Consider the following 224,531-nt stretch of genomic DNA (forward strand, 5'->3'; position numbering starts at 1 on the left):
CTTCGTGACCCACCTGCACTCGGACCACGTGGCCGAGATCCCCGCCTACCTGCTGTGGAACTGGGGCCGGCCGGTGCAGGGCTTCACCGAACCGGTGCAGCTCCTGGGCCCCGGCCCGGCCGACCCCCGAGCCGGAGGGGTCGGCGTCGCGGGTCTTGTGGAGCACGTGCTGCGCGCCTACTCCTACGACATCGACGTCCGGATCGTCGACGAGGGGCGTCCGCCTCTGTACGACCTCGTGCAGGTCGAGGAGATCGGGCTGCCGGCCTCCGCGGCGGGGGCCGACGGGGAGCACACCCCCCGGATGGACCCGTTCCTGGTCTACGAGGACGAGGTCGTGCGGGTGAGCGCCATTCTCGTGGAGCACCCGCCGATCTTCCCGGCCTTCGCCTTCCGCTTCGACACCGCCTACGGATCGGTGGTGGTCTCGGGGGACACGACGGAGTGCCTCAACACGTCCACCCTGGCCGGCGGGGCGGACCTGTTGGTGCACGAAGCCGTCAACCTCGACTTCTACCGGGCACGGGATTTCGGCCCGGAGTTCCTCAACCACCAGGAGATCTCGCACACCACTCCCGCCGGGGTGGGCCGAGTCGCTGCCCGGGCCGGGGTTGCCAGGGTCGTGCTGTCCCATCTGGCCGGTGTCGCCACCGACGCGGAGTGGACCGCCGGTGTCGCAGCCGAGTACGCCGGACCCGTCAGCGTGGCACGTCCCGGTGAGGTCTACGCCGTCGTTCCCGCGGAAGCCCCCGCAGCCAGTCCCGCCTGATCCGGCGAGCGGGAAGGTCAGGCGGGGACTCCCAGCGAACGGGTGATCGCCGCGGAGGCCACCTGCAGCGCCGGAACAATGCGCTGAGAGTCCTTGATCCTCGCCAGGGTGACGATGCCCAGAGCGGCGATCACCTCGCCTTCGACGTCCCGGATCGGCACCGCGAGCCCGTGCGCGCCGAGGGAGTGCTCCCCGTCGGTCGTGGCATACCCGCGTCCCCGCACCGCGGCCATCTCCTGCTCCAGCCGAGGCATGTCCACGATGCTGCGTGAGGTCTCCCGCACGAGCGCCTGGGTGCAGGTCTCCCACAGCTCGGCGGGCCCGTAGGCCAGCAGCACTTTCCCGCCGGCGCTGGTGTGCAACGGCAGCTTGTCGCCGGGGCGGGCGATCGGGGAGCCGACATGAGTGCCCGCGATCCGATCCAGCAGCAGCGCCTCCGTCCCGTCCAGCACGAAGAGGTTGACCACCTGACGCGTGGCGAAGAGGACATCCTGCATGTAGGGAGCCGCCACCTGACGGAGCCCTCGTTGGATCGGGGCGAGCATCCCCAGCTTGGCCAGGCGAGGACCCACCGTGTACGTGCCGTCCGACTGACGGCTCACCGCCCCCCACCCCGACAGCTCCTTCAAGAGCCGGTGACAGGTGGCCACCGGAATCCCGCTGCGCCGGGAGATCTGGGACAGGCTCTGTCTGGTGTGTGTGGGATCGAAGGACCCCAGGACCTCCAGGACCCGAGAAGCAACGGAACGCCCCGGGGTGGTCGCGTTGCCGGCCATGATCTCCTCTTCCACTGGGTGGAAATCTGAAAATACTCCACTGCGGTTCCTCTTCACAATGAGCGGTATGGACCTGCAGACCGTCACCGACGCCGTGGCCGCCGTGGCGGTCCCGCTCTTCGCGGTCACCAGCATGGCCGCCGTGGGTCTGGGGCACACGGTCCGGCAGTTCCTCACACCCCTCAGGGATGCTCGTCTGGTGCTGGCGGGGCTGGCGGCCAATTTCGTGATCGCTCCGGCCGTGGCCTTCGCCGTCATCACGGTCTTCGGCATCCCGCAGGAGGCCCGCATCGGCCTGATGGTCCTGGCCTGCGCCGCGGGGGCGCCCTTCGTGCTCAAACTGTCGAAGCTCGCGCGTGCGGACATGGCCGTGTCCTCGTCGTTGCTGGCGGTCATGCTGCTGGCCACCATCGGCTACATGCCCGTCGCGCTGCCCGTGCTGCTCCCTGGAGTCGAGGTCGCTCCTGGAGCCATCGCCGCGGTGCTGCTGCTGACCATGTTCCTGCCCCTGGTCGGGGCGGTGCTGCTGCGCCAGTTCACCCCGACGGCTGCGAGCCTGGCCCAGCGGCCCGTCGGGCGGTTGAGCCTCGCCGCCATGGTCGTGATGCTGGCCAACCAGTTCCTCGCCGACCACCGCGAGCTGGCCGGGCTGGTCGGCACCGGAACCATCGCGGCGATTCTGGCGTTCATCGCCCTGAACTTCGGCCTCGGATGGATCCTGGGAGCGTGGAGGGCAGGAACCGGGGCCGTCCTGGGCATTTCGGCGTCCCAGCGCAACATGGGCGCTGCCACCGTGGTGGTGGTCGCCAACTTCGAGGACTCCCTGGCCGTGCCCACGGTGGTGCTGGCCGGCTTCCTCGCCCTGATCGTGCTCATCCCCGTGGCCCGATGGCTCGGGCGCGGCCCCGACCCGCAGATCGGCAGGGCACTCCCCGCTCACTGATCCATCGGTCCGCCCCGGGCGACACGCCGGTCATCACCACGCTGGGCCGGCCGGGGCGGTTCAGGCGCTCGTCCGGGTGAAGGTCACGTGGGTGACTCCACGGGGCGAGGAGGTGGCCTCGACCCGGTAGTCCGCCTCCAGGCCCTCGAGCCCCTCCCACAGGCCCACGCCGCGGCCCAGCAGGATCGGGACCACCACCACGTGCAGATGGTCGACGAGCCCGGCCGCCAGGAAGTCGCGGACCGTGGTGGGGCCCCCGCCGATGCGCACGTCCTGGCCGTCGGCGGCCGTGCGCGCCGTCTCGAGCGCCTCTGCGGGCGAGGCGTCGATGAAGTGGAACGCGGTGCCGCCCTCCATCTCGATCGAGGGGCGCGGGGAGTGGGTGAGGACGAAGACGGGCGTGTGGAACGGGGGGTTGGGACCCCACCAGCCCTTCCACCCGGGGTCCTCGTGCCACCCGGGAGGACCGAACTTCCCCGCCCCCATGATCTCGGCGCCGATCCCCACACCGTGCAGCTGGGCGAAGGCGTCGTCCACGCCACCGCTGCCGCCGGGATCCCACCACCGGGTGGCGATCATCCATTCGTGCAGCCTCTGTCCGGCGTGCCCGAAGGGGGCGTCCTGGCTCAGACCTGCACCGGTGCCGAAGCCGTCGAGGGAGATGGAGAAGTTGTGGACGCGGGCCCGTGACATGGCTGGTGCTCCTTCGCACTCGGCGACTCCGTCGTCCCACGATGATGACTGCTCGGCGCGCCCGAGGAAAGAGCCGCCTGCGGCCGCCGCCGGTGCTCATCGCCTGACGGCGGTCCCCCGCGTGCTGTCCCTCGTGCCCCGACCGGTCAGGCCCGCTGTCCGCGCCGCGGGCCGAGACGGGCCCGGAGCCGGACGGTTCCCGCCAGCAGCAGGCATGCGCCCGCCAGGGTGCCCGCGAACCAGTGGACGGAGGAGGGGACGCCCACCGCGCCGGCCAGGACCCCGAGGCCCAGGACCGGCACGGCACTGCCCAGATAGGTCACGACGTAGACCGCGCTGACCACCCGGGCGTTGTCGGCGGCCGGAACGGCCACGGACAGCTCGTTGAACGCCGTGCGGAACGCGACGCCCTGGGCCGCCCCGGCGAACAGGGCGGCGAGGAGCAGCAGCGGCAGGCTGGACAGCGCGCCCGCCACCCCGATCAGCGCCGTGCCCAGGGCCATCCCCACCAGCGCCCCGGGCAGGGCCTGGACGCGGGGGCGTCCCACCAGCTGCGCCGCGGCGGACCCGATGAGCACGAGGGCCGCCAGCGCCCCGATCCCGGCCGGGGAGCTCACCCCGAGCGTTCGGGCGAAGTAGCCCGGAGCCAGCGAGAGACTGAAGCCGAAGAGCGCAAAGCTGAGGAAACCGACCGCGGCCGCCTGCTGGAACCGCGTGCGGACCCCGGGCGGCAGGCGGAGACGGCGCGGCCGCAGGGCCTTGAAGGCCGCCGATCCCGGGGCCGGGGCGATGGCCGGCCGGGCGTGCAGGGTCCACAGCGGCACCAGGACGGCGATCAGCATGGTGCAGTGGACGGCGAAGGGAGTCGTCGTCGGGTGGGGCAGCTGCCCCAGGGCCCCGCCCAGGAGGGGGCCTGCCGCCACTCCGCCCGCCGACGCCAGGAGGGTGAAGCGGCCGGCCCACTCCGGGCGGTGGGGCAGGAGCTCCCGGAGCGCCGCGCTGCTGGCGCCGGTCACCATCGCGACGGCTGCGCCCTGCAGGACCCGACCGGTCACGAGACCGGCGAGACCCCCGGCGGTCGCGAAGACGATCTCACCGGCCAGTCCCACGAGGACCGACAGCACCAGGGCAGTGCGCCGCCCGATGTGGTCCGACCAGTGCCCGTAGAGGACGAGACCGGCAATGAGGGCCAGGACGTAGGAGGAGAACGCCACCGTCACCGCGAAGGGGCCGAGCCCCAGGCGCTCCTGCAGCGCGGGGTACAGCGGGGTGGCCAGGTTGGCGCCCACCAGCAGCAGTGCCGTCGTGGACATGGTCAGCACCAGGCGGGAGCGCGATCCCGCGTTCCATCCCCGGCCTGCGTCGCCGGCGCCGGAGCGCATGGTCAGCTCGTTGAACACGGTCATCGCGGGCCTTCCGGTGGGATCGGCGATTGCGGGGCTGTGCCGTGGGTGGCCGGCGCAGTGTGCTCACGCAGTCTGCCGGAGACTGAGTCCGGCACCACCGAGATGCTTGCGGAACTGATCACGCTGATCAAAAGTTGGAGGCGGACCACTGACAGGGAGACCACCGTGACCACACTGGACGCCGTCGACATCGGGCTGCTGCTGCACCTCCTGCGGTACCCCCGGGCGCAGATCGGGGAGGTGGCGGCCGCACTCGGGGTCGCCCGCAACACCGTGGTCTCGCGGATGCGCCGGCTCGAGCGCCGGGAGGTGCTGCGCTCCGGCGGTCGAGACGTCGACCTGGCCTCCGTGGGCTTCGACGTCCTGGCGTTCCTCACCCTCGAGGTCACCCACCGGGAGCTCGACGCCGTCGTCACCGCCCTGCGCGGCATCGACAACGTCCTGGAGGTGCACGAGATCTCGGGGCGCGGGGACGTCTGGTGCCGGGTGGCGGCGCGGGAGACCCGTGATCTGCACGCCGTCCTGCGTTCGATCCTGCGGATCCGGGGAGTCCTCCGCGCCGAGACGTCCCTGGCCCTCAGCGAGCAGATCCCCTACCGCGTCCAGCCCCTCCTGCGAACGCTGACGGAGGGCGATCGCACGTCAGCGTGAGGGCCGCTCCGGCGACCCCCGAAGCCCGCTGCGTCCACCCCACGATGCCCGCGCGGCGGCGGACGCTGTCCCCACGCGGGCACCGATCAGCCCACCGGTTCCCGGGACTGGTTGGATGGGGACCTCCAGGCTTCTGTCCCCGTGCCGCGCCGCGGGACGTCCGCGAAGCCTCCGACGGTCAGGAAGGCCGTGCGCCGTGTCTTGTCCAGCAGCACCGGGAGCAGTCCGATGACGGGGACCCGGGGTCGTCCCGCTGCGGTCCGGAGGGGGCGGCGGCCCGGGGCCCTGCCGGCTCGCCGAGCACGGACCGTGGTGCTGCTGGGCGTCGACGGGGCCGGGAAGACGACCACCGCCGCGGCACTGGTGGCGGCGGAGGAAGAGGCGGGGCGGGAGGCGGTCGTGCTGCGCAACCGGTCCGGTCGCCGCTGGCTGGCACGCACCTCGGCGCGGTGGGGGGTGGAGGTGCCGCTGCGGTGGGCGGACCGGTTCGAGACCGTGGTGCGCACCGCCAACGTCCTGGTCTCCCAGGTGCGTGCCGCACACCGGGACGGTCTGGTGGTGATCGATCGCCACCTGGTGTGCCAGTCGGTGCTGCGGCAGGTCCGGGGTCTGCCGCCGGGCCGGGTCCTGCCGTGGCTGGCGGTCAGGGCGCTGCGCGGGGCCGTGGTGGTGGTTCTCGACGTCCCGGCCGAGACCGCCCGTGCGCGGATCCTCGCCCGAGGGCAGGACCACGAGTCGCTGGAGTACCTGCGCGCGGCCCGGGCGGCCTATCTGGAGCTCGCCGGGGCTCTGGGCTGGACCGTCGTGGACGCCACCGGGGCGCCCGAGTCGGTTCTCGCCCGGTTCACCGGGCTCACCGGCCGGTGACGGACGGGAACCCCTGACCGGTCCTCCCGGGTCGCCCGGCGCGCTCTCGCCCTTCGCGCGCCCCATGCGTCGACATATTTCGCCGAGCGGTTCCGGTCCGTGGTCCGGGTCGCTAGTCTCAGGTCCACCTGCGGGCAGAGGCGAATCCCCACCAGCGCGCCGTCTGCGACTCCCGGACTCCTCGGCGTCCACCGGCGCGCCCGGTTCCACCCGGACCGCCGGGATCCGCGGGCCCCGCGACGGTCCAGGGCGTCCGGGAAGCGGGGCACTCCACCGGAAGCGCCACGCCCAGCATGGGCGGACACCGGCCGGGCACAGCACGACACCACCGAGCACACCACTACGACGAAGTAGGGAAGCGCGATGACCACGACGACCAGCATCCACTCCGGATCGACACCGCCCGCACCGCCCGCACCGCAGACGATCGGGACCAGCGTTCGAGGGTTCCAGGTCCTGCCCCGGGAGCAGCCCCGGCGCGGCGCCGCACCGGCCGATAGCGCCGGGCGTCCCCCCGGCAGCCGCAGTTCGGAGCGGGAACGCCCCGAGGACGACGAGGAGGTCATCACCGCGGTGCTGACCGCCGTCAGCCACCGCTCCTCCCGGGAACGCCCCGAGGACGACGAGGTGGTCCTCACCTACACGAGCGAGCCCGCCTGCCGGCACGTGGGGTGAGCCCTCGGACCGGGCACAGCGGCCGGTGGGTGCTCAGGCGGTGCGCCGGAGCGCGAGGACGGTCGTGTCGTCATCGGCGCCGGAGGTGCCGGCGTAGTCGCTGCACAGCATCACGAGCTCTTCGGCGGTGCCGGCCAGTGTGTTGAGGGCTGCGGCGGTCTCGATGGCCGCCTCGAGGTCGTCGAAGAAGTCCAGGTAGCCGTCGGAGACCACCAGCAGGGTCTGCCCGGGCAGCAGCGTGGTGGTGTGCACGTCCCAGATCCACTCGGCCACGACCCCCAGGGGCGGGCCCGAGGAGATCAGCCGGCGGTGGGCGCCGTCCGGGGACAGGATCAGCGCCAGGCCGTGGCCGGCGTCGATGTAGCTCGTCTCCCCGGTCCCGGTGTGCACCCGGGCGATGAAGGCGGTGATGAACGCCCCCGCCTCCTCCAGCAGCGGGGTCAGCGCCCCGGCCGCCCGCTTCATGGCCTCCGCAGGGGGGTTGTACTGGAACGTCCCGCGCAGCACGGCGCGCGCGGAGGCGGACATCAGGGCGGCGGGGATGCCCTTGCCCATCACGTCGGTGACCATCGCCTGCACCTCGTCGCCCAGGACCATCCAGTCGTAGAAGTCCCCGCCGATGGACCGCGCCGGCAGGCATCGGCCGGCGGCCTCGACCGCGGGGGTGACCAGCCCGGTGCGGGGCATGAGCATCTGCTGGATCTGTTCGGCCCGGTCCAGCTCCATCTGGGCCGCGAGCTCGCGCTCCACCCACCCGGCCATCTCCGCCAGGATGCGCCGCTCCCGCTCGTCCAGCTCGCGCGGGACGCTGTCGACCAGGCACAGGGACCCGACCGGCTCACCGCCGGGGGCGTGCAGCGGGTGGCCGGCGTAGAAGCGCACCGGGTCGTCCCCGCTGACGAACGAGCTGCCGGCGAAGCACTGCTCGGTCATCGCGTCGGCGACGATCAGCGGGGCGTCCCGGTCGACCGTGCGCGCACACAGCGAGTCGCTGCGGGTGGCGTGGACGAGTCCGTCCAGTCCCGCCTCGGCCTTGGTGAACTGCCGGTCGGCGTCGATGAGGTTCACGGCCGCTGCCTTCACCCCGAAGACGTCCTGGGCCAGGCGCACCACACGGTCGTAGCGCTCCTCCCGGGGGGTGTCCAGGATCTTCAAGGCGTGCAGGGCATCGACCCGGGCGGCCTCCGTGCGGGCCGTGTGCGTTTGCATGCCACCAGGCTATCGGGGGTGCGGGCCGGCGACGGCCGCCGCCCCCCGGAGGGTCTGCCCCTAGGCTGGGCGGGTGAACGCACCGACAGCCGCCGCACGGGCCGAGCGCCACCAGGTGGCCGTGTACCTGGTGGCCATCGCGGCCGCGGTCCTCGTGGGCTGGACGGTGCCCGGCGCGCCGGCGCTCGCCCCGGCCATCACCCCGGTCCTGGGGCTGCTGCTGTTCGCCACGTTCCTGGCCGTCCCGTTCGCCGCACTGGGCCGGGCCTTCGGGGACCTCCGCTTCCTCGCGGCGCTGCTGGTGGTGAACTTCGTGGTCGTCCCGGTCGTGGTCCTCGGGCTGTCCCGGCCGGTCGCCGGGCACGAGGCCCTGCTGCTGGGCGTGCTGCTCGTGCTGCTGGCCCCCTGCGTGGACTACGTCATCGTCTTCGCCGGCCTCGCCGGGGGCGCCGCCGACCGGCTGCTGGCGGCCGCCCCGCTGCTGATGCTCGCGCAGATGCTGCTCCTGCCTGTCCACCTGCTGCTCCTCGCCGGCCCGGAGGCGGTGGCCCTGGTGGAGCTCGGCCCCTTCGCGGAGGCGTTCGTGCTCCTGATCCTGCTGCCCCTGGCCGCGGCGGCGGCCGTGCAGCGGGCGGCGTCCCGCTCCGCCGCGGCCCGGCGGCTGGAGTCCGCGACGGGCGCGGCGATGGTGCCGCTCATGGCGCTGACCCTGTTCACCGTGATCGCCTCGCAGGTGCGCGGGGTGGGGGAGCAGCTGGCCGACCTCGCGGCGGTCGTGCCGCTCTACGCCGGCTTCCTGGTGCTCATGGTCCCGATCGGGATCCTGGCCGCCCGCCTCGCCCGCCTGGACGTGCCGGTCTCCCGGGCCCTGGTCTTCGGCGGGGTCACCCGCAACTCCCTCGTGGTGCTCCCCCTGGCCCTGGCGCTGCCGGAGCGGCTCGCGCTGACGCCGTTCGTCGTCGTCACCCAGACCCTGGTCGAGCTGGTGGGGATGGTGGTGCTGGTGCGGCTGGTCCCCGCGCTGGTGCGGGACCGCGATCCGCGACACAGTGGGGGCACCATCCCGTCCCACCGAAAGGCACCCCGCCCATGACGCAGCGCCTCCGCCCCGCCACCCAGGCCCTCCGACTGTGGGGTCCGCGCCAGTGGGGCGTCGCGGTGCTCGCGGGGCTCGCCACCGCCCTGGTCCTGGGGCTCGCCACCGTGCTCATCCCCAACGGCGTCTTCAGCCGCGAGATCCCGCCCGTGTGGTGGAACTACCCCGTCTGGATCGCCACCTCGGCGCTCACCGGTGTCCTCGTGGCCTCCTACGTGTCCCCCGTGGCCGGCGGCACCCCGCTTCCCGGGGACGACGACGTCGCCGCAGCCACCGTGGCCCGGGCCGTCGAGTCCGGCGAGCGCCGCAGCGCCCGGCTGGGCGCGGTCGGCACGTTCGCCGCCTGGTTCGCCGTGGGCTGCCCGGTCTGCAACAAGCTCGCGCTGCTGGCCCTCGGCTCCACCGGGGCCCTGACGTGGTTCGCGCCCGTCCAGCCGTGGCTGGGGGTGCTGGCGCTCGCCCTGAGCGCGTTCGCCGTGGTCCACCGCCTCGCCGGGCAGATGGCGTGCCCCGTGAACCTGCCGGTCTCCACCGCGCGCAACGCGGTGGTCCCGGCCGCCGCCGAGGCGCCGGAGGGCCGGTAGGAAGGGTCGCAGCGGCGGTCCTCCTCGCGGCCCGGCCGGGGCCGTTCGCCGGCCCGCCCCTCGTGCGACGCGCCCCGGGTTCATAGACTGGCCCTCCGCGCCGCGGACCGCAGTTCAGCAGTCGAACACCGTCAGCAGTCCACCGAAGAAGGGACCTCCCCATGACCGACCAGGACAACGGCACCGCCAAGGTGCGCCAGCTCATCAAGGACACCCGGATCGCCATGCTCACCCACGCGGACGAGCACGGGAACCTGATCTCCAAGCCGATGGCCACGCAGGACGTGGACTTCGACGGCACCGTGTACTTCATCGCCGAGCGCACCTCGGACCAGGTCCAGGACCTGCAGCAGCGGCCGGCCGTGAACGTCGCCTACGCCGGGGACGGCGCCTGGGTCTCGCTGACCGGGACGGCGCTGGTGCTCAACGACGAGGCCAAGCTCAAGGAGCTGTGGGACAGCTTCACCGGCTCCTGGCTCGAGGGCGGGCCGGAGAACCCGAACAACATCCTCATCGAGGTCACCGGCCGCTCCGCCGAGTACTGGGACACCCCCGGCGGCGGCAAGGTCACCCAGGTGGCCAACCTCGTGAAGTCCAAGGTCACCGGCGACACGATCAAGGGCGACAAGGGCGTCGTCGACCTCTGACGCCGGCCCGGGGCCGTCCGTTCCGCCCGGACCGGACGGTCCCGCCCCCGGGCGTGTCCCGGGGTGCGTTGGTAGGATCCGGGCATGAACACTTCTCTGGTCCGCCCCCGCAACGGCAAGCTCATCGCCGGCGTCTGCGCGGCCCTGGCGGCCCGCTTCGGACTGCCGAAGTTCCTCCTGCGGCTGGGCTTCATCGTCTTCGGCCTGGTGGGCGTGGGGGAGCTGGTCTACATCGCCCTGTGGATCATCATCCCCAAGGAGGCCTGAGCCTCACCCCTGCGCCTCCGGCCCCGCGTGCGGGTCGGTGATCTCGCGCAGTGCTGTGAGCGCCTCGCGCAGCTGGCGCATCCTCCGTCCGCCCAGGTGCGCACTCCACTCCGCCTCGATCCGGGCCTCCTCCGCACGGACGATCGGCACGAGCTCCATTCCCCGGCCCGCGATCCGCACCAACCGGGCCCGGGCGTCGCGGGGGTCGACCGTGCGCTCCACGTAGCCCGCGCGCTCGAGCCGGTCCACCAGCACCGTGGCCGTCTGCTTGGCCACCTGCGCCTGCTCGGCCAGCTCGGACAGGCGGGTCCCGTCCGGGCCGATCCGCGCCAGGATGCGCGCCTGCGGCACGGTGAGGTCCGTGTAGCCGGCCCGACGCACCGCCTCCACGATCCGGTTCTCCGCCGAACGGTGCGCGATGAACATGAGCACCCCGATGTTGAGCTGTCCTGTCATGCCCGCCCCTCGAAATAGTCCTATGAACGAACTATAATCGGGTCATCCGGTGGACACGAGGGGCCCGGTGGCGGCCCCGTCCGCGGGTGAGGAGGCAGGACCATGAGCACGGTCCGGAAGAACAGCACGACCGGCCCGATGAGCGACGACGACGTCTGGGCCGTGATCGATCTTCAGCGCCGGCGCACGGCGGACCTGCTCGCCGGGCTCTCCAGGGAGCAGTGGGACCACACGTCGCTGTGCGAGGGATGGACGGTGCGGGACGTCGCCGCCCACCTGACGCTGCAGCAGCGGGGCCTCGGCGCCGCGCTGCTGTCCGGGCTGCGGCACCCGGGCGGCCTCAACCACGTCATCCTCGAGTCCGCCCGTGACCGTGCCCGCCGTCCGGCGGACCGCCTGGTCGCGGGAATCCGCGCCACGGTGGGCTCCCGGCGGCACAACGTGGGTGTGACCAGCCTCGAGACGCTGACCGACATCCTGGTGCACGGCCAGGACATCGCCGTGCCGCTGGGCCTGGAGCTCGAGATGCCCCCGGAGGCCGCGGCCGTCGCCGCGGAGCGCGTGCGGTCCACCGGGGGCACGCGCACGGCGCGGGTGTTCCGGCACCTGCCGCTGGAGGGCTTCCGGCTCGTCGCCACCGACGTCTCCTGGGTCGCGGGCGAGGGCCCCGAGATCCGGGGACCGGCCGCCGCGCTGCTGCTCCTGCTCACGGGCCGCCGCGCCGGGCTGGACCGGCTGACGGGAGACGGAGCAGAGATGCTGCGGCACCGGCTCGCGCCCGCGTGACTCCTGGGCCCACGCGGCTCCAGGGGCCCGGGCGGGGCGCTCGGCGGCTCAGGCCGTAGGACGGGTGGAGTCCCGGACGACGAGCTCGGGCTGGAAGCTCACGTGGCGGTGGTGGTGACCGGGGTCGGTGATCTCGTCCTCCAGCAGCTCCACGGCCGTGCGCCCGATCAGCCGGGCGGGCTGGCGGATCGAGGAGAGCGGGACGATCGCCGAGGTCGCGAAGTCGATGTCGTCGTAGCCGATGAGCGCGATGTCCTCGGGCACCCGGACGCGGTGGGTGAACGCGAAGGCCTGCAGCAGCCCGAGCGCCAGCAGGTCGTTGGCGGCGAACACGGCCTCGGGGCGTCGCCCCGGTGGGAGCTCGAGGATCTGCTCGCCGACCCGGCGTCCCTCCAGCACCGTCAGGGCGGTGGTGCCGAAGGACTCCAGGGACGCGCCGGGCACGGCCTCGGCCGCCCGCTGCGCCCCCGCCCGGCGGTCGCGGACCTGGTGCAGGGAGTCGGGGCCGCCCACGTAGGCGATCCGTCGACGGCTCGTCCCCAGCAGGTGCGCCACGGCCGCGCGCCCGCCCTCGACGTCGTCCACGGCCAGCGAGCAGTACTCGCTGGGAGCCGCGTGCTCGTCCACCAGCACCACCGGGGTGCCGCGGGAGCGCAGGACGTCGACGCGGGCCCGCTCCGGGGTCTGGGGGGTGACGAGCACGCCCCGGACCCGCTGCTCCTCGAACAGGTCCAGGTACAGGCTCTCCCGCTCGGGGGAGAGCCCCGCGTTGCCGATGATCACGGCCTGGCCCAGACGCTCGGCGGCCGTCTCCGCGCCCAGGGCGATCTCGTTGTAGAACGGGTTGGCCGAGTCCTGCACCACGAGCCCCACGGTGCGCGAGCGGCCGGCCTTGAGCTGGCGCGCGACGTCGTTGCGGACGTAGCCCAGGTCCTCGATGACCCGGAGCACGCGGCGGCGGCGGTCCTCGGAGACCACCTCGGGTCGGTTGAGGACGTTGGAGACGGTGCCGATGGACACCCCGGCCTCCCGGGCCACCTCCTTGATGCTCACCGCCGGTCGCGCAGGGGTCACGTCGTCACTTTCCCTCGGAACTGTCCAGGTCCCCGATTCTACCGATCCGGCCGCCCGGCGTGCCCGGCGCGCGGGTGGGCCGCGGTCCCTCGGCGCGGTGGTGTCGCTGGGGTGCGCCGGTCTCAGCCCACCGGCTGGGCCGGCCGGGAGGCGGGCGTCCCGTAGCGGTCCTCCTCGATCTGCTCCAGGCTCTTGCCGCGGGTGTCCGGGGCGCCGATCACGCCGACGAGCAGCGCGACCAGCAGGGCGCCGATCATGATCATGCCCACGAAGGGCACGCCGTGCTCGGCGAGCAGGGTGGGGAACCAGTAGCTGAGCAGGCCCACGACGATGCGGGCGACGAAGAACAGCACGCCCTGCGCGCTGGCACGGTAGCGGGTCGCGAACATCTCCGCGGCCCACAGGGCGTAGAACGCCTGGGCGCCGATGCCGGCGGACACGCCCCAGAGCACGGCGAAGAGGATCAGCACCGGCATGGTGACGTGGGCGAAGACCAGCAGCACCCAGGCGGCGATCCCCAGGAGCGCCCCGATGCCGTAGAGCAGGCGCCGGTCGACCCGGTCGCCGTAGCGCATGAAGCCGAACCAGGTGGCCAGCACCGTGAAGCTCCACAGCAGCACCTGGAGCAGGTTCTGCTGGGTGGCCGACTCGACGCCGGCGGTCTCGTACACCCGCGGCATGAAGATGCCCATCTGCCCCGCGACGAGGTTCCACAGCGCGTACACGCCCACGAGGAAGAGCAGCGCCTTGAGGTTGGTGCGGTTGGTGAGCAGCTCGCGGTAGTTGCGCCGCTTGATCCCGGTGGCCTCCGAGGCGCGCCGCTCCTCGTCGGACTTCTTCCAGGTGTGGGACTCGGAGAGGCCCCGGCGGACCCACCAGGTGACGAAGGCGACCACGAACAGGTGGGCGAAGACGATGCGGGTGCCCAGCAGTCCCAGCGGCACCACGAAGGTGGCGAACAGGAACACCAGCGCCGGGGCCAGGGACCACGCGAACTGGGCGGTGCCCACGTGCTTCGCCCGGGCCTCGGACGGCGCCTCCTCGGCGATGTAGGTCCAGGCCACGGGGACGCCGGCGCCCACGGCGATGCCGGTCAGGACCACGCCGAGCACCAGCATCCACGGCGCCACGGCGAAGATCACGAAGGCGGTGCCGATCATGTACAGGATCAGATCGTAGGTGTAGATGAACTTGCGCCCGTACCGGTCGCCGAGCGGCCCGCCGATCAGCGCGCCGAGGGCCGCGCCGAAGGCGTTGGCGCTGAGCGCGGCCACGAGGCCGACGGCGAGGTTCGTGAAGCCGAAGTACTCCTGCCACAGGCTCAGGCTGGTGGCCAGCGCGATGATGGACCCGGCTTCGATGTAGTTGGACATGGAGACCGCGATGGTGGCCTTCCAGCCCCCGAGCTTCGTGGTGGTCATGGGTGATCCTTCGGTGACGGTGACGGTGACGGTGACGGTGACGGTGACGGCGGTGCCGTGCGGGTGGTCCCGGCTCAGGCCAGGTGGAAGTACTGGAGGAGCGGTTCGGGGTGCGATCCCTCGACGAAGTACTGGGCCATCTCGGCCTGCCAGCGCGCGTTGACCGGGTGGTCGTCCATGAGCGCCTGGGCGGCCGCGACGTCGTCGGCCTCGAAGCAGCCCACGACAAGCCCGTCCTCCGGGTGCAGGAACAGGGAGTAGTTGCGCCAGCCGGTCTCCCGGAGGGCGGCGAGCATCGTGGGCCAGACCTGCTGGTGCACCTCGACGTACTCGGCGAGCTTCTCGGGGCGGACGTGGAGGAGGAAGCACCGGCGGGTGCGGGTGATCTCCTCGGGCAGCTCGATCAGCTCCTGCAGCGTCACGGCGGACGGGTGGGCGCCCATGCGGGACTCCTTCGTGGTGGGGCCGTGGGAACGGCCGGCCGGGGACGAGAGGCGGTGATGCTCCGCGGGGCAGAGCTGACGTCCGGCCGACCGCGGCATGTGAGGTGCCTCTCAGTACCGGGCCATCGTAGTCACAGTTTGAGTCGTTTCAATACTTTCGTCGCAGTTTTCTCCGGTGATACCTTGCGTGAAGGAGCAGGGGCTCGCCACCATCCCTTTTGATGGGCCTTGACGTGACACGGATCACCGCTTATCGTCATGAAACGATTCAATACGTTCCCATGCCGCCGTCCCGGTCGCGCCCCCGATCCCCGCACGGAAGATGTGAAGCCCATGACTGCATTCGACGACATCGCGCCCCAGCTGGCCGCCCAGGCCATCGAGCTGCCCTCGTGGGCGTTCGGCAACTCGGGGACCCGATTCAAGGTCTTCTCCACCCCGGGCACCCCGCGCACGGTCGAGGAGAAGATCGCCGACGCCGCCACGGTGCACCGGTTCACCGGACTGGCCCCGACCGTCGCCCTGCACATCCCGTGGGACCAGGTGGACGACTACGGGGCCCTGGCCCGGTACGCGGCCGACCAGGGGGTGGCCCTGGGCACGGTCAACTCCAACACCTTCCAGGACGACGCCTACAAGTTCGGCTCCCTGACCCACTCGGACCCCGCGGTGCGCCGGAAGGCCGTCGACCACCACCTGCGGTGCCTCGAGATCATGACCGGGACCGGCTCGCGGGACCTGAAGATCTGGCTGGCCGACGGCTCCAACTACGCCGGCCAGCAGGACCTGCGCGGACGCCAGGACCGGCTGGCGGAGTCGCTGGCCGAGATCTACGCCCAGGTCGGGGCGGAGCAGCGGCTGGTGCTGGAGTACAAGTTCTTCGAGCCGGCGTTCTACCACACCGACGTGCCGGACTGGGGGACGGCCTGCGCCCAGGTCACCGCCCTCGGGGAGCGGGCGCTGGTCTGCCTGGACACCGGCCACCACGCGCCGGGCACCAACATCGAGTTCATCGTGATGCAGCTGCTGCGGCTCGGGAAGCTCGGCTCCTTCGACTTCAACTCCCGCAACTACGCCGACGACGACCTCATCGTGGGCGCGGCGGACCCGTTCCAGCTCTTCCGCATCATGGTCGAGGTGATCCGCGGCGGGGCCCTGGACCCGGACTCGGGCGTGGCCTTCATGCTCGACCAGTGCCACAACGTGGAGGAGAAGATCCCCGGCCAGATCCGCTCGGTGCTCAACGTCCAGGAGATGACCGCCCGCGCCCTGCTGCTGGACCGGGTGGCCCTGACCGCCGCCCAGGAGGCCGGCGACGTGCTCGGCGCCCACCAGGTCCTGATGGACGCCTTCTACACCGACGTCCGCCCCGCCCTGGCGGAATGGCGCGAGGCCCGCGGCCTGCCGGCGGACCCGATGGCCGCCTACGCCGCCTCCGGGCACCAGCAGCGCCTGGCCGCCGAGCGCGTCGGCGGCACCCAGGCCTCCTGGGCCTCCTGACCTCACCCCCCTGCACACCACCTCGCAGAGAGACACCTGATCATGCAGACCACCACGCACTCCGTCGTCGCCGACCTGATCGCCCGCTCCAACCGGCTCGGCGCGGACCCGAAGAACACCAACTACGCCGGTGGGAACACCTCCGCCAAGGGCACCGCGACCGATCCCGTCACGGGCGAGGGCGTCGAGCTGCTGTGGGTCAAGGGCTCCGGCGGGGACCTCGGCACCCTCACGGAGAAGGGCCTCGCCGCGTTGCGGCTGGACCGGGTCCGCGCGCTGACCGGTGTCTACCGCGGGGTCGAGCACGAGGACGAGATGGTCGCGGCCTTCGACTACTGCCTGCACGGGGCGGGCGGGGCGGCGCCGTCCATCGACACGGCCATGCACGGGCTGGTCGAGGCCGCGCACGTGGACCACCTGCACCCCGACTCCGGCATCGCGGTCGCCACCGCCGCCGACGGGGAGCGGCTCACCGGCGAGATCTTCGGCGGGAAGGTCGTGTGGGTGCCCTGGCGCCGCCCCGGCTTCCAGCTGGGCCTGGACATCGCGGCGATCAAGGACGCGAACCCGGAGGCGATCGGGTGCATCCTCGGCGGGCACGGCATCACCGCCTGGGGCGAGACCTCGGAGGAGGCCGAGACCCACTCCGGGTGGATCATCGACACCGCCGAGGCCTACATCGACGCCCACTCCCCGGCCGAGCCCTTCGGGCCGGTCCTGGACGGCTACCGGGCGCTGCCGGAGGAGCAGCGCCGGGCCAAGGCCGCGGCCCTGGCCCCCGTGATCCGAGGGCTGGCCTCCGCCGACCGCCCGCAGGTGGGCCACTTCACCGACGACGCCCGGGTGCTGGAGTTCCTCGCCGCCGCCGAGCACCCGCGCCTGGCCGCACTGGGCACCTCCTGCCCGGACCACTTCCTGCGCACCAAGGTCAAGCCCCTGGTCCTGGACCTGCCCGCCGGCGCCCCGGTCGAGGACTGCGTCGCTCGGCTGAAGGAGCTGCACGAGGCCTACCGCGCCGACTACCAGGCCTACTACGACCGCCACGCCGGCCCGGACTCGCCCGCGATCCGCGGGGCGGACCCGGCGATCGTGCTCGTCCCCGGGGTGGGCATGTTCTCCTTCGGCAAGGACAAGCAGACCGCCCGGGTGGCCGGGGAGTTCTACCTCAACGCGATCAACGTCATGCGCGGGGCCGAGGGCATCTCCGCCTACGCCCCGATCGACGAGGCCGAGAAGTTCCGCATCGAGTACTGGGCCCTGGAGGAGGCCAAGCTCCGGCGCATGCCCGCGCCCCAGCCGCTGGCCACCCGGATCGCCCTGGTCACCGGGGCGGCCTCGGGCATCGGCAGGGCCATCGCCACCCGCCTGGCCGCCGAGGGCGCCTGCGTGGTCATCGCCGACCTGGACGCCGAGAAGGCCCGCGCCGCGGCCGCGGAGCTCGGCGGGACCGACGTGGCCGTCGGCGTCGCCGTCGACGTCTCGGACGAGGCCGCCGTGCAGGCCGCGATCGCCGACGCCGTCCTGGCCTTCGGCGGGCTGGACCTGGTGGTCAACAACGCCGGCCTGTCGCTGTCCAAGCCGTTGCTGGAGACCACCGAGAAGGACTGGGACCTGCAGCACGACGTGATGGCCAAGGGCTCCTTCCTGGTCTCCAAGAACGCGGCCCGCGTGCTCATCGCCCAGGGGCTGGGCGGGGACATCGTCTACATCTCCTCGAAGAACTCGATCTTCGCCGGGCCCAACAACATCGCCTACTCCGCCACCAAGGCCGACCAGGCCCACCAGGTCCGGCTGCTCGCCGCCGAGCTGGGCGAGCACGGGATCAAGGTCAACGGCATCAACCCCGACGGCGTGGTGCGCGGCTCCGGGATCTTCGCCGGCGGCTGGGGCGCCAAGCGCGCCGCGGTCTACGGCGTGCCGGAGGAGGAGCTGGGCGCGTACTACGCCCAGCGCACCCTGCTCAAGCGGGAGGTGCTGCCCGAGAACGTCGCCAACGCGGTCTTCGCCCTGTGCACCGCCGACTTCTCCCACACCACCGGCCTGCACGTGCCCGTCGACGCCGGCGTGGCCGCCGCCTTCCTCCGGTGAGCCCGGTGCGCACCACCGCGGCGGTCGCCGCCGTCGACCTCGGGGCCACCAGCGGGCGCGTGATCCTCGGCGGCCTCGTGGACGGGCGGCTCCGGATGCGCCACGTGGCCCGCTTCCCCAACCAGCCCGTGCGCCTGCACGAGGGGGACCGGGCCGGGCTGCACTGGAACATCACCGAGCTCCACCGGTCCCTGACCGCCGGGCTGGCCCGGGCCCTCCGCCAGGAGGACGACGTCGTCTCCGTCGGCGTCGACTCCTGGGCGGTGGACTACGCGCTGCTGCGCCACGGGCGGATGCTCGGGGTGCCCTACCACTACCGGGACGAGCGCACCGCCGCCGGGGTGGCGGACGTGCACGCCCGGGTGGGGCGGGAGGAGCTGTACCGGCGCAACGGGCTGCAGCACCTGCCGTTCAACACGGTCTACCAGCTCGCCGCCGACCGGCTCGCCGGGGACCTGGCCGTGGCCGACCGGGCCCTGCTGATCCCCGACCTCGTCGCCTACTGGCTCACCGGGCAGCAGGTCGCCGAGGCCACCAACGCCTCCACCACCGGCCTGCTCGACGCCCGCACCGGGCAGTGGGACACCGGGCTGCTGGACGAGCTCGGCTTCGCCCGGGAGCTGCTCGCCCCCGTCGTCGCCCCCGGCACCACGATCGGCGAGCTGCTGCCGGCGGTGGCGGCCGAGCTCGGCGCGGGCCCGGGCCTGCCGGTCACCGCCGTCGGCTCCCACGACACCGCCTCCGCCGTGGCCGCCGTGCCGAGCACCGCCGAGGACGCTGCCTTCATCTCCTCCGGGACCTGGTCGCTGGTCGGCATCGAGCTGGAGGCCCCGGTGCTCGGCGAGGAGAGCCGGGCGGCGAACTTCACCAACGAGGGCGGGGTGGACGGGCGGGTCCGCTACCTGAAGAACGTCTCGGGGCTGTGGCTGCTCACCGAGTCCATGCGCACCTGGGACGGGCCCGGCGCCACCGACGCCCAGCGCAGCAGCGACCTCGCGGCCCTGCTCGCCGAGGCCGCCGCCGTGACCCGTCCGGTGGCCGTCTTCGACGCCACCGACGACCGCTTCACCGCCCCGGGGGACATGCCCGCCCGCATCACCGCCTGGTGCCGGGAGCACGACGTCGAGCCCCCGCGCGGCCGCGCCGAGGTGGTGCGCTCGATCCTGGAGTCCCTGGCCGCGGCCTACGCCACCACGATCGAGCAGGCCGAGCGGCTGTCCGGGCGGAGCATCCGCACCGTGCACGTGGTGGGCGGCGGGTCGCAGAACGCGCTGCTGTGCCAGCTCACCGCCGATCGCACCGGCCGCACCGTGCACGCCGGTCCCGTGGAGGCCACCGCGATCGGCAACGTCCTGGTCCAGCTGCGGGCCGCCGGCATCCTCTCCGGCACCCTGGAGGCCCTGCGGGACCTCGTGGCCCGGACGTTCGACCCCGTCCGCTACGAGCCGCGGTTGCTCAGCCCCGCCCGCCGGTCGTGAACGATCTGTGGCACGGTGAGGAGGACACCCCGGGAGAAAGCGACACCACCATGACCGACGCCACCCGGACCTCCGACCGGGCCACCCGCCTCACGGAGCTCGTCGACCGGCTCTCCCTGGCGGAGAAGGTCCACCTGCTCACCGGTGAGACCGCCTTCACCCTGCCCGGCAACGAGAGGATCGGCCTGGCAGCCCTGGCCTTCTCGGACGGTCCCACCGGCGTCCGAGGGCTGACCTTCGTCGGTGGGGACGCCGTGGCCCTCTTCCCCAGCGCGACCCTGATCGCCGGGGCCTTCGACGACGGGATCGCCGAGGAGGTGGGGCGGATGCTGGCCGAGGAGGCCCAGCGCCAGCACATCCACGTGGTCCTCGGTCCCACGATCAACCTGCACCGGACCCCGCTGGGCGGGCGGCTGTTCGAGGCCTACTCCGAGGACCCGTACCTCACCGGGCGCACAGCGAGCGCCTACGTGCGCGGCATGCAGGAGCGCGGGACCGCCGCCTGCCTGAAGCACCTGGTGGCCAACGAGTCCGAGACGCTGCGCAACTTCATGGACTCCCGGGTCCCGGAGACCGCACTGCGCGAGCTGTACCTGCTGCCCTTCGAGATGGCGGTCCAGGACGCGGGCGCCTGGTCGATGATGGCCGCCTACAACGACGTCAACGGGGTGGCGGCCACGGAGCACGACCACGTCCAGAACGGGATCGTCAAGGGCGAGTGGGGCTGGGACGGGCTGATCATGAGCGACTGGTTCGCCACCAAGCGCACCGCCGCCTCCGTCGACGGCGGCCTGGACCTCGTCATGCCCGGCCCCGGCGGGCCCTGGGGCGAGCGCCTCGTGACCGCGGTCCGGGCCGGTGAGGTCGCCGAGGAGACGATCGACGACCACGTGCTGCGGCTGCTGCGCCTGGCCGAGAGGGTCGGCGGGCTCACCCCGCCGGGGCGGCAGCCCCGCCCGTGGGCGCAGGACCTGCCCGCGGTGGACTCCCCGCAACGGAAGGAACAGCTGCGCCGGATCGCCGCCCGGGGCATGACGGTCGTGGCGAACGACGGCGTCCTCCCCCTGGCCGTGGAGGGGGATGCCGGCCAGGACGTGGCGCTGATCGGACGGCACGCGATCGACACCGTGGACATGGGAGGGGGCTCGGCGGTCGTGAACCCGCCCTACCTGTCCACGATCGCCGAGGGGCTGGCCGCGCTGCTCGGGGACCGCGTGCACGTGGCCGACGGACCGGCCGTGCGGACCCGCCCGGTCCCCGCGGACCCCGCCTTCCTCACGGATCCGGCGACCGGAACCCCCGGGATGCAGGTGGTGCTGCTCGGCGCCGGCGGCACCGAGCTCACCCGGTACCACTCCGACTCCCCGGCGATCTCGCTCGACGGGCACGACGACCTCGGCGAGGTCCCGGCCACCGCGGTGCTCACCACCGTCCTGGCCAACGACGCGGGACCGGTGCGGCTGGGCGCCGTCGGCACCGGGCGCTGGGACCTGGTGGCGGAGGGGCAGGAGCTGTCGGCCGAGCTGCGCCTCGAGGGGCAGGACCCGGGCGAGGCGATGCTGCGCCCGCCGGCCTTCGCCGAGACCGTGGAGCTGCCGGCCGCGGCCATCCTCACGGCCACCGTGGCGCCGGCCCCGGTCGACTGGCGGGAGGTGCTCCTGGGCGATCCGGGCCTGGGACTGACCGAGGAGAGCCACCTGCTGCAGATGACCACGGCGGGCATGACGGCCCTGGTGGCCGCCCCGGCCCCGCGCCCCGACGACGACCTGCTCGCCGCCGCCGAGACCGCGGCGACCGCCGCCGGCACCGCCGTCGTCGTCGTCGGCCTGACCGAGGAGCAGGAGACCGAGGCCGCCGACAAGACGACCCTCGCCCTGCCCGGGCGCCAGGACGAGCTCGTGCGACGCGTGGCCGCCGCCGCCGAGCGGACCGTGGTCGTCGTCAACGCCGCCACCCCCGTGCTCATGCCCTGGCTGGACCAGGTGGACGCGGTGCTGGTGGCCGGGCTGCCGGGCCAGGAGGGAGGACACGCCGTGGCCGCCGCCCTGACCGGCGCGCTCGAGCCCACCGGGCGACTGGTCACCTCCTGGCCCGCCGCGGACGGGGCGGCCCCGGCGTGGGACGTGGTCCCGGACGGCGACCGGGCACTGAGCTACGAGGACGGCACGTTCATCGGCCACCGCGGCTACCACGCCGGGCACGCCCCCGCCCCGCTGTTCTGGTTCGGGCACGGCCTGGGCTACGGCACCTGGGAGTACGGGACCGTCCGGGCCCGGGCGGGCGAGGACGGGCCGGTGGTGGACGTCGAGCTCACGAACACCTCGTCCCGGGCGTCGCGGGAGACCGTGCAGGTCTACCTGGACCCGGCCGAGGACGACCAGCCGATCCGCCTGATCGGCTACCAGGGGGTGGACCTCCCCAGCGGGGCCACGGCCGTCGTCAGGGTGCGCTGCGACGACCGGCTGCTCCGCCGCTGGGACGACGCCGCCGGCACCTGGGCACCCCTGGCCGGGGGCGGGGAGCTCGTGCTCGCCCGTGGGCTGGGCGACGTCCGGGCACGGGTTCCCCTGGCCTGACGGCGGAGACGTCCCTGCGCGCGGGGCTGCGGGGATGTCGTGCCGGTCCGAACGCCCGGAGGCGCGCCGGGACCGGCCCGTGGATCAGGCCATGAGGTCGCGCCGGTCGAAGGCGACGGCGCCGCCGAGCGCCGCCAGGACCGCCGGCGCGGCCAGCAGCCTCAGACCGGACCAGTCGACACCGGTGGTCAGCGGTTCGGCGCCGATGTACCAGTGGAAGGGGAGATCCGCTCCATCCAGGGCACCTCCCCGACCCGGACCTCGAGGTCCACGCCGTGGAGGGCCCCACCCATCCGATGCCGCCCCGGCGCCGAACATCCTCACGAGACCACCCCATCGAGGAGGAGAAAGAGGCGTCATGGCCTTCGACATCGACCGGTTCGCCGAGGAGTCCACCAGTCTGCACTGGGAGGACCTGGGGCTCGAGGCCCTGCGCGAGGACCCACTGCCCCCGGAGACGCTGCGCACGCTGCGGTACATGTGCGACGTCGAGTTCCACACCGTCTGCTACCTGCGGGACATGCTCGTCAGCCCCTCCCGCAAGGACCCCGAGGTCAGCACCTTCATGACCATGTGGAACCGGGAGGAGTTCTGGCACGGGGAGGCCCTCGCCCACGTGCTGTCCCTGCACGGGATCACCGTGGCCTTCGACGAGCTCAAGGCCAAGCGGGTCAAGCTCGGCTGGCGTGACCGCATCAACCCGGTGAAGCAGTCGCTGCTGTCCAACATCGTGGGCACCGACTTCGTCGCCGTGCACATGCTCTGGGGCGCGGTGAACGAGCGGTCCGCGGCCGCCGCCTACCGGCGCCTGGCCGCGCTCGAGGACCACCCCGTGCTCGCCCCGCTGCTGCGGCGCATCGCCGCGCAGGAGACCAAGCACATCGCGTTCTACACCACCCAGGCCCGGGCCCGGCTGCAGGACAACCCGAAGGCGCAGAAGCTCGCCCGCCTGGCCCTGCGCACCGCCTGGCAGCCGGTCGGCTCCGGGGTCTCGCCCGAGGAGGAGGTCACCCACGTCATGGGCCACCTCTTCGCCGGGGCCGAGGGCCGCCGGGAGGTCGACGCCATCGACCGCCAGATCGCGAAGCTGCCCGGCATGGAGGGACTGACGGTGGTGGCCGACGCCCTGGACGCCCGGGGCGTGGCCGCGTGAGCGCGAGCAGCACCTCCGCGGTGGACGGCCCCCGGTCCGATGTGCGCGCGCCCCGGTTCGACGTGCGCGCCTACGCGCGCGACCCGCACGCGCTGCGCCCGGCCGACCTCGACCTCCAGGCCCTGAGCGACCTCGCCCCCGGGGCCCTGGAGGTGCTGGCGCACCTGTGGTGCGTCGAGCGCGGCCTGCTGGACCGGCTGCGGGACCTGCTGGTCACCCCCACCCACGCCGAGGCCCGGGTGACGGCCTTCCTCACCGCATGGGCCTACGAGCAGCACTGGCTCGCCGAGACCCTGGGAGCGGTCCTGGCCGCCAACGGCCGCACGGCCCGGGAGCCCGCCGACACGCCCCTCGGCCGGGCCCGGCGGACCTGGGACGAACGGGCCCGGCCCGCGCTCGGGGCGGTCTCCAGCAACCTGCTGGGCGCCGAGACCACCGGCGCCCAGATGGTCACCGGAGGACTCGACACCGCCGTGCTCGCCGCGGTCTATCGGCGGCTGGGGGCCGTCGAGCCCCGGCTGGCCGGCACGGTCCGGGAGATCGTGCGGCTGAAGGAGCGGCACCTGGCGTTCTTCGCCGAGGAGGCCGGAGCGCGACTGGCCCGCAGCGCGAGCGCGCGCCGGCTCGCCCGCTCCGGGGCGGTCCGGTGGCGGTGGCCCGGCACCCGCTACGGCGACCCCGGGCCGCACCGGGCGTGGGTCAGCCGGCTGTACGCGGACCCGGCCGCCCATGCCGACCTGCTGGTGATCGACGAGCACCTTGCCGCGCTGCCCGGTCTGGCCGGCGCCCGCCCGGTCGCCGCGGCGCTGGGACGCCTCGACCGGGGCTGAGGCGCCCCGGCAGGGGGGTTACATCTCCTCCTTCGGGGTCATCAGCACGAAGACCTCCCGGTCGGGTCCCGCGACGGCCGCCATCCGCCCGTACTCGAAGTCGGAGGGCTCCTGGGTGACCGACCCCCCGGCCTCGCGCACGCGGCGCACGGCGGCGTCGACGTCCTCGACCTGGAACGCGACCGACCATCCGGGCCGGGCGTCACCGGCCGCGGGGTCGAGACCGCCGATGCCGCCGGCGGGCATCTGCCCGCCGGGAACGGTGAACAGGGCGTAGGGCATCCGGTCGTCGCCGATGTCCTGGTAGGCGTAGCCGAAGACCGCGGCGTAGAAGCCCTGGGCGGCGGCGGGATCACCGGTCATGAGATCGCACCAGACCACCGCGCCGGGCTCCCCGTACGCCCCGAAGCCGGTGTGCTCGCGGGCCTGCCACATGCCGAAGGCCGCCCCGGTGCGGTCGACCCACATCCCCATGGAGCCGAAGGCCCCGACCTCCATGGGCTCGAACACCGGGGTGGCCCCGGCCTCGACCGCCCGGGCGGCGTGGGCGGAGATGTCCTCGGTGGCCAGATAGACCGACCAGACGTGCGGGGCGTCCTCCATGCCCTCCATGGTGGGGGAGAGCCCGGCGACGGCCCGCCCGCCGAGCAGCGCGTTGCAGTAGCCGCCGTACTCGGGCTGGGACTCGGAGTAGGTCCAGCCGAGCACGTCGCGGTAGAAGGCCTGGGTGCGGCCCAGGTCGGAGGCCATCAGGTCCACCCAGCAGGGCGTGCCAGCCGGCCAGGGTTCGGTGTGCGTGGTCATGGCGAGGGTCCTTCCGGGGAGCGGGTGCAGCGGTGCCGCCGGGGGCCCGCCACGGCGTCCGGGACCCGGACACGGCGCGGTGTGACCTCCGACACGTTCCAGGCTAGGCGCCCGCTCGGACGCGCTAACGGACCCGCTCAGCCGGCCGAGCGGCCCAGCCGCTCCCCGTGGTGGAGGTGGCCGGGGACCGTGCCGGTCAGCACGGTCCCGGCGAGCGCCTCGCCGAGCGCGGGGGCCTGCTTGAACAGGTTGTGCCCGGCGAGGGCGGTGAGCCCGTCCTCGGACCAGATCCCCACGCCGTCGTCGCCCCAGGGCAGCCGGGTGACCCAGCAGTGCACGTGGTCCACCGGGCGCGGGTCCAGGCCGGGCAGGGCGCGCCGCACGTAGGACACGGTCCGGTCGGCCAGGGCGGCGAGCGCCGCGGGATCGGCGAGGCCGCCGTCCGGGTGGGCGGGCGTGTCGGCGCTGAGGCCCACCGAGAAGTGGCGGCCGTCCGGATACGGCGCGGCGTACACGCCGGTCTCGCCGAAGGCCCCGCTGCCGTCCTGGAAGGTCGGCAGGCCTCGGGCGGCACCGGAGGGCGCTCCGTCCGGGACCGAACTGTGAAGGGCCGGTCCGTCCGGAGCCAGGGCGAACGTGAGGCGGACGTGGGCGCCCACCTCCACGGGCAGGTCGAGCCCGGCGCCGCGGGCCAGCGGAGCGGTGCCCCGGCCGGCGCACAGCACCACGTGGTCGTAGGTCTCGCAGGTGGTCCCGGTGCGCACCTCCACCGACCCCGTGCCCGTGCGCCGGAGAGCGAGCACGTGCTCGCGCAGCATCGACTCCTCGAGCCGGCGCGACAGCGCCGCGACGGCGGCGAGGGTGCGGATGGCACCGCCGCGGACGTCGAGCATCGCCGGACCGGCCCAGTCGGCCAGCAGCGGCAGCCGCTCGTGCAGCTCCTCGGGCGACAGGCCCCGCACGGGGACGTCCTCGAACGGCTCCAGGGTGCGGAGCTTGTCCTCGACGCCGTCCCCGATCGCCACGGCGCCGTCGGGGGAGACCAGCTCGACGCCGAACTCCTGCTCCCACTCCCGCCACAGGGCCCGGCTGCGGGCGACCAGCGCCACCAGCCGGGGGTCCTCGTGGGCGTGCCGGAAGATCCGGCCCTGCCCGGCGGACTGCCCGCCGCCGGGCGGCCCGGACTCGTACAGGGTCACGTCGGTGCCGCGCGCCCGCAGGGCGTGGGCGGCGGCCAGGCCCACGATGCCCGCGCCGACCACGGCCGTGCGGGTCACCGGAGGACTCCGGGGACGCTCGTCACGCCGGCCGGGCGCGCGGCCGTCCGGGCGCTCAGCTGTCCTGCCCGGGGTCGGTGCTCTCGCCGAGGATGTCGTCGAAGGCCTCCCGCACGGCCTGCCGGGTGGCCAGGCGCACGCTCGCCGCGCCCTGCTTGTCCGCGGTGTCGGCGTTCTCGATGTTGCTGCGCTCCTCGCGCTCCTGCTCCAGGGCGTGGTCCCGGGCGGAGCGGATGCGGTCCATGATCTCGTTGGCTTCCATGGTCTCCATCCCATCACGGCCGTCCGACATTGAACAGGGGACTGATCAGTTCTCGCGGGCCGCCGGGTCCGCCGCGGCGTCCGCGGCGAGCTCGGGGGAGCTCCCGCCCACCATGACCACGGCGCTCGCGGTCACGACCAGGCCCATGCCCACGAGCTGCAGGCCCGTGAGCGCCTGCCCGAGCACCAGCAGCCCGGCGAGGGCCGCGACTGCGGGCTCCAGGCTCAGCAGGATCCCGAAGACCTTGGGCGGGATGGCCCGCAGCGCGAGCAGCTCGAGGGAGTAGGGGACCACGGAGGAGAGCATCGCGATCCCCACCCCCGCGCCCAGCACGCCCCACGTCAGGGCGGGGACGTGCGCCGTGAGGACGCCCACCGGGGTGACCAGGACCGCCGCCACGACCAGGGCCACGGCGAGACCGTCCAGCTGGTCGAAGTGCCGGCCCGCGGACCGGCTGCCCAGGATGTAGGCGGCCCAGCCCGCCCCGGCCAGCGCCGCCCAGGCGATGCCGGCGAGGTCGAGCTCCGCCCACGGCACGGTGAGGGCCTGGGAGATGAGCACGATCCCGCCCAGGGCCGCCGCCACGGCGAGGACGTCCCGGCCGCGGCGGGAGAGCACGGCGGACAGGGCGAGGGGGCCCAGGAACTCGATGGTCACGGCCACGCCCAGCGGGAGGGTGGCCAGGGACTGGTAGAACGCGAAGTTCATGCCGGCCAGGGCCGCTCCGAAGAACAGGCCGGACCGCCACGCCTCCCGGCTCCGGCCGCGCAGCCGCGGCCGGATGACGGCCAGCATGATCGCGGCGCTGATGAGCAGCCGCATGGTCACGGTGGCGGACGCCCCGATCAGGGGCACCAGGACGGCGGCGAGGGCCCCGCCGAACTGGACGGAGACGACGGCGGCCAGCACGTAGAGGGTCGGGCGCAGCCGGGGGCCGCGGGCGGGAGCGAGGGTGGTCACCCGTTCAGGGTAGGGCTCCCCGGCGGCTCTGCCGTCACCGGCGCTCGCCGAGACGCAGGGCGCCGTGCACGGGATCGCGCTCGAGCACCCGCAGCTCCCCGAGACCACGGGCCGCGGCGGCCTGCTGCAGCCGGTCCCGCAGCAGCGGCTGGTGCCGTGCCAGGCCACCGCCCACCACCACCGGGCCGGTCAGCTCGAGCCGCCGGGACACGGTGGCGGCGAGGTCGGCCAGCGCCCCGGCCGCGCGGTCCACCAGTTGCAGGGCGTCGTCGTCGTGCGCGGCGGCCTCGAAGGCGACCCGGGAGAGCCCGGCCCAGAACCCGCGGTCCGCGCCGCTGTGGAAGCGTTCGATGAGCTGACCGGGCTCGGGGATCCCGCAGTGCGCCAGCACCGCCCGGTCCAGGGCGTCGGGCCGCAGCCCGTCGTCGAGCCGGGCGAGGGCGCGGCGCACGAGCTCCCGGCCGAGCCAGTAGCCGCTGCCCTCGTCGCCCAGCAGGTGCCCCCAGCCGCCGGCCCGGGCCTCCCGGCCGTCCGGGGCGGCGCCCCAGGCGGCGGAGCCGGTGCCGGCGATGACCGCGATGCCGGTGCTGCACCCGCCGGCGGCCAGGACCAGCCGGGTGTCGTGCACGACGACGATCCGCGCCGCACCCGTGTGCGGGGCGATGAGCGCGCGCAGCGCCTCGGCGTCCGCGGGCGTGTCGACGCCGCCCGCCCCCGCCACGACCACGTCCGCGGCGGAGGCGCCCAGCTCACCGAGGACGCCGGCGAGGGCGCGGGAGGCCTGGGCGGGGCTGATGTTCTGCACGTTGGCGCTGCCGCCGACGGCCTCCTGCACCGGGCGGCCGTCCTCGGCCCGCAGGCCGTGGGTCGTGGTGCCGCCGATGTCCAGGCCGATGAGGATGCTCATGGGTCCATCCTGCCGTGCGCGGCCGGGTGGGCCCAGGGCACGACGACGCCCGACCGGGCGCCGGTGCGAACCGGCCCGATCGGGCGTCGTGGACCGTGTCCGGTCAGGCCGCGAGGGCCAGGGGTGCGGGGCGCAGGCGGCAGTCCTCGAAGGAGAACAGCCGGCGGACGCCGGTGCCGGCCTCGAGGACCCACAGAACGCCCAGGGGGTGCGAGACCTGCCCCACGGTGCCGACGCAGCTCTCGTAGAACTCGTCCCAGATCTCGAGCCGGTCACCGGGCTGGATCTGGCTCAGGTCGGTCATCCACTTCTCAGCAGCGGTCATTCCGCCACCTCCCATCAAGTCTTCGTTCGTGTGTGCTTCCATGGTGCACTGTCCGCGGCGACCTGCGCAGCGACCCCGATTTGACAAACGGCCCGCGGGTCTTGAGCTTGGTCACACCCCCGTCCGGTCGGCAACCTGCAACGGTTGCCCGAGGGGTCCCGAGGGCGGCGTTCTGTGACGGCCGTCCCGACCGGGCGCGTGAACAACAACACGTCACGAATTCGTCGTCGCACACCGTCATCCGTGTCGTGCGCGTCCTCGCGCCGGGTGCTCAGCCCTCGGAGTCCTGCGCTCCGCCCGGACCGGCCGGCTCCCGCAGGTGCCGGTCGAAGAACGCGACGATCCGGCGCCGGGCGTCCTGGGTGGCCGGGTCGTCGTAGGCCGTGCGGCTGAACCGGCCGAGCACGCGCAGCATCGGCGAGAGGTCCTCGGGGTCGTGGTCGTTCATGAAGCCGTGGCCCACCCCGGGGTAGATCCTGATGTCGTGCGCCACCTCGGTCTCGGTGAGGATGCCCTCCAGGCGGCGGCCGGCGTCGGCGCCCAGGGGCGTGGTGTCCGCCCCGCCGTAGCTGCCCACGATGGGGCAGGCGTCCGGGAGCCACTGCTCGGCGCCCTCGGGGCACCCGCCGTAGTTCGTGCTCGCGGCCGAGAACCCGTGCTCCACGGCGAGGGCGAGCGCGTAGCCGCCGCCCATGCAGAAGCCGACGACCCCGATCCGGCCCGTGCACTCGGGGCGCGCGGCGAGCCAGGACCGCGCCGCCTCGACGTCGTCGAACGTGCGTCCCCGGCGGGCGCCGATGTCCTTCATGATCGTGCGCAGGCAGCGGAGCCGGCCGCCCCAGTGGAAGAGGTCCGGGGCCACGGCGAGGAACCCCTCGCCCGCCAGCCAGTCCGCCTGGTGGCGCAGGTCCTGGCTCATCCCGGTGAAGTCGTGCACGAGCACCACCCCGGGCCAGGGCCCCGGGCCGTCGGGCACCGCCACGTGGACGGGCATCTGCCCGTGACCGGTGGCCACGAGGACGTCGCTCATGGCCCGTCAGGCCTGCCGGGCGTGCACGGCGTCGGCGGAGCCGGCCGCCACGAGCCGGCGGCGGTAGGCCATGCCGCCGACCAGCGCCACCACGAACAGCACCGACATCACGACGAGCAGCGGCCACGGGCCGAACTGGTAGATCAGCGGCACCGAGGCGGCGGTGATCAGCCCGCCGCCGAAGAACGGCTCGAAGAACAGCTGCTTGTAGCCGAAGGCCTCCATCGCCGGGCTCTCGTCGTGCGGGTCGGCGATGCGCATCAGGATGAGGCCGGTGGCGGTGACGCCCATGGACTGGCCGAAGTCCGCGATGCCGCGCTCGAGCCAGTAGTCGGGGATGACCTTGGGCACGAAGAGGAGCAGGAAGCCGGTGCAGAAGACGACGCCGGCGACGGACAGGACCAGGAAGACCTCCCAGTTCGCGGCGATCGCGGTGAGGGACAGGGTCGCGATCGCGGCGAGGATCAGGAAGTCGAGGGCGAGCCCCTGGATGCGCAGCATCATCTGGTGGTCCAGCAGGTGGCCGATGCCCCGCCAGTCCATCACCAGCTGCACCACCACGCCGCCCAGCATGGCGAGCGGGAACAGGGGCACGAACGCGAGCAGCTCCACGGTGTCCGCCCAGAGGGCCTGCTCGACCCACTGCAGGGCCGTGAGGATGAGGTAGCCGATGAGGATCGCGATGCCCACCACGGCCACGTGCAGGGTCAGCGGCTCGATCGAGGCCGGCCGGGAGGTCATCATGGCCGCGGGGATGTTCTCGTCCCGGCGGTAGAGGCCCTTCTGCTCCTCGACGGACTGCTCCACGTTGCCCTTGAGCACCTTGGTGCGGCCGGTGCGCACACCCCAGTTGATGACGGCGATCCCGATGACGATGCCGCCCACCAGGCCGATCGTGGCCATGCCCAGGGCCAGGTCCGCGCCCTCCTCGAAGCCGAGCTCCTCCATCACGGGGCGCATCCCGGCCGCGGTGCCGTGGCCGCCCTCGAAGCCGATCTCGATGAGGGCCCCGGCCATGGGGGAGATCCCGAACAGGGGACCGAGGACCGCGATCACCAGCAGCAGGCCGACGACGTACTGGCCGGAGCCGAAGGCGAGACCCACCGACAGCTGCGGGCCGGCGAGCCGGGCGACGCGCCGCGGACCGGGGATGGACGCCCCGAGGAAGAGCGTCGCGAAGACCACGCTGATGAGCAGGCTGGGCAGGGCGGCCCAGACCTCGAGGATCTCCGGGGTGAACACGCCCCCGTCCGCGAGCCAGCCGACCCCGGCGGCCTCCCCGACCCGGCCCAGGACCTGGGGGCCGGCGAGCAGGGCGAGGAAGCCCGCGATGATGGAGCTGGGCAGGAAGATCTTCTGGATCCACCGCACCCGGACCCGCAACCACTTCCCCACGAGGAACAGCGCTGCCAGCAGGATCAGGGCGAAACCGACGTGGTTGGGGCTCATGGCGGGCTCCTGGGTCGAAGGCTCGTGCGGTCGGGCCAGTCTACGCACGCGTGTCCGGCGGCACACCCGGGGCCGCCGGGGCGGGCGCCCGCCCCGGTACCCTGGCAGGCGTCCCCTCTTCCCCTGCCCAGGAGCACCTGTGACGCCCTCGTCGCCCCCGGACCGTCCCTCGACACCGCCGGCCACCACGACCACCGCCACGACCACCCCCGGCGGGGAGGTCCGCCGCAGCATCCCGGGCAACGTGGTGCGCGGCGCGCTCATCGGCGTGGTCGAGACCGTCCCCGGGGTCAGCGGCGGCACCGTGGCCCTCGTGGTCGGCATCTACGACGAGCTCATCAACTCCGCCGGGCACGTGGTCTCCGCCGGCAGGCGGGCGCTGCTCGGGCCCGACCGCGCCGCCGGGGTGCGGCACCACCTGGCCCGGGTCCACTGGCGGATCGTGGTGCCCGTGGTGATCGGCATGGTCGCGGCCCTGCTCACCGTGGCCGGGCCCATGAGCCACCTCGTCGAGGAGTACCCCGTCACCATGCGGGCGCTGTTCTTCGGCATGGTCCTGGCCTCCATCGGAGTGCCCCTCCGTCTGGCGGGCGGGGCCCTGCGGGCCCGGGACGCCGCCGTCGTGGCGCTCGCGGCCGTGCTCGCGTTCGTGCTCGTGTCCGTGCCGCCCACCACGGTGGCCCCCGCGCCGCTGCTCATCGTGCTCGCGGCCATGGTCGCGGTGTCCGCGCTGCTGCTCCCCGGGCTCTCCGGCTCCTTCCTGCTCCTGACGATCGGGCTCTACCAGCCGACGCTGCGGGCCGTCGACGAGCTCGACCTCGGCTACCTGTCCCTGTTCTTCCTCGGGGCGGCCCTGGGCATGGTGGTCATCGTCAAGGGCCTGCAGTGGCTCCTCGACCACCACCACCGCGTCACCATGCTGGCGCTCACCGGGCTCATGCTCGGCGCCCTGCGCACGCTGTGGCCCTGGCAGCTCGAGGACCGCACGCTGCTCTCCCCCGAGGGGGACTGGTGGGTCCAGCTGCTCGCGGCGGCGGCCGGCTGCGTCGTCGTCCTCGCCCTGCTGGCCGTCGACGCCCGCACCCGGGCGCGCACCGGGCACGGCTCCCAGGAGGAGCTCGCCGGCGTCGAGTCCGGCGACGACGCCGACGAGGCCACCGACAGCACCCGGTAGACGGCCCCGGGCCGGCCGCGACAGACTGGCGGGAGACACCCCGCCCGCGGCTCCCCCGGAGGAGGTCCGGCAGCGCCCATGGAGCACCTCACGCACTTCTCCCGGGAGTTCCTGAAGGCCCTGCGGAGTCTGCTGCCCATCGTGGTGGTGGTCGTGGTGTTCCAGCTGGCCGTGTTCCGGGAGGTCCCGGAGCAGCCCCTGCGGCTCGTCGCCGGGCTGCTGGTCGTGGGCGTCGGCATCGCCCTGTTCCTGCAGGGCCTCGACCTCAGCGTGTTCCCGGTCGGCAAGAACCTGGCCAACCAGTTCGCCCGCCGCGGCGCCCTGGGGCTGCTGCTCCCGTTCGGCTTCGCCATCGGCTTCGCCGCCGTGGTCGCCGAGCCCGCGCTGATCGCCGTGGCCGAGCAGGCCGAGCTCGTCAGCGAGGGACGGATCAGCGCCCTCGTGCTGCGCCTCGTCATCGCCGTGTCCGTGGGCGCGGTGCTCGTCCTCGGCATCCTGCGCATCCTGCGGGGCTGGGCGGTGCAGAGGCTGCTGCTGCCCGGCTACGTGCTCGTCCTGGTCGCCACGTACGTCGCCCCGCCGGAGATCGTGGGGCTTGCCTACGACTCCGGCGGCGTCACCACGAACATCGTCACCGTGCCGCTGATCGCCGCCATCGGGATCGGTCTCGCCAACTCGATCCGGGGCCGCAGCGCGCTCTCGGACGGCTTCGGCCTCGTGGCCCTGTGCGTCATGGTGCCGATGATCGGCGTGCAGCTGTACGGGATCTGGGTCTACACGTTCGCCGACGCCGAGGCCGTCGGCGCCGCCGGGTCCGGGGGCGCCCCGGTGCACTGGGCCCTCGAGCACGTGCTGGGGCTCGCGGAGATGGTCCGGGACGTGCTGCCCATGGTGCTCGTGGTCCTGTTCTTCCAGTACGTGGTGCTGCGGCGCGGCGTGGCCCACCCGCTGCGCGTGGCCGTGGGCTTCGTGATGGTCCTCGTGGGGCTGTACGCGTTCGTCGTCGGCCTCAAGATGGGGCTCTTCCCCATCGGGACGATCATGGCGGAGCAGCTGATCGAGCGCGGAGCGCCCGCCCTCATCCTGCTCTTCGCCCTGCTCATCGGCTTCGCCACGACCATGGCCGAGCCGGCCCTGGTGGCCATCGGCGAGCAGGCCGAGGCGGCCTCGCCGGGTCGGATCAGCGGTTCCGCCATCCGGCTCGTCGTGGCCGTCGGCGTGGCGGTCGGCATCACCCTGGGCGTGTACCGCATCCTCGTGGGAGCACCGCTGCACTACGTGATCATGGCTGCCTACGCCGTGGTCATCGTCCTGGTCCTGCTGGCGCCGAAGCACATCGTGGCCCTCGCCTTCGACCTCGGCGGCGTCACCACCTCGGAGGTCACCGTGCCCCTCGTGACCGCCCTCGGGATCGGGCTCGCGGGCGCGATCGAGGGCCGGGACGTGCTGATCGACGGCTTCGGCCTGATCGCCTTCGCGTCCATCTTCCCGATCATCTCGGTGCTCGGGTACGCCATGATCCTGGAGAGGATCCCCCGCCTGCAGAAGGAGCCGACATGAAGTTCACCGCCGTGGTGGTCATCGCCCCCGACGAGCTCGAGGACACCGTCATCGAGCAGGCCCAGCGCGCCGGGGCCACGGGGGTGACCATCCTCCCGGGCAAGGGCATCGGGGGCGAGACCAAGCGCACCTTCTTCGGCCTGACGTTCGAGGGCGCCCAGACCGTGCTCCTGATGGTCGTGGGCACGCACCTGGCCACGCCCATCCTCAAGGTGATGCACGACCTGCTCGTCGGCGGCGGCGGCGGCTCCCGCGGCATCGCCTTCAGCATCCCCATCGACCACCTCACGGGCATCGACATGCAGCAGGTCGCCCGGTTCGAGGAGCACATGCGCCGCGAGGGCGCCTGACCCGACGCCCGTTCGAGCCCCGAACGAACTCCGTCCGAGATTCCCACCGTCCGAGATTCCCAGGAGGAACCCCGTGCTGACCGTCAAGGACGTCATGGTGCGCGACGTCATCACCATCTCCCCCTACAGCACCCTGCGGGAGGCGCTGTCGACCATGAGCACCCGCCAGGTCAAGAGCCTGGTGGTGGAGCCGCAGCACCCCCACGACGGCTACGGGCTGCTCAGCTACAGCGAGCTGCTGCAGGCCATCGTGGCGGAGGAGGGGGACGTGGACCTCCTCAACGTCTACGACGCCGCGGTCAAGCCGGTGGTCACGGTCGGCGAGGACCTGTCCGTGAACCAGGCCGCGGCGCTGATGACCCGCTTCCGGTTCAACCGCCTGGTGGTGGTCCAGGGCAACGAGCTCATCGGGCTGCTGGCGATGAACGACATCCTGGCGCGGCTGATCAGCGACCTGACCTGACCGGCTCGCCGGCAGGGGCGGCTCCGGGTCAGCCCGCGGGCGGGCGCCATGCCTCGCCCGCGTCGAGCGCGGCCATCAGGCGCGGGCCGGCGGCCTCCTCCACGACCTCGCGGGGGCCGACGACGACGAGCAGCGACCTCGCGCGGGACATGCCCACGTAGACCATGTGCTGGGCCCGGGCCATGTCCTGGAAGCCGTTGACCGCCAGGACCACGGCCGAGGGTTCGAGGCCCTTGAAGCCCAGGACGTGCCCGTAGAAGACGTCCTCCTCCGCGAAGTGGCCGTCCCAGTAGGCTCCGAAGCCCTCCGTGTCCACGATCTCCCGCTGCACCGGGTGGCGCCTGCCGGTGGTCAGCAGCGCGATGCGGCCCGGGTCCCACCCCTCGTCCTGGAGGGCGACCACGGAGTCGTCGGCAAGCTCCAGGACCGCCCCCGGCTCGACGTCGACGAACCGCACCGCCGGGCCCTCCCCGTTCCGGCACCGCTGCGGCTCCCGGGCCAGCGGGGCGAAGGCCCGGGCAATGGTGGCGGTGTTGCGCAGGTTGTCGTCCAGCGGGAACGGGTTGAGGTCGATGGGGGCGTGCCCGTCCCGGTCGAAGATGCGCTGGTGCTCGTCGGTGAACACGAACAGCACGCCCTGGTCCGGGTCCTCGAGGCACTGGACCAGCGCCTCCCACCACAGCTCCCCGAAGTCCTGTCCCTCGTCCACGACGATCGCGTCGAACCGGTCCCCGTCCGGACGGGCGGCGGCCAGCTCCCGCAGCCGCTGGGGGAGCCGGTGCTCCCAGTAGTCGGGGTCGTCGTCCTCGCCGGGCTCCGCACCCCATTCGACGGGCAGCCGGTGGAACAGCCCGATGTACGCCGGGCGCTCCTCCTCCGGCCACGCGCGGGACATCAGCTCGAAGTACCGCGCGAGCCCCCGGGAGTAGCACACGAGCGCTGTGCGATGCCCGTCGCGGGTCAACCGGCGGGCCTTGAGCATGGCCAGGTGGGTCTTGCCGGAACCGGCGCCTCCGGTGATCTGCGCGCGGTGCTGCCACCGCAGCAGGGACAGGGTGCGCTCCTGCTCCCGGGTGAGCTGGTTGCCGGAGTCCTCGAGCTCCCGGGCGAGGTCCTGTACGTTGCACAGGGACAGGTGGGTGCGGCGCAGGTTCTTGACGATCAGCTCCACGGTGATCGCATCCGGTGGGCGGTAGGCCTGCGTGCTGCGGCGCAGCACCTGGTTCAGCCGTCCGGCGATGCCGTCCAGGTCGGTGCGGTCGAACAGCCGGTCCCGCGGGGCGTCGGGGACGTCCCAGTCCCCGGGCAGGCGCGTGTAGGGCAGGGCAGCGAAGAACGTGGTCCGCCCGCCCCCACGGGACAGCCGCGGCGCCAGGTAGTCCAGGAGGGCGTGCATCCCGGACCGGGCCTGCTCCAGCGGCGACCGCTTCAGCCGGTGCGCCCCACCCCGGCCTGACTGGTGCCACTGCCCGTTCCGGACCGAGACCTCCCCGCCCTTCACCTCGATCACCGCGTTGCCCACACCCGGCCACAGCACGAGAAGGTCCAGCTCCGCCTCGACCTCGTCCCCGGTGATGCGCTGCCCCGAGATCAGCACCGCGTCCTCGGGGAGCTGCGCCCGCAGCGCCTCCCAGACGCACTGCTCCGCCTCGAAGCCGGGCGGGAACTCCGGGGACTCCGGGAAGGTCTGCGGCATGGCCCCAGGCTACCCAGGATGTGCCATCGCAACCGGGAGGCGGTGCGCCGTCGCGTGACGAGGCGCGATCCGCGACCCCCTCGTGCCGGCGGGTCGGCATCTGCCGGTACGAGCGGCGCATTCCGACGGGACGCGACCCCTCGCGGTGGGAGGAGGCGGAACGGGACCCCTCGCGGCGGCGGGGGAGGCGGAGCGCGGCGAAGGGCCCCGGTGTCGACTGCGACACCGGGGCCCTCCGGGTGGTTCGACGGCTGAACCGTGCTGCTACATTCCGTCCTTGAAGTTCTTGCCCGCGTCCTTGACGTTCTCGCCGGCCTGCTTGGCGCTGCCGGACAGCTTGTCCGCCTGGCCCTCGGCCTGGAGGTCGCGGTTGTCGGTGGCGTCGCCGACCTTTTCCTTCGCGGTGCCGCTCGCCTTCTCCGCGGCGTTGCTGATCTTGTCTCCGAGTCCCATGGGCTCTCCCTCCGGTCGGTGAACAGGTGCTTCCAGCGTAGACCCCTCAGCATGCTGAGGGAACAGGCGGGGCGCCCCGGAAGGGGTCATTCCCCCCAGGGCGAACAGCGGCCGCTCAGCGCTCCGGGACGTCGAGGCCGGCCGCGGTCAGGCGCTCGCGCAGCCAGGCCGGGATCCTGCGGTCCATCCTCCGGTAGCGCCCGAGGTGCCGGCGCCAGTCCTCCGCGGCGACCGGGTGCGGGGCGTGCGCCGGGAGGGCGGGGTCGTCGTCGTAGTTGAGCACGAGCTCCACACCGGGGCGCTGCCAGCGCCGCCCGGCCACGGTGACGATCAGCGTGGCGGACAGCCATGACCCGTCCACGAGGTCGGCGTAGTCCTCCTGGAGGGCCCGGGCCAGCCGGCGCGGGGTGCTGCGCAGGCCCTCGGCGTCCACGGGGCGGCGGGTCGTGCGGTCCCCGCGGACCTCCCGCACCTGCAGGCGCAGGTCCCGGCCCACGCTCAGGACGTCCAGCACGAGCGCGTCCCATCCCGGCTCGGTCCCGTGGGCGCGGACGAGCCACCGGGCCAGCCGGTCGATGGTCCTGCGCTGCCGGGGGCTCTGGAGTCTGTCGGTCCGCACGGCCACACGCTAGCAAGCGCCGGGCCGGCCGCTCAGTCCGCCGTGATGACCACCTTCACCGCCCGGTGCTGCGCGGCGTTGCCGAACAGCTCGTAGGCCTCCTCCATCTGGGACATGGTGAAGCGGTGGGTGGCCATCGCCTTCGCGTCCAGCCGGCCGGACCGGACCATGTTGAGCAGGCTGCCCACGGTGCGGCAGTCCACGAGCCCCATGTTGATGCGGACGTTGGAGATCCACATCCGGTCCAGGGGCAGCTCCACCGGCTTGCCGTGCACGCCGGCGTTGGCCACCGTGCCGTAGGGCCGGACCACGTCCAGGCAGGTCCGGAAGGTCTGGGGCACGCCCACGGCCTCGATGGCCACGTCCACGCCGAGACCGTCCGGGGACAGCGCCCTGATCCGCTCGACGGCGTCCGGGTCCCCGGCGTTGACCTTGTCCGTGGCCCCGAGCTCGAGGGCCTTGTCCATCCGGTTCTCGTCGAGGTCCACGGTGATGACGCGCCCGGCGCCGCAGAGGTTCGCCGTCATGACCGCGCCCAGGCCCACCGGCCCCGCGCCCACGATCGCGACCGTGTCGCCGGGCTTCGTGTTGCCGTTGAGGATGCCGATCTCGAAGCCCGTGGGCAGGGCGTCGGTCAGGAACAGGACGTCCTCGTCGTCGAGGCCCTCCGGGACCTTGTGCACGGAGGTCTCCGCGAACGGCACGCGCACGTACTCGGCCTGCGTGCCGTCGATGAGGTGCCCGAACACCCATCCGACGCCGCCCAGGGTCTGGCAGTGGGAGGGCTGGTTGTTCCTGCAGTAGGAGCACTTCCCGCAGTTGGTGACCGCGGGGATGATGATGCGGTCGCCGGGCCTCAGCCCGGTCACGGCGTCCCCGACCTCGGTGATCGTGCCGACCGCCTCGTGGCCGAGGACCCGGCCGTCGACGACCGCGGGGACGTCGCCCTTGAGGATGTGCAGGTCGGTGCCGCAGATGGTGGTCGTGTCGACCTTCGCGATGACGTCGGTGGGGTCCTGGAGGGTCGGGTCCGGGACCTCCTCCCAGGCCTTGCGGCCCGGTCCGTGGTAGACGAGTGCCTTCATGGGGTCCTCCTCGGTCGCCGGTCCGGCGGGCTGCCGGGCCGCCCGTCCTCATCGTAGGCGCGAGGATCCCGGTCCGGCAGGACTCACTGGTAGGAGACGAACCATGGCTGCGGCTCGATCGCGGACGTCTCCTCCGGCGTGAAGGTGGGCGTGTCCTCGTCGTAGAAGTTCTTCCACGCCATCCGGATCCCCTCCGGCAGGCCCTGCTGCAGCCGCTCCCACGTGCCCGTCTTCAGCGCCGGGGTGCCGTGGCCGTCGGCGTGCAGGACCAGCGCGAGCTCCGGGCGGGAGGCGTCCACGAGGTGGCGGTTCGTGATCATCGACTCCGCGAACTGGTGCAGGACCACCACCTTCTGCGGCAGGTCGTGGTCCCGGGTCAGGCCTGCGAGCCACGCCGTGGTCGCGTTGATCTCCGCGGCGTCCACCGAGCCGATCTGCACCATGTGCACCTGGTCCGGTCCCAGCCGCCACTCCGGGTCCAGGGCCAGGCCCACGTTGGGGAGCTCGAGCAGCTCCTGGTACTGCTGCGCCTGGCTCAGGAAGTCCTGCCGGCCGGGCTGGAGGTCCAGCACCACGTAGACGTCGTGCTCCGCCGCGGCCTCCACGTACGGGCGCAGCTCCTCGACCGGGAGCTCCTCGGAGTAGTCCCCGTCCTCGCCGGGGCCCGCGGAAGCCGTGGTCGCGATGATCTCGAACGCGGGGACCACCGGCACGTCGCTGAAGGGCTCGTACTGGGCGGCGAGCTCCTTCGCCCGGACGGCCGACTCCTCGGGGCCCTGCTCCCCGAGCACGCCCAGCGCCGGGGTCCCGGGGCGGCCGTAGAGGGCCACCATCCGCCGGTCGGGGAACACCTCGGTGCCCCCGCCGATCAGCTCCGCGGGCTCCTCGGGCACGGGGGTCGGGGAGGGGGCGGCCGACGACGGCGACGCGTCCGCCGCCGGTGTCGCCGCCGAGCCGCTGCCGGCGCCCTGGGCGCAGCCGGTCAGGAGGAGCGCGGCGCACAGGGCCGGGACGAGGGGGCGGGGCAGCGGCGAGCGGGTCATGGTCTGTCCTGGGGCCGGGGGCAGGGGGGTCCGCCCAGCCTACGCACCGGCCGGTGCGCCGGGCGGGAACAGGACCCGGAACGGTGCCGGCCGCGGCGCGGGTGCGTCACGCGGCGACCCGGGCGGCCCGGGACCCGGTGGCCCGCCGGACCTCAGGCGGTGCCGGGCTCCCCGGGCCCGCCCAGTTCGCCCAGCTCCTCGAGCAGCCGCAGGCCGCGCTCGGCCCAGGCGATCTCCTGGTCGGCGCGGGCCACCTGCCCCTCGTAGGCGAAGACCTTGAACCGGGTGATCCGCTCCCACTGCTCCTCGGGGTTGGCCGCCAGCCGGCGCGCCAGCGTGGGGCTCGTGCGGTCCTGGAGCGCCCTGATCTGCTGGAGGGCCTGCGCGCGCTGGTCCCGGTAGTGCTCGATGTGGGCGTGCAGCTGCGCGGCCGCGGCGCCGGGGGAGGCCCACTCGAAGTAGGCGGCCCGCAGGTGGGCGGGGTCCCGCTCCCGGACGTAGCCGAGCGGCTGGTCCTGCCACTGCCGCAGGGCGCGCTCGCCCTCGGGCGTGATCGAGTACTCCGTCTTGGTGGCCCCGCGCGAGCCCCACGGGACGGGCCGGCTCGTGAGCAGCCCCTCCGCGTGCATCTTGCGCAGCTCCGGGTAGATCTGCGAGTCGGGGGCGTGCCACACGTGGCCCACGGAGGAGCTGAACTGCTTGACCACGTCGTAGCCCGTCAGCGGCCCCGAGGAGAGCAGTGCCAGCAGGGCCGAGCGGAGGCTCACGGGCGGTTCCTTCCGTCGCAGCAGGGGTCGTCCTGCTGAGCCTAGCCGGGAGCCGGGCCCGTGACCCTTGTCACTCACTATGGACATAGGTATTGTGTGTCCTGCGCCACGACTATCTATCGAGATAGTGAGTGGATCGTGCTCGCCCCGGACCGCCCAGCAGAGGACCGCACCATGACCGTCGCCGCCACGAGGACCACCTCCACCGCCAAGCTCCTGTCCCACCCGCTCGACGCCTGGTACGTCGCCGGGTGGGACCACGAGATCACCGGGAAGGGCATCCTCTCCCGCACCGTGGCGGGACGCCCGCTGGCCCTGTACCGGACCGAGGACGGCCGTCCCGTGGCCCTGGCGGACGCCTGCTGGCACCGGCTCGCGCCGCTCTCCCAGGGCCGGCTCGTGGGCCGCGACGAGATCCAGTGCCCGTACCACGGGCTGCGCTACAACGCCGCGGGGCGGTGCACCTCGATGCCCGCCCAGGAGACGCTGAACCCCTCCGCCACCGTGCCCTCCTACCCGGTGCTCGAGCGCCACCGCTACGTGTGGGTCTGGCTCGGCGACCCCACGCGGGCGGACCCCGCCCTGCTGCCCGACATGCACCAGATGGACAGCCCCGAGTGGGCCGGCGACGGCGAGACCATCCACGCCCCCTGCAACTACCAGCTGGTCCTCGACAACCTCATGGACCTCACGCACGAGGAGTTCGTGCACTCCTCCAGCATCGGCCAGGAGGAGCTCTCCGAGTCGGAGTTCGAGACCACCCACGACGAGCGCTCCGTGACCGTGACCCGCTGGATGCGCAACATCGACCCCCCGCCCTTCTGGCTCAAGAACATGCGGGACAAGTTCCCGGGCTTCGAGGGCAGGGTGGACCGCTGGCAGATCATCCACTACACCTTCCCCTCCACCATCTGCATCGACGTCGGCGTCGCCGAGGCCGGCACCGGGGCGCCCGAGGGGGACCGCTCCCGCGGGGTCAACGGCTACGTGATGAACACGATCACCCCGGAGACGGACCGCTCCTGCCACTACTTCTGGGCCTTCATGCGCAACTACCGCCTGGAGAGCCAGCTCATCACCACCGAGCTGCGCAACGGCGTGCACGGGGTGTTCGGGGAGGACGAGGCCATGCTCCAGGCCCAGCAGGCGGCCATCGACGCCAACCCCGAGCACGAGTTCTACAACCTCAACATCGACATGGGCGGGATGTGGGTGCGCCGGCTCCTCGAGCGGGCGCTCGAGGCCGAGGGCCGCCCCGCCGCCGCCCCGGCCGCTCCCGCCGGGGCCTGAGGAGGGGCCGTGGCCGATTCCCAGCACGAGGTCTGGCAGCGCGCCGCCGTCGTCGCCGTCGAGGACGTCGCCGCCGGCATCCGGCGCGTCGTCCTGCGCCCCGACCAGCCGCACCCGGTGCGGCCGGGCGAGCACGTGGACGTCCGCGTCCTCGTCCACGGCGAGGAGCAAGTGCGCTCCTACTCCGTGGTCGACGCCGACGACGACGGCGCGCAGCTCGCCGTCAGCGTCTTCCGCACCCCCACCTCCCGCGGCGGCTCGATCTTCATGCACGGCCTCGAGCCCGGGCAGGTCCTCGAGATCACCCAGCCGCTGCAGAACTTCCCGCTGCGCGTGGGGGCCCCGTCCTACGTCCTGCTGGCCGGCGGGATCGGCATCACCGCGATCGCCGGGATGGCGGCGCTGCTGCGCCGGCTCGGCGCGGACTACCGCCTCGTCTACGTCGCCCGCTCCCGCGCCGCCATGGCCTACCTCGACGACCTGCGCACCCTGCACGGGGAGCGGCTCGAGGCGCACGTCGACGACGAGGGCGGCTCGCTCGACGTCCCGGCCCTCGTGGCCGGCGTGCCGGAGGGCGCCGAGCTCTACATGTGCGGCCCCATCCGGCTCATGGACGCGGTGCGCCGCGCCTGGGCCGAGCGGGGGCTGGACCCGACCGGCCTGCGCTACGAGACCTTCGGCAACAGCGGCTGGTTCGAGGCCGAACCGTTCGTGGTCCGCGTCCCCCGGCTGGGCGCCGAGACCGTCGTCGGCCCCGACGAGTCCCTGCTCGAGGCCCTCGAGCGGGAGGGCCTCGACATGATGTCCGACTGCCGCAAGGGCGAGTGCGGGCTCTGCCAGGTCAAGGTCCTCGGCCTGGCCGGGCGGATCGACCACCGCGACGTGTTCTACTCGGACCGGCAGAGGCAGACCGGCACGTCCATGTGCTGCTGCGTCTCGCGGGTGGTCTCCGCCGCACCGGCGGCCGATCCCGGCGAGCGCCCGGCCGCCGTCCTCACCATCGACGTCCCCTGAGAGGCTCCCCATGGACATCCGACACCAGATCGACGCATCCAGGATGTCGTCGTACCAGTGGCTCATCATCGCGGTGACCACGTTCCTCAACGCCCTCGACGGCTACGACGTGCTCGCCATGGCGTTCACGGCCACCTCCGTGACCGAGGAGTTCGGGCTCTCCGGCTCCCAGCTGGGCTGGCTGCTCAGCGCCGGGCTCATCGGCATGGCCGTGGGCTCCCTCGTCCTCGGGCCCTTCGCGGACCGGTACGGCCGGCGGAGGATCCTTGTGCTGGCCCTCGCCGTCAACGCCCTCGGCCTGTTCCTGTCCACCACGGCCGGGTCCGTGCTCGAGCTCGGGCTGTGGCGCGTCGTCACCGGCCTGGGCGTGGGCGGCATCCTCGCCTCCGCCACGGTGATCACCAGCGAGTACGCCAGCGCCCGCCACCGCGGCATGGCCGTGAGCATCTTCACCGCGGGCTACGGCGTGGGCGCCACCCTCGGCGGCATGGGTGCGACCCAGCTGATCCCCGCCTTCGGCTGGCGCTCCGTGTTCCTCACCGGCGGTCTGCTCACCCTCGTGGCGATCGCGCTCGTGCTGGCCGTGCTGCCCGAGTCCGTCGACTACCTCCGCACCCGGCGGCCGGCGGGCGCCGTGCAGAAGCTCGACCGCATCGCCCGGCGCCTGCGCCTCGAGGGGGAGGTCGAGCTCGGCCCCGTCCCGGCCGGCGCCGGCGAGCGGCGGAGCAGCGTGGGCCTGCTGCTCAGCGGCCGCTACCGCACCGCGACCCTCCTGCTGTGGGCGGCCTTCTTCGTCATCATGTTCGGCTTCTACTTCGCCAACTCCTGGACGCCCCGGCTCCTCGTGGAGACCGGGATGACCGAGCAGCAGGGCATCGTCGGCGGGCTCATGCTCACGATGGGCGGCACCTTCGGGTCCCTGCTCTACGGCGCGCTGACCACCCGGTGGGACGAGCGGCTGACCCTGATGGCCTTCACGGTGCTCTCCGCGGTGACCCTCGTGCTGTTCATCACCACCACGTCCGTGCCCCTGCTGGCGTTCTCCTCCGGCGTGGTGGTCGGCATGCTCATCAACGGCTGCATCGCCGGGCTCTACACCGTGGCGCCCATGACCTACGAGCCCGGCATCCGGACCACCGGCGTGGGCTGGGGCATCGGGGTCGGCCGGGCCGGGGCGATCCTCGCCCCCATCGCGGTCGGCGCGCTGCTGGACACCGGCTGGACCCCCACGCAGCTCTACGTCGGCGTGGCGGTCGTCGTCGCCCTCGCGGCCCTGGCCCTCGTCCGGCTGCGCCCCTACGAGGAGTCCGCCGAGGAGTCCGCCGCCGCGTCCGCCGCGGGCGCGGCCGGCGGGCGGCCGGGGCTCACCAGCCCCGGGTCCCCGGAGCGCCTTTGAACGGACCGACCACCCGCGAGGTGATCCAGCCCCCGTAGAAACCGCCCTCCTGCGGGAGCACCTGCTCCCCGGCGACGAGGCAGCGGTCCATCATCCCGGGCATCAGCGCCACGTGCCCGCGCAGGGACGCGAAGCCCGGCGCGGGGGAGGGGTAGGTCCAGGCCGCCCGGGGCGCGGTGCGGGTCCCGCCCCGGACGTCGAAGTACGCCGCCGCGCCCTTCCACTCGCACCACGAGCTGCCCTCGCACGGGACCAGGGCGTCCTCGGCGAAGGCCTCGCGGGGCAGGTAGTAGGTGGGCGGGTGGCTGGTCTCGAGCACCCGCAGCGCGGCCGTGGTGGAGGCGATGCGCTCGCCGCCCAGCCACACCTCCACGTGCTCCCGGGTGGGCTCGGTCCGGGGCGGTCTCGGGTAGTCCCACACGGACTCCTGGCCGGGGCCGGGGGTCTCGGGCCGGGGTCGTCTCATCAGCCGCCCTCTCGAGGTCTCGGGTGCCGGCGGATCCGCCGGGGACCCGCCGGACGTGTCGTCCTCATCACAATGCTACGGCGGGTGACGGTGCGCTGGAGTGCTTGCCGTGGAATGGATAACGTGCGGGGATGCTCATCTCAGGCCTCCTCATCGGCGCCGCCCTCGGATTCGTCCTCCAGCGCGGCCGCTTCTGCGTCACCGGCGCGTTCCGCGACGTCTGGATCGCGAAGAACACGTGGTGGCTGTCCGCCTTCTTCGTGGCCATCGCCGTCCAGGCGGTCGGCATCTGGGTGCTGAACGCCCTCGGCGTCATCACCCTCGAGGCCTCGGCCTTCCCGTGGCTGGCCACGATCGTGGGCGGCTTCGTCTTCGGCTTCGGCATCGTCCTCGCCGGCGGCTGCGCCACCGGCACCTACTACCGCGCCTCCGAGGGCCTCGTCGGCTCCTGGTTCGCGCTCATCTTCTACGCGCTGTTCGCGACCATCTCCAAGTACGGCCCGCTGGCCGGGACCACCGAGGCCATGCGCGGCGTGACGGTCGGGACCCAGGGCTCGATCCACGAGACCCTCGGCGTCTCCCCGTGGGTGCTCGTGCTGGCCCTCGTCGCCGTCACCGCCCTGTGGGCCCGCCACCACCTCACCAAGCCGCGGATGAAGATGGCCACGCTCCCGCCGGAGCGGACCGGCCTGAACCACCTGCTGTTCGAGAAGGCCTGGAACCCGTTCGCCACCGCCGTGGTCATCGGCGTCATCGCGATCATCGCCTGGCCCGCCAGCTGGGCCACCGGCCGCGAGTCGGGCCTCGGCATCACCACCCCGTCCGCCAACATCGCGAGCTACCTGACCACGGGTGACGTCGAGCTCGTCGACTGGGGCGTGTTCCTGGTCCTGGGCATCCTGATCGGCTCGTTCATCGCGGCCAAGGGCTCGGGCGAGTTCAAGCTCCGCGTCCCCGACGCGCAGACCATCGTCCGCTCCATCGGCGGCGGCGCCCTCATGGGCGTCGGCGCGGCGTGGGCCGGGGGCTGCACCATCGGCAACGCCCTGGTCGCCACCGCCGCGTTCGAGTGGCAGGGCTGGGTCAGCTTCGCCGTCATGATCCTCGGCACCGGCGCGGCCGCCAAGCTCTTCATCGCCCCCCGCAAGACGTCCGCCGCCCCGGGCCGCGTCCCGGCCGGCGTCTGACCCACCGACCCCCAGTCCCAGGAGGCACCACCCATGGCACAGCACATCCTCGAGACCGACGGTCTCGTCTGCCCGTTCCCCGTGGTCGAGGCGAAGGCCGCGATGGCCGAGATGCCCGCCGGCGACGAGCTCGTCATCAACTTCGACTGCACCCAGGGCACCGAGGCCATCCCGCGCTGGGCGGCCGAGAACGGCTACCCCGTCACGCAGTTCAGCAAGCGCGGTGCGGCCGAGTGGTCGATCACCGTGCAGAAGGCCTGATCCCCGGCAGTCCCACGCAGCGGCGGACCCCCGCGACCGAGCATCCTCGGACGCGGGGGTCCGTCGTCGTCGGTGGTCCCGGTCACACCGGACCCTACTAAAATGAACGCTGATCATTTAGAGTGGCAGGCACCGCGTTCTCGCCCGCAGAGAGGAACCACCATGAGCGACGTCCTGCAGAACTACGTCGACGGCGCCTTCGTCGACGCCCACGGCACCGGCCGGATCGACGTGGTCGACCCCACCACCGGCACCACGGTCGCCGTCTCGCCGGTCTCCGACGCCACGGACGTGGACCAGGCCTTCGCCGCCGCCCGCGCGGCGTTCCGGAGCTGGAAGCGCACCACGCCGAGCGAGCGGCAGCTCCTGCTGCTCCGGCTCGCGGACGCGCTCGAGGCGCACAGTGACGAGCTCGTCGAGGCCCAGCACCGCAACACCGGCCAGCCGCGGCAGATGATCGCCGACGAGGAGATCGCCGCCGGCGCCGACAACCTGCGCTTCTTCGCCGGCGCCGCCCGAACCCTCGAGGGCAAGGCCGCGGCGGAGTACCTGGGCGGGCACACCTCCTACGTGCGGCGCGAGCCGGTCGGCGTCGTGGCGCAGGTGACGCCGTGGAACTACCCGCTGCTGATGGCGATCTGGAAGCTCGGCCCCGCACTGGCCGCCGGCAACACGGTGGTCCTCAAGCCCTCGGACACCACCCCCGAGTCCACCCTCGTCCTGGCCCGGCTCATCGACGGGATCTTCCCGGCCGGCGTGGTCAACGTGCTGCTCGGGGACGGCTCCACGGGCGCGCTCATGACCGGGCACCGGACCCCGGCCATGGTCTCGATCACCGGGTCCGTCCGTGCCGGCCGCGCCGTGGCCCTCGCCGCGGCGCAGAACCTGACGCGCGGGCACCTGGAGCTCGGCGGCAAGGCGCCGGCGGTCGTCTTCGCGGACGCCGACCTGCCCGCCGCGGCCAAGGCGCTCGTGGAGTTCGGCACCTTCAACGCCGGCCAGGACTGCACCGCGGTGACGCGCGTCCTGGTCCAGGACAGCGCCCACGACGAGTTCGTGCGCCTGCTCGCCGCGGCCGCCCGGGACATCGTGACGGGCGACCCGGACGAGTCCAGGAACTTCTACGGCCCGCTCAACAACGCCCGCCACTTCGAGGACGTGTGCCGCAAGCTCGCCGAGCTGCCCGAGCACGCGAGCGTGGTCACCGGCGGGAAGCCGGTGGCGGGCTCGCCCGGCTACTTCTTCGAGCCCACCGTGGTGTCCGGGGTGCGCCAGGACGACGCCCTCGTCCAGGAGGAGACCTTCGGCCCGGTGCTCACCGTGCAGCCCTTCGCCACGGAGGAGGAGGCGCTCGAGCTGGCCAACGACGTCGACTACGCCCTCGCCTCGAGCGTGTGGACCACCGACCACGGCACGGCCATGCGGGTCTCCCGCGAGCTCGAGTTCGGGTGCGTCTGGGTCAACACCCACGTCATGCTGGTCTCCGAGATGCCGCACGGCGGGTTCAAGGACTCCGGCTACGGCAAGGACCTCTCGCTCTACTCGGTCGAGGAGTACACCCAGGTCAAGCACGTGATGCACGCCCTGGACGCCTGAGCCGGCGCGGCCGGGGCTCAGTCCTGACCGGCGGATCCGTCCTGGCCGGCGGATCCGTCCTGCCGACCGGCCCGGTCCCGGGCGGCCGCCAGGCGCAGCCGGAAGCCCTCCAGCATGGCGGTGAGGGCCGCGTCGAAGGCCGCGTCCGCCGCGGCGGTGGCGTCCGCCGGCCGTGCCTGCACGGCGTCGGCGAACACCGGGGCGAGGTCCGCGCGCTCCCCGGGGTCGAAGATGTCGGCGGGGGCCGTCGCGTCGTACGCGGCGCCGAAGACGAGCGACTCGATCGAGACGATCACGTCCACGATGCTGGCGCGCTCCCAGCCCGCGTCCGCGAGCCCGGAGGCCACGGTCTCGTACATCTGCAGGGTGTGCGGTGAGTCGGCGACCGGCTGGACGGCCATGATCGGGATCATGGCCGTGTGCTGGGCGTAGCAGTCCCGGTAGGACCGCGCCCAGCTCTCGAGGGCCCGGTCCCACGGGACGGTGCCGAAGGCGGAGCAGTCGATGCCCTGGTTGATCGAGTCCTGGACCCGGATCAGCACCTCGCGCTTCGACGGCGTGTGGTTGTAGAGAGCCGAGGTGGAGACCTTCAGCTCCCGCGCGAGCTCGGTCATCGTCAGGTGCCGGTAGCCCCGGGTGGCCACGATCTTGATCGCGGCCTTCGTGATCCGATCCTCGGAGAGCACCGGATGGCGCGGGCGACCGCGACGCCGAGGGGCGGGGCCGGCGGGAGCCATGAGCAGATCCTCCTGCAGTCGGGGCATGTGGCGCTTCCTCCTGAGTCTAGGTGCAACGAGTTGGTGACGGCTCTTGACGAGCACGGGCCGGAGCCCATTTAATGAACCTAATTCATTTTAGTGTGAAGGAGAGCACAGTGACCGATCAACGCACCCTGGGCAGCGAGACCGCGATCGAGCGCGACGTCGTCGTCGTGGGAGCCGGCCCCGCCGGGCTCATGGCCGCCCGCGCGCTCGTGGCCGCCGGGCGGACCGTGGCGGTCCTCGAGGCCCGCGACCGCGTGGGCGGGCGGACCTGGTCGAAGACCGTGGACGGCGCGTTCCTGGAGATCGGCGGGCAGTGGATCTCCCCCGACCAGACCGAGCTGCTGGCGCTGGTCGACGAGCTCGGCCTGGAGACCTACCAGCGCTACCGCGAGGGCGAGTCCGTGTACCTGGCGCCGGACGGGACCCGCCACACCTACACCGGCTCGATGTTCCCGGCGGGGGAGTCCACGATCGCGGAGATGGAGAAGCTCGTCGCGCTCCTGGACGGGCTCGTGGCCGAGATCGGCGCCACCGAGCCGTGGGCGCACCCGGCGGCCCGGGAGCTGGACACCATCTCCTTCCACCACTGGCTGCGGCAGCACTCCGACGACGAGGCCGCCTGCAGCAACATCGGGATCTTCGTGGCCGGCGGGATGCTCACCAAGCCGGCGCACGCGTTCTCCGTGCTGCAGGCCGTGCTCATGGCCGCCTCCGCCGGGTCCTTCTCGAACCTCGTGGACGAGGACTTCATCCTCGACCGGCGCGTGGTCGGCGGCATGCAGTCCGTCTCGGAGACCATGGCGGCGGAGCTGGGCGAGGACGTCGTCTTCCTGGACACCCCGGTGCGCACGATCCGCTGGGCCGGCGCGGACGGGACCTACGCCGAGCACGTCCCGGGCACCCCGGTGACCGTGTGGTCCGACCGGCTCACGGTGCGGGCGAAGGACGTGGTCGTGGCCGTCCCGCCCAACCTCTACTCCCGGATCTCCTTCGAGCCGCCCCTGCCGCGGCTGCAGCACCAGATGCACCAGCACCAGTCGCTGGGCCTCGTGATCAAGGTGCACGCCGTCTACGAGACGCCCTTCTGGCGGGACAAGGGCCTCTCCGGCACCGGCTTCGGCGCCCACGAGCTCTCCCAGGAGGTCTACGACAACACCAACCACGGGGACCCGCGCGGCACCTTGGTCGGCTTCGTCTCGGACGAGCGGGCCGACGAGCTCTTCGGCCTGCCCGCCGAGGAGCGCCGCCGGCTGATCCTCGAGTCCCTCTCCCACTACCTGGGGGAGGAGGCCCTGCACCCGGTGGTCTACTACGAGTCCGACTTCGGCTCCGAGGAGTGGACCCGCGGCGCCTACGCCGCCAGCTACGACCTCGGCGGCCTGCACCGCTACGGCGCCCACCAGCGCACCCCGGTGGGCCCGATCCGCTGGGCCTGCTCCGACCTCGCGGCCGAGGGCTACCAGCACGTCGACGGCGCCCTGCGGCAGGGCCGGCTCGCCGCGGCCGAGGTCCTCGGCGCCGGCTCGCTGACGGGCGCGGAGCGATGACCACCGCCGGGGTGCCGCGCTACGTGGTCGGCTACAGCGGCGACCGGCGCAGCCGGGACGCCGTGCGGCTGGGCGCCGCGCTCGCGCGCGACGTGGGCGCCGAGCTCGAGATCGTCCTCGTGCTGCGCGCGGACGACCCGTACCAGCAGGTCTACCCGCCGGTGGGGGACATCTCGCCCGTGCTCCGCCGGCAGGCCCGCCAGTGGCTGCGCGAGGCCGCAGCCCTGGTGCCCGAGGGGATCACGGCCCGCACCCACGTGCGGGAGGCGCGGTCCGTGCCCACCGGCCTGGTCGAGGCCGCCACCGAGCTGGGGGCCGCGATGATCGTGGTCGGCGCCGGGACGGGCGGCGGCCGCTTCACCCTGGGCTCCGTGGTGAACGCGCTGCTGCACAGCTCGCCGGTCCCCGTGGCGCTCGCCCCGCGCCGGTATTCCGGGGACGAGCCGCTGACCCGGGTCTACGCCGCCGTGGGCACCCGCCCCGGGGCGCACCAGGTCATCCGGGAGGCCGCCGAGGCGGTCGAGCGCTCCGGCCTGGAGCTGGAGCTCCTCTCGTTCCTCGAGGGCGAGGCCGCGGACCCGGGCGCCACCGAGCAGGCCCGCCGGCGCGTCGAGGAGCACCTGGAGGCCGCAGCGGCCGAGGCCCGCCGGACCGGGCCCGTGACCGTGCGGGTCGCCTCCGGGCGGACCCTCAAGAAGGCCGCGCAGGACGTCGACTGGGCTCCCGGCGGCCTCCTGCTCATCGGCTCGTCCCGCCTGGCCCAGGGGCGGCAGACCTTCCTGGGCACCACCGCAGCACGGCTGCTCAAGCACGTCCCGGTCCCGATGGTCGTGGTCCCACGGCCCGCCCGCACGGAGGAGAACTGATCATGAGCGCTTCCGACATCGAGGCGCCGGCGCGCTCCGGCACCGACAAGGGCCTCAGCAAGGGCGCCGTGGGGCTGCTCGGCTCCGTGGTCATCGGCGTCTCCTGCATCGCCCCGGCCTACACCCTCTCCGCCGCCCTGGGCCCCACCGCCGCGGAGGTCGGCACCTCGCTGCCGGCGATCTTCCTGGTGGGCTTCATCCCCATGCTGCTCGTGGCCTTCGGCTACCAGCAGCTCAACCGGGCCATGCCGGACTCGGGCACCACCTTCACCTGGGGCTCCAAGGCCTTCGGGCCGTGGCTGGGCTGGATGGGCGGCTGGGGGCTGCTGGCCGCCACCATCCTGGTGCTCTCCAACCTCGCCGGCGTGGCCGTGGACTTCCTCTACCTCGCCCTCGCCCAGATCACCGGCAACGACGCCATCGCCGAGCTCACGCGCAACGTGCCCGTCAACGTGGCCACGTGCCTCGTGTTCGTGGCCCTGGCCGCCTGGATCTCGTACCGCGGGATGGAGACCACCAAGGCGTTCCAGTACGTGCTCGTGGCGTTCCAGGCGATCGTGCTCCTGTGGTTCTCGATCGCGGCCTTCGGCCACGTGGCCGCCGGCACCGCCTACGAGGGGCTGACCGTGCGCGCCGAGTGGTTCAACCCGTTCGGCGTGGAGTCCTTCTCCGCGTTCGCGGCGGGCGTGTCCCTGTCCGTGTTCATCTACTGGGGCTGGGACGTGGTGCTCACCATCAACGAGGAGACCAAGGGTTCGGCGACCACCCCGGGCAGGGCCGCCCTGACCACCATCTTCGTGATCGTGGCCCTCTACATGACCATCGCCCTCGCGGTGCTCACGTTCTCCGGGGTCTCCGACCAGGGGCTGGGGATGGGCAACGAGGAGATCCAGGAGAACATCTTCGCGGCCCTCGCGGGGCCCGTGATGGGCCCCTTCGCGATCCTGATGTCCCTCGCGGTGCTCTCCTCGTCGGCGGCGTCCCTGCAGTCCACGTTCGTCTCCCCGGCCCGCACGATGCTGGCCATGGGCTACTACGGCGCGCTGCCGGGGAAGTTCGCCCGGGTCACCCCGCGGTTCCAGACCCCGGGCTACGCGACGGTCGCGGCGGCCGTGATCTCCGCCGGCTTCTACGCCGTGATGCGCGTGGTCTCCGAGAACGTCCTCTGGGACACCATCACGACCCTCGGCATGATGGTCTGCTTCTACTACGGCGTCACCGCCCTGGCCTGCGTCTGGTACTTCCGCCGCGAGGCCTTCCGGGGGCCGAAGAACGCGTTCACCAAGTTCCTCGCGCCGCTGCTCGGGGGGATCCTGCTGCTCGTGTTCTTCGGGCAGACGGCCTACGACTCGATGGACCCGGACTACGGCTCCGGCTCGCAGATCGGCGGCGTGGGCCTCGTGTTCCTCCTGGGCGTGGGCATCCTGCTGCTCGGCGTCGCGATGATGCTCGTCCAGTACCGGCGCAACCCGGCCTTCTTCCGGGAGCGCTTCGAGACCACCGAGCTGCCGGTCCTGGACTAGCCGCTCTCTCCGCCCCTTCCCGGCCCGCGAGGTGGCACGTGTCGGCGACCCAGCTCGCTCCGGTCGCCGGCACGTGCAGCCTCGCGGCGGGGGAGGGGCCGGTCACCAGATGTTGACGCGCTCCTCCGCGGGCAGCCACAGGCCGTCGCCGGGGCGGGTGCCGAAGGTGTCGTGGAACGCGAACATGTTCTGCACCACCCGGTTGCAGCGGAACTCGTCCGGGGCGTGCGGGTCGGTGGCCAGCCGGTTGACCAGCTCCTGCTCCCGGGCGGTCGAGCGCCACAGCGCCGCGTAGGCGTAGAAGAAGCGCTCCGCGCCGGTCAGGCCGTCGAGCACCGGCGCGCTGTCCTGGTCCAGGCCCCGCTCGGCCAGGGACATCCGGTAGGCCACCAGGGCGATCTCCAGCCCGCCCAGGTCCCCGATGTTCTCGCCCACCGTGAAGGCCCCGCTGACGCGGTGCCGGGCCGGGTCCAGTCCGCGCGGCGTGCAGCCGTCGTACTGGGCGACGAGCGCGGCGGTGCGCCGGGCGAACTCCGCCCGGTCCTCGTCCGTCCACCAGTTCTCCAGGTGGCCCCGGGCGTCGTACTTGGCGCCCTGGTCGTCGAAGCCGTGGCCGATCTCGTGGCCGATCACGGAGCCGATCGCGCCGTAGCACACGGCGTCGTCGGCCTCGATGTCGAAGAACGGCGGCTGCAGGATGCCGGCGGGGAAGACCACCTCGTTGAGCACGGGGTGGAAGTAGGCGTTGACCCAGTGGGGGTAGAGGAACCACTCGCCGCGGTCCACGGGGGTGCCCATCTTCCCGACGGTGCGGTCGTGCTCCAGCGCCAGCCCCGCCCGCACGTTGCCGAGCAGGTCCTCGGGGTCCGGCTCCAGGGAGGAGTAGTCCCGCCAGGTCTCCGGGTAGCCGACCTTGACCGTGAACGTGGACAGCTTCTCCAGGGCGCGGGCCCGGGTGGCCTCCGACATCCACTCGAGCCGCGAGATCCGCTCCCGGTACGCGGCCAGCAGGTGCGCCACGAGCTGCTCCACCCGGGCCTTGTGCGCCGGCGGGAACCACCGGGCCACGTACTCGCGCGCCACGTCGTCGCCGAGGATCCGGGTGACCAGGAACTCGGCCCGCTTCCAGCGCTCACGGGGGCGGGTGATCCCGGACAGGGCGGTGCTGTAGAAGCGGAAGTTCTCCTCGACGAACGGCCGGGGCAGGAACGGGGCGCGCTTGGACACGATCCGCCACGACTGCCAGATCCGGATCTGCTCCTCGGACCACTCCTGCCACAGCCGGCCCAGCTGCGCCACGAAGGAGGGCTGGCGCACGATGACCCGGTCGAAGATCCCCGCGCCGCGCTCCGGGGCGGTGCCCTCGAGCCACGCCGTCCACGGGAAGCCGGGTGCCATGGCCTCCAGGCCGGCCACGTCCACAGGGTTGTACATCTCCTCGACGTCCCGTGCGGAGACGGTGTCCCAGTGGGCGGCGGCGAGCTGCGTCTCCATGGCGAGCACGGTCGCCGCGGCGTCCCCGGCGGGAACGCCCCAGCGGGCCGGCAGGCCCGCGAGCTCGAGCATCGCCGCGACGTGGGCGGTGAACGCCGTGCGCAGCCGCTCGTGCTGCGGGTCCGTGTAGTAGCTGTCCGTGGGCAGGGACAGCCCGTCCTGGCGCAGGAAGAAGGAGTAGCGGGAGGAGTCCCGGGAGTCGTTCTCCACGAAGAAGGACAGCGGCCCGTCCACGCCGGTGCGGTGCAGGGCGGCCGAGGCGCGGGCGAGCCCCTCCCGGCCCCGGGCGGCGTCGAGCACCGCGAGGTCCGGGGCCAGGGCGGCCAGGCCGCGGCGCTCGATCTGCGCCTCGTCGAGGAAGGACCGGTACAGCGCCCCCATCCGCGACCCGGGGGGCGCCTCCTGCACGATCTCGTGCACCCGCTGCGTGTTCCGGTCGGTGAGGATCGCGGAGGCGCCGTCGAACGCGCGGTCGTCCGGCAGCTCGTGCGCCTCGATCCAGCCGCCGTTGACGTGGCGGTACAGGTCGTCCTGCGGGCGGACGCCGGGATGGACGTGCTGCAGCTCGAGGCCGGAGGCGGTGGTCACGGGAGCTTCCCCTGTCGTCGTGGCGGGGCGGAGGGCGCGGGGGCGTCCGCCCGGCTCCAGCCTACGGACGACGGCGCCGTGGCCCGCTTCGCGCGGGCCACGGCGTCCGTGCTGCTCGTCACACCCGTGGACCGGGGGCGACGACGGGTCAGCTCGCGGCCGGCTCCGGGCTCGCGGACCCTGCCGCCTCGTCGGCGCCCAGCCACTCGGCCTCGAGCTCCTCGAGGGAGCCGTCCTCCTGCATGGCCGCCAGCGTCTCGTTGACCTGGTCCAGCAGGGCCGTGTTGCCGGTCTTGACCGCCAGGCCCAGCTGCTCCCCGGTCTCGATCTCCTCGACCAGCTGCAGCTCGGGGTTGTCCTCGATCGCGGGGCCGGTCACGGAGATGTTGCCGAGCGCGGCCTCGACGTCGTCGGTGTTGAGCCCCTGGATCATCAGCGAGGAGGTCTCGTACTGGACCACGTCCGCGCCGTTGTCCTGGGCGTAGGCCTCCCCGGTGGTGGCCTGCTGCACGCCGATGCGCTTGCCCGCGATGTCCGCCACGGAGCGGATGTCCGAGCCGGGCGCGACCAGGAGGGCGAGGTTGTCGTCGAGGTACGGCTCGGAGAAGTCCATCACCGACTCGCGCTCCTCGGTGATCGTCATGCCGGACGCGGCGAGGTCGCACTGGTCGGTGTCCAGCGCGGAGCCCGTCTCGATGGCCTCGAAGGGCGTGGTGATGACGTTCGACTCCACACCGAGGTCCTGCGCGATCCGGTCGACCAGGTCGATGTCGAAGCCCACGGTCTCGCCGTTCTCGACGTACTCGAAGGGGGCGTAGGGGATGTCCGAGCAGACCGTGAGGGTGCCGGAGCTGATCAGGCTCAGCTCGCCCTCGCCGGCGGCGTCCCCGCCGTCGTCGGTGCTCGTGCACGCGCTCAGGGCCAGCGCGGAGACGGCCAGCACGGACAGGGTCGCTGCCCCGTGGAACCTGCTCTTCATGGATCTGTCCTTCCCTCGGGAGGTGGCGGGCCGCCGTCGGCTGCACGGCGTCGTGCCCGGTGCACGGCCCGCCGGTGAATGTGCCTCAGTGTAGGTGTTCGCGCGTTGCCGGGATGTTGCACACCACTGGTCGGTAGTCAATTCATTGTCCCCACTCCGGGCGACACCTCCGGTGCGGCGCGCCCGGGCGGCCGCGGCGGAGCCGGCCGGCGTCGGCCGTGCTCGGCGGATTCGGCACAATGGCCCCATGACCCGCACCGAGGACCAGTGCCGCAGCGACCGGGGCGCGCGATGACCGCGCCGCAGGCCCCCGCGAGCGTGCGCGTGGACGTGTGGCTGTGGGCGGTGCGCGTGTTCAAGACCCGCTCCGCCGCCACGGCCGCGTGCCGTGCCGGCCACGTGAAGATCGACGGCACCTCGGTCAAGGCCGCCCAGCCGGTGCGGCCCGGCCAGCGGGTGGCCGTGCGCCGTCCCGGTCACGAACAGGTCCTGGAGGTGGTGCAGCTGCTGACCAAGCGCGTCGGGGCGCCGGTCGCCGCGAAGGCCTACGTCGACCACAGCCCGCCCCCGCCCCCGGCGCTGCACGCCGCGGTCCCGCGGCGGGACCGCGGCACCGGGCGGCCCACCAAGAAGGACCGCCGGGAGATGGACCGCCTCCGGGGGCTGTGACGGCGCCCGCGCGGCGTTCCGTGCGCGCTCCCAGGAAGGCGCAGAATAATCCGCACTGCACGTGTGCCGTGGGTCACCCCGCCGTCCGGCGGTCCGACCCGCGGCCGGAACCCGAGGAGTTCGACCCATGGCACTGCTGGACACAACGGTGTGGACCGGAAAGATCTACGTCAACGGATGGCGCGACGGCCGCGGCGGCACCGAGGACGTCACGAACCCGTCGACGGATGAGACGCTGGGGCAGATCGGCTTCGCCTCCCCCGAGGACGTGTACGAGGCGGCCGAGAAGGCCGCGGCGGCCCAGAAGGAGTGGGCGGCGCTGAAGCCCTCCGAGCGCGCCGCGGTGCTGCGCCGCGCCGGCCTGCTGTTCGAGGAGCACGCCGAGGAGGTCATGGACTGGGTGGTCCGGGAGACCGGGGCGATCCAGCCCAAGGCCGGGCTGGAGGCCTCGGTCGCGGCCGCGGAGTGCTACGAGTCCTCGGCGCTGCCGAGCCACCCGCACGGGGAGTACCTCCCCTCCGACGCCCCGCACTGGTCGCTGTCCCGCCGGGTGCCGGTCGGGGTGGTCTCGGTGATCTCGCCGTTCAACTTCCCGCTGATCCTCTCGATCCGCTCCGTGGCCCCCGCCCTGGCCCTGGGCAACGCGGTGCTGCTCAAGCCGGACCCCCGCACCTCGGTCACCGGCGGCGCGCTCATCATGCGCGTCTTCGAGGAGGCCGGGCTGCCGCCCGGCGTCCTGCAGCTGCTGCCCGGCGGCGGTGACGTCGGGGCCGCCACGGTCGAGGCCCCGCACGTGAGCGTCGTGTCCTTCACCGGGTCCACGGCCGCCGGCCGGCACGTGGGCGCCGCGGCGGCGCAGCACCTCAAGCGCGCCCACCTCGAGCTGGGCGGCAACAACGTGGTCATCGTCCTGCCCGGCGCGGACGTGGACCTGGCCGCGGGGGTCGGGGCGATGGGCTCCTTCTTCCACCAGGGACAGATCTGCATGACCACCGGGCGCCACCTGGTGCACGAGGACCTGCACGACGAGTACGTGGACAAGCTCGCGGCGAAGGCGGAGGCCCTGGTGGTCGGGGACCCCTCCGGCGGACCCGTGCACCTCGGCCCGATCATCGACGAGCGCCAGCTCAAGGCCATCGACGCGATCGTGCAGGAGACCGCCATCGCCGGCGCCCGGGTGGTGGCCGGGGGGTCCCACGAGGGCCTGTTCTACCGGCCCACGGTGCTCTCCGAGCTGACCCACGAGATGACGGCCTGGAAGGACGAGATCTTCGGGCCGGTGGCGCCCGTGATGAAGGTGTCCAGCGCGGAGGAGGCGGTGGAGTTCGCCAACGCCTCCGAGTACGGGCTCTCGGTGTCCATCGTCGGGGACGTCGGCGAGGCCATGAAGATCGCCGACAGGATCCGCTCCGGCAAGATCCACATCAACGAGATGACGGTCGCCGACGAGGCCAACGCCCCCTTCGGCGGCATGGGCGCCTCCGGCACCGGCTCCCGGTTCGGCGGGCCGACCGCCAACATCGACGCGTTCACCGAGACGCAGTGGATCACGATCAGCCCGGACGTCCCGCACTACCCCTTCTGAGCACCGCTGATCCCGGGCCGCGCCCCGTCCGGTTGAGGCCGCGGGGGCGGGAGGTCGTCGGTAGCCTGGACCGGTGACGACGACCTCCCGCCCCCGCGGCCTCAACCGGCAGATCCTGGCCCTGGCCGTCCCCGCCTTCGGGGCGCTCGTGGCCGAGCCGCTGTTCCTGCTGGCGGACTCCGCGATCGTCGGCCACCTCGGCACCCCCCAGCTCGCCGGCGTGGGCGTGGCCGCGGCCGTCCTGCAGACGGTCGTGGGGCTCATGGTCTTCCTCGCCTACAGCACCACCCCTGCGGTGGCCCGGCACCTCGGGGCGGGCCGGCTCCAGGAGGCCGTGGCGGTGGGCCGGGACGGGCTGTGGGTGGCCGCGGGGTTCGGCCTGCTCCTGTCCGCGGCGGGCTGGGCGCTGGGCCGGCCGCTGCTGGCGCTGATGGGCGCGCGTGGCGAGGTCCTGGAGCACGCCGTCGTCTACCTGCACTGGTCCCTGCCCGGACTGACCGCCATGCTCCTGGTGCTCGCGGCCACCGGTGTGCTCCGCGGCCTCCAGGACACCAGGACCCCGCTGCTCATCGCCGGGGTCGGGGCCGCGGCCAACGCGGGGCTCAACCTCCTGCTCGTGCACGGGGCGGGCCTGGGGGTGGTCGGCGCGGCGATCGGCACGAGCGCCGTGCAGTGGGCCATGGCCCTGGCGTACCTGCGGATCCTCCGCCGGCTCGCCCGCGAGCACGGCGTGGGGCCCGCGACCACGTGGCCCCGGCTGCGCTCGCACCTCACCGTGGGCTCCTGGCTCATGCTGCGCACCGTCTCCCTGCGGGTCGCGATCCTCGCGACCGTCCTGGTGGTCACGGGACAGGGCGCCCAGAACCTCGCCGCGCACCAGCTCGTGATGACGTTCTTCAACTTCCTGGCCTACGCCCTCGACGCCCTCGCCATCGCGGCGCAGGCACTGCTGGGCCGGGACATGGGGGCGCGGGACGTGACCGATCCCGTGCAGCGGCGGGCGGTCCGGGCCCTCATGAACCGGCTGGTCCTGTGGGGGCTCGGCTTCGGCGTGGTCACGGGCCTCCTGGTGGCCCTGGTCGGCACGCGACTGGGGTTCCTGCTCAGCCCCGATCCCGCGGTGCAGGCCCTGTTCGCGGCGGCCCTGCTGGTGGTGGCGGTCGGCCAGCCGCTGGCCGCGTACGTCTTCGTCCTGGACGGGGTGCTCATCGGGGCCGGGGACGCCCGCTACCTGGCGGTGGCCGGGGTGCTCAACCTGGCGGTCTACGCCCCGCTGCTGCTGCTCGTGGCGCACTCCGCCGGGACGGGGACCGGAGGGTTCGTGTGGCTGTGGACCGCCTACGCTGGCGGCTACCTGGGCGCCCGGGCCCTGACCCTGGGGCTGCGGGCCCGCGGCGACTCCTGGCTGCTCCGGAACGCACGGTAACAACCCGGAGCGCACCCGGTGTTGTGGGGTGGATCACCTACGATGCAGACATGAACAGTGATCCTCGCGCAGAGAACCAGCCCACCGCCGACTCCGGGCACAACGTCGTGCTCGTCGGCATCGACGGATCCGACCAGGCCCGCCACGCTCTCGAGCGCGCCCTCGAGGAGGCCCGCGTTCAGGACCTGACCGTGCGCCTGCTCGGCGCCTACCCGGTCATCGGGGTCGGGGACCCCGGCCTCGAGATGCGGTTCACCGAGGCCGTGATGAAGGAGAACGCCGGCCACCTGGCCGAGGCCCGGCAGACCGTGGAGCAGGCGGGACTGCCCGTCGAGGTCGTGGAGGCGGGCGGGGACGCCGCCAAGGCCGTCGTGGAGCAGTCGGGCGAGGCCGCGCTCGTGGTCATGGGCAAGCGCGGTCGCGGCGGCGCGCTGCGCGGCCGGCTGGGCTCGGTGTCCGCGGCGGTCGCCGCGCACGCGAAGTGCCCGGTCATCATCGTCCCCGAGGCCGCCGAGAGCCGGAGCCCCGAACGGCACCCCGAGCGGCGCGGCGGCAGCGCGGGCGACTTCGCGCTCGAGGCCGACGGGCCGGTCAAGGCCGACCAGATCGACTTCACCGGCCGGGTGGTCGTGGGCCTGGACGCCCTCGGCTCCCGCAGCCCGGCGCTGGGCAAGGCCGTGGCCTACGCCCAGGAGCACGGCAAGGCCCTCGCGCTGGTCTCCGTGAACGGCGCCCTCTCCGGCACGCCCTCCTGGTTCCAGGACGAGTTCAACCAGGCCCGGTACTTCCACGAGGCGGACCAGAAGCTCACCCAGATCTCCGACGAGATCGCCGCGCAGCACCCCGAGCTGACGGTCGAGCACCACATCTTCGTGGGCCGACCCGCCCGCATCCTGATGAACGCCACGCACTCCGCGGACATGGTCGTGGTGGGCTCCCGCGGCATCGGCGGCTTCCGGGGGCTGCTGCTCGGCTCGGTCTCCCAAGCGGTGCTGGAGAATGCCACCGGCCCGGTCATGGTGGTGCCCGCGCACCGCCCCTGAGCACCCCACCCCCACGGCGAGACCAGGAGGCAGCACCCCGTGACGGAACAGATCGTCGTCGGCTACGACGGCTCCGAGAACAGCGAACGGGCCCTGGACTGGGCGATCCAGGAGGCCGGCACCCTCGCCGGCGAGCTCAGGGTGGTGGTCTCCATGGGCCGGCCCGTCGCCGTGGACCCCAGTCTCTACGGGCCGTTCCTGGAGGCGATCGAGGAGGAGGCGGACAAGGTCGCCGCCGCCGCCGTCACCCGGGCCCGGGACGCCGGCGTCACCGCGGTCGCAGTCGTCGAGCGCGGTGACGCGGCCGGGGTGCTGGTGCACGAGTCGGAGGACGCCGCGTCCCTGGTGCTCGGCCGCCGGGGCCGGCGCGGGGTGCGCGGCCGCCTCGGATCGGTCACCGCCGCGGCGGCGGCGCACGCGAAGTGCCCCGTGATCGTCCTCCCGGACCGCTGGGACCCGCGGGAACGGGGCGCCCGCGGCGCGACCGGCCCCTTCGCGGGCCGCGTGGTGGTCGGCGTGGACCGGCTCGGCCGGGACAACCCGGCCGTCCTGGCGGCCGGGCGGTACGCCGCACGGCACGGCGCGGGCCTGGCGCTGGTCACCGTGGTGCCGGAGGCGCTGAGCATGCCGACGGGCTCCGCGGACCTGGACCGGGCCGTGCGCGAGCAGCTCACCGGGCCCGCCCGGTCCCTCGTGGACCAGGTGGCGGAGTCGGTCCGGGAGGACCACCCGGAGCTGGACGTCGAGACGTTCGTCTTCTCCGGCCAGCCGGCGGACCAGCTCGTGGAGGCCGGGCGGTCGGCGGAGCTCGTGGTGGTCGGCAGCCGCGGCTACGGCGGGTTCCGCGGGCTGCTCATGGGCTCCGTCTCCCAGGCCGTGCTGCAGGAGGGCGAGGGCCCCGTGATGGTGGTCCCGACCCGCCGGAAGAGCTGACCCGTCCGCCCGCAGGAGGAGCCCCCGGCCGTCCAGGACCGGGGGCTCCTCCTGTGGGCGGATCCGCCGACCGGTGCCGGCGGGCCATCCTGGGGAGGAGCCCGCGGAGCGCCCGCGGGCGGACGGGAGCACACCGTGGACCGCAGAGCACTCACCGCGACCGCCCTGGCCCTCGCCGCGCTCACCGGGTGCTCGGGCGGGGCGGCGGACCCGGTGGAGGTCCCCGCCCGGCCGGCCGGGTCCAACGTCCTGGACTCCGCCGGCGTCCTGACGGACGCGCAGGAGCAGGAGCTCGACGCCCTGATCGAGGACCGCGGTGCCGGCACGGACGCCGCACGCGTCGCCGTGCTCACGGTGGAGGAGGCTACCGGGTCGATCGAGGACTACGCCCGCGAGGTCGCCACCGCCTGGGAGGTGGGCGACGCCGGGGCGGACAACGGCGTGCTCGTGGTCGCCGCCACCGGGGACCGGGAGCTGCGGATCGAGACCGCGGACGGGGTGCGCGAGCGGTTCTCGGACGACGAGGCGGAACGCGTGGTGGAGGACGTGCTGGCGCCGGCCTTCGCGGACGAGCGCTACGCGCAGGGACTCGGCGAGGCCGTCGAGCAGATCCACGTCTACGCGCAGGGCGGGGAGCCGCCGCAGGAGCCCTTCGACTGGGCCCTGCTCGGCTGGGTCGCGGGCGGCTTCGGCCTGGTCGGCGTGCTGGTGGCGTGGTGGATCGCCGCGGACCTCCGCCGCCGGCGCCGGATCGCCGACGAGGAGCTGCGGGCGGCCCGGCAGCGCGACCCGGAGCTGCGGCTCACCGAGGCGCAGCACGCGGCGTACCGGACGTACCGCTACCACCACCGCAAGCCGGATGCCGTCACGAACCCGGCCGTGTGGCTCCCGCTCTACCTGGCCAACCCGGGGCTGTACTCCGGCGGCTCGGGCGGAGGCACGAGCGGTGACGGGCAGGGCGGCTCCTCGTTCGGCGGGGGCGGCGGCTTCACCGGCGGCGGGGCGTCCGGCAGCTACTGAGCCGCCCCGCACGGGGCGGGGCGGCTCAGGCGGGGAGGCCGCGCCGGGCGGCCACGAGGGAGAGCAGGTGCCGGTGCACCGTGGTCTCCCCGGTCAGCTCGGGATGGAACGAGATGCCGACGACGGCGCCGCTCGCCACCGCGACCACCTCGCCGCGGTGCCGGGCGAGGACCTCGACGCCCTCGCCGACGCGGGTCACCGCGGGGGCGCGGATGAAGGCCGCGCGCACCACGTCCCCGCCGCGGCCCCACGCGAGCACGACCTCCTCGGAGGCCGTCTGGGGTCCGAACGCGTTGCGGGCCACGGTGACGTCCAGGACCTCGAGGGTCTGCTGGCCGGGGGCGGGGTCCTCGATGCCGGACGCGAGCAGGATGAGGCCGGCGCACGTGCCCAGCGTGGGCAGGCCGCCGAGCACGGCGTCCCGCAGCGGCTCCCGCAGCCCGAACAGGCGCAGCAGCCGGTCCACGGTGGAGGACTCCCCGCCGGGCAGGACGATCGCGTCCAGCCCGGCGAGCTGCTCGGCCGTCTTCACGAGCACGGGCTCGGCGCCCAGCTCCCGCAGCATCGCGGCGTGCTCGGCGACCCCGCCCTGGAGGGCGAGGACGCCCACGCGGGGCGCGGAACTCACCAGCCGCGCTCCGCGAGCCGGTGCGGGGCCGGGAGGTCGCCCACGTTGATGCCGACCATCGCCTCGCCGAGCCCGCGGGAGGCCTCGGCGATCTTCTCGGGGTCGTCGAAGTAGGCGGTGGCCTTCACGATGGCCTGCGCCCGGGCCGCGGGGTTGCCGGACTTGAAGATCCCGGAGCCCACGAACACGCCGTCGGCGCCGAGCTGCATCATCATGGCGGCGTCCGCGGGGGTGGCCACGCCGCCGGCGGTGAACAGCACGACCGGCAGCTTCCCGGTGCGGGCGACCTCGAGGACGATGTCGTAGGAGGCCGCGAGCTCCTTCGCCTTCACGTAGAGGGCGTCGGGGGAGATCCGGTAGAGGGCCTGCAGCTCGGCGATCTGCCCGCGGATGGTGCGGATGTGCTTGGTGGCCTCGGAGACGTCGCCGGTGCCGGCCTCACCCTTCGAGCGGATCATCGCGGCGCCCTCGGCGAGCCGGCGCAGGGCCTCGCCCAGGTTGGTGGCCCCGCACACGAACGGGACGGTGAAGCGCTGCTTGTCGATGTGGTTGACGTAGTCGGCGGGGGAGAGGACCTCCGACTCGTCGATGTAGTCGACCTTCAGGTGCTCGAGCACCTGCGCCTCCACGAAGTGGCCGATGCGCACCTTCGCCATGACGGGGATGGAGACGGCGGCCTGGATGCCCTCGATCAGGTCGGGGTCGGACATGCGGGCCACGCCGCCCTGCGCGCGGATGTCGGCCGGCACGCGCTCGAGGGCCATCACGGCCACGGCGCCGGCGTCCTCGGCGATGCGGGCCTGCTCGGCGGTGACGACGTCCATGATGACGCCGCCCTTGAGCATGTCGGCGAGGCCGCGCTTGACGAGCGGGGAGCCGGTCAGCGGGGTCGCGTCCGAGGCGGTGGGGCGGGTGGCGCCGCCGGCGGGGTTCTGGGCATGGGCGGTCTGCAGATCGGTCATGGAGTCCATCCTGCGGCCGGAAGTGGTCCACCGACAGGTCCACCATCGATAGAATCTGTTGGACCACAGGAATTCCGGGGAGAGGAGCGGACCGTGCGGCACCCCCACGACGTCGAGCTGCCCGTGCACGTGGACCGGGCCGATCCCGCCCCGCTGCCCGCCCAGCTCGTCCAGCAGCTGCGGGACCTGGTGGTCTCCGGGGCCCTGCGCCCGGGGGACGCGCTGCCCTCCACGCGCGGGCTCGCCGCCCGGCTGGGGATCTCGCGCGGTTCCGTGGTCACCGCCTACGACCAGCTCCACGGCGAGGGCTATCTGCACGCCACCAACGGGGCCACCGTGGTCCACCCCGACCTGGCCCGCTCCCGCACGGAGCCCCCGGCGGCCCGGCCCGGCCCCCGCCCGGCCGCGGCGCCGCGGCGCCGGACCCGGGAGCGGCCCATGATCGACCTCACGCCCGGCCGGCCCGACACCGGACGGCTGGCCACCCCGCAGTGGCGCGCCGCGTGGCGGGACGCCGCGGCCGCCGCCGGCACGGGGGCGCCCCCGCCCCAGGGCTCGGAGCCGCTGCGCGAGCAGATCGCCGAGCACCTGCGGCTGATGCGCGGCGTGGTCCGGGACCCCGAGGACCTCTTCGTCACGGCGGGCGCCCGGGACGGGCTCCAGCTGCTGCTCGCGGTGCTCGGCGGCCACGCGGGCCGCGGACTGCGCGTCGCCGTCGAGGACCCCGGCTACCCCTCGCTGCGCCGGGTGCCGGAGCGGCTCGGCCACGAGGTGCTGCCGGTGCCGATCGACGACCAGGGCCTCGACCCCGCCCGGCTGCCGTCCGGGGCGTGGGCCGGCCCGGGGGAGTGGGAGATCGAGCGGCCCCCGGACGCCGTGATCGTCACCCCCAGCCACCAGTACCCCCTCGGGGCGTCGATGCCCGCCGCCCGCAGGCTCGAGCTGCTCGGCTGGGCGCGCGCCCACGACGCACTGATCGTGGAGGACGACTACGACTCCGAGCTGCGCTACGTGGGCGAGCCGCTGCCCGCGCTGTCCTCCCTCGACCACGCCCCGGGCGCCGTCCCGGAGCCCCCCGCCCCCGGCCGGCTGCTCGGCGCCGGCGGCCACGTGGCCACGCTGGGCTCGTTCACCAAGGTCCTCGCGCCCGGGTTGGGGGTCGGCTACCTGCTGGCCCCGCCCGCCCTCCGGGAGGACCTGCTGCGGCTGCGCACGGACCTCGGCAACCCGGCTTCCGCGGTCGCCCAGGACGCCATGGCCCGCTTCCTGGCCGAGGGCGGCCTGCGCCGGCACACCGCCCGGATGCGGCGGGAGTACCGGCGCCGGCGGGACCTGCTCACCGCCGCCCTCGCCGGGGTCCACGGGGTGCGGGCCGTGCCCATGGACGGTGGGCTGCACGCCGTCCTCGAGTTCACCGGGGAGGTGCCGCTGGCGGAGCAGGACGTCGTGGACCGGGCCGCGGCCGCGGGTGTGCGGGTGGCGGCGCTGGGCTCGTACTGGGCGCACGGCGCGGGGGGCGGCCGCCGCGGCGTCGTCGTCGGCTTCGGTGCCACCGGTGCGGCCCCGGAGGGGGATGCCCTGCCGGACGCCCTCGCGGTCCTGGCCCGGGTGCTCTCCGCGCCCGGCCACGCACACGGTCGCTAGACTGGCCGGTGCCCCGCGGGCCTCCCCGCCGGGGCCCTCCCGCGAGCACGTTCCCGAAAGGCGCACCGTGAACCCCGACCCGAGCACCGGCATCCACCGCGACCTGTTCGCGCCCACGCTGCTGCGCGCGCTCGTGGCGCTGGTGTTCGGCGCCGTGACCGTGTTCTGGCAGGAGCCGACGCTGCCCGTGGTGGCCTGGGGTGTGGGGCTGTACCTCGTGCTCACGGGCGCGGCGAGCGTGCTCCTGCAGCTGCGCCTCAACGGCAACGACCACGTGGACATGGGCCCCACCCGGCAGATCCCGCAGTCCTACGGCGTGCTGTACCTCCTGGGCGGGGTCTTCACGATCCTCGGCGCCGACACCCCCGCGTGGCTCGTGGTCTACGCGGCGTCCATCATGGGCCTGGCCGGGCTCACGGAGCTGGCGCTCGGGCTGAAGTTCCGCACGACCTTCCCGCTGGGCCGCGACTGGACCATCGCCGGGCTGGTCACGGTCCTCGCCGCCACCGGTCTCGTGCTCGTGGTGGACCTCGGCCCCAAGGCGCTCTTCGGGGTGGTGGGGGCCGCCGCGGTGGTCATCGGCGTCACCCACCTGCTGGCCGCCCTCACGCTCCGGCACGAGGACCGCCGGGGACGGGCCCCCGCCGGGACCGCGTAGACTGGGCTACCGCACGGCAGGCCCCGGCCCGCCGGGGACATCAGCTCACGAGGAGGACCAGTGGCACAGCGCAAGGGCTCGAGAGGCGGCTTCCGGGCCGACGTCAAGGGCCCCCTGATCCTGTCCGCCGTGCTCGCGGCGATCGCGTTCGTCGCCGTGGGCATCTTCGCCAGCGGCGGCACGGACAACGCCCTGCGCCTGGACCTCGCCTTCATCGCCGCCGGCATCGCGTTCATCGTGACGCTCGTGATCAGCGCCACGCTGATGATCGTCGAGAAGCCCAACGACCCCCACCTCGGCGCGGGCACGGGCGTCAACCGCTCCTCGGCCAAGCTCTACGCCGAGGCCCGGGCCCGGCGGCAGGCCGCCGCGCGGCCCCCCGGCGAGGCCGAGTTCGGCCAGCGCGTCCGGCCCGACACCGAGGGCGAGGACCTCCTCGGCCGCCGCCCCGCCGACGGCCGCCGCCCCGCCGACGGCCGCCGCCCCGCCGACGGCCCCGCCCCGGCGGACGGCCCGGACGACGACGGCCCCGCCCCGCGCGCCTGAGCATCCCGCCCGCCCGAGGCCCCGGAACGAGCCGGACCCCCGCTCGTTCGGGGGTCCCGCTCGTTCCCGGGCCCTGTGCGCTCCGCGCCCGCTCCCAGGAGGGACCCGCTCCGGTGGACAGCCCTGTCGCGTCCGGCCGGGCGCTGGGTAGATTGGGACGGCACCTGAGCAGCAGGGCCCGAACCCGCGCCCTGCTCGAGACCGGACGACGGGAACCAGCATGAGCCAGCAGCCGGAACCGCCCACCGAGGGCGACGAGGAGTTCGAGCGCAAGGTCCAGCAGCGGATGGCCGACCAGCAGGAGGACGGCACCGACCAGGACCCCACGGACGTGGCCCAGGAGGACCACAAGTCCGAGGTGCCCGAGCTCGAGGAGAACGAGGAGAGCCCGGTCGACCCGGGCTCCGTCTGACCCCGGAGCAGCGCCTGACGGAACGCACGACGCCCCGGGAAGGGCCAAGGGTCCTTCCCGGGGCGTCGTCGCGTCCGGTGAGCTCAGCGGCCGAAGCTCCGCAGCCGCAGGGAGTTCAGCACCACGAACACGGAGCTGAAGGCCATGGCGGCACCCGCGATCACGGGGTTGAGCAGTCCCGCGGCGGCCACGGGGATGGCCACCGTGTTGTAGGCGAAGGCCCAGAACAGGTTCGACTTGATGATCGACAGGGTCCGGCGGGACAGGGCGATGGCCGTGGGCACCGACCCGACGTCGCTGCGCACCACCGTGATGTCCGCGGCCTCGATCGCCGCGTCCGTGCCGGCGCCCATCGCGATCCCGAGGTCGGCCTGCGCCAGGGCCGCGGCGTCGTTGACCCCGTCGCCCACCATGGCGACCACGCGGCCGTCGTCCTGGAGGTCGCGGACCACCGCGACCTTGCCCTCCGGGCTGACGTCGGCGATGACGTCCTCGGCGGCGATGCCGGCCTCCGCTGCGACGGCCCGGGCCACGGGCTCGTTGTCGCCGGTCAGCAGCATGGGCCGCAGACCCAGCTCCTTGAGCCGGGCGACCGCCTCGCGGGCGTCGTCCTTGACGGTGTCGCGCAGGTCGACGAAGCCGACGAGGGCCCCGTCGACGGCCACGAGGATCGTGGTGAACCCGCCCTCCTGGGCGCGGCGCAGCGCGTCGAGCTGGGCGCCGTCCAGGCGCACGCCGTTCTCGGACAGCCACGTGGTGCGCCCGACCACCACCGAGCGGGAGTGCATCCCGTCCGCCACGTGCGCGCGGACGCCGCCGCCGGGGGCCGAGACGAACCCGGAGACCGGGAACCGGTGCGGGGTGGCCGCGGCCACCGCCCGCGCGATGGGGTGCTCGGAGTGCTGCTCCACGGTGGCCGCGAGGTCCAGCACCTGGTCCCGGGAGTACCCGGACACGGGCGTCACGGCCGCCACGGAGAGCTGCCCGCTCGTGACGGTGCCCGTCTTGTCCAGCACCACGGTGTCCACGGTGCGGGTGTCCTCGAGCACCTCGGCGCCCTTGATCAGGATGCCCAGCTGCGCGCCGCGCCCCGTGCCGGTGAGCAGGGCCGTGGGGGTGGCCAGGCCGAGGGCACAGGGGCAGGCGATCACGAGCACGGAGACCGCGGCCACGAAGGACGCGTTCACGTCCCCGGTCAGCAGGAGCCAGCCGGCCAGCGTGGCGAGGGCGATCACCAGGACGACCGGGACGAAGACCCCGGAGATCCGGTCGGCCAGCCGTGCCACGGGGGCCTTGCTCGCCTGCGCCCGGGACACCATCCGGCCCATCTGGGCCAGGGTGGTGTCGGCGCCCACTCGGGTCGCCTCGACCAGCAGCCGGCCGTTGGTGTTGATCGTGGCGCCGGTGACGGTGTCGCCGACCTCCACCTCCACCGGGAGGGACTCGCCGGTGAGCAGGGACGTGTCCACGGCCGAGCGGCCGTCCACGACCACGCCGTCGGCGGCGATCTTCTCGCCGGGGCGCACGACGACCAGGTCCCCGGGGCGCAGGTGCTCCGCGGGCACGTTCGTCTCCACGCCGTCCCGCAGGACCACCGCGTCCTTCGCGCCGAGCTCCAGCAGCGCGCGCAGCGCCTCGCCGGAGCGGGCCTTCGCCCGGGCCTCCAGGTAGCGGCCCAGCAGCAGGAACGCGGTGACCAGGGCGCCGGTCTCGAAGTAGAGCTGGTGCCCGCTCATGTCCATCGCGTGGCCGAGCATCGCGCCGGCCGTCATGCCGGGCTCGCGCAGCAGGTTCCACAGCGAGAACAGGTACGCGGCGGACACGCCCAGGGACACGAGGGTGTCCATGGTGGAGGTCAGGTGCCGGGCGTTGACCGCCGCCGAGCGGTGGAACGGCCACGCCGCCCACGTCACGACCGGCAGGCTCAGGACCGCGACCACCCAGCCCCAGTGCGGGAACTGGAAGCCGGGCAGCATCGAGATCACGAACACCGGGAGGGAGAGCGCGGCCGCCACGAGGAGACGCCGGCGCAGGGACTCGGGCGAGCGCAGCGAGGACGCCTCGCGCCCGGCGACCCGGGTCATGGCGTCGGAGCCGTCCGGACCACCGGCGTCGTCGACCCCGGGCGCGTTCTTGAGAACGGCCCCGTACCCGGCCTTCTCGACCGTCTCGACGACCTGCTCGTCGCTCACGCCCGCGGGGACGTGGACGGTGGCGGTCTCGAGGGCGAGGTTGACGGAGGCGTCGACGCCGTCGAGCCTGCCCAGCTTCTTCTCGACCCGGCTGACGCACGAGGAGCACGTCATGCCCGTGATCTCGAGCTCGAGGGTGCGCAGGGGCCCGGCGACCTCGGTGGGGACGGGCGTGCGGGTCTCAGGCAACGGTGTACCCCGCTTCCTCGACGGCCTCCTCGATCTCGGCCGCCGACAGCTCGCGGGTGGACGTCACGACCACGGGGGAGACCCCGCCGGCCACGAGGTCGACGTCGACGGACTCGACGCCCTCCAGCTCGGTGAGCTCCTCGGTGACGGACCTGACGCAGTGGCCGCAGGTCATTCCGGAAACGTTGACGGTGGTCTGCACGATGGGCTCCTCGGGGTTTCGGTGGGGTGGTTCAGCGGGGTGGGTCAGCTCTTGAGCAGGCGCGCGATGGCCGCGGACGCCTCCTGGAGCTTGTCGTCGACGCTCGTGACGTCCCCGGACTCCTGGGCGGCCTCGACGGCGCCCACGACGCAGTGGCTCAGGTGCTCGTCCAGCAGGCCCAGGCTCACGGCCTTGAGGGCCGACTGGATTGCGGAGATCTGGGTGAGGACGTCGATGCAGTACTTGTCCTCCTCGACCATCCGGTGGATGCCCCGGACCTGGCCCTCGATGCGCCGCAGGCGCTTGAGGTACGCGTCCTTGTCCTGGGTGTACCCGTGCGGCGGGGTCTGGGTCATGGGTCCTCCTCGGTCGTCCTGCAGTCACTGTATACCCCTTGGGGGTATAGCTCAAGCGGCCGGTCCGCCGCGGTCCGGCGATGTGCCAATCTTGAGGCATGGCTTCACTGATCGAGGACTACGCCCTGCTCTCGAACATGCGCACGGGTCCGCTCGTCTCCCGCACCGGGTCCATCGACTGGTTGTGCGCGCCCCGGTTCGACTCCCCCTCGGTCTTCGGCGCCCTGCTCGGGGAGCCCGACCACGGGCGGTGGCTGCTCGCCCCCGCGTGCACGGTCGCGGAGGGGGCCGATGGCGAGGTCCTCGACGAGGAGGACAGCGGCGCACAGGTCGCCGAGCGGTTCTACGTGGAGAACACGTTCGTGCTGCAGACCGTGTGGGTCACCGATTCGGGGTCCGTGCGCGTGACCGACTTCCTCCCGCTGACCTCCCGCACGGACGTGGTCCGCCGCGTCGAGGGCCTCACCGGCGAGGTCGAGATGTACCACGAGCTGCGGGTGCGCTTCGGCTACGGCGCCGTGGTCCCCTGGGTCAGCCGCTTCGAGGGGGAGGAGGACCCCGGCGGCGGCGACCCCGCGCCCCCCATGCTCGTGGCCATGGCGGGCCCGGACGCCCTCGTCCTGCGCGGTGAGCCCCTCCCCGAGTCCACGGACGACGACGACGAGCGCCGCCACCGCGGGACCTTCACCGTCTCCGCCGGCCAGGCACGGGACTTCGTCCTCACGCACTTCCCGTCCCACCGCACGCCCCCGGCGCCGGTCGACGTCAACGAGCAGCTGACCCGGACCGTGGAGCTGTGGCAGGACTGGTCCGGGCTGTACTCCCCGCCGGCCGTCGGGGAGGACGAGCCGGTGCACATCGTCCCGGTCCGCGGCCACGCCGTGGCCCGGCGCTCGGACGTGGTCCGGCGCTCGCTGCTCGTGGTGCGGGCGCTGATGCACCAGGAGACGGGCGGGCTCGTGGCCGCCCCCACCACGTCCCTGCCGGACGTGGTGGGCGGGGAGCGCAACTGGGACCACCGCTTCGCCTGGCTACGGGACGCCGCGATGGCCCTCGAGGTCATGCTCGACCACGACCACGACCGCGAGGCCGCCCAGCTGCGCAACTGGCTGCTGCGCGCCGTGGCGGGCGACCCGCACGACCTGCAGAACATCTACGGGGTCGCGGGGGAGCGCCGCGGGCGCGAGCACCAGCTCGACCTGCCCGGCTACGAGCGCTCCCGGCCGGTCCGCGAGGGCAACGGCGCCGCGGGCCAGCACCAGGCGGACGCCGTGGGGCACGTCATGGTGGTGTTCGAGAAGCTCCGCCGGCGCGGCGCCGTGGAGGACCACCTCTCCTGGCCCCTGCAGCAGGCGATGCTGCGCTCGGTCGTGGAGAACTACGAGGTCACGGACCAGGGCCTCTGGGAGATGCGGGGCGAACGGCAGTACTACACGCACTCGCGCGTGCTGATGTGGGCGGCGCTCCAGTGCGGCGTGGACGCCGTGCGCGTGCACGGCCTGCCCGGCGACGCGCAGCTGTGGGAGCAGCTGCGGGACGCGCTCGCGGAGGAGATCTGGACCAGCGGCTACGACCCCGAGGTCGGCTCCTTCGTGCAGTACTACGGGGCGAAGACCGTGGACGCCTCCCTGCTCCAGCTGCCGCAGGTGGGGTTCGTGGCCTACGACGACGAGCGGATGCTCGGCACCGTGCGGCGGATCGAGGAGGAGCTGCGGCACCCCAGCGGGCTCATCCACCGCTACCGCAACGTCCTGGGCCCGGTGGACCCCGAGGACCCCGACGCGTACGCCGGGGTCATCGGGGTGGACGGCTTCCCGGGCCAGGACAACCCGCACCTCGGCGCGTCCCTGTGGCTCGCAACCCAGTACGCGCGCTCGGGCCGCCTGGACAGTGCCCGGAAGCTCGTGGACTCCGTGCTGTCCCGCGCCAACGACCTCGGGCTGCTCTCCACCGAGTGGTCGCCCGAGCAGCGGCGGATGACCGGCAACTTCCCGCAGACCTTCACCCACCTCGCCCTCGTCCAGGCCCTGGACGCCCTCGACGCCGCGCAGGGGCGCCGCGCCCCGGCGGCGCCGCACGAGAGCCCGGCCGAGACCCCGGATGCGGCCGGGGCGGGCACGGGCGGGTCGTCCGCCGTCGCCGGCGGCGCCTCGTGAGCCACGCGGCTCCCGTCGACTGGCGGTCCTCGCCGGCGGTCCGGATCGGGCTGTCCGTGTCCGCGGCCACCGGGCTGTACGGCATCTCCTTCGGCGCCCTGTCCGTGGCGGCGGGACTGACCTTCTGGCAGACCGTCGCCCTGTCCGCGCTCATGTTCACGGGCGGCTCCCAGTTCGCCTTCATCGGCGTGGTCTCGGGCGGAGGGGCAGGGGCCTCGGCGCTGGGCGCGGCCACGCTGCTCGGGATCCGCAACGCCGTCTACGGGATGAGCATGAACGCCCTCGTCCGCCCGCGGGGCTGGCGCCGGCTCCTCGCCGCGCACGTGACCATCGACGAGTCCAACGCGGCCGCGTCCTCCCAGGTCCACCCCGTCGAGGAGCGGCGGGGCTTCTGGACCGCGGGCCTGGGCGTGTTCGTGCTCTGGAACCTGTTCACCGTGCTGGGCGCCCTGCTGGGCAACGCCCTCGGCGATCCCGCGCGGTGGGGCCTGGACGGCGCCGCGGTGGCGGCGTTCCTGGGCCTGCTGTGGCCGCGGCTGAGCGCCCGGGAGCCCGTGGTGGTCGCGGTGGTCTGCGGCCTCGTCACGGCCCTGACGATCCCCGTGCTGCCGGCGGGCCTGCCGATCCTCGTGGCCGCCGTGGTCGCGGCGTTCCTGGGCCGCTCCCGCGGTCCCGGGCCGGCCCCGTCCGGTGCGGCATCCGGCCCCGGCGCCAAGGGGGCGGGGGCGTGAGCATGTGGTTCTGGGTGCTCGGGGCGTGCGCGCTCGCCTACGCACTGAAGCTCGTCGGCTACCTCGTGCCGGACCGGGTGCTGGACGACCCGCGCGTCGGGCGCATGGCCGGCACCGTCACCGTGGGCCTGCTCGCCGCGCTCGTGGTCATGAACGCGTTCGGCTCCGGCCAGGAGCTGGTGCTGGACGCCCGGCTGGGCGCGCTGCTCGTGGCGGGAGCGGCCCTGATGCTGCGGGCCCCGTTCCTGCTGGTGGTGGTGCTGGGGGCGGTCGCGGCGGCCGTGCTCCGGCTGCTCGGCGCGCCCTGACGCCTCGCTGCGGGGGCCCCGGCGTTCGACCGCTGCCCCCGACGCCGCCGGTGTGGCCGGCGTACCACGCCTCCCGTCAGGCGACGCTCGGCAGGATGTTGTGGTTGAGCCGGAACAGGTTGCCCGGGTCGTAGCGGTTCTTCAGCTCGACCAGACGCCGGTGCGTCCGCTCCCCGTAGGCCTGACGGGCGGTCTCGGGCGTGACGGGGCCGTGCTCGGCGCCGAGGAAGTTCACGTACAGGCCGGCGTCGGCGAACGGTTCCACGGCGGCGTGGGCCTTCCGGGCGAACGCCGTGAGGCGGGCGTCGTCGGCGGCGTCCGGCCAGTAGCCGTAGACGTTGAGCCAGTACCGCGCGGACCGGTTGGGGAAGGCGGTGGCGCCGGCGGGCACCCGCCCGAAGAACCCCTCCATGTGGTGGATGTCGATGCCCGTGCCGAACCAGGTGATCTCCGAGGCCGCGCCGAGCAGGGCGTCGACCACCTCGTCGTCGAGACGGGAGAACGAGGCGTTCTTCCAGTAGCCGCGGGCCCCCTTCGGGAAGAGCTCGTCCATGGCCGACTGCCACTCGGTCCACTGCACCGGGCCGACCTCCTCCTCGTCCGGCGGGGCGTCGGCCCGCAGCCGGTCGACCAGGCGCAGGCCCTCGGCGTGGTCGGGCAACATCCAGGCGAAGGCGATGATCAGCCAGGGCTCGTCGCCCATCTCGAAGCTGGGCGGCAGCCGGAGGATCGAGATGATGCCGTTCATCTCGTCCGGCAGGTCGTCGGTCCAGCGGGCGAAGGCCTGCAGGGCCGCGCGCCAGTGCTCGCGCCGGTAGAACAGGTTCCCGCCCAGCACGGACGCGGGCAGCTCCCTGGCCCGGAACGTGAAGGACGTCACGACGCCGAAGTTCCCCCCGCCGCCGCGGATCCCCCAGAACAGGTCCGGGTTGTGCTCCGCGTTGGCGTGCAGGTGCTCCCGGGTCCCGGTGATCACCTCGGCGTCCACGAGGTTGTCGAGGCTCAGGCCGTTGCTGCGCGTCAGCCAGCCGACGCCCCCGCCCACGGTCAGGCCCGCGACCCCGGTGGCGCTCACCACGCCGAGGGGCACCGCGAGCCCGTGCGGGACGGTCGCGCGGTCGACGTCGGCCAGGGTGGCGCCCGGCTCCACGGTCACGCGCCGGGTCCCCGGGTCCACCTCGACCCGCCGCAGCGCGCCGAGGTCCAGGACGAGCCCGCCCTCCACGGTGCCGTGGCCGGCCACGTTGTGCCCGCCGCCGCGGACCGCCAGCGGCAGGCCCGTGTGCTGCGCGGCGGCCAGCACCGGGTCGATGTCGGACACGGCGCCGGCCTGCACGACCGCGCGGGGCCGCACGTCGACCATGCCGTTCCAGACCCGTCTCGCCTCGTCGTAGAGCGGGTCGTCGGGCTCGACCAGCGTCCCGGTGAGATGGGTGCGCAGCTTCTCGAGCTCTCGGGCGATCTCCTGGTCGTGCTCCCCGCGGTCCACGGCATTCATGGGGCTGGCTTCCTGTGGGCGGGGGCGCGCGCCCCCGGGCTGCTGCTCGTGCTCGGCGGCGGTGCGCGGACCGTCGTCGGCGATGCCGGAAGGGTCACGGGCGGACTCGGAGCGGTCCGGGCGCTCGGCCCCGCCGGGGCTGGAGTTCCGGTGCGGGGGGATGCGGAACGGCGCGCAGTGGTGCTGTCTCCAGGGTAGGAGCGTCCCCGGCCCGGCACAACGGTCCGCGCACAACGGTCCGGGCACAACGGTCCGGGCACAACGGTCCGGGCGCACCTGTCCGGGCACCGTTCGGCCGGGCGTGAACCGGACGGGACGGCCCGTGAACGCGGGGAACGTCCGATCCGGCGCTCAGGCGAGCGGCAGCACCGGGGGAATGATCCCGTCCTCGATGGCCCGCTTGTAGAGCTCGAGCTTGGTGCGGGCCGGCCGTTCCACCGCGGCGTACTTGCGGCGGATCCGCTTGAGGTGCTCCTCCACCGTGGACTCGGCGATCTCCAGCAGCGCGGCCACCTCCTGCTCCTGGAGTCCGTCCACGTAGAGCGCGAGCACCTGGCGCTCCCGGGCGGAGAGCTTTGCGGGAGCTCTGCTGGGCAGCTCGGCCAGAGCCGACTGGAGCACGTCGCTCACGAAGTGACCCAGCTGCCGGGAGAGCCGCATGGTGCGGAAGACGGTCCGGATGGGCTCCCACTTGCCCACGGCGCCGGCCGCCCCGCAGGTGAAGGCGGACCGGACCCGGGCGAGGTCGTCCGGGGGCACCAGCACCACCACGGTGTGCTCCTGTGCGGTGAGGTCCGTGACGTTCTGCACGAGGTTGCGGCCGTCCAGGGTGTTCAGGCTCAGCAGGACCACCATCTCCTCGGCCGGGTTCTCGGCCAGGAACTCCGGGACGCTGCCCGCCACCGCGCTCACGCGCACGCCGTGCTCGGGGTGCTCGACGGCCTCGCGCTGCATCGCGATGCGCGTCATGGGCTGGGGGCTGATCACGGCAGCGTTCAACATGGTGGGGCTCCTCGACGTCTCCCGCTGTGAGGTGGGCGGGATCTCCGCGGCCGGGGATCGCCGGTCCGCTCCGGCAGCGGGAGGGCCGTGTCCTGCGGCGGGACCGGCGCCGAACGCCCATATGTCCTTTGTGGCATATACGGCGGTGGGGCGGGGGCCATCGGGGCAGGGGGTCCTCCGGGCGGGCGCCGCCGGCGGAGATGGTGCAGTGTGTTCCTCCACAGTGGCGGACCCGCCCGCGCGCGGGCAAGGCGATTCCGTGCGGACCTGCAACTTCGCACACCGCACGCCGTCCGACGGGCCGTGCCGGGGGCCGGCGGTGAGATGTCCTCTCCTGCTCGCGCGGGGCCGGCGGAAGCGGTGCGGCTGGAAGAATGGGGGAGCCCGCACCGGTCGAGGAAAGGTCCGTACCGTCATGCACATCGACGTTCTCCCGGGATCGGGCGGGCAGGACCTCAGGCTGGGAGCGGCTCGCGAGCTCCACGGACTCCTCGAGGAGCTCTCCCTGCGCGGCCTCGCCCCCCGGCTCCTCGATCCGGGGGCAGATCCGGTGCTCACGATCGCCGGGGAGGAGGGTCTCCGGGAGCACGGACCCGCAGGCGGCGTTCCCGCACCGCGGTCCGAGGCGGAGGCGCTCCTGCTGGTCGGTCTCGGGTCGGATGCTCCCGTGGACGACACCGGGCTGCTCCTCTGGTTCGACCGGGCGAGGGCCGCTGCGGCGGCGGGCCGGCCGGTCGTCGTCACCGGCCTGGCCCTCGACCCCGATGCCGTCCCGGAGGAGGCCGTGCGCCGGCTCCTCCCGGTCGCCTCCCTCGTGGGGCTGCGGGACGAGACGTCCCTGGCGGTGGCCCGCCGGCTGTGCCCCGAGCACCCCGGCCTGCGCGTCGGCTGGGAGGACGCGCTCCTCCTCCCGCGTCCCGCCGCCCCGGCGCGACCGCTCGAGCAGGACGGGCCGACACGTCGCCCAGGAGAGCGGAGCGCCCCGGCCGGGCGTGAGCAGGAGGAGCGGGACAGGTCGGCCGCGGAGTCGGCGGACCCGGACGGGCGGACCGAGCGCCAGGACGAGCTGGGCGGGTCGGCGGAGGAGCCGCGGGAGCCGGGGGTGCCCGCGGGGCCGCCGCGGATCCTTGCCGCGGTGCGGCGGCCTGCCGGTCCCTTACCGCCGGAGCGGGTCGCCCCGGTGCTCGCCGCCCTGCTGGACGCCCTGGTGCACCGGACGGGCGCAGCGGTCACGCTCCTGACATGCGGCGGCGCCCCGGCCGACGAGGAGTTCGCGGCGGACGTGGCCGCGCTGCTGCCGGACGACGTCCACCGGGTGCGCGCGGATCCGGGAGAGGCCGACGCGGAGGCGCTCCGGGCGGACTGGGTCCTGACCACCTGCTCCCGCGGGGCGGCCCTCGGCCTCGCGGCGCGGGCCGTCGTCCTCCCGGTGGGTCCGGACAAATATTCCATGGACGGCATGAACTGCGTGCTGAGCCGCTGGGGGCTGGAAGGTGCCGTCGTTCCCCTGGCGGCGCTGCTCACCCCCGGCGACGTGGCGTGGGACACCCGCGCGGCCCTCCAGCAGTGGGCGGCGGAGGCCGTGGAGCACCGGGGGGCGGTGCGCGCCGCGCTGGCGGACGCCGAGCCGGCGGTCCGGGAAGCGGCGGCCCGGTGGTGGGACGACGTGGCCGGGGCGCTCCGCGGTCAGGATCCCCGGCCCGCGGTGGGAACGGTGGCGGCGCCGCGCGGGGTCGGTGCCCCGGTGGTGCGTGCCCTCCGCCGCCGGTACACCGTTCCCGCGGTGCCGCCCGAGCGGCCCACCGTCGCGGTCCTGCTGCGGCACCACGACGCCCCGGCGCGCCTGGGCCGGGCCGTCGACGGCCTCCTGGCGCAGACGTTCACCGACTGGCGACTGGTCCTCGTGGACGACGGTGGGGACCCCGCCGAGGTGGACGCGGTCCTGGCGCCGCGCCGGGACGAGCTCGCGGGGCGCGCGACGGTCCTCCACCACCGCAGGGCCCTCGGTCCCGCGGCGGCTGCCAACCGTGGGCTGCGGGCAGGGGAGTCGGAGCTCGTCGTCCTGCACGACGGCTCGGAGCCCTGGCCGCCCGAGCTCCTGCAGCGCGCTGTGGCCCACCTCGAGAATCCCCTCGTGACCGACGACGGGGTCGTGGTGCCGACCGAGAACCCGCCCGGGGCCGGCCGAGACGTACCGGCCGGTCGGCCGGGACGGGATCTCGTGCGGACGGACCGGGAGGCACTCACCCTCACCGACGTGCTGGACGGCGACCGCACCGCGGTCGACGCGCCGTTCCTGTACCGGCGCGCGGTGCACGGGGTGCTGGGCGACTACGACGAGACCATCGGCGCCGCGGAGCGCTGGGAGTTCGTGCTCCGCTTCCTGGAGACGTTCACCGTGGGCCTGCTCCCCGCGCGCCCGACCGCCCAGCTGGACCGGACCGACGGGTTCGCCGCGGCGCGGGGCGAGGCGGCGGTGCGCGAGCGCCACCTCAGGCGGTGGAGCGCGGAGCACGGGATCGGCCTGCCGCTCTACCTGCGGCGGGCCGCGGCGGAGGAGGCCGGCGCCCTGCACCGGAGGCTGGACGCCGCCGAGGAGCTCGCGCACGAGCTCCTGGACGTGGTCCGCGCCCAGACCCGGCAGATCGAACGGCTCGAGCAGGTCGTGGCGGAGAAGGGCTTCCGCGCCTTCTGGCGGCGTGTGTGGCGGTCCCTGCGCGGAGGATGAGCGGCCCGCTCCGGCGCGGCCGGTCGGCAGGTTGCTTTCCAGTTCTCCCGTCCGTGTGACATGCTTCACCCTTGGGCGCCGGGCCGGGACGTGCGAATTCCGTCCCGGACGCGCCCTTCGCGCAGTGTCCGCACCAGATGAGGAGTCGGGGCATGGGATGGCTTGATCGGCAGCACTCGGTGGCACCACCGGGATTCAACCGCTGGCTCATACCGCCGGCCGCCCTCGCGGTGCACCTGTGCATCGGTCAGGCCTACGCCACCAGCGTGTACAAGAACGCGCTGGTGGCGCACTTCGACGCGAGCCTGACCCAGATCGGCGTCATCTTCTCCATCGCCATCGTCATGCTGGGCCTGTCCGCCGCCGTCTTCGGCACGTGGGTGGACACCGGCGGGCCGCGCCGGGCCATGTTCACCGCGGCGCTGCTGTGGTCCGGCGGGTTCCTGGTCGGCGCGCTCGGCATCTTCACCGAGCAGCTCTGGCTCGTCTACCTGGGCTACGGGGTCATCGGCGGCATCGGCCTGGGCATCGGCTACATCTCGCCCGTCTCCACCCTGATCAAGTGGTTCCCCGACCGCCCCGGCCTCGCCACGGGCATGGCGATCATGGGCTTCGGCGGCGGCGCGCTGATCGCCAGCCCCCTCTCCGCGGCCCTGCTCAACTTCTACGACCCGAACTCCGGTACCGAGGGCTGGGTGGCGAGCGGGGACGCCGTCGGCAAGCTGTTCCTGACCCTCGCCGTCGTCTACCTCGCCTACATGCTCTTCGGCGCGTTCACGATCAAGGTTCCCGCCGAGGACTGGAAGCCCGAGGGGTTCGACCCCTCGAAGGTCGAGTCGAAAGCCCTCGTCACCAAGAACCACGTCTCGGCCCGCAACGCCATCCGCACCCGGCAGTTCTGGCTGGTGTGGATCGTGCTGTTCTGCAACGTGACGGCCGGCATCGGCATCCTCGAGCAGGCCGCCCCCATGATCCAGGACTTCTTCCGCCAGGCGGACGGCGCCTCCCTCGTGACGGCGGCCGTGGCCGGCGGTTTCGTGGGCCTGCTGTCCATCGGCAACATGGGCGGGCGCTTCGTGTGGTCCACCACCTCGGACGTCCTGGGCCGCAAGCGCATCTACATGGTCTACCTCGGCGTCGGGGCGGTCCTCTACACCGTGCTGGCGCTGTTCGGCTCGACCTCCACGCTGCTGTTCGTGCTGCTGGCCTTCGTCATCATCTCGTTCTACGGCGGCGGCTTCGCCACGGTGCCGGCCTATCTGCGGGACCTCTTCGGGACCTTCCAAGTGGGGGCCATCCACGGCCGCCTGCTCACGGCGTGGGCCGCCGCGGGCATCGCCGGACCCCTCATCGTCAACGCGTTCCTCGACGCCCAGGGCACCCCCGGGGAGCTCACCGCGCAGGCGTACCAGCCGGCGCTGCTGACCATGGTCGGCCTGCTGGTCGTCGGCTTCGTCGCCAACCTCCTGGTCAAGCCCGTGGACGCCAAGTACCACGAGCCCGAGCGCCGGACCGCGGCGTCCGGCCCCGAGGCCTCCGGGAAGGCCGGCACCGAGTCCTCGCGCACGTCCGACACCGAGCTCTCCCCGAAGGAGGCATGACATGAGCCGTGCACGACTGGCACTGGGCTGGGTCCTCGTCGGGGTCCCGCTCGCCTACGGAGTGACGATGACCCTCACGCGGGTGACCGCACTGTTCGTCTGACCGGCGGACAGGACACAGGCGGGCCACGGTCCGAAGCTCCCCTACAGCCTGCGCCGACCGGTCCACGACGTGCTGACCGACCGTCCCGGGGCGTCGGGGTCGTCCGCCGCAACAGGCGCCGCAGCACGTCACTGAGTGCCGCCGGGCCGCGGCAGCCCCAGGTGCCCGCGCAGCGTGGACGAGGTGTACCGGGTGCGGAAGAGGCCTCGGCGCTGGAGTACGGGGACCACGTGGTCCACGAAGTCGTCGAGGGAGTCCGGCAGCCGGGGCGGCATGAGGTTGAAGCCGTCGGCCGCGCCCGAGCGGAACCAGCGCTCCATCCGGTCCGCGACGGCCTCCGGGGTGCCGACCACCGTGCAGTGCCCGCCCCCGGCGGCCAGCCGGCCCAGCAGCTGCCGCACCGTGGGCCGCTCGACCGCCACGATCCGCAGGATCGTGGCGTACCGGCCCTCGGGTCCGGTGAAGCCCTCGAGCGGCGGCAGCTCCGGGACCGGGGCGTCCAGCTCCCAGGCGCTGCAGTCCTGCTGGACGAAGGCGGACAGCTGGGTCAGGGACTGCTCCGAGGGCAGCAGGGCGTCCACCTCCGCCCGCTTGGCCCGGGCCTCCTCCTCCGTGGAGCCCACGTAGGCGACCAGGCCGGGCATGACGACCACGCCCTCCGGGTCCCGTCCGGCCGCGGTGATGCGCTGCCTCAGATCGGCGCGGTACTCCCGCGCGCTCTCGAGGTCGTAGGCCACGGCGTAGACCCCTTCGGCGTGCCGGGCGGCCAGGTCCCGGCCCGGCCCGGAGGCGCCCGCCTGGAACAGGACCGGACGCCCCTGGGGCGGGCGCGGCACGGTCAGCGGGCCGTCCACGCGGAAGTGCTCGCCGGCGTGGTCGATCCGGCGCACCCGCTCGGGGTCGGCGTGCAGGCCCTGCCGGTCGCCGACCAGGGCGTCGTCGGACCACGAGTCCCACAGCCGATGGGTCACGTCGATGAACTCTGCCGCCCGCGCGTAGCGCTGAGCGTGCGGTGGCATTCCCGGGAGGCCGTGGTTGCGCGCCTCGGCGTCGAACATGGAGGTGACCACGTTCCAGCCGGCCCGCCCGCGGCTGATGTGGTCGAGCGAGGCCAGCAGGCGGGCGGCGTGGAACGGTGTCCAGAAGGTCGTCGAGACCGTGCTGACCAGCCCGATCCGCTCCGTGGCCCGCGCCATCGCGGACAGGGCCGTGAGCGGTTCGAGGAACCACCGGGGTCCGTCCGCCACGTCACCGGCGCTGTGCCCGTCGGCGAAGAACACGGCGTCGAGGAGGCCGCGCTCGGCGGTGCGGGCGAGGCGCTCCCAGTGGGCGATGTCCCCGAGCCGCTCCAGCGGGGAGTCCGGGTGCCGCCAGGCCGCCTGGTGGTGGCCCGCGCCGAAGAGGAAGGCGTTGAGGTGCAGCTGTCGCGGCGCGATCACGGCGGCCCCCATCAGTCGAGGACCAGCCCGCCGTCGACCACCAGGTTCTGCCCGGTGACCGAGCGCGCCCACGGCGAGGCGAAGAACAGCATGGCGTCGGCGAACTCGGCCGGGGTGGTGACCCGGCCCAGGGGCGTGGCGGAGGCGATGTAGTCGAAGACCTCGTCCGGGGTGGCGGCGCTCGCGTCGGTGGTGCGCAGCAGACCTCCGGAGACCATGTTGACCGTGACGTTGTGCTCGCCGAGGTCCTTGGCGAGGGTGCGGGTCAGGGACAGCAGCGCGGCCTTCGCCGCCGTGTAGTCGTGGTACGGGACCACGGGGTTCTGGAACAGGTTGGTGCCGACGTTGACGACCCGGCCGAAACCCCGCTCCCGCATGCCGGGCAGGGCCTGCTGCACGGTGTTGAGCGCCCCGCGGACGCTGCCGGCGAACTGGGCGTGGAACTCCTCCCAGCGGATGTCCTCCGCGGAGGAGCGGGCGTCGCCGTTGAAGGAGAAGTCCGCCAGCGCGTTGTTGACCACGGTGGTGACGGGGGAGCCGAAGTGCTCCCGGGCCGCGCGCAGCATCTCGGCCACTTGCGCGGGGTCGGTCACGTCGGCGGGCAGGGCCACCGCCCGTTCGTGGCCGTACCGGTCGACGAGCTCCTCCGCGGCCGTCCGGGACGCGCGGTAGTTGACCACGACCCTCGCGCCCTGGGCGGCGAAGGCCTCGACGACGCTGCGGCCCAGCCCTCGTGCTCCGCCGGTGACGAGGACGATCTGTTCTGCGATCTGCATGGGTCTCCCTGGGGTCAGGGCGAGGAGACGCGGGCCGGCCACGGCCGGTCCCGGCAGGACATCCCTTCGCCAGTCCTAACTGGATCAGGTTCGACGGGTGTCATCTCAGCCGGCTCGTCGTGCGGCGCCGGCACCCCGTGTCACTGCGGACGAGTATAAGCACCGGTCGCGGAGGCCGGCCCGTTCTTCGCACGGCGGCGGGTCACACCGGGCCGCGGTCGTCCCCGGGGGCGTCGTCGGACTGCCCGGCGTGCCCGAGGAAACCGCGCAACAGCGCGGCCGTGCCCTCCAGGTGCGCGAGGGAGGCGGCCCGGGCGGCGGGGGCGTCACCGGCCAGGACGGCGTCGGTGAGCTCGCGGTGCTGACGGTCGGAGTGCTCGAGGTTGACCGGCAGGAGGGGGATCCGGTCCAGCAGGTCGCTGGCCCGCGAGCGCACCTCCGCGACGGCGCGGACCAGGCTGGGACAGCCGCCCAGCTCGGCCACCGCGATGTGGAAGCGTGCGTCGGCGGGGCGGTAGTCCTCCGGGACGCTCTCCTCGACCTGCCGCAGGCACGCGAGCAGGTGCTCCCGGGCGGCCGCGCTGAGGGACGCCGCCGCGGCCAGCTCCGCCGCGGCGGGCTCGACCACCGCGCGGAACACGAGCACGTCCTCGACGTCCGCGGGGTCCACCGGGGGGAGGGCCTCGTCCGGCAGGGCGGTGCGACCGGTCACGAAGGTCCCGCCGTACCGGCCCCGCACCACCTCCAGCACCCCGGCGACCTGGAGCTCGTGCAGGGCCTCGCGGAGCGTGGCGCGGGAGATGCCGAGCATCGCCGCGGTCTCCCGCTCGGGCGGGAGCCGCTCGCCCCGGCGGAACAGGCCGAGCCGGATCGAGTCGAGGATCCGCTCCACGGCCTCCTCGAAGGCGTTGCCCTGGCGCACGGGCCGGATGCGGGGGTGCTGGACGGGATCGCTCACGGTGGCGCTCCTCCCTGCGGTGCGACGTGCGCCCATGGTGTCACGGTCCCCGGGGACCGCCTCCGGCGGGACCCCGACCACCGCGCCGGGCGGGGCCACGAGCAGCAGCGGCGCGCCGCCCGGTCCGGACGGCGCGCCGCTGCCTCCGGCCGGGACGGCCGGCCGAGGTCCTAGTGGGTGAGATCGATGGCGACCACGCCCACCGCGATGATCAGGGCGGCGGAGACGAGGAAGCCCGCCGTGATGGCGATGAGGGCCCAGGAGCGGGCGCGGCCGGGGCGGTCAGTGGCTGAGGACGTGGTCTGGTTCATGCCCACCATTCTGCGGCATCCGGGGGGCCGGCTCCACCGCGACGCGGTCCCGTGCCCGGCCCGGCGGCCGCCCGTGCGCCCGCCGCGGGGTCTTGACGGGGCACGGGGCAGCCCACAGACTGTGACCACTCGCGCCAAACGTCTGTTTTCAGACCTTTGTGGAATCCCGGAGGGATCGTCCCATGCCCGAATCCCCAGCACAGCCCACCCGCACCGACGAGTACTTCCAGCACCGCCAGCTCCGCTCCGGGGCCGCCGGGTGGGTCCTGCTCGCGGGCCTGGGCATCGCCTACGTCATCTCCGGGGACTTCTCCGGCTGGAACATCGGGCTCTCCGAGGGAGGGTGGGGCGGGCTGCTCATCGCCTTCGTGCTCATGGGCATCATGTACACCTGCATGGTCTTCGGCCTCGCCGAGCTCTCCTCGACCCTCCCCACGGCGGGCGCCGGGTACGGGTTCGCCCGCCGGGCCCTCGGCCCCCTCGGCGGCTTCGCCACCGGGATGGCCGTGCTCATCGAGTACGCCGTGGCCCCGGCGGCGATCGCCACGTTCATCGGCGGCTACATCGAGGCGCTGGGCCTGTTCGGGATCACCAACTCCTGGCCCGTGTACCTCGTGACCTACCTGGTGTTCATGGGCATCCACATGTACGGGGTGGGCGAGGCGCTCAAGCTGATGTTCGGGATCACCGTGGTCGCGGTCCTCGCGCTGGGGGTGACCGTTGTCGCGCTCGTGCCGCACTTCGACGCCGCCAACCTCTTCGACATCGTCCCGAACGACGCCGTGGGGGCGAGCGCGTTCCTGCCCATGGGCTACGCGGGGGCGATGGCGGCCCTGGTCTACGGGATCTGGTTCTTCCTGGCGATCGAGGGCGTGCCGCTGGCCGCCGAGGAGACCGCCGACCCCCGCCGGGACATGCCGCGCGGGATCATCGTGGCCATGGCCTTCCTGCTGGTCTCCGGGGCGCTCATGCTGGTCCTGGTGCCCGGGGCGGCCGGGTCGGAGGCGATGAGCACCTCGGACAACCCGCTGCCGGAGGCCATCCGCACGGTCGCCGGGGCGGACAGCGTCATGGCCGACATCGTCAACTACGCGGGCCTGGCCGGGCTGGTCGCGAGCTTCTTCTCCATCATGTTCGCCTACTCCCGGCAGCTGTTCGCGCTCTCCCGGGCGGGGTACCTGCCCCGGTTCCTCTCGCTGACCGGCAAGCGCCGGACCCCGTGGGTCGCCCTCATCGTGCCCGGCACCGTGGGCTTCGTGCTCGCCGCCGTGACCGGCGACGGCGGACTGCTCATCAACATCGCGGTCTTCGGCGCCACCGTCTCCTACGTGCTGCTGAACCTCTCCCACATCGTGCTGCGGCTGCGCGAGCCGGACCTCCCGCGCGGCTACCGCACCCCGGGCGGCGTGGTCACCACCGGCATCGCCCTGGTACTGGCGCTCGTGGCCGTGGTCGCCACGTTCCTGGTCGACGTGCTCGCCGCGTCCATCACCGCCCTCGTGTTCGTCGTCTTCCTCGCCTACTACTGGTTCTACAGCCGCCACCGCCTCGTGGGCCACGCCCCCGAGGAGGAGTTCGCGCAGATCCGCACCGCCGAGGCGGACCTGCACTGACCCCGCCCCGCCCGACTCCCCGCCCAGTGACCCCAGCACCCCAGCACCCCAGCGATCCCAGCGACGAAGGACCGGACCCATGACCGAGACTCCCCAGCACCCGCGCAACGACCGGATGCTCACCGTCGAGCAGCTGCGGCAGCACGTGGCCGACGGGCTCGTGGACACCGTGGTCCTGGCCTTCACCGACATGCAGGGCCGGCTCCAGGGCAAGCTCAACCACGCGCAGTTCTTCCTCGACTCGGTGCTCGACGAGGGCGCCGAGGGCTGCAACTACCTGCTGGCCGTGGACACGGAGATGAACACCGTGAGCGGGTACTCGATCAGCAGCTGGTCCTCGGGCTACGGGGACATGGAGTTCGCCATGGACCTCGACACGATCCGGCTGATGCCGCACAACCCCGGCCAGGTCCTCATCCAGTGCGACCTCACCGGCCACGGCGGGCAGCCCATCCCGATGTCGCCGCGGTCCATGCTCCGCCGCCAGCTCGACCGCGCCCGGGACATGGGCTTCACCATGGTCACCGGCACCGAGCTGGAGTTCTGCGTCTACAACACGAGCTACGAGGACGCCTGGGACGCCGGCTACCGGAACCTGGTCCCGGCCAACCAGTACAACGTGGACTACTCCGTGCTGGGCTCCCAGCGGGTCGAGCCGCTGCTGCGGGAGATCCGCAACGCCATGTACGCGGCCGGGCTGACCGTGGAGTCCGCGAAGGGCGAGTGCAACCTGGGCCAGCACGAGATCGCGTTCCGCTACGACGAGGGCATGGTCACCGCGGACAACCACGTGGTCTACAAGCTGGCCTCGAAGCAGATCGCCCATCAGCAGGGGAAGTCCATCACCTTCATGGCCAAGCCCAACGAGCGCGAGGGCAGCTCCTGCCACATCCACATGTCCCTGCGCGGGCCGGACGGCGAACTGGTCTTCTGGGACCGCGAGCGGAACGCCCGGTCCCGCACCTACGAGCACTTCATCGCCGGGGTGCTGCGGACCATGCGCGAGTTCACGCTGTTCTACGCCCCCACCATCAACTCGTACAAGCGCTTCGTCGAGGGCAGCTTCGCCCCCACCTCGGTGGCCTGGGGCGTGGACAACCGGTCCTGCGCCGTGCGCCTCGTGGGCAGCGGGCAGTCCGCCCGGATGGAGAACCGGCTCCCCGGCGGGGACGTGAACCCGTACCTGGCGCTGGCCGCGATGCTGGCCTCCGGGCTGCACGGCGTGGAGCAGGAGCTCGAGCTGGAGCCGATGACCGAGGGCAACGCCTACGAGTCCGACGCCCCCGTGGTGCCCTCGACCATGCGCGAGGCCCGGGACCTGCTGGCCGGCTCGGAGCTCGCGCGGGAGCTGTTCGGCGAGGACGTCGTCGAGCACTACGTGCACTACGCCGACGTGGAGCTGGCGGCCTTCGAGGCCGCCGTCACCGACTGGGAGCTGCGCCGTGGCTTCGAGCGCCTCTGAGCCGGGCGGCGCCGGGTACCGGCCGCGGATCGCCCTGACCACCTACTACCAGGAGGGCTCCTGGGGGGTCTGGAACTCCGTGGCGGCGATCGTGCCGGGCGCCTACGTGGAGGCCGTCGCGGCGGCCGGGGGCACGCCCCTGCTGCTGCCCCCGGTGGGCACGGACCCGGGGGTGCTCGAGCTCGTGGACGGGCTGGTCGTCATCGGCGGCGTGGACGTGGACCCGCGGTTCTACGGCGCCGAGCGGCACGAGCTGACCTCGTCCCAGCCCTCCCGCGACGAGCACGACCTCGCCCTGACCCGGGCGGCCCTGGAGCGCGGGGTGCCCCTGTTCGCGATCTGCCGCGGCGCCCAGATCCTCAACGTGGCGCTCGGCGGCACGCTGATCCAGCACCTGCCGGACGTCAACGAGAACGCCGCGCGCTACCAGCCCGGACCGGGCCGGTACGGCGAGGTCGAGTTCGCCACCGAGCCGGGCAGCCGCTGCCGCGAGCTGCTGGGCGAGACGGCGTGGTCCCCCTGCTACCACCACCAGGCCCTGGAGACGGTGGCCGAGGGCCTGGTGGTGACCGCCCGTGCCGAGGACGGGACGGTCGAGGCCGTGGAGACCACCGGGGGCGGCTGGACGCTCGGCGTGCAGTTCCACCCCGAGGAGAACCGGAAGGACTCCCGGCTCTTCGAGGGGTTCGTCCGCGTGGCCCACGGCTACGCGCAGGACCGCGCCCGGCACGACAGCGCCCGGCACGACAGCCCCGGGGGGACCGGCCGGGCAGAGCACGCCCCACAGCGAGAGGACACCCGCATCCCATGACCACCACGCAGATCATCGACCCCGCCACGGAGGAGGTCTTCGGCACCGTCGAGCTGACGTCCCTGGAGCAGACGGACGCGGCGATCGAACGGGCCCGGCGGGCCTTCGAGACCTGGCGGACCGTCGCCCCCGCCGACCGCGCCCGGCTGCTGCGCCGCTTCGCCGACGCGGTGGACGCCGACCTCGAGCACCTCGCGGCCCTGGAGGTCCGCAACGCGGGGCACCCCATCGGCAACGCCCGATGGGAGGCGGGCAACGTCCGGGACGTGCTGACCTACTACTCCGGGGCGCCCGAGCGGCTCTCGGGGCGGCAGATCCCCGTGCAGGGCGGGGTCAACCTCACCTTCCACGAGCCCCTGGGCGTGGTGGGCGTGATCGTGCCGTGGAACTTCCCCATGCCGATCGCCGCGTGGGGCTTCGCCCCGGCCCTCGCCGCCGGCAACACGGTGGTGCTCAAACCGGCCGAGCTCACCCCGCTGACCGCGATCCGGCTCGGGGAGCTGGCGCTGGAGGCGGGGCTGCCCGAGGGTGTGCTCACCGTGCTGCCGGGCAGGGGCTCGGTGGTGGGGGAGCGCTTCGTGACCCACCCCGCCGTCCGCAAGGTCGTGTTCACCGGCTCCACCGAGGTGGGCCGGCGGATCATGGCCGGCTGCGCGGAACAGGTCAAGCGCCTGACCCTCGAGCTGGGCGGGAAGAACTCCAACATCGTCTTCGCGGACGCCGACCTGGAGCAGGCCGCCGCGTCCGCCCCCGCCGGCGCCCTCGACAACGCGGGCCAGGACTGCTGCGCCCGTTCCCGCGTGCTGGTCCAGCGCTCCGTGCTGGAGAGGTTCCTGGAGCTGCTGGAGCCCGCCGTGCGGGACTTCGCCTGCGGGGACCCGTGGGACGAGGGCACGCGGATGGGCCCGCTGGTCTCCGCCGCGCACCGGGACTCCGTGGCCGGCTTCCTCGCCGACGACGACGCCCGGGTCGCCTTCCGCGGGACCACCCCCGAGGGCCCCGGCTGGTGGTTCCCGCCGACCGTGCTCACCCCGTCCCCGGACTCCCGGGTGTTCCGGGAGGAGATCTTCGGCCCCGTGCTCGCCGTGGTGCCGTTCGAGGACGAGGCGGACGCCGTCCGGATCGCCAACGACACCGAGTACGGGCTCTCCGGGTCCATCTGGACCCGGGACGTCGGCCGCGCGCTGCGGGTGTCCCGCGCCGTCGACGCCGGGAACCTCTCCGTCAACTCGCACGCCTCGGTGCGCTACTGGACGCCCTTCGGCGGCTTCAAGCAGTCCGGCTTCGGCCGGGAGCTCGGCCCGGACGCCCCGCAGGCGTTCACCGAGACCAAGAACGTGTTCCTCGCCACCGACTGACGCCGCCGCACCGCCACTCGTCCCGTCCCACGGGAACCCCCACCACCGAAGGAGGACCCATGGAGGTCAACGCCCGCCGTCTGGTCGGCCGCAGCGCCGTCATCACGGGAGGGGCCAGCGGCATCGGTCTCGCCGCGGCCCGCCGCCTCGCCGCCGAGGGCGCGCACGTCGTCGTCGCGGACCTGAACCCCGCGGCCGGGGAGGCCGCCGCCGAGGAGGTCGGGGGGCTGTTCGTGCGCACCGACGTGGCGGACGAGGCCGACGTGATCGCGCTCTACGCGGCGACCTACGAGGCCTACGGGTCGGTGGACGTCGCCTTCAACAACGCCGGAATCAACCCGACCGACGACGGCTCGATCCTGGACACCGGGATCGACGCGTGGCGGAGGGTGCAGGAGGTCAACCTCACCAGTGTGTTCCACTGCTGCAAGCACGCGCTGCCCTACATGCGCGAGCAGGGGAGGGGCTCGATCATCAACACCGCGTCCTTCGTGGCCGTCATGGGCGCGGCCACCTCGCAGATCTCCTACAGCGCCTCGAAGGGCGGCGTGCTCTCGATGAGCCGGGAGCTGGGCGTGCAGTTCGCCCGGGAGGGGATCCGGGTCAACGCGCTGTGCCCGGGCCCGGTCAACACGCCGCTGCTGCAGGAGCTGTTCGCCGCGGACCCCGAGCAGGCCCAGCGCCGGCTCGTGCACGTGCCGGCCGGGCGCTTCGCGGAGCCGGAGGAGATCGCCGCGGCGGTCGCGTTCCTGGCCAGCGACGACGCCTCGTTCGTCAACGCCGCCACGTTCCTGGTGGACGGGGGGATCTCCGGGGCCTACGTCACCCCGGTGTGACCCCGCCGTGACGTGGTCAGCCGGGCTCCCCGTGGTCAGCCGGCGGGGGCGGCAGGGCGGTTCACGGGCTCTTCGCCGTAGAGGGCGGCGACCTCCTCGGAGCCGAGCCACCCGCTGAAGGTGGGCGACTGCGGCCAGCCCTCGGGGGAGTCCTGCCACTCCTCCTGGCGCCCCCAGGGCAGCAGGTCGATGAGCGGGAAGGTGTGGCTGACCTGTTCGACACCGCGGCCGCTGCTGTGCCAGGTGCGGTGGACGGTGTCCCCGTCCCGGAAGAACACGTTCAGGGCGAACTCTCCGCCCGGAGGAGCCCCGACGTCGGCGCCGAACGGGCTGCCGGCGGTGGAGTACCAGGTCATGCGGTTGCCGACGCGGCGGCGGTAGGCGAGCGCCTCGTCGATCGGGCCCTGGGTCACGACCACGAACCGGGCGTCGTAGCGGTCGAGGAAGTCAAGGCGGGTGAACTGCGAGGTGAAGCTCGTGCACCCTCCGCACTGCCAGGTCTCGCCGGGGAACCACATGTGGTGGTAGGTGATGAGCTGCCGCCTCCCGTCGAAGACGTCGACGAGCCGCACCGGCCCGTCCTCGCCCTCCAGCGTGTAGTCCGGCAGCTCCACCATGGGCAGCCGGCGGCGCTGCGCCGCGATCGCGTCCAGCTCCCGGGTGGCGGCCTTCTCCCGGACGCGCAGCGCGTCGAGCTCCCGCTGCCAGGTCTCCTGGTCGACGACACGGGGCCGTCCTGTGCTGGTCATGGCAGCTCCTCCTCGGGTCCGGCCTCAGGCCGGCTGGTGGGCGGCGCAGGTGACCCCGGACCCGAACGACGGCGCGTCGAGCATCTCGACCGCGCCGTCGAGGGGGCTGTTCCGGGTGACGACCAGGGACCGCATGCCGGGACTCCTCCGTCCGTGCCCGGATGGCGTGCCGCCACCAAGTGGACACCGTGAACACGTAGAGTGTGGACACCGTACACACCCACCGGGAGAAGGGTCAAGAGTGCCGCGCACACGGGATTCCTACCACCACGGCGATCTCCGCAGAGCCCTGGTGGACGCCGGCCTCACCGCGACGCGGGCGCGGGCGGCGGCGGCCCTGGGGCTGCGCGAGGTCACCCGGCAGGTGGGGGTCTCGCCGAACGCCGCGTACCGGCACTTCGCGGACCGGCAGGCCCTCCTGGCGGCGGTCGCGCGCGAGATCCAGGACCGGATGGCCGAGCAGATGCGGGCACGGATGCCCGTGGCGGGGGATCTCGATCCGCAGGACCGGGCGCGGCTCCGGCTGCGCGGGGTGGGGCTCGGCTACATCGCCTTCGCCGTGGCCGAGCCGGGGTGGTTCGCGACGGCCTTCTTCGGGCCGGGCGACGTGCTCCACGACCCCCACGACCCCCTGCCGCCGCCGTTCGCGCTGCTGGTGGAGGCGCTCGACGGCATGGTCGAGGCAGGCGCGCTCTCGCGCGAGCGGCGGGACGGCGCGGAGTGGGCCTGCTGGAGCGCCGTGCACGGCTTCGCGGAGCTGGTGGTCCACGGCCCCCTGCGCGGGCAGAGCTCCGACCGGATCGACCGCTGGGCGGAGCGGGTCGTGGACGACATCATCACCGGGATCGCCTGACGCGCCGGGCCCGTGCCGCGGGGCCTGCGCCGCACCCGGGGAGCCCGGGCGGCGGCACCCCGCGGTCGCGCGAGCGGCGCCCGGTCAGCGGGCGGCGGCGACCAGGTCCTCCCGCAGCGCCGCCACGAACCCGTCCACGTCCTCCTCGGTGGTGTCCCACGAGCACATCAGGCGGACCTCGCCGACGGCCGGGTCCCACACGTAGAACGGCCAGCGCTCCTGCAGCCGGGTGGTGGTCCCCGCCGGGAGCACGGCGAAGACCGCATTGGCCTGGGGGGTCTGCGTCACCCGGGCGCCGGGGACCTCTGCGATCCCGGCCGCCAGCCGCCCGGCCATCGCGTTGGCGCGGCGGGCCGCCTCGAACCACAGGTCCCCCGTGTGCAACGCCAGCAGCTGCGCGGACACGAAGCGCATCTTCGAGGCCAGCTGGGTCGAGAGCTTGCGCACGAACCGGGGCTGGCGCACGGCGTCCGGGGTGAGCACCACGACGGCCTCCGCGCCCATCAGACCGTTCTTGGTCCCGCCCCACGAGACCACGTCCACGCCCGCGTCGGTGGTCAGCGCCCGCAGCGGGACGTCCAGGGCGGCGGCGGCGTTGGCGAGACGGGCGCCGTCCAGGTGGACCGTCAGGCCCAGGCCGTGCGCGTGCTCGCAGACCGCCCGCAGCTCCTCGGGCGTGTAGACCGTGCCGAGCTCGGTGGACTGGGTGACGGTGACGACGCGGGGCTGGGCGTGGTGCTCGAAGCCGAAGCCGTGCGCCTCCCGGTCGATCAGCTCCGGGGTGAGCTTCCCATCCGGGGTGGGCACCGCCAGCATCTTCACGCCCGCGACCTTCTCAGGGGCGCCGCACTCGTCCACGTGCGCGTGGGCCGTGGCGGTGCAGATCGCGGCGTCCCAGCGGTCGGTCATCGCCGCGAGCGCCACGACGTTCGCCCCCGTGCCGTTGAACAGGGGATAGCACTCCGCCTGCTCGCCGAAGTGCCGGCGGACCACGTCCTGCAGCGCCTCGGTGTAGGGGTCCGCGCCGTAGGCCCCCACGTGACCGCCGTTGGCGGTCGCCAGGGCCTGGAGCACCTCGGGGTGGACGCCCGCGTGGTTGTCGCTGGCGAAGCCCTTCCGGGCGGGGTCGTGCAGGCGGGACAGGACGGAGTCGGTCACGGGGGGCCCTTCCGGTGGATCGGCGGTGTGCCGGGCGGCACTCGCACTCTACTCGCGCCCCCGCCGGGGCAGTCCGGACCCGGACCGGGTCCGGGGCGGCCCAGCCCGGGACCGCCCGGCCCGGGCCGTCGATAGGCTCGGGGCATGCGCATCGTCCGGGCCGCCGCGGCGGTGGTCGTCGGGGAGGACGGCCGGCTGCTGCTGGTCCGCCGGGGCCGGGAGCCCCAGCGCGGGCGCTGGAGCGTGCCGGGCGGCAAGCTGGAGCCGGGCGAGACCGTGGCCGAGGCCGCCGTCCGGGAGGCCTTCGAGGAGACCGGCGCCCGAGTCCGCGCGGAGCGCGAGCTGGGAGTGGTGCACGTCCCCGGGGGACCAGACCTCGTGTACGAGGTGCACGACGTCGCCGCGACCTACCTCGGCGGTGTGCTGCGCCCCGGCGACGACGCAGACGCCGTGCGCTGGGTGGCCCCGGCGGAGCTGCCGGGGCTCGAGACCACCGACGGCCTGCTGGAGCACCTCGCACGGTTCGGGATCCGCCCGGCCTGAGACCCGCGGGCCCGGCCTCTCGTCCGGGCCCGGAGCGCGTGCTTGGATAGGGGCATGGCACAGACGCGGGGTTTCTACGTCGACACCGTGGAGCGCACCACCACGGCGGACCGGGACGCGGTCTGGGCGGTCGTCGAGGGCATCGGCGGCGAGCGCGGCTGGTACAGCACCGACCGCCTCTGGGCCGCCCGCGCCACGGCCAACCGGCTGAACCTCCCGCCCGGGCGGCTGCGCCATCGCGAGCACCCGAACCGCCTGGCGGCCGGGGAGCGCCTGGACTGGTGGACGGTCGAGGCCCTCGAGCCGCCGCGGCGGCTGCGGCTGCGGTCCATCGTGCGGATGCCGGGGGACGCCTGGCTGGACATCTGCCTGGAACCGGGACCGGACGGCACGCTCGTCTACCGCCAGACCACGGTGTTCCGCCCGTCGGGCCCGGCCGGCCGGGCATACTGGTACGCCATGCTCGCCCCGCACAAGGCCGTCCTGGGCCGGCTCGCCACGGACATCCTGCGGCAGGCGGGCGGTTAGGGCTCTTCCGCCCCGGCCGCTCCGGCCGTAGCGTGGACTCACCGGCCACCGTGACGCCCGGTGGACGCGGCCGGCGGCCGAGGGAGTGCCTCGGCACCGCTGCCGGGCGGAGCCTCCAGGAGAGTGCCGCCATGACCGCCGACGCCCCGTCCGTCCCCGACTCCCGTGCCCTGGCCGACGAGGCCGTCGCCCTGGTCCGCGAGTGGCTCGTGCGCGCCGCCGAGGGCCGCCGGCACCGCGACGGCGCCGCCGACCGGCTCGCCACCGTCCTCCAGGACCCGCACGGGCTCGAGTTCACCGTCGGCTTCGTGGACCGGGTGGTGCGCACCGAGGACGTGCGGGCCGCCGGGCGGGCCCTGCACGCGCTCGCCGAGATCGTGCCCCGCACCATGTCCGCGGCGGACCGCGCCCAGATCCGGCTCGGGGCCGCGCTCTCGGCCTCGGCGCCCCAGGTGGTCGTCCCCGCCGCCCGCACCCGGCTCCGCCAGCTCGTGGGCCACATGATCGTCGACGCCCGCCCCCGGCCGTTCGGGCAGGCCGTGAAGAAGCTGACGGCCCAGGGCCACCGGCTCAACATCAACCTGCTGGGCGAGGAGGTCCTCGGCGTGGAGGAGGCGGACAAGCACCTCGCCGACGCCGCGGCGCTGCTGGACCGGGACGACGTCGACTACGTGTCCGTCAAGGTCTCCTCCGTGGTCCCGCAGCTGTCCCACTGGGGCTTCGAGGGGACCGTGGCGAAGGTCGTCGAGCGGCTGCTGCCCGTCTACCGCGCCGCCGCCCAGGCCCCGGCCGGGAGCAAGTTCATCAACCTCGACATGGAGGTCTACTCCGACCTGCACCTGACCACCGAGGTGTTCACCCGTCTCCTGGAGCACCCGGAGCTGCGGGGCCTCGAGGCGGGGATCGTGGTCCAGGCCTACCTGCCGGACGCGCTCGCGGTGGTGCGGCGGCTCTCGGCGTGGTCCGCCGCGCGGGTCGAGGGCGGGGGCGCGGGGATCAAGGTGCGGCTCGTGAAGGGCGCGAACCTCCCCATGGAGCGCGTGGACGCCGAGCTCCACGGCTGGCCCCTGGCCACGTGGAGCAGCAAGCAGGAGACCGACACCAACTACAAGCGGGTCCTCGACTGGCTGTTCGTGCCCGGCCGGATGACGGGGCTGCGGCTGGGGGTGGCCGGGCACAACCTCTTCGACATCGCCTTCGCCCACCTGCTCGCCGAGCGCCGCGGCGTGACGGAGCGGATCGAGTTCGAGATGCTCCAGGGCATGGCGGTCGAGCAGGCGAGGGCCGTGAGCGCCGACGTCGGGCAGCTGCTGCTCTACGTGCCCGCCGTGCGCCCGGCCGAGTTCGACGTGGCCGTGTCCTACCTCGTGCGCCGGCTCGAGGAGAACGCCTCGCACGAGAACTTCATGTCCGGGATCTTCGAGCTGGCCCCGGACAACGAGGTCTTCGCGCGGGAGGAGCAGCGCTTCCGGGCCGCCCTCGAGGCGCTGGACCCGCGGCAGGACACCGCCCCGGCCCCCGCCCGCGTCCAGGACCGCACCGCGCCCGGCGCCGGGTCCGCGCACCTGCCGCTGGAGGAGCCCTTCCGCAACGAGCCGGACACCGACGTCTCCGTCCCCGCGAACCAGGCGTGGACGGACGGGATCGCGGCCCGGATCACGGACCGCTCCTGGTACGAGGCCCTGGCCGTGCCCGACCCCGTCGGCGCGCAGGACGTCGAGCGGCTCGTGCGCACGGGACGGGACGCCGCCGAGGGATGGCACGGCCGCGGCGCCCGCGAGCGGGCGGAGGTCCTCAACCGGGCGGCCGACGTCCTGGCCGCCCGCCGCGGGCACCTGCTGGCCGTGGCCGGCGCGGAGGCGGGCAAGACCCTGGGCCAGTCGGACCCGGAGGTCTCGGAGGCGATCGACTTCTGCCGCTGGTACGCCCGCCGCGCCCTCGAGCTCGAGACCGTGGACGGCGCCCGGTTCGTCCCGGACCGGCTCGTGCTGGTCACCCCGCCGTGGAACTTCCCGCTGGCGATCCCCACCGGCTCCACGGTCGCGGCCCTGGCCGCCGGCGCCGCCGTGCTGCACAAGCCCGCTCCGGAGGCCCGGCGCTGCTCGGCCGCCGTGGTCGAGGCGCTGTGGGAGGCCGGCGTGCCACGGGACGTGCTCCAGCTCGTCGACTCCGTGGAGGGGGAGGTGGGGCAGGCCCTCGTCTCCCACCCCGGGGTGGACCGCATCGTCCTCACCGGCGCCTACGAGACGGCCCGGCTCTTCCAGTCCTGGCGGGCGGGGCGGCCGATGACCGCGGAGACCTCGGGCAAGAACGCCCTGGTCATCACTCCCGGTGCGGACCGGGACCGGGCCGTGTGGGACCTCGTGACCAGCGCGTTCGGCCACGCCGGGCAGAAGTGCTCGGCGGCCTCCCTCGGGATCCTCGTGGGCAGCGTGGCGCGGTCCGAGCGGTTCCGCCGGCAGCTGCTGGACGCCGCGTCCTCGATGGTCGTGGACTGGCCGCAGAACCTGCAGGCCTCGGTGGGCCCGGTGATCGCCGAACCCGGTGACAAGCTGCACCGCGCCCTGACCCGCCTCGACCCGGGGGAGCAGTGGCTGCTCGAGCCGCGGCAGCTCGACGACACCGGGCGGCTGTGGCGGCCCGGGATCAGAACGGGGGTGGCCCCCGGCTCCTTCTTCCACCGCACCGAGTGCTTCGGCCCCGTCCTGGGACTGATGGAGGCCGCGGACCTGCAGGAGGCGATCGAGCTGCAGAACGCCGTCGAGTACGGGCTGACCGCCGGGCTGCACTCCCTGGACCCCGACGAGGTCAGCACGTGGGTGGAGCTCGTCGCGGCGGGCAACCTCTACGTCAACCGCGGCATCACCGGGGCGATCGTCCAGCGCCAGCCCTTCGGCGGCTGGAAGCGGTCCTCGGTGGGCCTGGGCGCCAAGGCCGGCGGACCGAACTACCTGGTCCAGCTCGGCTCGTGGCAGAAGGCCCCCTTCGGGGAGGTCCCGGCCGAGCAGGCCGGCACCGAGCTCTCCGCGCCCGTCGCCCACCACCTCGCGGAGCTCCGCCCCCTCGTGCCCGAGCCGGACGCCGCCTGGCTGACGGCCTGCGCCGAGCAGGACCAGGTGTGGTGGGACCGGGAGTTCGGCCGCGCCCACGACCCCACCGGCCTGCAATCCGAGGCCAACCTGTTCCGCTACCGCCCGCGCGACGTCGTCGTGCGCGCGGCCGAGGACGCCCCGCTCACGGACGTGATCCGGGTGGGGCTCGCCGCCGTGCGCTCCGGCGCCCGCGCGGTCCTCGTCCCCGCGGAGGAGGTCCCCGCGGAGGTGCAGGAGCTCTTCCGCTCGGTGCTGGACCCCTGCGGGGACGAGGCCTTCGCCCGGGTCGCCGCCGACTGGTCCGATCCGAGCGGGTCCGGACGGATCCGGGTGGTGGGCACCGCGCCCGGTCTGGCCGAGGCGCTCGCCGAGCGGCCCGAGGTCGCGCTGCTCACCGGGCCGGTGGTCGGCGCCTCCCGCGTGGAGATGCTCCCGCTGCTCGCGGAGCAGGCCGTGTCCGTGACGATGCACCGCTTCGGGAACCCCTCGACGGACGCCGAGTCGGTGGTGCACCGGCTGATCGCGTCCTCACCGGGCCTGGGCACCCCGGCGCCGCCGGTCGACATCTAGGCGTCGGCCCTGGTGGGAACGAGGCGCCGGTGCGAGGCTGAGCCCATGCGCGCATCCCTGAGGTACCTCGCACTGGGTCTGGCCGGAGCGCTCGGCGTCTCCGGCACCGTTCTCGGCGGCTCCGCGGCCGTCGCGCACGACGATCGGCAGCACGGGGGCCGGGGCTCGCCGGTCACCGCCGAGCTGCCGAAGGTCCCCGTCATGACCGGCGGCGGCGGCGCGGTCTCCTCCGTGGACCCGCTCGCGAGCCAGGTCGGCATCGACGTGCTCGAGCGGGGCGGCAACGCCGCCGACGCCGCCGTGGCCGTGGCCGCGGCCCTGGGCGTCACCGAGCCGTACTCCGCGGGCATCGGCGGCGGCGGGTTCTTCGTGCACTACAGCGCGGAGACCGGCGAGGTCCGCACGATCGACGGGCGTGAGACGGCCCCGGCCACGTTCACGGAGGACGAGTTCCTGGGCGAGGACGGCGAGCCCCTCGACTTCGCCGCCGTGGTCAGCTCCGGGAAGTCCGTGGGCGTGCCCGGCACCCTGGCCACGTGGGAGACCGCGGCCGAGGAGTTCGGCACGATGGACCTGCACCGGCTGCTGCGGCCCGCGGAGCGGATCGCCGCCCGCGGCTTCGTGGTGGACGAGAACTTCCAGGAGCAGACCGCCCAGAACGCCGAGCGCTTCGGGAGGTTCCCCGAGACCGCGGAGCTGTTCCTGCGCGACGGCGAGGCGCCCGCGGTCGGCACCGTGTTCCGCAACCCCGACCTCGCCCGCACCTACCGCACCATCCGGCACGAGGGCACCGGCGCCTTCTACGACGGGTCGATCGGGGCGGCGATCGTCGACGCGAGCCGGGAGCCCGCCACCGCCGAGGGCGTGGAGGTGCTCCCCGGGGAGCTGACCCTCGAGGACGTGGGGTCCTACGAGGCCCTGCTCAAGGACCCGGTCTCCACCGAGTACCGCGGCCTGGAGGTCTACGGCATGGGCCTGCCCAGCTCCGGCGGCATCACGGTGGCCGAGACCCTGAACCTCCTGGAGGCCTACGACGAGCGCACCGGGGCCGGCCTCTCCGAGGTCTCCGAGAGCCAGTACCTGCACCGCTTCTCGGAGGCCACGGCTACCGCCTTCGCCGACCGCAACCGGTGGATCGGGGACGTGGAGGGCGTGCCCGTCGAGGAGCTCACGAGCCAGGAGTTCGCCGACGAGCGCGCCTGCCTCTTCGACCCCGCCGCGGCCCAGGAGCGCCCGATCCCCTTCGGCGAGCCGGACGGGGACTACGCCGCCTGCGGGACTCCCGGGGACCGTCAGCCCGAGCCCGTCGGCGGCGTCTCGACCACCCACCTCAACGTGGCCGACCGGTGGGGCGACGTGGTCTCCTACACCCTCACCATCGAGCAGACCGGCGGCTCCGGGATCACGGTCCCGGACCACGGCTTCCTGCTCAACAACGAGCTGACCGACTTCAACTTCGCGCCCGTCACCGAGGGCGTGCCGGACCCGAACCTGCCCGGCCCGGGCAAGCGGCCCCGCTCGTCGATGAGCCCCACGATCGTGCTCCGGGACGGGGAGCCGTGGATGTCGGTGGGCACCCCCGGCGGTGCCACGATCATCACCACCGTGGCGCAGATCCTCACCGGGCACATCGACCGGGACCTCGCCCTCGTCGACGCCGTGGCCGCGCCCCGGCTGAGCTCCCGCAACGGGCCGGAGGAGGTGGACCTCGGCCTGGCCGAGTCCGAGGTCGGCCGTCAGCTGAGCGATCTGGGTCACGAGCTGGTCCCGCCCCCGCGCCGCTGGATCGGCAACGCCTCCGCCATCCGGATCCTCGGCGACGGCCGCTTCGAGGCGGCGGCCGAGACCGAGCGCGGCTACGGCGGCTCCGCCATGGTGGTGCACCCCGAGCCGTGATGCCGCCCTGCCGCTGACCTGTCGCTGACCTGTCGCCGAAGCCCCGGGCCCCGTCCGCCGCGGACGGGGCCCGGGGACCGCCGGAACACGTCCTAGGCTGGGTCCGGGCCGCGCGTCCCGCGCCAAGTCCGTCCGACCCAGGAGCCGCACCGTGTTCAGCCACCCGCCCGCCGACCGCCCCGGCCCCTCCGAGCCCGTCGTGCCGGGGGACCCCGCCCTGGACGACCGGTGGCGGGCGGCCACGGCCGGGTGGCGCCCGTCCTCGATCCGCCCGTCCTCGATCCGCTCGGGCGAGCCCGACCGCGTCCGCGCCTGGGTGCGCCACGCCTGGGAGGGCCTCGACGGCGCGGCCGCCGGGCCGGAGGGCGACGACGACGCCGTCGGCCGGCGGGTGCACGACCTGATGACCGTCGCCGCGCTGTTCGTCCTCCAGGAGCGCTTCCTGGCCGTCGCCGCCGGCGAGCCGGCCCCGGCCGGGGCACCCGACCCCCGCCGGGACGGCGCTCCCCTGGGCGACGACGAGGTCCTGGCGGTCGTGCGGCAGACGTGGGAGATCGACCCCGCGGAGGAGGGGACGGAGGGGTTCGCGGCGGAGCTCGCCGGGTTCCTGCAGGACCACCTGGACGAGCTCGCCGAGGACGTCCGTGAGCGGCTGGTGGACCGGCGCGGTCCCACCCAGGTGTTCGCCGAGCTGTGGAGCCTCGAGCACGTGGACGAGCTCGAGCCCGCCGACCAGGAGGGGGAGCCCCCGTTCCCCCTCCCCACCGACGACATCGCGTGGATCGTCAGCGGCGTCCCCGGCCCCGAGAAGCACACCGCCTGGGAGTGGCTCACCCGGTGAGCCGGACCCCGGCCGCAGCGGCACCGGAATAAGCCGGCCCGCCGACGACTTTTATGGATGCATCCACAAAATCTGCGACGAGGAGCCCCGCATGACCATCCAGCTCGGCCTGAACACCTTCGGCGACCTCTACCCCGGGCCGGACGGGCGGATGCTCGGCGGGGCTCAGGTGATCCGCAACGTCGTGGCCGAGGCGGTGCTGGCCGACCAGGTGGGACTGGACTTCTTCGGCATCGGCGAGCACCACCGGGAGGACTTCGCGGTCTCCTCGCCGGAGACGGTGCTCGCCGGCATCGCCACGGTCACGGAGCGGATCCGCCTGGGCTCCGCGGTGACCGTGCTCAGCTCCGACGACCCGGTGCGGGTCTACCAGCGCTTCGCCACCGTGGACGCCCTCTCCTCCGGCCGCGCCGACGTCATCCTGGGCCGCGGCTCCTTCACCGAGTCCTTCCCGCTGTTCGGCTACCCGCTGGACGAGTACGAGGCGCTGTTCGAGGAGAAGCTGCAGCTGTTCGACCGGCTCCGCACCGAGGGCCGGATCGACTGGCAGGGCCGGCTGCGCGCGCCCATCCAGGGCCTGGAGGTCTACCCCAAGACCGAGGCCGGCGCGCTGCGCACGTGGATCGCCGTGGGCGGCTCGCCCAACTCGGTGGTCCGCGCCGCCCACTACGGGCTGCCCGTCATCTTCGCGATCATCGGCGGCAGCCCCTCGGCCTTCGCGCCCTTCGCCGACTACTACCGCCAGGCCCTCGAGCACTTCGAGAAGGAGCCGCAGCCGGTGGCCTTCCACTCCCCGGGCTATGTCGCGGAGACCGACGAGCAGGCCCGCGAGGAGTTCTTCCCGCACCAGGCGTACACGCACGCCCGGATCGGCAGGGAGCGCGGCTGGGGCCCGCTGACCCGCGCGGAGTTCGACGCGATGTGCGGGCCGGAGGGCGCCTACTTCGTGGGCTCCCCGGAGACGGTCGCCCGCAAGATCGTCCGGTCCTCGGCGGCGCTCGGCGCCTCGCGCTTCGACCTCAAGTACGCGGTGGGCACCCTGGACCACGCCCGGATGCGGCGCAGCATCGAGCTCTTCGGCACCGAGGTGCGCCGCTACGTCGAGGACATGACCGCCGACCTGCCCGCGGGCACCGCCGCGTAGCCCCGCCCCGGCGGCCGGACCCCCGGGCGGGCCGCTCAGAGCCGCGTCGTGACCGCGTCGTGGGGCAGGGTGACCAGCACCGTGGTGCCGACGCCCGGCTGCGACCGGACCTCGAGCGCGGCCCCCGCGGCGTCGGCGATGTCCCGCATGATCCGCAGGCCCAGATGGCCCTCCGGGGAGCCCCGGGAGTCGTCGAAGCCGGTGCCGTCGTCGCTGATCGTCAGCACCGTGGCGCCGTGCTCCACGCCGAGGCGCAGGCTCACCGTGGACGCGTGGGCGTGCTTGGAGATGTTCGCGAACGCCTCCCGCGCCACCTTCAGGAACATGCCCTCCTGCTCGGGGGTGAGGAACACCGCGGGACCGATCTGCACGGACGTGTCGATCCCCCGCTGGGTCAGCGGGTCCGCGAGCCGGGCCAGGGCCTTCGGCAGCCCCAGGGTGAGCAGGTCCGGGGAGTACAGGGCGGTGGTGATCCCGCGCAGGGTGCGGAGGCTGCCCTGCAGGATCGTCCGGGACCGGCCCAGCGCACTGCGCTGCTCCGGGACGTCGGCCGTCATCTCCTGGGCCTCCAGGGAGTAGGACAGGCCGGCCAGGTCCTGGATCACGTCGTCGTGCAGGTCCCGGGCGACCCGCACCCGCTCCAGCTCGGCGGCGTCCACGGCGTGCTGGAGCAGCTGTGCGCGGGCCGTCCGGTGGGCCTGGATCCGGCGGGCCAGACCCACCGCCGGGGCGAGCTGCGCCAGCTGGAACAGCGCCAGGGTCAGCAGCAGCGCCGGCGCCATGCCCATGAGCACCGAGCGCTGCTCGTCCCGCACGATCGAGTCGTCGTAGTACGCCTCGAAGACCAGCTGCTCGCCGCCGGCGGGGACGAACCCCACGTAGACCTCGACCAGCTGCCCGGCGCCGGACTCGTGGGAGTTCTCCGCCGCCTGCTGGTGCTCGATGGTGGCGACCCCCTCGCCCCGGGCCACGAGGTCCTCGTCCCACGAGGGCGGGCCGTAGTTCTGCCCCACGAGCTCGTGCTCGTCGGAGTAGACGATCGTGCCCTCCTCGTCCCAGATCTTGATCCGGTGGATCGTCCCGTCGTTCAGCCAGGGCTGCATCCGCACGTCCAGCTGGGCCGTGGCGGCCGCGTCGCCCGCGAGCAGGTCGTCGGTGATCAGCGGCGCCACGGCGTAGGTGGCCAGCCGCTGGGTGATGCGCAGAACGCTGTCGACGGCGTGCTCCTCGGCCACGGCCCGGATCCACCAGGTGGTGGGCACGGCGGCGACGAGCAGCACCACGAGTCCCGTGAGCAGGAACCTGCGCACGGCGGCCCGCACCTCGGACCGGTCGGTCGGCGGGGCCGGCGGGGGCATCGGCCAGTCGTCGAAGACGACCGCGGCCCCCGGGTCGGCGCGGTCCGCGCGCGAGAGCAGGCGTCTCATGACCGGACCGTCAGCAGGCCGAGCCTCGAGGCCACGGCGACCGCCTCCAGCTGGGAGTGGGCCCCCAGCTTGACGAGGATCGTCTTCACGTAGCCGCGGCAGGTGTTCGGGGTGATGTTCAGCAGTCGTGCGTTCGCGCCCACGCTGTGCCCCTCGGCCATCAGGCGCAGGACCTGCAGCTCGCGCCGGGTGAGCGCCGGCACCCCGGGGTCCGGCCGGCGGGCCGGATCCGTGGCCGCGAGTAGTGAGGGGTGGACCGCCATCGTGCCGCAGCGGGCGCTGCGGATGGTCTCCAGCAGGGTCGCGAGCGAGCCGTCCTTCGGCAGGAACGCGCAGATCCCGGTGCTCGCGGCGGCCTCCAGCACGTGCTGGGTGGGGTCACCGGTGAGCATGACGATCCGTGTCCCCGGCCGGTCCCGGAGGATCCGGGCGGAGGCGGTCACCCCGTTGCCGCCGGCGAGGTGGTAGTCCATGACCACCACATCGGGCCGCAGCGCCGCGCACAGGCGGACGCTCGACTCGACGTCGTCGGCCACGCCGACGCTGCACAGGTCCGGCTCCTGGCCCAGCGCGCCGGTCAGCAGCTCCGCGAAGGTGGTGTGGTCGTCCACCACCAGGATCGAGGTGCGCGCCGCGCGCCCCTCCGCAATGTCAGCGTCCATGTCGGACCAGCCCCCCGGCAACCCCTGTACTACGTGTGGGTAGTATGCCGATTGCAAATCATGGAAACCAAGCGGGCGGGTGTCATCTGTTTGGGGGTTGACAAGGCGGCATTCGGTTCGTAAACGCCGTCGGCTGCACCAGCTCACGCCTCCACCCCCTATGCGGCCGTGCTCAGGCTGCGGCCCAGGAAGGCCTGGAGCACCGAGACCGCCTCCTGCCTGGCGAGCGGGACGCGGGCGCCAGGGATCCAGTCGGGGTCGCCGGCCCGGCTGTGGAGCACCAGCAGGGCCGTCAGGGCCTGGCCCAGCTCGTCGCCGGTCGCGGCCGTGGCCTGCAGCATGCGGGTGTAGGCCAACTGCAGCACCCCGGACGGAGCGCATCCCAGCTCGTGGTCCAGGGTCCGCCGGCACTGCTCGTAGGCCTGCAGGCCCTCGACCGAGCGCCCAGCCCCTTCGAGCCCGAGCACGAGCACGGTCCAGGCTCGTTCGTTCAACGGGTCGGCCGCGACCACCTTCCGGGCCTGGGCCACGGCTTCCTCGCAGCGGCCCAGCTCGAGGTCTGCCTCGGCCAGCAGTACACGGGCCTCGGTCACTCGAGCCGCGAAGGCGCTGCGCTGGGACTCGATCCACTCGCAGTCCTGCTCGTCCTCCAGCAAGGAGCCCGAGGCCATGCCCAGCGCGCGGTGCAGCAGCAGATCCGCCTCACGGGCGGAGGAGCGCATCGCAGTCTCCAGCAGTCGCTCGAAGCGGGGCAGGTCCAGATCCACCAGGGCGGCGTCGATGACGTAGCCGCCGTTCGTGGTCCTCAGCGGACCGTTCCTGCCCTGCCCGGGCTGGAGGTGCCGGCGCAGAACGCTGACGTAGCTCTCCAGGTTCGCGGAAGCCGCCGCGGGTGCGTCGTCCCCCCACAGCAGATCGACGAGTCGTTGCTTCGACACCCGTGTCCCCAGGTGCAGGAGAAGGATCTCGAGGATCCGCCGCTGCCGGGGACCCCCCAGCTCCTTGGACGTCAGGGTCCGGCTCCCGCACCGGACCACCAACGGACCGATGACCTGCACCGACAGCCTGGCCCCCGTGGCACTGGCTGCGGTTCGAACGTCGACAGTAGAAACATCCATCGTGATCACTCCCCCCGAAGTGCCTCCACTGTGGCGGGCGGCCCCCCTCGGCCAACAGCACCGGATGGGGGGTAGGGCACCCCCCATCTGAGGGGTGTGCCAAAGGGAACGACCGGCGCACAGGGCGCCGGGCCCCGGGAGTCCGGGCCTCGACCGCCTGGAAGCAGCCCGCCCAGAGGGCCGGACGGGCCCGACCGCAGCCTTCACCGGCACCGGTCTGCGACATGGAACGTCATGAACACGGGGCGACTGTCCCCCGACCTGACGACGTGCGGAGGAGATCGGTCCGCACCGCAACGTTTCTCCAAGGTTCCGTGCCGACCGTGGGGTCATGACCACTCAGGACTCAACAGCCGTCATCGACACCCCGCCGGTCCGGCGGGGACGCCACCGCTGGATGCCGCCGGCGCTGTTCCTGCTGGCGGTCCTTCTGGTGCTGGCGCACGGTGCCCTCTCCGCGGAGAAGGAGCCGGGCACCATGCTCGGAGCCTCCGGGTCCGTGCCCGGAGGGCTCGCGCGTCTCAACGGGGTCATGCCGTACACGCAGTTCGTCGCCCAGGAGGGACGGGACGTGCCTGCGGAGCTCAGCGGAGACGTTCCGAGCGGCGCCCACCTGGTGATCGTCCTGCTGGAGCTCACCGCGATGGAGCCCGAAGGCCTGGACTTCAACGCCGACGACTACGTGGTGGAACGGCTCGGGGGCCGCACGTCGCAGGTGGTCTGGGCGTCGCCCTCCGAGGCTCCGCTCGCGCAGAACGAGACCGTGCAGGCGGAGCTGGTCTTCGAGGTGCCCGACAAAGCCCTCGAACTGACGCTCGCCGGAGCCGGCGACGTGCGCCTCTCGATGGGTACCGAACACCACAGCGGCAGCAGAGGACGCTGACCGCACGGAACGACCCGGTCGGGGGGCAGGTCGTTCCACCACATGTCATGACCAGAACGCGGGACCGCGCGGAGCGCAACGGTCCCGATCCAAGGGGGAGCAACATCATGGCCGTCTCGAGAAGAAACGTCCTGCTGCTGGGCGGGCTGGGAGTCGCAGGGGCGGCTCTGGGCGTGCCGACGACAGCGGTCAACGCCAAGTCGGCGAGCGCGCTCGCCGACTCCCTGATGCCGAGGCCGTTCCGGACCGAGTTCGCCCAGGCGCCCGTTCTCGGTGCTGACGACCCGCTCGGCCGGCCCACGATCGATCCCGTCGACGGGAAGCCCATCAAGTACTACACGGTCACGGAGCAGGCCGCCTCAGCCCAGATCCTGCCGAAGGCGGGTCTCCTGACGCCCATTCTCGGCTACAACGGCATCTTCCCGGGCCCCACGATCGACGTCTACCAGGGCACGAAGGTCGAGCTGACCGTGGTCAACAAGCTGCCGCGCCAGCACGCCCTGGACGGTCACAGCCTGGACACGTCCACCCACCTGCACGGTTCCGCGTCGCTGCCCCAGTACGACGGCTATGCCAGCGACATCACGCGCCCGGGATTCCAGAAGACGTACAAGTACCCGAACTTCCAGGGCGCCAGGACCCTGTGGTACCACGACCACGGGGTCCACCACACCGCGCTCAACGCCTATTCGGGGCTGGCGGGGCAGTACCACATGCACGATGCCAACTCGGAGCGGCTCCTGCCGCGGGGGAAGTACGACGTCGCGCTCACCGTCTCCGACGCCATGTTCGCCGCCAACGGAGCTCTCGGCTACGACGACAACAGCCGGTCGGGGCTGTGGGGGGACGTCATCCTCGTGAACGGCAGGCCCTGGCCCGTCATGAAGGTGCAGAAGCGGGTCTACCGGTTCCGTTTCCTCAACTGCTGCATCTCCCGGTCCTTCCGGCCCCGGCTCAGCACGGGGGACCCGCTCGTCATGGTCGCCACGGACGGCGGGCTGATGCCGAGCGCCCAGTCGGTCCGCGAGTACCGGCACGCCAGCGCCGAGCGCTACGAGTTCCTCGTCGACTTCAGCAAGTACAGGACGGGACAGCGGATCGAACTGCAGAACCTGTCCAACGACAACAACGTCGACTACGACTTCACGAACAAGATCATGGCCTTCGACGTCGTGGACGAGCCCGTGGACACGTCCGACCCCACCTGGAACCGGATTCCCACCGCTCTCGTCGGCAGCGAGGTGATGGATCTGCAGGAGAGCCAGTCGACGAGGAGACGACACTTCCGGGTGAAGCGCGACGACAGCACCTGGACGATCGACGGGGAGACGTGGGCGGACGTGATCGCCAGCAACTACCGCAAGGTGATGGCGGAGGTCGAGCTGGGGGCCACGGAGATTTGGGAGTTCGAGAACTCCTCGGGCGGGTGGTTCCACCCCATGCACATCCACCTCATCGACTTCAAGATCATCGGACGCAACGGCCGGGCTCCGTTCGCCTACGAGAAGGGGCCGAAGGACACCGTCTACGTGGGCGAGGGGGAGACCGTCCGGCTGCTCATGAAGTTCGGACCCCACAAGGGCCGGTACATGGTGCACTGCCACAACCTCGTCCACGAGGACCACGACATGATGGCGCAGTACCAGGTCGGCGAGTCCGTGGACCCGGACCCCAACGATCCGATGACGGCGGACCCGGCGGTGCCGGCGGGAACGAGCAGCACCACTCCTTCCCCCTCGCCGTCGGCCTCGCCCGCGCCGTCCGTCTCGCCGTCGGCCACGCCGTCGCCGTCCATCTCGCCCTCGCCGTCGGCCACGCCGTCGCCGTCCGTCTCGCCCTCGCCCTCGCCCTCGCCGTCGCCGTCCGTCTCGCCGTCGCCCACGCCCACCAAGAAGTCCGGGAAGAAGGGGCAGACCAAGGATCCGCGTGCCGGCAGATGACGTGTACCTGTCGTACCAGCCGCCCGGGCGCAGCGGACCCGCTGTCCCGAGAAGAGAGGATGAGCTGACATGGTGCAGCTGAGACCGGCCCCCGTCCCGACCCGGCAGAAGCCGGACCGGACACGTCACCGGCCCATCGGGCGGCGGACGGTCTGGGCGGTGCTGCTGGGCCTGGCCCTGGTCCTGGCCACCCGGGCCTGGTTGATCGAACCCGTGGTCGTCGCCTCGGACAGCATGGAGCCCACGATGGGGCAGAAGAGCGTGGCGCTGCTGCTGAAGCTCGATCCCGATCCCGCCGCGGTGTCCGCGGGCACCGCGGTCGTCTTCCCCCACCCCGACGACGGCAGCATGACCGTGAAGCGGGTGGTGGCCACCGGCGGACAGACCGTGGCGATCGAGGACTCCCTCCTCGTCGTCGACGGCAGGACGGTCGACGAGCCCTTCGTCGACCACAGCCGGATCGACGGCACCTACTTCGGCCCGGTCACCGTCCCCGACGGACACGTCTTCGTCATGGGCGACAACCGGGGGGTGTCGGTCGACTCCCGGCACTTCGGCACCGTTCCCGCAGACGACCTGGAAGCCACGGTCCTGCTGCCCCGGCCCTGAGCCCGCCGCCGCTCGGCGGCAACCGCACCAGCGGGCCCGGGACTCGCCACTCCCCTCGTCCCGGGCCCGCTCCTTCAGGTCATGAACGGGGCATCTGCAAGGTATTTCCAAGACCCGCACCGTTGTCTGTTTGCACATGCACCAGCTAGGGGGGGGAAGGGCATCCGATGAAAACCACGAAGAGGATCCGCGTGCCGGAGGAGACGGCGGCGGAGGGCGTCTCGCGCAGAGGCGTCCTCACCGGCGTGATGGCCGGCCTGGCCGCGCTGCCGGTCACAGGGCAGGCCCATGCCGCGCCCAAGGCTCCCGCATCCACGGCCCCTGCTGCGGCTCGCGTGCTGAGCGCGGCCCGGTCCGGCCACGGTACGGGGGCACCGCGCGGCTCCGACATCGCGGTCACCGCGGGGCGGACCAAGGAGGGACGCTTCGGGGTCATGTTCAAGAAACTCCCGGCCTTCGCCCCGAGCGACGACCTGCTGGCGGACCTCGCGCAGCAGATGGTCGACCGCACCCCGCCGCTGGCCGACGTCTCGCTGAGCAACGACGGGTTCGACAACCCGGACATTCCTGCCGGCTACGCCTATCTGGGGCAGTTCATCGACCATGACATGACGCTCGACAAGACGCCCATGCCGCAGCAGAACATGGACCCGAAGGGGCTCACCAACTTCGACACCCCCTTCTTCGAGCTGGGCTCCGTCTACGGCAGGGGGCCGGCCGCCGATCCCCAGCTCTACGACCCGGCCGATCGGCGCCGGATGCGCATCGGGCAGAACCACGACGGTTTCCCGGACCTGCCGCGCAACGCGGACGGCACCGCGATCATCGGGGACCACCGCAACGACGAGAACCTGATCGTCGCCCAGTTCCACCTCACCTTCCTGCAGCTGCACAACAGGTTCGTGGACGAGGGCAGGACGTTCCAGCAGGCGCAGCAGATGACCCGGTGGCACTACCAGTGGCTGATCGTGCACGACTTCCTGCCCCGCATGGTGGGCAAGGGGCTGGTGGCCGGCATGCTCAAGCCGCGCAGGGGCGGACCGACCGGGGTGGACTGCAGATTCTACAAACCCGGCAATCCCGCCCGGCCCATGATGCCCATCGAGTACTCGGTGGCCGCCTATCGGTTCGGCCACAGCATGATCCGCGCCGAGTACGAGATGCACGACGCGGTCACCATTCCCTTCTTCGGGCACCCCGCGAACGACCTCCGCGGCTCCCGTCCGCTGCCGACCATCGCACGGGCCGACTGGAACTACTTCTTCGACGTCCCCGGGATGAGCGAGCCGGACGACCGCAACATGACACGGCTGATCGACACCAAGCTGGCGCTCCCGCTCAACGAGCTCCCGCCGACCGTGGTGCAGCACGTCGACGGCGCCATCCTCTCCCTGGCCCACCGGAACCTGGTGCGGGGCAAGCGGCTCGGCCTGCCGGCCGGCCAGGACGTCGCCAAGGCCATGGGCGTGGCACCGATCCCCAACGACAGGCTCGGGCTTACGGACCCCGGCTGGAACGGCCGGGCACCGCTCTGGTACTACATCCTGAAGGAGGCGGAGCTGCTCGGCGGCAGGACGCTGGGCCCCGTCGGCGGGAGGATCATCGCGGAGGTCATCCTCGGCATCCTCTCCCTGGACCGCTCCTCGTTCCTCAACGCCCCCACCGGATGGGTACCTGCGAGGACACCGTTCGAGTGCGGCGACTTCCTCGAGATGGCGGGTGCCCTCGCGAACATGCCCGCCGGCTCCGAGGCCGAGGACCCGGAGGTCGAGCTGCCGGAGGAGGAGGATCCCGAGGACGAGCTTCCCGAGGACGAGGACCCCGGGGGCGCCTGACCCGCCTGCCGTGAGTACACGAACACGTGTACCGTGAGGGCATGTCCTCCGTCGCCCCCACCCACACCTCGGCGCTGTCCCGGCTGGGTGCCGCCCTCTCCGACGAGACGCGCCTCCAGATCCTGCTGGCCCTGCGCGACGCCCCGGGCCGCCCCTCGGAGCTGGCGCGGGCCCTCGGCGTGTCCAAGCAGGTGATGTCCAACCAGCTCGCCTGCCTGCGCGGATGCGGGCTCGTGACGGCCTCCGCCGAGGGGCGCAGCACCTGGTACCGGCTGACCGATCCCCGCCTCGGCACGGCGCTGGGGGACCTGCTGGAGCTGGTGGTGACCGTGGACCCCACCTGCTGCTCCCCGGCCGGATGCACCTGCGCATGAGCTCCCGCACGCTGGGGCCCGGCCCCCTCACCTCGGCACGCCGGGCGGTCCTGCACCGGCGGGTGCGCCTGATCGTGGCCGGCACCATCACCTACAACGTCCTCGAGGCCGTCGTCGCCCTGACCGCCGGCACCATCGCCTCCTCCGCCGCGCTGATCGGCTTCGGGCTGGACTCCGTCGTCGAGGTCCTCTCGGCGGCGGCGGTCGCCTGGCAGTTCGCCGCTCCCGACCCGCACCGCCGGGAGAAGGTGGCCTTGCGGGTGATCGCGTTCTCCTTCCTCGGACTGGCCGCCTTCGTCACCGTCGATGCGCTGCGCACCCTGCTCGGGGCCGCGGAGCCCGAGCACTCCCCGGTCGGCATCGGACTGGCCGCCGTGAGCCTGGTGATCATGCCGCTGCTGTCCTGGTTCGAGCGGCGCACCGGCCGGGAGCTGGGCTCGGCGTCGGCGGTGGCCGATTCCAAGCAGACCCTGATCTGCAGCTACCTCTCGGCCGTGCTGCTGGTCGGACTGCTGCTCAACAGCACCCTGGGCTGGTCCTGGGCCGACCCGCTGGCCGCCCTGGTCATCGCCGGGTTCGCCGTGAAGGAGGGGCTGGAGGCCTGGCGGGGGGACGCCTGCTGCACTCCGGCGGCGGGGCTCGTCGGTGAGGACGAGAACGGCGACGGGTGCGCCGACGCGTGCGGCCCCGGCTGCTCCTGCTGCGCCCCCTGACCCCCCGGCCGCCGGTCCCTGCGGGCGGCCGGCCCCCGTCCGGGCGAGAGCGCACACAGGGACCGGCCCGTGCTCCGAGGGGGTCGGAGCACGGGCCGGCTGGAGGGAGTGCTGTCTCAGATGCTCATCCGGTGCCCACCACCCCCCTCGCCTCTCCGCCGCGCGTGGACTGCACGAGCACGCTCGAGATGCGCTGGCCAGGGCCGGGCTTGGCCCGGTACTCCCAGTTGCCGAGCGAGTCCACCGGGGCGGAGGCGACCTTGACCGGCGTGCCCGAGGTCGTGTTGTAGATGTTCACCGACGTCGCCGGGTTCAGCAGGGACGGTGCACCGGGCACGAGCGCCGTGCCGGTGAGCCGCAGCTCCTTGCCGACCCGGTGGCGTGAGGCCGCCGCGACGGTCACCACGTCATCGCTCTTCAGCGTGATCGTCGCGGGGGAGCTCGCGACCCCGGCGGCGTTCCTGACCACCAGCTGGAGGACCGGGTCCTGGTCGGCGGCGGCGGGCGCCGTGGCGGAGACCGTGGTGAAGAACGGCACCACGACCTTCGGCTTGGCCACGGTCTTGCTGCTGAACGCCACCTCGGGTCCGCTCAGCTGGGACCATTCGTAGGAGGCCGCGTTGGCGGAGCCGCTGCCGTCCAGCTCCGTGGCCATCCCCCGGGCCACCGAGCCGGGCAGTGCCGCGACGGCCGCGGTGGCCGCGGGCTGCTCGACATCCGGGTTGTCCGGGGTGGTGCCGTCCGTGACCGGGCCGGGGTCCGGGGCGGGATCGACCGGGTCCTCGCCGACCGGGGAGGCCTCCCCGCCGGTGACGACCACGGGCACGGTGGTCCGGCTCGTCCCGGAGGTGGAGACCGTGGCCTCGACCGGGGGAGCGAGCGTGGGGAACGAGCCCTTGTAGACGTTCGCGGTGCCGGTGGCGGCGAGCGCCCCGAAGCCGGCGACCTCCGGGGCGGTCCCGGAGGCGGACGTCGCCTCGACGGTCAGCGCGGTGCCGTCGTAGGTCGCGGCCGTGGCGACCGAGACGTCGGTGACGGCGACCTCGGCGCTGCTGACGGGCTTGTCCCCGAGGTTCCGGACCGTCACGGTCGCCGGAGCGGCGCCCGTGTACGAGATGCGGGCGTAGGCGCGCTCCGAGTCGCCCTCGTCCTTCTCCATGGGCGTGGTGCTGAACACGCCGTCCTGGCCGACCACCTCGAGCTGGTCCCCGCGGCTGGTGGCGAAGACGTCGAGGTGGCCCCCGCCGACGACGGCCCGGTCGGCCTGCACCCCCGTGTTGGTGGAGATCTTGCCCATCACGGAGAACTGGTCGTTGCGGGCGGTGCCGCCGTCCGAGGTCGTGACCTCGAAGAAGTTCGTGCCGAGCGGGCTGCCCGTCACGGTGTGCTCCACGTCGGGGTTGCCCAGGTAGCCCTCGGGGGCCCCGCTGTCCCACTGCAGGAAGGGGCCGATGTCCCCCTTGAGCGGTGTCTGGAAGTTGCCGACGGCCGGGGAGACGTCCTCCACCAGGCGCCCGCGGCCCCGCTCGTCGGTGTCGACCGTCACGGTGCCGTAGGGGTGCGTGAACGTCAGGGTGGTGTTGGGCGCGGCGTCGTCCACGTCGATGCGCTGGCGGGAGAAGACGACCTGGTCCCCGGGGACCGGGTTCTCGTTGGCGAAGGCTGCCTCCAGGGCGAGGGTGAGGACCGCGTCCCCACCGCCGGGGATCTGGACCTCGGAGCCGGCGAGCATGTAGAAGGCCTCGCCGGGGAAGTTGTCCGGGAAGGAGATGGGCTTCAGCGGATCGGGGACGTCTCCCGGCGGGAAGGCGCACAGCGGGTTGTCGCCGTCCAGGCACAGTTCCGTGCGGACCTTGCTGCTGTCCTCGTACCAGGCCGGGAACCCGTGCTCGGTGTTCACGGGTCCCACGGCGGTCAGGCCGCCCGGGTTGCGCTGGACGACCTCGGTGGCGGCGGTCGAGGCGCTGATGCCGGTGGCGCCGAGCAGGAGCGCGGCGGCGGCGGCGGCCGTGCGGCGGCCGCGGGGATGCTGTGGCGGGTCCCGCAGCACTTCGCGGGGCCCGGTGGAGGTGCTCATGATGTCTCCTCAAGTAGCGGCGGTGCTGATAGCGCGAATATGCAAAAGCGCACTTGAGAAAACCCTGTGGCACCGGGCCCGGACCGGGGTCGCCGCGGAACGGGAGGGGGGAGGGCCCGACGCGCGACGTCATGACGGGCCCGGTGGAGGGGCTGCGCTCAGCCCCGCAGCCGGGCCACGGCGTCGTCCTGGTGCAGGATGTCCTGGCGCATCTCGTCCTCGAGGAAGGCCAGCAGCGCGCGGGAGAGCTCCGAGTTCTCGGAGGCCACGGCGTCCCGGGCCACCGCGGCCCGGAAGTTGTGGGCGAACGCGTCGATCGCGGTCTGGGCCACGCAGCTGTGCGTGGAGATCCCGCAGAGCATCAGGTGGGTGGCGCCCAGGTTGCGCAGCCGGGCCGCGAGGTCCGTGTCGAAGAACGCGCTGTCCCGGGTCTTGACCAGCCCCGCCCCGCCCTCGGTGTCGAGACCGGCCACGTACTCGGACTGCTCCGTGCCGGGGAACGCGAAGCCCTGCCCGTCGTCCTGCATGTTGACGGTCCACGTGGAGCCGTCCCGCTCGTGCTGGGTGCGGATCAGCACGATCGGGCAGCCGCCGTCGCGGGCCGCCCGGATCAGCTCGTTGACCTTCTCCGTCACGGACTCCCGCTGCTCCTCGAGCTCGGGGAAGTCGAAGTACGAGTTCTGCATGTCGATGACGAGCAGGGCGGTGCGGCCCTGCGTCGGGTACTGGGTCATGGCGTCCTCTCCGGTGGGGGAGCGCCCCGCGGCGTCTCCCGTGGACAACGGATCTGATCAGTGAACTTACTACCAATGGGCGTGCGGCTCCACCCGTTCCGGGCTCCGGTAGCCTGGGGCGCATGGCCTATCACGCGGACGCCCTCGAGCTCGAGGGCAAGGAGATCCTCACGTGGGAACGCTTCGGCGAAGCGACCCAGGAGCTCGCCCAGAGCGTCGTGGACAGCGGCTTTCTGCCGGACATCATCATCGCGGTGGCCCGCGGCGGGCTGCTCCCGGCCGGTGCGCTGTCCTACGCGATGGGGGTCAAGCTCTCGGACGCGATCAACGTGGAGTTCTACACCGACGTCCACCAGACCCTGCCGGACCCCGTCCTGCTCGCCCCGATGCTGGACACCGAGTCCATCGTGGGCCGGAAGCTGCTCGTCGTCGACGACGTGGCGGACTCCGGGCGGACCCTCGCCCTGGTGCTGGAGCTGCTGCGCGGCCTGGGCGCGGAGGCGCGATCCGCCGTCATCTACGGCAAGCCCCGCTCCGTGATCCGGCCCGACTACCTGTGGAAGGCCACCGACGACTGGATCGTCTTCCCCTGGTCGGCCGCCCCGCCGGTCACCGCCGGCGCCTGACCGCCCCGGGCCGCGTCCCGCCCGGGCCGCTCCTCATCCGGTCAGCGCAGCGCCGCCCGCACCCCGGGGTGGCCCGCCACCACGAGCCACACGACGTTGACCGCGACGAGGACGGTGGTGCTGAGCCCAGGCAACAGGTGCCCGCCCAGGAGGAACACCGCCAGGTCGAAGAGGTCGCCGAGCACGGCCAGGGAGCAGAAGACGATGCCGAGGATCCAGCCCCACTGCAGCTGCTCGCGCAGCGGGAACCAGACCAGCGCGTAGAGGGCCGTCGTCAGCACCACGCCGAGGAGCGCCAGCGCGGCGGACAGCCCGGCGCCGGGGAGCCCCGGCACCCGCACCAGGTCCTCCATGCCGGGGAGCTGGGCGCTGGGCCCCGCGACCGTCTGCACGAACGTGTCCGTCACGTTCACCGCGAACGAGAGCAGGGTGAGCCGCAGCAGCAGGCGCAGCCGGGCCGTCATCGGCGGCCCGGGCGGGACCGTGCCGGGACCCGGTCCGCCGGGGAGCCGCGGGGGCGGCCCGCCGCCCGGACGGTGCGGGCCACCGGGACCGTGCGGGTGCTGGCTCATGGCCTGTGCCTCCTGGCGCGCGCGAGGTGTGCTCACCGCCGAACCTACCGCTCCCTGCCCCGTCCGGCACGGGTTTCCAGGGATCGTCCCACACGGACCTCCCCGGGGCGGCCCGTGCGACGTGGATCACCCGGGGTAGGCTGGCACGGTAGGCACCGACGGCGCGACCGCTCGTCGGTCGTGCGCGCACCCGTGACGACCGACCAGCCAGGAGCAGCCGCGACATGACGACTCAGCACGACCGGACCGCCGCCCCCGACCGCCACCGCGCCGAGGTGATCGACGCCCCGCTGCGCGCGGACGTCCGCCGCATCACGACCCTGCTGGGGGAGACCCTGGCCCGCCAGCGCGGCGAGGAGCTGCTGGAGCTGGTCGAGCAGGTCCGCCGGCTCACCAAGGACGCGAAGGACGCCAAGGCCTCCGGGGCCGACGACGCCGCGGGCCAGGTCCGCGACCTGCTCGGCTCCCTGCCCCTGGACCGGGCGACGGACCTGGTGCGGGCCTTCGCCCACTACTTCCACCTGGCCAACGCCGCCGAACAGGTGCACCGCGTGCGCGTGCTCGGCCGCCGCCCCGAGGACGAGGGGTGGCTCGCCGCGGCGGTCACCGACGTCGCCGCCGAAGCCGGTCCCGACGCCCTGCGCGAGGCGGTGGGCAGCCTGGACGTCCGGCCGGTGTTCACCGCGCACCCCACCGAGGCCTCCCGGCGCTCCGTGCTGACCAAGATCCGGCACCTCTCCGACATCCTGGCCCGCGAGACCGCCGAGGGCTCCGCCGCGCGCCGCAGCCAGGACCGGCGCCTCGCCGAGCTGATCGAGCTCCTCTGGCAGACCGACGAACTGCGCCAGAACCGCCCCACTCCGCTCGACGAGGCCCGCAACGCCCTGTACTACCTGCGGGAGGTCCTCACCGAGACCATGCCCGTGCTGCTCGCGGACCTCGAGGACCAGCTGTCGCAGCACGACGTGCACCTGCCGGCCGGCCCCCCGCCGCTGCGCTTCGGGTCCTGGATCGGCGGGGACCGGGACGGCAACCCCAACGTCACCCCCGAGATGACCCGCCGGGTCCTCCAGTTGCAGGGGCAGGCGGCCGTCGACATCGCCCTGAGCTTCCTGGACGTGCTGGTCTCCCGGCTGTCCCCCTCCACCGCCATCGTCGAGGTCGACCCCGAGCTCCGCGAGTCCGTGGAGCGGGACGTGGCCCACCTGCCCGGCCTGGACCCGCGGGTCCTGGAGCTCAACGCGCAGGAGCCGTACCGGCTCAAGCTCACCTGCATCAAGGCCAAGCTGATCAACACCCGCCGCCGGTTCGCGGAGGAGACCGTCCACGAGCCGGGCCGGGACTACCGGACCACCGCGGAGCTCGTGGCCGACCTCGACGTGGTGGCCCGCTCGCTGCGGCACCACGCGGGCGCGCTCGCCGCCGACGGCTCCCTCGCCGCGGCGACCCGCACCATCGCCGGCTTCGGCCTGGGCCTGGCCACCCTGGACGTCCGCGAGCACGCCGACGCCCACCACGAGGCCGTGGGGCAGCTGCTCGACCGGCTGGGCGAGCTGGACCAGCCGTACGCGGACATGGACCGGGGCGCGCGCGCCGCGGTGCTCGCCGGAGAGCTCGCCGGCCGCCGCCCGCTCGCCCCGCCGGGGCTGTCCACAGGCGCCGTGCACCTCGACGGCGACGCGGACCGGACGTTCGCGGTCTTCCGGGAGATCGCCCGGGCCCAGGAGACCTACGGCGAGGAGATCGTCGAGACCTACATCGTGTCCATGACCCGCGACGCGGACGACATCCTGGCCCCCGTGATCCTGGCCCGCGAGGCCGGGCTGGTGGATCTCACCGGCGAGCAGGACCGCGCCACCCTCGGCTTCGCGCCGCTGCTGGAGACCGTCGGGGAGCTGCGCCGCTCCGCGGAGGTCATCGACGAGCTGCTCTCCGACCCGGCCTACCGGCGGGTGGTCGCGGCGCGCGGGAACATCCAGGAGGTCATGCTCGGCTACTCCGACTCCAACAAGGAGTCCGGGGTGATGACCAGCCGGTGGGAGATCCACCGGACCGAGCGCCGGCTGCGCGACGTCGCCGCCCGGCACGGCGTGCGGCTGCGGCTCTTCCACGGCCGCGGCGGCTCCGTGGGCCGCGGCGGCGGTCCCACCCACGACGCGATCCTCGCCCAGCCCAGCGGCGTCCTCGCAGGCGAGATCAAGTTCACCGAGCAGGGCGAGGTGATCAGCGACAAGTTCTCCCTCCCCGCCCTGGCCCGGGAGAACCTCGAGCTGTCCCTGGCCGCCGTGCTGCGCGCCACGGCGCTGCACCAGGACCCGCGGTCCACCGAGGAGGAGCTGGACCGGTGGGGCGAGGTCATGGACGTGGTCAGCGACGCCGCCTTCGCCTCCTACACGGGCCTGGTCGAGGACCCCGACCTGCCGGAGTACTTCCTGTCCGCCACCCCGGTGGAGCAGCTGGGCGCGCTGAACATCGGCTCCCGCCCGGCCAAGCGCCCGTCGTCGGACAAGGGCCTGTCCGGGCTGCGGGCCATCCCGTGGGTCTTCGGCTGGACGCAGTCCCGCCAGATCGTGCCCGGCTGGTTCGGGGTGGGCTCGGGCCTGCGCGCCGCCCGCGAGGCGGGGATGGAGGGGGACCTGCGCACCATGCTGGAGCGCTGGCACTTCTTCAGCTCGGTGATCTCCAACGTGGAGATGACCGTGGCGAAGACCGACCTGGAGATCGCCGCCCACTACGTCCGGGCGCTGGTGCCCGAGCGGCTCCAGCACGTGTTCGAGGTGATCCGCCGCGAGTACGAGCTCACCCTCGACGAGCTCGCCCGGCTCACCGGGCAGGCGGAGCTGCTGGACGGCAACCCCACCCTGAAGCAGACGCTCGAGGTGCGGGACCAGTACCTCGACCCCATCTCCTACCTGCAGGTGGAGCTGCTCCGCCGGATCCGGGAGCAGGACGCCGAGGGCCGGGAGGTCGACGAGGGCCTGCAGCGGGCCCTGCTCATCACCATCAACGGGGTGGCCGCCGGCCTGCGCAACACCGGCTGACCGGCCCGGGCCGGCGGCACGCCCCCGCCGGCCCGGTCCGGGTGTGTCGTCCCGGGCTCAGTCGCCGACGGCGTCGCGGCCGCGGCGCACGATCAGCGGATCGGCCGGGTGGACCACGGACGGGTCCTTGTCCTCGTAGTCGAACTGGTCCAGGAAGAAGCGCAGCGCGTTGATCCTCGCCCGCTTCTTGTCGTTGGACTTCACCGTGGTCCACGGGGCGTGGTCGGTGTCCGTGCGCAGGAACATCTCCTCCTTGGCCTCGGTGTAGTCCTCCCACCGGTCCAGGGAGGCGAGGTCCTGCGGGGAGAGCTTCCACCGGCGCACGGGGTCGATCTGACGGATCGCGAACCGGGTCCGCTGCTCCTGCTGGGTCACGGAGAACCAGAGCTTGGTGAGGTGGATGCCGGAGTCCACGAGCATCTTCTCGAACACCGGGGCCTGGTCCATGAACCACGCGTAGTCCTGCGGGGTGCAGAAGCCCATCACCGGTTCCACCACCGCGCGGTTGTACCAGGAGCGGTCGAAGAGCACCATCTCCCCGGCGGTGGGCAGGTGGCGGATGTAGCGCTGGAAGTACCACTGCCCGGCCTCGCGGTCCGAGGGCTTGGTCAGGGCCACGACCCGGGCGGCGCGCGGGTTGAGGTACTCGGTGAACCGTTTGATCGTCCCGCCCTTGCCGGCGGCGTCCCGGCCCTCGAACACGATGACGTGCTGGAGGTCGTGGTCCTGGCCCCAGTACTGGAACTTCAGCAGCTCGATCTGGAGCTTGTACTTCTCCAGCTCGTACTCCTCCCGGCTCATCAGCTCGTCGTAGGGGTGGTCCTCCCGCCAGGTCTCCACGGCCGAGCCCCCCGGGTCGATCAGGTCCGGGTCCTCCTCGTGCCCGTGGGGCACGGTGTAGCCCATCTGCGTGAGGTGGTCGATGAACTCCCGCAGGTTCTCCCGCACGGCCCACTGGTCGGCGGGCATCCACTGCCGTTTTCCGTCGGGCATCGGCCGTTCCTCTCCGGTCAGGGTCTCTTGAGCGCAGTGTAGGCGTGGTCATCCTGACCCGCCCGGACGGCGGGCACATGACCGCCCGGTGAACACCAGGGGATCGGTCCTCCTGCCCCGCCCGGGGCCGACCGTGCAGAATCCCGTGCGGTCGGCTACGGGGCCTCGCCCGCGGCACGGTCGATGTCGACGCTGACGTCGTGGCCGACGGCGGTGCCGTGCTCCACCGTCCGCGAGACCGTGCAGTACTTGTCGTGGGAGAGGGTGACGAGGCGTTGGACCATGCCGGCGGCCTTGCGGCCGGCGGCGTCGTCGGGGAACGCGAGGTGGAAGGAGAGGTGCAGGTCCTCCAGGCGGTTCGCGCCGTTCTCCTCGAGGATCTTCTGTCCGGTCGCCTCGACGCGGAACTCCGAGGGCTCCGAGCTGCGGGAGGTCGCGACGTCCACGTCGATGGCCGAGCACCCGGCGATGGCGGCCAGCAGGAGCTCCACGGGGGACAGCAGACCCTCACCTCGGCCGAAGGCGATCTCGGCCCCCTCGGCGTTGCGGGCGGTGTAGTGGCCGGTGGCGGTGCGGGTCAGCTCGACGGAACGCGGGGCGGGGTCGTTGATCTCACTCATGCACCCATGATGCCAACCCCGCTCGCATCGGCGGCCCCGGCACCGCCCCGGGTCCGGCGGAATAGGCGCTGCGGGCGTCACCGTTGACGTGGGAACGTCACCGTCCAGCGTCCAGGAGGCCGGCTTGTCCCCATCACGACCGGCGCACGACGGCCACGAGCCCGAGGAGCCCGAGGAGCCCGAGCGGAACCACCTGGACGCCGAGCTCGAGGCGCTGATCGCCGACTACCGGCAACTGCACCAGGACGACGCCCGCCTGCGCCGGATCGAGCGCATCATCCACGCCGCGCGCCGGCCCGCCGACGAGGAGGCAGGGGACCGGGCCGGCGAGATCCGCGAGGAGCAGATCGCGCCCGTGCTGAGGGTCCAGGACGCGCGGCGGGTCGCCGCCGGGCTGCTGCGCACCGAGGAGGACATGAGGGCCTACGCGGCCCGTTTCGCCCGGCGCAGCACCGAGAAGGACCCGGCGGGTAGGGACCTGGAGCGCCAGGCGCACGCGCTGGACGCCGCGGGCCGGAACTGGGTGCTGATGATCGGCCAGAACCGTGACCACGGACTGGTTGCCTGCCGCTTCGTCCGGGAGAAGGGCATCCCGCACGCCCGCGTGGTGTCCTTCACCGCGGAACGGCTGAGGCTGCCCATCCTGGTCATCGAGCTGGGCCTGGACGAGGAGGGCCCCTGCCCCGGGTGAGCTCTCCGCCGCGGGCGGTGGCCGGGTGCGCGGGGCACGCCGCGACGGGTCGATCTCCGGCGACCAGGGTCAGGTCCGCGTCGCCAGCACCAGCTCCGTGAGCGCGCTGAGCAGCGGCCCCTCCACGCCCAGGGCGGACGCCTGTCCGAGCGCCCCCACGGGGTCGCGCCGCACGGCCTCGTGCACCCGCCGCTTGACCTCGTAGCCGATCTGGGCGTCGTTGAGCAGGTCGAAGACGCGGTCCGCGGGATCCTGGGCGGCCACGTCGCCCAGTCCCGCCGACCGCACCACGATGCGCGCCCCGGGGGCGACCCCCTCGACGGTGACCGAGGTGCGCTGCCCGCGTACGCCGTTCCCCCGCCGGTCGGTGCGGGCCGGGACGGTCCTCCCGTCCACGGTCACGGTCGGCTCCGCCGGCTCCTCGAGGCCGATGAAGGTGAGGGTCCAGGTGCGCGCCGCCGGCAGGCAGCCGAGGTGGCCCTGCGCCGGGCCGACCGTGAACTCCCCGGCGGCGGCGTCGAGGGTGAGCGGGGTGCGCGCCCAGCGGGCCGGGTCGAGGCCGTCGCCGCTGTCGTCGTCCTCGTCCAGGACGGTGCGGTGCGAGGCGCCGGTGACCACCAGGACCTCCAGCTCCCCGGGATTGCCGGGGCCCGGCGCGGCGTCGTCGTCGGACCCCGCGAGGGGCACGATCGCGCCGGCGCGGGCCAGGACGGGCACGTCGTCGAGGCCCCGGTGCAGCACGAGCTCCCGCCCGCCGTCGTAGACGGTGCCCGTGAACAGGTCCGTCCAGGACCCCTCCGGCAACCACACCGGCACGGCCGCACGGGTGACCACGGGGTCCGCGGGGGAGGTGACCGGGGCGACCATCAGCTCGGGCCCGAACAGGTACTGGTGGCCGTACCGGTAGGCCTGCTCCGCCTCCGGGTGCTCGTGGTACAGGGGCCGGACCAGGGGGACGCCCTCCACGGCGGCGGCCCGGTTGGCGGTGTGCAGGTAGGGGACCAGCCGGTGCCGCAGCCGGAGACCGCGCTCCATGGCCTCCGCGTAGGGGGAGCGGTAGCGCCACGGCTCCTTGGCGATGAAGTCGTTGTCGCCCGAGTGCAGGCGCAGGATCGGGGAGAACACCCCGAACTGCAGCCAGCGGGTGGCCAGCTCGTCGTCGCGGGCGCCGAAGATGTGCCCGCCGATGTCGTGGCTCCACCAGCCGAAGCCGATGTTCGCCGCCGTCGCCGTGAAGTACGGCTGGAACGCCAGCGAGGCCCAGGAGATGACGGTGTCGCCGGAGAAGCCGACCGGGTAGCGGTGGCTGCCGGGCCCGGCGTAGCGGGAGAGCGTCAGCGGACGGGACCCGTCCGCGCCCGAGTCCAGGAAGTGGTAGTGGTTGAGCACCCACAGGGGGTCCACCCCGGGCAGCCGCGAGTGCGGCCCGGACTGCCAGTCGACCCACCAGAAGTCCACGCCGTCGGTCTCCAGGCCGCGGTGCAGGACCTCGAAGTACGCGGCCACGAAGTCCCGGTCGGTGACGTCGAAGGCCACGGGCTCCTCCGAGCCCGGCTCGCGCCCCAGGGCCTCGAGCATCGCGGGGTGCGCGTCCTCGAAGGAGCGCACCCCGTCGGCCGGGTGCAGGTTGAGCGTGACCCGGTAGCCGCGCTCGTGCGCCCACGCGAGGAAGCCCCGCGGGTCCGGGAACAGCTCCCGGTTCCAGGTGTAGCCCGTCCAGCCCGAGCCGTGCCGGCGCTCCACGTGCTCGTCCGTGAGGTGCCAGTCCATGTCCACCACCAGCACGGAGAACGGCAGGCGGCGCCGGTCGAACTCGGCGACCAGCTCCCGGTACTCGGCCTCGTCGTAGGCGTGGTACCGGCTCCACCAGTTGCCGAGCGCCCAGCGCGGCAGGACGGGCTGCGGCCCGGACAGGGCGTAGAGGTCGCGCAGCGCCTGCCGGTGGTCGTGGCCCCAGCCGAAGAGGTAGAGGTCCACGGCGCCCTCCTCGCCGGCGCGCGGCGCGTACCAGCCGTCGTCCGTGAGCAGCACCGAGGTGGAGTCGTCGATCACCCCGAAGCCCTCGCGGGACGTGATGCCCGGTTCGAGCGGGATCGGGCCGTCGGCCTCGTCCAGGGTGCGCGCGGTCCCGCCCAGGGTGGGGGCGGGGACGCCGTAGCGCCACACGCTGTGGTAGCTGGTCACGCCGCCGCGGATCTGCGCGGACAGTCCCGTCGGGCTGAAGGCCCGCTCGTCGTAGCTGAGGTGGATCCGCTCCGTGCTCAGCTCGAGCCCGGCCGCCGTGTGCCGCACCCGGAAGTCCGGCACCGGGAACCGGCGGTCGACGGCGAACGCGGACGGGCGGTCCTCGAAGCGGCCGGCGGGACTGTACTCCAGGCGCAGCAGCCCGGGGCTCAGCACGCTGATGCGGTAGTGCTCGCCGGTGACGACGGCGCCCGGGTCCACGGTGCCGGTGCCGGTGGGACGGAAGTGGGGGAGGGGCATGCGTCCACCCTAGGCGGACCGGGGCGGGAATAATCCGGGACGGGCGCCGCTTGACGGTAGTAGTTCAAATTTGAAAGAACAGGGCGGCTCGTCCGGCCGGACGCCGCCGCGGAGCAGGAGGACCACATGCAGTTCGGCATCTTCACCATCGGGGACGTCACCGAGGACCCCGTCACGGGACGCACCCCCACCGAGCACGAGCGGATCAGGGCCACCGTCGAGATCGCGAAGAAGGCGGAGGAGGTGGGCCTGGACGTCTTCGCCACGGGCCAGCACCACAACCCGCCGTTCGTGGCGCCGGGGAACCCGCCCGTCCTGCTGGCGAGCATCGCGGCGCAGACCGAGCGGCTGCAGCTGTCCACGGCCACCACCCTGATCACCACCACCGACCCGGTGCGCATCGCGGAGGACTACGCCTACCTGCAGCACCTGACCGACGGCCGCGTGGACCTCACCATGGGGCGGGGCAACACCGGCCCGGTCTATCCGTGGTTCGGCCAGGACATCCGCCAGGGCATCCCGCTGGCGATCGAGCACTACAGCCTGCTCCACCGGCTGTGGCGGGAGGACGTGGTCAACTGGCAGGGCCGGTTCCGCGGCGCCCTGCAGGGCTTCACCTCGACCCCGCGCCCGCTCGACGGCGTGGCCCCCTTCGTGTGGCACGGCTCGATCCGCTCCCCCGAGATCCCGGAGCAGGCCGCCTACTACGGCGACGGGTTCTTCCACAACAACATCTTCTGGCCCGCCGAGCACACCCGGCGGATGGTGGAGTTCTACCGGACCCGCTTCGAGCACTACGGCCACGGCTCGGCCGACCAGGCGATCGTGGGCCTCGGCGGCCAGGTGTTCATGCGCCGGAACTCCCAGGACGCCGTGCGGGAGTTCCGCCCCTACTTCGACAACGCCCCCGTCTACGGGCACGGGCCGTCCCTGGAGGACTTCACCACGCAGACGCCGCTGACCGTGGGCTCCCCGCAGCAGGTCATCGAGAAGACCCTCGGGTTCCGCGACTACGCGGGCGACTACCAGCGCCAGCTGTTCCTGATGGACCACGCCGGCCTGCCGCTCAAGACCGTCCTGGAGCAGCTCGACCTGCTGGGCGAGGAGGTCGTGCCGGTGCTGCGCAAGGAGTTCGCCGCGCTCAAGCCCGCCCACGTGCCGGAGGCCCCGACCCACGCCTCGCTGCTGGAACGCCACCGCGCCGGCCAGGACCCGGTCCCCGGCGGCACCGAGGACTCGCCCGCCGGGCGGGCCCGCGCCGCCCAGGCCGCGGAGCCGACCACGGGGCGGACCACGGAGAGGGCCCGGCGATGAGCGTCCGGAACCCCACCGGGACGACGACGCCGGACCCCGCCGCGGCGCGCCCGCTCACTGTGGCCGTGGTGTCGGCGGGGATGTCCGACGGCTCCTCCACCTCGCTGCTGGCCGACCGGCTCGCCGAGGCCGCCCGGGACGGACTGGACGGGACGCCGGTGCGGATCGAGCGCGTGGACCTGCGCCCGCTGGCCCACGCCATCGCCGACCACCTGCTCACCGGGTTCCCCGGTCCGGAGCTGCGGACCGCCCTGGACACGGTCACCGGGGCGGACGCCCTGATCGCGGCCACCCCGACGTACAAGGCCTCCTACTCGGGGCTGTTCAAGTCCTTCTTCGACCTCGTCGACGACGCCGCGCTGGAGGACGTGCCCGTGCTGGTGGCCGCGACCGGGGGCACGGCACGCCACTCCCTGATGCTCGACACCGCCATGCGCCCCCTGTTCACCCACCTCAAGGCGCTGGTGCTGCCCCTGGGGGTCTACGCCGCCACCGAGGACTGGGCCGGCGGATCGCTCGACTCGCGCATCCGGCGGGCCGGCGCGCAGCTGGCGCGCTCGATCGAGCCGGGAGCGCAGCCGGCGGGACGGGCGGCCGGCGAGGTCCCGGCCGGTGCGGCCGGGCCCGAGCGGGACGGCGGGTTCGAAGGGGTCCCCGACTTCGCGGACCTGCTCGCCCGGGCCGGCCGGTGACCGACCGGCCGGCGGCCGCGCCGGAGCCCACCGCCCGCCCGTGGGACGTGTGGCAGCTGTTCTTCGAGACCACCGCCCGGCTGACCACGGAGATCGAGGCGCGGCTCAAGGAGCACGGCTGCTCGCTCATGGACTACCAGGTGCTCCTGCTGCTGCGCAACGCCGAGGACCACCGGCTGCGGATGGGGGAGCTGGCCCAGCGGCTGGTCTTCTCCCCGAGCCGGCTCAGCTACCAGATCGGCGTGCTCGAGAAGCGCGGCTGGGTGCGGCGCCGTCGCTGCGCCGAGGACGCGCGCGGCCTCGAGGCCGAGCTCACGGAGGAGGGGCTGCGCGCCTTCCGGCGCCTGCGGCCCGCCCACGCCCGCGACGTCGAGGAGCTGTTCCTCCGTGCGCTCGAGGGCGACGACGCCGACCGGCTGGCCGCCGTCATGGACCGGCTGGCCCGCCGGCTGGCCTGAGGGCGGGGCTGCGGCGTCCCGGTCCGCGGGCTCAGCGCAGCGCGGCCCGCACGCCCGGCCGGGCGGCCACCACGAGCCAGGCCACGTCCACGACGGCCTTGAGCGCGCCCGTCACGAGCCCGATCGACGTGCCCGCCGGGACCACGAGCAGCAGCACGGCGTTGGCCACGGTGGTCAGGAGCGCCATGGACGCGAAGACGATGCCGAGGATCCACGCCCACTGCCGCTGCTCGCGCAGCGGGAAGTACACCAGGGCGTAGAGCCCGGCGGTGAACCCGAGGCCGAACAGGAGCGAGATGGCGAGGACGACCGTCCCGAACGTCCCTGCGGACAGGCCGGTGTACTGCTCGGGCGCCGCCAGGTACCCCACCGCGCTGCCGAGGACCGCGACCACGAAGGACGCCACGGTGAGCCGGAGCAGCAGCCGCAGGTCGGCCGTCACCGGCGGCCGGGGCGGGCGGGCCTTCGCATAGGGAGGAGCGCCGGGCGGCGGCGGGCCGCCGTGGCCCCGGGGCTGGTAGGGCTGCTGGGACATCGGCGGTGCCTCCTGACGCACGGGCCTGACACGGGGAGGGCCCTGCGCAGGGCCCAGCACCGAACCTATCCGCCGGAATCGCATTCGCGAACACTCGGCGGCCCCGCGGCCCCCGTGCGGCGGCGCATGACGCCCGGACCCGCTCAGACGGGGGAGGTCCCGGCCGCGACGAGCGCCGCGGTCGCCGCCGCGATCGCCTGCTCCTCGTCGGTGGGCACCACGAGCACCTCCAGCGCCGATCCCGGCGCGGAGATCCGGCGGACCTCCCGCGAGCGGGCGGCGTTGGCGTCGTCGTCGAGCACGACCCCGAGGGCGCCCAGCCGCCCGCAGACGCGGGCGCGGAAGGCCGAGGCGTTCTCCCCGATCCCGGCTGTGAAGACCAGCGCCTGCGCGCCGTCCACGGCCACGTGGTAGCCGCCCACGTACTTCGCCAGGCGGTGGGCGGCCATCTCCAGGGCCAGCTCGGCGCGCTGGTCGCCGCGGTCGGCGGCCTCCTGGACAGCGCGCATGTCGTGGTCGCCGGCGATCGCCCGCAGACCGGACTCCTTGTTGAGCACGGCGTCGAGCCGCTCGGGGGTCATCCCCGGGTCACGGCGCAGGACGGCCGTGACCACGGACGGGTCCAGGTCCCCGGTGCGGGTGCCCATCACCAGGCCCGCCAGGGGGGTGTAGCCCATCGACGTGTCGTAGGAGGCGCCGTCCTTGACCGCCGTCACCGACGCGCCGTTGCCCAGGTGCGCCACCACGCAGCTGAACCGTTCGCGCGGGACGTCCAGGAACTGCGCCGCCTGACCCGTCACCCAGTCGTGGGACGTGCCGTGGAACCCGTAGCGGCGGATCCCCCATCGCTCGTAGAACTCCTCCGGCACGGCGTAGCGCCACACGTGCTCGGGCATGGTGCGGTGGAACGCGGTGTCGAACACGCAGATCTGCGGCAGGTGCGGCCACGTCTTCTGCACGGCCCGCAGGCCCAGGACGGCGGCGGGGTTGTGCAGGGGAGCCAGCGGGACCAGCCGCTCGATGTCGCGGATGATCTCGTTGGTCGCGAGCACCGGCGCGGAGAAGCGCTCGCCGCCGTGGACCACGCGGTGACCCGCGGCGTCGATCGTGCGCCCCTCCAGCTCGGTCTCGAGGCGCTCCGCGAGCAGCTCGAGCGCCTGCGTGTGGTCCGCGATCCGCGAGCTGCCGATGTTCTCGATCAGCCCGGAGGCCAGCACCGTCCCGCCGTCCGCACCGGCCTCGAGCTCCCGGACCTGGTACTTGAGCGAGGACGAGCCGCAGTTGACGACGAGCACGAGCATGGAGGACTCCCTGGGGCTGTGGCGACGGGCGTGGGGACGGGGACGGGGACGGTGCGAGCGGTGGGCCGATGGGTCACATGCCCTGCGCCTGGATCGCGGTGATCGCGACCGTGTTGACGATGTCGTCCACGGTGCACCCGCGCGAGAGGTCGTTGACGGGCTTGCGCAGCCCCTGCAGCACCGGGCCCACGGCCACGGCGCCGGCCGACTGCTGGACGGCCTTGTAGGTGTTGTTGCCGGTGTTGAGGTCCGGGAAGACGAACACGGTCGCCCGGCCGGCCACGGCGGAGCCCGGCAGCTTGGAGGCCGCGATCGAGGCGTCCACCGCGGCGTCGTACTGGATGGGGCCCTCCACCTCGAGCCCCGGGTCCGCGCCGCGCACGATCTCGGTGGCCGCCCGGACCTTGTCCACGTCCTCGCCGGAGCCGGACCCGCCGGTCGAGTAGGACAGCATCGCCACCCTGGGCTCCACCCCGAACTGGCGGGCGGTGCGGGCGGAGGCGAGCGCGATGTCCGCGAGCTGCTGCGCGTCCGGGTTGGGGTTCACGGCGCAGTCGCCGTAGACCAGGACGCGGTCCTCGAGGAGCATGAAGAACACGGAGGAGACGATCTTCACGCCCTCGGAGGTCTTCACGAACTCCAGGGCGGGGCGGATCGTGTTGGCGGTGGTGTGCGCGGCGCCGGAGACCATGCCGTCCACGTCCCCCATCTGCACCATCATGGTGCCGAAGTAGGAGCCGTCGAGCATCCGCTCCAGTGCCGTCTCCGGCTGCACGCCCTTGTGGGCGCGCAGCCGCACGTACTCCCCGGCGTACTTCTCGCGCAGCGCGTCGTCGTGCTCGAAGTCCACGAGGGTCAGCCCGTCCTCGGCGAAGTCGAGGTTGATGCCCTCCGTCTGGCACAGCTGCGCGATCCGCCCGGGGTCGCCCAGGACCGTGAGGTCGCAGAAGTTGCGGCGGTGGATCATCTCGGCGGCCCGCAGGATGCGGGGATCCTCCCCCTCGGGCAGCACGATGTTCTTCCGGTCCGCCCGGGCCGTCTCGACGAGCTCGTGCAGGAAGCGCAGGGGCGTGCGCTTGGCCGGGCGCGGCAGGTCGAGCCGGCTCACGAGCTCCTCGCCGTCCACCCGCCGGGCCCACTCGCCGAGCGCGGCCGCGACCTTGCGCGGGTGCGCCCCGGAGAGGGTGCCCCGGGTCCGGGACACCTCCCGGGCGGCCCGGTAGGTGTCCAGTCCGGTGGTCAGCACGGGGAACGGCGCCGCGGCGGTGAGCTCCCGGATCCGCCCCTCGGTCTCGAAGCCGCCCGTCAGCAGCATCCCGGAGGGGACGGGCAGGGCGGGGGAGAGGGCGGAGGCCAGGGAGGCGACGACGATGTCGGAGCGGTCCCCCGGCGTGATGACGAAGTCGCCGTCGGCGAGCTGCTCGAGGTAGTGGCCCACGGTCATCGCGGCGATCTTCACGCCCTTGACGTCCCGGTCCAGGGAGACCGCGGACGGGCCGTCCCCGAACCCGTGCCGGTCCCGCAGCTCGGCGACGGTCGGCGCGGCCACCGCCTCGTTCTCGGCGATGACGTACACGGGCAGGCCCCGCACGCCGCGGGCGGCGTTGTGCTCGATCTGCTCCACCCAGTCGGGGCGGGCGCGGTTGACGATGACCGCGAAGATGTCGCACCGCACCTGGTTCAGCTCGGCCCGGGTGACCTCGACCGCGTTGAGCACGTCCTCGGGGCTCTCGGACTCGTCGGCGCCGATCACGGCCAGCACGGAGGCGCCCAGGTTGTTGGCCATCCGGGCGTTCATGTCGAACTCGGCGGTGGCCGCGTTGTGCGCCAGGAGGTCGGTGCCGTCCACCACGATCACGTCGCAGTGCCGGGCCATCTCGCCGTAGACGGTCACGGCCATCGCGTCGAGCTCGTCGTGGTCCCCCGCGGCGAGCAGCTCCCGGGTGCGCGCCAGGGAGATGCCGCCGCGGCAGCGCTCGTCCGGGAGGTCGAAGTTGCGCTTCATCAGCTGCACCATCGGGTCCTCCGCCGGGGTCTCCCCGAGGTGGACGGGCCGGAAGTAGCCCAGGCGGTCCGTCTTGCGGAACAGCGAGTCGGCCAGGCCGAGGGCCACGAGCGACTTGCCGGACTGCGGCGTCATGGCGCTGACGTAGATGCCTTGGGTCATGGTGGCGGGGTCCTCCGACGGTCGGGCTGGGTCCGTGCCCAGTCTAGGGCCCGCCCGCCGGAGGACCGGGTGCGGGGCCGCTCAGGCCAGGGAGAGGAACATCTTCTCCAGCTCGGCCTTGTCGAGGCTCGGGTCCTCCGAGCGCAGGCACTGGTCCAGGCCCGTGGCGATGATGGAGAAGCCGGCCTTGTCGAGGGCGCGGGAGACCGCGGAGAGCTGCGTCACCACGTCCTTGCACTCGCGGCTCTCCTCGAGCATGCGGATGACGGCGCCGAGCTGGCCCTGGGCCCGCTTGAGCCGGTTGATGGTGGGGGTGAGGTCCTGGGGGTCGAGTTGCACGGGGCGCTCCTGGGTGTGGTGGTTGCTCCGTCGATTCTATACCCCCAGGGGGATCTTGCATACCCAGGGGGGTATGATGCATCATGGAGTCACACCCACCGCCACCCCGGAAGGAACTGCCGCATGACCTCGAAAGTCGCCCCCGCCGAGCTGAAGTCCTGGATCGAGTCCGGAGAGGAGGTCGCCGTCCTCGACGTGCGCTCCGCCGCCGAGTTCGCCGCCGAGCACATCGACGGCGCCTACAACGTCCCCGTCGACCTCGTGGCCGACCACGCGCAGGACATCGCCGCGGCCCTCGGCGGCAAGGTCGCCCTGATCTGCCGCTCCGGCGCCCGGGCCACCCGCGCCCAGGACATCCTCTCCTCGGCCGGCACCGAGAACGCCTACGTCGTCGACGGCACCGTCGACGACTTCGAGAAGGCCGGCGGCGCGGTCGTCCGCGGCGCCTCGACCTGGGCCATGGACCGCCAGGTCCGCATGGTCGCCGGCTCGCTCGTGCTGGCGAGCGTGGTGGGCGGGCAGCTGGTCTCCCCGAAGCTGCGCGCCGTCGCCGCGGGCGTCGGTGGCGGGCTCGCGTACTCCGCGCTGTCCAACACCTGCGCCATGGCCAACGTGCTCTCGAAGATGCCCTGGAACCAGGGCGCCAAGGATCCCTCCAAGGACGCCGTGCTGGAGCAGCTCGCCGCCCAGTGATCCGCCGGGCCGACCCTGCGGACTGATCCGACGGCCCCGCCGCCACGCCGTTCGCGTGGCGGCGGGGCCGTCGTCGTTCCCGGGGTTCACCCGGACGCCGCCGGGTGGGAGGATGGGGGCATGCTGGTTGCCTTCTCCGTCTCCCCGTCCGGCGGCGAGAACCCGAGCGGTTCCGTCCACGACGCCGTCGCCGCCGCCGTCCGCGTGGTCCGCGAGTCCGGACTGCCACACGAGACCGACGCCATGTTCACCACGATCGAGGGCGAGTGGGACGAGGTCATGGACGTCGTCAAGCGCGCCACCGAGGCCGTGGGCCGCTACGGGCCCCGGGTCTCGCTCGTGCTCAAGGCCGACATCCGCCCCGGCCACACCGGCGAGCTGCAGGGCAAGGTCGAGCGCCTCGAGGCCGCGATCCAGCGGCAGGCGATCGAGTCCTGAGCGCTGCCCCCGTGGCGGTCCGCCTGCGGACCGCAGGACCGTCCGACGCCGGGGCCTGGTCTGCCCTGCACCTGCGCTGCCTCGACGAGACCTACCGTCCGCTCTTCGGGGACGCCTTCGCCGACCGGCAGCAGGCCGCGGCCGAGCGCACCGCCGGCTACGACCTCGCCCTCCTCGCGGACCCGCACGTGCGCACCCTCCTCGCGGTCGACGACGACGGGGCCGCCCTCGGGCTGGTCTCCGCCGGTCCGGCCCCCGCCGCGTGGGAGGGGCGGGCCGGGGTGCCCGCCCCGCTCGTCCCGCTGCAGCTGTTCCAGCTCTACGTGCTGCGGGCCGCCCACGGCACGGGCCTCGGCGCCGCCCTGCAGGAGGCCGCGATCGGCTCCGCGGACGCGTACCTGTGGATCATGGACGGCAACGCCCGCGCGGAGCGCTTCTACGCCAGGCACGGCTTCCGGGCCCTGGCGGAGTCCTTCCCCGCCGGCGGGCCCTGGACCGGGCAGCGCATGCACCGCATGCTGCGGACGGGGACCGCGTGAGCCGGGCGTCCCGCCGCTCGCGCACGGCGCCGGCGCCCGCCGGGTCCGCCGGCCCCGCGGCCGGGAGCTACGAGATCTCGACCGGCACCGCCGAGCTCGTCCCGGACGCCTACGCCCCCGGCTCCTGGGTGCTGCACGTCAACGGCGTCCCCTCCTCCCACGTGGACCCGGAGCACCCCGAGCGGCTGGACTTCGAGTACATGCGCTGGATCGCCGCGGTCGTGGACGCCCACCTCGCCGCCCGCCCGGACCCGGAGCGGCTGCGGGTGCTGCACCTCGGCGGCGGCGCCTGCTCGCTCGCCCGCTACCTCGCCCACGCGCACCCGGCGGCGCGGCAGGTCGTCGTCGAGCTCGACGGGCGGCTCGCCGAGCTGGTCCGGGAGTGGTTCGACCTCCCGCGCGCCCCCCTGCTGCGGATCCGGGTGGGGGAGGCCCGCGCCGTCACGGAGTCGCTGAGCCCGGACACCCGGGACGTCGTGGTCCGCGACGTCTTCGCCGGCGCCGTGACCCCCGAGCCGCTCACCACGGTGGAGTTCGCCCGGCACGTGCAGCGCGTCCTGGCCCCCGGCGGGCTGTACGTGCTCAACTGCGGCGACACCCGGGACCTCGCCGGGGCGCGCGCCGAGCTCGCCGCGCTGTCCGAGGTGTTCGAGCACGTCGCCGCCGTGGCGGACCCGGCGATGCTCAAGGGCCGGCGCTACGGCAACATCGTGCTGGCCGCCTCCTCCGCGCCGCTGCCGCTGGAGGGCTCGCCCGGGGCGGCCGCGCTCGGCCGGGAGCTGCTCGGCGGCGCGGTGCCCGCCCAGTACAAGGACGAGGCGTGGGTGCGCTCCTTCGTGGGCGGCACCCCGCCGCGCCACGACCCGGTCGCCGAGGGGGAGCGCGATGGCGCCTGAGCCCGCGACCGAGCAGGACGTGCGCGCCCTCGCCCGGCGGCACGGCCTGGACCTGGAACCGGGCACCGTCCGGTTCGAGGAGGCGGGGCTGGACTACCGGGTGGCGTTCGCCGCCGCCTCCGGGACCGGCGAGCAGTGGGTGCTGCGGATCCCGCGCCGCCCCGACGTCGCGGCGAAGGTGGCCGACGAGCGGCGGATCCTGGACTTCGTGCGCCCGCGGCTCCCGGTCGCCGTGCCGGACTGGCGGATCGCGGGGCCGGAGCTCGTCGCCTATCCGCTGCTGCCCGGCCGGCCCGGCCTCACCCTCGACGCCGCGGGGCAGCCGGTCTGGCACTACGACACCGCCTCCCCGGAGTACGCCCGGTCCCTGGCGGAGGTCGTCGCGTCCCTCCACCGCCTCGACCCCGCCGCCGCGGCGGGGATCCCCGCCGAGACCCCCGAGCAGGTGCGCCGGCGGTGGGCGGCCGACCTCGAGCGGGTGCTCGGGGAGTTCGACGTCGCCGCTGAGCTCGCGGCCCGGTGGCGGGCCTGGCTCGACGACGACGGGCTGTGGCCGCGCCGCACCGTCCTCACGCACGGCGAGCTCTATCCCGCCCACCTGCTGCTCGACGACAGCAGCCGCATCCTGTCCGTCCTGGACTGGACGACGGCCGGCGTCGGCGACCCGGCCCTGGACCTCATGTACCAGCACCTGATCGCCCCGCCCGAGTCCTTCGCGGCGACCGTCCGCGGCTACGAGGAGCTCACCGGCCGCCACGAACCCCGCCTCGCCGACCGCTGCCAGGCCCTCGTGGCCGCAGGACCCCTCAACTACGCCCTCTTCGCCCTGGCGTCCGGGGAACCGGGGCACCGGGAGGCCGCCGCCGCGCAGCTGCGTCCCTGAGACCGCCACGCTCCACCGCCGGCACGTCCGCAGGCCCTGTCTGCGGCACGTCCATCCGGCCGGGCCCTGCCGGACGGACTCCGGGCCGTCGTGGCGGCTAGCGTGGAAGCACACCTGTCCCCGCGATCGATCACGAACGGAGCACCATGAGCGGCACCGCGCGCAACGACGAGCAGCAGGACCGGACGACGTCCTCGGCGGAGGGGTTCTCCGCGGAGGAGCGTGCCGCCATGAGGGCGCGCGCCGCGGAGGTGCGGGCCGGGTCGCGCGGGGGCCGTGGCGCGAAGAAGGCGGCCGCCGACGAGGCGGCGGTGCTCGCGGCGATCGCCGGGATGGCGCCGCCGGACCGGGAGCTGGCCGAGCGCGTGCACGCCGTCGTCACCGCGGCCGCCCCCGAGCTGGCGCCGAAGCTCTGGTACGGCCAGCCCGCCTGGGCGCGGTCCGGGAAGGTGGTGTGCTTCTTCCGCAGCGGCCACCAGGACAAGGAGCGCTACTCCACGTTCGGCTTCAGCACGGAGGCGCACCTCGACGACGCCGGGGGCCTGTGGCCGACGTCCTACGCCCTGACCGAGCTGAGCGAGGCCGGGGAGGCGGCGATCGGCGAGCTGGTCCGGAGGTCGGTGGGCTGACGGCGCCGTCGGCGCTCCGCGCGCGGCCCGCCGGCGCGGAGCGCCGACGCCCCGGGGCTCAGAGGGTGAGCAGGACCTTGGTGGCGCGGCGTTCGTCCATGGCCCGGTAGCCCTCGGCGGCCTGCTCCAGGGGCAGGGTGAGGTCGAAGACCTTGCCGGGGTCGATCTTCCGGTCCCAGATGAGCTGGATCAGCTCGGGCAGGAACCGGCGCACCGGGGCGGGCCCGCCGAGGGTGTGGATGCCGGCGAAGAACAGCTCTATGCCGGGGATCTGCACGTCGTGGTTGACGCCCACGTAGCCCAGGTGGCCGCCGCCGCGGGTGGCGCCCACGGCCTGCATGAAGGACTCCTGGGTGCCCACGGCCTCGATCACCGAGTGCGCGCCGAGCCCATTGGTGAGCTCCTTGATCCTTGCCATGCCCTCCTCGCCGCGCTCCTCGACGATGTCGGTGGCGCCGTAGAAGCGGGCGAGCTCCTGGCGCTGCGGGTGCCGGGACATCGCGATGATGCGCTCCGCCCCGAGCTCCCTGGCGGCGAGGACCGCCATGAGCCCGACGGCGCCGTCGCCGACGACCGCGACGGTCTTGCCGGGTCCGGCCTCGGCGGCCACGGCGGCGAACCAGCCGGTGCCCAGCACGTCGGAGGCGGCCAGCAGCGAGGGGATCAGCTCGGGGTCCGGCTGTCCCGGGGTGGCCACGAGGGTGCCGTCGGCGTGCGGGATGCGGGCCTTCTGCGCCTGGGTGCCGATGGTGCCGGCGACGAACTCGGCGTGGACGCACTTGGACTGGAACCCGGCCCGGCAGATCTCGCAGGTGTTGTCGGAGATGACGAAGGACCCGACGACGAAGTCGCCGACCTTCAGGGTCTTGACCTCGGCGCCGATCTCCTCGACCACCCCGACGTACTCGTGGCCCATCAGGGTGTGGTCGACGTCCTCGACGCCGCGGTAGGGCCACAGGTCGGAGCCGCAGATGCAGGTCGCGCTCAGCCGGACGATCGCGTCCGTGGGCTCGACGATCTCCGGGTCCGGGCGGTCCTCGACCCGGACGTCGCCGGGGGCGTGCATGATGACTCCACGCATGGTGGTGTCCTCCTTCTGGTGCGGTGGTGCGTCGTGCGGACGGTCGGGCAAGAGCTGCGCCGGCCGGAGGGCCGTTGCGCAGAACGGGGCATGATGCCCAGTCAACCCCCGGCTCCCGCCGCGGGGAAGGCCCTGCCGGGGGGTGTACCGGCAGGGCACCCCTCCGGCTCCGGCCGCGCCCTATCCTGGCGGGATGGACAACCGCACCGAGGTCCGGGACTTCCTCGTCTCGCGCCGGGCCAAGCTCACCCCGGCCCAGGCCGGTCTGCCGGCCGGGGGCAACCGCCGGGTGCCGGGGCTGCGCCGCTCCGAGGTGGCGGCCCTGGCCGGGGTGAGCGTGGAGTACTACGCCAAGCTCGAGCGCGGGGCGGTCGCCGGGGCCTCGGCCTCGGTCCTGGAGTCGGTCGCCGCCGCCCTGCGCCTGGACGAGACCGAGCGGGCGCACCTGCTCGACCTGGCGCGGGCGGCCGACGGCGTGTCCGCCGCACGGCGCCCGCGCCGCCGGGCGTCGCGGCAGGCGAGCTCCCGGCCGGGGCTGCAGTGGGCGCTGGAGGCGATCACCGGCGGGGTGGCGTTCGTGCGGAACCAGCACCAGGACCTGCTGGCCACCAACGCCCTGGGGCGCGCCTTCTACGCCCCGCTGCTCGGCGACGGCGGACGCACCCCCAACCTGGCCCGGTTCCAGTTCCTGGATCCGGCCTCCCGGGAGTTCTACCCGGACTGGGAGGTGTTCGCGGGCATGTGCGTGGCGATCATGCGCGCCGAGGCCGGCCGCGACCCGCACGACCGGGCGATGCAGGACCTGGTCGGGGAGCTGTCCACCCGCAGCGAGACCTTCCGCACCCTGTGGGCCGCCCACGACGTGCGCACCCACGGCACCGGCACCAAGCGATTCCGCCACCCGGTGGTGGGGGAGCTGACGCTGGCCTACGAGGAGCTGGCCGTCACCGCCGACCCCGGGCAGGTGCTGATGATCTACACCGCCGAACCGGGCTCGCCCTCGGCCGAGCGGCTCCGGCTGCTCGGATCCTGGGCGGCCGACCGGCACGCCGCCGTCCCCGAGCGCTGATCCGCGGCTGCGGCACGCGCACGGCGCGGCACCGGTGCGAGCCGCTCGCACCGGTGCCGCGCGCGTCCTGGGTCAGTCCTGCAGTGCGAGCAGCGCCGTGCTGTCGGCCGCCGTGCCCGCCAGCTGCGGCGCCCACCCGTCGTCGCCCCCCCTGTGGCCGAGGGGTCGCCATCGGCGAGAACGAGCCGCGCTGAGCACCAGAACGCGACCCGCTGCGTGTGCTGAGCACCGGTACGCGACCCGCTGCGTGTGCTGAGCACCGGTACGCGACCCGCCGCGTGTGCTGAGCACCGGAACGCGACCCGCTGCGTGTGCTGGGCGCGGAGGCGACCCCGCGGCGGCGTTCCGGTGAGCTCGGGGATCAGCGGGAGGCGCGCGAGGCCTCGACCGACGCCACGAACTCCCGGGCCAGCTCCACCAGCTCCTGGGTGCGCTCGATCTGCGGCATGTGCCCGGTGTCCGGGAAGACGTGCAGCCGGGCGCCGGGCAGGGCGGCGGCCGCGGCCTCGGCGTGGTGGGCCGGCAGCACGGCGTCGGCCTCGCCCCACACCACGAGCACGGGCAGGCCCGAGGCCCGCACCTTCTCCAGCAGGGCCCTCCGCCAGCCGGGCAGGACGCCGATCACCGGCAGCCCGATGCTCCGGTAGGTGCCCAGGAACGTGGCCCGGAAGTCCGGCTGGGCGCCCACCCGCGCCGCGTGCCGCAGCAGCTCCGGGGTGGCCAGGGCCGGGTCGAAGAAGCAGTTCTGGTTCGACCGCACCGCGGCGGCCCGCGCCAGCGGCCGGAACCGGCGGCCCACCACGGGCAGCCGGGAGAGCCCCGCCCACACCATGGGCAGGGGGGAGACGTTGGCTTCCCGGCCGAACCCGGCGCTGTCGGCGAGCAGCAGCCCCGCGACCCGCCCGGGGTGCTCGGCGGCCACGGTCATGGCCACGGCGCCGCCCAGGGAGTTGCCCATGAGGTGCACCGGCCGCTGCTCGCCGAGCGCGTCGAGCACGCCGACCACGGCGCGGGCGAACGTCCCGAGCCCCGGCCGGTCCGCGCCGGCGGGGGTGAGCCCGAAGCCGGGGAGGTCCATGCTCAGCACGCAGTGGTCCCGCGCCAGCAGGTCGTGGGCGGCCGACCAGTCCTCGAGGCTCCGGCCGATGCCGTGCAGCAGCACGACCGGCGGCGCCTGCGCGGGCCCGGAGCGGCGGATGCGCACGGGCCGGCCGGCGACCTCCACCGTCGTCGTCGTGGCCCCCGGGGTGTGGGCGGGGGAGTCCGCGGCGGGGACGGGGGTGTGCTGGTCGGTCATGCGTGGGCCTCCTGCGGGCGGGCGCCGCGGCGGGCCGCGGTGCGGGGGATCAGGTCGAGGGTGCGGGAGAGCGGGGTGCGCAGGGTGGTCGCGGAGTCCAGCAGGTAGTTCTGCCGCACCCGCCACGGGTGCCGGTCGCCCTGGCGCGGGAAGGCGCCGATGGCGCGCCGGACGTAGCCGGAGCTGAGGTCCAGCAGCGGCTGCTCGGCCATGCCCCGGGGGGCGCGCGGCACCACGGCTCCGGCGTCGTGGCGCTCCAGGTGCCGCAGCACCCTGCACACCAGCCGGTGGGTGAGGTCAGCGCGCAGGGTCCAGGACGCGTTGGTGTAGCCGATGCACAGCGCGAAGTTCGGCACGCCGGTCAGCATCGCCCCGTTCCACACGAACTGCTCGGAGAGCTCCACCGGCGTCCCGTCCACGGTCAGGACGATCCCGCCGAAGGGGAGCAGCCGCAGACCCGTGGCGGTGACCACGAGGTCGGCCTCGAGGACCCGGCCCCCGCTCAGCCGGACCCCCTCGGGCACGAACGTGTCGATCGTGCCGGTGACAACCTCGGCCCGCCCCCGCTTCAGCGCCTTGAACAGGTCCGCGTCCGGAACGGCGCACAACCGCTGGTCCCAGGGGTCGTAGGACGGGGTGAAGTGCTCGGCCACGAGCTCCTCGGAGCCGAGGATGCGCGCGGCCCGGGACGTGAAGAACGCCCGGGCCGCGGCCGGGCGGCGGCGGCAGAACTGGTACACGGCCGTGCTGAACAGGATGTTCTTGGCGCGGATGACCCGGTGGGCGAGCCCCGCGGGCAGGAGTCGGCGCAGCGCGTCGGCCCGCCTGTCCCGGCCGGGCACGGCGCTGATCCACGTGGGGGAGCGCTGCAGCATGGTCACGCCCGCGGCGGTCCGCGCCATGGCCGGCACGAGGGTCACGGCGGTGGCGCCGCTGCCGACCACCAGCACGCGCCGGCCCGTCCAGTCCAGGTCCTCGGGCCAGAACTGCGGGTGCACCACCCGGCCGCCGAAGTCCTCCAGGCCGGGCAGCGCGGCGTCGTGGCCGCGGTCGTAGTCGTAGTAGCCGGCGCACGAGTACAGGAACGAGCACGTCATGCTGCGCCGGTGGACGGCACCGTCCTCGTCCCGCACCTCGAGGCCCAGGCTCCAGCGCTGCTCGGCGCCGGACCAGTCGGCCGAGACCACCCGGGTGCGGAGCCGGAGGTGCCGGTCGATGCCGAACTCCTCCGCCGTCTCGTGGATGTACGCGAGGATCGACGGGCCGTCCGCGAGCGCCTGCGGGTCCCGCCACGGCTTGAAGGAGTAGCCGAGCGTGAACATGTCCGAGTCGGAGCGCACGCCCGGGTAGCGGAACAGGTCCCAGGTCCCGCCGAGGTCGTCCCGGGCCTCCAGCACGGCGTAGGACAGCTCGGGGCGCTCGGTCTGCAGGCGGTAGGCCGCGCCGATGCCGGACAGGCCGGCTCCGACGACGACGACGTCCCGGTGGTCGGTCCCGCCGGGGATCTCGCGGAGCGGCTCGCTGGCGGTGGAAGGTGCTGGCATGCTTCCAGGATCGCCCGGCGCGCCCGCCAAGACTTGACGCTGCGCGACGATTGCTTGACCCTGGGCGACATGACGGTCATCCGGTCCGCGGGTCTGCGCGGCTTCCGCGCCGCGGTCGCGGAGCTCGGCGGGAACGCCGAGGCCCTGGCCGACGCCGCCGGCCTGCCCCGGTCGGCCCTGGACACCGACGACCTCCTGGTCCCCGAGCGGGCCGTCGCGCGGGTGCTCGAGACCGCCGCACGGGAGCTGGCCTGCCCCGACCTGGGGCTGCGGGTCGCCGCCCGGCAGGACCCGGGCGTGCTCGGCCCGCTCGCGCTCGCCGCCCGCCACTCGGAGACGGTGCGCGACGCCCTCGAGTGCACCTCCCGCTACCTCTTCGTCCACGCCCCGTCCCTCGAGCTGGCGCTGGTGCCGGACCCCTACGGGGCCCGCGGGGTGACGGCGGTGCGCTACGGCGGCTCCTCCGCGGCCGCCCGGGACCCCGGGCGCGGCAGCCCGCAGGGCACCGACCTGGGCCTGGGCCTGCTGCACCGGGCCCTGAGCTCCCTGGTGGGCGGCCGCTACGGGCTGCGCACGGTCGAGCTGGCCCACCGGCCGGCGGCGCCGCTGCGGGTCTACGAGGAGTTCTTCGGGGCACCCGTGCGCACCGGCCGCCCCGACGTCCTCCTGCGGATCCCCACCAGCACGCTCGCCCGCCCGCTGCACGGGGACGCCGGGGTCCGGCAGGTGGCGCTCGCCTTCCTGGACACCCAGCTCCCCGGGCCCGGCTCCGCGTGGGCGCCCCGGGTCCGGGGCGTGCTGGTGCAGCTGCTCGGCACCGCGGCCCCGGAGATCGAGGCCGTGGCCCGGGTGCTGGACCTGCACCCCCGCACCCTGCAGCGCCGGCTCGCCGAGGAGGGCACCACCTTCGGCGCCGTCCTGGACGAGGCCCGGCGCAGCGCGGCCCTGCGCTGGCTCACCACCACCGACGTCCCCCTCGGCCAGATCGCCGGGCTCGTGGGGCTCTCGGAGTCCTCGGCGCTCACCCGGTGCGCCCGCCGCTGGTGGGGCGCCCCGCCGCGGGACGTCCGCCGCCGGGGCGTCCCGGCCGGCTGAGGCTGTCGCCGCGCGTCAACTTCCTGTCGCGGAGGGTCAAGCGGTGACCGGTGCCCGCCCGCACACTGGACAGCAGGCCCCGATCCACGACCCCGACCCCAGGAGCAGCCCGTGTCCCCGTCCGCACCCTTCCGCTTCGCCGGCGCCACCGCGGTGCTCACCGGCGCCGCCTCCGGCATCGGCGAGCAGCTGGCCCACGGCCTCGCCGCCCGCGGCACCCACCTGGTGCTCCTCGACCGGGACGCCGCGGGACTCGAGACCGTCGCCGGGGCGATCCGCGCGGGGCACCCGGACCTGCCGGTGCGCACGGTCGTGGCCGACCTCGCCGAGCTGTCCGCGCTGCCGGGCGTGGCCGAGCGGATCCGGGCCGAGCACCCGCGGATCGACCTGCTGGTCAACAACGCGGGGGTGGGCCTGGGCGGGACCTTCGAGCAGGTCTCCGCCGAGGAGTTCGACTGGCTCATGGACATCAACTTCCGGGCGCCGGTGGTGCTCACCCGCGAGCTGCTGCCCGCCCTGCTCGCCGCCCCCGGCAGCCACCTGGTCAACCTCTCCAGCCTGTTCGGCCTCATCGCCCCGCCCGGGCAGGTGGCGTACTCCGCGAGCAAGTACGCCCTGCGCGGGTTCTCCGAGGGCCTGCGCCACGAGCTGGCGGGCCGGGTGGGGGTCACCGTGGTGCACCCGGGCGGGGTCCGGACCAGGATCGCCGAGACCGCCCGCACCCCGGCCGGGGTGTCCGCGGAGCGGGCGCGGAAGGACCGGGAGGACTTCGCGGCGCTGCTGAGCTATCCGGCGGAGCGGGCGGCCACCGACATCCTGGGGGCGGTGGAGCGGCGCCGGAACCGGCTGCTCGTGGCGCCCAGCGCCGTGCTGCCGGACCTCGTGGCGCGAGTCCTCCCGGGCTCCTACTGGCCGGTCCTGCGGCACGCGCCCCGGGTCCTGCGGCGTCTTCCCGGGCGGTGGCGCCGGGCCTAGGCTGAGCGCATGACCAGCACGCTGTCCGCCGTCGTCGTCGACTGCCGCGACCCCGAGATCCTCGCCCGCTTCTGGTGCGCCGCCCTGGGCTACGTCGTCCACGCGGAGGCCGAGGGGTTCGTGGGCATCGTGCCCGCGGAGGGCGGCGGCCCGCACCTCGACTTCGTGGTCGTCCCCGAGCCCCGGACCGTCAAGAACCGGCTGCACCTCGACCTGCGGGCCGTGGACACCGACCGGGACTCCGAGGTCGCCCGCCTGGAGTTCCTCGGCGCCCGCCGCGTGGACGTGGGGCAGGGGTCCGAGGTGACCTGGGTGGTGCTGGCCGACCCGGAGGGCAACGAGTTCTGCGTGCTCTCCGGCCTCGAGGAGGACTGAGCCGGCGGGCTCAGGCGAGCACGCCGTCCACGTAGTACCACCGGCCGTCCTCGCGCCGGAACCGGGAGTTCTCCCGCTGGGCACCCCGGGCCCCGTCCGGGCCGCGCCGGTGCGCGGTGAAGTCCACCCACCCCTCGTCGTCGAAGGGGCCGCCGCCCGTCACCCCGTGGACGTCGAGCCGGGTCCAGCGCAGCCCGGGGTCCAGGTCCACGGACCCCGGGCGGGTGCCCGGGTGCCACGTGGCCAGCAGATAGGCCTCGTCCCCGGCGGCGAAGGCGCTGAACCGCGAGCGCATCAGCAGCTCGGCCGTGGGCGCCGGGCGGCCGCCGTGGAAGCGCCCGCAGCACGCGCCGTAGGTCTCGCCGGTGCCGCAGGGGCAGCGGGCGTCGTCGTCGATCACGCCATCCAGCCCTCGACCACGCCCTTGCCGAAGAACACCACGAAGGCCGCCGCCACCACGTACATGAGCGGGTGGACCTCCTTGCCGCGGCCCTGCACGAGGCGGATGAAGACGTAGGAGACGAAGCCCGCGCCGATGCCGTCCGCGATCGAGTAGGTGAACGGCATGACGGCGAACGTCAGGAAGGACGGCACGGACAGGCCCCAGTCGTCCCACTCGATGCGCACGACCTGCTTGGCCATGAGGAAGCCCACCACGACCATGGCCGGGGCCACGGCCTCGAACGGCACCACGTTGACCAGCGGGGTGATGAACATGGCGAGCAGGAACAGCACGCCGGTGACCACGTTGGCCAGGCCGGTGCGGGCGCCGTCGGCGATGCCGGTGGAGGACTCCACGAAGATCTGGTTGGAGGACACGGAGCCCGCGCCGCCGGCGATCGCGCCGGCGGCGTCCACCAGCAGGATCTTGTCCACGTTCTGGATCTGCCCGTTGCGGCCCACGAGCCCGGCCTGCTGGGAGAGCCCGACCATCGTGCCCATCGCGTCGAAGAAGATGGAGAGCAGGATCGTGAAGATCAGCAGCGCCGCGGCCAGCGCCCCGAGGCTCCGGAACGCCTCGAGCGGGGCGGCCGAGCCCACGAGGGAGAGGTCCGGCAGCGCCACGAAGGAGGTGGGGGCCGCGGGCACCACGAGCGACCACCCGGTGGGGGCGTCCACGGAGGAGCCGGACGGGACGACCGCCTCGAGCACGTGGGCGAGGATCGTGGTGGCGACCACGGCGATCAGGATCGCGCCGCGGACGTTGCGGACGATGAGGGCCACGGTCAGGAGCAGGCCGACCACGAACGTGAGCATGGGCCAGCCCAGCAGCGTCCCGCCGTCGCCGAGCTGCACGGGCACGGTGGTGCCGGCGGCGTCCGGGATGCGGCGCACGAAGCCGGCGTTCACGAAGCCGATCAGGGCGATGAACAGGCCGATGCCCACCACGATGGCGGTCTTCAGGGACGCCGGCACGGCGTTGAACACGGCGGTGCGGAAGCCGGTGAGCACCAGGACGAACATGATCAGGCCCGCCCACACGACCAGCCCCATCACCTGGGGCCACGTGAGCTCCGGGGTGGTCACGATCGTCACGGCGAGGAACGCGTTGACGCCCAGGCCCGTGGCGATCGCGAAGGGGGCGCGTGCCACGACGCCCATGAGGATCGTCAGCACCCCGGCGACGAGCGCCGTCACGGCGGCGACGCGCTCGCCGCCCAGGACGTTGCCGGCGCCGTCCGGGCCGTAGCCGAGGATCAGCGGGTTGAGGACCACGATGTAGCTCATCGCGATGAACGTCGCCACGCCGCCGCGGACCTCGCTCGCCACCGAGGAGCCGCGCTCGCTGATCTTGAAGAAGCGGTCCAGGCCGTTGCGCGGCGGACCGGAGGGAGTCTCGGTGGAGACGGAAGCGGAGGATGCCATGGCGGTCCTTCAGGCACTCGACGGGAGGGAGCACGACTCCACAGGGGACGCTCCCGGGCTGACGGCGGCACCGGCGTGCCACCGGGACGACACTACCTCCCCGCGTCCGGGCGCGCCGGGGCCCGTCCCCGCCGGAACGGGACGCCGCCGGGGCGACGCCGGGCCGCGGACCCGGTGTCCTTGCACACGCCGGGCCCCGTGTCCACCCCTGTGTCCCGTCACGACGGTTCGTGGCGGTTTGTGACGACCGGCGTGACTGTCCAGCGGGACGCGCGAACAATCGAGCGCATGACACAGACGACGCGCGCGCCCCGCGCTGCCCGGAAGCCGAAGCCCGAGGGGCAGTGGAAGGTCGACGGCCGGGACCCTCTGAACCCGAACGAGGTCTTCAAGCAGGCCGACGACGGGCTCAACGTGCGCACCCGGATCGAGGAGGTCTACTCGAAGCACGGCTTCGCCTCGATCGACCCCCAGGACCTGCACGGGCGCTTCCGCTGGTGGGGCCTCTACACCCAGCGCCGGCCGGGCATCGACGGCGGGCGCACGGGCTCGCTGTCCGACGCCGAGATCGAGGACGAGTACTTCATGATGCGCGTCCGGCTCGACGGCGGGGCCCTGACCCGCGAGCAGCTGCGGGTGCTCGGGCAGATCTCCGCGGACTTCGCGCGGGACTCGGCCGACATCACGGACCGGCAGAACATCCAGTACCACTGGATCCGGGTGGAGGACGTCCCCGAGATCTGGCGCCGGCTCGAGGACGCGGGCCTGGACACCGTCGAGGCGTGCGGGGACGTGCCGCGCGTGATCCTGGGCTCCCCGCTCGCCGGGATCGCCGAGGACGAGATCATCGACCCCACCCCGGTGATCGAGCGGATCAAGTCCACCTGGATCGGCTCCCCGGAGTTCTCCAACCTGCCGCGCAAGTACAAGACCGCGATCACCGGCCACCCGTCCCTGGACGTGGTGCACGAGATCAACGACTGCGCCCTCGTGGGCGTGGTCCACCCCGAGCTCGGCCCCGGCTACGACCTGTGGGTCGGCGGCGCCCTGTCCGTGGTGCCGTTCCTCGGCAAGCGCCTCGGCGCGTTCGTGACCGAGGAGCAGGCCCCCGAGGTGTGGAAGGGCGTCACGAGCATCTTCCGCGACTACGGCTACCGGCGGCTGCGCAACCGCGCCCGGCTGAAGTTCCTGGTCCAGGACTGGGGCCCGGAGAAGTTCCGGCAGGTGCTCCAGGACGAGTACCTCGGCTACGCGCTCGCGGACGGCCCCGCGCCGGAGAAGGCGGCCGGGCCCGGCGACCACATCGGCGTGCACCGGCAGAAGGACGGCCGGTTCTACATCGGTGTGGCCCCGCGCGTGGGCCGCGTCTCCGGGGCGAAGCTGCTGGCCCTCGCCGACGTGATGGCGAAGTACGGATCCGACCGGCTACGCACCACCCCGCACCAGAAGCTGGTGCTGCTCGACATCGAGGAGGCCGACGTCGAGAACGCCGTCGCCGACCTCGACGCCCTGGACCTGCAGGCGAGGCCCTCCGCGTTCCGCCGCTCGACCGTGGCGTGCACCGGCATCGAGTACTGCAAGCTCGCGATCGTCGAGACCAAGCAGACCGCCTCGGACACCATCGACGAGCTCGAGCGGCGGCTCGACGGCGTGGAGCTGCCCCACCCCATCTCGATGCACGTCAACGGCTGCCCCAACTCGTGCGCCCGCATCCAGACCGCGGACATCGGGCTCAAGGGCCAGCTGCTGCCCACCGAGGACGGCGGGCAGAAGCCCGGCTACCAGGTCCACCTGGGCGGCGGGCTCGCCGCCGACGACCGCGCGGAGGCCGGCCTGGGCCGGACCGTGCGCGGGCTGAAGGTGTTCCAGGACGACCTGGCCGACTACGTGGAGCGGCTGGTCCGACGCTTCCTGGCCCAGCGCACCGAGGACGAGAGCTTCGCCGAGTGGACCCACCGGGTCGAGGAGAGTGACCTGGCATGACCGGCACCGGAACGGGCACCCGCCCCGCGCTGCGCGACGAGCAGCAGCTGCGCGACCTCGCGGCGGCCGGCGCCGCGGCCCTGCATGCGGAGCTCGACGCCGAGGGCCGGGTCCCGGCCGAGGGGGAGGCCTCCACGGAGGAGGCCATCCGCTGGGTCGCGGAGAACTTCGACCTGCGCAGCGTCACCGTGGCCTGCTCGATGGCCGACGCCGTGCTCCCGGCCCTGGTCGCCGAGCAGCTGCCCGGCGTGGACGTGCTGTTCCTCGAGACCGGCTACCACTTCCCGGAGACCATCGGCACCCGGGACGCCGTGGCGCACATGCTCGACATCACCGTGGTCGACGCTCTCCCGGAGCTGACCGTGGCCGAGCAGGACGAGAAGCACGGCAAGGACCTCTTCGCCCGCGACCCCGGCCTGTGCTGCGCGATCCGCAAGGTGGCCCCGCTCAAGAAGTCCCTGGAGGGCTACGAGGTGTGGTTCACCGGCGTGCGCCGGGACGAGTCCTGGACCCGCACTAACGCCCCGATGGTGACCTTCGACGAGACCCACAAGCTCGTCAAGGTCAACCCCATGGTGCGCTGGAGCCTCGACGACCTCGTCGAGTGGTCGCAGGACCACGGCGTGCCGACGAACCCGCTGATGGCGGAGGGCTACCTCTCCATCGGCTGCGCCCCCTGCACGCGGCCCACCGCCCCGGGCGAGGACCCGCGCGCGGGCCGCTGGGCCGGCCAGGACAAGATCGAGTGCGGTATCCACCTGTGAGCGCACCCACCACGACGGAGGCGAACGTGACCACCCCCACCACCGCCCCGGCCCCCGCGGAGGCCGGCGTGCACAGCAGCCTCGACGCGCTCGAGGCCGAGTCCATCCACATCCTGCGCGAGGTCGTGGCGGAGTTCGACCGCCCGGCCATGCTGTTCTCCGGCGGCAAGGACTCGGTGGTCATGCTGCACCTGGCCGCCAAGGCCTTCTGGCCCGGGCGGATCCCGTTCCCTGTGCTGCACGTGGACACGGGCCACAACTTCCCGGAGGTGCTGGAGTTCCGGGACCGCACCGTGGAGCGGCTCGGCCTGCGGTTGGTCGTGGCGAGCGTGCAGGACTACCTCGACGACGGGCGGCTGCTCGAGCGCGCCGACGGCACCCGCAACCCGCTGCAGACCCTCCCGCTGCTGGACGCCATCGCGGAGCACCGGTTCGACGCCGTGTTCGGCGGCGGCCGCCGCGACGAGGACAAGGCCCGCGCGAAGGAGCGGATCCTGTCCCTGCGCGACGAGTTCGGCCAGTGGGACCCGCGCAACCAGCGCCCCGAGCTGTGGAACCTCTACAACGGCCGGCACACCCCCGGCCAGCACGTGCGGGCGTTCCCCATCAGCAACTGGACCGAGCTGGACATCTGGCGCTACATCGAGCGCGAGAACATCGAGCTGCCGCCCATCTACTACGCCCACGAGCGGGACGTCTTCCGCCGGGACGGGATGTGGATGGCCGTGGGCGAGTTCTCGGCGCCGGCCGGGGCCGAGGCCGTGGAGCGGCAGACCGTGCGCTACCGCACCGTGGGGGACATGTCCTGCACCGGCGCCGTGCTCTCCGGGGCGCGCACCGTGGCCGACGTGGTGGCCGAGGTCGCCGTGTCCACGCTCACCGAGCGCGGGGCCACCCGCGCGGACGACAGGATCTCCGAGGCCGCCATGGAGGACCGCAAGAAGGACGGGTACTTCTAGACATGACTTCCCCCAGCACCGTGACCGGGCACGCCCCAGCGGCCGAGCACGTCCCCACGATCGACCCCGGCTCGCTGTTCCGCTTCGCGACCGCCGGCTCCGTCGACGACGGCAAGTCCACCCTGGTGGGCCGGCTGCTGCACGACGCCAAGGCGATCCTCGCCGACCAGCTCGAGGCCGTGGGTCGGACCTCCGCCGAGCGCGGCTTCGGCGGCGGCACGGGCCGGCTCGACCTCGCCCTGCTCACCGACGGCCTGCGCGCCGAGCGGGAGCAGGGGATCACGATCGACGTGGCCTACCGCTACTTCGCCACGGACCGCCGCTCCTTCATCCTCGCGGACTGCCCCGGCCACGTGCAGTACACGAAGAACACGGTCACGGGCGCCTCGACGGCCGACGCCGTCGTGCTCCTCGTGGACGCCCGGCACGGCGTGGTCGAGCAGACCCGGCGGCACCTGGCCGTCGTGTCCCTGCTGCGCGTGCCGCACGTGGTGGTCGCCGTGAACAAGATCGACCTCGTCGACTACGACCAGGAGGTCTTCGACCGGGTCGCGGCGGACGCCACGGGCATCGCCGCCCGGCTGGGGGTCGAGGACGTGCACGTGGTGCCCGTCTCCGCCCTCGAGGGCGACAACGTGGTGGAGCCCTCGGCGCGAACCCCCTGGTACTCCGGGCGGCCGCTGCTGCGGGTGCTCGAGGAGCTGCCCACGGTGGACGAGTCCGGCCGCGGCACCGCCCGCCCCTTCCGCTTCCCCGTCCAGTACGTCATCCGCCCGCAGGGCGGCACGGCGCCGGGCGCGGACGCCGAGCGGCTGCGGGACTACCGCGGCTACGCGGGCCAGATCGCCTCGGGCACCGTGGCGGTCGGGGACGAGGTCGTGGTCCTGCCCGCGGGCCGGCGCACCACGGTCACCGGCATCGACGTGGCGGGCACCGCGCCCGCCCCCGGAGCGCCCCTGCCCGGCGAGCAGCTCACGGAGGCCGCGGCGCCGCTGTCCGTGACGCTGCGGCTGGCCGACGACATCGACATCGCCCGCGGCGACCTCGTCGCGAGCGCCGACGACGAGCTGCCGGAGCCAGTCCGGGACCTCGTCGCCTCGGTGGCCTGGCTCGGCGAGCGGCCCCTGCAGCCCCGCGCCCGCGTGCTCGTCAAGCACGGCGCCGCCACGGTCCAGGCCATGGTCGTCGAGCTCGAGGGACGGCTGGACCTCGAGGAGCTGGTGCTGCGGGACGCCGGAACCCTCGAGCTCAACGACATCGGGCGGGTCCGGCTGCGGCTGGCCTCCCCGCTGCCCGTCGACCCCTACGACCGTCTGCGGCGCACCGGCGCCTTCCTGGTCGTCGACCCGGCCACGGGCAACACGCTCGCCGCCGGGCTCGTGCGGGAAGCCTGAGGTGGGCGGGCAGCAGCCGCCGGCCCTCGTCACGGTGACGGCCGGCAGCGGCGGGCGTCCCGCCGCGTCCCGCCGCCCCGGCTGGCCGCTGGTGCTGACCGCGCTCGTGCTCCTGACCGCTCTCACGGCGGCCGCCACGTGGCTGCGCGCCGACGGGACCCTCGAGGCGTGGGAGCAGGCCTCGGCGGAGACCTCCGACGCCGCCGAGCTGCGGCTGGGCTACTTCGGCAACCTCACCCACGGCCCCGCCCTGGTGGGTCTGGAGGAGGACCTGCTCGCCCGGGAGCTGGGCGGGACCGCGCTGTCCCCCCAGGTCTTCGGCAGCGGGCCCACCGCCGTGGAGGCCATGAACGCCGGGACCTTGGACGCCGCGTTCGTGGGTCCGAGCCCGGCCATCAACTCCTACGCGCAGTCCGGCGGGGAGTCCCTCGTGATCGTGGCGGGCGCGGCCTCCGGCGGCGCCCAGTTCGTGGTGACCGGCGACGTCGCGGACGAGGGCGACCTCGCGGGGACCACCCTGGCGACCCCCGAGTTCGGGGGCACGCAGGACGTGGCCCTGCGCACCTGGCTCGCCGGGCAGGGCTACGGGGTCGACGGCGACGGGGAGCGCTCCGTCGCGATCACCCCCATGCCCAACGGGCAGGCGCTGCAGATGCTGCGGCAGGGCCAGATCGACGGCGGCTGGCTGCCCCAGCCCTGGGCCACCCGCGCCGTCCAGGAGGAGGGTGCCCGCGTCCTCGTGGACGAGCGGGACCTCTGGGCCGACGGCCGGTTCCCCACCACGGTGCTCGTGGTCCGCCAGGACTACCTCGCGCGGCACCCGCAGACCGTCGAGCGCCTCGTCCGCGGTCTGGAGCGGTCCGTGGACTGGCTCGACGCCCACGAGGACGACCCCGTGACGGTGGCCGGCACCCTCAACGCCGGGCTCGTGGAGGCCGGCACCGAGGCCCTGCCGCAGGCCACCCTGATCGACGCGCTCGGAGCGCTCGAGTGGACGGTCGACCCGCTCACCGGGACCTACCCCGCGCTGCTCGCCGACGGCGTCGCGGCCGGCACCACCCAGGACGCCCCGCTCGAGGGGCTCGTGGACGAGCGGTTCCTGGAGCGGGCCCGCCCGTCCGCGCCGGCGGGGGAGGAGGCACCGTGACCGCGATCCGGCTCGACGGGCTGAGCAAAAGCTTCGGCCCCGCGGACGGTCCCGTCCTGGAGGACGTGGACCTGGAGGTGGAGCGCGGTCAGTTCGTGGCGCTGCTCGGCGCCTCCGGCTGCGGCAAGTCCACGCTGCTCAACATCGTGGCGGGGCTCGAGGAGCCGACCGGCGGCTCCGTGACCGTCCCGGCCGAGGGCGCGGCCCTGATGTTCCAGGACGCCGCCCTCTTCCCGTGGCTGAGCGCCCGCCGCAACGTGGAGCTCGCCCTCGAGCTGCGCGGCATGCCGCGGGCCGAGCGCCCCGAGCGGGCGCGCGAGCTGCTCGAGCTCGTCCGGCTCGGCCACGCCGCTGACAAGCGCCCGCACGAGCTCTCCGGCGGGATGCGCCAGCGCGTGGCCCTGGCCCGGGCGCTCGCCCAGGAGCGGGAGGTGCTGCTCATGGACGAGCCGTTCTCCGCGCTGGACGCCATCACCCGGGACCTGCTGCACGAGGAGCTGCTGCGGATCTGGCGCGCCACCGGCCGCACGATCGTGTTCATCACGCACAACGTCGGCGAGGCCGTGCGCCTGGGCCAGCGGGTGCTGCTCATGTCCTCCCGGCCGGGACGGATCGTCCAGGAGTGGGACACCCGCCCCTGGAAGGGCCCCGACGCCTACGGCTTCGAGGGCAACGCCCAGTCCCTCGACGACACCCTCGGAGAACTGACCCGCACGATCACCGCACGACTCCGGGAGGAGATCAGCCGCCATGCCGCCTGAGACCGCCGCACCCTCCGTCCCGGCCCGGCCCGCCGTGGCGCGCCCCGCCGCAGCGCCCCCGCCGGCCCCGTCCGGCGCCCGCCCGAGCCCCGCCGGGGACGAGCTCGCCGGGCTCGACGCCCTGCAGACCGAGCGCACCCGCCGCACGTCAGGGGCTGAGGTGCTGCGCACCAAGGTGGCCCCGCCGCTGGTGGCCCTGCTGTTCGCCCTGCTCCTGTGGCAGCTGCTCGTCGCCGTCCTCGGGCCCCGCCCGGACGTGGTGCCGGGCCCGCTCGACGTCGCCCGCCAGGTCGCCGTGCTGCTCTCCGACGGCACGGTCCTGGGCGCCCTGGGCACCAGCCTGTGGCGCGGAATCAGCGGGTTCCTGATCGCGGTGGCCGTCGCCACCCCGCTGGGCCTGCTGGTGGCCCAGTGGCAGGGGCTGCGCAACGCCGTCGGCCCGCTCATCTCCGGGCTGCAGGTGCTGCCCTCCGTGGCGTGGGTGCCCGCCGCGATCATCTGGTTCGGCCTGTCCGACGCCACCGTGTACTTCGTGGTGCTCATGGGCGCGGTCCCCTCCATCGTCAACGGGATGCTCGCGGGCGTGGACCAGATCCCCCCGCAGCTGCGCCGCGCCGGGCACGTCCTCGGGGCGTCGGGCTGGACGATGGCGAGCCGGATCGTGCTGCCCGCGGCCCTGCCCGGCTACGTCGCCGGTCTCAAGCAGGGCTGGGCGTTCTCGTGGCGCTCGCTCATGGGCGCCGAGCTCATCGCGATCGGCGGCTCCATCGGCTTCGGCCTCGGCTCCCTGCTCGCCCAGGGCAGGACCGTGTCGAACATGGCCGTGGTGATGGTCGCGGTGCTCGCGATCCTCGCCGTGGGCATCCTCGTGGAGCTGCTGTTCTTCAACCCCGTGGAACGGCGCCTGCTGCGCGGGCGGGGGCTGCTCGGCCACCGCTCGTGAGCCTCCGCACCCAGGAGATTCTGCGCCGGATTCACTACCCTTGTACCCGGTCTACGATGCGCGCGGCGGACGCCGTGCGCGCAATCGAAAGGAAGCCACGTGGCTGACACCACCACCCGCCCCCTGCGCGTCGCCATCATCGGCGCCGGTCCGGCCGGCATCTACGCCGCGGACATGCTCACCAAGTCCGAGCCCGTGAAGAACGGGGAGCTCGAGGTCAGCATCGACCTGTTCGACCGCTACCCGACCCCGTTCGGTCTCATCCGCTACGGCGTGGCCCCCGACCACCCCCGGATCAAGGGCATCATCACCGCGCTGCGCGCCATCCTGGGGCGCGGCGACATCCGCTTCTTCGGCAACGTGGAGTTCGGCCGGGACCTGACCCTCGCCGACTTCGGCGCCCACTACGACGCCGTGATCTTCGCCACCGGCGCCGTCTACGACGCCCCGCTGAACATCCCCGGCAACGACCTCCAGGGCGTGCACGGGGCCGCCGAATTCGTGGCCTGGTACGACGGCCACCCGGACTTCCCGCGCACCTGGCCGCTCGAGGCCCGCGAGATCGCGGTCATCGGCAACGGCAACGTGGCCCTCGACGTCGCCCGCGTGCTGTCCAAGCACGCCGACGACATGCTCCTCACCGAGATCCCCGGCAACGTCTACCAGGGGCTCAAGGCGTCCCCGGTCACGGACGTGCACATCTTCGGCCGCCGCGGTCCCGCCCAGGTGAAGTTCACCCCCCTCGAGCTGCGGGAGCTCGCCAAGTCGCGGGACGTCGACATCGTCGTCTACGACGAGGACTTCCAGTACGACGAGGGCTCCGAGCTGACGATCGCCGAGAACAACCAGGTCAAGGTCATGGTCAAGACGCTCGAGAAGTGGCGGGCCGACGACTCCCCGAAGACCGCCTCCCGCCGGCTGCACCTGCACTTCTTGCAGAGCCCCCGCGAGGTGCTGGGGGAGGACGGCCGGGTCACGGGGCTGCGCATGGAGCGGACGCGCCTCAACGGCGACGGCTCCGTGTCCGGGACCGGCGAGCACATCGACTACCCGGTGCAGGCCGTCTACCACGCGGTCGGCTACCTCGGCTCCCGCCTGCCCGAGCTGCCGTTCGACGACGGCCGCGGCGTGATCCCCAACGCCGAGGGCCGCGTGCTGGCCGAGGACGGGACCGTGCTGCACGGCCTCTACGCGACCGGGTGGATCAAGCGCGGTCCGGTCGGACTGATCGGCGCCACCAAGTCCGACGCCCTCGAGACGGTCACCCACCTCCTGGAGGACCGCGCCGTGCTGCCGGGCGCCACCCGCCCGGACCCCGGGTCCGTCAACGACGTGCTCGAGGCCCGCGGCGTCGAGTACACCACCTGGGAGGGATGGCTGGCCCTCGACGAGTACGAGCAGGGCCTCGGCCAGTCCTCGCACGACGCCGAGGGCAACCCGCGCGAGCGCGTCAAGGTGGTCGAGCGCGAGGAGATGGTCAGCGTGTCCCGCGAGGGCGTGGCGGAGCCGGTCTCCTCGCCCGTCTGAGCCGCCGCACCGCACCGCGCACCGCACCGCCGTGCCGGGCCGCGAGGGGCCGCGTCCTGCCGGACGCGGCCCCTCGTGTTGCCGGATCCCTCGCGCCGCTGGACCCCGGGCCTACAGGCCCAGCAGCCCGCGGACGTGGTCGTTGAGGAACACCCCGTCCGGGTCCACGGACGCCCGGGCGTCGAGGAAGTCCTGGAACCGCGGGTACACGGAGCGCAGGTACTCGGCGTCCTGCGTGTGCACGGTGCCCCAGTGGGGGCGGCCGCCGTGGGCCACGAAGATCTCCTCGGCCGCGGCGAACACCTTCGGGTCGTACCGGCGCCAGTACTGCCGCAGCGCGATCCAGCCGGTCTCCCGGCCGTGGGCGGGGGCGAGCCAGGCGTCCTCGGCCGCGGCGCAGCGCACGTCCACCGGGAGCGAGAACGAGTAGTCGCGCCGCTCGATGAGCGTCTGCAGCTCCCGGAAGGCCACGACGAGCTCCTCGACCGGCAGGGCGTACTCGGAGGAGACGAACCGGGTCCGGCGCGGCACGGTGAACACCCGGAAGGACAGGTCGCTGTACTGCCGCGGGCTGTTCGTGAGGGCGTCGAGCCGGTTGAGCCCCGGCGTGGAGCGCGGCAGGGCCGTGGCCAGCTGGTTGAGCCCCGCGGTGAGGGTGTTGCGCAGCAGGGCGTCGTCGAGCCGGCGGACGGTGCGGGCCACGGGGGAGCCGGGCCGGGTGTAGGAGTCCGGGAGCTTGTGCAGGCGCGTGAGTATCCGGGTCTGGGCGGTGGCGGTGCCCGGCGTCCAGAAGAACTCGAAGTGGTCGGCCCCGGCCATCCGGCTGCCCAGGGTGTCCACGAGCTGGCCGAGGGGCTCCTTGAGCTCCGCCGCGTGCAGCCGGAACGTCGGCTCGCACACCAGGGTGACGCTCGCGAGGACCCCCATGGCGCCCAGGCCCACGCGCGCGGCCTGGAACAGCTCGGGGCGCTGCTCGGCGGAGCACTCCACCAGCTCGCCGTCGGCCGTGACCAGGCTCAGGGCCACCACCTGCTGGGAGAGGGAACCGAAGGCCAGGCCGGTCCCGTGGGTGCCGGTCGAGACAGCGCCGGCGACCGTCTGCCAGTCGCTGTCCGGCAGGTTGGTCACGGCCAGCCCGTGGGCGTCCAGCTCCTGGTTCAGGTCACGGATCGTGGTGCCCGCGAGGACCGTGACCCGCTGGTTCTCCCGGTCGACGGCCGGCAGCCCGGACAGCCCGGAGAGGTCGACCATGACGTCGGGGGCCAGGGGCAGCGCCGAGAAGCTGCACCCGGAGCCCACCGCGCGCACGCCCAGTCCGCGGCGCACGGCGGCGGCGACGCCCTCCGCGAGCTCCGGGACGGAGGTGGGGCGCAGCACGTGCCGGGGGGTGACGGAGTGCGTCCTGCCCCACGTGGCCCACTCTCCCGTCCCGGTCTCGCCGGGCAGGGCGTCGGGCAACGAGACCTCGCTCATCGGCGGGACCGTCCTTCCTCGCAGGCAGGTGCACAGTGCGCCCTCATCATGTCATCCCGGGGGGCGCTCCGGCGCCCTCGATGACCCCGTCCTGCGGCCCCGCCGCGCGTACCATCGGAGGCGAAGCCCGCGGCGGGATCCGGAGCACCGCGGACCGAGGACGCGCACAGGAGGCAGCACCATGACCGACCACCCGTCCCCGGACCGGGAGCGCGAGGAGCCCCACGAGACCACGCTGGGCGAGGAGGCGGTGCGCGACCGCGTCCCCTCGGGCGGCGGGCAGAGCCGGTCCCTCGACGCCACGGGGGAGATCGTCGTTGGCATCGACGGCTCCGAGCAGAGCCTCGGGGCGCTGCGGTGGGCGGCCCGGGAGGCCCGCCGCCGCGGTCGTCCGGTGCGGCTGGTCACCGCGTACAGCCTGCCGGTGTTCTCCGGCTCGGGGTTCGACACCGGCTACGCCACCGTGGACGAGGCCGCCCTCACCCAGGGCGTCGAGGAGCTGCTGAACCACGCGGCGGACCAGGTCCGTGACGTGGGGGTCGAGCTGCGGGCGACCGTCGAGACCGGGGACCCCTCCGGGGCCCTGCTCGAGCTGAGCCGCACGGCGGAGCTGCTGGTCCTCGGCTCCCGCGGCCGGGGCGGTCTGCTGGGCCGGCTGCTCGGCACGGTCTCCACGGCGGTGCCGGCGCACTCCAAGTGCCCCACGGGCGTGGTCCCCCTGCCGTGGGCGCAGCAGCACCTGGGCGCGGAGGAGCTCACGAGCACCCGGGCCCTCGTGGACCGCGTGGTCGTCGGCTCGGACGGCTCCACCCAGGCCCGGGCGGCCATGCTCTACGCCGCGGAGGAGGCGCGCCTGCTCGGCGTCCCCCTGACGGTGCTGTGCGCGCTCCCGCCCGTGAGCGGGGCGCTCGCGTGGATGCCCACGGCGGTGGACTTCGAGGTGATGTACGACGACGTCGCGCGGGCGCTCAACGGCGGCGTCGCCTGGCTCGAGAGCTGGTTCCCCGACCTGGAGATCGGCTCGGAGCTCGCGGACGGCGCGCCGGTGCAGGTACTGGTCGAGCAGACCCGGCGCAACGGCCTGGTGGTGATGGGCACGCGCGGCCGGGGCGGCTTCGCGGGGATGCTCCTGGGCTCCACCTCGCAGGGTGTGCTGCACAACGCCGCAGGACCCGTGCTGATCGTCCCGGACCGCTACGACGAGCGGATCGAGACCCGCAAGGACTTCGACTCCGACGACATCCGCCCCTGGGACGCCTGAGCGGGCCGGCTCAGCCCCACCCCAGTTCGTGCAGGCGCTCGTCGTCGATGCCGAAGTGGTGGGCGACCTCGTGGATGACGGTCACCGTGATCTCCTCCACGAGCTCCTCGCGCTCCGCGCACATGCGCTGCAGCGGACCCCGGTAGACGAAGATCCGGTCCGGCAGGGAGCCGGCGCCCCACCCGCCGTCCCGGGCGGTCAGGGGCACGCCCTCGTAGAGGCCGAGCAGCCCGGGGGAGTGCTCCGGCGGCTCCTCCTCGACCAGGATCACCACGTTGTCCATCGCCCGGAACAGCGCGTCCGGGATCAGGTCGATGGCGTCGTCGACGGCACCGTCGAACTCCTCGCGGGTCATCTCGATCACACTCCCCTTCCTACCCCACGAGCCCGGGCACCGGCTGGGTCCCCCGGGGGTAGTGCGGGAATTGTGCGGGATCCGCGCGAGCCTCTAAGCTGTACTCGGTTTCTCCCGTGTCACGGTCCTCGGTCGCCGAGGTCGTGGTCGTCGACGCGGGTGTCCGGCCCCCATCGTCTAGTGGCCTAGGACACCGCCCTTTCACGGCGGCGACACGGGTTCGAATCCCGTTGGGGGTACGCGATCGGAGGGTCCGCCCACCGATTTGCACAACCGCCGAGGAATGCTGGTAAGATCAGTCCTCGTTGGAAACAGCAAGGCCCTGTAGCGCAGCTGGTTAGCGTGCCGCCCTGTCACGGCGGAGGTCGCGGGTTCAAGTCCCGTCAGGGTCGCTCAGACGGCGTTCATCGATTCGATGCGGCGCCGTCGCGGCATATCCGCTGCGGATGTGCCGGGGCTCTGTAGCTCAGTTGGTAGAGCGTACGACTGAAAATCGTAAGGTCACCGGATCGACGCCGGTCGGAGCCACCGCGGAAACCGCCGGTCCCCTCGAGGGGCCGGCGGTTTCTTCGTGCCGGGGGTCCTGCCGCCCGCTGCCAGCGGACACGGAGGTTCGCTCCCTACCCTGGGAGCCGTGATCCGGTATCCCCGTCGCCCGAGCCCCCGCGGGGCAGCAGCGGCCGCGCTGACCGCCCTGAGCCTGCTGGCGCTCACGGGCTGCGGCGCCGGCCCGCAGTCCTCCGGCCTCGTCCTCGAGCCGACCGCGGGCTCGCCCGCCCCGGTGCCGGCCGGGCCCACCGCGGAACCGGAGGCCTGCTTCGACGTGGCGAGCGCCTACACGGCGCTGACCCTCGTGCCGCTGTCCGGCGACGAGCCGGACCCCCACTTCCGCCCGCAGGGGGCGGCCGCCTCCGTGCGGGACCTCACCTCCCGGCTGCCCGCCGAGCTGCGCCCCGCGTTCGAGGACGCCGTGGCCGCCCTGGACGCCGCGGGCCCGTCCGTGCAGCCCGCCGAGCTGGCCGATCTGCAGCGGACGCTCGCGCCGGTCGGCGACTGGCTCCGCCGGGCGTGCGCGGAGCCCACCCCCTCGAACTGAGCAGCAGCCTGTCTGGACTGGAGGGCAGGTGGCCCGGCCCGGCGCCGAGCTCGACCGTGACCTGGAGCAGCACGGACTGAGCACCGAGGGCCGGCAGGACGGCTCAGGAGGCCAGACGCCACCACACGGCCCGCTCGGGCCGCAGGACGCCGTCCTGCACGGCGTCCCCGCGGCTGAGCACGAGCGGCTCTCCGGCGGGCAGGGGAACGGGGGCGCCGCCCAGGTTCGCCGCCACGAGGACTCGCTCCCCGGCGCCGGTGGTGTTCACGAAGGACAGCAGGCCCGTCGCGGGGTCATGGCTCGCGTGCCACGCGAAGGAGCCGCGGCCGAGACCGAGCTCCCGGCGCACCCGCAGTGCCGTGCGGTACACCGTGTGCGTGGAGTCGGGGATCCCCACCTGCCGGTCCGCCGCGAGCTGCGCGAACTCCTCGGGCTGCGGCAGCCACGGGTCGGCCCCGAAGCCGTGGCCGGGCTCTCCCGCGGCCCAGGGCAGCGGGACCCGGCAGCCGTCGCGGCCGATCTCCTCGCCCCCGGTCCGGGCGAACGCCGGGTCCTGGCGCAGCTCGGCGGGCAGGCGCGTGTGGTCGGGCAGGCCCAGCTCGTCCCCCTGGTACAGGTAGGCGGAGCCGGGCAGGGCCAGCTCCACCAGCGCGGCGGCGCGGCCGCGGGCGAGGCCCTGCTCGTGGTCCGGCTGCTCGCCGTCCGCGTCGATCCCCTTGGGGTAGGCGATGGGGTCCGTGAGCCCGAAGCGGGAGACGTGGCGGACGGTGTCGTGGTTGGACAGCACCCAGGTGGTGGGCGCGCCGACGTTGGCCGACTCCGCCAGGGAGTCCTCGATGGCCCGGGACATCCGGGCCCAGTCCCACCCGGCCACCAGGAAGTCGAAGTTGAACGCCTGGTGCATCTCGTCGGAGCGGACGTACATCGCCAGCCGGTGCGCCGGCTCGACCCACGCCTCCGCCACCAGCATCCGGTCGCCGTCGTACTCGGCGAGCACCCGGTGCCAGTCGCGGTAGACCTCGTGCACGCCGTCCTGGTCGAAGTAGGGGCTGCCGGTGCTCAGCGGGGTGTCCGGGGCGTCGTGCTCCCGCGCGTCGTGCTCGCCCTCGACCATGTGCACCTGGTGGTCCCAGTCCGGCAGCCCCTCGGCCTTCACGAGGCCGTGGGCCACATCCACGCGGAAGCCGTCCGCGCCCCGGTCCAGTCAGAAGCGCAGGACGGGGCGGAACTCCTCCCACACCTCCGGGTTCTCCCAGTTGAGGTCCGGCTGGGTGCTGTCGAACAGGTGCAGGTACCACTGCCCGTCCGGCAGCCGGGTCCAGGCCTCGCCGCCGAACACGGAGCGCCAGTTGTTCGGCGGCAGCTCCCCGTGCTCGCCCCGGCCGTCCCGGAACATGTACCGGTCCCGCTCGGGGCTGCCGGGCCCGGCGGCCACGGCGGCCCGGAACCACTCGTGCTCGCTCGAGGTGTGGTTGGGCACCAGGTCCACGATCAGCCGCATCCCGAGCTCCGCCATCCGGGCGCGCATCCGGTCGAAGTCCTCCAGGGTGCCGAAGCGGGGGTCCACGTCCCGGTAGTCGGAGACGTCGTAGCCGGCGTCGTGCTGCGGCGAGACGTAGAACGGGGACAGCCACAGGGCGTCCACGCCGAGGTCCGCGAGGTAGTCCAGCCGGTCCACGATCCCGGGGAGGTCGCCCAGGCCGTCACCGTCGGAGTCGTTGAAGGAGCGGGGATAGATCTGGTAGATCACCGCGGAGCGCCACCACTCACTCTCCTCGGTTGCGGGGGACTGGCTGACCTGCTGCGTCATGGGGGTGCTCCTCGGGTGCTTCGTCGGGGGTCTCCGGTGCGGCGGCGACCGGTGCGGGGGCGTCCCCAACCTAGTCAGTCCCCGGGCGCGGTGTCACGGCGGCCGGCGCTGGGGCGGCGGCCGCTGGGGCGGCCGGTGTCCGGCCGGGGCCGCCCGGCCGGTGCGCGACCACGTTGGTGGGGGCGAGGGCCAGGACGACGAGCGCGGCGGCGAGGACCGCCAGCCCGGTCCAGCCGGCGCCCGTCAGCCGTTCGCCGACGACGACGACGGCCAGGACCGCCGCGACGGCCGGTTCGGTCAGGGTGAGGGTCGTCGCCGTGCTCGGGCGCACCCGTGCGAGTCCCAGGCCGAACAGGAAGTACCCGAGGAACATCGGCACCAGCGCCATGTACGCGGCCACGGCGAACGCCTGCCCCGAGGCCAGCAGGGGCGCTCCCGTGAGGGCGAGGACCGGGAGCAGGAGCGCCCCGCCGGCGCCGAAGACGGCGCCCATCGAGGCCGCGCGCCCCACCCCGTGGCCCATCAGCCGGTGCACCACCCACGAGTAGAGCGCGTACGTCGCCCCGGCCACCAGTCCGAGCCCGATGCCGGCGGCGGTGTCCGCGGCCGAGGCCCCGGACCCGCCGGCCCTCGACAGGCACAGCAGGCCGCTGCCGAGGACGCCCAGCAGCGCGGCGGTCATCCACCACCGGCTCAGGGGGCGGCGCTCGAGGACGCGCTCCAGGACGCCCGAGGCCAGCGGCGCGGAGGCCAGGGAGACGACCGTGCCGATCGCGACGCCGCCCAGGTGCATCGAGCTGTAGAACGCCAGCGGATAGACGGCCACGGCCGCGGCCCCGGCCGCCACCAGCCCGGCGTGCGAGCGCAGCGCCCGCCGCGAGCGGCGCAGGGCGGGCAGGGCGATCGCCGCCTGCAGCAGTCCGCCCACGCCCAGGGCGGCGGCCCCGATCGCCAGCGGCCCCGCGCCGGGGGCGAAGGTCGCCGCGGTCCCGGTCGTGCCCCACAGGACCGCGGTGAGCAGGATGGCCGCGACGCCGAGGCCGGCGTGGTGCCCCGTGCGCCCCACAGCGCGGCTCACGGTGCCGCTCGCGGTGCCGCTCACGGTGCGACCGGCACGTCGGTGGTCGTCGTGCGCGCGGACGCGGGGCGGCGCCGGGCGTTGCGGATGTGCGGTCATGGGCGGGCTCCTGTCGGTCGACGGTCCAATCTACCCAGGGCGGGCGACGGGCGCCCCGAGCACGGTGCGCCGGGCGCAGCCGGCGCTCGCGGCAGCCGGCCCGCCCCCGTCCCGGGCGGGCCGCGTGGTAGAAGAGGGCATGACCACTCCGACGCGCGCGTTCGCGCCTCCCTGCGGTCCGGTGCGCGGCCGGGTCGACGGCGACGTCGTCCGGGCGACCGGGATCCCGTACGCCACGGCGGACCGGTTCGCCGCGCCCGTCCCGGTCGCGGACCGGGAGGAGCCGTTCGACGCCACCCGCCCGGCCCCGGCCTGCCCCCAGGCGCACTCGCCCTTCCTCACCGGGGTACTCGGCGACACCCTCGCCGGGCTCCCGCGGGACGAGCACTGCCAGCGGCTGTCGGTGACCCTGCCCCTCGAACAGGGGGCGGCGGAACGGCTGCCGGTGATGGTCTGGATCCACGGCGGCTCCTACACCACCGGGGCCGGGGACGCCCCGATCATGGATCCCCGTCCTCTGGTCGCCGAGCAGCGGGTCGTGGTCGTGAGCGTCACCTACCGGCTGGGACTGTTCGGCTACCTCGGCGCGGGCCGGGACCGCCCCGCCAACCTCGGTCTGCTCGACCAGCTCGAGGCGCTGCGCTGGGTGCGGCGCAACATCGCGGCCTTCGGCGGCGACCCGGACCGGGTGACCGTGTTCGGCCAGTCCGCCGGGGGCGACGCCGTGGCCCACCTCATGGCCGTCCCGGGCGCGGAGCTGCTGTTCCGCCGGGCCATCCTGCAGAGCCCTCCGCTGGGCATCGCCCGCGGCCGGGCGGCGATGACCGCGGCGATGGCGGCCGCGGCCGGTGCCGTCACCGCGGGAACGCCGGCCGCGGAGGTGGTGGCGCTGCAGGCCGAGGTCGAAGCCGGCGCGTCCTCCTTCGGGCTCCGGGGCCGGATGCCGTTCGGCACCCAGTACGGCCACCACCCCCTGCCCGCCGAGGAGGGCGTCGAGGCGGCCTGGGACCGCGTGGCCCCGCACATCGACGTGCTCATCGGCCACACCGCCGAGGAGGCCCGGCTCTACCTGCCCACGCTGCCCGTCCTCCACCGGGTCACCCGCGTCCCGCTGCTCGGCCCCGTGCTCCGCCGCGCCGTCGTGGGGCACGTGACCGCGGCCGTCCACGCCCGGGCCGTCCGCCGGTTCGCCGCCCGGCACGCCCGGGCCGGTGGCAGCGCCCACACCTACCTGCTCACCTGGAGCGCGCCGGGCAGCCCGTACGGATCCGCCCACACGGTCGACCTCCCGCTCCTGTTCGGCGACGAGACCGCGTGGGCCGGCACCGGGCTGCTCGCCGGGGCCCCGTGGGAGGACGTCCAGGCCCACGGCCGGCGCCTCCGGGGGCTGTGGGCCGGCTTCGCCCGCGGCGAGCCGCTGGCGGACGCCGGAGCGGTCCCCGGCGTCCTGCGCTACCGCGCGGCCACGGGTGCACGGCCCCTCGAGCGCGTCCTCGGCTGTGTCCTCGGCGCCGTGCGACGCGCTCAGGGCGCCGCGGGCACCTCCCGCGCCCCCGTGCGGGCGCTGCGCCGGGCCGCGTCCAGCACCGCGGCGACGGCCACGGCGTCCCACGGGTCCACGGGGGCCTCGCCGTCGCCGAGGAGCCACCGGGCCACTGCCCGGTAGAAGTCGGCGGGCTCGCCGGGGGCGGTGGGCACGGAGTCGGTCCCGGTGCCCCGGACGAGCAGACCCGTCATGCCCTCCCCGGGGTCCAGCGGGTCGAAGGGGCTGGGGCTGTCGGCGTGCCCGGCCACGAGGTAGGCGCCGGCCGAGCCGAGCACCCGGGTCCGGGGCCCCGGCGCCCCCACGAGGCTCCCGGCCCACAGGTGGCTGATCGTGCCCGAGGCGTGGTCCAGGGCCAGGAAGACGTCGTCCTCGGCCGGGGTCGTCAGCGCGCGCAGCTCGGCCCGCACCGCGGCCACCGGCCCGAACAGCTGGATCGCCGCGTCCACGAGGTGCGGACCGAGGTCGAGCAGCAGCCCGCCGCCCCGGCCGACCGCGTTCTCCCGCCACCGGTCCTTGGGCACCGGGCGCCACCGCTCCCAGCGGCGCTCGAACCGGTGCACGTCCCCGAGGTGCCCCTCGGCGAGCACCCGGGCCAGGGTCAGCTGCTCACTGTCCCAGCGCCGGTTGTGGAAGACCGTCAGCGGGATCCCGGTCTCCTCGGCGCGGCGGACCACGGCCACCGCGCCCTCGTGGTCCATGGCCAGCGGCTTGTCGACCACCACGGGGATCCCGGCCTCCAGACCGGCCAGCGCGTGCTCCACGTGCAGCCCCGTGGGCGAGGCGACGACCAGCACGTCGGGCCGCGAGCGCTCCAGCAGCCCGGGCAGGTCCCGGTGCACCTGCACCCCGGGCCAGTCGGCGCCCGCGCGGGCGGCCCGCTCCGGGTCGCCGGTGACGACGTCGGTGACCCGCCCGCCGGCCCGCCGCAGCAGGTCCCCGTGGAAGTCCCGCCCGGCCATGCCGTATCCGACGAGTCCGGCGGTGAGCACTCGTCCTGCACCCTGATCAGTCATGCGGTCACGATAGCCCCTGGCACCGGGCCGCACCGGGCCGCTACGGCCCGTCCGGGCCCGCGATCTCGTCGTCGACGAAGCGGGGCGCGGCCGCGACGCCGCCGGCGACGACGAGGAGCACCGCGGTGCCCATCAGCAGCAGCAGGGGAGCGGTCCAGCTGCCGGTGGCCTCGTGCAGGGCGCCGACGGCGAAGGGCCCGGCCGCCGCGAGCAGGTAGCCCACCGGCTGGGTGAACCCGGACAGCTGCGCGGTCACCCGGGGGTCCCGGGAGCGGGCTGTGAGCAGGGCCAGGGCGGTGGGGAACGCGAAGCCGCCCACCCCCAGGAGCAGGGCCCAGGCCCAGGGGGTGGTGGCGGGCGCCAGCAGCAGGCCGGAGTAGCCGGCGACCATGCAGGCGCCCAGGCCCACGATCCACCGCCGCAGGTGCGGTGAGCGGGCCACCAGGACGGGCATGAGGAGCCCTCCCGGGATGCCCATGGCGGCGATGAGGGCGGCCATCAGCCCGGCCTGGGCCTGGCCCAGGCCGCCGTCGCGGTAGATCTGGGCCACCCAGCCGAACTGGACGTAGGCGTGCATCGACTGGACGCCGAAGTAGACGCACAGCGCCACGGCGGTGCGGGAGCGGAGGATCGAGGTGCCGCGGCCCGGATGCAGGGCGCGGCCGGGGGTCGTGGCGGGCTCGCGCCGGTCGCGGACGGTGACCAGGGCCCAGGGGACCACGGCGGCCAGGGCCACGAGGCCCCAGAGGCCCAGTGCGGCACGCCACCCGTCGGGCCCGCTCGCGGCCAGCGGCCCGGCCGCCAGCAGGGGCAGCGTGGCGCCGACGGCCAGGCCGGTCGTGTAGAGGGAGTTCAGCGCCGCCGTGCGCCGGCCCCCGTGGCGCTTGATGAACGCCGGCACCAGGATGTTGCCGACGGCCATGCCGGCGAAGCCCAGCACGGACAGGAGCAGGAACACCGGCACCGATCCCGTGACCGACCGGGCCAGCAGCCCGGCGGCGACCAGGACCAGACCGGCGGTGACGGCGCCGCTGATGCCGGTCCTGCGCGAGAGCGCGGCCGCGCACGCCCCCGCCGCGGCGAACGTGAGCCCGGGCAGGGCGGTCAGCACCCCGGCCATCGTGGGGCTCAGCCCCAGTCCCTGCTGCACCTCCGCGAGCACGGGCCCCACGGAGGTGGCCCCGGGGCGGAGATTGACCGCCACGACCGCCACCGCGAGCACCACCAGCCACCCCGGCACGCGGGGCGGGGCGGCGGAACGGTCAGGGGGCGGGGTGGACGGGCGCACCGGCCTGTTCTATCACGGGGTGCGGCGGCACCGGGGCGCGGGCCGGACGGAGCGGTCCGCTCAGCCCTCGCAGTCGGTGCAGTACCGCGTCTCGCCGGACTGGCGGGCCAGCTGGGAGCGGTGCCGGACCAGGAAGCAGGAGGCGCAGGTGAACTCGTCGACCTGTTCCGGGATGACGGCCACGGTGAGCTCTTCGTGGGAGAGGTCGGCGCCGGGCAGGTCGATGCCCTCGGCGGTGTCGAAGTCCTCGGCGTCGATGACCGCGGTCTGGGTGGTGGCGCTGCGCTGGACCTGGATCGCCTCCAGGGACTCGTTGGCCGGCTCGTCCTCGGGCCGGGTGCGCGGGGCGTCGTAATCGGTGGCCATGATGTGGTGCGTCCTCCTGGAACGGGGTGGTGCTGTGCAGAGGATGCCCTGCACGGAAGGACCAGAGTGTACCCCTACGACATGGGCAACTGTCGAGTCCCCGCGCGTTCCGGCGAAGTGCGGCGTCTCGGGCGTGATCCTCGTCGCACCGCGGAGGGGCCCGGATCGGGCCCCGGCGGTGCCCGGAGGGCTCAGGCGACCGCCAGCCAGACGGTGTGGTCGGGCGGCAGCTCCCCGCCCGGGACCGGGGCGCTGGCCAGCAGCACCTCGGCGTCCTCGGGCAGCGGGACGCACTCGTCGGAGAGGTTCACCAGGCACCGGAAGCCAGGCCCCCGGTCGAAGGCCAGGCACCGGGCCGGCGCCTCCGCCCAGGCGAATCCGGCGGTGCCGAGCCCGGGGTGGGCCCGGCGGATCCGCAGGGCCGCCCGGTACAGCTCGAGGGTCGAGCCGTCCACCCCGTCCTGGGCCTCGACCGACAGCTCCCCGAAGCTCTCCGGCTGGGGGAGCCAGGCGCCGCCGTCGCCGAAACCGAAGGAGGTGCCGGTGCGGTTCCAGGGCAGGGGGACGCGGGCGCCGTCGCGTCCCTTGAGCGTGTGGCCGGTGCGTTCCCACACGGGGTCCTGCAGGGCCTCGCGGGGGAGGTCGGGGACCTCGGGCAGGCCGAGCTCCTCGCCCTGGTACAGGTACGGGGAGCCGGGCAGGGCCAGCATCATCAGGGTCGCCGCCCGCGCCCGGTCCAGGCCCCGCCGCGGGTCGAGCACCGGGTGGCGCCCGTCGGCCAGCAGCCACTCGTCGAGGTCCGCGTCGTGCGGCAGCGCCAGGCGGGAGGCATGGCGGGGGACGTCGTGGTTGGACAGCACCCAGGTGAGGCCGCCGCCGGCGCCGGTGTGGCCGGCCATGGCCTGGTCGATCACGGCCCGGAAGCGGTCGGCGCCCCACGGGGACTTCAGCAGGGAGAAGTCGAAGACCTGCCCGAGCTCGGTGGGGCGGGCGTAGAGATAGGTCCGCTCGTTGACCGGGTGCCACGTCTCGGCGACCGCCATCCGCGGCGGGTCGTACTCGTCGAAGACCCGGCGCCACTCCTGGTAGATCGTGTGCACCTCCTCCCGGTCGTAGAGGGGGTCGGTGCCGTCCATCGGGAGCATGCGGTCCAGCGTGGGCTGGTCGCGCAGCGGGTGGGACAGGTCCTTCGCCAGGGAGTGGGCCACGTCGATGCGGAAGCCGTCCACGCCGCGGTCGGCCCAGAACCGCAGGGTGTCCTCGAAGTACTGGCGCACCTCGGGGTGGTCCCAGTTCAGGTCGGGCTGCTCCTTGGCGAACAGGTGGCAGTACCACTGGCCGTCCACCAGCCGCTCCCAGGCGGGACCGCCGAAGTGCGAGACCCAGTTCGCCGGCGGGCACGCCCCGTCGTCGCCGGTGCCGTCCCGGAAGATGTAGCGGTCCCGGGCCGCCGAGCCCTTCGGGGCGGCGAGGGCCTCCTGGAACCAGGGGTGCTGGTCGGAGGTGTGGTTGGGGACGATGTCGACGATGATCCTGACCCCGAGTCCGTGGGCGGCGGCCACGACCCGGTCGAAGTCGTCCAGGGTGCCCAGGCGCGGGTCGACATCGCGGTAGTCGCTGATGTCGTAGCCGCCGTCGGCCAGCGGGGAGGGGTAGAAGGGGCTGAGCCAGATCGCGTCGACCCCCAGCTCGGCCAGGTACGGCAGGCGGGAGAGCAGCCCGCCCAGGTCCCCGACGCCGTCGCCGTCGGAGTCGGCGAAGGACCGGGGGTAGACCTGGTAGACGACCGCGGTGCGCCACCAGTCCGGATCGGCGGCGAGGATGGGCGGGAGGGCAGAAGAGGGCACGAGGGCTCCGTCCGTGGAAGAGGGTCGGGGGAGGGGCGCGCGGGCCCCGGCAGGGTGGGCGGCCGCCGGCGGCACGGGCACGGCGCCGCCGCCGGTGGCGCAGGGGTGGGCCGGCTCAGCCCTTCACGGAGCCGGCGAGCATGGCCTTGACGATGTGGCGCTGGAAGAAGAGGAACACCAGGATCATCGGGGCCATGATCAGCAGGGACCCGGCGTTGAGCAGGACCACGTCGGTGGAGTACTGGCCGACGAAGTTCTGCAGGGCGCCGGCCATGGTGCGCTTGGCGGGGTCGTCCATCAGCACGATCGCCAGCAGGAACTGGTTCCAGGTGGAGATGAACATCAGCAGCGCCAGGGACGCGATCGAGGGCAGGGCCAGGGGCAGGTGGACGGCGCGGAAGGACTGCCAGGCGTTGGCCCCGTCCATGCTCGAGGCCTCGGAGAGCTCCTGGGGCGCGTTGAGGAAGTGGGCGCGCATCCAGAACACGGCGAACGGCATGTTCAGCCCGATCAGCGGCAGGATCAGCCCCAGCCGGGTGTTGAGCAGGCCCATCTCGCGGATCTGGTAGTACAGCGGGACGATCGTGACCTCGAAGGGCAGGGTCAGCCCCAGCAGCAGCAGGACGAAGAGGACCGGCCCCCCGGGGATGCGCAACTGGCCCAGGGCGTAGCCGGCCATCGTGGCCAGCAGCACCCCGAGGGGCACCACGCCGAGCACGAGCAGGAAGCTGGAGCCGGCCAGGGTGGTGATGTCGGCGACGTCCCAGGCGTCGACGAAGTTGTGCCACTGCGGATCGCTGGGCCAGCTCAGGCCCACGGGCACGGAGCCCTGGGGCTGCAGGGCGGTGGAGAACATGCTCAGCAGCGGGAAGATCGAGAAGGCCATCGCCAGCAGCAGCAGGGCCACACCGGGGATCTGGGTGCTCTTGGAGGTACGCATGCTCACTTCTCCCGGAACAGTCGTTGGAGGGGCAGGATGACGGCCAGCACGAGGGCGCTGAGGACCAGGGCGAGGGCGGAGGCCAGGCCGATGCGGGACTCGGTGAAACCGAGCTGGTACACCTGCACACCGGGCACCATGGTGGCGTAGCCGGGCCCGCCCTGGGTGGCCATGAAGACGATGTCGAAGCTGGCCAGGGCGGCGATGATCGTGATGGTCACGCACACCCCGATCTCCTGGCGCAGCCCGGGCAGGGTGATCGCCCGGAAGGTCTGGAGGAACCCTGCTCCGTCCAGCTTGGCGGCCTCGTAGAGGGAGGTGTCGATCTTGCCGATGCCGGACATGAGCAGGATGGTGCAGAACCCCAGGTTGATCCAGGTCCCGATCAGACCCACCGCCGGCAGCGCCCAGGTGAAGTCCCCGAACCAGGCGCGGGTCACGGACTCCAGGCCGACGGCCGAGAGCAGCTGGTTCACCGCCCCTGTGGTCGCGTACATCCAGCTCCAGGCGATCGCCGCCGCGGCGGCGGGGATGACGTAGGGGATGAACAGCAGGGTCTGGGCCAGCTTGCCCAGGCCCTTGCTGCGCAGCTCCCGGATCAGCCCGGCCACCAGCAGCGCCACCGTGACGGGAATGACGGTGAAGAAGAGGATCAGGAAGAACGCGTGCCAGATCGAGGACAGCAGCTGCGGGTCGGTGAAGACCTGCACGTAGTTCTCCAGGCCCACGAACGTGGCCACGGTGATGCCGTCCCAGTCGTAGAAGGAGTACTGGACCGAGGCGGCCAGCGGGCGCAGCACGAACACCGCGTACATGAGCGCCGCCGGTGCGGCGAACAGCCAGCCGCCCCAGTTCCGCCGCCGCCGTCGCCGCGGGCGGCCCGCCTGCTCGACCCGGTCCTGCCGCCCGGTGTCCTCCGCCGGGGCGGGGGTGGGCAGGACCATGCCCTGCAGGGGGCCGGTGGAGCCGTCGAGGGAGCTCATCGACCCAGCTCGCTCTCGTACTGGCGCTGGACCGCGGCCAGCATGTCCTCCGGGCTCGTGGCGCCCTCGACCAGGCGCTGGGCCTCGGAGTTCCAGGTGGTGGTCAGGCCGTTGGTGGCGTTCTGCACGAACTGCACCTGCCCGTCGGCCTCCACCAGCTGTGCGAAGGCCTCCTGGATCTGGGCCTTGACCGACCCCTCCTCGGTGGCCGGGACCTCGCCCACGCCGGAGGGGGCGAAGCCGGCGTCGGCGACGACCTGGCGGGCCTCCTCGCTGCGCAGGAAGTCCAGGAACGCGGCGGCGGCGTCCTTGTCGTCGGCGCCGGCCGGGATGGCGAAGTTGGAGGCCGGGTCCGACATCGTCGCCGGTTCGCCGCCCTCGGGGGCCGGGGGGAGGAAGAACCCGACGTTCTCGCCCATCTGCTCGTCCAGGGCGGCGGCGTCCCAGTTCCCGGAGGCGTAGAACAGGGCCTCGCCGCTGGCGAAGCGCCCCAGCGCCCCGGTGGCGTCGGTGCCGTTGGTGTCCGCGGGGAAGTACCCGGCCTCGGCCCAGTCCTGGACCGCGGCCAGGGCCTCGGCGGCCTCGGGGGTGTCGATCGAGGCCTCCGGGGCGTGGAAGACCCACTCGTTGACCGCCTCGGCACCCAGGGCGTTGTTGAGGAGCATCTGGGTGGTGGTCATCACCTGGCCGGTCTGGTTGCCGGCCATGATCGGCACGGTGCCGGACTCCTCGGCCCGGGCCAGCAGGTCCTCGAGCTCGTCCACGGTCTGCGGCGGGGTGGTCATGCCCAGCTGCTCGGCCAGATCCTTGTTGTAGTAGAAGCCGGTCACGGTGAAGCCGTCGGCCAGCGTGTACTGGGAGCCCTCGCCGCGGACCCCGTCCTCGTCCACCCGGTACTGGGCCAGCTGGCCCTCCGGCAGCTCGTCCCAGCCGTAGGCGTCGGCGTAGGCATCCAGGTCGGTCAGCAGCCCGTCGCCGGCCACGTCGGACAGGGCGATCACCCGGGCGATGTCCGGCGGGTCGTCCGAGGCCAGCACGCGCGGGGAGTTCTGGGCCTGCACGTCGTCGGGGTCGTACCGGCCGGTGATGGTCACGTTGGGGTGCTTCTCGGTGAAGGCCTCGATCAGCGCCTCGTCCTTGGCCCTCAGCCCCGCGCCGTCGTAGAGGGTCAGCTCGACGGGCTCCTCGCCCAGGTCGGTGGAGACGTCCGTGGGGGCCGCCTCGGGAGCGGCCGGGGCCGAGCCGGCCCCGGGAGGCGCGCAGGCCGCCAGGGCGAACAGCGCGCAGGCGCCCGCTCCCAGCACGCGCAGCCTCGTGCGGGTCAGACGGGCAGAATCCTGGGCGACCGGTCGATCGGTCATGGGACTTCCTCCTCCGGAAGGGTGGCTGCGCCTCCCCTTTTCGGAAGCGCTTCCGAATATGATCCATGTCATACCGGAGGGCTGTCAACCCCTCAAAAGCGACGCCGCACGGGAAAGCGCTCCCGTGCGGAAAGGTGCGGCGGGTCGTTCGCGGCGACATGTAGAAAGCGCTTCCTAAACATCTACACTGGGGCTATGAACTCCTCGAAGTCCGTCGGTCTGGCCGATGTCGCCCGCGAGGCCGGCGTCTCCCTGGCCACCGCCTCCCGAGCGCTCAACAGCGCCTACGGGGTCGCCGCGACCACCAGGGAACGGGTCGCCGAGGTCGCCCGCCGGCTGGAGTACGTCGCCTCCCCGGAGGCCTCGCGCCTGGCCACCGGCGCCACCCGCAGCGTGGCCCTGGTCGTCCCCCACCTGGACCGCTGGTACTTCGGGGAGATGGTCAGCGGTCTCGAGGAGGTGCTGCGGGAGGCCGGCCACGACGTGCTGCTGTACCACGTGGGCGAGCCCGAGGGTCGGCACGCGTTCTTCGAGCACCTGCCCGCCCGCCGGAAGGTCGACGCGGTCGTGGTGGTCGCCGTTCCGGTCACCGACCACGAACGGCGCCGCCTGGAGCTGATGGGCGTCACCATCGTCGCCGCCGGCGGCCAGGACGCGACCTACCCCTACGTCTCCATCGACGACGCCGCCGCCGTGCGCCAGGCCACGGAGCACCTGCTGCGCCTCGGCCACCGCCGGATCGCCATGATCACCGCCGTCGATCCGGACCGCACCGACCAGCCGGTCCACCGCGGACGCACCCGGGGCTTCTACGAGGCCATGGCCCGCGCCGACGTCCCGGTCGACGAGGAGCTGGTCGTCACCACCGCGTGGGGCGGGGTCCCGGCGGCCGAGGCCATGGAGCGGCTGCTCAGCGTCCGCGACCTCCCCACTGCCGTCCTGGCCCACTCCGACGAGATGGCACTGGGTGCGATGCGCACCATCCGGCGCGCCGGTCTGCGCGTGCCCGAGGACGTCTCCGTCATCGGCATCGACGACCACCCCCTGGCGGAGCTGGTCGACCTCACCACCGTGCGCCAGCCCGTCCGGGACCAGGGGCTGCGGGCCGGGCGCCTGCTGCTGGCCCTGCTGCGCGGGGAGGAGCCGGACCTGGCGCAGAGGCTGCCCACCCGCGTCGTCGTGCGCAGCAGCACGGCACGCCTCGACCCGGTCGGGCCGGCGCACGCCGCGCAGGACACCGCCCGGCCCTAGTCCGGTGTCAGCTGGCGCTCTCCAGGTGCGCGAGGCGCAGCCAGCGGTGCATGAGCCGGCGGAACGCCACGGCGGCACCGTGGGTGTCCCGCGCGGCCAGCAGCTCGACGGCGTCCGAGAAGTCCTGCGGGCTCTCGTCCGGCTGGAACGGGTCCGCGAGCGAACCGTAGTGCAGGACCACGAGGGAATTGGCGGAGAACGCCCCGAGCCACCGCCCCAGGTGCGTGAGGTCCTCGGCGAGGTCCTCGAGGTCCTCGCCGCCCGCGTCCTCCACCACCTGTGCGGCGCGCACCACGCGACGGGTCGCGAGGTCCACCGGCACCGCGCACCGGTGCACGCGGTTGCCGTGGTGGAAGCTCTCGGTGTGGTCCTGGGCGGTGAAGAGGGAGAACCACGCCATGGGGACGGTGAACGCCGACTGGCGCGCGTGGACGGGCACGAAGTGCTCCCGGCTCACGCGATCGCCCGCGGCCCGGACGGCGTCCTCGGGGATGAGCAGGTTGGGCAGGGGCTGGCCGCCCTCCTCCTCGGCGAGCGCCACGAGCCGCAGCGAGCGCCGCAGCCGCTGCGGGGGGTGGTAGACGGGGAAGTCCCCGACCCCGGCCGCGAGCATGTCCCGGCCCCGGGGCGCCGCGGAGAACGGCAGGGTCCACAGCGGCTCCACGGCCGGGGGCAGGGGCTCCTGGCCCGGCTCAGCCAGGCGGGCGAGCTGCTCGGTCAGCTCGTTGACCCCGGCCTCCTCGGGGGACAGCGCCCGGGGCACCAGCGGGGCGTACACGGCGTCGAGCTCCTCGGCGGGCACGTACACCCGCAGGGCGAACTGGTGGGGGATCCCGGTGGCCGAGCGGAACGTCCGGCCGACCTGCAGCAGCTGGGCCACGGCGGCTCAGGCGATCTCGACGACGACGGGGGCGTGGTCCGAGGCGCCCTTGCCCTTGCGCTCCTCGCGGTCGATCGACGCGTCGGTGACGCGGCCGGCCAGGGCGGGGGAGTAGAGCTGGAAGTCGATGCGCATGCCCTCCTTCTTCGGGAAGCGCAGGCCCTTGTAGTCCCAGTACGTGTAGACGCCCGGGCCGGGGTGCCGGGGGCGGACCACGTCCTGGTAGCCGGCCTCCTCGAGGAAGGCGCGGAAGGCGGCGCGCTCGGGCGCGCTGACGTGGGTCAGGCCGTTGTCGAGGAAGAACTGCATGTCCCACACGTCCTCGTCCTGCGGGGCCACGTTCCAGTCGCCCACCAGGGCGACCTGTGCCTGCGGGTCCTCGTCGACCCACTGCTTGGCGTGGTCCTTGAGCACGCGCAGCCACTCCAGCTTGTAGGGCATGTGCGGGTCCTCCAGGCCGCGGCCGTTGGGGACGTAGAGGGACCAGACGCGCACGCCGGCGCACGTGGCGCCGATCGCCCGGGCCTCCTGCACGGGCTCCTCACCGGGCTTGCCGAAGGCGGGCTGGTCCGGGAAGGTGCGCTCGACGTCCTCGAGGCCCACCCGGGAGGCGATCGCCACGCCGTTCCACTGGCTGAGGCCGAAGTGGGCGACGTCGTAGCCCATGTACTCGAAGAGCTCCCAGGGGAAGTTGTCGTCCTTCGCCTTGGTCTCCTGCATGGCCAGGACGTCCACGTCCGAGCGCTGCAGCCACGCCTCCACGCGGTCGGCGCGGGCGCGGACGGAGTTCACGTTCCAGGTGGCGATCCTCATGGGCCCCACGTTACCGGCTGCCCCGGACGGGAATTCGCAGCACCCCTTGCGCAGCACCGGTCCAGGTGCCATGGTTAGTTACATAACTAATGAACCAGTGAGGGGGATGGCCGTGATCGCCGACGACCGCCCGATCTTCCAGCAGATCGCCGAACGGATCTGCGCCGACATCCTCGCGGGCGCCTATCCGGAGGAGACCCAGGTCCCGTCCACCAACGAGTTCGCCGCCTTCTACCGGATCAACCCGGCCACCGCCGGCAAGGGCGTCAACCGGCTCGTGGACCGGGGGATCCTCTACAAGCGCCGCGGCATCGGCATGTTCGTCGCCGCCGGCGCCCGGGAACGGCTCCTCGAGCAGCGGCGGCAGGAGTTCGCCGACCGCTACGTGGCACCGCTCGTCACCGAGGCGCACTCCCTCCGGCTGCCGCCGGGGGACGTCCTCGACCTCGTCCGCTCCGCCCTCGGCCGGTCCGAGGCCGCCGCACCGACCCGTCAGGAGTCCACCCCATGAACGGCACGCCAGCCCCCGTCGTCGCCCTGCGCGGCGTCTCCCGCACCTACCGGGAGACCCGGGCCCTCGACGGCGTCGACCTCGACCTCGCCCCGGACCGGATCTACGGACTCGTGGGGCGCAACGGCTCCGGCAAGACCACCCTGCTGTCCGTGATCGGCCAGCAGGTCCGCCCGGACCGGGGCGGGCGGGTCGAGCTGTTCGGCCGCCCCGGGTGGGAGAACCCCGAGGCCCTCTCCCGCACGGTGCTGCTGCGGGACCGGCAGCGCTACCCCGAGGAGTTCCGGGTCCGCCACGTCCTCGACGCCGCGCCGGCGTTCTACCCCGGCTGGGACGAGGAGCTCGCCCGCGGTCTCGCCGAGGACCTCCGGCTCCCGTCGCGGACCAGGATCAAGAAGCTCTCCACGGGTCAGCACACGGCCCTCGGCATCGTCCTGGGCCTCGCGTCCCGCGCGGAGCTCACGATGCTGGACGAGCCCTACGGCGGGCTGGACCCGGTGGCCCGGGAGCTGTTCTACGACCGGCTCCTCGAGGACTTCGCGCGGCACCCGCGCACCGTGGTGATCTCCACGCACCTGGTCGACGAGGTCGCCAACCTCCTCGACCACGTCCTGCTCCTCGACCGCGGGCGGCTCGTCCTGGACGCCGGTCTCGAGGCCGCCCGCGCCAGCGCCCACACGGTCGCGGGGCCCGCCGCCGACGTCGCCGGCTACCTGGCCGAGCGGCGCCTCGAGCAGCAGGTCTCCCGCGAGCAGCGGATCGGGGCGCTGCGCACCGTGACCGTGGCGGCGCCCCACGACGACGACGCCCGGGCGGCCGCCGCGCGCCACGGGATCGAGATCGACGCCGTCTCCCTGCAGTCGGCCGTGGCCGCCCACGGGCTCGTCCCGGTGCCCGCCGACCAGCTCCAGAACGCCTGAGAGGACCTCCGCCATGTCACGACTCACCCCTGTCCTCAAGCTCAACACCGTCAACCGGTCCGCCGGGGTCTGGATGGTCGTGGGCGTGATCACGGTGTCCGGGCTGCTCAGCCTGCTCGCCGGGGTCGTGCTGCACGTGGTCCTGGGCGCCCCGGTGGGCGCTGTGGCCGAGGGCCTGCGCTACAACCAGGTCCTGCTCTGGTGGCCCGGGATCGCCCTGCTCGTCCACGCCGCCCAGGTGATCGGCACGAGCACGCCCCTCGCCCTGGCGCTGGGGGCCACCCGCCGGTCGATGTGGTGGGGCTCGGTGCTGACATTCGTGCTCCACGCCCTGCTGGCCGCGGCCGTCCTCACCGTGTTCCTGCTCCTGGAGCGCGCCACCGGCGGCTGGTTCCTGGGCCTGCCCGCCTTCGACGTCCACCTCTTCGCCGGAGGCTCCCCGGCGTGGGCCCTCCTCGTGGCCTTCCTGGTCTACCTCGGGGCGCAGCTGGTCGGGGCGGTCTTCGCCACGGTGTACGTCCGGGGCGGCCCCGTGGCGCTGACGCTGTCCATCATCGGGACCGTCGTGACGACCCTGGCCGTGCTGGTGTGGGCCGCCGCGACCGGAGCGGGGGGCTCCGCCGCAGCCGTCGGCGCGGGGGTCGCAGGAGTCCCGGCGGGACTCGTGCTCCTGGCCGCGGCGGCGCCCGTGCTGCTCGCGCTGCTGGGCTGGGGCCTGTACCGCCGGGTCTCCGTCCGCTGAGCACCCCGGCGCGGCGAGCGCCGCCGCGCCGGGGGACCAGGGGTTTCCCCGCGCACCCTTCCCCCCAGTGGTTGCACATGCTAATTTCCTGCTGGCCCGTGCCCCCGGCGGCGCCGCCCCCAGCAGGGAGAGACCCCCATGAACCTCGCACGGACCGCGCTCGTCGTGTCCACCACCTTCGCCCTCCTCCTCGGCGGAGTCCCGGCGGCGCTCGCAGCCCCGACTCCTCCGGCCGATCTGCCCGAGCTGTCCGGTCCGGCCGAGCCGGCCGGCACCGTGGGCGCGCCCGCCCTGAGCCTGCACGGGGGCTCGGGCACCGACGCCGCCCCGGCCGGGGCGCCGGCGCCGGCGGCCGCGGAGGACCCGGCCGCCGGCGGCCTGGCCGGGGCGGCGTCGGCCGGTGCCCACCCGACCACGGTCGAGGACATCACCGAGGCCTTCAAGATCGTCAACGACCACCGCGGCCAGGCGAGGCGCGCCCCGCTGGTCTACAACACCGCGCTGTCCCGCAACGCCCAGCAGTGGGCGGAGACCATGGCCGGGGCCCGCAAGGAGTCGCGCAACCCGGACCCCTGGGCGGGCGCCCCCGCCGGCGGGATCCGGATGGACCAGTACTACGGGAAGGGCGTCTTCACCGGCCCCTTCGAGGGCGTCGAGGCGGTCGAGGCGCTCGCGCACTACCTGCTGGACTTCTTCCCCCGCAACGGGACCGACCAGTTCGCCCGGGACCTGACCCACCTCGGAATCGGGGTGAGTCACGTCGCCACGTCGGGCTCGGGCGGCCCCGGGTGGGAGACCTACCTGACGATCTACTACTACGCCTATCCGGCCGGGCAGGTCGTGCCCGGGACGGTCGCGAGCCCGGCGCAGGGGTTCGTGCCGCCGGTGACCGCACCGCCGGTGACGGCGCCGTCCTACGCCGTCCGGGGGGCGATCGGCACCAAGTACCACCGTCTGGGCGGGGCGACCGTGCTCGGGGAGCCCACCATGAACGAGCGCGGCGGCCTGATCGAGGGCGGCGTCTACCAGCAGTTCCGGAAGGGCACCCGCACCACCACCGTCTACTGGGCCCCCGGCTACGGCGCGATGGCCGTGAAGAACTACGGATCCATCGGCGGCCGGTGGGTCGCGGCCGGCCGGGAGCACCACTTCGGCCTGCCCGTCACGGACGAGCGCCCGGCCACCGGTGGGGCGTACCAGGTCTTCCGCCGCGACGGTCGCTCCACCATGCTCCTGTGGAGTCCCGGCACGGGCTCCCGCGCGGTCAAGCAGTACGGGGCCATCGGGCGGGCCTGGAAGGCCGCCGGCTCCGAGCGCGGCTGGGGCTTCCCCGTCACCGACGAGTACCGCTACGGCGCCGAGGTGCGCCAGCGCTTCTCGAAGGGCGTCACCGTCCACTACACCGCGGGACGCACCCGGGTCACCCGCTGAGCCCGAAGCCGTCGAGGCCGGTCTCTCCGTGCGGTGGGATCGGCCGAGCCGGGGGTGTTCCGACGTGGTGCGAGCACGGTTCGCCGATTCGTCCGGCGGTTCCACCGCGGTTCCTGCCCCGGTGACCTGAGGGGATGCTCAGGGAAAACGGCTGCGGGTCGTTCCCGGCCGTGGGCAACAGGCGCGCCCGCGCGGCCGGTCCGGATCACCTCACCACGACACCGGCCTCGGGGAGCCGGGCTCAGGAGGACGCGGGCTCGCCGGTCTCAGAACGGCGGGGGATCGTCGGGCGGGAGATCGTCGGATCGGAGGCCGTCGGGCGGAGGATCAGCGGCCGGACCCACGGGCGGAGGGTTGCCGGGCGGCCGGCCGGTGGCCGGGGCGCTCCGGCGGTCGGGTGCGGTGCCGGCAACGGTGTGCTCGGGTGCGGGACGGGCAGCGGTGTGCTCGGGTGCGGTGCGGTGCACGAGCCCGCCCGGTGAGGTCCACTCCAGGACCGCGGCGTGCCCGGCCGTGCCCCCGGGCGGGCTGCCGTCCGTGCCCGGGGCGGTGCTTTCATGCGGGCCGGGGGTGATCCGCCGCACCGACCAGGCTCCGAGGTGGCCGTGGCGGTGCTTGACCCGGTGGTGGTGGCGGCACAGGGCGGCCAGGTTGTGCTCGGCCGTGGGCCCGCCCCGGGCCCAGGCCACCGTGTGGTCGAGATCGCAGGTCTCGGACCGGCGCCGGCACCCGGGGAAGCGACAGGTCCCGTCGCGCAGCTCGACCAGCCGGCGCAGGTCCCGGGGCACGGCGTAGACGGTCCGGTCGTGGTCGAGGACCACGCCGGTCACGGGGTGGGTCAGCACCCGGTGCCACGCCCCGGCCCCGGCGGCCAGCTGACGGGCCACCTCCGCGCTGATGGGCCCGTAGCCCGACAGCACCGGGACCCCGCCCCCGGCCGCCCCGCCGCCGTCCGTGCCGGCGCACGTCAGCACCGACACCGGCACCAGCACGCTCACCCGGGCCCGCACCCCGCGCGGAAAGCCCGGCTCCTCCGGCAGGACCCCGTCCAGCAGCAGGTCCGCCAGCACGTCGGCCCGCAGCTCCGACACCGAGCGCGGCACGGCCTCCTCCCGCTCCTGCGGTCCCGGCCGCCGGGGACGCCCTGGCTGTACGGGGTGCGCGGGGGCCGGGACGTCCTGGCCCAGCAGCCGGGCCAGGTCCTCGAGCCGGTCGTGCACGGCCAGGGCCACCGGGGCCTCCAGCAGCGCGTGCAGCCAGGCCGTGCCGTCGGCGGCCGGCTCCACCCACACCGCCCGGGTCCTGCGCGCGGCGCGGCGGGCGCGTTCCTCGGCGCCGGCCACGAGCACGGCCCGCCGGGTGCGGGCGGTCGCGCGCAGCTGCGCGGCGGTGGCGTGCGGGGCCCGGTCCAGCAGCTCGGCGATCAGCCGGCCGACGGCCGCCACCGGCGGCGGGTCGCACCGGCCGGGGGCCCAGGTCGGGGCCTGGGTGATCAGCTCGCGCCACTGCTCGAGGAGCACCGCGGCCTGGGGCCGGCCGATCCGGCCCTCCTCCAGGGCGGTGAGGACCTCCGGGAGCATCTCGGCCAGCAGCACGGCGTCCTCCACCCGCCGCCGGGCCGTGCCCGCCGGCAGTCGCAGGGCCGGACCGACCTCGGCCGCGACGTCCACGAGCAGCTGGTGCTCCGCCTCGGCCAGCGGGCTCAGCGGGTCCGGGCGGAGGAACCCGTGCACGGACATCTCGACCTCGGCCTGCGCCATCGCCTGGAACCGGGCCGCCGTGCGCGCCGCCTGCCCGGCCAGCCACAACCGGTGGATGCAGCGCACTTGCGCGCCCACGGCCCGAGCCTCCGCCGCCGCGGCCTCCACCAGGCCTGCCGCGGCAGCCCGCACCTCGGCGGCACGCCTCGGGGCGTCCTGCACCGCGGTGTCGTGCACCTCGGCGCTCCGCGGTCCGGGCCAGGCGACCGGGGGGAGCACCGGCCGCGCCGGAGACTGCACCCCGGCCACCGGGGTCCGGGTCCGCCGCTGCGCCGTCGCCGTCATGGAACCATTCTCCCCAGCACCCCCGACGCGCTAAGTAGTGATCCACCGACGGAGCCGCGCACCCCGATCGGGGTGCGCGGCTCCGTGGTGGTGCGGGTGCTCCGGGGGTCAGGAGCGCCACCAGTCGTCGAGGATCGTGGCGGGGGTCGTGCGCTTGTGCCGGGTGATGCGCCAGCGGTGCTCGATCTGCTCGGCCACGGCGTCGGCGACCTCGCGGCCCTCGAGGTAGTCGTCGATGTCGTCGTAGGACAGCCCGAGCTCCGCCTCGTCGGTCTGGCCCGGGGCGTCGTCGAGCAGGTCGGCGGTGGGGGCCTTCGCCCACAGCCGCTCCTCGGCGCCGAGGGTCCTCGCGAGGAGACGGTTCTGCCGCTTGTCGAGTCCGAACAGCGGCAGCACGTCCGCCCCGCCGTCGCCGTACTTGGTGAAGAACCCGGTCACGGACTCGGCGCCGTGGTCGGTGCCGATCACCAGGTAGTTGTGCTCCCCGGCGATCGCGTACTGCGCGATCATCCGCATCCGGGCCTTGATGTTGCCCTTGTTGAAGTCGGAGATCTCCCGGTCCGTGGCGCCCTCGAAGCCGTGCTCGAAGCCGTCCACCGCCGGGGCGATGTCGTAGGTGATGGTGCGGTCGGCGGCGACGAAGCGCAGGGCCGCCTGGGCGTCCTCCTCGTCGTGCTGCTTCCGGTGGGGCAGGCGCACGCCCACGAACTCCGCCTCGCCGCCCTCGGCGCGCACCCGCTCGACCGCCAGTTGGGCGAGCCGGCCGGCCAGCGTGGAGTCGAGGCCCCCGCTGATGCCGAGCACGAAGCCCTTCGTGCCGCTGGCCCGCAGGTAGTCGCAGAGGAAGCCGACGCGCGCCTCGATCTCCTGCTCGGGGTCGATCTCGGGCTTCACGCCCATCTCTTCGATGATTGCTGCCTGCAGTGTCCGCATGGGCCCATGCTAGTGCGGGCCGCGCCCGGGAGGGCAAGGGGAGCGCGGTCCCGGAACGGCGGGGCCCTTGCGTAGGATGCGGGCCATGCCCCCGCACCGGAGCCGCACTCGGGAGCACCGGGAGCACCGGGAGCACCGGGATCCGACCGACCGAGCGAACCAGGAGCGCAGCATGAGCGAGCAGCACGGGACCGACCGCCGGAACACCCCCGAGGACACCCCCGAGGACACCCCCGAGGACACCCCCGAGGACACCCCGGGGAACACCTCCGAGAACACCTCCCGGAACGCCTCGGGGAGCACGCACGAGAACATCCTGGTCGAGACCCGCGGGAGGGTCGGGATCATCACCCTGAACCGGCCGCGGGCGCTCAACGCCCTCGACGCCGCGACCCTGCAGGAGGTCGTCGCCGCGTCCACCGCCCTGGACGCCGACCCCGGGATCGGGGCGATCGTCCTCACCGGCTCGGAGAAGGCCTTCGCCGCCGGCGCCGACATCAAGGAGATGGCGGGGCGCAGCGCCCCGGAGATGTACCTCGCGGACTGGTTCGCGGGCTGGGACGCCTTCACCCGGGTGCGCACCCCCGTGGTCGCCGCGGTCTCGGGCTACGCCCTGGGCGGGGGGTGCGAGCTCGCGATGATGTGCGACCTGCTGATCGCCGCGGACACGGCCCGCTTCGGGCAGCCCGAGATCAACCTCGGGGTGATCCCCGGGATGGGCGGCTCCCAGCGCCTGGCCCGTGCGGTGGGCAAGGCCAAGGCCATGGACATGGTCCTCACCGGCCGGCACCTCGACGCCGCGGAGGCGGAGCGGGCGGGTCTCGTCTCCCGCGTGGTGCCCGCCGCGGATCTGCTGGCGGAGGCCCTGGACGTCGCCGCGACCATCGCGGCGAAGTCCCTGCCCTCGGTCCTCGCGGCCAAGGAGGCCGTGGACACCGCGTTCGAGACCACCCTCGCGCAGGGCGTGCACCTCGAGCGGCGGCTCTTCCACGCGCTGTTCGCCACCGAGGACCAGAAGGAGGGCATGGCCGCGTTCGCGGAGAAGCGCGAGCCGCGGTTCACGCACCGCTGAACCCCCGCCGCGGCCGGGTGTCGCCCGGCCGCGGAGGCTAACGTGGTGCCATGCCTCAACCGTCGAACGATGCCTCCGCCTGGCAGGTCCGCGAGTCCGCTCTCGACCCCGGCGCGCACGGCGCCCTGGAGTCCGTCTTCGCCCTGTCCAACGGGTACGTCGGCGTCCGGGGCACGCTGGACGAGGCGCAGCCCAGCGCCTCCCGCGGGACCTTCCTGGCCGGGGTCTACGAGTACCACCCGCTGTCCTACCCCGAGGGCGGCTACGGGCACCCGGAGCACGGGCAGGCCATCATCGGCGTGGCCGACGGGAGCACCGTGCGCCTGCAGGTGGACGGGGTGCCGCTGGACGTCCGGGAGTCCCCGCCGGAGCAGCACGACCGCGTGCTCGACCTGCGCGCGGGCACGCTGCGCCGCGAGACGGAGTGGGTCACCCCGCGCGGCGCCCGGATGCGCCTGACGTCCACCCGCCTGGTCTCGCTGACCCAGCGCTCCGTCACGGCGATCCGCTACGAGGTCGAGGCGCTGGACCGCACGGTCCCGGCGGTGCTGCGCTCCGACCTGGTCGTCAACGGCACCCCGCCCAAGGTGGAGAACGAGGACCCGCGCGTGGCCGCGGTCCTGGAGCAGCCGTTCCGCGCCCGCCTCAGCCGCTGCCACGAGACCGGCGGCGTCCTGGTCCACCGCACCCACGGGAGCGGGATCGGGGTGGCCGCGGCGGTCGAGCACGAGGTCGACCTGCCGGCCGGCGGCGCCGTGAGCACGCAGTGCGACGACGACCAGGTGGTCACCACCCTCGTGACCGACCTCCGGCCCGGCCAGCGGGTGGGCTTCGTCAAGTACCTCTGCCACGCGTCCTCGGACGCGGACCCCTCGGCCGACCTGCGGGAGCGGGTGCTCGCCGCGATGACCGGGGCGCGGCGGCGCGGCTGGGACGGGCTGCTCGCCGACCAGCGGGCGGAGCTGGACGAGTACTGGGACGGCGCCGAGGTGGAGATCGACAGCGACCCCGAGCTGCAGCTGGCGATCCGCTTCGACCTGTTCCAGCTCCTGCAGGCGGCGGCCTGCGTCAGCCGCGCCCCGGTCGGGGCGAAGGGGCTGACGGGGGGCGGGTACAGCGGGCACACCTTCTGGGACATCGAGGGCTTCGTGCTGCCGGCCCTGGCGCTGCTGCGCCCCCGGGACGCCGCCCGGCTCCTGCAGTGGCGCTCCTCGACCCTGGACCGGGCCCGGGAGCGGGCGCAGGTCCTGGACCTGGGCGGCGCCTCCTTCCCGTGGCGCACCATCGACGGGCACGAGACGTCGGCGTACTGGCCGGCCAGCACCGCGGCCATGCACGTCAACGCCGACATCGCGCGGGCCTTCCGCTGGTGGGCCGACGCCACCGGCGAGGACCTCACCGAGGTCGGCGGGGTCGACGTCCTGGTGGAGACGGCGCGCGTGTGGGCGGCCATGGTGCACGAGGACCACGAGGGCGGCATCCACCTCCTCGGCATGACCGGGCCGGACGAGTACACCGGCGTGGTGGACGACAACGTCTTCACCAACCTCATGGCCCGGCGCAACCTCCGGGCGGCCGTCGACGCGTGCGAGGAGCACCCCGAGCACGTGGGGCGGCTCTCCGTGACGGCGGACGAGCTCCAGCGGTGGCGGGCCCTGGCGGACGCGCTCCACGTCCCCTACGACGCCGTGCGCGGCGTGCACCCCGCCAACGAGGGGTTCACGACCTACCGCGAGTGGGACTTCGAGGCCAAGCGGGACGGCTACCCCGTGGAGGAGCACTTCCACTACGCCAAGATCTACCGCCGCCAGATCGTCAAGCAGGCGGACCTGGTCCTCGCCCTGTGGTGGTGCGCCGAGGCGTTCACCCCGGAGCAGACCGCCCGGGACCTGGACTACTACGAGCAGCGCACCGTCCGCGACTCGTCCCTCTCGGCCTGCGTCCAGGCCGTGGTCTGCGCCCGCGTGGGCCACCTGGACCTCGCCCTCGAGCACCTGCGCGAGTCCGCCCTCGTGGACCTGCGGGACATCCAGCAGGACGCCGAGCAGGGGCTGCACCTTGCCTCCGCCGCCGGGTCCTGGCTGGCCGTGGTCTGCGGGTTCGGAGGACTGGACACGGACGGGGGCGAGCTGCGCCTGGCCCCCCGGCTCCCGGAGCGCCTGCACCGGATCGCCTTCCGCCTCCGGTGGCACGGCCGCCGGCTCGGCGTGGAGATCACCCGCTCGGGCACGACCGTGCGGGTCCTGGACGGGGACGCCGGCGAGGTGGTGCTGCGGATCGACGGCCAGGCCCTGACCGTCACGGCCGACCGCCCCGCGACGGCGCCGCTGCACACGCCGCACCCGCCCACCCCCGCCCCGCGCCAGCCCCCGGGACGCGCCCCGCGCGCCCCCCGCACGCCGTGACGCGCCCCGCGCCCCTCGAGGTGCTCACCCGCGTCTGGGGCTACGACGCCTTCCGCGGGCAGCAGGCCGAGATCATCGACGCGGTCACCGGCGGCGAGGACGCCCTCGTGCTCATGCCCACCGGCGGCGGCAAGAGCCTGTGCTACCAGATCCCGGCGCTCGTCCGGGAGGGCACCGGGGTGGTCATCAGCCCGCTCATCGCACTCATGCACGACCAGGTCGACGCCCTCGAGCAGGTCGGCGTGCGCGCCGCGTACCTCAACTCCACCCAGACCGTCGAGGAGCGCCGCGCCGTGGAGCGCCGACTCCTGACCGGCGAGCTCGACCTGCTCTACCTCGCCCCCGAGCGCCTCCCGGTCGCGGCCGATCTGCTCGACCGCGCCCGCATCGCGCTCTTCGCCGTCGACGAGGCGCACTGCGTGGCCCAGTGGGGCCACGACTTCCGCCCCGACTACCTCGGGCTGACGATCCTCCACGACCGCTGGCCCGGGGTCCCGCGCATCGCCCTCACCGCCACCGCGACCGCGGAGACGCGCGAGGAGATCGTCCGCAACCTCCGCCTGGACGACGCCCGGGTCTTCGTCTCCAGCTTCGACCGGCCCAACATCCAGTACCGGGTCGGGCCCAAGAAGGACGCCCGCCGGCAGCTGCTCCAGCTCATCCGGACCGAGCACGACGGCGAGGCCGGCATCGTCTACTGCCTCAGCCGCGCCTCGGTCGAGCGCACCGCGGAGTGGCTGGCCGGCCAGGGCGTCACCGCGCTGCCGTACCACGCCGGCCTGCCCGCCGATGTGCGCTCGCAGCACCAGACCCGCTTCCTGCGCGAGGACGGCGTCGTCATGGTCGCGACCATCGCCTTCGGCATGGGGATCGACAAGCCCGACGTGCGCTTCGTCGCCCACCTCGACCTGCCCAAGAGCGTCGAGGGGTACTACCAGGAGACCGGGCGCGCCGGGCGCGACGGGCTGCCGTCGACGGCGTGGCTGGCCTACGGGCTGCAGGACGTCGTCCAGCAGCGCCGGATGATCGAGGACGGCGAGGGGGACCGGCAGCGCAAGCGCGCCCAGACGCTGCACCTGGACGCGATGCTCGCGCTGTGCGAGACGGTGCAGTGCCGCCGCCGGCAGCTGCTGCGCTACTTCGGCGAGGCGAGCGAGCCGTGCGGCAACTGCGACACGTGCCTGGACCCGCCCGAGGCCTTCGACGGCACGGTCCCGGCGCAGAAGCTCATGTCCACGATCGTGCGGCTGCAGCGGGAGCGGGGCCAGCAGTTCGGCGCCGGGCACCTGGTGGACATCCTGCTCGGCCGGGAGACCGAGCGGGTGGTGCGGATGCGCCACACCGAGCTCACCACGTTCGGCATCGGCACCGAGCTGAGCGACCAGGAGTGGCGCGGGGTGGTGCGCCAGCTGCTCGCCCAGGGCCTGCTCCAGGTGCAGGGCGAGTACGGCGTCCTGGCGCTCACCGAGGCCGCAGGGGAGGTGTTGCGCGGGCAGCGGGAGGTGCGCCTGCGGCGCGAGCCGGAGCGGGCCAGGACCGTCCGCACGCCGAGGACCGGCGCCGCGCCGCCGGTCCTCGACCAGCCCCAGCAGGAGCTCTTCCAGCAGCTGCGGGCCTGGCGCTCGGCCGTGGCGAAGGAGCAGGGCGTGCCGGCGTACGTCGTCTTCAACGACGCGACCCTCGCCGCGATCGCCCAGGCCCGGCCGAGCTCGCTGGGGGAGCTGCGCGGCATCTCCGGCGTCGGCGACGCCAAGCTCGAGCGCTACGGCGAGGCCGTCCGCCAGGTCGTCGCCGACGCCTGAGGATCCGCACCTGCGGGTGCCGTGCCGGGCGAATGACCGCAGGTGCGGATAGCATGGCGCCATGACCGAGCTCAGGATCGCCGAGGCCGCCCGCTTCCTCGGCGTCAGCGACGACACCGTCCGGCGCTGGATCGACCAGGGCGCGCTGCACAGCACCCGGAGCGCGACCGGCCAGACCGTGGTGGACGGGCTGGAGCTGGCCCGCCTGCTCAAGGAGCGCGCCGTCCGGCCCGAGGACCCCGCGCACGTCGCCAGCTCGGCGCGCAACCGGTTCGTGGGACTGGTCACCGAGGTCGTCTCGGACACCGTGATGTCCCAGGTGGAGCTGCAGTGCGGCCCGCACCGGGTGGTCTCGCTCATGAGCACCGAGGCCGTCCGGGACCTGGGCCTGGAGCCGGGCCGCGTGGCCACGGCCGTCGTCAAGTCGACCAGTGTCGTCGTCGAGACCCCCGGGACGTGAGGCGGCGGTGCGCACCACGGCCCCCGCCGCGGCCGTCCTCCTCGCCGCCCTCGGCCTCGGCGCCACCGGGTGCGGGGCCGGCGGGGACCCCGCGACCGTTCTCGACGTCCACGCCGCCGCCTCCCTCACCGGCACCTTCACCGAGCTCGCCGAGCAGTTCGAGGCGCAGCACCCGGGGGTCGAGGTGTCGCTGAGCTTCGCCGGGTCCTCCACCCTGGTCCAGCAGCTCACGGAGGGAGCGCCCGCCGACGTCCTCGCCACCGCGGACGAGCGCAGCATGGCCGGGGCCGTGGCGGCCGGCTTGGTCGACGGCGAGCCCGAGGTCTTCGCGACCAACGTCCTGACCGTGGTCGTGCCCGCCGGCAACCCCGCCGGCGTCGCGTCCTTCCGGGACCTGGCGGAGCCGGGCGTGCAGGTCGTGGTGTGCGCGCCGCAGGTGCCGTGCGGCGCCGCCGGCGAGCGGGCCCAGGAGTCCTCGGGCGTGCGGCTGAGCCCGGTGAGCGAGGAGGGCTCCGTGACGGACGTGCTCGGCAAGGTCGTCTCGGGCCAGGCGGACGCCGGCCTGGTCTACGCCACGGACGCACGCTCGGCCGGGGACGCGGTCGAGGTCGTCGAGGTCCCGCAGGCGGCGCAGGCCGTCACCCGTTCCCCCGTCGCCGCGCTCACGGACTCGGACGAGCCGGAGCTCGCCCGGCAGTTCACCGAGCTCGTCGCCGGCGACCGCGGCCGGGAGGTCCTGGCCGGGGCGGGGTTCGGGGCGCCGTGACCCGGCGTCGTCCCCGCGGGTTCAGCACCGTCCCCGGCTGGGTGTGGATCCCGGCGGCCCTGGGCGCCCTGGTGGTGGTCCTGCCGGTCCTCGGGATGCTCGCCCGGGTGGACGGGGGCGGCTTCCTCGGGCTGATCACCTCCGAGTCCTCCCGCGCCGCGCTGTGGCTGAGCCTGCGCACCGCGACCGTCTCCACCGCGCTGTGCGTGCTCCTGGGCGCCCCGCTGGCCCTGGTGCTGGCCCGCGCCCGGCTGCCCGGGGCGCGGCTGCTGCGGGCGCTGGTGCTGCTGCCGCTCGTGCTGCCGCCCGTGGTCGGCGGGATCGCCCTGCTCCACACCTTCGGGCGCCACGGGCTCGTGGGGCGCCACCTCGAGCTGGCCGGGATCAGCATCGCTTTCACCACCGTGGCCGTGGTGCTCGCCCAGACGTTCGTGGCGCTGCCGTTCCTCGTGGTCAGCCTCGAGGGGGCGCTGCGCAGCGCGGCGGCGGGCTACGAGGAGGTCGCGGCCACGCTCGGCGCCCGGCCCACCACCGTGCTGCGCCGGGTCACCCTCCCGCTGGTGCTGCCGGGGCTGGCCTCGGGCGCGGTGCTCTCCTTCGCCCGCTGCCTGGGCGAGTTCGGGGCCACCCTGACCTTCGCCGGCAGCCTGCAGGGGACCACCCGGACCCTGCCCCTGGAGATCTACCTGCTGCGGGAGACGGACCCGGACGCCGCCGTCGCCCTCTCGCTCGTGCTCGTGGTCGTGGCGGTCCTGGTCGTGGGGCTCTCCGCCCCCGTGCGCCGGACGGCGGGCCGGCGGTGACCGGGCCGGCGACGACGGAGGGGCTGTCCGTGACCGCCCGGCTGGCCGCCCGGGACGTGGACCTCTCGCTGAGCGTCCCGCCGGGGGCCACCGTGGCGGTGACCGGTCACAACGGCGCGGGGAAGTCCACCCTCTTCGCCGTCCTCGCCGGGCTGCTCGTGCCGGACACCGGCCGGTGCACCCTCGGCGGGACCGTGCTCTTCGACCTCGACGCCACGGGGCGCGGGCGCTGGGTGCCCCCGCACGAGCGCGGCATCGCGCTCATGGCGCAGGAGCCGCTGCTGTTCCCGCACCTGAGCGTGCTCGAGAACGTGGCGTTCGGCCCGCGCAGCCGCGGGGCGGGCCGCGCCCGGTCGCGGACCGCCGCCCGGCACTGGCTCGCCGAGGTAGGCGCCGAGCAGTTCGCCGACCGCCGCCCGGCCCAGCTCTCCGGCGGCCAGGCGCAGCGCGTGGCGATCGCCCGGGCCCTGGCGGCCGAGCCGCGGCTGCTGCTGCTGGACGAGCCGTTCTCCGCCCTGGACGCGGCCGCCCGGCCCCTCGTCCGCGAGCTGCTCGTCCGGGTGCTGGCGGAGCGCACGGCCCTGGTCATCAGCCACGACCCCGGGGACGCCGCCGCCCTCGCCGAGCACGTCGTGGTGCTCGAGCACGGCCGGGTCGCGGCGGGCTGAGCACCGCGCCGGAGCGCTCCGGCGCCTCCCCGGTCCGCGCAGTACGATCGGGACCACCACCGTTTTCGTATGACCCGGCTCACACGACCCACCCCGTCGTGACGGGCCGACGAGAGGACCACCCATGACTCCCGTCCTGCGCGGCGAATCCCCGTCCGTGGAGCAGCACCCCGGCATCCCCTTCCCGGACGCCGACCTCTTCTGCTTCGCCGCCCTGCTCCCCCCGGAGGAGCGCGCCCGGCTGGCCGACCTGCACACCTTCCTCCAGGAGCAGGTCCGCCCCGTGGTCACGCCCTACTGGAACCGCGAGGAGTTCCCGTCCCACCTGCTCCCGGCGCTGGCCGCCCACGGGCTCGGCGAGCTCGAGCTCTCCGGGGCGAGCCGGCTCTACCGGGGCCTGGCCTACGCCGAGGTCGCCCGGGCCGACGTGTCGCTGAGCGCCCTCGTGGGGATCCACAACGAGCTCATCGTCGACCTGATCGCCGCCCTGGGCTCGGCGGAGCAGAAGGCCCGCTGGCTGCCCGACCTGCGCCGCTTCCGGGCCCTCGGCGCCTTCGCCCTCACCGAGCCCGAGCACGGCTCCGACATCGCCGGCGGCCTGGCCACCACCGCGACCCGGGACGGGGACGAGTGGGTGCTCACCGGGACCAAGCGCTGGATCGGCGCCGGCACGATCGCCGACGTCGCGATCGTCTGGGCCCGGGACACCGCCGACGGGAAGGTCAAGGGCTTCCTCGTGGAGACCGACCGTCCGGGCTGGTCCGCCACCAAGATCGAGCACAAGATCGGGCTGCGGATCATGCAGAACGCCGACATCGTCCTGGACGAGGTCCGGATCCCCGCCGCCGGCGCCCTGCCCGGGGCGCAGGACTTCGCCGCGGCCAACGTGATGCTGCGCAACTCCCGCGCCTGGGTGGGCTGGCAGAGCGCCGGGGTCCAGCTGGCGATCTTCGACGTCGCCCGCGACTACGCCCTGACCCGGCGGCAGTTCGGCCGCCCGCTCGCGAAGTTCCAGCTCGTCCAGGAGCCCCTCGCCCGGATCCTCGGCAACGCCACGGCCGCCCTGGGCCTCATGGCCCAGATCGCCCGGCTCCAGGAGGACGGCGGCTTCGACATGCCCCACGCCGCGCTGGCCAAGGCCACCACCACGTCCCTGGCCCGCGAGTCCGCGGCCCTGGGCCGGAACCTGCTCGGCGGCAACGGCGTGGTCACCGACCACGAGATGGCCAAGCTCTTCAACGACGTCGAGATCCTCTACACCTACGAGGGCACCTACGAGATCAACGCCCTCATCGTGGGCCGCGCCGTCACCGGCGTCTCCGCGTTCGTCTGAGTGCGGTCCCCGCACCACCGTCCGCCCCCACCGCCCCGAGCAGCTCCTCCGGAAGGACCCCGCATGGACGTCACCGACACCTCCGCCCTCGTCACCGGCGCCGCCTCGGGCCTCGGCGCGGCCACCGCCACGATGCTCGCCGGGCGCGGCGTGCGGGTCTTCGGCGTGGACCTCCCGGCCGCGCTCGAGAACGCCCCCGACGTCCCCGGCGTCCGCCTCGTCCCCGCCGACGTCACCGACCGGGAGCAGGTGCGCGAGGCCGTGGCGGCCGCGGCCGCCGCCGGGCCCCTGCGCACCGTGGTCAACTGCGCCGGCATCGGCCCCTCGGCCCGGGTGCTGGGCCGGCAGGGCGTGCACGACCTCGACCTGTTCGAGACCGTGCTGCGCGTGAACCTCCTCGGCACCTTCACGGTCCTCGCCCTGGCCGCGGAGCGGATCGCCGCGACCGACCCCGTCGACGACGACGGCCAGCGCGGGCTGGTCGTCAACACCGCCTCCGTCGCCGCGTTCGAGGGGCAGGTGGGGCAGGCCGCCTACGCGGCGTCGAAGGGCGGGGTGCACAGCTTAGGGCTCACCGCGGCCCGGGACCTCGCGAGCGCCGGCATCCGGGTGAACACCATCGCCCCCGGCGTGATCGAGACGCCCATGCTCGCGGCGGTGAGCGACGAGTTCCGGGCCGGGCTCGCCGCGGGCGTGCCGTTCCCGCGCCGGCTCGGCCGCCCCGGGGAGTTCGCCCAGCTCGTGGCGGCGTTCCTCGACAACGACTACCTCAACGGCACCACCGTCCGGATGGACGGGGCGCTGCGCATGGCGCCCCGCTGAGAGCCCGACCCATAGACTGGGGCCCATGACCACCGACTTCTCGCCCGTCGACCTCGCGACGGCCCGCGACCGCCTCCGCCAGCTGATCATCGACCTCGCCGTGGTGCGGGGCCGGGTCACGCTCGCCAGCGGCATCGAGGCCGACTACTACGTGGACCTGCGCCGCGTGACCCTCCACCACGAGGCGTCCCGCTACGTGGGCCAGGTGATGCTGGCGCTGCTCGACGAGGCCGGGATCTCCTGCGCCGCCGTGGGCGGGCTGACCATGGGCGCGGACCCCGTGGGCCACGCGATCATGCGCACGGCGGGGGACCAGGGCCGGGCCGTCGACACGTTCGTGGTCCGCAAGGCCCAGAAGAGCTACGGGATGGGCCGCCAGGTCGAGGGCCCCCCGGTGCAGGGCCGCGACGTCGTCGTCGTGGAGGACACCTCCACGACCGGCGGGTCCGCGCTCACCGCGGTGGAGGCCCTGCAGCGGGCCGGCGCCAACGTGGTCGCCGTGGCGATCATCGTGGACCGGCGGACCGGCGCCAAGGAGCGCATCGAGGAGACGGCGGGCGTGCCGTGCCTCTACGCCTTCACGAAGGACGAGCTCGGGCTTGACTGACCCCGTCGACGGGACCGGCGCCGCGGGACCGGCCCCCGCGGTGGGCGTCGGCCCCTGGGCGGGCCCGTGGCCCGAGGGGGAGCAGTGGGACCCGGAGCTGCTCGAGCACGGGGACCGGCGCAACGTCGTGGACGCCTACCGGTACTGGACGATGGACGCGATCGTGGCCGATCTGGACACCCGCCGGCACGGGTTCCACGTGGCGGTCGAGAACTGGCAGCACGACCTGAACATCGGCTCCGTGGTGCGCACCGCCAACGCGTTCCTCGCCCGGGAGGTGCACATCGTCGGCAGACGGCGCTGGAACCGCAGGGGCGCGATGGTCACCGACCGGTACCAGCACCTGCGCCACCACGCGAGCGTCGAGGAGTTCGCGGCCTGGGCGGACGCCGAGGGCCTTCAGGTGATCGGGATCGACAACTTCCCCGACTCGCAGCAGCTCGAGACCTACGACCTGCCCGAGCGCTGCGTGCTGGTGCTCGGCCAGGAGGGGCCGGGGCTGAGCCCCGAGATGCACGCCGCGGCCGGGGCCACCCTGTCCATCGCCCAGTTCGGCTCGACCCGCTCCATCAACGCCTCCGCCGCGGCCGCGGTGGCGATGCACGCCTGGATCCGGCGCCACGTCTTCGGCCAGCCGGTCGCCTGACGGGCGACCCGCCGCGTCCACCCGCCGTTCCCCCGTCGTCCCGCGGCGCGGCTTTGGCTAGAGTGGGAGCCAGGCCACACCCGAACCGAAGGAGCCAGCATGCCCATCGCAACCCCTGATGTCTACGCCGAGATGATCGACCGGGCCAAGGAGAAGGGTTTCGCCTACCCGGCGATCAACGTCACCTCCTCCCAGACCCTCAACGCCGCCATCCGCGGCTTCGCCGAGGCCGGCTCGGACGGCATCATCCAGGCCTCCACCGGCGGCGCCGCCTACTGGTCCGGGGCCTCCGTCAAGGACATGGTCAACGGCTCGCTCGCGATGGCCGCCTTCGCCCGCGAGGTCGCGAAGAACTACGACGTCAACATCGCCCTGCACACCGACCACTGCCCGCAGGACAAGCTCGACGGCTTCGTGCTGCCGCTGCTGGAGGAGTCGGAGAAGGCCGTGGCCCGCGGCGAGGACCCGATCTTCCAGTCCCACATGTGGGACGGCTCCGCCATCGAGCTCGACGAGAACCTCAGGATCGCCCAGGACCTGCTGGCCCGCACGAACAAGGCCAAGATCATCCTCGAGGTCGAGATCGGCGCGGTCGGCGGCGAGGAGGACGGCGTCGAGAACGAGATCAACGAGAAGCTGTACTCCACCGTCGAGGACGGTCTCGCCACGGTCGAGGCCCTCGGCGCCGGCGAGAACGGCCGCTACCTCACCGCCCTGACCTTCGGCAACGTGCACGGCGTGTACAAGCCCGGCGGCGTCAAGCTGCGCCCCGAGCTGCTGCAGCAGATCCAGGCGGAGGTCGGCAAGAAGCTCGGCCAGGACCGCCCGTTCGACCTCGTCTTCCACGGCGGCTCCGGCTCCTCCGCGCAGGAGATCGCCGACGCCGTCTCCTACGGCGTGGTCAAGATGAACGTGGACACCGACACCCAGTACGCCTTCACCCGCCCCATCGCCGGGTTCATGTTCGCCAACTACGACGGCGTCCTGAAGATCGACGGCGAGGTCGGCAACAAGAAGAAGTACGACCCGCGCGTGTGGGGGGCCCTGGCCGAGGAGTCCATGGCCGCCCGCGTGGTCGAGGCCTGCCAGAACCTCGGCTCCGCCGGGACCTCCGTCAAGTAGCCGCCCCTCCGCGGTCGCGGAGCACGACGGCGGCGTCCTGCCCGAGCGGGGCGCCGCCGTCGTTCCCGCGCCCGTCCCGCACGCCCCCGCAGTCCCGCGCACCGAAAGGACCACGTCCCCCATGAGCCTCACCGGCAAGAACCTGCTCGGCGGCCCCGAGCCCACCTACCTCACCGAGGACCCGGGCCTGGTCGAGCGCATCGAGGCGGGCGACGAGGCGGAGGACCTCGCCGCGCGCTTCCCGAAGGCCTCCCTCGCGTGGGCCATGTGCGCCGAGGACGCCCTCGCCGAGGGCCGCGTCCTCGAGGGCTACGCCTTCGCCCGCGTGGGCTACCACCGCGGCCTCGACGCCCTGCGCGGCCACGGGTGGAAGGGCCACGGGCCCGTCCCGTTCTCCCACGAGCCCAACCGCGGCTTCCTGCGGGCGCTCGCGGCCCTGGGCCGGGCCGCCGCGGCCATCGGCGAGTTCGACGAGGCCGAGCGGATCCAGAAGTTCCTCAACGACTCGGACCCCACCGCCGCGGAGCAGCTGCAGCGCTGACCCGGCGGCCGCCAGGGCCCGGGGGACGTCGGAGGACGGCTCCCGGGCCCTCGTCGTGTCCGGTCACGACCGTTGTCGGCCGGCCGGAGCGGTGCCAGCATGGAGGCATGGCAGCCCCGCAGACGCCCCTCCCGGAGGGCCCCGGCGTCCAGCGCGTGCTCGGCGTGGTGAACCCCTACGACATGGCCCTCGACCGCGAGATGTGGCGGTGGATGCCCGCGACGACGTCCCTGGCGGTGGCGCGCACGCCGTACCACCCCCTGGTCGTGGACGAGCTCATGGCCGCGCGGATCGGCGACGACGCCGAGATCAGGGCGGCGGCCCGCTCCCTGGCGGCCGTGGGCCCGGAGGCCGTGGTCTACGCCTGCACGTCCGGCAGCTTCGTGCACGGCCGGCGAGGGGCCCGGCGGATCTCCCGGACGATCGCCGAGGAGACCGGTGTCCCGGCCCTCACCACCTCCGAGGCGCTGCTCGAGGCGCTCGACGCCCTGGGCACGACCGCCCTCGCGATCGCCACCCCCTACGTCGAGCGGCTCACGCAGCGGCTGGAGGACTTCCTCGCGGAGGATGGCAGGGACGTCGTCGCCTGCGCGGGCCTGGGGCTGGACCGGCTCATCTGGCACGTCCCCTACGCCGTGACGGCGGACCTCGTCCGCCGGGCGGACCGGCAGGAGGCCCGGGCCGTCTTCGTCGCCTGCACCAACCTGCCCACCTACGACCTCATCGCGCCCCTCGAGCAGGAGCTGGGCAAGCCGGTGCTGACCGCCAACCAGGTCACGCTGTGGGCGGGCCTGCGCCGGCTGGGCCTGACTCCGGAGGGCCCGGGGCAGCGCCTGTGCGCCCTGCCGTCCCGCGAGGCCGAGCTGCGCTGAGCGGGCCCGGGTCAGGCCCGGAAGAGGGCGCCGAGCCGGTCGGCGCGGGCGGGGTGCCCGGCCAGCCGCAGCCCGTGCCACGCCGTCACCTGGTTGGCGGTCAGCACGGGCAGCCCGAGCGCCCGCTCGAGCTCCGGCAGGGCGGTCACCGTGTGCAGGGCCGTGTCCGGGACGAGCAGGCACTCAGCACCCCGGACGTCCGCGGCACGCGCGGCCCCGAGCAGCCACTCGGCGTCGAGGCGCCCGGCGTCCTCGCCGCTGGGGACGCCGTGGGCGGACAGCGCCGTGACCGTGATGCCGTCCCCGGCCAGGAAGGCCGTGAAGCGGGCCGCGACGTCCGCCGGGTACGTCGCCGCCACCGCGACCCGGCGGGCCCCCAGGTGCCGGACCGCCGCCGAGAACGCCCAGGACGTCGAGGAGGCGGGAGCGCCGCCGGCCTCGGCCACCCAGCGGGCCTGGACGAGCGCGCCCTCCCGGCCGTGCACGAAGCCGCCCGACGTGCAGGCCCACAGCACGGCGTCCGGGGCGTGGGCGCGCGCCCGCCGCGCGGCGGGCTCCAGGTGCCGGCGGGCGCCGAGGTCGAGCAGCGCCCCGACGTCGTGCGCGGTGCCGCCCTCCCAGGTGTGCACCACGGGGAAGGCGGCGTCCGGCACGAGGCGCTCCAGCACCGCGTAGTCGTCCTCCGCGCTGTGCCCCGGATAGAGCATGACCACGGTGTGCACGTCGGGGCGCCTCCTCCCGGGAGGGTTGGACGGGACCGGCGAAAAGCCTACAGTTTGATTGTCGACAATCGTAGCGGCCGGAGGGGGTCCCGTGCAGGACGTGCTGGAGCTGTCCGCGCTGCAGCTGACGGCGGCCTACGCCGCGGGCGAGCTGTCGCCGGTCGAGGTCGTCGAGGCGACGCTGCGCGCGATCGAGGCCGTGGACCCGGTCCTCAACGCCTTCTGCCTCGTGGAGGGCGACGAGGCGCTGCGCGGGGCCCGGGACTCGCAGGAGCGCTGGGCCCGCGGGGAGGGGCGCGGGCCGCTGGACGGGGTGCCCACCACGGTCAAGGACCTGCTCCTGGCCCGCGGCCGGCCCACCCTGCGGGGCTCCCTGCTCATCGACGACGCCGGGCCGTGGGACGAGGACGCCCCGTCGGTGGCCCGGCTCCGGGAGGCCGGCGCGGTGCTCGTGGGCAGGACGACCACCCCGGAGTTCGGCTGGAAGGGCGTCACGGACAGCCCCCGCACCGGTGTCACGGTCAACCCCTGGGACACCGCCCGGACCCCCGGCGGCTCCTCGGGCGGCTCGGCCGCCGCCGTGGCGGCCCGGCTCGGCGCCCTGTCGGTGGGCACCGACGGCGGGGGGTCCGTCCGCATCCCGGCCTCCTTCTGCGGGATCGTGGGGCTCAAGCCGACCTACGGGCTGGTGCCCCTGTACCCGGCGAGCCCCTTCGGCACGCTGGCCCACGCCGGGCCGCTGACCCGCACCGTGGCCGACGCCGCCGCGATGCTCGACGCCCTGTCCGGGTACGACCCCCGCGACTGGTCCGCGCTGCCCACCCCCACCGGGAGCTTCCTCGGCCGGCTGGCCGGCCCGGAGCGGGCGGCCGGCCTGCGGGTGGCCTTCAGCCCGGACCTCGGCTACGGCGTCAACGACCCCGGGGTGGAGCGCTCCGTGCGGGCGGCCGTCGGGGTGCTGGCCGAGCTCGGCGCGGTGGTCGAGGAGGTGGAGCTGGGCCAGGAGGATCCCGTGTGGGCCTACCACGTGCTCTGGTTCAGCGGCGCGGCGGCCGTGGTGGCCGGCTGCGGGGCGGGCGCGCTCGAACGGATCGACCCCTCCCTGCGCGCCGCGCTCGAGCGGCACCACGGCTTCACCGCCCAGGACTACCTCGACGCCACGGCCTGCCGCATGGCATGGGGCCGCCGGATGGGCCTGCTGCACGAGCGCTACGACGTCCTCGTGACGCCCACCCTGCCCCGGACGGCCTTCGAGGCCGGCACGGACGTCCCGGCCGGGTCCCCGAGCCAGGACTGGACCAGCTGGACGCCCTACTCCTACCCCTTCAACCTCACCCAGCAGCCCGCGGTCACCGTCCCGTGCGGGCTCTCCGCGGAGGGGCTGCCCGTCGGCCTGCAGATCGTGGGCCCGCGCCACGGCGACCAGCGGGTGCTGGACGCCGCGGCCGCCTACGAGGCCGCGGCCGGCCACGGCGCCCTCCGCCCACCGGCCGCGGCCCGGTCCTCCGCCACGGTGCCGGTGCGGAGCACCCCGTGACCCGCTACCTCACCGTCGGCCTGGAGCGGCGCGCCGTCACCGCCCGCGCCCGGCTCCTGGACCGCGAGGCGCCCCGGACCGCCGAGGCCGTCTGGCGGGCGCTGCCCCTCGCCGGCCAGGTCTTCCACGGGAAGTTCGCCCGCAACGAGATCTACGCCCTGGTCCCGGCGTTCGCGCCCGAGGAGCCGGGGCCCGAGAACCAGACCGTGACGCCCATCCCGGGGGACCTCTGCTACTTCAGCTTCGACGGGGTGCTCGAGAACCCCGCCTACGGCTACGACGCCTCCTCCGGGACCTCCGAGCACCGCCTGCTCATCGACCTCGCCGTCTTCTACGGCCGGAACAACCTGTTGCTCAACGGCGACGTGGGGTGGGTGCCGGGCAACGTCTTCGCCACGATCGAGGACGGCCTCGACGAGCTGGCCGCCGCGTGCCAGGACGTGTGGATGGGCGGGGCCCGGGGCGAGACCCTGCGGTTCGCCCGCGCGGAGGAGCCCTGAGCCGGCCGGCACGGCGCGAACTAGGATGGATCCTCGGCCCGGGCGCCCCGCCCCGGGCCGGACGAGAGATGGAGAGCAGCATGGCAGCCCGGTCGGCCCTTCCCCCCGTGGTCCAGGAGTCGACCCCTGCGCTCATCGCCAGGATCCTGCGGGAGGCCATCGCCGACGGCCGATTCCCGCCCGGGAGCCAGCTCGTGGAGCAGGAGCTGGCCAGGGAACTCAACGTGAGCCGGGGACCCCTGCGCGAGGCCATGCAGCGGCTCACGCAGGAGGGCCTGCTGGTGGGCCACCGCAACCGCGGGCTGTTCGTGATGGAGCTGACCGAGGACGCGGTCCGGGACATGTACCTCGCCCGGGAGGCCGTGGAGTGCGCGGCCGTGCGCCGGATCGTGGCCACGGGCACCGGGCCCCGGGCCGCCGAGGCGCTGGCCGTGCCGCTGGCCGAGATGCGGGCCGCCGCCCCGGAGCCGAACGGGCGCGCGATGTCGGAGGCGGACCTGCACTTCCACGAGCTGCTCGTGGAGCTCGCCGGCAGCCCCCGGCTGCTCGGCATGCACCGGACGCTGCTCACCCAGATCCGGATGTCCCTGACCGGCATGCAGGGGACCTACGACTCCGCCGACGCCCGCCTCCGGGAGCACGCCGAGATCGCCGGGGCGCTCGACGCGCAGGACGCGGACCGTGCGGACACGCTGCTGCGGGCCCACATGCAGGACGGCCTCGAGCGGGTCCTGGGCGCCTGACCGGGCCGCGCCCCTGCCCGCGCGGCGGACGGTGATCCGTCAGGACGCGCCGGGCTCCTCGCCGCGGCCGGGACCGCCGGGCCGGCGCGGACGCCACGTCGGGCGGGGCCAGTCCCGGCGGGGCAGGCGCACGTTCCACTCGCCCGCCCCGGGCAGCCGCCACCCCCGGCGCCGGGCCACCACGGTGACCGTGGCGGCGGTGAGGATCGCCGCGGCCATGCCCCAGTTGGGGTAGCCCAGGCCGTGCAGCACCGCCATCTCGGCGCTGCCGATCACCGCCCCGGTCGCGTAGAGGGTGTTGCCGCCGAAGATCATCGGCACCCGCCCCACCGCGATGTCGCGGATCATCCCGCCGCCCACGGCGGTGATCACCCCGATCATGACGGCCGGCAGCCAGGTCAGTCCCACGTCGAGGGCCTTGCCCGTGCCCGTCGCCGCCCAGCAGCCCAGGGCCAGGGCGTCGGCCACCACCAGCACGCGGTTGGTCCACTTCCCCCGGAACTGCAGGAAGAACGCGATGGTGGCGCCGGCGATCGCCGTGATCAGGTACGCGGGGTTCGTCAGGGCCACGGGGAAGCCGACCTGCAGGAGGGTGTCGCGCAGCAGCCCCCCGCCGAGCGCGGAGACGACGGCCAGGAACGCGAAGCCGACGGGGTCCATCTTCAGCTGGCGCGCCACCACCCCGCCCAGGACGCCGTTGGTCAGCACGCCGAGCAGGTCGACGGCGTCGAAGGCCGCGCTCGGGTCGAGATCCTCCACGGCCACCACGACCACCACCGCCTCTCCCGCGTCACGCCGACGCCCGAGGGTAGCACCGTCTCCCGCGCCCCGGGCCGCGGTGCTCTACTGGACGCGGGAGCACCCGCACGCCGTCCAGCGCCGGCCGCTCGAACGGAACGGCCGGGCCCACCACCAGGAGTCGTCCCATGAGCACCTCACCCACCCCCGACCGACCCTCCCCGCTGCCCGGGACGGGATCCGCCGGAGCGGACTCGGACGTGCCCGGAGCGCGCGCGGCATCCGCCCCCTCCGGCGGTCCGCCGGACGGGCCGGGCGCGGACCCCGGGGGCGTGGCCCGGGCCGTGCTCCCCGCCGTGGGCCCGTGGTCGGACCCCCTGGGACGGGCGGGCTCCCGCTCCGCCCAGGTCCTGCTCGTCGCCGCCGTGCTCGCCGGGCTGACGTGGATCCTGCTCCGCGTGTCGCTGGTGGTGATCTCCGTGCTCGTGGCCCTCATCCTGGCCTCGGCCGTGAGCCCCCTCGTGCGCTGGCTGACGGGCCGGGGCTGGTCGCCCCTGTTGGCCACCGCGGCGGCGTTCCTGGGCATCCTCGCCCTGGTGGGCGGGGTGGTGACGGGCATCGTCCTGGCGGTCCGCAGCGAGTGGGACAACCTCTCGGCCTCGGCCGTGGAGGGGTGGGAGGAGCTGCAGCGCGTGATCATGTCCGGGCCCCTGCCCGTGGACACCGCCTCCCTGGACGCGCTGCTCCAGCGGGCCACCGACTTCCTCACGTCCAGCGCCTTCGCCGGGGGAGCCATCAGCGGGCTCACGGCCGCCACCGAGTTCCTCGCCGGCGTGGTGCTCATGACCGTCGTCCTGTTCTTCTTCCTGAAGGACGGCGCGAAGATGTGGAACTTCACGCTGCGCTGGTTCCACGGCGGGACCCGGGCGCGGCTCGCCGAGTCCGGGGACCGGGCGGTCCAGGTGCTCGGCGGCTACGTGCGCGGCACCGCGGTCGTCGCCGCCGTCGACGCGGTGTTCATCGGGGTGCCCCTGGCCCTGCTCGGGGTGCCGCTGGCGCTGCCGCTGGCCGTCATCGTGTTCATCGGCGGGTTCGTCCCGATCGTCGGCGCCACGGCCGCGGGGATCCTGGCCGCACTGGTCGCGCTCGTGACCAACGGCCCGTGGACCGCCCTGATCGTGGCCGGCGTCGTCGTCGTCGTCAACCAGATCGAGGGCGACCTCCTCCAGCCCGTGGTGATGGGCCGGACCCTGAGCCTGCACGCCATCGTCGTGCTCCTGGCCCTCACGGTGGGCACCATCGTCGGCGGGATCTTCGGGGCCATCCTCGCCGTGCCGATCACCGCGGTGGGCTGGGCCGTGATCCAGGTGTGGAGCGACCGGTACCAGGCGGGGGAGGACCCGGTGCTGGGACCGGACCCGCTCGACCCCCAGGACACCGCCCGGTCCAAGGCGAGCATGGCCGAGCGGTGGAAGTACCAGCGGATGCGCTACCAGCACCGCCCCGGCGGCCGGCTCGGGGCCACGGAGCACGACGCCCGCGGGAGGCCGCACGACGGGCCCGCCCCGGCCGGGGACGAGCCGGACGCGCAGGCCTGAGCGGCCCCGGTGGGCCACGGTGTCACAGGAAGGGGCGCAGCGGCACCAGGACGGTCTCGGCGAACCAGGCCGCGGGGGACCGCTCGTCCCACCGGCCCGCGGTCAGCTCCCGGCAGTTCTCGCTGTCGGCGGCGAAGACCGCCTCCATGTCCGCGGCGACGTCCCGGTCGTGGATCTCGAGGTTCGTCTCGTAGTTGAAGCCCAGGCTCAGCCGGTCGATGTTGGCGGTGCCGACGATCGACCACTGCCCGTCGATCGTCGCGGTCTTGGCGTGGATCATGGCGTGGCGGTAGAGCAGCACGGTGATGTCCGCGGCCAGCAGGGTCGAGTAGAAGCCGCGGGAGAGCCAGTCGGCGAGCACGTGGTTGGAGTCCTCGGGCAGGATGACGCGCACGTCCACGCCCCGCCGGGACGCCTCGATCAGGGCGGAGAGGATCTGCTGGTCGGGGATGAAGTAGGCGGTGGTCAGGTAGATGTGGTCCGTAGCCCGGTGGATCGCGTCGAGGTAGACGCTGCGGATCGGGTACACGAGGCTGGCCGGGATGTTGTTGATCGCGCGCACCCGCGAGTCCCAGGAGCCCGGGTTCACGTGCGGGAGCTTCGGCCGCCGCGCCGAGGGGTGGTTCCACACCGCGGCGAAGGAGTGGCCCAGCTCGAAGGCGGCGGGGCCGGTGAGCCGCACGTGGGTGTCCCGCCACTGCGTGGCGTAGAGCGAGCCGAGGTTGTAGCCGCCCACGAACCCGACCTCGTCGTCGACCACCAGCAGCTTGCGGTGGGTCAGCCCGGTCGCCTGCAGGGGGCTCAGCAGCAGGCGCGGGCGCAGGACGGGGAACCGGAAGACGTGCACGTCCGGGTGGAAGCGGTAGAAGCCGCGGGGCACCACGAGGTTGCCGAAGCCGTCGTACATGACGTGCACCTCGACACCGCGGGCGGCGGCGTCGTTGACGGCGTCCAGGAACTCGCGCCCGACCTCGTCGTCCTTCCAGATGAAGGTCTCCAGCAGCACCCGGTGCCGGGCGCCGCGGATCGCGGCGAGCATGTCCCGGTAGAGGTCCTCGCCGTAGGTGTAGATCGTGGTGCCGGTCTCCGCGACCGTGTGCTCGAACGTGCCCGGGCGCGGGAACCCGGAGCGCCGCGAGCGGCTCCGGCGCTTGATCGCGTCGGTGGCCACCAGGGTGGCCACCACCGCCGCCTGCACGGCCACCATGCCCAGGGCGGAGCGGACGGCGAACGAACGGAGCAGGCGGGGTCCGGAGGAACGAGGAGTTCTCATCCGCGAAGCCTACCCGGGCGCCGTCGGCGGTGCGGGGCGGCCTCAGGCCGTCCGCGCCGCCGCCCGGCCCGCGGCGTCGTCCTCCGCACCGTCCTCCGCGCCGACACCCGTCGACGACGACGGCGCTGCGGTCGTGCCGCCGACGGCCGGGGAGCCGTCGCCCAGGAGCCGGGCCTTCTCGGCCTCGAACTCCCCGGCGGTCAGCGCGCCGCGGTCCCGGAGGTCCGCCAGGAGCGTCAGCTGGTGGGCACGGCCCCCGTCACCCGGCCCCGGACGCGCCCGGGCCGCCGCGAGGCGCTGCTCCTCGGCGGCGCCGACGGACCGGGTGAGGAGATAGACCAGCGGTCCCACGAACGGCAGCAGGACGATCACGAGCGCCCACAGCACCTTCGTCCCGCCCCTGATGTCCTCACGGCGGGTGATGTCGACCAGCGCCACGCCCCAGAGCAGGGCCAGCGGTGTCCAGATCACCAGCAGCCACAGAAACTCCCAGAAGTTCATGAGGTCCTCCCCGGTCCGGCAGGGCTCTCGGCGTCCCCGGGCCCACCTCCAGGGTCCCGCTGCGCCGCGGGCTCGGCCTCACCCGGCGCGGGTGATCCGGGGGACCCGTCGAGGGTCGTGTGCTCCAGGAGGCCCAGCGTTCGGGCGCGGAGCACGGCCTCCCGCCGGGTGCTGACGCCGAGCTTGCGGTACAGGGACTTCAGGTGCGCCTTGACGGTGTTCACCGACAGGTACAGCTCGGCGCCGACCTCCGTGTTGCTCATCATCGTCGGCAGCAGCAGGAGCACGCTGCGCTCGCGGCTGGTCAGCGACTCCAGCACGGCCGGTGCGCGGGCGGGGGTGCTGCCGCCGAGGAGGTCCAGGACGGTCCCGACGAACTCCCGGTGCGTGCCCACCGCTCGCCGGTGCAGCTCCAGCAGTCTCCTGACCCGCTGCCCGTCCACGAGCAGGAAGGGGCGCACGATGTGCTCGGGGGCCGCCACGGCCAGACAACGCCCGAGGCAGGCGTGGGCCTGCACCTCGTCGCGGAGCCGGTCGTGGGCGAGGGCCGCCAGCAGCCAGGCCTCGACGGCGGGTCCTCCGTCGACCTCGGACTCCCGGAACAGGTGCTGCAGCTGCCGCAGGCACTGCGCGGGGTCGTTGGTCTCCAGCAGGGCCCGGGCCCGCAGGACGATCCGGTGCCCGTGCGGGCGCCCCCGGGACGGGGTGGTGACGGGCGGGTCGCCGAGCAGCGCCGGGACGGCGGCGGGCCGTCCCTCCGCCAGGAGGATCTCGGCCCGGACCAGCTCGCACCACTGGGCGAGGAAGTCCGGCATCGCCCAGTCCTGCGTGCTCCCGCGCAGCCGCCCCAAGAGGTGCCGGGCCGCGGTCACGTCCCCCTTCGAGAGCTCGAGCCGCACGCCCACCAGGGCCAGGCCGGTCTCCGCGTAGCGGTCCGGCACCCGGCCCACGCACGCCCTCCCGCGGTCGAGGGCGGCGGCGCAGGCCCCGACGTCGTGCTCCAGGAGCCGGATCACCGCCTCCGCCAGGAACGCCGTGGCCGTCAGCGGGAGGAAGGTCCAGCCGGACTCCTCCGCGACGGCCAGTGCGACGTCCACTTCGCGGCGCGCCTCCCGCAGCCGGCCGCGCATCGCCTTCAGGGCGGCGAGGTTCCCGTGCAGGTGCAGCGCGAGCACCGGGGTCATGGCGGAGCGGTCCGCGAGGGCCGCCACCGTCCGGGTGAGGGTGGTCTCGGCGGCGCCGAGCTCACCGGTCCACAGGAGCCCCATGGCCAGCACCGTGGCCGTGGCGATGCGGTACACGGGGGCGGCCGGGAGCTCCTCGGGGAGCACCTCGTCCAGCTGCCGGATCGCGGTCCTGGAACAGCGGACCTGCTCGGTGGCGTCCGCGTGCATCCACGCCAGAACGGCGTCGAGCGTGGAGAGCACCACCGTGGTCAGCCGGGCGTCCTGCGCGGACAGCCCGGGCAGCAGCTCGCGGGCGCGCGCGGCGTGGGAGGCGACCCCCACCGGGTCGTAGGCGGCGTAGCGCACGGCGGCGACCGCGGCGGCCACCTCGCAGTCCCGGGCGACCAGCTCGTCCGGCACGCCGCTGAGCAGCGCGACGACGGCCGCGCGGTCCGTGCCCAGGACCTCCGCGCCGGCGCTGCGCAGGACGAACCGGGCCAGCGCCGGCCAGTCCTGCGCCGCGCGCAGGTGCCGGGCCGCTTCGAGCAGCTCCCCGTGGGCCGCGAACCAGCCCGCGGCGCGCCGGTGCAGGACGGCCTGCCGCGCGGGGTCCTCCGCCCTGAGCCGGTGGCGCAGCAGGTCGGCGAAGAGGTGGTGGTAGCGGTACCACTCCCGCCGGTCGTCGAGGGCGACCACGAAGAGGTTCTCGCGCTCGAGCCTGGCCAGCAGCCGCTGGCCGTCGCTGCGGCCCGTCAGGGTGTCGGCGAGCTCGCCCGAGACGCGCCGGACCACGCAGGTGTCGAGCAGGAACCGGGTCAGCGCGGGCTCCTGCTGCGCGAGGACCTCCTCGGTGAAGTAGTCGGCGGGACCGCGCTGGTCCCCGGCCAGTCCGCGGACGGCCGCGTCCACGTCCTCGGCGCCCTCGAGGGCCAGCGCGGCGAGACGGAGTCCTGCCGCCCAGCCCTCCGTCCTCGTCAGCAGCACGGCGAGCTGCGGCGGTGTGGGGGCGACCGCGTGGGCGGCGAGGAGCTCCAGGGCCTCGGCGGGGTCGAAGCAGAGGTCCTCGGCGCGGAGCTCCGTCAGCCGGCCGCTCAGCCGCAGCCGCTGCAGCGGCAGGTCCGGGTCGCTGCGGGTGGCGATCACCGGGCGGAGGGCGCCGAGGTCCTTCCGGGCCGCCGCCGCCAGGGTCTCCTCGGCGGGCGAGCCCGCGATGCGGTGCAGGTCGTCGAGCACGAGCACCCGCGGCGCCGGGAGCAGCCCGCAGGCCTCCACCAGCAGGTCGACGAAGCGGGGGTCGTGGGTCGGCGGGGCGCGCAGACCGGCCAGGGCGCTCCCGGGGCCGACGTCGGGCGCGGCCTGCAGGGACGCCAGGACGCGGGCCCAGAGCTGCTGGGGGTCCCGGTCCTCGGGCTCCACCGACAGCCAGGCCACGGGCGGGTGGCGCGGCGCGGCCCACCCCGACAGGAGCAGCGTCTTGCCCGCCCCCGCCGGGGCGGAGACGACCACGGTGCCGGCGGCCACCCCGGCGTCGAGCATCCGCTCGAGACGCGGGCGGCGCACCGTCCTGGCGGGCACCCGGGGGATCGAGGAGCGCGTGGCGGACAGCGGTTCCGGCGGCGGTGGACGAGCCCCGCTCCGTTCGCCCGTCATGCTTGGAGGCTACTCCAGGAGCCCGGATGCCGGAACCGTGTCCGGCCGGCCCGCCGCATCACCCGTCGCGGGTGATGCGGGGCCGGGCCGTGGGCGCGACAGTGGGAGCACCGTCCGGCAGGCAGCGGGGCGCAGCAGGACAGGAGACAGCCATGGTCGTGTCGCTTCTCGTGCGGTGGGCGGTGCTGGCGGGGGCGGTCGAGCTCACCGCGTGGGTGCTCCCGGGCTTCTCCATCGAGGGCGGTCTGCTCTCCCACCTGGTGGTGGCGCTGTTCATCGGCCTCTGCAACGTGCTCGTGCCGCTCGTCACCGCACGGCTGCCCCAGCCCGCGTCCGTCGTGCTGCTGGCGCTGCTCACCCTGGCGGTGAACGCGGTGCTCATCTGGGTCTTCTCCGCCCTGACGGGCCTGCTGGCCGTCTCCGGGCTGCTCGTCGCCGCGCTGGCGGCGCTGCTCATCTCGGTCTTCGCCGCCGTGCTGTCCCTGGTGGCCGACCGGCTCCTGGCAGCGCGCGCCCAGCGCACCGGTCCGGCCCCCGCCACCCGCGGGTGAGGCGCCCTGCAGGCGCCGGGAGGGGCGGCGACTACGCTCGTGCCATGGACCCCGGTTCCGGCGCCCCCGCCGTGGCGCGCTCGGTCGGTCTCGTGCTCGGACTCGGCCTCTCCGTGGCGGCGGTGACGCCCTCCCTGCTGCCGCGGCCGCCCGTCTTCCAGGGCTTTCTCGCCGGGGTCGGCTTCACGCTCGGCTACGGCCTGGGGGTCCTGCTCGCGGGGCTCGTGCTCCGGGCTGTCGCCGCCCGCCGCACCGGCGGACCCCCGCCGGCCCGGGACTCCGGGCGCGACTCCCGCCGGACCGCCGTGCGGGAGTGGGCGGTGGCCGCCGTCCTCGTGGTCCTGGGCTCGCTGGCCCTGTCCGCCCTGGTGGTCGAGTGGCAGAACGACGTCCGCGCGAACGTGGACATGCCCCCTCGGGCCGCCGCCGGGCTGGGCCCGTTCCTGCTGTCCTGGGCACTGACCTCCGCGGCGGGACTGGGGCTCCTGGGCGCGCTGGGCGCCGTGCGGCGGCGCGCCCGCGACCTCGCCCGCCGCCGCGGCGCCGGTGCCGGTGCGGCCTCGGCCGTCGCCCTGGCCGCCGCGGGCACAGCCGTCCTCCTGGCCGTCCTGGTCATGGTGCTCGGCGTGCTGGCCGCGGCGGACCGGGTCTACGCGGCACGGGACGCGACGACCCCCGAGGGCGTCGTCGAGCCCGGCTCCCGGTGGCGCTCGGCGGGCGAGGACTCGCCGGTGCGCTGGGAGGCGCTCGGCATGCAGGGCCGCGCCTTCGTCGGCGGCGGGCCCACCCCGGCGCAGATCGAGGAGGTGACGGGCCGTCCCGCGGCGGAGCCGGTGCGGATCTACGTGGGGCTGGACCAGGCCGCGACGGCCGAGGAGCGCGCCGCCCTGGCCGTGGACGAGCTGCGCCGCACCGGCGGCTTCGAGCGGGAGGTGCTGGTGGTCGCCGCGCCCACCGGGTCGGGCTGGCTCGAGCGCCAGTCCGTGGACACCGTGGAGTACCTCAACGCGGGACGCACGGCGATCGTGGCGACGCAGTACTCCTACCAGCCCAGCTGGGTCTCCTTCCTCTTCGCCCCGGAGCTGCCCCGCGCGTCGAGCCGGGCGCTGTTCGACGCCGTGCACGCCGAGTGGGCGCGGATGCCGGCGGGGGACCGCCCCCGGCTGGTGGTGTACGGGCTGAGCCTCGGCGCCTCCGGGATGCAGTCCGTGTTCGCCGACGTCCCGGAGATGACCCGCCGCACGGACGGCGCCGTGTTCACCGGCCCGCCGAACAACGCCCAGCCCTGGCGGAGCCTGCAGGAGGGACGCGACCCGGGCAGCCCCGTGTGGCAGCCGGTCCTGGACCAGGGCCGGACCGTGCGCTGGCTCTCCGTCCCCGGGGACTTCGACGCCGTGCCCGGGCCGTGGGAGCGCCCGCGGATCGCCTACCTCCAGCACGCCACGGACCCCATCACCTGGCTGGACCCCGCCGTGATCTGGCAGCGGCCGGAGTGGCTGGCGGGATCGCAGGCCGAGGGCGGGCGCGCCGCCGACGTGAGCGACGCGATGGTGTGGATCCCGCTCCTGACCTACCTCCAGCTGGCCGTGGACATGGTCCTGGGCGAGGCCGTCCCGGCCGGCCACGGGCACAACTACGGGGACGTCGCCGTGGACGCGTGGGCCGCCGTCCTGCCGGACCACGGTCTGGACGGGCCGGCCCTGGACCGCGTCCGGGAGGTCATCGCCGCCTACCCCTACGAGGACGCCGGGGCGGACTGAGGCCGGCGTCCGGGCGGGCCGCGGTCGTCCCGGCCGGTGGCCGCCGGGTCCCGGGCCGGCCCGGTGCTACCGTCCCGTCAGCTCCGCCCGGGCGAGGTCCAGGGCCCGGGCCAGGCGCTGCACGCCCACCTCAGTGCGCTCCGGACTCGTGGAGGCGAAGCACAGCCGGAAGGCCTCCTGGAACCGGCCCGAGGGGGACAGGGCGGGACCGGGGATGAAGGCGACCCCCTCGGCGAGGGCGATCTCGAACAGCCGGGGGGTGGCCACGGCCGCGTCGTCGCCCTGCAGGGTCACCCACAGGAAGAAGCCGCCCTCGGGGTCGGTCGTGACCACCCGGGAGCCCAGGTGACGGGCGATCGAGGCGTCCATGGCCTGCTTGCGCCGCCGGTACTCCGTGCGCAGGCCGGCCAGGTGGTCGTCGTAGCCGCCCTGGCGCACGAACCGCTCCACGATGTGCTGACCGGGGACGTTCGTGCAGGTGTCCATGGCCTGCTTGCCGGCGATCAGCAGCCTCCGCAGCCGCGGGTCGGCGTCCACCCACCCCACGCGCAGCCCCGGGGCGAGGACCTTGGAGAAGGTCCGCACCGAGAACACGAGCGGGTCGTCCGGGCTGATCTCCCGGAACCCGGGGACGTCCTCGCCGGCGAAGCGCAGGCCCCCGTACGGGTCGTCGTCGATGATCACGGAGCCCCACCGGTGGGCGAGGTCCAGGAGGCGCCGCCGGCGCGGCTCGCTCAGCGTGGTGCCGGAGGGGTTCTGGAAGTTCGGGATCGTGTAGACCGCCCGCGGGGTGCGCCCCGTCTCGGCGACCAGCGTCTCGAGCGCGTCCACGTCCATGCCGTCCTCGTCGACGGGGACCTCGAGCAGGTCCGCGCCGTAGCTGAGGGCGGTGCCGGAGCCGTTCGTGTAGGTGGGGGACTCGACCACCACGAGGTCGCCCGGGTCCACGAAGAGCTTGAACGCGAGGTCGAGGCCCTGCATGCCGCCGGAGGTGATGACGAGCCGTTCGGGCCGGGTCGGCTCCGGGGTCGTGGAGTGGTGGGCCACGACGGTCTCGAGCAGACCGGGCTCGCCCTCCGTGGCCCCGTACGTGAACGAGCCGGCGCCGAGGACCTCGGCGGCGATCCGCCGGAACTGCTCCGTGGGGATCACCTCGGCGGCCGGGGCGCCCATCGCGAAGCGGACGATGTCGTGGGTCTGGGCAGCGAGCAGGGACGTCGAGGAGTCGATGACCGACCCCACTAGCCCGTCCGCCCGGCGGGCCAGGGGCAGCAGACCCCGGGCGGGGTCGCCGCCCACCCCCGCGGTGGGGGTGGTGCGCAGGCCGGCCACGGTGGTGAGGGAGGCGGCGGTGGTGGTCATGGGATCACTTCCTGATGAGGGCTCGGGGGAAGGAGGTCAGGGCCTCCGTCCCGGTGGCGGTGATGCGGATCGACTCGGAGACCTCGTAGCCGTACCCGGTCATCCACATGCCGCAGATGAGGTGGAACGTCATGTTCTCGGCGAGCACGCTCTCGTCCTCCGAGCGGATGCTGATGGTGCGCTCGCCCCAGTCGGGGGGATAGCCGATGCCCACGGAGTAGCCGAGCCGGCTGGGTTTCTCGAGCCCGAACTCCGCGAGCGCCCAGTTCCAGGTGCTCGCGAGCTCGCGCACCGGGACGCCCGCGGCGGTGACGTCCAGCACGGCCTCGAGCCCCGTGGCCACGGCCTCCTCGAGCAGGCCCAGCTCGGCCGTGGGCGGGCCGAGCATCACCGTGCGGGCCAGCGGCACGTGGTAGCGCCGGTGCACCCCGGCGAGCTCCACCACCACGGCGTCGCCCTCCCGCAGCACCCGGTCCGACCACGTGAGGTGCGGGGTGTCGGCGGAGGCCCCGGTGGGCAGCATCGGGACCATGGCCGGGAAGTCCCCCCACGCGTCGTCGACCCCCTCGACCTGGGCCCTGGCGATCTGCGCCGCGACGAGGTGCTGCGGGACCCCGGGCTCGATCGTGTCGATCGCGGCCTGCATCGCGGCCGTCGTGACGCGGGCGGCCGTGCGCAGGTACTGGATCTCCGCCGGGGACTTCACGGCACGCACCCAGCTCACGAGGTCGAAGGCGTCCACCAGGGTCCACTCCGGGAGAGCGTTGACGAGCGAGCGGTAGCCCTTGGGGGAGAAGAAGTGGGAGTCCATCTCCAGGCCCACGCACCCCCGGGCGGCCGGGGCGACCTGGCCGCGGCGGCGCAGGGCGAAGGCCACCCAGTCGAAGGGGTGCAGGTGCGGGCGGTGCACGTAGCGCTCGGGGTAGCCGACGATCTGCCCGGGGTCGAGCCGGGCCGTGCGGAACGCGCCGTTGGCGTCCATCTCCCGCAGGAACAGCAGCAGCTCGCCCTCCGCCGGCACGAACAGCAGCTGCGGGGTGTAGAAGGACCAGGCGTCGTAGCCCGTCAGGTAGAACAGGTTCGCGGGGTCGGTCACCACCAGCGCGCCCAGGCCCTGCTCCGCCATCCGCTCCCGCACCGCGCGCAGCCGGGCGGCGTACTCCGCGTCGGGGAACAGCGCGGGGCGGACGTCCGGATCGGCCACGGTGTCATCGGCCACGGGGCACCGCCGTGTACTTCGTCTCGAGGAACTCCTCGATCCCCGTGCGGCCGCCCTCGCGCCCGAGGCCCGAGGCCTTGACCCCGCCGAAGGGCGCCGCCGGGTTGGAGACCAGCCCCGTGTTGATCCCGACCATGCCGACCTCGAGGGCCTCGCTGACGCGGAAGCTGCGGTCCACGTCGCGGGTGAAGAGGTACCCCACGAGCCCCCACGGGGTGTCGTTGGCCCACCCGAGCACCTGCTCCTCGGAGTCGAACGCCACCACGGGTGCCACCGGCCCGAAGATCTCCTGGGACATGAGCGCGGCCTCGGGGCTGACCCCGGACAGCACGGTGGGGGCGTAGAACCAGCCCCGGCCCCCGGCCCGGCGTCCCCCGCACAGCACGGACGCCCCCCGGGCCAGGGCGTCGTCCACGAGCTCCTCCACCTTGGCCAGGGCCTTCTCCTCGACGAGGGGGCCCACCTGGGTGCCCTCGGCCACGCCGTGGCCCACGGTGAGGGAGCCCATGCGCTCCGCGAGGCGTGCGGAGAACTCCCCGGCCACGGAGCGGTGGACGAACAGGCGGTTGGCCGCCGTGCAGGCCTCGCCCATGTTGCGCATCTTCGCGGTCATCGCGGCCTCGACCGCCACGTCGAGGTCGGCGTCCTCGAACACGATGAAGGGGGCGTTTCCGCCCAGCTCCATGGACGAGCGCATGACGTGCTGGGCCGCCTGCTCGAGCAGCCGCACCCCCACCTCGGTGGAGCCGGTGAAGGAGATCTTGCGGGCGATCCCCGAGGACATCCAGGGACCGACCACCGACGAGGCCCTCGAGGTGCACACGACGTTGAGCACCCCCGCCGGCAGCCCGGCCTCCACCAGGACGTCCACGAGGGCCAGGGAGGACAGCGGCGTGAGGTTCGCGGGCTTGAAGACCATCGTGCAGCCGGCCGCGACGGCCGGGCCGATCTTGCGGGTGCCCATGGCCAGCGGGAAGTTCCACGGGGTGACCAGCACGCAGGGCCCCACCGGCTCCTTGGAGACCAGGATCCGGGTCCTCCCGTCGCCCGAGAGGGTCATGTCCCCGCCGATCCGCACGGCCTCCTCGGAGAACCAGCGGAAGAACTCGGCGGCGTAGGCGACCTCCCCGCGGGCCTCGGCGAGGGGCTTGCCCATCTCCGTGGACATCACCAGCGCGAGCTCGTCCCGGCGGGCCATGATCAGGTCGTGGGAGCGGCGCAGGATCTCCCCGCGCTCGCGGGGCGCGGTCCGCGCCCAGTCCTTCTGGGCCCGCCCCGCGGCCTCGATCGCCCGGGCGGCGTCCTCCGGGCCGCCGTCCGCCACCGTGGCGACGACCTCCTCGGTGGCCGGGTCCACCACGTCGAAGCGGCGCCCGGAGGCGGCCTCGGCCCACTCGCCGTCGACGAAGACCCCGGTGCTGACCCCGGCGACGGCCTCCCGGGACCGGCGCAGGACGTCCCCGGAGGCGGTGACGGGAGCGGGGGCGGCGGAGTCGGTCACGGGGTGTCCTTCCGGTCGGGATCGGCGCCGGGTGCGGGGCGGGGTCCGAGGCGGGATCCGGTGCGTCCGGGCGCGGTGCGGGACGGGGCGGGGCTCATGCGGTCGCCGCCGCCCCGGCGAGGACCTCGGCCAGGGCGGCCTCGAAGCGCTCGAGGCCCGTGCGGACCTCCTGCTCGGAGACCACCAGCGCGGGGATCAGCCGGACCACGTTGCCGGCCGGCCCGCAGGTCAGGGTGAGCAGCCCGTGGCCGGTGGTGGCCTGCTGCACCGCGAGCGCGGCGGCGGCGTCCGGGGAGCCGTCCTCCTGCGCGAACTCGACGCCCTGCATCAGCCCGCGGCCGCGGACGTCGCTGATCCCGGGGTAGCGCTGCTGCAGGGGCCGCAGCCCCGCCTGCAGCTGGTCCCCGCGGACCCGCGCGTTCTCCACCAGTCCCTCGTCGCGGACCACGTCCAGGGTGGCGCAGGCCGCCGCGGCGGCCACGGCGTTGCCGCCGTAGGTCCCGCCCTGCGAGCCGGGCCAGCCCCGCTCCATCAGCGCGGTCGGCGCCGCGATCGCCGAGATCGGGAAGCCCGAGGCGAGGCCCTTCGCGGTGATCAGCACGTCCGGGACCACGTCCGCGAACTGGTGGCCCCAGAACCTCCCGGTCCGCCCCACCCCGGCCTGCACCTCGTCCAGCACCAGCAGGATCCCGTGCCGGTCCGCCCGCTCCCGCAGCCCCTCGAGGAAGGCCGGCGGGGTGGGCAGGTAGCCGCCGTCGCCGAGCACGGGCTCGATGAGGAGGGCCGCGGTGTCCTCGGGCGCCGTCCGGGTCACCAGGAGGTAGTCCAGCTCCCGCAGGGCGAAGTCGACCGCCGTCCGCTCGTCCCACCCGTAGCGGTGGGCGTAGGGGAACGGGGCCATGTGCACCCCGCCCATGAGCGGGGAGAAGCCGGCGGAGAACCGGGTGCCGGCGGTGGTGAGCGTCGCCGCGGCCACCGTGCGGCCGTGGAAGCCGCCCTGGAAGACCACCACGTTGGGCCGGCCCGTGGCCATCCGCGCCAGCCGCACCGCGGCCTCGACCGCCTCGGAGCCGGAGTTGGCGTAGAACACGGAGTCCAGGCCCGGCGGCAGGACCTCGCCCAGCTTCTCGGTGAGCTCGAGCAGCGGGGGGTGCAGCACGGTCGTGTACTGGGCGTGGATGACCCGGCCGACCTGCTCGCGGGCCGCCTCGACCACCCGGGGGTGGCAGTGGCCCGTGCTGGTCACCCCGATCCCGGTGGTGAAGTCCAGGTACTCGCGCCCGTCCGTGCCGGAGATCCAGCAGCCCCGGGCGGAGTCGACGACGACCGGGGTCGCCTGCTTCAGGAGCGGACTCAGTGAGGTCATGGCTCATCATGGGAACAGCCCGTGCAGATTGTCAACAATCGGACCGCCCCCGTAGGGTGGCCCCATGAGCACCGTGCGCGAGCCGCCCCGTGTCGTCGTGCTGACCGCCGAGGGCACGCCACCGCCCGGCAACGAGGACGCCCTCCGAGCCCTCGCCGACGTCACGGTGGTGACGCGCGAGGGCCTCGCCGACGCCCTCGCGGGGACCGGCGGGCGGCGCCCGGCCGAGGTGCTGCTGCTGTGGGACTTCTTCTCGGACGCGCTCGCCGGCGCGTGGGACGCCGCGACGGGGCTGCGCTGGGTGCACGTCGCGGCCGCCGGCGTGGACGCCGTGCTGTTCCCGGCGCTGCGCTCCTCGGAGGTGCTGCTGACCAACGCGCACGGCGTCTTCGACCGGCCCATCGCCGAGTTCGTCCTCGCCGCGGTCCTGGCCCACGACAAGCAGCTGCACCGGAGCGCGCGGCTGCAGCGCGAGCACCGGTGGGTGCACCGCGAGCTGCGGCGCACCCGGGGCTCCACGGCCCTCGTCGTGGGCACCGGGGGGATCGGCCGCGCCACCGCCCGCCTGCTGCGGGCGGTGGGGATGGAGGTCCGCGGCGCCGGGCGCACGGCGCGGGCGGAGGACCCGGACTTCGGGACCGTCGTCCCCGCCGCCGAGCTGGCCGAGCACGCCGGGTGGGCGGACCACGTGGTGCTCGCTGCCCCGCTGACCGGGCGGACGCACGGGATCGTGGGCCCCCGGGTGCTCGCGGCGATGTCCCCGCACGCCCACCTCGTGAACGTGGGCCGGGGCGCGCTGGTGGACGAGGACGCGCTGCTGGAGGCCCTTCGGGCGGGGCGTCCGGCCGCCGCGACCCTGGACGTCTTCGACACGGAGCCCCTTCCGCGGGACCACCCCTTCTGGGCGATGGACAATGTGCACGTGTCCGCGCACATGTGCGGGGACGTGGAGGGGTGGCGGGACGAGCTCGCCGCCCAGTTCGAGGACAACCTCCGGCGCTGGACGGCCGGGGAGCGGCTGGTCGACCAGGTGGACAAGGACGCCGGCTACGTCCGCTCCCGGTGAGGGGGCGGCGGGACCGCCGGCGACGGCGCCGCGGGTCCCGTGCCGGCGGGCCACGACGAGAGGAGAGCACGGACCATGCGCGTAGCAGTTCCCAGAGAGATCAAGCCGGCCGAGCGGCGGGTGGGTCTCGTGCCCGCCGGGGTGACCCAGCTCGTGCGGGACGGCCACGAGGTGCTCGTGGAGACCGGCGCGGGGGAGGGCTCCGGGTTCGACGACGACGCCTACACCGCCGCGGGGGCCGAGGTGGTCGACCGGTCCACCGTGTGGGAGCGGGCGGAGCTGCTGGTCAAGGTGAAGGAGCCGGTGGCCGAGGAGTACGGCTTCCTGCGCCCCGACCTCACGCTCTTCGCGTACCTGCACCTGGCCGCCGACCGCCCGCTCACCGAGGCGCTGCTGGAGGCGGGCACCACCGCCGTCGCCTTCGAGACCGTGCGCGCCGGCCGGACCCTGCCCCTGCTCCAGCCGATGTCCGAGATCGCGGGCCGGCTCGCCGCGCAGTCCGCCGCCCACCACCTGCAGTCCAACGCCGGCGGCCCCGGGCTCCTGATGGGCGGGGTCCCCGGCGTCGCCGCGGCCAAGGTCGTGGTGGTCGGCGGCGGGGTCGTGGGCACGCAGGCCGCCCTGATGGCCTCGGGGCTGATGGCCGACGTCACGGTGCTCGACGCCAACGGCGTGCGGATCCGCGAGCTCACCGACCTGCTCGGGCACCGGGCCCGCGTGCTGATGAGCGACGAGCACGTGCTCGAGGAGGAGATCTCCGGGGCGGACGTGGTGATCGGGGCGGTGCTCGTCCCGGGGGCGGCGGCCCCCAAGCTCGTGCGCCGCGAGCACCTCGCGGTGCTGCACGACCACGCCCTGCTCGTGGACGTCGCCATCGACCAGGGCGGGTGCTTCGAGACCTCCCACCCGACCACCTACGACGACCCGACGTTCGAGGTGGACGGCATCACCCACTACTGCGTGGCGAACATGCCCGGCGCCGTGCCGCGCACCGCGACCCGGGCCCTCGCCAACGCCACCACGCCCTATCTGCGGCGCCTGGCCCGCGGCCCGGAGCAGGCCCTGGCCGCCGATCCGGAGTTCGCGGCCGGGCTCAACACGGCCGCCGGCAGGATCCGGCACGCCGGGGTGGCGGAGGCCTTCGCGGACCTGCCCGCGCAGCTGGACTGAGTCCCGGCGGACGTCCCGCCGGGGCTCAGTCCGGCGCCGGGCCGTCCGCCGTGAGCAGGCGGAGCAGCCGCTCCAGCTCGACCCGGTCCTCCGGGGCCAGCCGTGAGAAGTACTCCTCGGACTCCCGGCGCCGGTCCTCCCGGACCCGCTCGCGCAGGCCGGTGCCCCGGGGCGTCAGCGCCACGAGCGTGGCCCGCCGGTCGGACGGGTCCGGGACCCGTTCCACGAGCCCCTTCTGCTCGAGCAGGTCCACCACCTCCGTGGCGGACCGCGGGGCGATGCGCAGGGCCTCGGCGAGGTCCTTCACCCGCAGGCTGGCGGACCCGCCGCCGTGGCGGCAGGTCCCGGCCGGGCCGTGCCGGTGCCCCGGCCCGCCGGCGCACCCGGCGAGGGCGTCGAGCGCCCGGAACTGGTGCGGGGTCAGTCCGAAGGGGGCCAGCTGCTCGGCCCACCGGCGGCGCAGCCGGCGGAAGACGGCGTGCAGCAGGTCCCCCAGGCGGGCCGGATCGGGAGCGTCGTAGGGCATGGCGTCATCCTATCCCCGTTGCGGGCTACCTCATAGAGAGGTAACCTCCTTGATAGTTCCCGAGGAGGATCCCATGGCGACGACCCATCACCCCGCGCGCGTCCGCACCCCGGCGCACGACGGCGGAGGCACCCCGGCCGACAGCCCGGGCGTCCTGCCCGGTGCCGGTCCCGGAGGCGGCGGGGGCGGAGGTCGGCCTGCGCGCCAGAACCCCGCGGACCGGACGCAGCTCGCCCGGCACCCCGTCAGCCCGCGCCGGATCGCGGCGCTGTTCGCCCCGCACCGGGGCACGATCGCGCTCGTCGTCGTGCTCATCACCGCGTCCTCGGTCGTCAATCTCGCCCAGCCGTTCCTGGTCCGCGGCGTGATCGACGACGCCCTGCCGAGCGGCGACACCCGCCTGCTGGTGCTGCTGACTGCCTCGATGGTCGGGGTCGCGGCGCTCACCTCCGTGATCGGCGTGGTCCAGACCTGGATGGCCACCGCCATGGGCCAGCAGGTGATGCACGCGCTGCGCGTGCAGCTCTTCACCCACCTGCAGGCCCAGTCGCTGGGGTTCTTCACCCGGACCCGGGGCGGGGAGGTGCAGTCGCGGCTCACGCACGACATCGCGGGGATGCAGTCCGTGGTCACCAGCTCCGCCACGGGCGTGGCGTCCAACCTCACCACCGCCGTGGCGACGGCCGTGGCCATGGTGGCGCTGTCCCCGGCGATGAGCCTCGTCTCCCTGGTGGTGCTGCCACCGGCGATCTGGCTCTCCCGCCGCGTGGCCCTGATCCGCCGGGACGTCACCGACGAGCGTCAGCGGGAGCTCGCCGCGCTCCACACCCAGGTGGAGGAGGGGCTGTCCGTCTCGGGGGTCCGGCTGGCCAAGACCCTGGGCACCACCGCGCGGGACGCGGAGCGCTTCACCGAGCGCTCCGACCGGCTCGTGGGCCTGGAGCTGCGCAGCCAGCTGGCCGGGCGCTGGCGGATGGCCACCATGCAGATCGTCTTCGCCGCCATCCCCGCGGTGATCTACCTGGCCGCCGGGTTCCCGGCCACCAGCGGCGGCATGACCATCGGCACCCTCGTGGCGTTCACCGCCCTGCAGGGGACCATCTTCCGGCCCGTCATGGGTCTGCTGAACATCGGCGTGCAGTGGGTGTCCGCGCTGGCCTTCTTCAGCAGGATCTTCGAGTACCTCGACCTCGAGCCGCAGATCGTCCCGCCCGCCGCGCCCGTCCGGCTGGACCCTGCCGCCGTGCGCGGCGAGGTCCGGTTCGAGGGCGTGCGCTACGCCTACGACGACGGGGCCGACGTCCTGCACGAGCTCGACCTGGTGCTGCCGGCGGGCACCACCACGGCGGTGGTCGGGCCCACCGGCTCGGGCAAGAGCACCCTCGGCTCCCTGCTGCCGCGGCTCAACGACGTCGCCCACGGCAGGGTGACGATCGACGGCGTCGACGTGCGGGAGATCGATCCGGCGGACCTCGCCCGGATCGTGGGCGTCGTCTCCCAGGAGACCTACCTGGTGCACGCCACGGTGCGCGCGAACCTCCTGCTGGCCGATCCGGACGCCTCCGACGCCGAGCTGTGGCGCGCCCTGGGCACCGCGCGCATCGCCGACACCGTCGCCGGGCTGCCGGAGGGCCTGGACACCGTGGTCGGCGCGCGCGGCCACCGCTTCTCCGGCGGGGAGCAGCAGCGCCTGGCCATCGCCCGGACCGTGCTGCGCAACCCGCCCGTGCTGGTCCTCGACGAGGCCACCAGCGCGCTGGACAACACCACCGAGGCGCAGGTCCAGGAGGCCCTCGACCGGCTGGCCGCCGGCCGCACGACCCTGACCATCGCGCACCGGCTCTCCACGGTCGAGAACGCCGACCAGGTCGTGGTGCTCGAGGGCGGCCGCATCGTCGAGCGGGGCGCGCCGCAGGAGCTGCGCGCGGCCGGCGGCCCGTTCGCCCTGCTGGCCGCCCGGACCGCCCGTGACGACGACGCCGGCCGGCGCGCGGCCGCCGCCCGTGACGCCGCCTCGTGACCCGCGGGAGCCCGCGTGACCACGAACATCCGTGGTCACGCGGGCTCCCGCGGGTCGGCCGGCGCGCTCGGGGTCAGCCGCGCGTGCCGTGCTGGACGATCAGCGGCCGGCCGGCGGGCTGCGCCACCCGCTCGCGCGCCGTCCGGGCCGCGGCCACGAGGTGCTCCAGCGACGCCCTCGTCTCCTCGTAGCCGCGGGTCTTCAGGCCGCAGTCCGGGTTGACCCACAGGGTCCGCGCCGGGACGTGCTCGAGGGCCCGCTCGAGCAGCTGCTCGATCTCCTCCTGGGAGGGCACGCGCGGGGAGTGGATGTCCCACACGCCCGGCCCGATGCCCCGGGAGAAGCCGGCGGCCTCGAGGTCGGTCAGCACCTCCATCCGGGACCGGGCCGCCTCGATGCTCGTGACGTCGGCGTCCAGGCCGTCGATCGCCCCCACCACCTCGCCGAACTCCGAGTAGCACAGGTGGGTGTGGATCTGGGTCTCGTCCCGCACCCCCGAGGTGGCCAGGCGGAACGCGTCCACCGACCAGCCGAGGTAGGCGGGCTGGTCCGCGCGGCGCAGCGGCAGCAGCTCCCGCAGCGCCGGCTCGTCCACCTGGATGATCCCGATCCCGGCGGCCTCGAGGTCCGCGACCTCGTCCCGCAGCGCGAGCGCCACCTGGTTCGCCGTCTCGCCGAGCGGCTGGTCGTCGCGCACGAAGGACCACGCGAGGATCGTCACCGGGCCCGTCAGCATGCCCTTGACCGGCTTGTCGGTGAGGGACTGGGCGTGGCCGATCCACGGCACCGTGAACGCCTCGCCGCGCAGGCCCTGACCCTCCCGGCTGACGTCGCCCCACAGGATCGACGGGCGGGTGCAGCGGGAGCCGTAGGACTGGACCCAGCCGTGGACGGTGGTCGCGAAGCCGTCGAGGTGCTCGGCGAAGTACTGGACCATGTCGTTGCGCTCCGGCTCGCCGTGCACCAGCACGTCCAGGCCCAGCTCCTCCTGCAGCCGCACGACCCGCTCGATCTCCTCCCGCAGGAAGGCGTCGTACTGCGCGTCCGTCAGGGCTCCGGCGCGGTGCCGGGCGCGGGCAGCGCGGACCTCCGCGGTCTGGGGGAAGGAGCCGATCGTGGTGGTGGGCAGCGGGGGCAGGGGCCCGGACGCCGTGAAGGACAGGCCCTCCTGGGCGCTCCGGCGGACCTCCGCGGCCGACCGTCCGATGTCCGCGGCGGTCAGCGACCCGGCGCGCTCGCGCACGGCCGCGTCCCGGACCCCCGCGGCGTCCTGCCGGGTGCGGCGGGCCTCGGCCGCCTCGGCCAGCTCCGGCGCGACCGCCTCCGTCCCGGCGGCGAGACCGCGGGCCAGGGTGACGATCTCGCCGACCTTCTGGTCGGCGAAGGCGAGCCAGCTCCGCAGCTGCGGGTCCAGCCGGGTCTCCTCGGCCACGTCGTGCGGGACGTGGAACAGGGACGTGGAGGAGGCCACGGACACCTGGGCGCCCCCGCGGGCCAGCTCCGCGAGCTGGTCGAGCCGGCCGGCGAGGTCGGCCCGCCACACGTTGTGCCCGTCCACGGCGCCGGCCACGAGCACGGCGGAGTCCTCGCCCCGGAAGAACTCCAGCTCCTCGGCGGTGGGGGCGGCGCCCTTGACGAGGTCGAGGTGCACGGCCTCCACGCCGGAGCAGGCCAGCGGGTGCAGCAGCGGTCCGGGGGAGCCGTAGGACGTGGTGACGAACAGCTGCGGGCGCCCGGTCACGGCGGTCAGGCCCGTGTAGGCGTCCCACACGGACGCGGCGAGCTGCTCGGCGGGGACGTCCTGGTCCGCCACGAGGGCCGGCTCCTCCAGCTGCACCCAGTCCGCGCCGGCGGCGGCGAGCTCCTGGAGCAGCCGCGCGTACACGGGCAGCAGCTCGGGGAGCCGCTGCAGCGGGTCGAAGCCCGCGGGGGCGTCGTCGTCGGCCTTGGCGAGGAGGAGGAAGGACACGGGGCCCACGAGGACCGGGCGGACGGTGAAGCCGTGCGCGGCGGCGCGGCGGACGTCGGCCACGAGCCGGTCGGCGGTGGCGCGGAACGGGGTTTCCGGGCCGATCTCGGGCACGAGGTAGTGGTAGTTGGTGTCGAACCACTTGGTCAGCTCGAGCGGAGCGCGCCCGGCGTCGCCGCGGGCCAGCACGAAGCTCGCGTCGAGGCCGAGCCGGCCCTCGGCGTCGGCGAGGTCGGCGAAGCGGGTCGGCACCGCCCCGAGGGCCACGGTGGTGTCCAGGACCTGGTCGTAGAGGGGGAACGCCGCGGGCAGGGACGAGTCCCGGGCGCCGAGGCCCAGCTCCACGAGCCGGCGGTGGGTCGCCAGCTGCAGGTCGGCGGCCGCCGACTCCAGCTCCTCGCGGGTCGAGCGCCCGGCCCAGTAGGCCTCCAGGGCCTTCTTCAGCTCGCGGCGGCGGCCGATCCGGGGGTAGCCGGTGATGGTGGCGGCGGGGAACGGGACAGTGGTCATGGTGGTCTCCTGAAGAGGTGTCGAGGGGTCGTGCGGAACGGTGGGTCGGTGCGTGCTCAGGCGGGGAGCAGGAGGTCGTCGAGCGCGACGGGCACGTGCGGGACGCGCGGGAGGTCCACGTGCTCCAGCAGGTCGAGCGCGGCCCGGTGCTCGTTGAAGGTGTAGAGGTGCAGCCCGGGGGCGCCGGCGTCCAGGGCGGCGCGGGCCAGCCGCGCCGCGAAGGCCACGCCGGCGCGGTGCCGCTCGGCAGGACCGGGCGCGTCCTCCAGCGCGGCGGCCAGGCCCGGGTGGGGCGCCAGGCCCGCCAGCCGGCACAGCGTCCGGAGCCGCCGCGGGTCGGTGACCGGCATGATCCCCGGGACGATCGGGATCGTCACCCCGGCCGCCCGCGCCGCCGCGACCAGGCGCTCGTAGCGCTGCGGGCGGAAGTAGACCTGCGTGATCGCGAAGTCCGCCCCGGAGCGCTGCTTGGCCAGCAGCACCTCGACGTCGTGCCGGAACGAGGGCGACTCCGGGTGCCGGGTCGGGTAGGCGGCCACGCCCACGGCGAGCCGGCCGGCCGCCAGGGCCGCGGTGTGGCGCTGCTCGACCTCGCGCACGAGCTCCACGAGCTCGCCGGCGTGCCGCAGCTCGCCCGGCTCGGCACCGGGGTCGAGGTCGCCGCGCAGGGCCAGGACGCCCCGGACGCCGCGGCGAACCAGGGCGGCCACGGTCTGCTCCAGCTCGGCCCGGGTGCTGCCGACGCACGTCAGGTGGGCCAGGGGCCGCAGGCTCGTGCGCGCCAGGAGGTGGTCGAGCAGGGCGAGCGAGCTGTCCCGGCGCTGCTCGTCCCCGCTGTACGTCACCGAGACGTGGTCGGGACGGGTGGGCTCGAGCTCCTCGATGGTCCGCAGCAGCGTGTCGGCGCTCGCCGCGCTGCGCGGCGGATAGAGCTCGTAGGACAGGGACGGCGGCGCCGGCCGGGCGGTCGGGCGTGGTGTCACGTTCTTCCTCCAAGGGTCACCCCGAGGGAGGGCAGCAGCCGTCCCGGAGTGGACCCGGGAGGCTGCGACAGCTCCATCGGTCCTGGCGGGAGCACCGTTCCGCGCACCCGGTGGCGGGGGCGCGGATGGTTGCTGCGGCGTCGACGAGCCAGGTCTCTCGGCCGCTCTGGATAGATGCAGGACCCATTCCAGCGGGTGCCCCGCCGCGCTGCCAAGTGCGGGCGCCCAGAAGACGCCGGTGCGCCGACTGTGACGACCGCGGCGTCACAGGACGCAACACGGACGCGCGACGACGCACCGGCGGTGAGGCCCGAGAGGAGCGCAGGTCCGGGTCCGTCACGATCCGGTCTCGGGTCTTGCCGGGCCCGGGCGGGCGGCCTAGTCTTTGACAACCAACAGGTTGATCAAGGAATCAGTTGACAAACACCGTGGACCCCGGCGACGACGAGCTCGACAGGGCCTTCCTGGCCCTGGCCGACCCGGTCCGCCGCCGCATCGTCGCCCGGCTCAGCCGCGGACCGGCCACGGTCACCGAACTGGCGGAACCCTTCGCGATCTCCCTCCAGGCGGTCTCGAAGCACATCCAGGTCCTCGAGCAGGCGCAGCTCGTCACGCGCACCCGTGACGCCCAGCGCCGGCCCGTCCACCTGGACCCCGCACGGCTCGAGGCGCTCACCGCGTGGATCGACCGGTACCGGCTGGTCCGGGAGGAGCAGTTCCGCCGCCTCGACGCCGTGCTCGACACCCGAGCCGCGGACCGCGGCGAGCACACCCAGGACTGAACCATGGGACACGCACTGCACCTGACCGTCCCCGACGGCCTGCCCTTCATCGACTTCGAGCGCGAGTTCGACCACCCCGTGGCCGACGTCTTCCGCGCCCACGCCGACCCCGAGCTGTTCCGGCAGTGGATCGGGCCGCGCGGGCTGCGGACCCGGATCGACGGCTTCGAGTTCCGCCCCGGCGGCGCCTACCGGTTCGTCCAGCGCGGCGAGGACAGCGCCGAGGAGTACGCCTTCCGCGGCGTCTTCCACACGGTGCGCGAGAACGAGCTCGTGGTCCAGACCTTCGAGTACGAGGGCTGGCCCGACGCCGTGGACCTGGAGTACCTGCACTTCGAGGACCTGGGCGACGGCCGGTGCCGGCTGCGCGGGCACACCGTCCACGCGTCCCAGGAGGCCCGCGACGGGATGGTCGGATCCGGCATGGAGAAGGGGATGGCCGAGGGCTACGAGCGGCTCGAGGAGCTGCTGGGCGGGCCGACCGCGCAGGGCGGGGCCTGACCGCCGGGCGGACGCTCGGGGTGCTCCGGCCGCCGGCCGAGGGTGCGCGAGGCCAGTGCGATGAGCAGCACCAGCCCGGCCGTGAGCAGGAGCTGGCCCCGCACGGCGTCGTCGAGCAGCCCGAGCAGGACGATCCCGGCGAGGAGCGCCAGCGCCAGGTACGACAGCCACGGGAAGGCCCACATCCGCAGGGGCAGCTCGGTGCCGTCCCGGTCCGCGCGGCGGCGCAGGACGATCTGCGAGACCAGCGCGAGCCCCCAGACGACCAGGCAGGTCGCGCCCACGGTGTTGAGCATCCACAGCAGCACGGTCTCGGGCCACAGGTAGTTGAGCACCACGGCGGCGAAGCCGAAGAGCACGGAGACGACCACCGCGCTCCGGGGGACCCCGCGGTCGGAGACGTCGGCGAAGGCCCGCGGCGCCGAGCCGCGGCGGGCCAGCGACCAGAGCATCCGGGACGCGCCGTAGATGTTCGCGTTGAGGGCCGAGAGCAGCGCCAGGATGATGACCACGGCCATCAGCACGTCCGCGCCGGGCACCCCGGCGGTCTCCAGCACGGCCACGAACGGGCTGACCGAGAGCTGCTCGTCGTTCCACGGCAGCACCAGGACCATGACGGTCACGGCGCCCACGTAGAAGACGAGGATCCGGACCAGGATGGTGCGCACGGCGCGGGCCACGTTGCGCTGCGGGTCCTCGGTCTCCGCGGCGGCGATGGTCACGAGCTCCGTGCCGCCGAACGCGAAGACCACCACGAGCAGCGCGGCGGCCACCCCGGTGGGGCCGTGGGGCAGGAAGCCGCCGTGGGCGGTGAGGTTCGCGAGCCCCGGGGAGGGCTCCTCGGTCAGGCCCAGGAGCACGGCGACCCCGACCGCGAGGAAGGCCAGCACCGCGAGCACCTTCATCAGCGCGAACCAGAACTCGGTCTCCCCGAGCGTGCGCACCCGCACCAGGTTGATCGCCGTGAACACCACCATGAACAGCAGCGCCAGCACCCACTGCTCGGCCACCGGCCACAGCTCCGTGAGCAGCTGGGCCGCGGCCGTGGCCTCCGCCGCGACCACCACCACGATCTGCGCCCACCACAGCCAGCCGAGGGTGCGTCCCACGGTGCGGCCCATGGCCTTCTCGGCGTAGGTCGAGAACGCGCCGGGGGACGGGTCCGCGGCGGCCATCTCGCCCAGCGCCCGCATCACGAGCACGAGCAGCACGCACGCCACCAGGAAGGACAGCAGCACCGCCGGCCCGGCGGTGCGGATCGCGGCGCCCGTGCCGATGAACAGGCCGGTGCCGATCGCGCTGCCCAGGGCCATCATCACGAGGTGCCGGGCCTTGAGGTGGGTGCCCGGGGCGGCCGCGGGCGCGGAGGACGGGGACCCGGCCGGGGTCCACGTGGAAGGGGAACTCATGAGCATCGAGGGTATCGGACCGCGGCGGCCGCCGGACGGGGCGGCGGATGCCGGTCCCGGGTCACGGCCCGCTAGACTTGCACGGTACGAGCCCCTGGGTCTTCTCCTGCCGGCGTCGCGCCGTCCCCGGCGCGCGGGTGGGAGCGGGCCGACGCAGGGGCGTTGTCGTGCCCGGCCGGTGCGAGCCTCCGCCGGGGCCCGCGGGAGAAGTCCCGTTCCATCCAGGCAGGAGAGTCGTTCAATGCCAGCAATCGTGATCGTCGGCGCCCAGTGGGGCGACGAGGGCAAGGGCAAGGCCACCGACCTGCTGGGAGGCCGCGTGGACTACGTGGTCAAGCCCAACGGCGGCAACAACGCGGGGCACACCGTGGTGGTGGGCGGCGACAAGTTCGAGCTCAAGCTCCTGCCGGCGGGCATCCTGAGCCCCAACGCCGTCCCCGTGATCGGCAACGGCGTCGTCGTCAATCCCCAGGCCCTCTTCGAGGAGATCGACGGCCTCGAGGCGCGCGGGGCGGACACCTCCCGGCTGCGCGTCTCCGCGAACGCCCACCTCGTGGCCCCGTACCACCAGACGATGGACCAGGTCTCGGAGCGCTTCCTCGGCAAGCGGGCGATCGGCACCACGGGCCGCGGCATCGGGCCCGCCTACATGGACAAGGTCGGCCGGCTCGGCATCCGCGTCCAGGACGTCCTGGACGAGTCGATCCTGCGGCAGAAGATCGAGGGCGCGCTGCGGCAGAAGAACGAGCTGCTCGTGAAGCTCTACAACCGCCGGGACATCGACGTCGAGGAGGTCGTGCAGTACTTCCTGGGCTACGCCGACCGGCTCGCCCCGATGATCGTGGACTCGACCTACCTGCTCAACCAGGCGCTCGACGAGGACAAGGTGGTGCTCATGGAGGGCGGCCAGGCGACCTTCCTCGACGTCGACCACGGCACCTACCCGTTCGTGACGTCCTCCAACCCCACCGCGGGCGGCGCGTCCGTGGGCTCGGGCATCGGGCCGACCCGCATCACCCGGGCGATCGGCATCATCAAGGCCTACACCACCCGCGTGGGCGCCGGGCCGTTCCCCACCGAGCTCTTCGACGAGATGGGCGAGCAGCTGCGCACCACCGGCGGCGAGTTCGGCGTCAACACGGGCCGTCCCCGCCGCACCGGCTGGTACGACGCCGTGATGGCCCGCCACGCCTCCCGGATCAACGGCTTCACCGACTACTTCCTCACCAAGCTCGACGTCCTCACGGGCATCGAGCAGATCCCGGTGTGCGTGGCCTACGACGTCGACGGTGCCCGGCACGACGAGATGCCGATGACCCAGACCGAGTTCCACCACGCGAAGCCGATCTTCGAGCACTTCGCCGGGTGGGAGGAGAACATCACCGGCTGCCGCACCCTGGAGGACCTGCCGGCGAACGCCCGGGCCTACGTCGAGGCGCTCGAGTCGATGAGCGGCACCCGGATGTCCGCGATCGGCGTGGGCCCGGACCGCGACGACACCATCGTGGTGCGCGACCTCATCAACTGATCCCGTCCCCGAGGTCGCATGTGCCGGCGACGGGCGCGCCGCCGGTCGCCGGCACGTGCGATCTCGCGCCCCGCGGGGATTCCCCGGGAGGGGTCAGACGAGGACCAGGACCACCCAGATGCCGAGGGCGCCGAGGGCGAGCATCGCGGCCGAGGTCGCCAGCACGGCGCCGACCTCCGGCTCGGTGCCCTCCTCGACGATGCCGCGGGCGCTGCGGACGTAGCGGGGGCGCTGCGTGACGTAGATCGCCGCCGCCGTGAGGACCGCCAGGCCGAACAGCACCAGCACGAACGGCCCGTGGTGCGGCAGCCAGCGCAGGAAGATCGCCGAGACCACCACGAAGGACATCAGGGTCCGGCCCCAGGCCATCGTGGTGCGCTCCGGCTGCAGCCCGGGGTCCCCGTGCGGCGGCCGCGGGGGGTCCGGGGGCCCCGGAGGGCGGCGGAGCTGCGGGCGGGGCATGTCAGCCCTGCAGGACGACGACGACGAGCACTCCCGCCGCGATCGCCCCGCCCACCGCGAGCACCGGTGCGATCAGGGGCAGGGGCAGCGGGACCTGGCGCCGCATGCTCCGCTCCACCCCGATCCAGCGGAACGTGGCGCCCGCGCTGAGGAGCATGCTCAGCACCAGCAGCACGATCGCGAGGAACTTCCGCACGCCGTCGTCGAACAGGTCCGCGGTGAACGCCTCGATGGCGATCCCGCCGGCCAGGAACGCGAGCGCGGTCCGGATCCAGGCGAGGAACGTGCGCTCGTTGGCCAGCGTGAACCGGGGGTCGGGGGCGGTCCCGCCGCCGAGCACGCGCTCGGACAACCGGCGTCGCCCCGGGGTCTCGGACTGCTCGCCCATCGCCTGCCCTTCGCTCGCACGGTCGTGTCGGCCCCATCCTGCCACGGGCCGTGCCGCGAACTGTTCCACGGGCGGGGGCACAGGCCGGTCGCGGATGCACCGGTCGCGGATACAGTGGGAGCTCCAGCCGCGACCCGCCGAGGAGGACACCCGTGAAGATCGCCGTCGGACAGTTCGCACCCACCGCCGACACGGCCGAGAACCTGCGGACCATGCGCCGGCTCGCCGAGCAGGCCGTGACCGGCGGGGCGCAGCTGGTGGTGTTCCCGGAGGAGGCCATGTTCTCCGAGCGGCTCCTCGGGGAGGACTTCGAGGAGCTGGTCCTGCGCGGCTGGTCCGGGTTCGTCCAGCAGCTGTCCTTCCTGGCCGCGCAGACCGGTGTCGCCGTGATCGCGGGCGGCTACGAGGGCTCCGCCGACGGGCGCCCCTACAACACGCTCGTGGCCGTGGACGCGCAGGGCGCGATCCTCGGCACGTACCGCAAGCTCCACCTCTACGACGCCTTCAGCCACCGGGAGTCCGACCGGATCCGGCCGGGGGACAAGGGCGTCACGGTGGTGCGGATCGGGGAGCTCGCGGTCGGCATGATCACCTGCTACGACCTGCGCTTCCCCGAGATCTGCCGCGCCGTGGTCGACGCCGGGGCGGAGCTGCTCACCGTGCCCGCGGCCTGGTTCGCCGGCGAGCACAAGGTGGACCACTGGCAGGCGCTGCTCAAGGCCCGCGCGATCGAGAACACCGTCTGGGTCGCGGCCGCGGACACCTGCTCCGAGCACACGGTGGGCCGCTCCGCGGTGCTCGACCCGCTCGGCGTGGTGGTCGCCGAGGCCGGGGAGGACGAGACGGTGCTGACCGCCGACGTCACGCGCGAGCGCATCGCCGAGGTGCGCGAG

Annotated in this window: 207 protein-coding genes, 3 tRNA genes, 3 pseudogenes and 2 riboswitches (2 of these 215 only partly in view); of the genes and pseudogenes, 125 read left to right on the plus strand and 88 right to left on the minus strand. The window is 74.0% G+C overall.

The features are described from left to right. Window positions 1-769, plus strand: the 3' portion of a protein-coding gene (locus tag AC6CH6_RS12960; RefSeq protein WP_498255438.1) for an MBL fold metallo-hydrolase. Its footprint begins 218 nt before the window's first position; only the last 769 of its 987 coding nucleotides appear in the window; its start codon lies beyond the left edge, outside the window; it ends in the stop codon at window positions 767-769. A gap of 17 nt (window positions 770-786) precedes the next feature. On the opposite strand, the gene AC6CH6_RS12965 is transcribed toward AC6CH6_RS12960, so the two are convergent. Both AC6CH6_RS12965 and AC6CH6_RS12970 read right to left on the minus strand, forming a co-directional pair. Then, entirely contained in the window at window positions 787-1,371 is a 585-nt protein-coding gene (locus tag AC6CH6_RS12965) for an IclR family transcriptional regulator (protein WP_498255593.1), read from the minus strand. Further along, a pseudogene (locus AC6CH6_RS12970) lies at window positions 1,372-1,680 on the minus strand (helix-turn-helix domain-containing protein); the annotation flags it as partial. Between AC6CH6_RS12970 and AC6CH6_RS12975 the strand changes: the two are divergent. Beyond that, entirely contained in the window at window positions 1,613-2,488 is an 876-nt protein-coding gene (locus AC6CH6_RS12975; protein WP_498255439.1) for a bile acid:sodium symporter family protein, read from the plus strand. The pseudogene AC6CH6_RS12970 and the gene AC6CH6_RS12975 sit on opposite strands and share 68 nt — an antisense overlap. A gap of 60 nt (window positions 2,489-2,548) precedes the next feature. On the opposite strand, the gene AC6CH6_RS12980 is transcribed toward AC6CH6_RS12975, so the two are convergent. Both AC6CH6_RS12980 and AC6CH6_RS12985 read right to left on the minus strand, forming a co-directional pair. Next, window positions 2,549-3,181: a dihydrofolate reductase family protein gene (locus tag AC6CH6_RS12980; RefSeq protein ID WP_498255440.1), complete on the minus strand. Its 633-nt coding sequence runs from the start codon at window positions 3,179-3,181 to the stop codon at window positions 2,549-2,551. A gap of 146 nt (window positions 3,182-3,327) precedes the next feature. Next, window positions 3,328-4,587 (minus strand): MFS transporter, encoded by a 1,260-nt coding sequence (locus tag AC6CH6_RS12985; RefSeq protein WP_498255441.1) that lies wholly within the window; start codon window positions 4,585-4,587, stop codon window positions 3,328-3,330. A gap of 165 nt (window positions 4,588-4,752) precedes the next feature. Between AC6CH6_RS12985 and AC6CH6_RS12990 the strand changes: the two genes are divergently transcribed. From AC6CH6_RS12990 to AC6CH6_RS13000, 3 genes are all read left to right on the plus strand, one after another. After that, the gene (locus AC6CH6_RS12990; RefSeq protein ID WP_368812123.1) at window positions 4,753-5,238 is read left to right on the plus strand and encodes an Lrp/AsnC family transcriptional regulator; all 486 of its coding nucleotides are present in this window, start codon (window positions 4,753-4,755) and stop codon (window positions 5,236-5,238) included. A 309-nt stretch (window positions 5,239-5,547) separates the two neighbouring features. Beyond that, on the plus strand, window positions 5,548-6,105 hold the full coding sequence (locus tag AC6CH6_RS12995; protein ID WP_498255442.1) for an AAA family ATPase: 558 nt from the start codon (window positions 5,548-5,550) through the stop codon (window positions 6,103-6,105). 363 nt (window positions 6,106-6,468) lie between these two features. Next, window positions 6,469-6,780: a hypothetical protein gene (locus AC6CH6_RS13000; protein WP_498255443.1), complete on the plus strand. Its 312-nt coding sequence runs from the start codon at window positions 6,469-6,471 to the stop codon at window positions 6,778-6,780. Between the two features lie 33 nt (window positions 6,781-6,813). Here the strand turns inward: AC6CH6_RS13000 and AC6CH6_RS13005 are convergent, their stop codons facing one another. Then, window positions 6,814-7,989: a PP2C family protein-serine/threonine phosphatase gene (locus AC6CH6_RS13005; RefSeq protein ID WP_498255444.1), complete on the minus strand. Its 1,176-nt coding sequence runs from the start codon at window positions 7,987-7,989 to the stop codon at window positions 6,814-6,816. A 73-nt stretch (window positions 7,990-8,062) separates the two neighbouring features. On the opposite strand from AC6CH6_RS13005, the gene AC6CH6_RS13010 reads away from it, so the two are divergent. The 4 genes from AC6CH6_RS13010 (at window position 8,063) to AC6CH6_RS13025 (ending at window position 10,583) form a co-directional block, all read left to right on the plus strand. Continuing rightward, window positions 8,063-9,082, plus strand: a complete 1,020-nt coding sequence (locus tag AC6CH6_RS13010; protein WP_498255445.1) for an arsenic resistance protein — start codon at window positions 8,063-8,065, stop codon at window positions 9,080-9,082. After that, entirely contained in the window at window positions 9,079-9,669 is a 591-nt protein-coding gene (locus AC6CH6_RS13015) for a hypothetical protein (RefSeq protein ID WP_035925287.1), read from the plus strand. Before AC6CH6_RS13010 ends, AC6CH6_RS13015 begins: the two co-directional genes overlap by 4 nt. Window positions 9,670-9,830: 161 nt before the next feature. After that, window positions 9,831-10,316: a pyridoxamine 5'-phosphate oxidase family protein gene (locus AC6CH6_RS13020; RefSeq protein ID WP_017834031.1), complete on the plus strand. Its 486-nt coding sequence runs from the start codon at window positions 9,831-9,833 to the stop codon at window positions 10,314-10,316. 84 nt (window positions 10,317-10,400) lie between these two features. Further along, complete coding sequence (locus tag AC6CH6_RS13025; RefSeq protein ID WP_017834030.1) at window positions 10,401-10,583, plus strand: PspC domain-containing protein; 183 nt, start codon at window positions 10,401-10,403, stop codon at window positions 10,581-10,583. 3 nt (window positions 10,584-10,586) lie between these two features. On the opposite strand, the gene AC6CH6_RS13030 is transcribed toward AC6CH6_RS13025, so the two are convergent. Further along, a complete protein-coding gene (locus AC6CH6_RS13030) occupies window positions 10,587-11,039 on the minus strand; it encodes a MarR family winged helix-turn-helix transcriptional regulator (RefSeq protein ID WP_498255446.1) in 453 nt (150 codons plus the stop codon). A gap of 102 nt (window positions 11,040-11,141) precedes the next feature. Here AC6CH6_RS13030 and AC6CH6_RS13035 point away from each other — a divergent pair, with 102 nt between their 5' ends. Continuing rightward, window positions 11,142-11,825, plus strand: a complete 684-nt coding sequence (locus tag AC6CH6_RS13035) for a maleylpyruvate isomerase family mycothiol-dependent enzyme (RefSeq protein WP_498255447.1) — start codon at window positions 11,142-11,144, stop codon at window positions 11,823-11,825. A 48-nt stretch (window positions 11,826-11,873) separates the two neighbouring features. On the opposite strand, the gene AC6CH6_RS13040 is transcribed toward AC6CH6_RS13035, so the two are convergent. The 3 genes from AC6CH6_RS13040 to AC6CH6_RS13050 form a co-directional block, all read right to left on the minus strand. Continuing rightward, a complete protein-coding gene (locus tag AC6CH6_RS13040) occupies window positions 11,874-12,899 on the minus strand; it encodes a LacI family DNA-binding transcriptional regulator (protein WP_498255448.1) in 1,026 nt (341 codons plus the stop codon). Between the two features lie 122 nt (window positions 12,900-13,021). Further along, on the minus strand, window positions 13,022-14,320 hold the full coding sequence (locus AC6CH6_RS13045) for an MFS transporter (protein ID WP_017834026.1): 1,299 nt from the start codon (window positions 14,318-14,320) through the stop codon (window positions 13,022-13,024). 74 nt (window positions 14,321-14,394) lie between these two features. Next, window positions 14,395-14,763: an L-rhamnose mutarotase gene (locus tag AC6CH6_RS13050; RefSeq protein WP_498255449.1), complete on the minus strand. Its 369-nt coding sequence runs from the start codon at window positions 14,761-14,763 to the stop codon at window positions 14,395-14,397. Between the two features lie 333 nt (window positions 14,764-15,096). Between AC6CH6_RS13050 and rhaI the strand changes: the two genes are divergently transcribed. From rhaI to AC6CH6_RS13080, 6 genes are all read left to right on the plus strand, one after another. Beyond that, on the plus strand, window positions 15,097-16,263 hold the full coding sequence (gene rhaI / locus AC6CH6_RS13055) for an L-rhamnose isomerase (RefSeq protein WP_498255450.1): 1,167 nt from the start codon (window positions 15,097-15,099) through the stop codon (window positions 16,261-16,263). 42 nt (window positions 16,264-16,305) lie between these two features. Beyond that, entirely contained in the window at window positions 16,306-18,351 is a 2,046-nt protein-coding gene (locus tag AC6CH6_RS13060; protein ID WP_498255451.1) for a bifunctional aldolase/short-chain dehydrogenase, read from the plus strand. Between the two features lie 5 nt (window positions 18,352-18,356). Then, window positions 18,357-19,829, plus strand: coding sequence for a rhamnulokinase (locus AC6CH6_RS13065; protein WP_498255452.1), 1,473 nt, complete (start codon window positions 18,357-18,359; stop codon window positions 19,827-19,829). A gap of 50 nt (window positions 19,830-19,879) precedes the next feature. Next, window positions 19,880-22,405 carry a glycoside hydrolase family 3 protein gene (locus AC6CH6_RS13070; protein WP_498255453.1) on the plus strand — a complete coding sequence of 842 codons (2,526 nt, stop codon included), beginning with the start codon at window positions 19,880-19,882 and terminating at the stop codon, window positions 22,403-22,405. A 358-nt stretch (window positions 22,406-22,763) separates the two neighbouring features. Beyond that, entirely contained in the window at window positions 22,764-23,558 is a 795-nt protein-coding gene (locus AC6CH6_RS13075) for a ferritin-like domain-containing protein (RefSeq protein ID WP_323632669.1), read from the plus strand. Beyond that, complete coding sequence (locus AC6CH6_RS13080) at window positions 23,555-24,388, plus strand: hypothetical protein (RefSeq protein ID WP_498255454.1); 834 nt, start codon at window positions 23,555-23,557, stop codon at window positions 24,386-24,388. Before AC6CH6_RS13075 ends, AC6CH6_RS13080 begins: the two co-directional genes overlap by 4 nt. Before the next feature lie 18 nt (window positions 24,389-24,406). On the opposite strand, the gene AC6CH6_RS13085 is transcribed toward AC6CH6_RS13080, so the two are convergent. From AC6CH6_RS13085 to AC6CH6_RS13120, 8 genes are all read right to left on the minus strand, one after another. Continuing rightward, entirely contained in the window at window positions 24,407-25,192 is a 786-nt protein-coding gene (locus AC6CH6_RS13085; protein ID WP_498255455.1) for a VOC family protein, read from the minus strand. A 137-nt stretch (window positions 25,193-25,329) separates the two neighbouring features. Beyond that, window positions 25,330-26,469 (minus strand): NAD(P)/FAD-dependent oxidoreductase, encoded by a 1,140-nt coding sequence (locus AC6CH6_RS13090; protein ID WP_498255456.1) that lies wholly within the window; start codon window positions 26,467-26,469, stop codon window positions 25,330-25,332. A 55-nt stretch (window positions 26,470-26,524) separates the two neighbouring features. Further along, on the minus strand, window positions 26,525-26,731 hold the full coding sequence (locus AC6CH6_RS13095) for a hypothetical protein (protein ID WP_035925322.1): 207 nt from the start codon (window positions 26,729-26,731) through the stop codon (window positions 26,525-26,527). A 45-nt stretch (window positions 26,732-26,776) separates the two neighbouring features. Beyond that, complete coding sequence (locus tag AC6CH6_RS13100; RefSeq protein WP_368812103.1) at window positions 26,777-27,691, minus strand: EamA family transporter; 915 nt, start codon at window positions 27,689-27,691, stop codon at window positions 26,777-26,779. A gap of 34 nt (window positions 27,692-27,725) precedes the next feature. Beyond that, a complete protein-coding gene (locus AC6CH6_RS13105) occupies window positions 27,726-28,598 on the minus strand; it encodes an N-acetylglucosamine kinase (RefSeq protein WP_498255457.1) in 873 nt (290 codons plus the stop codon). Between the two features lie 103 nt (window positions 28,599-28,701). Continuing rightward, complete coding sequence (locus tag AC6CH6_RS13110; protein ID WP_035925329.1) at window positions 28,702-28,923, minus strand: hypothetical protein; 222 nt, start codon at window positions 28,921-28,923, stop codon at window positions 28,702-28,704. A gap of 271 nt (window positions 28,924-29,194) precedes the next feature. Continuing rightward, window positions 29,195-29,953, minus strand: coding sequence for a dienelactone hydrolase family protein (locus AC6CH6_RS13115; protein WP_498255458.1), 759 nt, complete (start codon window positions 29,951-29,953; stop codon window positions 29,195-29,197). 6 nt (window positions 29,954-29,959) lie between these two features. Continuing rightward, a complete protein-coding gene (locus AC6CH6_RS13120; RefSeq protein WP_109244261.1) occupies window positions 29,960-31,402 on the minus strand; it encodes a sodium/glutamate symporter in 1,443 nt (480 codons plus the stop codon). Window positions 31,403-31,541: 139 nt separating this feature from the next. Here AC6CH6_RS13120 and AC6CH6_RS13125 point away from each other — a divergent pair, with 139 nt between their 5' ends. The 4 genes from AC6CH6_RS13125 to AC6CH6_RS13140 all read left to right on the plus strand — a co-directional run bounded on the left by AC6CH6_RS13125 (window position 31,542) and on the right by AC6CH6_RS13140 (window position 34,949). After that, entirely contained in the window at window positions 31,542-32,576 is a 1,035-nt protein-coding gene (locus tag AC6CH6_RS13125) for a DUF368 domain-containing protein (protein ID WP_095649911.1), read from the plus strand. Window positions 32,577-32,654: 78 nt separating this feature from the next. After that, complete coding sequence (locus AC6CH6_RS13130; RefSeq protein WP_498255459.1) at window positions 32,655-34,136, plus strand: DUF1538 domain-containing protein; 1,482 nt, start codon at window positions 32,655-32,657, stop codon at window positions 34,134-34,136. Then, on the plus strand, window positions 34,133-34,486 hold the full coding sequence (locus AC6CH6_RS13135; RefSeq protein ID WP_498255460.1) for a P-II family nitrogen regulator: 354 nt from the start codon (window positions 34,133-34,135) through the stop codon (window positions 34,484-34,486). Before AC6CH6_RS13130 ends, AC6CH6_RS13135 begins: the two co-directional genes overlap by 4 nt. A 73-nt stretch (window positions 34,487-34,559) precedes the next feature. Continuing rightward, window positions 34,560-34,949 (plus strand): CBS domain-containing protein, encoded by a 390-nt coding sequence (locus AC6CH6_RS13140; protein ID WP_498255461.1) that lies wholly within the window; start codon window positions 34,560-34,562, stop codon window positions 34,947-34,949. 28 nt (window positions 34,950-34,977) lie between these two features. Here AC6CH6_RS13140 and AC6CH6_RS13145 read toward each other — a convergent pair whose 3' ends face one another. The 6 genes from AC6CH6_RS13145 to AC6CH6_RS13170 all read right to left on the minus strand — a co-directional run bounded on the left by AC6CH6_RS13145 (window position 34,978) and on the right by AC6CH6_RS13170 (window position 40,612). After that, window positions 34,978-36,645: an NERD domain-containing protein gene (locus AC6CH6_RS13145; protein WP_498255462.1), complete on the minus strand. Its 1,668-nt coding sequence runs from the start codon at window positions 36,643-36,645 to the stop codon at window positions 34,978-34,980. A gap of 264 nt (window positions 36,646-36,909) precedes the next feature. Further along, on the minus strand, window positions 36,910-37,098 hold the full coding sequence (locus tag AC6CH6_RS13150) for a CsbD family protein (RefSeq protein WP_035925348.1): 189 nt from the start codon (window positions 37,096-37,098) through the stop codon (window positions 36,910-36,912). Window positions 37,099-37,213: 115 nt separating this feature from the next. Next, window positions 37,214-37,717 (minus strand): hypothetical protein, encoded by a 504-nt coding sequence (locus AC6CH6_RS13155; protein WP_126350465.1) that lies wholly within the window; start codon window positions 37,715-37,717, stop codon window positions 37,214-37,216. 32 nt (window positions 37,718-37,749) lie between these two features. Further along, window positions 37,750-38,802 (minus strand): zinc-dependent alcohol dehydrogenase family protein, encoded by a 1,053-nt coding sequence (locus tag AC6CH6_RS13160; RefSeq protein WP_368795255.1) that lies wholly within the window; start codon window positions 38,800-38,802, stop codon window positions 37,750-37,752. 83 nt (window positions 38,803-38,885) lie between these two features. Continuing rightward, window positions 38,886-39,845: a hypothetical protein gene (locus tag AC6CH6_RS13165; protein ID WP_498255463.1), complete on the minus strand. Its 960-nt coding sequence runs from the start codon at window positions 39,843-39,845 to the stop codon at window positions 38,886-38,888. Window positions 39,846-39,997: 152 nt separating this feature from the next. Beyond that, complete coding sequence (locus AC6CH6_RS13170) at window positions 39,998-40,612, minus strand: PadR family transcriptional regulator (protein WP_498255464.1); 615 nt, start codon at window positions 40,610-40,612, stop codon at window positions 39,998-40,000. Between the two features lie 174 nt (window positions 40,613-40,786). On the opposite strand from AC6CH6_RS13170, the gene AC6CH6_RS13175 reads away from it, so the two are divergent. The 3 genes from AC6CH6_RS13175 to AC6CH6_RS13185 are packed head-to-tail and all read left to right on the plus strand — an operon-like array spanning window position 40,787 to window position 44,312. Then, window positions 40,787-41,902: an aromatic ring-hydroxylating dioxygenase subunit alpha gene (locus AC6CH6_RS13175; protein ID WP_498255465.1), complete on the plus strand. Its 1,116-nt coding sequence runs from the start codon at window positions 40,787-40,789 to the stop codon at window positions 41,900-41,902. A 9-nt stretch (window positions 41,903-41,911) separates the two neighbouring features. Continuing rightward, window positions 41,912-42,916, plus strand: coding sequence for a PDR/VanB family oxidoreductase (locus tag AC6CH6_RS13180; RefSeq protein WP_498255466.1), 1,005 nt, complete (start codon window positions 41,912-41,914; stop codon window positions 42,914-42,916). 10 nt (window positions 42,917-42,926) lie between these two features. After that, window positions 42,927-44,312 carry an MFS transporter gene (locus AC6CH6_RS13185; RefSeq protein WP_498255467.1) on the plus strand — a complete coding sequence of 462 codons (1,386 nt, stop codon included), beginning with the start codon at window positions 42,927-42,929 and terminating at the stop codon, window positions 44,310-44,312. On the opposite strand, the gene AC6CH6_RS13190 is transcribed toward AC6CH6_RS13185, so the two are convergent. Continuing rightward, window positions 44,281-44,778: a DUF427 domain-containing protein gene (locus AC6CH6_RS13190; RefSeq protein WP_498255468.1), complete on the minus strand. Its 498-nt coding sequence runs from the start codon at window positions 44,776-44,778 to the stop codon at window positions 44,281-44,283. The two genes, AC6CH6_RS13185 and AC6CH6_RS13190, sit on opposite strands and share 32 nt — an antisense overlap. 131 nt (window positions 44,779-44,909) lie before the next feature. Between AC6CH6_RS13190 and AC6CH6_RS13195 the strand changes: the two genes are divergently transcribed. From AC6CH6_RS13195 to AC6CH6_RS13205, 3 genes are all read left to right on the plus strand, one after another. Beyond that, on the plus strand, window positions 44,910-45,965 hold the full coding sequence (locus tag AC6CH6_RS13195; RefSeq protein WP_498255469.1) for a YeeE/YedE family protein: 1,056 nt from the start codon (window positions 44,910-44,912) through the stop codon (window positions 45,963-45,965). A 33-nt stretch (window positions 45,966-45,998) separates the two neighbouring features. Further along, window positions 45,999-46,226, plus strand: a complete 228-nt coding sequence (locus tag AC6CH6_RS13200; RefSeq protein ID WP_017833997.1) for a sulfurtransferase TusA family protein — start codon at window positions 45,999-46,001, stop codon at window positions 46,224-46,226. Window positions 46,227-46,388: 162 nt separating this feature from the next. Then, window positions 46,389-47,822, plus strand: coding sequence for an aminobutyraldehyde dehydrogenase (locus tag AC6CH6_RS13205; protein ID WP_498255470.1), 1,434 nt, complete (start codon window positions 46,389-46,391; stop codon window positions 47,820-47,822). Between the two features lie 17 nt (window positions 47,823-47,839). Here the strand turns inward: AC6CH6_RS13205 and AC6CH6_RS13210 are convergent, their stop codons facing one another. Then, window positions 47,840-48,586 carry a TetR/AcrR family transcriptional regulator gene (locus tag AC6CH6_RS13210; RefSeq protein ID WP_498255471.1) on the minus strand — a complete coding sequence of 249 codons (747 nt, stop codon included), beginning with the start codon at window positions 48,584-48,586 and terminating at the stop codon, window positions 47,840-47,842. A 110-nt stretch (window positions 48,587-48,696) separates the two neighbouring features. Between AC6CH6_RS13210 and AC6CH6_RS13215 the strand changes: the two genes are divergently transcribed. From AC6CH6_RS13215 to AC6CH6_RS13225, 3 genes are read left to right on the plus strand one after another with little or no spacing between them, the layout of a single operon-like run. Next, window positions 48,697-50,133: a flavin monoamine oxidase family protein gene (locus AC6CH6_RS13215; protein WP_498255472.1), complete on the plus strand. Its 1,437-nt coding sequence runs from the start codon at window positions 48,697-48,699 to the stop codon at window positions 50,131-50,133. Continuing rightward, on the plus strand, window positions 50,130-50,999 hold the full coding sequence (locus AC6CH6_RS13220; protein ID WP_498255473.1) for a universal stress protein: 870 nt from the start codon (window positions 50,130-50,132) through the stop codon (window positions 50,997-50,999). Before AC6CH6_RS13215 ends, AC6CH6_RS13220 begins: the two co-directional genes overlap by 4 nt. A gap of 2 nt (window positions 51,000-51,001) precedes the next feature. Beyond that, window positions 51,002-52,522 carry an APC family permease gene (locus tag AC6CH6_RS13225; RefSeq protein ID WP_109221836.1) on the plus strand — a complete coding sequence of 507 codons (1,521 nt, stop codon included), beginning with the start codon at window positions 51,002-51,004 and terminating at the stop codon, window positions 52,520-52,522. A 102-nt stretch (window positions 52,523-52,624) separates the two neighbouring features. On the opposite strand, the gene AC6CH6_RS13230 is transcribed toward AC6CH6_RS13225, so the two are convergent. Both AC6CH6_RS13230 and AC6CH6_RS13235 read right to left on the minus strand, forming a co-directional pair. Beyond that, window positions 52,625-54,604 carry a M13 family metallopeptidase gene (locus AC6CH6_RS13230; protein WP_498255474.1) on the minus strand — a complete coding sequence of 660 codons (1,980 nt, stop codon included), beginning with the start codon at window positions 54,602-54,604 and terminating at the stop codon, window positions 52,625-52,627. Window positions 54,605-54,752: 148 nt separating this feature from the next. Further along, window positions 54,753-55,583, minus strand: coding sequence for an ABC transporter substrate-binding protein (locus AC6CH6_RS13235; protein WP_498255475.1), 831 nt, complete (start codon window positions 55,581-55,583; stop codon window positions 54,753-54,755). Window positions 55,584-55,874: 291 nt separating this feature from the next. On the opposite strand from AC6CH6_RS13235, the gene AC6CH6_RS13240 reads away from it, so the two are divergent. The 6 genes from AC6CH6_RS13240 to AC6CH6_RS13265 all read left to right on the plus strand — a co-directional run bounded on the left by AC6CH6_RS13240 (window position 55,875) and on the right by AC6CH6_RS13265 (window position 62,259). Then, window positions 55,875-56,252, plus strand: a complete 378-nt coding sequence (locus AC6CH6_RS13240; protein ID WP_017832942.1) for an RNA-binding S4 domain-containing protein — start codon at window positions 55,875-55,877, stop codon at window positions 56,250-56,252. Window positions 56,253-56,379: 127 nt separating this feature from the next. Next, window positions 56,380-57,837, plus strand: coding sequence for a benzaldehyde dehydrogenase (locus AC6CH6_RS13245; protein ID WP_498255476.1), 1,458 nt, complete (start codon window positions 56,380-56,382; stop codon window positions 57,835-57,837). Between the two features lie 73 nt (window positions 57,838-57,910). After that, on the plus strand, window positions 57,911-59,263 hold the full coding sequence (locus tag AC6CH6_RS13250; protein ID WP_498255477.1) for an MATE family efflux transporter: 1,353 nt from the start codon (window positions 57,911-57,913) through the stop codon (window positions 59,261-59,263). A gap of 50 nt (window positions 59,264-59,313) precedes the next feature. Then, window positions 59,314-60,306: a universal stress protein gene (locus tag AC6CH6_RS13255; RefSeq protein WP_498255478.1), complete on the plus strand. Its 993-nt coding sequence runs from the start codon at window positions 59,314-59,316 to the stop codon at window positions 60,304-60,306. A 39-nt stretch (window positions 60,307-60,345) separates the two neighbouring features. Then, on the plus strand, window positions 60,346-61,239 hold the full coding sequence (locus tag AC6CH6_RS13260; RefSeq protein WP_498255479.1) for a universal stress protein: 894 nt from the start codon (window positions 60,346-60,348) through the stop codon (window positions 61,237-61,239). A gap of 135 nt (window positions 61,240-61,374) precedes the next feature. Then, window positions 61,375-62,259: a TPM domain-containing protein gene (locus AC6CH6_RS13265; RefSeq protein WP_498255480.1), complete on the plus strand. Its 885-nt coding sequence runs from the start codon at window positions 61,375-61,377 to the stop codon at window positions 62,257-62,259. 25 nt (window positions 62,260-62,284) lie between these two features. Here the strand turns inward: AC6CH6_RS13265 and pdxT are convergent, their stop codons facing one another. Both pdxT and pdxS read right to left on the minus strand, forming a co-directional pair. Continuing rightward, on the minus strand, window positions 62,285-62,887 hold the full coding sequence (gene pdxT / locus AC6CH6_RS13270) for a pyridoxal 5'-phosphate synthase glutaminase subunit PdxT (RefSeq protein ID WP_017832948.1): 603 nt from the start codon (window positions 62,885-62,887) through the stop codon (window positions 62,285-62,287). After that, complete coding sequence (gene pdxS, locus AC6CH6_RS13275) at window positions 62,884-63,849, minus strand: pyridoxal 5'-phosphate synthase lyase subunit PdxS (protein ID WP_276321298.1); 966 nt, start codon at window positions 63,847-63,849, stop codon at window positions 62,884-62,886. The genes pdxT and pdxS overlap by 4 nt, the downstream gene beginning before the upstream one ends. Window positions 63,850-63,942: 93 nt before the next feature. On the opposite strand from pdxS, the gene pdxR reads away from it, so the two are divergent. The 4 genes from pdxR (at window position 63,943) to AC6CH6_RS13295 (ending at window position 67,109) form a co-directional block, all read left to right on the plus strand. Next, window positions 63,943-65,493, plus strand: coding sequence for a MocR-like pyridoxine biosynthesis transcription factor PdxR (gene pdxR, locus AC6CH6_RS13280; protein WP_498255481.1), 1,551 nt, complete (start codon window positions 63,943-63,945; stop codon window positions 65,491-65,493). Between the two features lie 67 nt (window positions 65,494-65,560). After that, on the plus strand, window positions 65,561-66,151 hold the full coding sequence (locus AC6CH6_RS13285) for a DUF308 domain-containing protein (protein ID WP_017832951.1): 591 nt from the start codon (window positions 65,561-65,563) through the stop codon (window positions 66,149-66,151). A gap of 60 nt (window positions 66,152-66,211) precedes the next feature. Then, the gene (locus tag AC6CH6_RS13290) at window positions 66,212-66,697 is read left to right on the plus strand and encodes a hypothetical protein (protein ID WP_498255482.1); all 486 of its coding nucleotides are present in this window, start codon (window positions 66,212-66,214) and stop codon (window positions 66,695-66,697) included. Window positions 66,698-66,917: 220 nt separating this feature from the next. Then, window positions 66,918-67,109, plus strand: coding sequence for a hypothetical protein (locus AC6CH6_RS13295; protein ID WP_498255483.1), 192 nt, complete (start codon window positions 66,918-66,920; stop codon window positions 67,107-67,109). A gap of 83 nt (window positions 67,110-67,192) precedes the next feature. Here the strand turns inward: AC6CH6_RS13295 and AC6CH6_RS13300 are convergent, their stop codons facing one another. The 3 genes from AC6CH6_RS13300 to AC6CH6_RS13310 are packed head-to-tail and all read right to left on the minus strand — an operon-like array spanning window position 67,193 to window position 70,048. Then, the gene (locus tag AC6CH6_RS13300) at window positions 67,193-69,490 is read right to left on the minus strand and encodes a heavy metal translocating P-type ATPase (RefSeq protein ID WP_498255484.1); all 2,298 of its coding nucleotides are present in this window, start codon (window positions 69,488-69,490) and stop codon (window positions 67,193-67,195) included. Further along, window positions 69,483-69,692 carry a heavy-metal-associated domain-containing protein gene (locus AC6CH6_RS13305; protein ID WP_017832955.1) on the minus strand — a complete coding sequence of 70 codons (210 nt, stop codon included), beginning with the start codon at window positions 69,690-69,692 and terminating at the stop codon, window positions 69,483-69,485. Before AC6CH6_RS13305 ends, AC6CH6_RS13300 begins: the two co-directional genes overlap by 8 nt. Before the next feature lie 44 nt (window positions 69,693-69,736). After that, a complete protein-coding gene (locus tag AC6CH6_RS13310; protein ID WP_017832956.1) occupies window positions 69,737-70,048 on the minus strand; it encodes a metal-sensitive transcriptional regulator in 312 nt (103 codons plus the stop codon). A gap of 98 nt (window positions 70,049-70,146) precedes the next feature. Between AC6CH6_RS13310 and AC6CH6_RS13315 the strand changes: the two genes are divergently transcribed. The 3 genes from AC6CH6_RS13315 to AC6CH6_RS13325 are packed head-to-tail and all read left to right on the plus strand — an operon-like array spanning window position 70,147 to window position 73,243. Further along, on the plus strand, window positions 70,147-72,204 hold the full coding sequence (locus AC6CH6_RS13315) for a glycoside hydrolase family 15 protein (RefSeq protein ID WP_498255485.1): 2,058 nt from the start codon (window positions 70,147-70,149) through the stop codon (window positions 72,202-72,204). Beyond that, a complete protein-coding gene (locus AC6CH6_RS13320) occupies window positions 72,201-72,935 on the plus strand; it encodes an AzlC family ABC transporter permease (RefSeq protein WP_498255486.1) in 735 nt (244 codons plus the stop codon). Before AC6CH6_RS13315 ends, AC6CH6_RS13320 begins: the two co-directional genes overlap by 4 nt. Further along, complete coding sequence (locus tag AC6CH6_RS13325; protein WP_133408872.1) at window positions 72,932-73,243, plus strand: AzlD domain-containing protein; 312 nt, start codon at window positions 72,932-72,934, stop codon at window positions 73,241-73,243. The genes AC6CH6_RS13320 and AC6CH6_RS13325 overlap by 4 nt, the downstream gene beginning before the upstream one ends. A 76-nt stretch (window positions 73,244-73,319) precedes the next feature. Here AC6CH6_RS13325 and AC6CH6_RS13330 read toward each other — a convergent pair whose 3' ends face one another. Beyond that, window positions 73,320-74,741, minus strand: coding sequence for an FAD-binding oxidoreductase (locus AC6CH6_RS13330; RefSeq protein ID WP_498255487.1), 1,422 nt, complete (start codon window positions 74,739-74,741; stop codon window positions 73,320-73,322). 351 nt (window positions 74,742-75,092) lie between these two features. Then, window positions 75,093-75,743 carry a helix-turn-helix transcriptional regulator gene (locus AC6CH6_RS13335; RefSeq protein WP_498255488.1) on the minus strand — a complete coding sequence of 217 codons (651 nt, stop codon included), beginning with the start codon at window positions 75,741-75,743 and terminating at the stop codon, window positions 75,093-75,095. A 415-nt stretch (window positions 75,744-76,158) separates the two neighbouring features. On the opposite strand from AC6CH6_RS13335, the gene AC6CH6_RS13340 reads away from it, so the two are divergent. The 3 genes from AC6CH6_RS13340 (at window position 76,159) to AC6CH6_RS13350 (ending at window position 80,175) form a co-directional block, all read left to right on the plus strand. Then, window positions 76,159-78,471 carry a glycosyltransferase gene (locus AC6CH6_RS13340; RefSeq protein WP_498255489.1) on the plus strand — a complete coding sequence of 771 codons (2,313 nt, stop codon included), beginning with the start codon at window positions 76,159-76,161 and terminating at the stop codon, window positions 78,469-78,471. 152 nt (window positions 78,472-78,623) lie between these two features. Beyond that, window positions 78,624-80,072 carry an OFA family MFS transporter gene (locus AC6CH6_RS13345; RefSeq protein WP_498255490.1) on the plus strand — a complete coding sequence of 483 codons (1,449 nt, stop codon included), beginning with the start codon at window positions 78,624-78,626 and terminating at the stop codon, window positions 80,070-80,072. 1 nt (window position 80,073) lies between these two features. Beyond that, on the plus strand, window positions 80,074-80,175 hold the full coding sequence (locus AC6CH6_RS13350) for an MFS transporter small subunit (RefSeq protein ID WP_017832964.1): 102 nt from the start codon (window positions 80,074-80,076) through the stop codon (window positions 80,173-80,175). A 128-nt stretch (window positions 80,176-80,303) separates the two neighbouring features. On the opposite strand, the gene AC6CH6_RS13355 is transcribed toward AC6CH6_RS13350, so the two are convergent. From AC6CH6_RS13355 to AC6CH6_RS13370, 4 genes are all read right to left on the minus strand, one after another. Beyond that, window positions 80,304-81,626, minus strand: coding sequence for an LLM class flavin-dependent oxidoreductase (locus AC6CH6_RS13355; RefSeq protein WP_498255491.1), 1,323 nt, complete (start codon window positions 81,624-81,626; stop codon window positions 80,304-80,306). Then, the gene (locus AC6CH6_RS13360; RefSeq protein ID WP_498255492.1) at window positions 81,626-82,390 is read right to left on the minus strand and encodes a 3-oxoacyl-ACP reductase; all 765 of its coding nucleotides are present in this window, start codon (window positions 82,388-82,390) and stop codon (window positions 81,626-81,628) included. The genes AC6CH6_RS13355 and AC6CH6_RS13360 overlap by 1 nt, the downstream gene beginning before the upstream one ends. Window positions 82,391-82,434: 44 nt before the next feature. After that, a riboswitch (TPP riboswitch) is annotated at window positions 82,435-82,538 on the minus strand. A gap of 54 nt (window positions 82,539-82,592) precedes the next feature. Next, entirely contained in the window at window positions 82,593-83,348 is a 756-nt protein-coding gene (locus AC6CH6_RS13365) for a FadR/GntR family transcriptional regulator (RefSeq protein WP_498255493.1), read from the minus strand. A gap of 170 nt (window positions 83,349-83,518) precedes the next feature. Beyond that, the gene (locus AC6CH6_RS13370; protein WP_154676740.1) at window positions 83,519-83,659 is read right to left on the minus strand and encodes a hypothetical protein; all 141 of its coding nucleotides are present in this window, start codon (window positions 83,657-83,659) and stop codon (window positions 83,519-83,521) included. A 182-nt stretch (window positions 83,660-83,841) separates the two neighbouring features. Here AC6CH6_RS13370 and eat point away from each other — a divergent pair, with 182 nt between their 5' ends. The 5 genes from eat (at window position 83,842) to AC6CH6_RS13395 (ending at window position 89,739) form a co-directional block, all read left to right on the plus strand. Next, entirely contained in the window at window positions 83,842-85,272 is a 1,431-nt protein-coding gene (eat, locus tag AC6CH6_RS13375) for an ethanolamine permease (protein ID WP_498255494.1), read from the plus strand. A gap of 79 nt (window positions 85,273-85,351) precedes the next feature. Further along, on the plus strand, window positions 85,352-86,734 hold the full coding sequence (locus AC6CH6_RS13380; RefSeq protein ID WP_498255495.1) for a glutamine synthetase family protein: 1,383 nt from the start codon (window positions 85,352-85,354) through the stop codon (window positions 86,732-86,734). Then, window positions 86,715-87,545: a gamma-glutamyl-gamma-aminobutyrate hydrolase family protein gene (locus AC6CH6_RS13385; protein ID WP_498255496.1), complete on the plus strand. Its 831-nt coding sequence runs from the start codon at window positions 86,715-86,717 to the stop codon at window positions 87,543-87,545. The genes AC6CH6_RS13380 and AC6CH6_RS13385 overlap by 20 nt, the downstream gene beginning before the upstream one ends. Further along, window positions 87,542-88,903 (plus strand): aldehyde dehydrogenase family protein, encoded by a 1,362-nt coding sequence (locus tag AC6CH6_RS13390; protein ID WP_498255497.1) that lies wholly within the window; start codon window positions 87,542-87,544, stop codon window positions 88,901-88,903. The genes AC6CH6_RS13385 and AC6CH6_RS13390 overlap by 4 nt, the downstream gene beginning before the upstream one ends. A 59-nt stretch (window positions 88,904-88,962) precedes the next feature. Next, window positions 88,963-89,739 (plus strand): 3-oxoacyl-ACP reductase, encoded by a 777-nt coding sequence (locus AC6CH6_RS13395; protein WP_498255498.1) that lies wholly within the window; start codon window positions 88,963-88,965, stop codon window positions 89,737-89,739. Between the two features lie 35 nt (window positions 89,740-89,774). On the opposite strand, the gene AC6CH6_RS13400 is transcribed toward AC6CH6_RS13395, so the two are convergent. Continuing rightward, window positions 89,775-90,488: a DUF899 domain-containing protein gene (locus AC6CH6_RS13400; protein ID WP_498255499.1), complete on the minus strand. Its 714-nt coding sequence runs from the start codon at window positions 90,486-90,488 to the stop codon at window positions 89,775-89,777. A gap of 241 nt (window positions 90,489-90,729) precedes the next feature. On the opposite strand from AC6CH6_RS13400, the gene AC6CH6_RS13405 reads away from it, so the two are divergent. Next, complete coding sequence (locus AC6CH6_RS13405) at window positions 90,730-91,341, plus strand: TetR/AcrR family transcriptional regulator (RefSeq protein WP_498255500.1); 612 nt, start codon at window positions 90,730-90,732, stop codon at window positions 91,339-91,341. Window positions 91,342-91,425: 84 nt separating this feature from the next. Here the strand turns inward: AC6CH6_RS13405 and AC6CH6_RS13410 are convergent, their stop codons facing one another. Then, window positions 91,426-92,499 carry a threonine aldolase family protein gene (locus AC6CH6_RS13410; RefSeq protein ID WP_498255501.1) on the minus strand — a complete coding sequence of 358 codons (1,074 nt, stop codon included), beginning with the start codon at window positions 92,497-92,499 and terminating at the stop codon, window positions 91,426-91,428. Window positions 92,500-92,643: 144 nt separating this feature from the next. Here AC6CH6_RS13410 and AC6CH6_RS13415 point away from each other — a divergent pair, with 144 nt between their 5' ends. The 6 genes from AC6CH6_RS13415 to AC6CH6_RS13440 all read left to right on the plus strand — a co-directional run bounded on the left by AC6CH6_RS13415 (window position 92,644) and on the right by AC6CH6_RS13440 (window position 101,113). Beyond that, window positions 92,644-93,042, plus strand: coding sequence for an NUDIX hydrolase (locus AC6CH6_RS13415; RefSeq protein WP_498255502.1), 399 nt, complete (start codon window positions 92,644-92,646; stop codon window positions 93,040-93,042). Between the two features lie 54 nt (window positions 93,043-93,096). Then, on the plus strand, window positions 93,097-93,570 hold the full coding sequence (locus tag AC6CH6_RS13420) for a DUF2867 domain-containing protein (protein ID WP_498255503.1): 474 nt from the start codon (window positions 93,097-93,099) through the stop codon (window positions 93,568-93,570). A gap of 131 nt (window positions 93,571-93,701) precedes the next feature. Next, window positions 93,702-97,232, plus strand: a complete 3,531-nt coding sequence (locus AC6CH6_RS13425; RefSeq protein WP_498255504.1) for a proline dehydrogenase family protein — start codon at window positions 93,702-93,704, stop codon at window positions 97,230-97,232. A 45-nt stretch (window positions 97,233-97,277) separates the two neighbouring features. Then, window positions 97,278-99,128 carry a gamma-glutamyltransferase gene (gene ggt, locus AC6CH6_RS13430; RefSeq protein WP_498255505.1) on the plus strand — a complete coding sequence of 617 codons (1,851 nt, stop codon included), beginning with the start codon at window positions 97,278-97,280 and terminating at the stop codon, window positions 99,126-99,128. Between the two features lie 151 nt (window positions 99,129-99,279). Next, on the plus strand, window positions 99,280-99,969 hold the full coding sequence (locus AC6CH6_RS13435; RefSeq protein ID WP_498255506.1) for a hypothetical protein: 690 nt from the start codon (window positions 99,280-99,282) through the stop codon (window positions 99,967-99,969). A 91-nt stretch (window positions 99,970-100,060) separates the two neighbouring features. Further along, window positions 100,061-101,113, plus strand: coding sequence for an LLM class flavin-dependent oxidoreductase (locus AC6CH6_RS13440; RefSeq protein WP_035925458.1), 1,053 nt, complete (start codon window positions 100,061-100,063; stop codon window positions 101,111-101,113). A 35-nt stretch (window positions 101,114-101,148) separates the two neighbouring features. Here AC6CH6_RS13440 and AC6CH6_RS13445 read toward each other — a convergent pair whose 3' ends face one another. From AC6CH6_RS13445 to AC6CH6_RS13455, 3 genes are all read right to left on the minus strand, one after another. Further along, window positions 101,149-102,540 (minus strand): sensor histidine kinase, encoded by a 1,392-nt coding sequence (locus AC6CH6_RS13445; protein ID WP_498255507.1) that lies wholly within the window; start codon window positions 102,538-102,540, stop codon window positions 101,149-101,151. Continuing rightward, window positions 102,537-103,202 carry a response regulator gene (locus AC6CH6_RS13450; RefSeq protein WP_498255508.1) on the minus strand — a complete coding sequence of 222 codons (666 nt, stop codon included), beginning with the start codon at window positions 103,200-103,202 and terminating at the stop codon, window positions 102,537-102,539. Before AC6CH6_RS13450 ends, AC6CH6_RS13445 begins: the two co-directional genes overlap by 4 nt. A gap of 158 nt (window positions 103,203-103,360) precedes the next feature. Next, a complete protein-coding gene (locus tag AC6CH6_RS13455) occupies window positions 103,361-104,320 on the minus strand; it encodes an AfsR/SARP family transcriptional regulator (RefSeq protein WP_498255509.1) in 960 nt (319 codons plus the stop codon). Window positions 104,321-104,651: 331 nt separating this feature from the next. Here AC6CH6_RS13455 and AC6CH6_RS13460 point away from each other — a divergent pair, with 331 nt between their 5' ends. From AC6CH6_RS13460 to AC6CH6_RS13485, 6 genes are all read left to right on the plus strand, one after another. Beyond that, entirely contained in the window at window positions 104,652-105,203 is a 552-nt protein-coding gene (locus tag AC6CH6_RS13460) for a hypothetical protein (RefSeq protein WP_498255510.1), read from the plus strand. 47 nt (window positions 105,204-105,250) lie between these two features. Beyond that, a complete protein-coding gene (locus AC6CH6_RS13465) occupies window positions 105,251-107,143 on the plus strand; it encodes a multicopper oxidase family protein (protein ID WP_498255511.1) in 1,893 nt (630 codons plus the stop codon). A gap of 69 nt (window positions 107,144-107,212) precedes the next feature. Beyond that, on the plus strand, window positions 107,213-107,752 hold the full coding sequence (gene lepB / locus AC6CH6_RS13470) for a signal peptidase I (protein ID WP_498255512.1): 540 nt from the start codon (window positions 107,213-107,215) through the stop codon (window positions 107,750-107,752). Between the two features lie 167 nt (window positions 107,753-107,919). Continuing rightward, on the plus strand, window positions 107,920-109,587 hold the full coding sequence (locus AC6CH6_RS13475) for a peroxidase family protein (RefSeq protein ID WP_498255513.1): 1,668 nt from the start codon (window positions 107,920-107,922) through the stop codon (window positions 109,585-109,587). 41 nt (window positions 109,588-109,628) lie between these two features. Further along, window positions 109,629-109,961 (plus strand): ArsR/SmtB family transcription factor, encoded by a 333-nt coding sequence (locus AC6CH6_RS13480; RefSeq protein WP_498255514.1) that lies wholly within the window; start codon window positions 109,629-109,631, stop codon window positions 109,959-109,961. Then, window positions 109,958-110,674, plus strand: coding sequence for a cation diffusion facilitator family transporter (locus tag AC6CH6_RS13485; RefSeq protein WP_498255515.1), 717 nt, complete (start codon window positions 109,958-109,960; stop codon window positions 110,672-110,674). The genes AC6CH6_RS13480 and AC6CH6_RS13485 overlap by 4 nt, the downstream gene beginning before the upstream one ends. A gap of 124 nt (window positions 110,675-110,798) precedes the next feature. Here AC6CH6_RS13485 and AC6CH6_RS13490 read toward each other — a convergent pair whose 3' ends face one another. Continuing rightward, the gene (locus AC6CH6_RS13490; RefSeq protein WP_498255516.1) at window positions 110,799-112,751 is read right to left on the minus strand and encodes a hypothetical protein; all 1,953 of its coding nucleotides are present in this window, start codon (window positions 112,749-112,751) and stop codon (window positions 110,799-110,801) included. A 158-nt stretch (window positions 112,752-112,909) separates the two neighbouring features. Further along, window positions 112,910-113,485: a cysteine hydrolase family protein gene (locus AC6CH6_RS13495; protein ID WP_498255517.1), complete on the minus strand. Its 576-nt coding sequence runs from the start codon at window positions 113,483-113,485 to the stop codon at window positions 112,910-112,912. Window positions 113,486-113,607: 122 nt separating this feature from the next. Here AC6CH6_RS13495 and AC6CH6_RS13500 point away from each other — a divergent pair, with 122 nt between their 5' ends. After that, window positions 113,608-114,111 carry a phosphoribosyltransferase gene (locus tag AC6CH6_RS13500; protein WP_498255518.1) on the plus strand — a complete coding sequence of 168 codons (504 nt, stop codon included), beginning with the start codon at window positions 113,608-113,610 and terminating at the stop codon, window positions 114,109-114,111. A 41-nt stretch (window positions 114,112-114,152) separates the two neighbouring features. Here the strand turns inward: AC6CH6_RS13500 and AC6CH6_RS13505 are convergent, their stop codons facing one another. After that, window positions 114,153-114,683, minus strand: a complete 531-nt coding sequence (locus AC6CH6_RS13505) for a hypothetical protein (RefSeq protein WP_498255519.1) — start codon at window positions 114,681-114,683, stop codon at window positions 114,153-114,155. Between the two features lie 224 nt (window positions 114,684-114,907). On the opposite strand from AC6CH6_RS13505, the gene ppc reads away from it, so the two are divergent. Then, entirely contained in the window at window positions 114,908-117,724 is a 2,817-nt protein-coding gene (gene ppc / locus AC6CH6_RS13510; protein ID WP_498255520.1) for a phosphoenolpyruvate carboxylase, read from the plus strand. A 57-nt stretch (window positions 117,725-117,781) separates the two neighbouring features. Here the strand turns inward: ppc and ppk2 are convergent, their stop codons facing one another. Beyond that, window positions 117,782-118,717: a polyphosphate kinase 2 gene (gene ppk2, locus AC6CH6_RS13515; RefSeq protein ID WP_095649865.1), complete on the minus strand. Its 936-nt coding sequence runs from the start codon at window positions 118,715-118,717 to the stop codon at window positions 117,782-117,784. A 155-nt stretch (window positions 118,718-118,872) separates the two neighbouring features. Beyond that, on the minus strand, window positions 118,873-119,337 hold the full coding sequence (locus AC6CH6_RS13520) for an OsmC family protein (protein WP_498255521.1): 465 nt from the start codon (window positions 119,335-119,337) through the stop codon (window positions 118,873-118,875). Between the two features lie 124 nt (window positions 119,338-119,461). Between AC6CH6_RS13520 and AC6CH6_RS13525 the strand changes: the two genes are divergently transcribed. Next, window positions 119,462-120,028, plus strand: coding sequence for a hypothetical protein (locus tag AC6CH6_RS13525; protein WP_498255522.1), 567 nt, complete (start codon window positions 119,462-119,464; stop codon window positions 120,026-120,028). Window positions 120,029-120,097: 69 nt separating this feature from the next. Here AC6CH6_RS13525 and AC6CH6_RS13530 read toward each other — a convergent pair whose 3' ends face one another. After that, window positions 120,098-122,512: a glycoside hydrolase family 31 protein gene (locus tag AC6CH6_RS13530; protein WP_498255523.1), complete on the minus strand. Its 2,415-nt coding sequence runs from the start codon at window positions 122,510-122,512 to the stop codon at window positions 120,098-120,100. A gap of 126 nt (window positions 122,513-122,638) precedes the next feature. Here AC6CH6_RS13530 and AC6CH6_RS13535 point away from each other — a divergent pair, with 126 nt between their 5' ends. The 3 genes from AC6CH6_RS13535 to AC6CH6_RS13545 are packed head-to-tail and all read left to right on the plus strand — an operon-like array spanning window position 122,639 to window position 124,976. Beyond that, window positions 122,639-123,826: an LLM class flavin-dependent oxidoreductase gene (locus AC6CH6_RS13535; protein WP_498255524.1), complete on the plus strand. Its 1,188-nt coding sequence runs from the start codon at window positions 122,639-122,641 to the stop codon at window positions 123,824-123,826. Next, the gene (locus AC6CH6_RS13540) at window positions 123,823-124,518 is read left to right on the plus strand and encodes a CE1759 family FMN reductase (protein WP_498255525.1); all 696 of its coding nucleotides are present in this window, start codon (window positions 123,823-123,825) and stop codon (window positions 124,516-124,518) included. The genes AC6CH6_RS13535 and AC6CH6_RS13540 overlap by 4 nt, the downstream gene beginning before the upstream one ends. Then, complete coding sequence (locus AC6CH6_RS13545; RefSeq protein WP_419966585.1) at window positions 124,515-124,976, plus strand: MarR family transcriptional regulator; 462 nt, start codon at window positions 124,515-124,517, stop codon at window positions 124,974-124,976. The genes AC6CH6_RS13540 and AC6CH6_RS13545 overlap by 4 nt, the downstream gene beginning before the upstream one ends. A 31-nt stretch (window positions 124,977-125,007) precedes the next feature. Here AC6CH6_RS13545 and AC6CH6_RS13550 read toward each other — a convergent pair whose 3' ends face one another. The 4 genes from AC6CH6_RS13550 to AC6CH6_RS13565 all read right to left on the minus strand — a co-directional run bounded on the left by AC6CH6_RS13550 (window position 125,008) and on the right by AC6CH6_RS13565 (window position 129,318). After that, the gene (locus tag AC6CH6_RS13550) at window positions 125,008-125,511 is read right to left on the minus strand and encodes a hypothetical protein (RefSeq protein ID WP_498255526.1); all 504 of its coding nucleotides are present in this window, start codon (window positions 125,509-125,511) and stop codon (window positions 125,008-125,010) included. 143 nt (window positions 125,512-125,654) lie between these two features. Then, complete coding sequence (locus AC6CH6_RS13555) at window positions 125,655-126,812, minus strand: acetate/propionate family kinase (RefSeq protein WP_498255527.1); 1,158 nt, start codon at window positions 126,810-126,812, stop codon at window positions 125,655-125,657. 73 nt (window positions 126,813-126,885) lie between these two features. Further along, entirely contained in the window at window positions 126,886-128,979 is a 2,094-nt protein-coding gene (pta, locus tag AC6CH6_RS13560) for a phosphate acetyltransferase (RefSeq protein WP_133408911.1), read from the minus strand. An 81-nt stretch (window positions 128,980-129,060) separates the two neighbouring features. Beyond that, window positions 129,061-129,318, minus strand: a complete 258-nt coding sequence (locus AC6CH6_RS13565) for a metal-sensitive transcriptional regulator (protein ID WP_017832999.1) — start codon at window positions 129,316-129,318, stop codon at window positions 129,061-129,063. A gap of 123 nt (window positions 129,319-129,441) precedes the next feature. Between AC6CH6_RS13565 and AC6CH6_RS13570 the strand changes: the two genes are divergently transcribed. From AC6CH6_RS13570 to AC6CH6_RS13595, 6 genes are all read left to right on the plus strand, one after another. Next, window positions 129,442-130,011 (plus strand): rhodanese-like domain-containing protein, encoded by a 570-nt coding sequence (locus AC6CH6_RS13570; protein ID WP_498255528.1) that lies wholly within the window; start codon window positions 129,442-129,444, stop codon window positions 130,009-130,011. A gap of 120 nt (window positions 130,012-130,131) precedes the next feature. Further along, entirely contained in the window at window positions 130,132-130,449 is a 318-nt protein-coding gene (locus AC6CH6_RS13575) for a thiamine-binding protein (RefSeq protein ID WP_017833001.1), read from the plus strand. 11 nt (window positions 130,450-130,460) lie between these two features. Next, the gene (locus AC6CH6_RS13580) at window positions 130,461-130,988 is read left to right on the plus strand and encodes a GNAT family N-acetyltransferase (protein ID WP_498255529.1); all 528 of its coding nucleotides are present in this window, start codon (window positions 130,461-130,463) and stop codon (window positions 130,986-130,988) included. Further along, window positions 130,985-131,884, plus strand: a complete 900-nt coding sequence (locus tag AC6CH6_RS13585; RefSeq protein WP_498255530.1) for a spermidine synthase — start codon at window positions 130,985-130,987, stop codon at window positions 131,882-131,884. Before AC6CH6_RS13580 ends, AC6CH6_RS13585 begins: the two co-directional genes overlap by 4 nt. After that, a complete protein-coding gene (locus tag AC6CH6_RS13590; RefSeq protein ID WP_498255531.1) occupies window positions 131,874-132,767 on the plus strand; it encodes a macrolide 2'-phosphotransferase in 894 nt (297 codons plus the stop codon). The genes AC6CH6_RS13585 and AC6CH6_RS13590 overlap by 11 nt, the downstream gene beginning before the upstream one ends. Window positions 132,768-132,913: 146 nt before the next feature. Continuing rightward, window positions 132,914-133,396 (plus strand): DUF1801 domain-containing protein, encoded by a 483-nt coding sequence (locus tag AC6CH6_RS13595; protein WP_368812019.1) that lies wholly within the window; start codon window positions 132,914-132,916, stop codon window positions 133,394-133,396. Window positions 133,397-133,454: 58 nt separating this feature from the next. On the opposite strand, the gene AC6CH6_RS13600 is transcribed toward AC6CH6_RS13595, so the two are convergent. Further along, entirely contained in the window at window positions 133,455-134,477 is a 1,023-nt protein-coding gene (locus tag AC6CH6_RS13600; RefSeq protein WP_498255532.1) for a zinc-dependent alcohol dehydrogenase family protein, read from the minus strand. Window positions 134,478-134,670: 193 nt separating this feature from the next. Between AC6CH6_RS13600 and AC6CH6_RS13605 the strand changes: the two genes are divergently transcribed. After that, window positions 134,671-135,546, plus strand: coding sequence for a helix-turn-helix domain-containing protein (locus tag AC6CH6_RS13605; RefSeq protein WP_498255533.1), 876 nt, complete (start codon window positions 134,671-134,673; stop codon window positions 135,544-135,546). Window positions 135,547-135,907: 361 nt separating this feature from the next. On the opposite strand, the gene AC6CH6_RS13610 is transcribed toward AC6CH6_RS13605, so the two are convergent. Then, window positions 135,908-136,843: an alpha/beta fold hydrolase gene (locus tag AC6CH6_RS13610; protein ID WP_498255534.1), complete on the minus strand. Its 936-nt coding sequence runs from the start codon at window positions 136,841-136,843 to the stop codon at window positions 135,908-135,910. Further along, complete coding sequence (locus AC6CH6_RS13615; RefSeq protein ID WP_498255535.1) at window positions 136,840-138,387, minus strand: flavin-containing monooxygenase; 1,548 nt, start codon at window positions 138,385-138,387, stop codon at window positions 136,840-136,842. Before AC6CH6_RS13615 ends, AC6CH6_RS13610 begins: the two co-directional genes overlap by 4 nt. 54 nt (window positions 138,388-138,441) lie before the next feature. Here AC6CH6_RS13615 and AC6CH6_RS13620 point away from each other — a divergent pair, with 54 nt between their 5' ends. From AC6CH6_RS13620 to AC6CH6_RS13630, 3 genes are all read left to right on the plus strand, one after another. Further along, window positions 138,442-139,482, plus strand: a complete 1,041-nt coding sequence (locus AC6CH6_RS13620; protein WP_498255536.1) for an AraC family transcriptional regulator — start codon at window positions 138,442-138,444, stop codon at window positions 139,480-139,482. A gap of 111 nt (window positions 139,483-139,593) precedes the next feature. Continuing rightward, a complete protein-coding gene (locus AC6CH6_RS13625) occupies window positions 139,594-140,457 on the plus strand; it encodes an SDR family NAD(P)-dependent oxidoreductase (protein WP_498255537.1) in 864 nt (287 codons plus the stop codon). Between the two features lie 9 nt (window positions 140,458-140,466). Next, a complete protein-coding gene (locus AC6CH6_RS13630; protein WP_498255538.1) occupies window positions 140,467-140,832 on the plus strand; it encodes a VOC family protein in 366 nt (121 codons plus the stop codon). 10 nt (window positions 140,833-140,842) lie between these two features. Here AC6CH6_RS13630 and AC6CH6_RS13635 read toward each other — a convergent pair whose 3' ends face one another. Both AC6CH6_RS13635 and AC6CH6_RS13640 read right to left on the minus strand, forming a co-directional pair. Then, the gene (locus tag AC6CH6_RS13635) at window positions 140,843-141,232 is read right to left on the minus strand and encodes a YchJ family protein (protein ID WP_498255539.1); all 390 of its coding nucleotides are present in this window, start codon (window positions 141,230-141,232) and stop codon (window positions 140,843-140,845) included. Further along, on the minus strand, window positions 141,229-142,698 hold the full coding sequence (locus AC6CH6_RS13640; RefSeq protein WP_133408924.1) for an NCS2 family permease: 1,470 nt from the start codon (window positions 142,696-142,698) through the stop codon (window positions 141,229-141,231). The genes AC6CH6_RS13635 and AC6CH6_RS13640 overlap by 4 nt, the downstream gene beginning before the upstream one ends. A 288-nt stretch (window positions 142,699-142,986) precedes the next feature. On the opposite strand from AC6CH6_RS13640, the gene AC6CH6_RS13645 reads away from it, so the two are divergent. The 8 genes from AC6CH6_RS13645 to AC6CH6_RS13680 all read left to right on the plus strand — a co-directional run bounded on the left by AC6CH6_RS13645 (window position 142,987) and on the right by AC6CH6_RS13680 (window position 152,176). After that, a complete protein-coding gene (locus AC6CH6_RS13645; RefSeq protein WP_498255540.1) occupies window positions 142,987-144,681 on the plus strand; it encodes a nitrite/sulfite reductase in 1,695 nt (564 codons plus the stop codon). Then, the gene (locus tag AC6CH6_RS13650) at window positions 144,678-145,445 is read left to right on the plus strand and encodes a phosphoadenylyl-sulfate reductase (protein WP_133408925.1); all 768 of its coding nucleotides are present in this window, start codon (window positions 144,678-144,680) and stop codon (window positions 145,443-145,445) included. Before AC6CH6_RS13645 ends, AC6CH6_RS13650 begins: the two co-directional genes overlap by 4 nt. A 26-nt stretch (window positions 145,446-145,471) precedes the next feature. Beyond that, a complete protein-coding gene (gene cysD / locus AC6CH6_RS13655; protein WP_031282790.1) occupies window positions 145,472-146,404 on the plus strand; it encodes a sulfate adenylyltransferase subunit CysD in 933 nt (310 codons plus the stop codon). Between the two features lie 2 nt (window positions 146,405-146,406). Then, on the plus strand, window positions 146,407-147,798 hold the full coding sequence (locus tag AC6CH6_RS13660; protein ID WP_498255541.1) for a sulfate adenylyltransferase subunit 1: 1,392 nt from the start codon (window positions 146,407-146,409) through the stop codon (window positions 147,796-147,798). Window position 147,799: 1 nt separating this feature from the next. Beyond that, window positions 147,800-148,945 carry an ABC transporter substrate-binding protein gene (locus AC6CH6_RS13665; RefSeq protein ID WP_498255542.1) on the plus strand — a complete coding sequence of 382 codons (1,146 nt, stop codon included), beginning with the start codon at window positions 147,800-147,802 and terminating at the stop codon, window positions 148,943-148,945. After that, window positions 148,942-149,706, plus strand: a complete 765-nt coding sequence (locus tag AC6CH6_RS13670; protein WP_498255543.1) for an ABC transporter ATP-binding protein — start codon at window positions 148,942-148,944, stop codon at window positions 149,704-149,706. The genes AC6CH6_RS13665 and AC6CH6_RS13670 overlap by 4 nt, the downstream gene beginning before the upstream one ends. Beyond that, the gene (locus AC6CH6_RS13675) at window positions 149,696-150,649 is read left to right on the plus strand and encodes an ABC transporter permease subunit (protein WP_419966567.1); all 954 of its coding nucleotides are present in this window, start codon (window positions 149,696-149,698) and stop codon (window positions 150,647-150,649) included. The genes AC6CH6_RS13670 and AC6CH6_RS13675 overlap by 11 nt, the downstream gene beginning before the upstream one ends. 99 nt (window positions 150,650-150,748) lie before the next feature. Further along, window positions 150,749-152,176, plus strand: a complete 1,428-nt coding sequence (locus AC6CH6_RS13680; protein ID WP_368812007.1) for an FAD-dependent oxidoreductase — start codon at window positions 150,749-150,751, stop codon at window positions 152,174-152,176. A 111-nt stretch (window positions 152,177-152,287) separates the two neighbouring features. Here AC6CH6_RS13680 and AC6CH6_RS13685 read toward each other — a convergent pair whose 3' ends face one another. Continuing rightward, the gene (locus tag AC6CH6_RS13685; RefSeq protein ID WP_498255544.1) at window positions 152,288-153,649 is read right to left on the minus strand and encodes a D-arabinono-1,4-lactone oxidase; all 1,362 of its coding nucleotides are present in this window, start codon (window positions 153,647-153,649) and stop codon (window positions 152,288-152,290) included. A 181-nt stretch (window positions 153,650-153,830) separates the two neighbouring features. Between AC6CH6_RS13685 and AC6CH6_RS13690 the strand changes: the two genes are divergently transcribed. Continuing rightward, window positions 153,831-154,910 (plus strand): universal stress protein, encoded by a 1,080-nt coding sequence (locus tag AC6CH6_RS13690; protein ID WP_133408930.1) that lies wholly within the window; start codon window positions 153,831-153,833, stop codon window positions 154,908-154,910. Between the two features lie 10 nt (window positions 154,911-154,920). Here the strand turns inward: AC6CH6_RS13690 and AC6CH6_RS13695 are convergent, their stop codons facing one another. After that, window positions 154,921-155,265 carry a metallopeptidase family protein gene (locus AC6CH6_RS13695; RefSeq protein ID WP_172604431.1) on the minus strand — a complete coding sequence of 115 codons (345 nt, stop codon included), beginning with the start codon at window positions 155,263-155,265 and terminating at the stop codon, window positions 154,921-154,923. Window positions 155,266-155,431: 166 nt separating this feature from the next. On the opposite strand from AC6CH6_RS13695, the gene AC6CH6_RS13700 reads away from it, so the two are divergent. The 4 genes from AC6CH6_RS13700 to AC6CH6_RS13715 all read left to right on the plus strand — a co-directional run bounded on the left by AC6CH6_RS13700 (window position 155,432) and on the right by AC6CH6_RS13715 (window position 156,361). Continuing rightward, window positions 155,432-155,504, plus strand: a tRNA-Glu gene (locus AC6CH6_RS13700). Between the two features lie 79 nt (window positions 155,505-155,583). Next, window positions 155,584-155,657 (plus strand) — tRNA-Asp (locus AC6CH6_RS13705). Window positions 155,658-155,720: 63 nt separating this feature from the next. After that, window positions 155,721-155,793, plus strand: a tRNA-Phe gene (locus tag AC6CH6_RS13710). 106 nt (window positions 155,794-155,899) lie between these two features. After that, window positions 155,900-156,361: a hypothetical protein gene (locus AC6CH6_RS13715; protein ID WP_133408932.1), complete on the plus strand. Its 462-nt coding sequence runs from the start codon at window positions 155,900-155,902 to the stop codon at window positions 156,359-156,361. 103 nt (window positions 156,362-156,464) lie between these two features. Here the strand turns inward: AC6CH6_RS13715 and AC6CH6_RS13720 are convergent. Both AC6CH6_RS13720 and AC6CH6_RS13725 read right to left on the minus strand, forming a co-directional pair. Beyond that, window positions 156,465-158,171: pseudogene (locus AC6CH6_RS13720) on the minus strand (glycoside hydrolase family 13 protein). Between the two features lie 70 nt (window positions 158,172-158,241). Next, complete coding sequence (locus AC6CH6_RS13725) at window positions 158,242-159,348, minus strand: DMT family transporter (RefSeq protein ID WP_498255545.1); 1,107 nt, start codon at window positions 159,346-159,348, stop codon at window positions 158,242-158,244. Window positions 159,349-159,487: 139 nt separating this feature from the next. On the opposite strand from AC6CH6_RS13725, the gene AC6CH6_RS13730 reads away from it, so the two are divergent. After that, on the plus strand, window positions 159,488-161,014 hold the full coding sequence (locus AC6CH6_RS13730) for a carboxylesterase family protein (protein ID WP_498255546.1): 1,527 nt from the start codon (window positions 159,488-159,490) through the stop codon (window positions 161,012-161,014). Here the strand turns inward: AC6CH6_RS13730 and AC6CH6_RS13735 are convergent. The 7 genes and pseudogenes from AC6CH6_RS13735 to AC6CH6_RS13765 form a co-directional block, all read right to left on the minus strand. Further along, window positions 160,957-161,907 (minus strand): annotated as a pseudogene (locus AC6CH6_RS13735) (Gfo/Idh/MocA family protein); the annotation flags it as partial. The gene AC6CH6_RS13730 and the pseudogene AC6CH6_RS13735 overlap by 58 nt on opposite strands. A gap of 40 nt (window positions 161,908-161,947) precedes the next feature. Next, entirely contained in the window at window positions 161,948-163,195 is a 1,248-nt protein-coding gene (locus AC6CH6_RS13740; protein WP_498255547.1) for an MFS transporter, read from the minus strand. Between the two features lie 60 nt (window positions 163,196-163,255). Beyond that, window positions 163,256-163,561, minus strand: a complete 306-nt coding sequence (locus AC6CH6_RS13745) for a DUF4193 domain-containing protein (protein ID WP_035925540.1) — start codon at window positions 163,559-163,561, stop codon at window positions 163,256-163,258. 191 nt (window positions 163,562-163,752) lie between these two features. Further along, window positions 163,753-165,408, minus strand: a complete 1,656-nt coding sequence (locus tag AC6CH6_RS13750) for a glycoside hydrolase family 13 protein (protein ID WP_498255548.1) — start codon at window positions 165,406-165,408, stop codon at window positions 163,753-163,755. Between the two features lie 115 nt (window positions 165,409-165,523). After that, window positions 165,524-166,348: a carbohydrate ABC transporter permease gene (locus tag AC6CH6_RS13755; RefSeq protein ID WP_498255549.1), complete on the minus strand. Its 825-nt coding sequence runs from the start codon at window positions 166,346-166,348 to the stop codon at window positions 165,524-165,526. Between the two features lie 2 nt (window positions 166,349-166,350). Beyond that, a complete protein-coding gene (locus AC6CH6_RS13760; protein ID WP_498255550.1) occupies window positions 166,351-167,331 on the minus strand; it encodes a carbohydrate ABC transporter permease in 981 nt (326 codons plus the stop codon). Continuing rightward, the gene (locus tag AC6CH6_RS13765) at window positions 167,328-168,692 is read right to left on the minus strand and encodes an ABC transporter substrate-binding protein (RefSeq protein WP_498255551.1); all 1,365 of its coding nucleotides are present in this window, start codon (window positions 168,690-168,692) and stop codon (window positions 167,328-167,330) included. Before AC6CH6_RS13765 ends, AC6CH6_RS13760 begins: the two co-directional genes overlap by 4 nt. 195 nt (window positions 168,693-168,887) lie before the next feature. Here AC6CH6_RS13765 and AC6CH6_RS13770 point away from each other — a divergent pair, with 195 nt between their 5' ends. Then, window positions 168,888-169,943: a LacI family DNA-binding transcriptional regulator gene (locus tag AC6CH6_RS13770; RefSeq protein ID WP_498255552.1), complete on the plus strand. Its 1,056-nt coding sequence runs from the start codon at window positions 168,888-168,890 to the stop codon at window positions 169,941-169,943. Between the two features lie 7 nt (window positions 169,944-169,950). On the opposite strand, the gene AC6CH6_RS13775 is transcribed toward AC6CH6_RS13770, so the two are convergent. Together AC6CH6_RS13775 and AC6CH6_RS13780 are read right to left on the minus strand one after the other, a co-directional pair. Then, window positions 169,951-170,823, minus strand: a complete 873-nt coding sequence (locus AC6CH6_RS13775; RefSeq protein WP_240722291.1) for a DUF8083 family protein — start codon at window positions 170,821-170,823, stop codon at window positions 169,951-169,953. A 6-nt stretch (window positions 170,824-170,829) separates the two neighbouring features. Then, window positions 170,830-171,636, minus strand: a complete 807-nt coding sequence (locus AC6CH6_RS13780) for an exodeoxyribonuclease III (protein WP_133408941.1) — start codon at window positions 171,634-171,636, stop codon at window positions 170,830-170,832. Window positions 171,637-171,748: 112 nt separating this feature from the next. Between AC6CH6_RS13780 and AC6CH6_RS13785 the strand changes: the two genes are divergently transcribed. The 4 genes from AC6CH6_RS13785 to AC6CH6_RS13800 all read left to right on the plus strand — a co-directional run bounded on the left by AC6CH6_RS13785 (window position 171,749) and on the right by AC6CH6_RS13800 (window position 175,240). Further along, window positions 171,749-172,147: a GntR family transcriptional regulator gene (locus AC6CH6_RS13785; RefSeq protein WP_017833036.1), complete on the plus strand. Its 399-nt coding sequence runs from the start codon at window positions 171,749-171,751 to the stop codon at window positions 172,145-172,147. Continuing rightward, entirely contained in the window at window positions 172,144-173,067 is a 924-nt protein-coding gene (locus AC6CH6_RS13790) for an ATP-binding cassette domain-containing protein (protein WP_419966559.1), read from the plus strand. The genes AC6CH6_RS13785 and AC6CH6_RS13790 overlap by 4 nt, the downstream gene beginning before the upstream one ends. A 13-nt stretch (window positions 173,068-173,080) precedes the next feature. Next, a complete protein-coding gene (locus AC6CH6_RS13795) occupies window positions 173,081-173,809 on the plus strand; it encodes a hypothetical protein (RefSeq protein WP_498255553.1) in 729 nt (242 codons plus the stop codon). A 138-nt stretch (window positions 173,810-173,947) separates the two neighbouring features. Further along, a complete protein-coding gene (locus AC6CH6_RS13800; protein WP_498255554.1) occupies window positions 173,948-175,240 on the plus strand; it encodes a CAP domain-containing protein in 1,293 nt (430 codons plus the stop codon). 266 nt (window positions 175,241-175,506) lie between these two features. Here AC6CH6_RS13800 and AC6CH6_RS13805 read toward each other — a convergent pair whose 3' ends face one another. Together AC6CH6_RS13805 and nadE are read right to left on the minus strand one after the other, a co-directional pair. Continuing rightward, window positions 175,507-177,285 carry an HNH endonuclease signature motif containing protein gene (locus tag AC6CH6_RS13805; RefSeq protein ID WP_498255555.1) on the minus strand — a complete coding sequence of 593 codons (1,779 nt, stop codon included), beginning with the start codon at window positions 177,283-177,285 and terminating at the stop codon, window positions 175,507-175,509. A 108-nt stretch (window positions 177,286-177,393) separates the two neighbouring features. Further along, a complete protein-coding gene (gene nadE, locus AC6CH6_RS13810; protein ID WP_498255556.1) occupies window positions 177,394-178,218 on the minus strand; it encodes an NAD(+) synthase in 825 nt (274 codons plus the stop codon). 172 nt (window positions 178,219-178,390) lie between these two features. On the opposite strand from nadE, the gene AC6CH6_RS13815 reads away from it, so the two are divergent. The 14 genes from AC6CH6_RS13815 (at window position 178,391) to AC6CH6_RS13880 (ending at window position 192,137) form a co-directional block, all read left to right on the plus strand. After that, window positions 178,391-179,290 carry an enoyl-CoA hydratase gene (locus tag AC6CH6_RS13815; protein ID WP_498255557.1) on the plus strand — a complete coding sequence of 300 codons (900 nt, stop codon included), beginning with the start codon at window positions 178,391-178,393 and terminating at the stop codon, window positions 179,288-179,290. Window positions 179,291-179,340: 50 nt separating this feature from the next. Continuing rightward, on the plus strand, window positions 179,341-181,695 hold the full coding sequence (locus tag AC6CH6_RS13820; RefSeq protein WP_498255558.1) for a glycoside hydrolase family 65 protein: 2,355 nt from the start codon (window positions 179,341-179,343) through the stop codon (window positions 181,693-181,695). Beyond that, window positions 181,692-183,497, plus strand: coding sequence for a DNA helicase RecQ (recQ, locus tag AC6CH6_RS13825; RefSeq protein ID WP_498255559.1), 1,806 nt, complete (start codon window positions 181,692-181,694; stop codon window positions 183,495-183,497). The genes AC6CH6_RS13820 and recQ overlap by 4 nt, the downstream gene beginning before the upstream one ends. Before the next feature lie 61 nt (window positions 183,498-183,558). Further along, window positions 183,559-183,957, plus strand: a complete 399-nt coding sequence (locus AC6CH6_RS13830; RefSeq protein WP_498255560.1) for a TOBE domain-containing protein — start codon at window positions 183,559-183,561, stop codon at window positions 183,955-183,957. Between the two features lie 7 nt (window positions 183,958-183,964). Then, a complete protein-coding gene (gene modA / locus AC6CH6_RS13835; protein WP_498255561.1) occupies window positions 183,965-184,723 on the plus strand; it encodes a molybdate ABC transporter substrate-binding protein in 759 nt (252 codons plus the stop codon). After that, the gene (locus AC6CH6_RS13840) at window positions 184,720-185,526 is read left to right on the plus strand and encodes an ABC transporter permease (RefSeq protein WP_498255562.1); all 807 of its coding nucleotides are present in this window, start codon (window positions 184,720-184,722) and stop codon (window positions 185,524-185,526) included. The genes modA and AC6CH6_RS13840 overlap by 4 nt, the downstream gene beginning before the upstream one ends. 29 nt (window positions 185,527-185,555) lie before the next feature. Continuing rightward, window positions 185,556-186,194 (plus strand): sulfate/molybdate ABC transporter ATP-binding protein, encoded by a 639-nt coding sequence (locus AC6CH6_RS13845; RefSeq protein ID WP_498255563.1) that lies wholly within the window; start codon window positions 185,556-185,558, stop codon window positions 186,192-186,194. A 124-nt stretch (window positions 186,195-186,318) separates the two neighbouring features. Next, on the plus strand, window positions 186,319-187,527 hold the full coding sequence (locus AC6CH6_RS13850) for an acyl-CoA dehydrogenase family protein (RefSeq protein WP_498255564.1): 1,209 nt from the start codon (window positions 186,319-186,321) through the stop codon (window positions 187,525-187,527). Window positions 187,528-187,590: 63 nt separating this feature from the next. Continuing rightward, on the plus strand, window positions 187,591-188,349 hold the full coding sequence (locus AC6CH6_RS13855) for an SDR family NAD(P)-dependent oxidoreductase (protein ID WP_498255565.1): 759 nt from the start codon (window positions 187,591-187,593) through the stop codon (window positions 188,347-188,349). Window positions 188,350-188,374: 25 nt separating this feature from the next. Next, a complete protein-coding gene (pyrE, locus tag AC6CH6_RS13860; protein ID WP_017833050.1) occupies window positions 188,375-188,956 on the plus strand; it encodes an orotate phosphoribosyltransferase in 582 nt (193 codons plus the stop codon). Next, complete coding sequence (locus AC6CH6_RS13865) at window positions 188,949-189,602, plus strand: TrmH family RNA methyltransferase (protein WP_498255566.1); 654 nt, start codon at window positions 188,949-188,951, stop codon at window positions 189,600-189,602. The genes pyrE and AC6CH6_RS13865 overlap by 8 nt, the downstream gene beginning before the upstream one ends. 99 nt (window positions 189,603-189,701) lie before the next feature. Continuing rightward, on the plus strand, window positions 189,702-190,724 hold the full coding sequence (fbaA, locus tag AC6CH6_RS13870; RefSeq protein ID WP_126346907.1) for a class II fructose-bisphosphate aldolase: 1,023 nt from the start codon (window positions 189,702-189,704) through the stop codon (window positions 190,722-190,724). A gap of 121 nt (window positions 190,725-190,845) precedes the next feature. After that, on the plus strand, window positions 190,846-191,265 hold the full coding sequence (locus AC6CH6_RS13875) for a DUF3151 domain-containing protein (protein ID WP_017833053.1): 420 nt from the start codon (window positions 190,846-190,848) through the stop codon (window positions 191,263-191,265). A gap of 107 nt (window positions 191,266-191,372) precedes the next feature. Further along, the gene (locus AC6CH6_RS13880; RefSeq protein WP_109221778.1) at window positions 191,373-192,137 is read left to right on the plus strand and encodes a maleate cis-trans isomerase family protein; all 765 of its coding nucleotides are present in this window, start codon (window positions 191,373-191,375) and stop codon (window positions 192,135-192,137) included. Between the two features lie 11 nt (window positions 192,138-192,148). Here the strand turns inward: AC6CH6_RS13880 and AC6CH6_RS13885 are convergent, their stop codons facing one another. Then, window positions 192,149-192,859, minus strand: a complete 711-nt coding sequence (locus AC6CH6_RS13885; protein WP_498255567.1) for a maleate cis-trans isomerase family protein — start codon at window positions 192,857-192,859, stop codon at window positions 192,149-192,151. A 91-nt stretch (window positions 192,860-192,950) separates the two neighbouring features. On the opposite strand from AC6CH6_RS13885, the gene AC6CH6_RS13890 reads away from it, so the two are divergent. From AC6CH6_RS13890 to AC6CH6_RS13900, 3 genes are all read left to right on the plus strand, one after another. Next, window positions 192,951-194,396, plus strand: coding sequence for an amidase (locus AC6CH6_RS13890; RefSeq protein WP_498255568.1), 1,446 nt, complete (start codon window positions 192,951-192,953; stop codon window positions 194,394-194,396). Continuing rightward, window positions 194,393-194,896, plus strand: coding sequence for a DUF3830 family protein (locus AC6CH6_RS13895; RefSeq protein WP_017833058.1), 504 nt, complete (start codon window positions 194,393-194,395; stop codon window positions 194,894-194,896). Before AC6CH6_RS13890 ends, AC6CH6_RS13895 begins: the two co-directional genes overlap by 4 nt. An 80-nt stretch (window positions 194,897-194,976) precedes the next feature. Next, on the plus strand, window positions 194,977-195,639 hold the full coding sequence (locus AC6CH6_RS13900) for a GntR family transcriptional regulator (RefSeq protein ID WP_133408960.1): 663 nt from the start codon (window positions 194,977-194,979) through the stop codon (window positions 195,637-195,639). 39 nt (window positions 195,640-195,678) lie between these two features. Here the strand turns inward: AC6CH6_RS13900 and AC6CH6_RS13905 are convergent, their stop codons facing one another. Then, window positions 195,679-196,416: a trimeric intracellular cation channel family protein gene (locus AC6CH6_RS13905; protein WP_133408961.1), complete on the minus strand. Its 738-nt coding sequence runs from the start codon at window positions 196,414-196,416 to the stop codon at window positions 195,679-195,681. Window positions 196,417-196,565: 149 nt separating this feature from the next. Here AC6CH6_RS13905 and AC6CH6_RS13910 point away from each other — a divergent pair, with 149 nt between their 5' ends. Next, a complete protein-coding gene (locus AC6CH6_RS13910) occupies window positions 196,566-197,975 on the plus strand; it encodes an AI-2E family transporter (RefSeq protein ID WP_498255569.1) in 1,410 nt (469 codons plus the stop codon). Between the two features lie 22 nt (window positions 197,976-197,997). On the opposite strand, the gene AC6CH6_RS13915 is transcribed toward AC6CH6_RS13910, so the two are convergent. The 3 genes from AC6CH6_RS13915 to AC6CH6_RS13925 are packed head-to-tail and all read right to left on the minus strand — an operon-like array spanning window position 197,998 to window position 202,475. Next, entirely contained in the window at window positions 197,998-199,248 is a 1,251-nt protein-coding gene (locus tag AC6CH6_RS13915) for a phospholipase D-like domain-containing protein (RefSeq protein WP_498255570.1), read from the minus strand. 42 nt (window positions 199,249-199,290) lie between these two features. Next, entirely contained in the window at window positions 199,291-199,749 is a 459-nt protein-coding gene (locus tag AC6CH6_RS13920) for an SHOCT domain-containing protein (protein ID WP_498255571.1), read from the minus strand. Continuing rightward, entirely contained in the window at window positions 199,746-202,475 is a 2,730-nt protein-coding gene (locus tag AC6CH6_RS13925; RefSeq protein WP_498255572.1) for a winged helix-turn-helix domain-containing protein, read from the minus strand. The genes AC6CH6_RS13920 and AC6CH6_RS13925 overlap by 4 nt, the downstream gene beginning before the upstream one ends. A 242-nt stretch (window positions 202,476-202,717) precedes the next feature. On the opposite strand from AC6CH6_RS13925, the gene AC6CH6_RS13930 reads away from it, so the two are divergent. Both AC6CH6_RS13930 and AC6CH6_RS13935 read left to right on the plus strand, forming a co-directional pair. Continuing rightward, window positions 202,718-203,116 carry a phage holin family protein gene (locus AC6CH6_RS13930; protein ID WP_498255573.1) on the plus strand — a complete coding sequence of 133 codons (399 nt, stop codon included), beginning with the start codon at window positions 202,718-202,720 and terminating at the stop codon, window positions 203,114-203,116. 44 nt (window positions 203,117-203,160) lie between these two features. After that, complete coding sequence (locus AC6CH6_RS13935; RefSeq protein WP_498255574.1) at window positions 203,161-204,876, plus strand: alpha/beta-hydrolase family protein; 1,716 nt, start codon at window positions 203,161-203,163, stop codon at window positions 204,874-204,876. A gap of 66 nt (window positions 204,877-204,942) precedes the next feature. Here AC6CH6_RS13935 and AC6CH6_RS13940 read toward each other — a convergent pair whose 3' ends face one another. The 4 genes from AC6CH6_RS13940 to AC6CH6_RS13955 all read right to left on the minus strand — a co-directional run bounded on the left by AC6CH6_RS13940 (window position 204,943) and on the right by AC6CH6_RS13955 (window position 210,324). Then, window positions 204,943-206,238 carry an aminotransferase-like domain-containing protein gene (locus AC6CH6_RS13940; protein WP_498255575.1) on the minus strand — a complete coding sequence of 432 codons (1,296 nt, stop codon included), beginning with the start codon at window positions 206,236-206,238 and terminating at the stop codon, window positions 204,943-204,945. Window positions 206,239-206,242: 4 nt separating this feature from the next. Further along, a complete protein-coding gene (locus tag AC6CH6_RS13945; RefSeq protein ID WP_498255576.1) occupies window positions 206,243-207,457 on the minus strand; it encodes a M24 family metallopeptidase in 1,215 nt (404 codons plus the stop codon). Then, window positions 207,447-208,910, minus strand: a complete 1,464-nt coding sequence (locus AC6CH6_RS13950; RefSeq protein WP_498255594.1) for an NAD-dependent succinate-semialdehyde dehydrogenase — start codon at window positions 208,908-208,910, stop codon at window positions 207,447-207,449. The genes AC6CH6_RS13945 and AC6CH6_RS13950 overlap by 11 nt, the downstream gene beginning before the upstream one ends. A 142-nt stretch (window positions 208,911-209,052) precedes the next feature. After that, window positions 209,053-210,324, minus strand: a complete 1,272-nt coding sequence (locus AC6CH6_RS13955) for an aspartate aminotransferase family protein (RefSeq protein WP_498255577.1) — start codon at window positions 210,322-210,324, stop codon at window positions 209,053-209,055. A gap of 64 nt (window positions 210,325-210,388) precedes the next feature. Between AC6CH6_RS13955 and AC6CH6_RS13960 the strand changes: the two genes are divergently transcribed. Both AC6CH6_RS13960 and ald read left to right on the plus strand, forming a co-directional pair. Continuing rightward, complete coding sequence (locus AC6CH6_RS13960) at window positions 210,389-211,390, plus strand: D-2-hydroxyacid dehydrogenase (protein ID WP_498255578.1); 1,002 nt, start codon at window positions 210,389-210,391, stop codon at window positions 211,388-211,390. 75 nt (window positions 211,391-211,465) lie between these two features. Beyond that, entirely contained in the window at window positions 211,466-212,560 is a 1,095-nt protein-coding gene (gene ald / locus AC6CH6_RS13965; protein WP_133408969.1) for an alanine dehydrogenase, read from the plus strand. A 25-nt stretch (window positions 212,561-212,585) separates the two neighbouring features. On the opposite strand, the gene AC6CH6_RS13970 is transcribed toward ald, so the two are convergent. Continuing rightward, window positions 212,586-213,086, minus strand: coding sequence for a MarR family winged helix-turn-helix transcriptional regulator (locus tag AC6CH6_RS13970; protein ID WP_035925585.1), 501 nt, complete (start codon window positions 213,084-213,086; stop codon window positions 212,586-212,588). A gap of 73 nt (window positions 213,087-213,159) precedes the next feature. On the opposite strand from AC6CH6_RS13970, the gene AC6CH6_RS13975 reads away from it, so the two are divergent. Beyond that, the gene (locus AC6CH6_RS13975; protein ID WP_498255579.1) at window positions 213,160-215,106 is read left to right on the plus strand and encodes an ABC transporter ATP-binding protein; all 1,947 of its coding nucleotides are present in this window, start codon (window positions 213,160-213,162) and stop codon (window positions 215,104-215,106) included. A 73-nt stretch (window positions 215,107-215,179) separates the two neighbouring features. On the opposite strand, the gene metE is transcribed toward AC6CH6_RS13975, so the two are convergent. Then, entirely contained in the window at window positions 215,180-217,585 is a 2,406-nt protein-coding gene (metE, locus tag AC6CH6_RS13980; protein ID WP_498255580.1) for a 5-methyltetrahydropteroyltriglutamate--homocysteine S-methyltransferase, read from the minus strand. Between the two features lie 56 nt (window positions 217,586-217,641). Beyond that, window positions 217,642-218,568: a methylenetetrahydrofolate reductase gene (locus AC6CH6_RS13985; RefSeq protein WP_133408972.1), complete on the minus strand. Its 927-nt coding sequence runs from the start codon at window positions 218,566-218,568 to the stop codon at window positions 217,642-217,644. A 70-nt stretch (window positions 218,569-218,638) separates the two neighbouring features. After that, window positions 218,639-218,745, minus strand: a riboswitch (SAM riboswitch). A 251-nt stretch (window positions 218,746-218,996) separates the two neighbouring features. Between AC6CH6_RS13985 and AC6CH6_RS13990 the strand changes: the two genes are divergently transcribed. Further along, on the plus strand, window positions 218,997-219,350 hold the full coding sequence (locus AC6CH6_RS13990) for an ArsR/SmtB family transcription factor (RefSeq protein WP_017833076.1): 354 nt from the start codon (window positions 218,997-218,999) through the stop codon (window positions 219,348-219,350). Between the two features lie 3 nt (window positions 219,351-219,353). After that, window positions 219,354-219,851, plus strand: a complete 498-nt coding sequence (locus AC6CH6_RS13995; RefSeq protein ID WP_498255581.1) for an SRPBCC family protein — start codon at window positions 219,354-219,356, stop codon at window positions 219,849-219,851. Here AC6CH6_RS13995 and AC6CH6_RS14000 read toward each other — a convergent pair. Further along, window positions 219,797-221,266 (minus strand): amino acid permease, encoded by a 1,470-nt coding sequence (locus AC6CH6_RS14000; protein WP_498255582.1) that lies wholly within the window; start codon window positions 221,264-221,266, stop codon window positions 219,797-219,799. The genes AC6CH6_RS13995 and AC6CH6_RS14000 overlap by 55 nt on opposite strands. A gap of 235 nt (window positions 221,267-221,501) precedes the next feature. Between AC6CH6_RS14000 and AC6CH6_RS14005 the strand changes: the two genes are divergently transcribed. Continuing rightward, window positions 221,502-222,788, plus strand: a complete 1,287-nt coding sequence (locus AC6CH6_RS14005; protein WP_498255583.1) for an adenylosuccinate synthase — start codon at window positions 221,502-221,504, stop codon at window positions 222,786-222,788. A 93-nt stretch (window positions 222,789-222,881) separates the two neighbouring features. On the opposite strand, the gene AC6CH6_RS14010 is transcribed toward AC6CH6_RS14005, so the two are convergent. Next, window positions 222,882-223,250 carry a DUF202 domain-containing protein gene (locus tag AC6CH6_RS14010; protein ID WP_035927992.1) on the minus strand — a complete coding sequence of 123 codons (369 nt, stop codon included), beginning with the start codon at window positions 223,248-223,250 and terminating at the stop codon, window positions 222,882-222,884. Between the two features lies 1 nt (window position 223,251). After that, window positions 223,252-223,638 carry a YidH family protein gene (locus tag AC6CH6_RS14015; protein ID WP_133408975.1) on the minus strand — a complete coding sequence of 129 codons (387 nt, stop codon included), beginning with the start codon at window positions 223,636-223,638 and terminating at the stop codon, window positions 223,252-223,254. 152 nt (window positions 223,639-223,790) lie between these two features. Here AC6CH6_RS14015 and AC6CH6_RS14020 point away from each other — a divergent pair, with 152 nt between their 5' ends. Then, window positions 223,791-224,531 carry the 5' portion of a carbon-nitrogen hydrolase family protein gene (locus tag AC6CH6_RS14020; protein WP_498255584.1) on the plus strand. The gene runs 66 nt beyond the window's last position, so 741 of the gene's 807 nt are visible here — the first part of the coding sequence; its start codon is at window positions 223,791-223,793; its stop codon lies off the right edge, out of view.

It is taken from the genome of Kocuria sp. GQ42, from assembly GCF_059758435.1.

Coding starts and splice junctions, on each gene's coding strand:
- AC6CH6_RS12975 (WP_498255439.1), top strand. CDS start 1,613: ATGGACCTGCAGACCGTCACCGACGCCGTGGCCGCCGTGGCGGTCCCG.
- AC6CH6_RS12980 (WP_498255440.1), bottom strand. CDS start 3,181: ATGTCACGGGCCCGCGTCCACAACTTCTCCATCTCCCTCGACGGCTTC.
- AC6CH6_RS12985 (WP_498255441.1), bottom strand. CDS start 4,587: ATGACCGTGTTCAACGAGCTGACCATGCGCTCCGGCGCCGGCGACGCA.
- AC6CH6_RS13000 (WP_498255443.1), top strand. CDS start 6,469: ATGACCACGACGACCAGCATCCACTCCGGATCGACACCGCCCGCACCG.
- AC6CH6_RS13005 (WP_498255444.1), bottom strand. CDS start 7,989: ATGCAAACGCACACGGCCCGCACGGAGGCCGCCCGGGTCGATGCCCTG.
- AC6CH6_RS13015 (WP_035925287.1), top strand. CDS start 9,079: ATGACGCAGCGCCTCCGCCCCGCCACCCAGGCCCTCCGACTGTGGGGT.
- AC6CH6_RS13020 (WP_017834031.1), top strand. CDS start 9,831: ATGACCGACCAGGACAACGGCACCGCCAAGGTGCGCCAGCTCATCAAG.
- AC6CH6_RS13025 (WP_017834030.1), top strand. CDS start 10,401: ATGAACACTTCTCTGGTCCGCCCCCGCAACGGCAAGCTCATCGCCGGC.
- AC6CH6_RS13030 (WP_498255446.1), bottom strand. CDS start 11,039: ATGACAGGACAGCTCAACATCGGGGTGCTCATGTTCATCGCGCACCGT.
- AC6CH6_RS13035 (WP_498255447.1), top strand. CDS start 11,142: ATGAGCACGGTCCGGAAGAACAGCACGACCGGCCCGATGAGCGACGAC.
- AC6CH6_RS13045 (WP_017834026.1), bottom strand. CDS start 14,320: ATGACCACCACGAAGCTCGGGGGCTGGAAGGCCACCATCGCGGTCTCC.
- AC6CH6_RS13050 (WP_498255449.1), bottom strand. CDS start 14,763: ATGGGCGCCCACCCGTCCGCCGTGACGCTGCAGGAGCTGATCGAGCTG.
- rhaI (WP_498255450.1), top strand. CDS start 15,097: ATGACTGCATTCGACGACATCGCGCCCCAGCTGGCCGCCCAGGCCATC.
- AC6CH6_RS13060 (WP_498255451.1), top strand. CDS start 16,306: ATGCAGACCACCACGCACTCCGTCGTCGCCGACCTGATCGCCCGCTCC.
- AC6CH6_RS13070 (WP_498255453.1), top strand. CDS start 19,880: ATGACCGACGCCACCCGGACCTCCGACCGGGCCACCCGCCTCACGGAG.
- AC6CH6_RS13075 (WP_323632669.1), top strand. CDS start 22,764: ATGGCCTTCGACATCGACCGGTTCGCCGAGGAGTCCACCAGTCTGCAC.
- AC6CH6_RS13085 (WP_498255455.1), bottom strand. CDS start 25,192: ATGACCACGCACACCGAACCCTGGCCGGCTGGCACGCCCTGCTGGGTG.
- AC6CH6_RS13095 (WP_035925322.1), bottom strand. CDS start 26,731: ATGGAAGCCAACGAGATCATGGACCGCATCCGCTCCGCCCGGGACCAC.
- AC6CH6_RS13105 (WP_498255457.1), bottom strand. CDS start 28,598: ATGAGCATCCTCATCGGCCTGGACATCGGCGGCACCACGACCCACGGC.
- AC6CH6_RS13110 (WP_035925329.1), bottom strand. CDS start 28,923: ATGACCGCTGCTGAGAAGTGGATGACCGACCTGAGCCAGATCCAGCCC.
- AC6CH6_RS13115 (WP_498255458.1), bottom strand. CDS start 29,953: ATGAGCGACGTCCTCGTGGCCACCGGTCACGGGCAGATGCCCGTCCAC.
- AC6CH6_RS13120 (WP_109244261.1), bottom strand. CDS start 31,402: ATGAGCCCCAACCACGTCGGTTTCGCCCTGATCCTGCTGGCAGCGCTG.
- AC6CH6_RS13130 (WP_498255459.1), top strand. CDS start 32,655: ATGGAGCACCTCACGCACTTCTCCCGGGAGTTCCTGAAGGCCCTGCGG.
- AC6CH6_RS13135 (WP_498255460.1), top strand. CDS start 34,133: ATGAAGTTCACCGCCGTGGTGGTCATCGCCCCCGACGAGCTCGAGGAC.
- AC6CH6_RS13145 (WP_498255462.1), bottom strand. CDS start 36,645: ATGCCGCAGACCTTCCCGGAGTCCCCGGAGTTCCCGCCCGGCTTCGAG.
- AC6CH6_RS13150 (WP_035925348.1), bottom strand. CDS start 37,098: ATGGGACTCGGAGACAAGATCAGCAACGCCGCGGAGAAGGCGAGCGGC.
- AC6CH6_RS13160 (WP_368795255.1), bottom strand. CDS start 38,802: ATGAAGGCACTCGTCTACCACGGACCGGGCCGCAAGGCCTGGGAGGAG.
- AC6CH6_RS13165 (WP_498255463.1), bottom strand. CDS start 39,845: ATGACCCGCTCGCCGCTGCCCCGCCCCCTCGTCCCGGCCCTGTGCGCC.
- AC6CH6_RS13175 (WP_498255465.1), top strand. CDS start 40,787: ATGACCGTCGCCGCCACGAGGACCACCTCCACCGCCAAGCTCCTGTCC.
- AC6CH6_RS13185 (WP_498255467.1), top strand. CDS start 42,927: ATGGACATCCGACACCAGATCGACGCATCCAGGATGTCGTCGTACCAG.
- AC6CH6_RS13190 (WP_498255468.1), bottom strand. CDS start 44,778: ATGAGACGACCCCGGCCCGAGACCCCCGGCCCCGGCCAGGAGTCCGTG.
- AC6CH6_RS13195 (WP_498255469.1), top strand. CDS start 44,910: ATGCTCATCTCAGGCCTCCTCATCGGCGCCGCCCTCGGATTCGTCCTC.
- AC6CH6_RS13200 (WP_017833997.1), top strand. CDS start 45,999: ATGGCACAGCACATCCTCGAGACCGACGGTCTCGTCTGCCCGTTCCCC.
- AC6CH6_RS13205 (WP_498255470.1), top strand. CDS start 46,389: ATGAGCGACGTCCTGCAGAACTACGTCGACGGCGCCTTCGTCGACGCC.
- AC6CH6_RS13210 (WP_498255471.1), bottom strand. CDS start 48,586: ATGCCCCGACTGCAGGAGGATCTGCTCATGGCTCCCGCCGGCCCCGCC.
- AC6CH6_RS13220 (WP_498255473.1), top strand. CDS start 50,130: ATGACCACCGCCGGGGTGCCGCGCTACGTGGTCGGCTACAGCGGCGAC.
- AC6CH6_RS13225 (WP_109221836.1), top strand. CDS start 51,002: ATGAGCGCTTCCGACATCGAGGCGCCGGCGCGCTCCGGCACCGACAAG.
- AC6CH6_RS13235 (WP_498255475.1), bottom strand. CDS start 55,583: ATGAAGAGCAGGTTCCACGGGGCAGCGACCCTGTCCGTGCTGGCCGTC.
- AC6CH6_RS13240 (WP_017832942.1), top strand. CDS start 55,875: ATGACCGCGCCGCAGGCCCCCGCGAGCGTGCGCGTGGACGTGTGGCTG.
- AC6CH6_RS13245 (WP_498255476.1), top strand. CDS start 56,380: ATGGCACTGCTGGACACAACGGTGTGGACCGGAAAGATCTACGTCAAC.
- AC6CH6_RS13255 (WP_498255478.1), top strand. CDS start 59,314: ATGAACAGTGATCCTCGCGCAGAGAACCAGCCCACCGCCGACTCCGGG.
- pdxS (WP_276321298.1), bottom strand. CDS start 63,849: ATGACCGATCTGCAGACCGCCCATGCCCAGAACCCCGCCGGCGGCGCC.
- AC6CH6_RS13295 (WP_498255483.1), top strand. CDS start 66,918: ATGAGCCAGCAGCCGGAACCGCCCACCGAGGGCGACGAGGAGTTCGAG.
- AC6CH6_RS13310 (WP_017832956.1), bottom strand. CDS start 70,048: ATGACCCAGACCCCGCCGCACGGGTACACCCAGGACAAGGACGCGTAC.
- AC6CH6_RS13315 (WP_498255485.1), top strand. CDS start 70,147: ATGGCTTCACTGATCGAGGACTACGCCCTGCTCTCGAACATGCGCACG.
- AC6CH6_RS13330 (WP_498255487.1), bottom strand. CDS start 74,741: ATGAATGCCGTGGACCGCGGGGAGCACGACCAGGAGATCGCCCGAGAG.
- AC6CH6_RS13335 (WP_498255488.1), bottom strand. CDS start 75,743: ATGTTGAACGCTGCCGTGATCAGCCCCCAGCCCATGACGCGCATCGCG.
- AC6CH6_RS13340 (WP_498255489.1), top strand. CDS start 76,159: ATGCACATCGACGTTCTCCCGGGATCGGGCGGGCAGGACCTCAGGCTG.
- AC6CH6_RS13345 (WP_498255490.1), top strand. CDS start 78,624: ATGGGATGGCTTGATCGGCAGCACTCGGTGGCACCACCGGGATTCAAC.
- AC6CH6_RS13350 (WP_017832964.1), top strand. CDS start 80,074: ATGAGCCGTGCACGACTGGCACTGGGCTGGGTCCTCGTCGGGGTCCCG.
- AC6CH6_RS13355 (WP_498255491.1), bottom strand. CDS start 81,626: ATGGGGGCCGCCGTGATCGCGCCGCGACAGCTGCACCTCAACGCCTTC.
- AC6CH6_RS13360 (WP_498255492.1), bottom strand. CDS start 82,390: ATGCAGATCGCAGAACAGATCGTCCTCGTCACCGGCGGAGCACGAGGG.
- AC6CH6_RS13370 (WP_154676740.1), bottom strand. CDS start 83,659: ATGAACCAGACCACGTCCTCAGCCACTGACCGCCCCGGCCGCGCCCGC.
- eat (WP_498255494.1), top strand. CDS start 83,842: ATGCCCGAATCCCCAGCACAGCCCACCCGCACCGACGAGTACTTCCAG.
- AC6CH6_RS13380 (WP_498255495.1), top strand. CDS start 85,352: ATGACCGAGACTCCCCAGCACCCGCGCAACGACCGGATGCTCACCGTC.
- AC6CH6_RS13390 (WP_498255497.1), top strand. CDS start 87,542: ATGACCACCACGCAGATCATCGACCCCGCCACGGAGGAGGTCTTCGGC.
- AC6CH6_RS13395 (WP_498255498.1), top strand. CDS start 88,963: ATGGAGGTCAACGCCCGCCGTCTGGTCGGCCGCAGCGCCGTCATCACG.
- AC6CH6_RS13400 (WP_498255499.1), bottom strand. CDS start 90,488: ATGACCAGCACAGGACGGCCCCGTGTCGTCGACCAGGAGACCTGGCAG.
- AC6CH6_RS13415 (WP_498255502.1), top strand. CDS start 92,644: ATGCGCATCGTCCGGGCCGCCGCGGCGGTGGTCGTCGGGGAGGACGGC.
- AC6CH6_RS13420 (WP_498255503.1), top strand. CDS start 93,097: ATGGCACAGACGCGGGGTTTCTACGTCGACACCGTGGAGCGCACCACC.
- AC6CH6_RS13425 (WP_498255504.1), top strand. CDS start 93,702: ATGACCGCCGACGCCCCGTCCGTCCCCGACTCCCGTGCCCTGGCCGAC.
- ggt (WP_498255505.1), top strand. CDS start 97,278: ATGCGCGCATCCCTGAGGTACCTCGCACTGGGTCTGGCCGGAGCGCTC.
- AC6CH6_RS13440 (WP_035925458.1), top strand. CDS start 100,061: ATGACCATCCAGCTCGGCCTGAACACCTTCGGCGACCTCTACCCCGGG.
- AC6CH6_RS13445 (WP_498255507.1), bottom strand. CDS start 102,540: ATGAGACGCCTGCTCTCGCGCGCGGACCGCGCCGACCCGGGGGCCGCG.
- AC6CH6_RS13450 (WP_498255508.1), bottom strand. CDS start 103,202: ATGGACGCTGACATTGCGGAGGGGCGCGCGGCGCGCACCTCGATCCTG.
- AC6CH6_RS13455 (WP_498255509.1), bottom strand. CDS start 104,320: ATGGATGTTTCTACTGTCGACGTTCGAACCGCAGCCAGTGCCACGGGG.
- AC6CH6_RS13460 (WP_498255510.1), top strand. CDS start 104,652: ATGACCACTCAGGACTCAACAGCCGTCATCGACACCCCGCCGGTCCGG.
- AC6CH6_RS13465 (WP_498255511.1), top strand. CDS start 105,251: ATGACCAGAACGCGGGACCGCGCGGAGCGCAACGGTCCCGATCCAAGG.
- lepB (WP_498255512.1), top strand. CDS start 107,213: ATGGTGCAGCTGAGACCGGCCCCCGTCCCGACCCGGCAGAAGCCGGAC.
- AC6CH6_RS13475 (WP_498255513.1), top strand. CDS start 107,920: ATGAAAACCACGAAGAGGATCCGCGTGCCGGAGGAGACGGCGGCGGAG.
- AC6CH6_RS13480 (WP_498255514.1), top strand. CDS start 109,629: ATGTCCTCCGTCGCCCCCACCCACACCTCGGCGCTGTCCCGGCTGGGT.
- AC6CH6_RS13485 (WP_498255515.1), top strand. CDS start 109,958: ATGAGCTCCCGCACGCTGGGGCCCGGCCCCCTCACCTCGGCACGCCGG.
- AC6CH6_RS13490 (WP_498255516.1), bottom strand. CDS start 112,751: ATGAGCACCTCCACCGGGCCCCGCGAAGTGCTGCGGGACCCGCCACAG.
- AC6CH6_RS13495 (WP_498255517.1), bottom strand. CDS start 113,485: ATGACCCAGTACCCGACGCAGGGCCGCACCGCCCTGCTCGTCATCGAC.
- AC6CH6_RS13500 (WP_498255518.1), top strand. CDS start 113,608: ATGGCCTATCACGCGGACGCCCTCGAGCTCGAGGGCAAGGAGATCCTC.
- AC6CH6_RS13505 (WP_498255519.1), bottom strand. CDS start 114,683: ATGAGCCAGCACCCGCACGGTCCCGGTGGCCCGCACCGTCCGGGCGGC.
- ppc (WP_498255520.1), top strand. CDS start 114,908: ATGACGACTCAGCACGACCGGACCGCCGCCCCCGACCGCCACCGCGCC.
- ppk2 (WP_095649865.1), bottom strand. CDS start 118,717: ATGCCCGACGGAAAACGGCAGTGGATGCCCGCCGACCAGTGGGCCGTG.
- AC6CH6_RS13520 (WP_498255521.1), bottom strand. CDS start 119,337: ATGAGTGAGATCAACGACCCCGCCCCGCGTTCCGTCGAGCTGACCCGC.
- AC6CH6_RS13530 (WP_498255523.1), bottom strand. CDS start 122,512: ATGCCCCTCCCCCACTTCCGTCCCACCGGCACCGGCACCGTGGACCCG.
- AC6CH6_RS13535 (WP_498255524.1), top strand. CDS start 122,639: ATGCAGTTCGGCATCTTCACCATCGGGGACGTCACCGAGGACCCCGTC.
- AC6CH6_RS13540 (WP_498255525.1), top strand. CDS start 123,823: ATGAGCGTCCGGAACCCCACCGGGACGACGACGCCGGACCCCGCCGCG.
- AC6CH6_RS13550 (WP_498255526.1), bottom strand. CDS start 125,511: ATGTCCCAGCAGCCCTACCAGCCCCGGGGCCACGGCGGCCCGCCGCCG.
- AC6CH6_RS13555 (WP_498255527.1), bottom strand. CDS start 126,812: ATGCTCGTGCTCGTCGTCAACTGCGGCTCGTCCTCGCTCAAGTACCAG.
- pta (WP_133408911.1), bottom strand. CDS start 128,979: ATGACCCAAGGCATCTACGTCAGCGCCATGACGCCGCAGTCCGGCAAG.
- AC6CH6_RS13570 (WP_498255528.1), top strand. CDS start 129,442: ATGACCTCGAAAGTCGCCCCCGCCGAGCTGAAGTCCTGGATCGAGTCC.
- AC6CH6_RS13575 (WP_017833001.1), top strand. CDS start 130,132: ATGCTGGTTGCCTTCTCCGTCTCCCCGTCCGGCGGCGAGAACCCGAGC.
- AC6CH6_RS13590 (WP_498255531.1), top strand. CDS start 131,874: ATGGCGCCTGAGCCCGCGACCGAGCAGGACGTGCGCGCCCTCGCCCGG.
- AC6CH6_RS13595 (WP_368812019.1), top strand. CDS start 132,914: ATGAGCGGCACCGCGCGCAACGACGAGCAGCAGGACCGGACGACGTCC.
- AC6CH6_RS13600 (WP_498255532.1), bottom strand. CDS start 134,477: ATGCGTGGAGTCATCATGCACGCCCCCGGCGACGTCCGGGTCGAGGAC.
- AC6CH6_RS13605 (WP_498255533.1), top strand. CDS start 134,671: ATGGACAACCGCACCGAGGTCCGGGACTTCCTCGTCTCGCGCCGGGCC.
- AC6CH6_RS13610 (WP_498255534.1), bottom strand. CDS start 136,843: ATGACCGACCAGCACACCCCCGTCCCCGCCGCGGACTCCCCCGCCCAC.
- AC6CH6_RS13615 (WP_498255535.1), bottom strand. CDS start 138,387: ATGCCAGCACCTTCCACCGCCAGCGAGCCGCTCCGCGAGATCCCCGGC.
- AC6CH6_RS13630 (WP_498255538.1), top strand. CDS start 140,467: ATGACCAGCACGCTGTCCGCCGTCGTCGTCGACTGCCGCGACCCCGAG.
- AC6CH6_RS13640 (WP_133408924.1), bottom strand. CDS start 142,698: ATGGCATCCTCCGCTTCCGTCTCCACCGAGACTCCCTCCGGTCCGCCG.
- AC6CH6_RS13645 (WP_498255540.1), top strand. CDS start 142,987: ATGACACAGACGACGCGCGCGCCCCGCGCTGCCCGGAAGCCGAAGCCC.
- AC6CH6_RS13650 (WP_133408925.1), top strand. CDS start 144,678: ATGACCGGCACCGGAACGGGCACCCGCCCCGCGCTGCGCGACGAGCAG.
- AC6CH6_RS13660 (WP_498255541.1), top strand. CDS start 146,407: ATGACTTCCCCCAGCACCGTGACCGGGCACGCCCCAGCGGCCGAGCAC.
- AC6CH6_RS13675 (WP_419966567.1), top strand. CDS start 149,696: ATGCCGCCTGAGACCGCCGCACCCTCCGTCCCGGCCCGGCCCGCCGTG.
- AC6CH6_RS13685 (WP_498255544.1), bottom strand. CDS start 153,649: ATGAGCGAGGTCTCGTTGCCCGACGCCCTGCCCGGCGAGACCGGGACG.
- AC6CH6_RS13690 (WP_133408930.1), top strand. CDS start 153,831: ATGACCGACCACCCGTCCCCGGACCGGGAGCGCGAGGAGCCCCACGAG.
- AC6CH6_RS13695 (WP_172604431.1), bottom strand. CDS start 155,265: ATGACCCGCGAGGAGTTCGACGGTGCCGTCGACGACGCCATCGACCTG.
- AC6CH6_RS13725 (WP_498255545.1), bottom strand. CDS start 159,348: ATGACCGCACATCCGCAACGCCCGGCGCCGCCCCGCGTCCGCGCGCAC.
- AC6CH6_RS13730 (WP_498255546.1), top strand. CDS start 159,488: ATGACCACTCCGACGCGCGCGTTCGCGCCTCCCTGCGGTCCGGTGCGC.
- AC6CH6_RS13745 (WP_035925540.1), bottom strand. CDS start 163,561: ATGGCCACCGATTACGACGCCCCGCGCACCCGGCCCGAGGACGAGCCG.
- AC6CH6_RS13755 (WP_498255549.1), bottom strand. CDS start 166,348: ATGCGTACCTCCAAGAGCACCCAGATCCCCGGTGTGGCCCTGCTGCTG.
- AC6CH6_RS13760 (WP_498255550.1), bottom strand. CDS start 167,331: ATGAGCTCCCTCGACGGCTCCACCGGCCCCCTGCAGGGCATGGTCCTG.
- AC6CH6_RS13765 (WP_498255551.1), bottom strand. CDS start 168,692: ATGACCGATCGACCGGTCGCCCAGGATTCTGCCCGTCTGACCCGCACG.
- AC6CH6_RS13770 (WP_498255552.1), top strand. CDS start 168,888: ATGAACTCCTCGAAGTCCGTCGGTCTGGCCGATGTCGCCCGCGAGGCC.
- AC6CH6_RS13780 (WP_133408941.1), bottom strand. CDS start 171,636: ATGAGGATCGCCACCTGGAACGTGAACTCCGTCCGCGCCCGCGCCGAC.
- AC6CH6_RS13790 (WP_419966559.1), top strand. CDS start 172,144: ATGAACGGCACGCCAGCCCCCGTCGTCGCCCTGCGCGGCGTCTCCCGC.
- AC6CH6_RS13795 (WP_498255553.1), top strand. CDS start 173,081: ATGTCACGACTCACCCCTGTCCTCAAGCTCAACACCGTCAACCGGTCC.
- AC6CH6_RS13800 (WP_498255554.1), top strand. CDS start 173,948: ATGAACCTCGCACGGACCGCGCTCGTCGTGTCCACCACCTTCGCCCTC.
- AC6CH6_RS13805 (WP_498255555.1), bottom strand. CDS start 177,285: ATGACGGCGACGGCGCAGCGGCGGACCCGGACCCCGGTGGCCGGGGTG.
- nadE (WP_498255556.1), bottom strand. CDS start 178,218: ATGCGGACACTGCAGGCAGCAATCATCGAAGAGATGGGCGTGAAGCCC.
- AC6CH6_RS13815 (WP_498255557.1), top strand. CDS start 178,391: ATGAGCGAGCAGCACGGGACCGACCGCCGGAACACCCCCGAGGACACC.
- AC6CH6_RS13820 (WP_498255558.1), top strand. CDS start 179,341: ATGCCTCAACCGTCGAACGATGCCTCCGCCTGGCAGGTCCGCGAGTCC.
- AC6CH6_RS13830 (WP_498255560.1), top strand. CDS start 183,559: ATGACCGAGCTCAGGATCGCCGAGGCCGCCCGCTTCCTCGGCGTCAGC.
- AC6CH6_RS13850 (WP_498255564.1), top strand. CDS start 186,319: ATGACTCCCGTCCTGCGCGGCGAATCCCCGTCCGTGGAGCAGCACCCC.
- AC6CH6_RS13855 (WP_498255565.1), top strand. CDS start 187,591: ATGGACGTCACCGACACCTCCGCCCTCGTCACCGGCGCCGCCTCGGGC.
- pyrE (WP_017833050.1), top strand. CDS start 188,375: ATGACCACCGACTTCTCGCCCGTCGACCTCGCGACGGCCCGCGACCGC.
- fbaA (WP_126346907.1), top strand. CDS start 189,702: ATGCCCATCGCAACCCCTGATGTCTACGCCGAGATGATCGACCGGGCC.
- AC6CH6_RS13875 (WP_017833053.1), top strand. CDS start 190,846: ATGAGCCTCACCGGCAAGAACCTGCTCGGCGGCCCCGAGCCCACCTAC.
- AC6CH6_RS13880 (WP_109221778.1), top strand. CDS start 191,373: ATGGCAGCCCCGCAGACGCCCCTCCCGGAGGGCCCCGGCGTCCAGCGC.
- AC6CH6_RS13900 (WP_133408960.1), top strand. CDS start 194,977: ATGGCAGCCCGGTCGGCCCTTCCCCCCGTGGTCCAGGAGTCGACCCCT.
- AC6CH6_RS13910 (WP_498255569.1), top strand. CDS start 196,566: ATGAGCACCTCACCCACCCCCGACCGACCCTCCCCGCTGCCCGGGACG.
- AC6CH6_RS13915 (WP_498255570.1), bottom strand. CDS start 199,248: ATGAGAACTCCTCGTTCCTCCGGACCCCGCCTGCTCCGTTCGTTCGCC.
- AC6CH6_RS13920 (WP_498255571.1), bottom strand. CDS start 199,749: ATGAACTTCTGGGAGTTTCTGTGGCTGCTGGTGATCTGGACACCGCTG.
- AC6CH6_RS13930 (WP_498255573.1), top strand. CDS start 202,718: ATGGTCGTGTCGCTTCTCGTGCGGTGGGCGGTGCTGGCGGGGGCGGTC.
- AC6CH6_RS13935 (WP_498255574.1), top strand. CDS start 203,161: ATGGACCCCGGTTCCGGCGCCCCCGCCGTGGCGCGCTCGGTCGGTCTC.
- AC6CH6_RS13940 (WP_498255575.1), bottom strand. CDS start 206,238: ATGACCACCACCGCCGCCTCCCTCACCACCGTGGCCGGCCTGCGCACC.
- AC6CH6_RS13955 (WP_498255577.1), bottom strand. CDS start 210,324: ATGACCTCACTGAGTCCGCTCCTGAAGCAGGCGACCCCGGTCGTCGTC.
- AC6CH6_RS13960 (WP_498255578.1), top strand. CDS start 210,389: ATGAGCACCGTGCGCGAGCCGCCCCGTGTCGTCGTGCTGACCGCCGAG.
- ald (WP_133408969.1), top strand. CDS start 211,466: ATGCGCGTAGCAGTTCCCAGAGAGATCAAGCCGGCCGAGCGGCGGGTG.
- AC6CH6_RS13970 (WP_035925585.1), bottom strand. CDS start 213,086: ATGCCCTACGACGCTCCCGATCCGGCCCGCCTGGGGGACCTGCTGCAC.
- AC6CH6_RS13975 (WP_498255579.1), top strand. CDS start 213,160: ATGGCGACGACCCATCACCCCGCGCGCGTCCGCACCCCGGCGCACGAC.
- metE (WP_498255580.1), bottom strand. CDS start 217,585: ATGACCACTGTCCCGTTCCCCGCCGCCACCATCACCGGCTACCCCCGG.
- AC6CH6_RS13995 (WP_498255581.1), top strand. CDS start 219,354: ATGGGACACGCACTGCACCTGACCGTCCCCGACGGCCTGCCCTTCATC.
- AC6CH6_RS14000 (WP_498255582.1), bottom strand. CDS start 221,266: ATGCTCATGAGTTCCCCTTCCACGTGGACCCCGGCCGGGTCCCCGTCC.
- AC6CH6_RS14005 (WP_498255583.1), top strand. CDS start 221,502: ATGCCAGCAATCGTGATCGTCGGCGCCCAGTGGGGCGACGAGGGCAAG.
- AC6CH6_RS14010 (WP_035927992.1), bottom strand. CDS start 223,250: ATGCCCCGCCCGCAGCTCCGCCGCCCTCCGGGGCCCCCGGACCCCCCG.
- AC6CH6_RS14015 (WP_133408975.1), bottom strand. CDS start 223,638: ATGGGCGAGCAGTCCGAGACCCCGGGGCGACGCCGGTTGTCCGAGCGC.